Origin of the sequence: Deinococcus sp. QL22, assembly GCF_023370075.1 — a bacterium.
Taxonomy (GTDB): domain Bacteria; phylum Deinococcota; class Deinococci; order Deinococcales; family Deinococcaceae; genus Deinococcus.
This window is the reverse complement of the sequence record NZ_CP097149.1, coordinates 2,251,948-2,477,552: the sequence shown is the minus strand read 5'-3', so window position 1 is coordinate 2,477,552 and position 225,605 is coordinate 2,251,948. Positions and strand designations below refer to the sequence as shown.

The window sequence follows — 225,605 nt, the reverse complement described above, 5'->3', positions numbered from 1 at the left end:
GGTCACGGGTGCGGGGATCGTAGTAGGAAGCGGTCATGTCAGCACCTTTTCGAAGTGGTGGCAGGTGATATTCAGGCCTGCTTTCAGGTAAAGGCGGTGGGCGTCGAAGCGGTGTGACCCCACGCCCGAATCCAGATGAAGTGCTTTGCAGTCCAGCCGCCGCGCCTCGGATTCCAGCCAGCGCAGCAGGGCCAGAGCGTGACCGCGCCCGCGTGCAGCAGGCAACGTAGACAGGTCATCCAGGTACAGCATTCGGCCAAACGCCAGCGTGGTCATGATCCGGTAGCCTGCCACCGCTGCGGCCTCCTCACGCCCGGATTCGAAGGCTCCGGCGAGGCGGTAGTGTTCGGGCGCTGCGGTTCCTAAATGCGCTGCAAAAGTTTCGGCACTGGCCAAAGCAGAGGCGTGGGGCCGCAATTCACGCAGGGCAGGCAGTGCCAACTGCGCCTCAGCCGCCGTCATCGGGCGAATGTCAGGCGTCACCGCGCCACTCTCCCCCACTGTTCCCGGTTTCAGATCGTTCATCACATCACGTCCCATACCGCTACACTACCCCTATGGTGGCCCCCATAACAGTACCGCGATTGGCAAATAAGACCAGTCCACCTCAATCCGCGAATCTGCCGCTGCCCCTCACCCTTGACCGGAACAGCGCGGACGCCCTGCATGTGCAGCTGGCGGCGCAACTGCGGGCCGGGGTCACGTCTGGCACGCTGTCGGCGGGTGTGGTACTGCCCGGATCGCGGGCAATGGCGGGGTCACTGCGGGTCACGCGGGGCGTGGTCACATTGGCACTGGCAGAACTGGCGGCAGAAGGCGTGCTGGACGCAGTGTCTGGGGTAGGAATGCGCGTGGCAGCGGGAGCCGCCCGTCCCGCCACGCCGCCCACCACTGCTGCGCTGCCCGCGTGGTTCGTCCTGCCGCCCCCCGCTCCGGTCGATGCAGGACAGCCGCGAGAAGGCATTTCTTTCAAGCCCGGTGTGGCCGCCTCGCACCTGCTGGACGTGCGGGCGTGGCGGGCAGCGTGGCAGGCAGCAACGCGCACCGCGCCGAGCGGCGACTACGGCCCAGCGGCGGGAAGTTGGCCCCTGCGCGTGGCCCTGGCCGCGTTTCTGACGCGTTCGCGGGGACTGAGCGCAGACCCAGCGTGCCTGATGGTGACTGCGGGTAGCCTGAGTGCGCTGGGCCTGATCGCGGGCCTGTTGCCGCGTGGCAGCCGCGTACTGTTTGAGAATCCTGGCTACCGGGCGGCCAGGCAGGTGCTATTGGATGCGGGCCACACGGTCATTCCAGTGCCCATAGATGAAAACGGCCTGATCACGGACAACTTGCCACCTGCACGGTTGGTGGTGGTCACGCCGTCTCATCAGTATCCGCTGGGGGTCAGAATGGGCGTGCCCCGACGCCTGGCCCTGCTGGAGTGGGCCCGGCAACACGACGCCTTGATCGTAGAGGACGACTATGACGGAGAATTCCGCTATGGTGCACCGCCACTGCCGCCCCTGACTGTGCTGGATGAGGAAGGCGGAGGACGGGTGCTGTATCTGGGCACCCTGAGCAAAGTGCTGACGCCAGCAGTTCGCACCGGATTCGTCGTGGCCCCCACCGCTCTGCTGCCTGCATTGGAGCGGGCACGCGTACTGGCCGACGCCGGGCACAACACGGTGACCCAGGACGCCCTGACCCACTTTATTTTGGGCGGCCACCTAGACCGTCATGTGCGGCGGGCGCGGCGCTGGCATGGGCAGCAGCAAGCGGCGTTGGCGTCGGCCTTAGCGCCTCTGACCGAAGGCAATAGGCCGTTGGCCCAGTTGGGCGGAATCGAAGCTGGCCTGCACGCCTGCCTGCACCTGACCCCGCCCCTGAAGGCTGAAACGGTGGCCGCTGCCCTGGCCCAGCGCGGCGTATTCGTGGGAACCCTATCTACTTTCATGATGCAGCCCGTTCCAGAGGAAACGGCGCAGCAAGCCCTGGTGCTGGGCTACGGCGGCCTGACGGTGGCGCAGATAGAAACTGGGGCGCGGGCAATTGTGGAGGTGGTGCGGGCCGAGTCCGCTAGATTGGCCCCATGATTCAGATTACGGTTGACGGTTACGGAGTGGTTGAAGCCCGCGAAGGCGAGCGCCTGGTGCTGGCTCTGGAGCGCGGTGGCGTGGACATTTTGCACCGCTGCGGTGGCGTGGCCCGCTGCACCACCTGCCGCGTGGAATTCAGCGCGGGCGAGCCAGAAGCCATGACCCAGGCCGAAAAAGACAAGCTGACCGAAAAGGGAATGCAGATCGGCGGCGCGGGCGGCGTGCGCCTGTCTTGCCAGATCGAGTGTCACCACGACATGAGCCTGAAGCCTGTGCAGACCGTACAGAACAGCGGGCTAGAAGCCGGGAAAGCCCCAGCGGAGGCGATGGAACCGGAAGCAGTTTGGGTGTAAGTATGTTGGCTCTGGGCCGTGAGCTATGGGCTATGAACACCCGTCTCTTTCTGCAACGTCCACGAGAGAAGAGGGCAACAGTAGCCACGACACCGCCAACCCACATCATCCCGGCTCGAATGCATGTGAGGCCGTCGTCCGTGTCAGCGGGCGGGCCAATTCCATGCTCAAGACGACTGGCGACTGCGCTTCAAGAGAGGGATTCAGCCGAGCCTGAATGCAGCGAGATCGATCCGGCCGAGCGCAGCGACAAGTTGCCCTGACCCCTGTGGAGGCGGAGGCTGGGGGTGGGGGAATCCAACGTGGGAGAAGGCCAAAAAATACTACTAAATTTGCCTTAAAACCCCAGCGCCTACCGCAGCCACTCCTCCCCAACCTCCTCCACGGGCCGCCCTACCAAGTCATCCACCTCGTCTTTTCGGGTGGCCCACGCTGGAAATGGGTAATTGACCAGCAGCGGCGTCGGCACATCCGGCTGAGAAATCAGCATCGTGCCGGGTTGCAAAATGCCCGCCCGCGCCCGGAAACTTTGGGGCAAAAAGCGGTATTCGGGCCGCTCGGCTTCGGCAAGGTCTAGGCGGCCCACCACACGAATCGCGGCGTTGGAGACGATCCGGCGCTCCACTTCGCTGGCAGTTTGTTGTGCGCCGATCAGGATGATGCCGAGGCTACGGCCACGTTCGGCAATATCCAGCAGAATGTCTTTGATGGGGCCGCCACCTTCGCGGGGGGCGTACTTGTTCAGCTCGTCCAGCACCACAAATACCGTGTCTTGCCGCCCGTTCTTCTCCTTGTGCTCGAACAGGTCGCGCAGCAGCACCCCCACCACGAACATCTGCGCGGGGCCAGACAGGTTGTGAATGTCCACGACGCTCAGTTGATGTGGCCCGCGAATCAGGTTGGGGCGGAATTGTTCGGCCTGCTGGGGCGTCAGGTCGCCGCGCACGAGGGGCGTCAGGGTTTTTTGCACGCCACGCAGGCGGCGCGTGAAGGCCCGCAACGTCCCCTGATTCTGGTTCAGCACCCAGCGTTTGTCGCCCAAACCGTCGTTTTCCTCCAACAACTTGTATTCCAGGTAAGAAATCAGTTGCGAGAACGTCTGAATCTTGGTCTTGCCAAGGTCATCGAAGCTGAGGCCCTCATCAATGATCTGATCGGGCTCGGCCTGCCAGTCCTCCACGTGCAGCGCGGCACTGTTGTCCTTCTGGGCCTGCGCCAGCTTAAAGAGTTTTTCTTCGATGTTGCCGATCACGAAGCCGAGGTTCAGGCTGCCGCCCGCGTCGCTGAAGACGTAGGGCAGCATCCGGCCCAAACAGAATTCGCGCAGGGTAAACACGAACGGCGTCACGCCCTCGGAGCGCTGGTCTACGTGTGGCACGATCACGCCGCCCACCGCGCTCTCACGGGGCGGGGCCAGGAACTGCACGTCGCGGAAGGGGGTCATGGGCAGGCCTAACATGGCGTAGCGGTCTTGGGCGAAACCTTTGCCTAGGCGGGCTTTTTCCTCTCGGTCTACGACTTTGGCATTGGGCTTGTCCAGAAACAGCAAGTCCTCGCCCTTCACGTTAAAAATAATGGCCCGCCCGCCCGCTGTGCCTGCCATCTGGCCGCCACTCTTGGCCGCGACCCTGTCCATCACGCCGCTTCTAAAGATGGAGTGCAGCAAAAACAGGGCGTAACTGGTTTTGGTCGCCACCCCGCTGATGCCGGAAATGTTGATGTGGCCGCCACTTTCGCCGTTGATGAAGCGGAAGTTCAGCGGCAGGGTCTGTCCATCGGCCAACAGGCCCGCCGGGAACGCGGCTTCTTCCATCTTGTCCGCGCTGAGGGCCATCTTCAGCGCCTCGCCGCGTGCGTGGGCCACCAGATCGCCCGGCTGGGGCGGAATAAAATCTTCGGGGCTGACGCGGGTCACCAGCACGCGGGCCGCATACGACACGGCGGCGGGCAGCACTCCGGCCACTACATCGGCCACATCGGATTCGAAGGTGATGCCCTCATGCCGCTTACGCACGCTGTCGACGAGGCCGTAAAAGTTGACCGGCTGGCCGTCGGGTTTGTGCGTTTGCACCACCACCAGATCGTCGAGTTGCACGCTGGAACCGGGCGTGACGGCAAACCAGAAAATAGTGGGCGTGGCGTCCTCGGTGCCCAACACCATGCCGATCGTGCGTGCGGGTTCTACCAGCTTCATGCCAGCACCCTCATGCCAAAACCGTTGGGTCGAAGGTGCGGGCAATGTGCGCCCGAATCCGGCGCGTGACCAGATCGGCGCTGCCCATGCTGCGGGCCATCGCCTGCTCCAGCGCGGCGGTGGGGATCAGGTTCTGCGGGGCGCGGGGGTCTTTGTGGGCGTGGCTGCCCAGTCTCAGCAGCAGGTTGCCGCTCAGGTTCGCCACCTGCTTCACAATGGGCGGCAAAAAGTCGGGTTCGTCGGGGGCGTACATCTCCAGCCTCATCACGCCGCTCATGGGGTGCTGATAAAACGCCGCCTTACACAGCCGCACGTACCAGATAAAGCGCGTGACCGTCTTGTTGTTGTACTGCATGTGCAAAATCGGCGTGCGCTCGCCAGGTTTCAGTTCGGCCAGAAGCGAGGCACGGTCTGCGGGCAGGTACATGGTCTGAATGGTTTTGACGCAGCCCACGACTGCGCCGTACAGGTTCTTGCCGCGCAGAGTTCCATCCTGCACGCTCAGGGTGGTCAGCCATTCACGGTCATCCTGCTCGTCTATCGGCACGGCAGAGGCGTAGCCGTGCGAGAGTTCCTGTTCGGCGGCCAGCATCGCCTGTTGCAAGGTGTGCAGCGCGGCCAGTGGGTCAGACGTGGTGTTCTCCAACGGTGTATAGAGCAGTGTCCCGGTGTGCGGATCGCGGGGCGAGAGGGTGCAGGGATCAAGCCTCAGCCCCGGCGCGTGCGCCAGTACCCGCATGGCCTTCACGTCGGTCAGTTCGGCAGGCCGCGTGCCGTGCGGGCATAGGCTGACCGCGCCCACCACATACGCCCCGAACCCGCCCATGCCCGCCGCGCCGTCATCGTCTTCAATGAACACGCGGGATTCCATGCGCCGCTTGCCGTCTACGACGTATACACGCCCCAACCGTTCAGGAATAGGCCGCGCCGCCACAGCCGCCCAGCGCGGCGTTTCTATGTCAATCAAAGCACCTTCAAAGGGCGTCAGGGCCAGCTGCCCGCCCTCTATATCTACAGGCCAGGGGTCAAGTCGAATCCGCATTGGGCGCATTGTAGAGGTGTTGCCGGAAGTGCGCTGTGGGCCGGAGAGGAAACGGCAGAACCAGCAGGCGTGCCCCCCATAAAAGGGCACGCCTGCTGGTGTTCTTGCTTATTTATGAGGGCCTAGAGCTGTGGTTAGCCGTGATATCCGCTCAACGCCCGCAACTGCCGCTCGTCGGTCAGAGTCAGGCAGCGGTAGGCGGGGGTCAGCAGGCCATCATCGCGCATTTCGCCGATCAGTTTGCTCACGCTTTCGCGGGTGGCTCCGGTGCCTTCGGCAATCAGTTCGTGTGTGGCCCGCACAAAACGCAGGTTGTCGGGGTGCGCTCCGCCCAGGCTGGAATCGGCTAGGTTCAGCAGGTAACGGGCAATCCGCTCACGGAGTTCGCCGTCCTGAATGTGAACGCCGTCGTTCATCACGCGCTGGAGTTGGGTGCTGAGGCTGCGCGTCACTTCCCAGAGTTCTGCACCCGTGAGGTGCTGCAGGTGAATGGGCGTGATGGTGGCGTCGGTGAGGGCCATGACCTGATGGCTGCGGGGCTGGTCGTGCAAGGTTTCTTCGCCGAAAATATCGCCGGGGCGCATATGGCGCACGGTCAGGTTGCGGCCCTGAGGAGTCAGGCGCACGGCCCGCAGAAGGCCCGTTTCGACTCGGTACAGCGTGGGGGCCTGATCGCCCGCGTAGTACAGCGTATCGCCCCGCCGAATCGGGCGGCTGCGGAGGTCGAGGGCGTTAGGCAACATGGTGCCGGTGGTGCTGACTGGGTTGGACGGGTACAGGGCCATGACGCACTCCTTGGGGTGAGGACGGCGGGGCCGCTGGTGCGTCCAGACGGTCAGGCTGCCGTGCCTTTCTACGTAGACTGTACAAGGTTTGTACAACCTTAGATTGTTCAAACCGCACACTGGTGGGGGCAACCGACACCCCTAAAGATTGCTTTAAGATTGAACAGTCTGAACGCCATCTGACGCCCATCCTCACGCCGCTTATGGCCGGGCAAGTAAGGTACAGAGATGCTTACGCCCTCTAAAACACTTGCACTGACGATGCTGGCCCTCGGCTTAGGCACAGTGCAGGCGGTCACGTTCGGCGGCCTGACTGTGACGCCGCGTGGCCCTCAGACACTGAATCTGGAAACAGGCGCAACCGAATTGCCGCAGGGCGGAACTGCCACCGACAGCCGGGGCGGGCTGAAGCTGGTGGCGTCGGCCATGCAACTGACTCCCGGCAGCGCACTGAAGGCCCAAAACGCCACCCTGACCACCCGGCAAGGCGGTACTTTGCGGGCGCAAAACGTCACCTACGACCTGAAGGCCGGAACCCTGACAGCCACAGGCAACGTGACTTACGCCGACGCCAGACTGAAAGGCGTAACCGCCAACAAAGTCACGTTGTACGTAAAAACTGGCTTTGTGACGGCCACAGGCGGCGTGAAGGCCACCACTCCGGCCCTGTCTGGTGCGGTACTGGTTTTCGACAGTCAGACCATGCAAACCCTGCTGAGCGGCCCATTTAGCCTGAAAACCTCGGCTGGAGCCAGAGCAGGCGCGGCGGGAGAACGTCTGCTGCTGGCTTTTGCGGGCAACCGCCTGACCCGGACTTCTGCGCCTGATGCGGGGGCATTGGCGCGGTTTGGGCCGTATTTGAAGTAGGTGGGAGCGGTCTTAGGCGAGGAGTCTAAAGGTTTAGGGTCTAAGAGCGGGCAATCGCTGCGCTCATTCCCCCGCTGCTGCGGAGCTCCGCGAGTCTCTCAAGGGGCGAGGGCCAAGGGCTTTGAGTTGGATTGGAATCTGTTCTTCGACCTTTAGACGCCCTTTCTCTGAACCCGTCGTCTACACCACACCCGCCGCCGCCCGCCCCGCCACCCGGCCACTGAACAGGCAGCCGCCCAAAAACGTGCCTTCCAGCGAGCGGTAGCCGTGCATGCCTCCGCCCCCGAAGCCTGCCACCTCTCCGGCGGCGTACAGGCCGGGAAAGACTGCGCCGCCTGCCCGCAAGACCCGGCCCTGAAGGTCGGTTTCCAGGCCGCCCAGTGTTTTGCGGGTCAGAATATTCATGCGCACCGCAATCAGGGGGCCGTGCGCGGGATCGAGGATCGGCGCGGGCGGAGCCACACGCACCAGGCGTTCTCCGGCGAGGGCACGTGCGCCGCGTACCAGCGCCAGTTGAGGGTCTTTGCCTGCCTTGTTGTGGGTCTGGGCGTCCCGGTCTTCTATTTGGCTTTGCACCGTGGCGAGGCTCAGCAGTTCGTTGCCCGCCAATGCGTTCATTCCCGCCACCAATTCGGGCAGGTTCTGGCGCACCACGAAGTCTTCCCCGTTGTCCATGAAGGCCTGCACCGGAGCCTGCACGCCCGCCACGCGCCGCAGGGTCAGGCCGATGTTTTTGCCCGTCAGATCAGGGTTTTGCTCGCTTCCAGAAAGCGCAAACTCCTTACGAATAATTTGGCGGTTCAGCACGAACCACGTATACGGATACCCGCTGCGGGTGATGTGCGACAGCGTGCCCAACGTATCGAAGCCGGGGTAATGCGGGTGGGGTAGGCGCACACCGTAGGGATCGAGCCACAGGCTGCTGGGGCCGGGCAGCACCCGGATGCCGTGCTGGGGCCACACTGGATTCCAGTTGCGGAGGCCTTCGGTGTAGTGCCACATGCGGTCTGGGTTGATCAGGCTTGCGCCCGCAGCCTGCGCGGTGGCCTGCATCTGACCGTCTACGTGTTGCGGCACGCCCGACACCATAAAGGCTGGAGCTGCGCCCAGACGCTCGGTGGGCCAGTTGCGGCGCACCAACTCCTGATTGCCGCCAATGCCGCCCGACGTGACGATGACCGCGCCCGCGCTGTGGCTGAAATCGCCCACCACCACCCGCGAAGAAGGCTCGCCGCGTGCCACATCCGACACTTCCAGAATGTCGCCGGAAACGCCGACCACCACGCCACCGCTAATATTCAGGGCGCGGACACGGTGGCGAAAATGCAGGGTGATTTTTCCGGCGGCCACATGCGCCCGCACCCGCCGCAAGAAGGGTTCCAGCACGCCCGGCCCGGTGCCCCAGGTAACATGAAAGCGGGGCACGCTGTTGCCGGGGCCCGCCGCACCCTGACCGCCGCGTTCGGCCCAGCCCACTGCCGGAAACCAGCGCATGCCCATGCCGTGCAGCCAGGCCCGCTTTTCTCCGGCGGCGAAATCCAGGTAAGCGTCGGCCCAGCGCCGGGGCCAGTGGTCTTCGGGCCGGTCAAAGGTGGCGGTGTTGTGCCAGTCGCGCCGGGCCAATTCGGGGCTGTCGTGAATTCCCAGCCGCCGCTGTTCGGGCGTATCGATCATGAACAGGCCGCCAAACGACCAGAAGGCCTGACCGCCCAGATTCTGTTCACCTTCCTGATCCAGCAGCAGCACCCGTGCGCCCGCGTCGGCGGCCTCGGCAGCGGCCACCACTCCAGCCAGCCCCGCACCCACCACGATCACGTCTGCCTGTACAGAATCAGCCAGCACCCGATTGGTCGTCATGGGCTACAGGGTAGCGGCTGGGCACCTGCCTGTCAGTTCAGGGCGTATCGCTGCCCACGATCCAGCCGTTCGTCACCACCACCGGGGGATATTGAAGCACACCGACCAGTACCAGAACGTCGTTGAGACAGTTCGTTTTGACCCGGTACCATTGATCAATAATCTGAACATCTAGGCGGTAGGGGTCAGCAGGATTGTGCAGATCCAAGCGGTAATTACTGACTGGATGGGTTCCGTCAGGCGCAGTGGGTAGGGCAAGCATGGTGACTCCTAGGCACATGGCTTTTTAGTCGTAGGGAGGACAGGGCTGCCGGACAAGTGGCCGGGCTGGGTGCTTGCGCCTGAGTTACTGAACAGCTTAGAACTGTCGCGCTTGGGGCGTACCGAGGAAAGTCACATTTGTTACGAAGGCTTACATTCGCCAAGCTGACGCACTCTTAAGGTCTGCTCTCATCAAAGACCTGGGGCCAAAATATTGCGTCTGAGAAGGGTTTTGCGGGCTCAGGGGCGGCGTGTTAACCTCTGGGCCAGACCAGCCAGAACGAGTACCACGACCAGCAGCACCACCCAAAAGGGGGCATCCATGACCGCACACCTGATGGCAGGCTTTCTGCCTTTTGAACATGAGCCGTACCACGACTTTACTCAGCCCGCCGTGGCGCAGGCCCAGCGCGAGGCTTTTACAAAAGTCCGGGAGCAGTACGTGGGCCGCACTTTTCCGCTGTACATCGGCAGCGAGCGGAGAGAAGGCGGCGACGCATACGAGGTTCGCAACCCCGCCGACACCCGCGAAGTGGTCTGGTGCTTCCCCAACGCGAGCGCCCAGCAGCGGGACGCCGCTATTGCCGCCGCGCAAGAGGCCTTCCAAACATGGCGCTTTTCTGACCCCTTCCAGCGGGCCAGTATTTTTAAGCGGGCCGCCGAACTGCTGAGGACGCGGCGCATGGAATTCAACGCCGTGATGACGCTGGAAAACGGCAAAAACTGGGCCGAAGCCGATGGAGAAGTGGCCGAATCGGTGGATCATTTTGAAGTCTTTGCCCGCGAAACTCTGCGCTGGGCCGAGGGAAAACCCGTGTATCCCATGCCCGACGAACACGTGACCACCGTGTACGAACCGCTGGGCGTGGTGGTCTGTATCAGCCCGTGGAATTTTCCGAGTGCCATTCCGCTGGGCATGGCGTTGGGTGCGCTCGCGGCGGGCAATACCGTGATCTGGAAACCTGCCAGTGAAACGCCGCTGTCGAGCCTGCTGATGCTGGAACTGCTGTTCGAGGCGGGCCTGCCCAGAAACACCGTGCAGTTCTTGACCGGAACCGACGATGTGCTGGGCGACCCCCTTGTAGACAGCCCCAGCGTCCGCATGATCGCCTTTACGGGCAGCAAGGAAATCGGTTGCCGGATCGTGGAACGCGCCGCCAAAGTGCAGCCCGGCCAACGCTGGATCAAGCGCGTGATGGCCGAAATGGGCGGCAAAGACCCGACGGTGGTGTGCGCCGACGGAGACATAGAAGCCGCCGCCAAAGGCATCGTGCAAGCCGCATTTGGCTACGCAGGCCAGAAGTGCAGCGCGTGTAGCCGGGTCATTGCCGAAGACAGCGTGTACGACGACCTGCTGAACCGCGTAACCGAACTGGCGCGGGGCCTGAAGGTCGGCCTGCCGGAAGACAACGGAGCAATAGGGCCAGTAATTCATGCTGGAAGTGCCGAGCGCATTGGGCGGGCGATAGAAGCTGGACAGAAGACGGCGCGGCTGGTGCTGGGCGGCGATACTCCTGAGGTGGGGGACAGACAGGGCGGCTACGTCTCCCCCACCATCTTTGCCGATGTCGACCCCCGCGATCCTCTGTTTCAAGACGAAATCTTTGGCCCCGTGCTGGCCTTTTCCCGCGCCCGCGACTGGCAGCACGCCATAGACCTCGCCAACGATTCGGACTACGGGCTGACCGCCGCCTTTTACAGCCGCGATCCCCACAAAATCAGCGAGGCGCGGCGGCGGATGCATGTGGGCAATCTGTACATCAACCGCAAATGCACAGGCGCACTGTCGGGCACACACGCTTTTGGCGGCTACGGCATGAGCGGCACCAATGCCAAAGTGGGCGGCCCGGATTACCTGTTCTGGTTTTTGCAGACGAAGACGATTGCTCAGAAGTACTGAGGAAAAGATTGTCTAAGGGTCAAGGGTCTAAGAACGGCCAGAACCAAAGCTGCACGGCATCAGCAAAGGCCAACTTTCACGAGTCACCCTTAGACCCTTAGACCCTTAGACCCTTAGACCCTTAGACCCTTAGACCCTTAGACCCTTAGACCCTTAGACCCTTAGACCCACCCCACAACCTAAACTATTCCCATGACCGACGCCCCCACCCCAGACCGCAACGAACGCGCCCAGATCGCTTTTGCCCGCCTGCTGCCCAAGCTATTTCGCGGCGGGCAGGCCTTTGTGGGCGTGGAAGCTACCCTGTCGGGCCTGGACGCCGAAACGGCCTGCCAGCGCCCCCAGAACTTGCCGCACAGCGTGGCCGAACTGCTGGCGCACGTGAACTGGTGGAACCGCTGGATGCTGGCGATTATCGAGGAAGGCCGCGCCCAGCCCTACCCCGCCCACGCTGCCGAAACGTGGCCGCTGGTACAAGCATCGGATTGGCGGCGCACCCGCAACGACTTTTACGAGTTGTTGGCCCGCATAGACCCCCACGCCGCACGCCCCGACCTTGCCAGCCCCGTAAATCACGAGGAAACCATCGGTGAACTGCTCGCAGATATGGCCCTGCACACGGCGCACCACTTCGGGCAAATTGTGACCGTGCGCCAAGCACTTGGGGCGTGGCCTCCGGCGGGCGGCGGCGATACATGGTGATCGGGGAGTGGGTTGTGGGCAGTGGGTAGTAGAAAAAGCTGAAAACATCGTTGTCCAAGCCTCTCTCTCTTTCCAAAAAGGCCCCAACCATGACCCAGACCGCCCCAACACCCGCCGATCAACCCATTCAGCCCTCCACATCCAGCGTCTTCTACCGTTCCAGCAAGACCTACCCTCTGGCCGTGCGGGGCGAAGGCGTGTATCTGTACGATTCAGAGGGGAAGCGCTATCTGGACGGCAGTTCCGGGGCATTGGTGGCGAACATTGGGCATGGGCGGGCCGAGGTAGGCGAGGCGATGGCGGCGCAGGCCCGCGCTCTGGCGTTCGTTCACGGCTCGCAGTTCACGTCCCCTGTGCTGGAGGAATACGCCTCCCGGCTGGCCGCCTTTCTGGACTTGCCCGACTTCCGGTTCTGGGCTGTATCGGGCGGTTCGGAGGCCACCGAGAGCGCCATAAAACTGGCGCGGCAGTATCACGCCGAGCGGGGCGACACGGGCAGATATAAGGTAGTGACCCGGATTCCCAGCTATCACGGGGCGTCGTTGGGGGCGCTGGCAGCCAGCGGCATGGGTGCACGCCGCAGCCTGTATCTGCCCCTGATGCGCGAGGAAGCGTGGCCCAAAATGCCCAAGCCTGACCCCACACTGAGCGGGGAAGCCGACGCCGAACGCCTGCGGGCCGTGCTGGAAGCGGCGGGGCCAGAGTCGGTGGCGGCGGTGATGGTGGAACCGGTGGTTGGCGCGTCGGATGCGGCGCTGACGCCGGGGGCGAGCTACCATACGCGCCTGCACGCCATTTGCAGGGAATACGGCGTGCTCCTGATTGCCGATGAGGTCATGAGCGGCATGGGCCGATGCGGGACGCCGCTGGCCGTGCGTCTTGACGACCAGGTGACGCCTGACATCGTGGTGCTGGGCAAAGGGCTGGCGGCAGGCTACGCACCGTTGGCCGGATTGATGGCGAGCGCCGACATTTACAACACCGTGATGGGCGGCAGCGGCGCATTCAAGCACGGCTTTACCTACGCGGGCCACCCGGTCAGCGTGGCAGCGGGCCTGAGCGTGCTGGACATCGTGGAGCGGGAAAACTTGGTGGCGCCGGCACAGGAGCGCGGCGCACAACTGCTGGCCGGACTGCGCGAACTGCGGGCCCGGCACCCACAAGTGCTGGGAGTGCGGGGGCAGGGGCTGTTGCTGGGGATGGTGCTGGGCGATCCGGCCACCGAGGAAGCCTACGCAACTCCCGGTCTGGCCGAACGGGTGGCCGCCGCTGCACGGGCACGCGGCCTGATCACCTACCCCGGCAGCGGCGCAGTCGACGGCGTGCGCGGCGATCACTTGTTGCTGGGGCCACCGCTGAGTATCTCGGCGGCAGAGGTGGGGGAAATGCTGGCGGCGCTGGATGGGGCGTTGGGCGCGGCGGGCTAGAGCAGCACTGGCTGAACCGAATCACCTGCACAAAACTGCCCCAGATTCCTGCTCATCAAGCAAGTCTGGGGCGGTTTCATCTGGAACAAGTTAGCCGTGTCGTAACCTCAAAAAGTCAAAAACATGGCCTATTCCGACGCGATTTCGGTCTTGGCTTCTTCCAGCTTCTGCCCTTCGTCATGCGTCATATCCGCCAGATTCTCGCGCAGTTCAGCCAGCTTTTCCTCACGATCTACGTTCGGGTCAAGGCCATTGGCGTCGGCGCTGCCCGTAGCTCCCTGCATGCCGTCTTCCACAATTTCGTGCTGGTCTTCACGCTGGCTCTGTTCGGGTTGGGTCATACCTGAGCCTGAAGCATGAGCATGAAGACCCGTCGGGGAAAAGGTCAAGGCCATATTTATGGACGGCTGGGAGAGGACAGATCCCAGTGCCCGCAGGCTGACCCCAGAGGCTGCCACCGCTGCTTCCACCAGGCGCAAACGCACCGAATTGGGCGCGTGGGCAAATACACGCAGCATGGTTCGGGCCAGCGTGGGCGTGGGCGTGCGCGGGGCCAGGAATGCGTGCCAGTGCACGGCGGACAACCTGAAGAACGAGTGAAAGAAGGCAGGGAGGCCGTCTGCCGGAAGCCTGAGCAGGGCGTCCAGTCCCATCAGGCCGAGTTCGCGGGCGGCACGGCGTTCGGGAGGCCAGAGGGCGTGCCACGCGGCGCGGGTGGCAGCTTCCGCGTCGGGCAGGGCGTTGGCTATGGCCTGAGCCACCCGCGGAGCATCGGCCAGCGCGCCTGATACCTGAAAGCCGCTGACCGGATGCACCAAGCCGCCCGCCGCGCCAAACGCCAATACGGGGCCGGGTTCGGGGGCCGCCGTATTCATGGGAAAGGCCACCCATTCGGTAAATTCTATGTTGCTCGGCGGCGTGCCAGCTGCGTTGAGGCGGGCGTGCAGGCGGGCTTCCAACTCGGTGCGCGTTAGGCCGGGGCGGGCCACCAGACTGGTTTCTTGCACAAAGTACCGTTGCCCACCGAGGTGCATGGCGTACAGGAAAGTAGGGGCGGCGTCCAGCGATACGGAGGGGGGCTGCCGCCAGTCCATCCAGACCATCGCGCCGGGTGCGCTGGGCGGGTGGGCAAAGGTAGCTGTGATGCCGTAGGCCGTTTGCAGGGCCGCGCCGCCCGGATGTGTGGGCCGCGTGAGGGTGCCGCCGTGCCCGCCCGCATCCACGATTACGCGGGCAGGCCAGCGTTCGCCTGCCGTGCCGTGTGCCAGCAGCAACGCGCCGGGGCTGGGGCGAGAATCGGCACGAATAACCGTGCCCTGCGTCCAGGTCAGCCGTTTTCCGGCGCGAGCCAGCATGGAATTCAGCAGGGCGGCGTTGTCCAGCAGGGCATAAGGGCGCGTGAGGGCAGTGGCTTTTGGCCCGGTATAGGCCCGCACATCGGCCCAGACGTCGGCGGTGCAGGCGCGTGCCCAGGCGGGCAATTCGTCCAGCCACGCGCCGTAAGTGGGCGCAAAACGCTGGGGCGGATGCGGGGCCACGAGGCGCACCTGTAAGCCGCGCACCGCGAGTTCGGTTGCCAGCGCCACACCCGCCGGGCCGCCGCCGATCACCAAGACATCGGTCATGGGACTGTCTTTGGTGGGCGTGGCTTCTGGGGGGCGTGCTGCCGTGTCGTGCTGCATTCATTCCAGCCTAGCGCGGGGTCAGTGGGCAGGAGTGTGGGGATTGATTCGGGGAGGGGTATCTAAGGGTCGAGGGTGCTGGAGCGGGCTCGCCGCTGAACCGCCCTTCCCCTGAAACTGCACGAGCTTGAGTCGGCAGTCCTTCTTGAACCCTTCGATCCTCGACCCTTAGACGCCCTTCGCCCTGACCATCACACCCCAATCCCCACTGCCAGAACATCAGCAAATCCTCAAGGCCCGCGCAGGCTTCACCCAAGGCCGGAGTGTGCCCCAGGTGCCCGCAAATTGCCGCCGCACCCGCTAGCGTGGGGCATGTTCAAGGCCCCCGCCTCACCCTCTCGCCCCACCGCCCGACCCCGCCGCGCCCGCACCGCCGCGCTGATGCTGGGAGCGGTGTCTTTGCCCCTGCTGATCGCTGCCTGCTCGCCGCAAAACGCGCAGGGCACGCTGAACCGCGCCGTCTCTACTCGCGGCCTGACTGTGAAGTACGACCAGCGCTACGGTCCCGACACCCGCAACCTGCTGGACGTGTATTCGCCCGAAAACGCGACCAACGCGCCCGTCGTGCTGTTTATTCACGGCGGTTCATGGGAAGGCGGTGACAAGGAAGGCCACAAGTTTGCAGGCGAATCTCTGGCCCGCGCCGGGTACGTGACAGGCGTGATGAATTACCGACTTGCCCCCACCAACCGCTACCCCAGCTACGTGCAGGACGCTGCCGCCGCCCTGAAATGGATGCGCGACAATGCCAAATCGGTGGGCGGCAATCCCGACAATTTGTTTGTGATGGGCCACTCGGCAGGCGGGTTCAATGCTGTGGAAGCCGTGGTCAACGAACGCTGGCTGCGTGAGGCGGGCGTGCCGATCGCCAGTGTGCGCGGCGTCATCGGCATTGCTGGGCCGTATTCCTACGACTTCCGCGATTTCTCCAGCGCCCGTGCCTTCCCGGTGGGCGGCGACCCTGCCGACATCATGCCCGACCGCCATGTACGCAAAGACGCCCCCCCGCACCTGCTGCTGGTGGCCGAAAACGACAGCGTGGTATATCCGATGAACGCCGTCAACATGGAGGCGGCCCTGAAAGCAGCGGGCATTCCCGTAACGCGTAATGTGATTCCCCGCGTAAACCATGTGACGATCATGGCGGCGGTGGCGCGGCCTCTGACTTTTCTGGGCAATACGCGCCAGCAGGTCATTGACTTTATTGAGAAATACCAGGCGCGGTAAAAGGGGTCTAAGAGTCTAGGTTCTGAAGGTCTAGTCGGTGCTGTTGCCCTTCTTAGACCCTCACGCCTTCTTGCGGCTGCGGCACCAGTTGACGCCAGCTGTGGACGCTGCCCACCTGCACTGTTACGAAGCGTTCCAGTGCCCGCCACAGCGCCGCCCGCTGTTCGGTGGGCACGGGCGCTTCTATGCTGGCGCGGACGCTTCGGCGCACGACATAACGTACGAAATCGAGGGCTTCGGGGGGGTAGGGGGACAGGCTGGCGCAGTTGCCGCACAGCATCTGGCCTGCCAGTGGGTCGGGGTGCGAGGGCTGATCTGCGCCGCAGCGGGCACAGCGGGCCGTTTGCGCCACGAATCCGGCGAGACCCAGCAACTTGAATCCCATGACCAGGGCCACCCATTCCGGGTCAGGCTGATGCGAAATGCCGCGCAGGGCTCCAGCAAATAGTTCAAAGGCCTGCTCGGTAAATTCGCCTTCCTGAAACAGAGCGTCGGCCAGTTCGGCCATCAGGTGGGCAAAGGCGTAGCGCTCCGGCTCGGCCAGCTTGGGTAGCGCACCTTCCAATACGGCTTGCTGCACGCTGGCCAGATCAGATTGCGGCGTCTGGTACACCTGAATGCCCACATGATGAAACAGATTCAGGCGGCTGGCGAGCGGCCCACGCACCCCGCCCCGCGCAATGGCCTTCAGTTTGCCCTGAGGCGTCAGCAGCGTCACGATAATGTCGCCCGCAGGCGTGACCCGGCGGCGAATGACGATGCCGCTGCGGTTGGCGGTTCTAGACCTCACGTGCCTAGTCTAGTGCGGCGGCGGCAAAACAACGGGGCGAGGGGGCACGGTTGGGGCTCAGGCTCTGGTGGCGGCAAGAAAAGACGCGGCAGGGCCGGGCGTGCTCAAGCCCACCTTCCGCCCCCCAAAGCACCGTTTACACTGCGTGGCATGAAGGATCACCGCCCTCAAGACCACAGCATCCGCGACCTGTTGCGCGAACTGTTTCCCGAAACGCACCGGGAACTGTTTGGGCACGAAGCCGACGCCACCCACCCGGCCCCGCCGCCCCTCACGCTGGGCCTCTATCCGGTGGCCGATGGACGATTGGCCCTCGTGCAGGGCGACCAACTGGCCGAATTTACGCCGCTAGACCCTAAAGCCCGAAACGCCCTGCACTGCGACCTGTGCCATTACACCCGCTCACGCACCGAGGCGGCGCTGTACCGCGTGCATGTGGCCGCCCGCCGCACCCGCTACGTCACGCTCTGCACAGGCACGCAGTGTTGCCAGCAACGCGCCGGACGTTCGGGGCTAGAGCGCCTCGCCCACCGAATTTTCCCCATCGAACCCATCACGCCGGACGAACGTTAAGCAGGGCGGCATGACCATCCTCTGACGCCACCTCAAGAAAACGGCAAGCCGTGTCAGATTTGGGTCAACCACCTGCCCCCTAAGCTGACAGGATGGAAGGATTCTGGGCCGAACTCCGGCTGATGCAGGGACTCTTGGCAGCCTTCGTTCTCAGCGGTGCAATCGGCTGGGAGCGCGAAAGCCGCAACCGCAGCGCAGGCCTCCGCACACATATTCTGGTGGGCGTCAGCGCCGCGCTGTTCATGGTGCTGGGCGAATCGTTGGTCAACACCTTTGCCAAAGAAGACAATCAGGTGCGCTTCGATCTGATCGGGATTCTGGGCGCGGTGGTCAGCGGCGTCAGCTTCCTGGGTGCAGGAGCCATCTTTTCGGATCGGCACGGCGAGGGAGCCAAAGGCCTGACCACAGCGGCGGGCCTGCTCGCAACGGCGGGCATCGGGGTGGCGTGCGGCCTACATCTGTATGTGTTGGCAACGGGGGCGACTGCCCTGTTTTTGCTGACGCTGGGCGTGCTGTGGCGCGTGTCGGAATGGGAGAACGGGCGCAACGAAAAGCGGCAGGCCAGCACGTCGGAACAGAGCCGGGAAGGACAGAACGGCTGAGGCGTGGGGCATAGAAAGTGCGTCTGGGGGTCGAGGTTCTGAGGAGTGATGGGCTTGCGCTGAGCGCCGTCGCCCGGCCTCTTTTGCTCACACAGTTGCAGAATCTTCCCCGCCCGACGCCAGAGCACCAGACCTGTACCATCTGCCCCTTGTCAGACTGCCGCAGATTGTATACAGTATCCACAATGAGCTTGCCCGCCCCGAGTTCGTCTGTACTGTCTTTTGCCCGCCCTACGCTGGTGCGCGACGGTGTGTATGACCATTTGCGGCGGGCCGTGCTGGATGGCGAGTTGCTGCCCGGAGAGCGGTTGGGCGAAGTGGAATTGGGCGAGAAACTGGGCGTCAGCCGCACCCCGATTCGGGAAGCCCTGATGCGGCTCGTGCAAGATGGGTTGCTGGTGGCCGAAGCCAACAAAGGCGTGCGCGTGCGAACCATGACGGCGGCTGAGGCCCGTGATGCCTACGTGGTGCGCGAGGAATTGGATGGCCTGGCCGCAGCCCTCGCTGCCGCGCAGCACACCCCCACCGACGCCGACGCTCTGCGCGCCGCACTGGATGAGCTGAACGCCTCTGTAGACGGCGAATACCGTACCCAGACCCGGCTGGATCTGGCCTTCCACCGCGCCATCACGCTGGGCGCACGCAATGGGGCGCTGAGCGACCTTGCCCGCGACCTGGAACAGCGGGTGGCCCTGATCAAGCACCAGACCCGTACATACAACGCCCACCCTGAAACCGCCGCCCAGCACGCCGCCATCCTCAAAACCATTCTGGCGCGTGATGCGGATGGGGCCAGAGCCGCCGCCCGCCTGCACGTCCGAACTTTCGCCGCCCTCGTCATGCAAAACCTTGGAGACCTCCTATGATTGACCAGCTGTACCGCAAAGCCGTCCTGACCGTTTCGGGTCAGAAACAGATCGAATCCCTGGTGCGCTCGCGGGGCTGGAGCGTGGCCCAGCGCTTCGTGGCGGGCGAAAGTGCCCAGACCGCCATTGCCGCCGTGAACGAACTGGCCGCCGACGGCATTCTCAGCAACCTCGATCTGCTGGGCGAGTTCGTGGCCTCGCCCGAAAAGGCCAACGAGTTTGCGGCTCAGGTGCTGCACCTGCTGGACGCTGCCCGCGCCGAGGGCATCAAGCCGTATGTCAGCGTGAAACTCAGTAGCATCGGGCAGGGCCAGACCGTGGACGGACAGGATTTAGGCCTGACCAACGCCCGCCGGATCATCAGCAAGGCCAAGGAATACGGCGGCTTCGTGTGCTTAGACATGGAAGACCACCCCCGCGTAGACCAGACACTCCAGCAATTCCGCGTGCTGGTGGGCGAATTCGGAGCGCAGCAAGTGGGAACGGTGCTGCAAAGCTACCTCTACCGCGCTGAAGCTGACCGCAACAGCCTCGATGATCTGCGCCCCAATCTGCGAATCGTCAAGGGCGCTTACCTCGAACCCGAATCGGTGGCGATGCCCGTGAAGGCCGACGTAGACGCCAATTACCGCAAGTTGGTGTACGCGCACCTGAAGGCGGGCAACTACGTGAATGTCGCCACGCATGACGAAACCATCATTGCCGACGTGCAGCATTTCGTGTTGGCGCACGGTATTTCTAAAGCTGCGTTTGAGTTTCAGATGTTGTACGGCATTCGCCGCGACTTGCAAAAAGAATTGGCCGCGCAGGGCTACCGCGTCCGTGCCTATATCCCGTATGGCCGCGACTGGTACGCGTATTTCAGCCGCCGCATTGCCGAGCGTCCGGCGAACGTGATGTTCGTCTTGCGCGGCATGCTGAAGGGGTGAGTCTATGCAAGCTCCGGATGGTCTCGATATTTATGATTTCGAAGCTAATTTTACAGAAGAACATGACTTGATTATTCAATTGAATGACAACGCCCGCAAACATTTAATTGAAATGCTTGAGTCGTTGGCCTCAAATCCAGAAGTTATTGGCAAGCACTTCCACATTGATGAGGTATCTGGCCTTTGCGGAAATATCAAGTCCATCATCTTTATGAGGCCATAAAGCTCAAAAATTACTATCTCTACACGCGAATACCTCTACATCGCTCAGTCAAGCACCCAACTTAGGAGCCATCATGTTGAAAATCCAAGACTACCGCCCCGAATCGTTCATCGACTTTACGCAGGCCGACAACGTAACGGCTTACCAAGCCGCACTGAAAAAAGTTCGCGCCGAACTGGTGGGCAAGCACTACCCGCTGATTATTGACGGCGTGCGCGTGGACACCGCTGAAAAGCTGGATTCCATCAACCCCTGCGATACGTCTGAAATTGTGGGCAGCACAGCCAAAGCCACCGTAGACGACGCACAGAAGGCGCTGGACGGCGCGTGGAAGGCGTTCGAGTCGTGGAAAAAGTGGACGCCCGACACCCGCGCCCGCATTCTGCTGAAGGCCAGCGCCCTGCTGAAAGCCCGCCGCTTGGAAGCCTGCGCCCTGATGAGCATCGAAGTGGGCAAAAACTACGCCGAGGCCGATGTGGAAGTGGCCGAAGCGATTGATTTCCTTGAATATTACGCCCGCACTGCCATGAAATATTCGGGCTTCGGGGCCGCCGATACCACGTGGTACGAGGGCGAGGAAAACGGGCTGATGTTCATGCCCATCGGCGTGGGCGTCAGCATCAGCCCGTGGAACTTTCCCTGCGCGATCTACCTGGGCATGCTGGCCGCGCCCATCGTGGCGGGCAACTGCGTGATTGCCAAACCCGCCGAAGATTCGGGCCTGATCGCCGGATTCGTGACCGACATCATGCTGGAAGCGGGCCTGCCCGCCGGTGTGCTGCAATTCCTGCCCGGTGTGGGCGAGGAAGTGGGCGAGTACCTGACGACGCACGCTAGGACGCGCTTCATCACCTTCACGGGATCGCGCGGCGTGGGCCTGCACATCAACGAAGTGGCCGCCAAAGTGCAGCCCGGCCAGAAGTGGATCAAGAAAGTCATTCTGGAACTCGGCGGCAAAGACGGCATGATCGTGGACGAAACAGCAGACATTGAAACCGCCGTGACCGCCGCCGTGCAGGGCGCATTCGGCTTCAACGGCCAGAAATGCAGCGCCATGAGTCGCCTGATCGTGGTAGACAGCGTGTATGACGACGTGGTGGGGCAGTTCGTAGAACGCGCCGGGAAGCTGCGGGTGGGCACGGGCGAAGACAACGCCAACGTGACCGCCGTGGTCAACGAAGAATCGTTTGAGAAGATCGGGAAGTACATCGGCATCGGCAAGGGCGAGGCCAAGTTGCTGCTGGGCGGCGAAACCCCCGGCGAACATGGCGGCAAGCAGGGTTACTACGTGCAGCCCACCATCTTTGGTGACGTGCCCGCCGACGCCCGCATCGCACAGGAAGAAATCTTTGGGCCAGTCATTTCAGTGATCCGCGCCCGCGACTGGGATCATGCGCTGGAGATCGCCAATTCCACCGAATACGGTCTGACGGGAGGCGTGTGCAGCCGTGATCGTGCCCGCCTGGAGCAGGCCCGCAACGAGTTCGAAGCCGGAAACCTGTACTTCAACCGCAAAATTACGGGGGCCATCGTGGGCGTGCAGCCCTTCGGCGGCTACAACATGAGCGGTACGGACAGCAAGGCAGGTGGCCCGGATTACCTCGCCAACTTTATGCAACTGAAGACGGTGACAGAACGCTGGTAAATTTGCTGCCGCCTCTGCCAACTCAACTCTAAACCAATCAAGTTCCCCAGCTTGTCCTCATCCAGAGGCGGCCAGGGGAACCCTCCTTTTGGGTAAAAATTGGCAAGCTGCTCTACGAAAATTCTTACATAGAGGGGCTTATCTCACCTTTATTGTACCGAGTGTAATGTTATCTAGACAAATACAGATGAGCTACTGACTTGCGGTATAGCATCCGGCCCAAGTTCCAAATTGATTTCGGTTCCCACTCTCACGCTCGAGCTTGTACCGGGCGTTGACATGGGTCTTTTGTTCATCCCCCCGTATGATCCAAGGAGAAGTCTGATGTCACTGAACCGTGCCCTGCTTGCTGCCACCCTCGCCCTCTCGCTGGCCGCCTGCTCTCAGCAGAATGCCGCCGCGCCCGACGCCAGCACGCCCGACTTATCTTCCAGTGGCAACTATCTGGTGGGCTTCAAGGAAAGTCCTTTGAATGCGCAGGGTTTAGATACACAGGCGTTGGAGGCTCAGGCCGTGTTGCAGGCGCAGGCGGTGACTGCCGCAGGGGGAACTCTGAAGCAGCAGTGGGCCGACATCAGCGCCGCCGCCGTTCAGTTGTCGCCTTCCGCGCTGGCGGCACTCAAGGCCAATCCGAATGTGGAATACGTGGAGTTGGAAGCCGTGCATCACGCACTCGGCGGGCCAAGTGGCAGCCTGACCCGCGAAGGCGGCAGCCCTGCTCTGTCCTCTCAGGCTTTGAAGGCGCAGGCAATCTTTAATCCCAGCGGTGAATACACCTGGGGCGACAACGCACTGGGTGTGCCGCAACTGCTGGCCGAGGGCAAGACCGGGGTAGGCGTCGCGGTCTGCATAGGCGACACGGGCATTGACGCCAACCACCCGGAATTTGCACGCAAGCTGAAAGGCTACAAGAACTTCGTGACCACCGACGTGAACCGCGAAGACCCCTACAAACTAAACGACGTGGATGGGCACGGCACGCATGTGGCCGGAACCGTGTTTGCCCAACTGGGCGGAGGCGCAGCAGCCAAACAACCGGGAATGGATGCGGGCGGCGTGATCGGGGTGGCTACGGGCGTAAACCTGTATATGGCCCGCGTGCTGGGCGACAGTGGCAGCGGCAGCAGCAGCGGCATCATCAACGGCGTGAACTGGTGCGCGGCGCGGCTTACATCTCAGGGGCAGGGCGGGACAGAAAGCAAAGTGGTGATCAGCCTGTCTCTGGGCGGAGGCCGGGCCAGCCAGACTGAACAGCGGGCCTACACCGCCGCCCATAACAAAGGCGTGCTGATCATCGCAGCCACCGGAAATGACGGCGCGGCGGTGTCTTATCCTGCTGCCTATACCAATGTGGTCGGCATTGGTGCAACAGACGCCAACAACGCCAAGGCCAGCTTCAGCAACTTTGGTACCCAAGTTGATCTGGTCGGCCCCGGCGTCAGTGTGCTGAGCAGCGTGCCATTGGGCAAAGGCACGGCAGCCAGCGTGACTGCACTGAGCCGCAACTTCACCGAAGTCACCAGCGCCGACCTGAGTGGCAAGGGAACCGTGACGGGTACGGTAGTCGTTGCAGGCGGCACCAACAACGAATTTTGCGGCACCACCGCCAACAGTGCCGCCATCAACGGCAAAATTGCCCTGATCAAGCGCGGCACCTGCACCTTTGAAGAAAAAACTGCCAACGCAGTTCGCAACGGTGCAATCGGCGTCCTGATCTACAACAACGCAGCGGGCGCACCCGGCATCGGCCTGACCAATGCTTACACCACTCCCGTCGTGGGCATCACTCAGGTTGACGGTGAGGCGCTGCTGGCCGCCATTACTCCCACCACTGCCCCCACCGCCACCCTCAGTGTGACGGGCGCAGACTACGCCTACTTCGACGGCACCAGCATGGCCACGCCGCACGTCAGCGCCGCCGCCGCCGTGGTCTGGGCCGCCAAACCCACCCTCACCAACACCGGATTGCTAAATCTGCTCACCTCTACCGCCACCGACCTGGGTACGGCAGGCAAGGACAACAACTTCGGGCACGGATTGGTGAACCCGCTCAAGGCCATCTCCGTGCAGTAAACCCCGGCTGACATGCCCCGCCTCTCTGCCTGCTACGCTGCGGGCAGGGAGGCGACCTCTATGGGACTGCCGTTTCTGGTGTTGTTTTTGGGAATCATGGCCTACTTTGCCCGCCAGCAAGCCCGCCTGAACAGGGCGATGGACAGCAACGACGATTCGAGGCGCGAAGCTGGCTACGTCGGCCCGAATGTGCATGGCCCCACCTTAATTTAAACTCAAATTCCTACCCTGAACCTGCCCTGCGGCGGGTTTTTTCTTGCCAGACTTATGACTCTGCCAGCAACTCGTCCACGATCAGAGCGCCGCCCAAAATAGCCGGAATACCGCCACCAGGGTGCACGCCCGTCCCCACCTGCCACAGCCGGGGCGAGAGGCGGTACGGCTGAGGATGCAGCGGGCCGCCGCGCCAGACTGGGTTTCCGAGGCCGTAAATTGCGCCACCGGGATGCCCGCCCCCTGCATAGTGGGCGGGGTCAAGCACCCCAATTGCGGAGGCCGAAGCCAGCAGCCCCGGCACCTCCAAGACCTGTTCTACCCGCGCCAGTTGCGCCTGAACCCAAGGATGATCGGGCGTAAGCGGGCGGGCGGTGGCCGGGGCAGTCAGCAACACGGCTAAGCGCGGCCCATCGGCGTGGATGAGGGTCAACGTATCGGGTGGCAATGCCCCGGCACGCATGGCGGCGCGGAAGGTGGCAAAGTCGGTGGGGGGAATGATGCTGGTGGCGGGGAGCGGGACAGCCTGAGCGAATGCGGCGTACACGGCCACGCCGCTGACCGTGCGCCGGGGCAGGGGCGAATGCACGGGCTGGCCCCGCAACGCTGCGAGCCGGGCCGGGTCAATGGCACTGACCAGCATATCGTGTCGGGCCACCTCTTCCCCTTCCAGCGTCAGGCTTCCCGATGCCGCATCCAGCCGCTTTACGCCGCCCCGAAATTCCACGCTCCGCGCCGTGCAGAAGCCGTGCAAGCTGTCCAGCAGCACGCCCATTCCCCCCGCCGGACGGCAGACATGGCCCGCGATCAGGGCCGGAAGCAGGGCATACAAGGCCGGGGCATCGGCGGGCGGCAATCCGGCATTCAGGGCGTGGGTGCGGAGCGCGTGGGCCAACGCCGGATGCACCCGCTGCGCCCGAATCCAGCCCTCGGCAGTGAAGTGCGGCCCGGTGGCGTGTGCCAACGTCGCACTGGCCCGCAGGAAGGCCGGGGAAGTGAAGCGGGGCGGCGTGGTCAGCAGCGTTTCTAGGTACGGCGCAACCGGAGCCGCCGCCGCACAGACCCGCAGCCAGTCGGCGTACAGCGCGTGACCGGGCGGCACAGGCAGGGGCACCGGACCAAACGGCGTGTGATGAAGTCCCAACCCATCCGGCAGCGGGCGCAAATCCAGCGGGTCTGAACCTTCACGCAGACGGGCCAGAACCTTGTGCCACACGCCGGGAAAGGTGAACAGGCTGGGGCCAGTGTCGAAACTCAGGCCACCGACCTCTATGCGCCTAAGCTTTCCGCCCAAGCGATCTGCCTCGTACACGGTAACGGCATGACCGCGCTGGGCCAGCAATGCCGCGAGTGTCAGGCCCGCCAGGCCGCCGCCGATGATGGCGGTATCGGGGCGTGATTGTCGGCCAGAAGGGGGGCCGGGGCGTTGTGTGAGTGGTGAGTGATCAGTGGTGCGTGGCAAAGGCGTGGGGGCCAGATGATTGATGGGCTTCCCCAGTGCAGCATCTTTTACACCACTGTCGGTGTCCGGTTCACCGCTCATAGCCCATAACACACCGTTCACCCCTGCCGCGCCAGCAGATACACCAACTGCACCCCGGCCACCGTGCCCACCACCCAGGGCGACACGATGCTGAGTGGGTACAGGCGGGCGGCCCACTCCGGCGTGGGTGTGCGGGCCAGCGCCAGAGACATCCCGCCGCACACGGCCCACAACGTTAATGCCACCAGACGGCTTTCACTCCACACAAGTGCCCCAGCCAGCGCGAACCACCCCAGCGCATAGAAGGCGGTGCCCGCCGCGCCCAGTGTGGTGGCGACGGTGCGCGTGCCGCCTTCCCGGTCAGCGGGGATGTCCTGCACGGCGTCGAAGGCGTGTTTGCCCACCGAGTAGGCCATCAGCGTCAGCAACGGCAGCAGCGGAACGGGGCCGCCCAGCACCAGCGCGGGCAACACCAGCGGCAGGGCGTAGGCCACGTTGCTCAGGCCGTCCAGCACGGGGCGGCCCTTGAAGCGCAGCGGCGGCACCGAGTAGGCCGCGAACAGGCCAGCCGACAGCGCCAGAACCAGCGACGCAGCGGGCGGCAACAGCCACGCCAGCAGCAGCAAAAACGGCAGATTCACCGCCAGAATCGCCGTGAGCAGCGGCGCACCCTCGCCCGACATCAGGCGTGCGCCCTGCCAGCCGCCTTTGCGCCCACTGCGGGCATCCTCGGCACGGTCAGACAGGTCATTTAACCCGTAAATCAGCAGATTGAAAGGCAGGGTGAAATAGACCAGCAGCACCCAGAATTCTAGCTGGAGGCTGTACAGATGCCCGCTGAGCCACAGCCCCGTGACCAGCGTGCCCACCGTATTGACCCACAGGGCCGGACGCGACACCGCCAGCAGCCGGGAGAGCGGCAGCAGGGTGGGGCGGGCTACACGGACTTGCTCTGATTCCCGAACATCCGCAACGACACCGGATGTTGGTCCATCGCCGCCAGTCCGTACTTGTTGCCACTCGCTCTGCTTCGCAGCTGTTCCAGTCCGCTCGGATGATTCCCGCGAACCATCACAATTTGTTATTACAGAACGCAGGCGGGGCACCATATCGGGCTTATTCTAGCGGCGCGGCGCAGGCCAGCCGTCCCGCAAGGACTGGTCTGTATCGCCTGTTGCACCCTTCACAGGCGCTAAACTAGACCGTGATGCGGCTCGTTTCGTTTGTTCAGGTTCTGCTGCTGCTGGCGCTGGCGGCTTACCTCCTGTTGGTGGCGCTGGAAAACCCGCAGGTGGTAAGGCTACCCCTGCCCTTCGGACGCGGCGAACTGAGCCTGCCAGTGGGCGCAGCGGTGGCACTGTTTCTGATTACAGGGGCGATGTACGCGGCGCTGTTGTTCGTGCCGCCCCTCTGGAATGTGCGGGCCAAACGCAGGCGCGACGTGCGCGAACGCTCGGCGCTGGAAAACCGCCTGGCCGCCACGTTGCAGGCCCGCTTGGGAGCCATGACCCCGACCAACCTGACTCCCGCCCCACCCACCGGATCAGAACAGACCCAACTAGGAAACCAGCCATGAGCCCAGTCAAAGCAACAACTCTGCCCGAACCGCGCTGGCTGCTGGCCCCGCCCGCCAGCCGCGAGGAACTCCTAGACGTGATGCGGGCCTGGCGCGTGTCTCCGCCGCTGGCGCAGGTGCTGCACGGGCGCGGCCTGACCCGTGAACTGCTTGATCCCCCGCTGACGCTGACACCCAATCCGGCCCTGATAGAAGCGGCGCGGCGAATAGTGAAGTCAGTGGCGGCCAACAAGCGCATCCGAATTCACGGCGATTACGACGCCGACGGCGTGACGGCAACGGCGATTCTGGTACTGGGGCTAAGACAAATCGGGGCCGATGTACACGGCTTTATTCCGCACCGCCTGAACGAGGGCTACGGCGTCCATCCTGACCGGGTAGAGGAACACGCCGCCGCCGCCGACTTGCTGGTCACGGTGGACTGCGGCGTCAGCAACGTGGAAGAAGTGCGGGCGCTGCTGGATCAGGGCGTAGACGTGATTGTGACCGACCACCACGCACCCGGCAAGGAGTTTCCCGCAACGTTGGTGGTTCACCCGCAACTGACCAGCGGCTACAATGGGGCGCTGCACAACCTGACCGGAGCGGGCGTGGCCTATCACCTGCTCTGGGCCATTTTTACCGAACTGGGGCTGCCCGAACCCCGTTCCCTCACGGCACTGGCGACGCTGGGTACGGTGGCCGACGTGGCCCCCCTGATCGGAGAAAACCGGGCGCTGGTACGGGCTGGGCTGGCAGAATTGGAACGCACCACGCATCCCGGCCTGCGGGCGCTAATGGACACCAAACAGGTGCGCCGCCCCACCGCCCGAGACGTGGCTTTTATTCTGGCCCCGCGCATCAATGCCGCCGGACGACTGGGCGAGGCCGACATCGCGCTGCAATTGCTGACCACCGACAGCCAGCATGAGGCCGCCACCCTGGCTGCCTACCTGGAAACGCGCAACGCTGACCGCCGTGTACTGCAAGACAAGATGTTCGAGCAAGCCCTCACGATTGCCGACCCTTCGGAGCCCGCGCTGGTGGTCACGCACGCCGACTGGCACGCGGGCGTGATGGGTATCGTGGCAAGCAAATTGGTAGAGACCTACCACAAGCCGGTGTACATCATCGCGCAGGGCAAAGGCTCGGTTCGCAGCACGCCGGGAATCAGCGCGGTGCAGGGCCTCCGCGACAGCGAACACCTGCTGAAACGCTACGGTGGGCATCCCGGCGCGGCGGGTTTCTCTATCGCGCCGGAAAATATCGCGGCCTTTCGTGACCGGATACATGCTTACGCCCGGCAGTTTCCTACGCCTGTGCCGACCTTTTTGTTAGACGCTCCCCTACCCACACTGGGCGCGACGATGGACTTGGTGGCCGAGGCTGCCAGCTTCGAACCCTACGGCGAAGGCCACCGCCCCCCGCTGTGGCACGTGCGCGATACCCTGACTGACACGCGCCTGGTGGGCAAACGCGGCGACAGTCTGCAATTCCGGGTGGGGCCGCTGAAGGGCGTGAAATACGGCGAAACCGACGCCACTCCCGGCAGCCGCGACCTGGCGACCCAGTTGGTTCTGAACGAATTCCGGGGCAAGGTGAATCTGGAACTGCACGGCCAAGCGTTGCGCCTGCCCGCATCGCTGGGGCTGGAGGGCTGTTTAGAAGGGTGGGGAGCGGCGACCCTCTCCCCTACCCCCCGCCTGGATCCCAAACAGGCCATGCAGCACCTGAAATCGGGGGCCAGTGCCTATGCCGAGGGCGCAGTGGCCGAGTATCTGGGCGGCAATGTGCCGGGCCTGACCCTGACCCGTCCGGGCGATCCGCACCCTGGCGGCGAACTGATCCTATACGCCCTGCCCGCAGAATCCGACCTACGGATGTGGGTCACGGCGGGGCGGGTGGCCTTTGCTTTCGGCCCCAAAACGCTGGCCGAATTGGAAGGCGCACTGACGCGGCATCACCTCGCGCCCCCGCCGCCCAACCCATTGCTAGACGCCACGCACGACGACGCGCACCTGGAAAGTGCCGCCGACGCCTACCGCCGCTGGCAATGGGCGCACCATCACCGTACGCTGGACGATCAGGGCTGGACGGCGAGTGTTCACGCGATGCTGGGGCTGGCTGTACCGGAAGTGGACGGACATGAAGCAGCGGAGCATGAATTGGCTGTGGCAGACGACTAGTGGACAGCCACAGGCATGTCTGTAGTTATTCTCACGCTGGGTCGTGCCGTCCGAGCTTCTCCCGCGCAGCTGGTGTTGAGAATTGCCAGTTCACGCGCACCGCCCGCGCATTGCGGTCGGTTTCCCAGGCCTGTATCTCACGCTCGACGGCCTCTTTGCTGGCCAGACGTTGCCCAAGACACTGACGTTGCAGGGCCGACCATTCGAGTTCGGCCATGTTCAGCCAAGACGCATGTTTTGGCGTGTGTACCCACTCAAATCGACGAGTCAATGGCCGGGCTTCCTCTGCCGGAAGAGGTTGATATAACGCCGCTGGGCTGTGTGTCGACAGCTGATCCAGGACGAGTGTGATCTTCTCTGCCTCGGGAGAGCGTCACCCAGGCTCTGGAGTTGCGCTGCGAACTCCGCATTTCCTCGTCGCTCGGTCACCGTGACCGTACGTTGACCCGTCAGGGTTCGAAGGCCACGAAGAAATTCACCGTGCCGCACCGCTTGTCTTCATGATCCACCCGTGCCGGGATTCCCGGCACGGGTGGCCATGGCTCACGGACATGATCAAGCAGCTGGTAGGATGTTTCATCGAAGCAGATGACCGGCCGCGAAGCGTCGTAGGGCTGAGCATACGTGTCCAGCACAGCTTCCATGCGCCAGACGAAGTCCGCGCCTACCTGAGCGACACACCCACTTTGAACTTGCCACGGTCCCTGCGCGTTTTTTTCAGTGTGCGCCGCACCGTCTCGTCACTACTACTGTCCACCACGCCTAAGGTCACCAGACGATCAGCCAAGAGCTGCATCGTCCACTTCTCCCGACCATCAGGTGCCCGACAGACTTCGGCAATCAGGATCGCCGTCTGCTGAGGATCCAGTTTCGGGGGCTGCTGAGGACGCTCTTTTTCGTACAGGGCAGCCTGCAGGCCGCCCTCAGCGTACTTCTTGCGAATGGATGCCACAGTCGCAGCATTGACGCCCTGACGCTGGGCCACCTCCTGATCGAGGAGCCCTTGCTCGCTCAGCAACAGCAGACGTGCGCGGGTCATGACCCGCGCACTGTGCACGCCTTTGCGCGTCATGTCCGTCAGCTGTTGCCGCTCATCGTCACTCAGCTTCACAACCCACTGCTTCTGTCGTCCCATTCCTGAGTCTAACCCATGTCATGCCTGTGGCTGTCCACTAGAACAGGAAACTCCTGTCTACCCTAGATAGATCGGCGCTTGTGGCGTGCAGCACCCGCTCTTTGGGGCGCATCCTGCCTCGGCGGTAGCGACTGGCAAGCCGCACGCCTCGCCCGCTTTGCACTGCACACCCGGCATTTGCAGATGCACGAGTATTCGCCCCGGTTGCACCTCGGCGTGGGTCACGTGGTACTGCAGGGCAGGCGTGTGGCTGTTGCCGTATTCAAACCGCACCTCGGCGGCGCCCCTGATAGACAATTGCTTGGCAGCGCGTTCATAGATCGCCAGGAATTTGCGGTTGGTCATGAATCCGGCCCGCGCTTCTTCGGCGCTCCCGTCCATCACTTGAATCACCGTTTCGCGCCACGTCGCCGCCTTGCCGCCGCAGTCCATCGCCTCGATGGTCACGGCCTTGACCTCGGTGACGTGGTAGCCCGCAGGCACCAAGACCACGCCGTGCAGATGAAATTCGAGCGGCCGCTGATCGGTGCCTCGCAAGTCGGACAGGAAGGCGAAGGTTGAGGTCTGAGTGGCAAGACCGGGAAGCGTTTGAGTGGTCATGGGCTATCTCCTGTGAGGGGTTAGAGGGCGTGTAGGACGGTAATATTTTGCTGGGTACACGGCCAGCGGCGGCAGGAGCTCCGATGCGAAACCAGCGCCATCACCGCCCTTCACCTGTAGGCGCGAATTCCTGCGCCTGATGGGGTGTGGTTTCCACGGGTTCAGCCGGACTGAGAAAATGATTGGCCGCCACTGCGAGGGCCGCACCCAGCAGCGGAGCCGCCCAGTACAGCCAGTGGGCCGTCCAGATGCCGCTGGCGAGCGCCGGGCCAAAGCTGCGGGCCGGATTCATGCTGGCTCCCGTGATCGGGCCGCCCATCACGGCCTCTAAGGCCACCACGCCGCCCACCACCCACGGCAACCCGGAACGCAGGGCCACGAGCAACAAAAAAAAGGTCATGACCGTTTCGAGAACAAACCCCTGTCCCACGCTTCCAGCAGGCACAGTCACGCCCACATTCCCCTTCATGCCGAACAGGGCCAGCAGCGTGAAGGCGGCCAAACTCGCGCCGAGCAGTTGGGCCAGCACATACGGCAGGGCGTGTGAGCGAGGGAATTTGCCTGCCAGCACCAGCGCAAAGGTGGCCGCCGGGTTGATGTGTGCGCCGCTGATGGGGGCCAGAGCCGCAATAACGGTGGCGACGGTGAGACCGAAGACCAATCCCACACCCGCATGTCCGAGCGCCCCGGTTTGCGCCTGCACCACGGCTGCACCGGGGCCGAAAAAAATCAGGGCAAATGTGCCGATGCCCTCGGCAGCCAGCGCCCGTGGGAGCGGGACAGACATTCAGCCCACCGCGACGGCGGGGCTGGCTTCGTAGGTGGCCGGGACAGGCTGACCCTCAGCCAAGGCTCCCACAAACGCATCAAATTGAACCTTGAGTTGATCGCGCACAGCCCGCCACCGATCTAGGCTGCCGCCACTGGGATCGGTGAAGGGGTAATGCAGGCGGTGGGTGTGGCCGGGATACACCGGGCAGGCTTCGGCGGCAGAATCGCAGACCGTGATGACGTACTCGAAGTTTTGGGCGTCTGGCACGTTCCACAGCGTTTTGCTGGTGTGCGCGTCCAGGCTCAGGCCTAGCTCGTTCATCACCGTCCTGGCATCGTCCTTCACGCGGGTGGCCTCGGTGCCTGCCGAATGCACCTCCAAATCAAAGCCCAGCCGCCGCGCCGCGTCACGGGTAAGGGCTTCGGCCATCTGCGAGCGGGCCGAATTGTGGGTGCACAGAATCAGAACACGGGTCATGTTCCGCCTAGCATATCGAATTATTTTGATGCGTCAAGTGGACAGGCTGGGCAAAAATTTCGGTGAGTAGTGAGCCACCCAAAATGAATAACGGCTCTGGGCGAAGCGCGTAGTACATATTCTTGCCCCGCTGTTCGGCCCACACCAGATCGGCGTCGCGCAGGATGCCCAGGTGATAGGAGACTTTAGATTGGGGCAGAGCTTCAAGGTCACAAACGCAGCGTTCGCCCCCCGCCAAGTACCGCACCAGATCAAAGCGAATCTCGTGCGATAGGGCTTTAAGTTGGTCAAGAACAGTGGGGGCAGCAACAGCGGTGGTCATCCATCCATTCTAGTTGATGAATTGGCAGCCGACGCAGCAGCTACAGCCGATTCGTTTATTCGTCGTCCTCATCCACATCTTCGTCAAAGTCTTCCCCGTCGAAGTCCTCGCCGTCGTCCAATTCTGCCGAGTCGGAGTCTTCGTCGCGCCAGTCCTTGATGATCGGCGTGCGGCGTACATCTTCGCGGGGGGCGTTGAGGGTGTCCTCGGCGGCCTCGCCACTCAGGACGGCCTGAGCGCGGCGCAAGATAGCGAGGTCGTTGGGCGACTGTTCATAGCGTTCGGCCAGGTAGGCGGCTACCCAAGCGCCGAAGTACCACAGGCCCAACTGGGCCGCGTACCCGCCCACCTCTTCCTGAAAATACGGCACATGCATCACTTCATCGATGCGCGAATCCAGGATTTCACGGGCCACCATCAGCGCGGGATCGGCGTCGCCCAACAGCAGCGCGATTTTGCCGTCGCCCTTTTCGTGCTGGGCCTCGAACGCGCCTGTGACGAAGGGCAGTGGATCGCCCATGACTGGAATACTCAGCGTTTTGCCGATGCGGGCCAGCAGGCTCTGCCACGCCTGCGGTAAGGCTTCGGCGTCGGGCGCGGCCAACAGCAGCGGCGTGCGGCCCCACAAGCTCCACGCCAAATCGCGGGCGGGGTTGTCCTGCTCCACGCTGGGGGCGCAGCGGTAGGCCAGATCGGTCAGAAGCGCGTCGGCGGCCTGGGCCTGCTCGCCGTGCCCGGTAGCGTGGGCCAGAAACTGGGCAAAATGGTAGGTCGCCAGTGGGCCGCCCGGTACCAGCACATCTATTTCACTGGCGCTGCCGCCGGTGCTGATACGCCTGACCTTGGCTCCCGCGACTTCGGCCAGTTCCGCAAAGGTGCGGGCGGCGTCTCCGGCGTCGGCACTGTCCAGCACAAATTGCGTGCCCGTGCGGGTAAAGTTGACGGCCACGAGGGTTTCGGCCAATTGCACGGCCAGTGTGGCCTCGCCTACCCCGACGATGGCGTGCGGGGCTTCTTCGGCGCGGGTGGGGCCAGCGTAACTGCCGGGCAGGCGGGCCAGCAGCGCAAACAAGTCGCTGGCGGGGGCAGGAGCAGGAGGGATGGTCATACCGTCTAGCGTACATGGCGTAAGCACTCTGGGGGAGGCGCACAAGCAGCCCGGCCAGAGTCTCGACGGCGCAAAGGCAACCAAAAACACCGTTCAGAACAGAGATTCTGCCTTCACGCCCCTTTAACCTTGCGTGCTAGAATCCTGCGCGTGTCCTTTTGTTCTCGTCCCAATTCCAGTAGACACCGCTCGGTTCAAGGCGCTGCTGGAAGCCGCCCAAACAGAAACGCCGCCTTCTGGGGCGACGTGACTGGCTTACTCATGGATGGTGCACTCGACAGGACTCGAACCTGTGGCCTTTGGCTTCGGAGGCCAACGCTCTATCCACCTGAGCTACGAGTGCTTGCACAGATCCCGAACCGGAACCCACAAAGCTCAGGTAAAGTAGCACTTTGCATGAAGGAGATCAAGTGAAGAACAAGAAGTTCGTGAACGTCCTGCTGGGCGTTCTTGCATTGATGTTGGTGGTGGGCATGGCCTACCAGTTCACGCCGAACCTCGGCAGCCTCTTTAATCGCCAGACCGGAACGCCCGCCCTGAAAGTGAACGGCGAAACCGTGACGGTGGAAGAATTAGAAGCCCTGCGGCGCGGCAATCCTGTGCTAAGCACCACCGATACCGGGCTATTGGGCGATGATTTCAAGACCTACGTGGTGGCCCAAAAAGCCCGTCAGGTGCTGTACATTCAGGCCGCCAAAGACATCAACGTAAGCAAGGCCGACGTGAATGCCGAAGTGACCAAAGTGCGCGAGCAAAACAGCCTGACCGACAACAAGGCCTGGACGGACGCCCTGCAAGGTGCTGGCCTGACCGACGCAGCATTCCGCAAGCAGGTACGCGACGGCCTTGCCGTGCAGCGCAAGGTGGATTCCATCAAGGCCACTGCCGCGCCCGCCACCGACGCCGAATCGCAGCTGTACTACACGCTGAACAAAGACAACTTTGTCAGCGACGCCCGGATCGTGGGCCGTCAGATCGTGGTGGCCGATGAAGCCAAGGCCAAGAGCTTGCTGGCACAGGTGAAGGCAGGCGGCGACTTTGCGGCGCTGGCCACGGCCAACAGCACCGAAAACAAAGACCGGGGCGGCGCACTCGGCCCGCTAGAGAACGGCGCTCCCCGCCCGGTGGCTCAGGTTGCCTTGCCCGCAGAAGTCGGCACGGCGGCCTTTGCTCTCACCGAGGGCGGCGTCACCGACGTAATCAAGAGCGGCGGCAAGTTTTACATCGTGAAGGTGGAGAAGTTCCTCGCACCCGCACCCAAGCCGTTTGCCGAAGCCAAAACCGACGTGCTGACCGCCGTAAACGAGCAGAAGAAGAACGCCGCCGTAGAAGTGTGGGGCGACAAGTTGGCCGCCGACATGAAGATCGAATACGTAGACATCAACTGGAAAGCCGAAGACCCCACCGTGGCCAAAGTCGCGGGGCAAAACATTCCCTACTCGGAAGTGATCGGGCAAGTGGTGGGCAACGAGCAATTTACGGGCCTGTTGCAGCAGGTGCCCGCCGATCAGGCCGCGCAACTGGTGAACGGCATCCTGAAGCCACAAGTGGTACAAAGCCTGATTCAGGGCTACGCCGCCCGCAAAGTGGCGCAGGATCAGAAGTTGGCGCTGGCCGGAACGCGCCAGGAGCTAGTCGCAGCGCTGGCTGCCTACGGTGCGCGTGACGTGAAAGTGACCGACACCGAAGTGCAAAAGTACTACCTGGACAACATCAAGCAATTTGAAACGCCTGCCAGCGGCACAGTGAACGAGGCCAGCTTTAAAGAAAAAGCGCAGGCCGTGGCCTTCCGCAATAACTGGAACGGCAGCAACTTTACGCAGGCCGCCACCAAAGCGGGCGGCACTGTAAGCGAGCGCGGAGCCGTTACAGGCGGCGACGGTAAATTGGGCGAAGAACTGAACGCCGCCGTGTTTACTGCCAAGACCCTGAAAACCGCCGGAGAAGGCAGCCTGAGCGATGTGGTGCAAGTCGGCACGCGCTACTCGGTGGCGTATGTGGCCGACCTGAAACGCGCCGCAACCCAGCCCCTGAGTGCTGTTCGTACCCAGATAGAGCAGCAAGTGTTGGGCACCAAAAAGAATGAAGTGGGAACGGCTTTTGTGGCCAAACAGGTCGCGGCGCTTAAGCCCACCGACAACCTGAAAACCATCTTGGCCGCGCAGGAAAAGCGTGTGCCTAAAGCGGTTGCTCCGGCCACCCCGGCAGCGGGAACGCCTGCGACACCGGCCACAGGGACGGATGCGCCGGCCACCGAGACTCCAGCGACGGACGCTCCGGCGACAGAGACTCCGGCTACCGAAACGCCCGAGACTGAAACACCCTAATCCTCAACCCTCACCTGGGCGGCCCGCATGATGGGGCCGCCCAGGTGAGGGTTGAGATGGAGCGGAACCCCCCGTTACTGACACAACGTCTCCCCTGAGAGCGAGGAATCAAGTGCTTGTTGCTCTCCTTGAGAGGGGCTGGCTGCGAAGCAGACTGGGCTGGGCTGCCTCTGCGCCATTCGGCCCACGCCTCAGCTTGCCCCGGCCCGCTAGAATTGCCGACATTATGTCTTCTGTCCTGCCGTCGTCTGTCTTGCCATCTTCTGCGATGCCGCGAGTCTTTTCTGGAATCCAGCCTACGGGTGATCCCCATATCGGGAACTACTTCGGGGCCATGAAAAATTATGTGAAATTGGGCGATCAATTGGGCAAAAACTCTATTTATTGCGTGGTAGACCTACACGCGCCCACCAATCCCAGCGCCTATGATCCCAAATTCCTGGCCCAGCGCACCTTTGATATGGCGGTAGCCAATATGGCGGCGGGCCTAGACCCCGAAAAGGTCATCTTTTTTGTGCAGTCGCATGTGCCCGAACATACCCAACTGGCGTGGCTGTTTACAGTTATCACTCCGGTGGGCGAACTGGAGCGCATGACCCAGTACAAAGATAAGGCCGGAAAGCTGGAAAGTACCCCGGCGGGCCTGCTGATGTACCCGGTGCTTCAGGCCGCCGACATCCTGTTGTACAAGGCCGACACCGTGCCAGTCGGTGAAGATCAGGTACAACACATCGAACTGACCCGCGAGATTGCCCGCAAGTTTAACCATGCCTTTGGCGATACATTCCCGGAACCGAGGGCGGTGCTGGAAAAGGACGCGCTGCGGATTCCCGGACTGGACGGATCGGGCAAGATGAGTAAGAGCAAAGGCGAGGCCACCACCATCGGCATTCTGGAGCCGCTGGATTCGATCTGGCAAAAGCTACGGGTGGCCCCCACCGACCCCGCCCGCGTGCGCCGCACCGACCCCGGCGACCCCGACAAGTGCCTGATTGGGGATTATCACAAGCTGTTCAGCGATCTGCCCACGCTGGAAACTGTGTATAGCGGTTGCCGCACCGCTGGCATTGGCTGCGTGGACTGCAAAAAGCTCCTGCTGGGCAGCATGACCCAGGAACTTGCGCCCATTCAGGAGCGGGCCGCCGCGCTGCGTGCCGACCCCGATTTTGTGCGCGACGCCTTGTTGCAGGGTGCGCGTGATGCCCGCGCCATTGCCCAGCCCGTGTTCGAGGAAGCGCGGGAGAAGGTCGGATTTCTACGGTTTTGAATTCTGAAGTTGTGACTTCTGAGGTTGTGGGTGGATTGCTGAGTCTGGGGGGAAAGGTGTGGGCACGGCTGTAGCTCTGGCCCTCGCCCCCCAGACCAGTTTTGCCGTGCAGTTGCCCTGTTTCTCGGGTACGCTGGCAGAACTGACCTCGGCCCTGCGCTCTGGCCGGGTTCTGCCGCCCGAAGTGCCACTGCTGACCCTAACGCGGGAAGTATTGGCTTGGGCGCAGAGCTTTGGCGAATTGTATGCCGATGCTCAACCCGATCTGCTGCCCACTCTGGCCAGTGTGATCGCCCTGAAAGCCCGCCTGCTGCTGCCCCAGCTTCAGCCCGAGGCCGCCGAGGAAAGTTGGCCTGACGACCTGCTGGAAGAACTGGTAGAAGGCGTGGAAGCCCTGGCAGAACTGGACGCGCTGGTGGGTTTTTTGTCGGCCCGGAGGCGCGAACGGGAAGGACTGATTGCCGCCCGCGCCGTACCCGTGACCTTGCCCCGCCGCGAACGGCCACGCAACCCGCAGAGCAGCCTGAGTAAACTGGTGCGGGCCGCGCAGAACGCCGTGCGTCAGGTAGACGTGCCGTTGCTCTCCCGTGAACGCCTGACTTTGGCCGATGCTCTGGGCGCGCTCCGGGCCTTTGGAACCCGGCTGCGAACCTTCACTTTTGGGGGCATTCCGGCGCAGAACTGGGGCGAGCAGACCACGTATTTTGCTGCCCTGCTGGAAGGGGTCAAAGAGGGCATTTTCAGCGTGCTGCAGGACGACGTGAACGGAGAAATTCAGATCACGTCGCATCTGGAAGAAGGCTGATTCAGGGACCGAAATGCAAGGCCTTCAGTCCTAGGTCTGGTCGTCTACCGTGGCCCCTTCCGCAGCGCGGGTCACGGCTTCCATGCCTGCGCGGGCGGCACTTTCGCTGGAATAGGTCTCGCTGGTGCCGATGACCTGCCCATTGCGGGCCGTCAGGCTAAAGCGTAAGCCGCTGTCGTTCAGCACGAAGCGGGCGCTGTCGGCGGCGTTGGTCTGCACCGATTCCACGCCGTTCATTGCCCCGGCTTTGGCGGTATAGCGCTCGCTGGTCAGCACGATCTGGCTGTTCCCCGCGTGAAAATTGAACATAAATTGATCGCCGCTGCGCTTGACTACAAACTTTCCAGCCATAGTTTAGCCCCTTTTATGATGTGATTTTTATCACTGTACATCTTTTGGGCAGAAATGGGGGAGCAACACACCCGCTGTTGCCCCCATTTCCGTTTAGAGCATTTACCCGAATCATGGCATCAGAAAAAAGACTTCTGCTGCTTCTACTCTCCCAACTACTCGCTAAATTCACTCTCTTCGTTTGGTCAAAACAAACCACTCTTTTGACGAATGCTCCAAGAGCGCCGCTTGAGCTTTACGCCATCATTTCCTCTCGCGTTTTGCTGAGGTACACGGCCACTTCATCGGCGCTGCGAACATCGGTCAGTGGCACGTAATGGTGCTGTCCATCGGGGCTGCCGCTCCTGGTCAGCTTGATCTGATCACCTTCCAGATGATCTACCGTGCCCACATGCTCGCCATTGATGTCTCTGACCTGCAGGTGTTCGGTGATCTGCGCCCGCAGGCTTTCCATCGCCTTGTCGTCGAGGGTTTGCAGGTCGCTGTCGGTCATGGCTTGGTCGTTTCCGGTCATAAGAACCTTCCTTTCGCCCGTGCTGGCGCTGTTCTCATGGGACGCCCTGCATGTGGGACAGGCATGAGCAGGCGGCGAAGGCCCGCTGATGCTTGTCTGACGAAAGGCTGATGCTGGGCCAACTTACGGGCGTGCAAAAGCGGCGGCGGCCTGCACCTGCTCGGCGCTGGGACGCACCCCCGTATACAGCACGAACTGTTCCAGCGCCTGAAGTTCGATGACTTCTGCACCAGTAATCACGGGCTTGCCGTGTGTGCGGGCGGCCCGAATCAGCGGGGTTTCAGCGGGAGAGGCCACCACATCCATTACGGCCTGCGCCTGTGCAATCTGCGCCGGGGCAAAGGCCAATGCCCCCGCTTCCGGGCCGCCCGCCATGCCGATGGGCGTCACGTTGATAAGCAGTTGAGCTTCTTCGGGCTGAGGTTGCCAGTGTTCAGGCTGCCAGACGAATTGGCTGTCCTGTGTCGCTAAATCGTGCGCCAACGCCCGCCCCGCCGCCTCGTTGCGGGCCAAAATCGTACCGGAGGTAAATCCAGCGTCGCGCAGGGCAAAGGCCACTGCCCGCGCCATGCCGCCGCTCCCACGTAACGCAAAACGCAGTGCCGGGTTTACATGATGCTGGGTCAACAACTGCCGCACCGCCAGGTAATCGGTGTTGTAGGCGTGCAGCACGTTGCCCTCATTCACGATGGTATTCACCGATTGCAACACGGCGGCAGAAGCATCCAGCCTATCCAGATACGGAATGCAGGCTTCCTTGAACGGCATGGAAACTGCGCAGCCGCGAATGCCCAGCGCCCGGATTCCGGCTATGGCGGCAGGTAGATCGGTGGTGGTGAAGGCCTTGTAGAGAAAATCGAGGCCCAGCGCGTCATACAGGTGGTTGTGAAAGCGTGTGCCGAAATTGCCGGGGCGGCCCGACAGACTCATGCACAGTTGCGTGTCCTTGTTGATCGGCGGCTTCATCCCGCCCATCACCCTACGCATCCAGCCCAAGCATCAGATTCAGGTTCTGCACGGCGGCTCCGCTGGCCCCCTTGCCCAAGTTGTCGAGGCGGGCGGCCAGCAGCACCCGGCCTCCTGTCTGGCTGGCGTTTCCGCTGGCATAGACGAACAATTCCAGATCATTCGTGCCGTTCAGCGTTTGGGGGTCTAGGATGGCCGGATTTTCGGCAGGCGGCGTAACCCGCACGTACTGTTGCCCGGTGTAGTGGGCGGCCAGCGCGGTATAAATCTGCTCCGCACTGATGCCCAGTTCTTCTAAATGCAGCGGGATGGTGACCGTCATGCCCTGCGCCCACGCGCCCACGTTCGGCACAAATATGGGCGTGCGGGTCAGGCCGCCGTAACGCATCATTTCGGGAATGTGCTTGTGATCCAGGCCTAAGCCGTAGCTCAGGAACTCGCCGCGCATCGGATGGGACTGATCCTGCTCGTGGGCGTCGACGAGGGCGCGGCCCCCACCACTGTAGCCGCTGTAGCCCTGAATCTGCACCGGATGATCGGCAGGGAGCAGGCCCGCCGCCGTGAGGGGAGCCAGCAGCGCAATCGCACCCGTGCTGTAGCAGCCAGGATTGGAGACGAAGCGGGCCGTGCGTATGCGTTCAGCTTGCCCCCCATTCAATTCCGGAAACCCGAACGCCCAGCCCGCGTCTACCCGGTGGGCAGTACTGGCGTCCAGCAGACGGGCGTGCCGGTTGGTCGTCAGGGTCACGGCTTCGCGGGCGGCGTCATCGTGCAGGCACAGAATGCTCAGGTCAGCGGCGTTCAGCAGTTCGGCGCGGGCCTGCGGGTCCTTGCGGCGGGTGGGATCGATGCTCAGCACCTCTAGATCGGTGCGTCCCGCCAGCCGTTGCCGGATTTGCAGGCCCGTGGTTCCGGCCTCGCCATCAATAAAAATCGTGGGTTTGAAAGTTGATGTCATGGATTGTCCTCCTGCGGAGTATGTGCTTGCCACTCGCTGTGCAGCAGGCCATACGTGGCGTCGTCCGTCCATTCTCCCCGGTGCCAGTAGCTCTGGCGGGTGGTGCCCTCATGCCGGAACCCGGCGCGAACGAGCAGGGCAGCGGCGGCCTGATTGCGCGGGTCGATACTGGCGTATACACGGTGCAGCTCGTGCGAGCCAAACAATTGCCCAAGCAACAGCCTCAGCCCCTCAGAAGCGAGGCCGCGCCCCTGTGCACCGGGGGCCAGCGTGACCCCCAGTTCGGCTTGCTGGCCCATGCCCCGCACGGCGAAATCTCCCAGCAATTCACCGGATTCGGCATCGGCAAACGCCACCTGAGTCCATCCCTCTTGCCCCAGCGTGCGGCCCTGCATGGCGGCCACCAGAGCTTCGGCGTCAGCCAATGTATAGGGCAGCACCCAGCCCTGATAGTGGGCCACAGCCGGGTCGTTGCGGTAGGCGCAGAGGGCCGGGGCATCGGCGGGAATCAGGGGGCGCAGCATCAGGGGAGGCATGGCGGCGCGGGGCATGGCGGCAGCGTATCAAGCCAGAGCTTCATTCAGGCGCTTACCAACGCGGCTTGGTCGCGCCCAACAGGTGATACATCAACGCCTTTTGCGCGTGCAGACGGTTTTCGGCCTGATCGAACACGCGGCTTTTGGGGTGTTCGGTGGCTTCCGGCACAGTTTCCTCACCGTAGTGGGCGGGCAGGCAGTGCAGGAAAATACCGTGTGGCGCGAGGGTATCCAGCATTTGCGGCGTCACCTGATAGCCCTGAAAAGCGCGGCGGCGAATATCGGCTTCAGCTTCCTGCCCCATGCTGATCCACACGTCTGTATACAACACGTCTGCGCCCGCGATGGCCCCCAAATCGTTGGTCAGGGTCACGTTCGCGCCGCGCTTCACAGCGTCCATCAGGACTGCGCCGTTGGGTTCGTAGCCCACCGGAGTCACGATGGTGACCTCTGTGCCCGTCAGGATGCCCATGTGAATGTGGCTGTTGGCGAGGTTGTTGCCGTCTCCGATGTACACCACGCGCCTGCCGGTCAGGTCGGTGCCAAATTCCTGCTCGATGGTCTGGTAATCGGCCAGCAGTTGCGCCGGGTGCAGCATGTCCGACAGGCCGTTGATGATGGGAATGGAAGCGTGGTCTGCAAGTTCATGCAAGGTTTGCTGCAAATACACGCGGCCCATCACGCCGTCGACCCAGCGTTCCAGATTGCGGGCCACATCCGACACACGCTCACGGGTACCCAGGCCAATTTCGGCGTTGCTGAGCGTGATCGCGTGCCCGCCCAACTGATACATGCCCACGTCGAAGGTGGTGCGGGTTCGCAAGGACGCCTTCTCGAACACCAGCGCCATGCTGAGGCCCGACAACGGTTTCACACCGCGCCACTCGCCCCGGCGCATAGAGTGGGCCGTATCCATGACCACGCGCAGTTCAGCGGCGCTCATGTCCAGATTGCTCAGGAAGTCGCGTCCTGCCAGCACGGGGGCGGGCAAAGTTTCGGGCGTGTGCAGGAAAGGCGCAGAGGCCTGTGCAACTGCTTGGGCCGCTGCCTTTTTAACTGCTTTGTCCGACTGTTTCGGTGTGTTGGTGGCCTTGCTGTCCTTCGGCATAGGCGGGGAGTATACAGGAGATTTATGCAATTTAATGCATTTAATTGCAGCAGGAGCGAACCACGCGCTGGCCTAAGCCGACTAGCCTATCCCCTTACCCACCAGCCGCTAGGGTAACGCCATGTTGAAGGTTGATGTATTGGGCCGCCCCGCCGAAGACAACGCGCTGTGGGCCACGCTGGACGGTGGGCAGGGCCAGACCCGCCTGCTGCTGGATTGCGGCGCGGGCACGCTGGACGCCGTGCCGTTCAGTCACCTTCAGGCCGTAGACGCGGTGCTGTTTTCGCATCTCCATATGGATCATGTGGGCGGCTTCGATACGCTGTTTCGGGCCATTTTTGATCGGCCATCAGCGGCAACGACTGGAAATCAGGTATGGGGGCCACCGGGAACGGCCCGCATCCTGTCTCACCGATTCCGGGGCTACTGGTGGAACCATGCCCCCGAACTGGACGGCGTGTGGCATGTCCACGACGTACACGAGCAGCACATTCACTCTTACCGCTTTGAGGCACACGAGGCCTTTGAAGTGGCGCACGATGAGGGCCAGCGGGCACATGCCGGCCTGATTCTGAACACACCGCACTTCAGTGTGGAAGCCTTGCCCCTGCACCATCACGGCGTCAGCCTCGGCTACGTGGTGCGCGAGGCGGGCCGGGTCACGGTGAACACGGGCGCACTGGCCGAACTGGGCCTGAAACCGGGCGCGTGGCTGGCGCAGCTTAAGGCGGGGGCAGAGGGAATGCTAAATGTGAACGGCGTGTCACACGATGCCGCCGCCCTCAGAGCGCACCTGCTTCAGCACACGCCGGGGCAAAGCTTCGCCTACCTCACCGATTTTGTGCTGACGCCTGCCGAACAGGAGCGGCTGGCCCCCAAGCTGGCAGGCGTGCAGACGCTGTACCTGGAGGCCCAGTACCTACCCGAAGATGCGGCGCTGGCCGAGCGGCATCAGCACACCACTGTGGAGCAGGGCGCGGCACTGGCAGCCGCAGCAGGCGTGGAGCAATTGGTATTGCTGCACCTCTCCCGCCGCTACCGTGCCGAGCGTTGGCCCGAATTTTTGGCAGCAGCGCGGGCTATCTTTCCCGCGACTGATTTTCCGGCGGGGTGGCTGGGTGAGTCTAGATAATCCACATCTCGCCTAAAGCTCCTTAAGCTTCAGCCCTTCCCCGCCCCACCGAGTACCCTGGTTCCCATGACGCTCGCCCTCTTCGATTCGCATATGCACACGCCGCTGTGTGGGCACGCGGCAGGCACGCCCACCGAATACGCGCAGGCGGCGCTGGACGCGGGCCTCAGCGGGGTCTGCTTTACCGACCACATCCCCATGCCCGCGTGGTACGACGCGCCGTGGCGCATGCGGCTGGATCAGTTGCAGGAGTACCGCGAGAGCGTTCTGGTTGCCCGCGAAGCCTTTGCCGGGCGGCTGGAAGTTCGGCTGGGGCTGGAGGCCGACTACCATCCCGGCACTGAGCGCTTTGTCGAAGGCGTGCTGGAGGCGCATTCCTGGGATTACGTGATCGGCAGCGTGCATTACATCGGCGCGTGGGGCTTTGATAATCCGGAGTTTGTGGCCGAGTACGACGCCCGCGATCTGGGCAGCATCTACCGCCACTATTACGCCCTGTTGGAAGGCGCGGCCCGCACGGGACTCTTTGACGCACTGGGGCACCTGGATTTGCCCAAAAAGTTCGGTCACCGCGACCCCGACGGTTACGCGGCCCTGCACGCGCTAGACGTGGTGGCCGAGCGCGGTATGAGTCTGGACTTCAATACGGCAGGCTGGAGAAAACCCGTGCGCGAGGCCTACCCCGCCCCCGACCTGACCCGCGCCGCCGCTGAACGTGGCATTGGCTTCGTGCTGGGCAGCGACGCGCATCAGCCACAGGAGGTGGGCTATCACTTTACCGAGGCGCTGAAACAGATTCATGATGTGGGAGGCCGCGTGGTGAACTACGCGGGGCGGGTGCGACATGGCTAACGTGCATGAAACCGAACAGGCCGGGGCAGGCGTGAACCGCAAGCAACTGGCGAACGTGCTGAAAACCACCGCCGACCTGCTGGAGTTGCTGGGTCAGGAGGTGTTCCGGGCCAATGCCTACCGGAGCGCGGCCCGCAGTCTGGAGGCGCTGGACACCGACGCCGCCGAGCTGGTGGCCGCTGGCTTTGCGGGCGTGCCGAAAGTGGGCAAAAGCATCGCCGCCGAACTGTTGGCCTACGCCGAGTGCGGCACGTTTGCACCGCTGGAAGACGCCGCCAGTCAGGTTCCGCCGGGCGTGCTGGGCCTGTTCCGGGTACGCGGGCTGGGGCCAAAGAAAATCCGTGCCCTCTGGGACGCCGGAACCGATTCGCTGGAGTCGTTGCGCGAGGCAGCGCACAACGGACAATTGGCCGCCCTGAAAGGCTTCGGGGCCAAAAGTGCAGCCACTATTCTGGCGGCGGTGGATTTTGCCCTGGCCGCACAGGAACGCCAGCATCTCAGCACCGGATTGGATGTGGCCGAGGCATTGGCCGCCCGCCTGCACGGCCTGGACGCCCGCATTTCCGGCGACGTGCGGCGGGGTCTGGATACAGTTCGCAGCGCCCGCGTGACCGTGACCGCCACGCCTGAAGAAGTGATGGCGCGGGTGGGCAATTGGGTGGAAGACCTCTCCCTGGTGGGCAATAAACCACTGCTGGGCGGGCGGGTAGACGGCGTGCCTGTAGAAATCGCCTACAGCACCGCCGACGCACGCGGCGCACTGGACTTGATGATGGGCAGCGGCGCGGCGTACCGGGAAGAACTGCGGGCTGAAGCGGCGGCGAGAGGCTTCGATCTCAGCGGGCGCGGGCTGATGCGTGGTGGTGAAGTGATTGCCACGCCTACAGAGCAAGAAGTGGCCCACCAATTGAGTCTGTCCCTGCGGCCCGCCGAGTACCGCGAACCCGAACATGATGGCCTCTGGCAAACGCTTCCTGATCCCGCCGAACTGGTCACGGTGGCCGATCTGCGCGGCATGATCCACACCCATTCCACCTGGTCAGACGGGGCCAGCTCTGTACGCGACATGGCGGCGGCAGCCGTGAAGCTGGGGCATGAATTTCTGGGTACAGGCGACCACTCACGGGCGGCGCACTACGCGAACGGCATGAGCCTGGAGCGGTTGAGGGCGCACATTCAGGAGGTGCGGGAGTTGCAGGCGGCGGGCGTGCCCGTGATCGCCGGGGCGGAAGTGGACATTCTGGACGACGGCTCGCTGGATTACCCTGACGAGGAACTGGCGGCGCTGGATTACGTGGTGGGCAGCGTCCACAGCCTGTTTACGATGGACGAGGCGCGGCAGACCGAACGGTTGGTGCGGGCGGCCTCTCACCCGCTGATTACGGTGCTGGGCCACCCCACAGGCCGCCTGTTGCTGCGCCGTCCAGGGTACGCGATGGATCTGGAAGCCGTGCTGGGTGCGTGCGAGGCCAACAGCACGGTGGTAGAAATCAATGCCAACGCCTACCGCCTCGATCTGGACTGGCGCGACGTGCTGCGCTGGCGGGATCGCCTGACTTTTGCCATCAACACCGACGCACACGTGCCTGGAGGCCTTGCCGATACCCGCTACGGCGTGGCAGTGGCCCGCAAAGCTGGTCTGACTCCGGCAAAGGTGATCAACACGTTGGGGCAGGCCGACTTTTTGGCGTTCGTGGCACGGCAACGGGCAGCGCGGGCTTCATGAGCCGTCTGAACCTGTGACCGATCTTGCCATTTGGTCTTCTTTTGTGCGTTCTGGCTTGACTTAAACCGAAGATGCACCGATAGTGAACGCATCTTAAAACCAACGTACCTTTAAGGAACTCTTGAGGTGCGTGCGTGTTCAACCTTGCCTGTGCGGAGGGTTGTGCAGGAGGCTCAAACATGAACCGAACCAAGCTCAAGCTTTCTGCCGCTGCTGTCCTGGCCGTCACTGCCAGTCTCGCCTTTGCCCAAAAAGTAGAAAACCCCGTGCCTATCGGCGTGGCCGTGGCCCAAACCAGCAACACGGCGCTGCTGGGGCAAGAACAGGTCATTGGGGCCAGATTCGCCGAGAAGTACCTGAATGCACGCGGGGGCATCAACGGCACGCCCTTCAAACTGGTCTTTCAGGATGCGGCGGGCGATGAAAACAGCGCCATCAACGCCTTCCAGAACCTGATCACCAAGGAAAATGTGGTGGGCATCGTGGGGCCGACGCTGTCTCAGCAGGCCTTTGCCGCCGACCCGATTGCCGACCGCGCCAAAGTGCCTGTGCTGGGGCCAAGCAACACCGCCAAGGGCGTACCACAGATCGGCAACTACATCGCCCGCGTGTCGGCTCCGGTGGCCGTGGTCGCTCCCAACGCCATCCGCACCGCGCTCCGTCTCGATCCCAAAATCAAGAAAGTGGCCGTGCTGTACGCCCAAAATGACGCTTTCTCGGTCAGCGAAACCGGAACCTTCCAGGAAACTGCCAAAGCGCAGGGCCTCACGGTCAGCACTGTGCAAAAATTCCAGACCACCGACACCGACTTCACCACGCAGGTCACGGCCGTCCTGAATGCCGATGTAGACCTCGCCATCGTATCGGGCCTCGCAGCCGACGGCGGCAACCTCGTCAAGCAATTGCGTCAGTTGGGCTACAAGGGCCTGATCATCGGCGGCAACGGCCTGAACACCTCCAACATGTTCCCCGTATGCCAGAAACTCTGCGACGGCGTGATCATCGCGCAGGCCTACAGCCCCTCGCAGCCCAGCGCGGCCAATCAGGTCTTTGTTAAAGAATACCGCGCCCAGTACAAGAAAGATCCCCCGCAGTTTGCCGCGCAGGCTTATGCTGGCGTGCAGGTATTCGTGGAAGCTCTGCGTGCCGTAGACCGCAAAAAGAAGCTGAATACCTGGGATCTGGATGCTTTGCGCGTCGAACTGAACAAGCAAATCTTGCTGGGCAAATACAATACGCCGCTGGGTCTGATTTCCTTTGACAAAGAAGGCGAAGTGGTGCAAAAAGACTTCTACGTGGCCCAGATCAAGATGAAAGACGCCAAAACTGGCTCCTTTGTCTTCCTCAAATAAGGCCAATTCAATTTAGTTTCTCAGCGCCGCCCACATTCAGCCCTGGCTTTGCTGAATGTGGGCGGCGAGATGTTGATTGACCGTGTTGATTGAATGTATTGACTGAATGCGTCGCCTTTAGTACGCCCGCGAGGAGAGCTATGGAACTGAGTTCGTTTGTACAAAACCTGATGAACGGGCTGGCGATTGGCAGTGTGTATGCCATTTTTGCGCTGGGCTATACGCTGGTCTTCTCCATTTTGGGCATTATCAATTTCGCGCACGGGGCGGTCTTTACTCTCGGCGCGTACTTTACCTATACGTTGGTGGTGGGCCAGTTCGAAAACAACGGTCTACTCAAGGGAATCAACCTGTTTCCAGACGGCTCGCCTTTTTCGGGCAGCGCGGTGATGTTCGGTCTGGCTACGATTCTGGGCGCGTGTGCCGCGGGGGCGATTGCCGTGCTGATCGAGCGACTGGCCTTCCGGCCCATGCGCTCACGCGGCGCTGATCCCTTGCTGGCGTTGGTCAGCAGCCTCGGCGTAGCGCTCGTAATCGTGAACCTCATTCAGTTACTCGTAGGCGCTGAAATCTATAACTTCCCCTCCGACGCTTACGGCGAAGTCCGGCCCGCACTGAGTTTCCAGATTGGCGACAAGGTTGTCATTATCCGCACCGTGCAACTGATCATCTTTGCCGTCAGTCTGGTGATGCTGGCCGTGCTGGGCTACGTGATCGGGCGCACCAAAGTCGGCAAGGCGCTGCGGGCGGTGGCCGAAAGCCCCAGCACCGCCAGCCTGCTGGGCATCAGCGTAGACCGCTTTATTCTGATCACCTTCTTCCTGTCGGGCTTTCTGGGTGGGCTGGCCGGAACATTGGTGGGCACGGCGTTTGGTGTGGCCGGGCCGTACTTCGGCGTGGTCTACGGTCTGAAGGGACTGGCCGTGATCGTGCTGGGCGGGCTGGGCAGCATTCCGGGTGCAGTGGCAGGCGGGCTGGTCATCGGGCTGGCTGAAGCCTTTGTACCCGCCGAATACAGCGCCTACAAAGACGCGGTGGCCTTTGCCCTGCTGTTCGTGATTTTGCTGGTGCGCCCGCAGGGACTCCTGGGCCGCAACCTGATTCAGAAGGTGTAGCGAGTTGGCTCTGAAGCTATGGGCTGTGGGCCATGAAGACCAGAGATTTGTACGGAAGATGTATGAGCGATGCAGTTGATTTGTGGTTTTAGCTCCGCTGCAAAGCGGAGGCTGGGACTCGTATGAGCTACGAAGTAGAGGGGGTAAATCGGGCATGGCAGCACTCAAACCAATAACGATTTCAGAACAACGCGCAGGACGACCATGAGCGACTTTCTGCAAAGCTACGGCTTCCTGATCGTCACGCTGATTCAGGCTGGACTGCTCGGCCTCAGCCTGTACTTTCCGCTGATGGCCGGGCAATTGAGCCTCGCCAGCCCCGGCTTTTATGCACTGGGCGGGTATGTGGCCGCCATCATGCTGACCAATCCGGCCTTTGCTGGCCTGCGCGACACGCTGGGCAACGGGATATTTCCGCTGACCTGGCTGGCGGCGGGCCTGCTGTGCGCCCTCGCGGGCGTGATCGTGGGCGTTCCGGCGCTGCGGCTGCGCGGCATTTACCTGGCGCTCGCCACCATCGCCTTCGTCGAAATCCTGCGCGTCGTGTCGCTGAACCTGGCCATTACCGGCGGAGCCATCGGCATCTTCGGCATTCCGCAGGCCTTTGGATTTCAGGATCGCTGGCAATACCTGCTGATTTTTGGGCCACTTCTGGCGCTGGTGCTGGCCTTCACCTATATGCTGCAAAAGTCGCGTGTGGGCCGCGCTTTCCGGGCCATCCGGGAAGATGAACTGGCCGCCGACGCGATGGGGGTGCCGCCGACTCAATACAAGGTGCTGGCCTTCGTGATCGGGGCCGTGATCGCGGGCATCGTGGGGTCTATGAGTGCGCCGTTCCTGAACACCTGGAATGCCAAACAGGGCACTTTCGACGCCTCTATCGCCATCCTCGCCTTCGTGCTGATCGGCGGTTCGCGCAGTATGTGGGGGCCAGTGGTGGGCGGCGCACTCCTGACGGCCGTGCCGGAACTGCTGCGCTTCCTGCAAGATTGGCGCCTCGTCATCAACGGCCTCGTGTTGGTCATTGCCAGCCTGTACCTGCCGCAAGGGATTGTGGGTGCACTGGGCAAATTCCGCAAATCGCCGCCCCCAGCCCGCCCGCCTGTGGCCCCAGCACCGGATGCCAAAGGGGGCACAGTATGACCGCTGCACTGACCAAAACAGCCTCTAGAACCGTGCTGGAAGCCCGCAACATGACCCGCCGCTTTGGCGGCCTGATTGCCGTGAACGACGTGAGTTTCGATGTACGCGAAGGTGAGATTTTTGGGCTGATCGGGCCGAACGGGGCGGGGAAAACCACCCTGTTCAACCTGATGACGGGCCTGACGCCGGCCAGCAGCGGCACTTTGATGTACGAGGGTCGCCCCGTATTGGGCCTCGCACCGCACCGGGTCGCCGCGCTTGGCATGAGCCGCACATTTCAGAATATCCGGCTGTTCAAGGCGTTATCGGCGCTGGAAAACGTGAAAATCGCCCAGCATACCCGCACGCATGCCGGACTGTGGCGCGGCATTTTTGGAGCCAACCGCGCCGAGGAAGCGCAGGTGGAGCGGCGAGCATGGGAACTGCTGGATCTGGTGGGCCTGTCTGACCGGGCCGGGGAGGAGGCTGGAAACTTCAGCTACGGCGACCAGCGCCGCCTGGAAATTGCCCGTGCCCTGGCGACCGAACCCCGCGTACTGCTGCTGGACGAACCCGCCGCAGGCATGAACACCTCGGAAAAGGGCGGCCTGACCGCCTTTATCCGGGAAGTGCGTGACCGATTCGACCTGACCGTGATGGTCATCGAACACCATGTGCCGCTGGTGATGAACCTGTGTGACCGGGTGGCCGTGCTGAACTTTGGGCAACTGATTGCGATGGGCGACCCGGCCAGCGTGCAGCGCGATCCCAAGGTCATCGAAGCGTATCTGGGGGGAGAATGACGACTGCATCAATGACCACAGGAACGCCGCTGCTGAGCATCGAGAATATGAGCGTGAACTACGGCGCGATTCAGGCCGTGCGTGACCTGAACGTGACCGTGAACGAGGGCGAGGTCGTGACCCTGATCGGGGCCAACGGCGCGGGAAAAACGACCACCTTGCGGGCCGTATCGCGCCTGCTGAAGCCGGTGGCGGGCCGTATTCTCTTCATGGGCCGCGATATTACCCGTCTGCCCGCCGATGAAGCCGTGAAACTGGGCATTGCCCAGAGTCCGGAAGGACGGCAGGTGCTGGCCCGCCAGAGTGTGCAGGACAACTTGGAGTTGGGCGGCTACACCCGCAGCAACGCCGAAGTGAAGGCCGATATAGACCGAATGTATGGCCGGTTTCCCCGCCTGGGAGAGCGCCGAAGCCAGATGGCTGGCACCTTGTCGGGCGGCGAACAGCAGATGCTCGCCATTGCCCGCGCCCTGATGAGCCGCCCCAAGTTGCTGCTGCTTGATGAACCCAGCCTCGGCCTCGCGCCCATCATCGTGCGCGAAATCTTTGACATCATTCGGGAACTTAACGCGCAGGGCGTGACGATTTTGCTGGTGGAACAGAATGCGCGGCTGGCGATGCAGAGCAGCCACCGAACCTATGTGCTGGACGCGGGCCAACTGACTTTACAGGGCAACAGCGCCGAACTGGTCAGCGATGAACGGGTCTTGCAGGCGTACTTGGGAGGCTAAAACCACCCGTTTCCAGAGCCAAAAAAGCGGACGCGGCAGCCCCCCTCACAGGACTGCCGCGCCCATTATTTGTCGCAATTTGAATCTGACTTCAACCCAGATTCGGTAGAGCTTTGCTCTGCTTCCGCTTTAGCGGGTGCCGAATTCCTGTGCCCAGTAGGTGCCGTAGGTGCTGCCGGGGCGGTAGGTGTAACCCGCGCCCATTTCCCTGAATTTGGGATCCATCAGGTTCTTGCAGTGGCCGGGGCTGTCGATCCAGCCCTGCACTACGTTCTGCACAGTGTAACCAGCAGCGATATTTTCGCCCAACGACTTCCAGTTCGTGTAGCCAGCGGCCTCGGCCCGCATAGTGATGGAGGTGCCTTCAGGCGACACGTGGGCAAAGTAGTTGCGGGCGGCCATATCTGCTGTGTGGGCGCGGGCTGCCGCCGCCAGAAAGCCGTTCCAGGTAACGGGCGTGGTGGCCGCATACGCCACGTCGCCGCAGGTACGGGCCACGGCGCGGGCCGCGTTCACTTCGCGCAGCACCTGGGCTTCTTCGGCGCTCATGGTCTGGCTTCCAGCGTCCTGCGCTTTGGCGGTAGGCGCAGTGGCCTGCGGCGCAGGCGGCGTGGGGGCCGTGCCGCCACCGCAGGAAGTCAGGGCGGCGGCTCCAATGATAGTCAGGGTCAGGGCGGTCAGGCGAGCAGCTTTGATCTGGAGCATGAGGGTGTTCCTTTTTCGCACTGAGAGAGTGCTGTGCGGTTGAAGTACCCCTACCTTAGAAATCACAGGCTGTCAGACCGCTCACAGGATCAATCATTAACGTCACAACGCCGATAACCCGGCTCTGCATGTACGAAACTCCTCACCCACCGCCCATCTGGGGGACGTTATGTGGCTCCACATCGCCCCGAGCTCTCGTGTTGACCCAGAAACGACCTGCGCCGAGGTCACTTCACACCGGCCCCTATACTTGAGCTTCGCCTGCACATGTTGCCCAGGCTGTCTGACACACGTTCGGAAAACCCTGAATCCGATCTGATGCCTAAATTAAGATTCTGATCCTTCCACAAGGCTGACAAGAGGCCTGCCCCGTCTGGAAACGACAGGGCAGGTTCAGGAATGTGCTGGTCGACTTTGAAGCGACTTCAGCGTGTGAGACTCAGCTTTTGGGGATGTCTATATCGAACAGGGCCCGCACGAATTCCTGACTGTCGAAAGGTTGCAGGTCGCCCGCCTGCTCGCCCACACCGATAAATTTGATGGGCACGCCCAGTTCGCGCACAATCGGAATCAGGATGCCGCCCTTGGAGGTGCCGTCCAGCTTGGTCACGATGACGCCTGTAAGCGGCGTAGATTCGTGGAATTTTTTGGCCTGCTGAAGCCCGTTTTGCCCGGTCACGGCGTCCAGCACCAGCCACACTTCGCCCGGTTCGCCGGGGTCGGCCTTCTCGATCACGCGGCGCACCTTCTTCAATTCTTCCATCAGGTTGTGCTTGTTGTGCAGCCTTCCTGCCGTATCCACAAACAGCAGGTCGGTGCCGCGTGCTGTACGGGCCGCCGCGCCGTCGAAGGCCACCGCTGCCGGGTCGCTGCCGTCTGCGCCCTGAATGACCGGAATGCCGAGGCGCTCGCCCCACACGCCCAACTGCGTGCCCGCCGCCGCCCGGAAGGTGTCCCCGGCGGCAAACATCACGCTCTTGCCCCGCGTCATGTAGTACTGACCCAACTTGGCAATTGTGGTGGTTTTGCCCACTCCGTTCACGCCGATGACCATGATCACGTGCCCTTTGGGGTCGACGCGGCCCCGGCTGGCGTCTGGCGCAAAGCCCAATTTGCGGAACTCGGCCCGGCGGGCATCGGGTTCCAGTTGCAGGGTCAGGGCTTCCATCAGGGCTTCCTGCAAATTGGTTTTCTCGCTGCGCTTGATGTCTTCTAGAATTTCTTCGGTGGCGGCGCGGCCCACGTCTGCGGCAATCAGGGCATATTCAAGGTCTTCGATGGAATCCAGACGGTTGGTAAATACGTCCCGTACATCGTTGCCGAGGAATCCGGCGGTGTCGTTGATCTGCTTGCGCGTTTTGCTGAGGCCGTCGCGCAGACGCTCCAGCCAACTCATAGATTGACCGCGAACAAGTGGTGAGGGGGAACAAGAAAAGACAGCATGACCCTACGATAGCGCGGCCTGCGCCAGCAAACCGGGATGCTGGTCAAGAACTCAGCCTGACTGTTGCTCCCGCGCTTCCCGCACCAGCAGCAGCTTCAGCGTACTCAGGCGGCCTTTGCTGAACACACCCTTGATCAACACACGCTCCCCGGCAGCCAGCACGGGGATGTGGTGCCCATACAGGCGTTCGAGTTCGGCGTCGCCCGTAACGTCCACCTCCGCAAAACGGTAGTCCAGCGCCAGCAAATGCGCGTGCGCCTGCTCGCACAGATGGCAGCCGGAACGACTGTAGAAGGTCAGTTCAGGCAGGAGGAGAGCTGGCGAGACAGATTCGGGCGACAAGGGTTCGGTAGACATGGCTTCGGGGGACAGGGCTCAGCTCTGGACAGGAACGGGCACGGGCCGGGTCAACAACACCATGGACTGCACGGGCGCGTACATGTCGTTGGAGGTAATCAGGTCGCCCACGCTCGAAAAGGTACGCAGGACTTGGCCGCCTTGCCGCACGGCGAAAATCTGGCCGTCGTTGGTAATCTGCAAGAGCCAAGGCGCGTCGGTGGGTTCGCCTACGAGGGTTTCCAGGGTAAAGGTGACGCCGGGCGTGCCATCCACCTCGATTTTGCGGATTTTGCGGGCCACTCCGTCCACGATATAGACCGCGCCGTAGCCGTCTATGCCCAGACCTTCCAACGGGCGCAGGCTCTCGCTGCTCCGATCCAGTCGGAAGGCGTACCGGCTGATGTATTCGCCCTGCGCCGTAAATCTCTGCACTTCGTTGTTGCCGCTGTCGAGGATATAGACGTGGCCGTCAGGGGCGGCCACGATGGTGCGCGGGCGCTCGAAGCGGCCCAGTCCCTGCCCGCGTCCGCCAAAGCTCCGCACAAACCGGCCTTCGGTGGTGTACACATTCACGTGGTGGGCCTCGCCGTCCAGCACATACACATGGCCCTGCGCAACGGCAATTCCTACGGGGTGAAGGAGGTCGCCCTCGCCGAGGCCGTAAGCCCCGAACGCCAGAATCTCGCGGCCATCGGGGGAATGCTTACGAATCAAAGCCCCCGTTTTGGCCTGGCGGTACTCCAGCAGGGTCACATACAGGTTGCCCTCGGCGTCGCCCGCCATCGCGTTGGGCACACTGGGCAAATTCCCCTCGGCATTGCCCTGATCGCGCATACTGACCCGCAATTTGCCCTTCAAATCCAGCAGACGCAGCGTGCCACGTTTTTCCTGCACACTCATCGCCAGTGTCACAGGGTCAGTAAAAATCTCATCGGTCAGTACTCCCGCATCTATTCGGGTCATCACTTCATCCAAGGTGGGCCGCATGGCCGGGTCTTTTTCGATCATGTTCAGGATCAGGTCGTTCAGCTTGCCCGGCACCTCCAGGCGCACCTGCTTGGGCGGCTTGGGCGACTCGAACACCTGCTGATGCACCACTGCCTCGTAGCTGCCCTTGAAGGCGGTTTGCCCCGTGACCATCTCGTAGGACAGCAGACCCAGCGAGTACACGTCGCTCCGGGCGTCGACGCGGTTGCCTTTGGCCTGTTCCGGGGCCATATAAATCGGCGTGCCCACCCGCGCTCCTGTCATGGTCAGGCGGGTCAGTACCTTGCCCACCGCGATGCCGAAATCCATCAGTTTGATGCCGCCTTCACGCAGTTGCCCTTCGACAAAGGCGTTCTTGACGACCATGACGTTGGCAGGTTTGATGTCGCGGTGAACCACGTTCTGCATATGAATGTGGCGCAGGGCGTCGGCCAGGGCGCGAATAACCTGCACGCCTTCCGGAAAGCTCATGGTGCGGTTTTCCAGCACGGCTTCCAGGCTGTCGCCGTCGAGGAACTCCATGGCGATGTAATGCTCCTGCGGCTGCATGCGGTAGTCGTAGACCCGCACCACGTTGGGGTGATTGAAGCGTTTCAGCACCTCGGCCTCGCGGTAGAAGCGCTTTACGAATTTGGCGTCTGCGAGGTATCTTTCCTGCGGTACTTTCAGAGCCACGATGCGGCCATCTTGCCGCCTGCGGGCGCGGTACACGCTGCCCATGCCGCCAATGCCGATGCGGTCTAACACCTCATAGTCCTGAAAACGCAGATCGGTGGCCGTTTGGGTCAGGGTGGCGCGGCGAGACGGCGGGGGTGCGGGCGGCGCTGTACGCTGCACACGCACCGGCTGACTGGGCTTGGGCGTGGGCCGCATAGAAGGCGGAAAGCCGCGCCCACCCAACAGAAATACACCACTGGCGACCAATACGGCCACCACGCTCAGCACTCCCTGAGTCCGGTCGAGCGCCAGTAGCCCGCCCCCGGAACCCACGGCCAAGGCGACCAGTACAGTGGCGATGCCAACGCTGAGGACAGCCACCAACACAGCCAAAACCCGCTCACCAGCCCGCACGGTCAGGAGCAGGCCAGCCACGAACAGCGCGGCCAGAAGCAGCAGGTTCAAAGGCCGCTCCTCACAGAGCAAGCGGCAGGCGGCGGGTGCAAAAAGGGCGTCATGTCCTCCTAGTTATACCGGACAGGTCTTGCGCTGGACTTACGGCGTTCCACAAAAGGGAAAGCAAGAAGCGCTGATGTGAGCGGCGATACCTACCGCAAGGTCGCCAGAGTCGCTGCCGAGGACGGTGCCCAGGGCAATGCTTGGGGAAACAGGCCTCAGGAAAAGTGTAGGGCCGCCGCCCCGTTCTGAAGCCCGCTCTGAAGAAAGGGGAACAGACAGGTTTGCGTGAGGCTGTGTCCCTATACTGAAGGCGTGACTTACTGGGCTGAACTGGTGGAATTGTATGAGTACAAGGTCGCCGACGCACTGGATGGACGCATTCCACGCGGGGGCAAACGCTCCCTGACCGAGTTGCGCGACGAACTGCTGGGCGCGCCGCTTGAGCCGATGTTGCTGCGCCGCATGATGGAGTGTGACCGCCACTACCGCAATATGTTCAAGTCTATTCACGCCTCGCCTGTCTCTTCGCGCCCAGCCGCCAAGGCCGTACCCGAATGGAGTGCGCCCGCCCGCGCTGACAGCCCGGAATCCCAGGCCTGGGAAGAATTGCAGCGTATGGCTTGGCATACCCGCCTCAAGACATCCATTTTAGAGTTGGCTCAGTTGTGGGGCCGCCAACCCGACCGAACCGCCCTGCGGGTGCTGTACACGGTGCAGGAAAATGCCGAACGCGAGGGCCGCAGCATTCGCACGCGTCTGCCCGTTCCAGCGGTAGGCGACCCGCTGGTGTCCCTGCACGACGCAGAAGTAGTCGCGCGGGTGGCGTCCGGGTTTGCCGATCTGCTGCTGACCGAAGAAGGCCGCGTGCGGGTGAAAACAGCTCTCTCGCTGACCCACGAGGAACCGTTTGCCCGCCACCCCGACGAGGACGTGATGGCAGCCCGCTTGGCCGCCGCCGAACGCGAACGGCTGGCCCCTGAAGCCCGCGCCGAGCTGGTCGCCGCACTACGTGCCCAATACCCGCAGGCCCGCGATCCCCGCGAACGCCCCGCCATCCGTGAAGCCGCGCGGCATCTCCAGCGCACCCTGGACGATTTGTTGGTCGGAGCGCCCACCAATACGATGGCAGGCACACCCAGCAATAGCATTCTGTACGCCCAAAAGCCCCAGTCAGGCCTGCCCACTCCAGATGACGGCAAAGACGAACTGGTCATCCATCTGGCAGGCGGGCAGGCAGCGCACTGGCGCGGCATGGACTTGCGCTGGCAACCCATCGGCAAAAACTGGCAACTGCAATTTGGGCCGCATGTGGTATTGCTGCGAACCGACCTCCCGCCTGCCGAACGCAGCGTCATTATCGGGCCAGCACGCGCCCAGATTCGGGCATTTGTCAGTGGCTCATACGTCCTGCTAAGGGTTGATGGCCGTCCCGAAGAAGAGATTGGGCGGCTGGCCTCCAAAGCCAGGGCCATTGCCCTGCTGCTCAATGCTGAAGAACACTACGCCAATCTGCGCCTGGCCCGCGCCGCCGCCCAACTGATCCGGAACGGCACCATAGACGCCGTGGCTCTTGGGCCTGCAAGTGCCGAAAAATACGCCTCTGCCCCGCCAGAGACGCTGATCGCCTTTGCCCGCAAAGGAGTAGACGCCCTGATAGCCCGGCTCCAGCGGTCTACACCCTCTAACGCCGCTACCAGTATTCACGGAGCCGCCGAACGGCTGGGACTCGATTCTGACCGCGCCATCGGGCTACACGAAGTGCTGCATATTGCCACCTTTACCCCCGAACCTCTGCCCCATCCTGTGGCCCATACCTCGGTCAATTTGGCCGATACCGGCGAGTTCAGAAGTATTTTGCTGGGCCAAGACCCGGTAACCCTGAGAACTGGCGAGCGTGCGCTGACGCTGCGGCTGGATTACAAGGGCGAATTGGCGGCAGTGTTGCCCGGACATGCGGCGGCCACACTACACGACCTCTTGGTGGTGCGTGTGCCGGGCCTGAGCCTGATGCTGGTGCGCCAGGGCACGTGGCTGGCCGCCGCCGCCCTCTACGACACGCCGCCGCCCAGCACCCCTGACGAGGACGGTCTGTACGGCACGCAGGAGGGCAAATCATCCGGGCATCAGGTCAGCCACAACATGCACGCGCCCTACGACACCAAAAACTGAGCCTGAAGGCGGTCTAGGGGCTGAGAAGAACAACTGCGCCTAGACAGCAGCGCCTCCTCTCCCACATTCCGTCTACAGCGGGGCTTGCTCTCCGCCGCGTTTTTCTTCGATCACACCCAGACGGCGGGTGCCCGGATCAGTGGCGACGATCAGGGCGGCAATGCCCGTGATGCCGAAGACGGTGGCATGGAGCGGTTGAGTTTCCAGCCCGCTGAAGGCGAGGACAGCGCTGGCAACAGCTCCGACTAGGAGGGTAATCATGCTCCGGTCAAAGGGCGGGTGCGCGGTCAGGCGGGCGGCGTTCCAGCGTTGGGCGGCCAAGGTCATGAACACTGCGGCCAGCGGCCACGCCACAAGTTGCAAGTTGGCCGCGTCCTTTTCTCCGACCTGACTGATGCCGTGACCAAAACCTACGCCCAACATGACCACGCCCAGCGTAAAGGGCAAGTGGCCGTACAACCACACCAGCAGTGCCCCCACTCTGGACTCGTTGTGAGCCGACAGGATCGGCAAGAGGCGGGGCTGATCGAAATACAGCCGCCACAGGGCCACCGTGGTCAGGATGGCAAACAACGCGGGGGCCAGAAAAGTTAGGGTCAGGTCTTGCTGCCGCCCGCCGTCCACGACTTCGGTCACGATGGCCCCCAGCGCGATAATTTGCAGCAGGCCCACCCGCTCCGGCAGGTGCGATTGGTGCGGCAGGGCGTCAAGGATACGCGAGCGAATCAGGATAGGCGTAAGAATATCGACGGCCAACGCCGCCGCCCAGAACCCCAGCAGTACAGCAGGCGTTTGGGCAAACAAGGCGGAAACCAGCCAGAGCAGCGCCGCCACGCCAAAACCGATGGCGGTGGGCCGCACGAAATGGGCTGCTTCGGGTGACTGGCGCAGCACCGCGAGATGCATGACGACCAGCACAGCGCGGTTGAAGGCAAACGCCGCCGCAAACAGCGCTCCGATGTCCAGCACGTCGCCCCGTAAGGACAGCGCGATCATGGCCATAGACACCAGTTGCGCCACGGTGCCCCAGCGGTAGGCGCGGCCATCGTTGCCGTAGCGCCCGGCAAAGGTGGTGTTGCCTGCCCACGCCCACCACACCGCCGTAAACATCAGCAAAAACACCCCGATATTCTCGGCGGTGGGTGTCGTCCCCAGTCGCTTGGCGAGTTGATCGAAGGCCACCACGAAAATCAGGTCGAAAAACAGTTCCAGCCAAGATACCTTCTGTTCGTCAGGCGCGTCTCCATCGGCCTTGCCCGCCGCCGAAGAACTTTCCTCCGAGACATTGAGATTCTCCTCGATGTCTACGCCGTCAGGATGACCCTGTGTCATTTCAGACCCCGCATCATCTCAGTCGGCCCAAGCTTTTGCGGATCAGGGCGTCGGCGGTTTGTTCGGGGTCAGCGCCCAGCAGTTCGGCCACCACGCCGCGCACCTGCTGCTCGCGGAATCCCAGCGCCAGCAGCGCGTCTATGGCATCTCGGCCCGCACTGCTGTGGACAGGCATCACTTTTACGCCGCCCACCACAGGCGCGGCCAGATGCTCCGGCACCTTGTTCTGAAGCTCCAGCACCAGCCGTTCGGCGGTTTTTTTGCCCACACCCGACACGCTGCTCAGGAGTTTCACGTCGCCGCTGAGGAGACCCTGCGCCAGCGCCGACACGGGCATGCCCGACAGCATCGCCAGCCCCAGCTTTGGCCCCACGCCACTGACCCCGATCAGCAGGTCGAACAGGCGCAGACTATCGGCGTCGGAAAATCCGAACAACAGTTGGGCATCCTCGCGCACCACGAAGCGGGTATTGAACTCGGCCACATCGCCCACTTTCAGGCGGCCCAGCGTACTCACCGGGCACTGCACCTCGTAGCCCAGCCCGCCCGCCACCACCACGGCGCTTCCCTCACGAATTTCGCGCACTACGCCACTCAGGTAAGCAATCACACATCAGATTCTAGTGCGGCGGGGGCGTGCAGAAAGGGCCAAAGCCGGGGTTGTGGATTGCGGTAGCGTTGAGGATTGCGGGGTACTTTGGAAGGAATCAGACAAAGCCGGATGAAAAGCCCACTGAGAAGGCATTCCATCCGGCCAGAAGTACGGAAATCAAATCAGGCGACTTTGGGCCTCATCACGCTCAGGGCAAACAACCCCGCCCCAATAGCGGCGATGCCCAGCGATCCCCACACGAATCCCTGTGCTGGGTGGGCGGCGGGCGCGGCCAGCACCAACGGGCTGAGGAATTGGCCCAGAAACACGGCGCTGCTCATCCCGGCGGTGATGCGGCCCCGCCACGCCGGGGGAGTCAGGTCGGCCAGCCACGAATAGAGGTTGGGAAACACCAGGCCGCCGCCCAAGCCGGCCACGATCAGGCCCACCAGCACGGCGGGAATGCTGTGGGCAACAGCCACGAGACCCCAGCCCCCGGCCAGCAACACCATGCCCAGCGCGGCCACCCAGCGTGGGTCGAATCGTCCGGCAAAGCGCGAATACCCCAGCGAAGTCAGCGCGGCGATCAGGGTATAAGGTACCCAGCAGCAGGCCCGTGGCGGCGGGTTTGGCCCCCAACGCCTGAAGCAAAAACGGCCCCTGCGCGGGCATCAGGTAAAAGACCACCATGTACGCCAGTGCCAAAAAGTACACCAAGACCACAGGCCACCAGCGCGGTTTTTCGGCGGCTTCGGCCACAGATACGCCGCCTGGTACGCCCCCCGGCAGCCGCAACACCAGCGGAATAAGCAGCAGAGAAATCAGGTAGATGCCGAACGGGGCACGCCAGCCCACGCCCGCCAGCAGGCCGCCGAGGGGCAGCAGCACCGCGCCGCCAAAGCTGGTAAAGGCCGCCTGCTGACTCAGGAATTTGCCGCGTGCTGGCCCCGAAAACAGGTCGTTGACCAGTGCGCCGCCCGCCGTCATGGTTCCGGCCACCGCGAACCCCAGAATCACGCGGCCCGCCAGAACCTCACCCAACGACTGGACAAACAGCCCACTCGCCCCGCCCACCGCGTACAGCACCAGTGACCACAGCAGCACGGGCCTTCGCCCAAATTTGTCGGCCAGCACGCCGCCAATAGGCGCACTGATGGCAATAACGAGGCCCACGATGGTCAGCGCCAATTTGACCAACAGGTTGGCATTGGGCTGATCGGCAAAATGCGCCTGCATGGCAGGCAAAGCGGGCGCAATGGTGGCCCCTGACATGATGGTCAGTGCGGCCAGCAGCAGCAACGTCAGGCTGGTGAGGCGGTCTGGCAGCGCATTGGGCGGGCCGGATGCCGTGGGTTTCGGTTCTGATGCAGTGGGGGCGGCGTGGGTCATGCTCGACACTCTAACTTGAAAAAGTCAAGCGGTGTGTCGGACAAAGTTGTGTCCGGGAGTGGGGGACGCGGGGGCAGAAGTCAAAGGGTCTAGGGTCTGAGGGTCTAAGAAGGGCTTAAATCTCACGCGACAAGCCTTTGACCTCGCCCCTTGTGGGACTCGCAGGGCTGTGGAGCAGAGGGGCGCTCCGCATATAGCGGGGTGAGGGGGAGTGTCGGACATGCCCCCGCCCCAGCACCTTAGACCCTTAGATCAAGCCCCCGGAAACGTCTCCGTCACTTGACGCATCCCCCCGCTTACGGCTTCCGCTAGACTGAACCCATGAACCCTCTGCCCTCTCCCCTGCTGCCAAGCGGGCGAATGCTGGCGCGAATGCCCCGGCTGGCCTGACACTAGATTTTTACAGAGGGTTGGGCGCAAGCACACGGGCGCGGGCAGAAGCGTCCTTTTTTTGTGGATAGACGTGGATAGACACTGAAATCCAAGCAGGCCGCACGCACTGGCGGCTTAGTTTTGTATCCTAGCCAAGTTGCCCCGGCGTTCCTCTCATCAGGGAAAGGGCCGGGCGGGGAGAAGGCCACCATGACGAATCAACCTGAGAAGGGCGCGTTTTACATCACCACCGCCATCGACTACGCCAACGGTGCGCCGCACATCGGCCACGTCTACGAAAAAATCTTGGCCGACGCCATTGCCCGCTATATGCGTCTGGCAGGGCGGGAAGTGCAGTTTGTGACCGGCACCGACGAACACGGCGAAAAGATTGCCAAAGCCGCCGCCAAAGCAGGGCAGACACCGCAGGCCTTTGTGGACGACCTGAGCCTGCGGGCCTTCAAGGGGCTGTGGGATCGCCTCGAAATCAGCTACGACGACTTTATCCGCACCACCGAGGGCCGCCACAAACGCTATGTGCAGGAAGTGCTGACGCGGGTTCACGACGCCGGGGACATCTATTTCGCCGAATATGAGGGGCTGTATTCGGTGGGTGCCGAGCGGTACGTGACCGACAAGGAACTCCTAGAAGGCCCGGACGGCGTGCGGCGCTACCCCGGCGACAAAGACCCGCCAGAGCTTCGGCGCGAGGCCAATTATTTTTTCAAGATGGAGAAGTATCAGGCGTGGCTGCTGGAACATATCGAGGCCAACCCGGACTTTATTCAGCCCGCCGGATACCGCAACGAAGTGCTGGAAATGCTGCGCGAGCCGATTGGCGACCTGAGCATCAGCCGCCCCAAATCGCGTGTGCCATGGGGCATAGAACTGCCCTGGGACGCCGACCACGTGACCTACGTGTGGTTCGACGCCCTGCTGAACTACGTGTCTGCACCCGTGAGCCGGGGCCAGTCGCCCGACGTGATCGGCACCGCTTGGCACGTGATCGGCAAGGACATTCTGAAGCCGCACGCCGTGTTCTGGCCGACCATGCTGCGGGCGGCAGGCCTGCCGCTGTACCGCAAACTCGTCGTCCACAGCCACATTCTGGCCGAAGACGGACGCAAGATGGGCAAGAGCCTGGGCAACGCGATAGACCCCGAACAACTGGTGCGCGACCACCCAGTCGACGCGATCCGGTACACCTTGCTGCGCGAGGCCACGTTGGGCGCAGACAGCGCGTATGGCGAGGGCATTCTGGTGTCTCGCCTCAGCAGCGACCTTGCCAACGACCTCGGTAATCTGCTGTCCCGCACGGTCAGCATGGTGCAGAAGTACCGGGGCGGCGTGGTTCCGCAGGCACACGTTCCCAGCGAGCGCGAACACGGCATAGAAGCGGCGGCGTTGGCCCTGCCCGCCGAGATTTTGCGGCTGGTGAACGACCTGAAAATCAATATGGCGATAGAAGCGGCCATGAATTTTGTGCGCGATCTGAACCGCTACATCGCCGAAAGTGCGCCGTGGACGCTGGCGAAATCTGAAGACACCCAGCAGCGACTGGACACCGTGCTGTACACCGCCGTCGAGGGTTTGCGCGTGGCGAGCGTGTGCCTGGAAGCCGTGATTCCGGCCAAAGCCAAAGAACTCCGGGCACAGTTGGGACTGGGCGGGCAGACCTACACCCTCACCGGAGCGTGGGGCCTGACGCCCGCCGGAACCCGCGTGCTGGGCGGCGCGATCTTGTTTCCCAAGCCAGAGAGCCTTAAGTCAGATTCAGCCGAAACCTCAGCCCCCATTGCCAAAAAAGAGAAACAGACCATGACCCAGACTCAGGACAAGCAGACTGAAGACAAGCCCGCCGCACCCGCACAGACGGTGCCCACCCACGCCGCCTCCAGCGACACGCCCGCCGCACAGGAAGCCCTGATTTCTATAGACGACTTTGCCCGCATAGACCTGCGCGTGGCCGAGGTTCTGGCCGCCGAAGCCGTTGCCAAAGCCGACAAGTTGCTGAAACTGACCGTCAAAATGGGCGATGAAGTCCGCACGGTGGTCAGCGGCATTCGCAAGTGGTACGCCCCAGAAGACCTGGTAGGGCGCAAGGTGATTCTGGTGGCGAACCTGAAGCCCGCCAAGCTGCGCGGTATCGAGTCTCAGGGCATGATTCTGGCCGCCGAAGACGCCGAAGGCAACCTGGATCTGGTGGGCCTGACGCTGGATTTGCCGAGTGGAACCAAAGTTAGGTAACGAGAGAAAGGAAACTCGATTGCGTTTTGAGCGGCCCCACGTGTTGAGCGTGTGGGCCGTGTTTTCGTGGGCCATGAACGTTGAGATTCTGGGTGGCCCCTGACCCTCTTCCCTGCCCCCAGCAACAAAACCGCACACCTGCCGCGCTCCAATGCAGGTAAACTGACCGCATGCCGTTTGTAGTCGTCTCAGGATTGTCGGGAAGTGGAAAGAGTACCGCGCTCAGAACGCTGGAGGACGCGGGGTTCTTCATCACCGACAACCTGCCCCCAGAGTTGTGGGGAGCCATGCACGACCTCTCGGTGGCGCGGAAGCTGGACAAGGTGGCTGTGAGTACCGACGCCCGCACCCGCGACTTTTTGGGGGCGCTGGAAGACAGCTATGTGCGCCTGTCTCGCCGCCGCGAAGACCTGCATGTGCTGTTTCTGGAGGCCAACGCGGAGGTGCTGCTGAAGCGGTACAACCTGACCCGCCGCGAGCACCCTCTGGGCGAATCGCTGATGGTGGACTTTGCCCGCGAGCGCGATCTGCTGGCCCCGCTGCGGGCTATTGCCGATACAGTCATTGACACGACGCCCCTGAGTGCGGCGCAACTGAGCGAGCGGGTGATGCGGTTGTTCCGGCTGGAGCAGGAATTTGATCTGCGGCTGATGAGCTTCGGCTTCAAGCACGCGCCGCCGCGTGACGCCGATCTGGTGATTGACGTACGGACGCTTCCCAATCCCTATTACGATCCGGAATTGCGCCCCAGAACGGGACTGGAGGCGGATGTGGCGGGATACGTGTTTCAGGATCAGGCCTCGCACGACTTTTACAATGAAGTGCGCGATTTTGTGCGGCTGGCGGCGTCGCGGGCCAAGGCGTCCGGGCGGCGCGGCTACACGGTGGCGGTGGGCTGCACGGGCGGGCAACACCGCAGCGTGGCCGTCACGGCCCGGCTGGCTGCTGATCTGGCCGATCTGGACGCCCACGTGACCGATCACCGCGACATGAAACTGCACGAGGATTTATGACCACCGTGCCGCCCCCGAACAGCACGCCGCTGGAGGCAGGCGCAGACAGCAGCACGGCACACCAGACGCCCGACCCTCAAGGCCGCCGCACTGTGGCACTGCAAAAAGGCCGCCGCGCCCAGCGTCAGGCCCGCATGTGGCTGTCGCCGGGCATGGGCGTCAAGCGCTGGCTGGTGCTGTTTGCCGCCTGCACCTTTGCCGGGGCGCTGGGATTCCTGCACTTTACGTGGACTGGGCCGCTGCATTTTACGGCCACGCGCTGGATTCTGTGGCTGAACAGATTCATGGAGCCGGAAGTGATGCCGCTGTACGTGGTGGGCGTGGGCCTGATGGTGCTGGCCTTGGGCGGCGCGTTCTGGAGTATTGCCATGCTGAACCGCTCTATGCTGCGCGGCACGGGTACGGCTCCCGGCACACCTGTAGTTGACCTGATCTACGAACGCCGTCATCTGGCACGCGGCGCACGGGTGGTCACGGTAGGCGGCGGCACGGGCCTATCTAACCTCCTGATGGGCCTGAAAGTTCACACGGGCAACATTACGGCAGTGGTCACGGTGGCCGACGACGGCGGCTCCAGCGGACGCCTGCGCGAATCGCTGGACATGATCGCGCCCGGCGACCTGAACGATTGTTACGCGGCCCTGAGCGACAGCCCGGTACTGGCCCGCCTGCTGCTGCACCGTTTTGGGCGCGGCGACGGCATTGAAGGCCACACCTTCGGGAACCTGATGCTGGCAACGCTGAGTGAAGAACAGGGGGGGTTGGGCGCGGCCATGCAGGACATTCATGACGTGCTGCGCGTGCGTGGGCAAGTGTTTCCGGCCACCACACAGCCCACCACCCTGGTTGCGGGGCTGGACGATGGGCGTGAGATTCGCGGCGAAAGCCAACTGGCAAGCAGCGTGGGCAAGGCCCGCATCCGCGAAGTGCGCCTTGATCCGCCCGATTTGCCTGCTCTGCCCGCCGTGCTGGACGCCATCAAGGAAGCCGAAATGATCGTGCTGGGGCCGGGCAGCCTGTTTACCAGCATCATTCCGGCCCTGCTGATTCCTGAAATCGCGCAGGCGGTGTGCGACTCTGCCGCGCCGCTGGTGTACGTGGCCAGCCTGATGACCGAACCCGGCGAAACCACGGGCCTGACACTGGAAGACCACGTGACCGCCATCTACGCGCACCTTGGCCGAATGCCCGACTGCGTGCTGATGAACAGCGAGCCTGTGCCCCAGCCCGTGCGCGAGCGCTACGCCGCCGAGGGTGCGTCGGTGCTGGATTTGACGGGAGCCAGCCGCGACCTGCGGGGCCGGGTTCGCAGCGCCCCCCTGTTGCAAGATGGACAGGCCCGCCACGATCCTGCGGCGCTGGCGGCAGCCCTGCTGAATCTGATCGCCCGCGCCCGGAGTGCGGCGTAGGGTCTTCTTCGGCGCTGTACTGAAGCAGCGGCATCAGAAATTTTGAGAGAGATGCGAAAGTGGAACGTAGATCGTGGTGAAAAGCTCTGACCACGTTCTACGTTCCATTCCCTTTATTCCCCTTTAGGCCCGCGTGTTGTAGCGCTCCTGCAACTCGGCCAGCAAGGCATCAAAGCCCACGCCTTTGCGTTCCTTGTGCCCTTCCGGCGTCCGTTCACGCACGCTGACTTCACGGCGTTCCTGCTCCTGATCGCCCACCACCAGCATCACCGGAATCTTGCTCAGCTCAGCGTTGCGAACCTTGGCGTTCATGCGGTTGGTGGAATCGTCCACCTCGGCCCGCAGGCCCACGCGCTTAAATTCGGCGGCGAGACTCTCGGCGTACGCGTTGTGGCGATCCGCAATCGGAATCAGCGCGATCTGGCGCGGGGCCAGCCACAGCGGGAAATCTCCGCCGTAGTGCTCGATCAGAATGCCTACAAAGCGCTCCAGGCTGCCAAACGGCGCACGGTGAATCATGACGGGGCGGTGATCCTGGCCGTCCTCGCCCACATAGGAAATGTCGAAGCGTTCGGGCAGGTTGTAATCCACCTGAATGGTGCCGAGCTGCCACTCGCGCCCGATCACGTCGCGCACCACGAAGTCCAGCTTGGGGCCGTAAAATGCCGCGTCGCCGGGCTCCACCGTGTAGGGCAGGCCCACTTCTTCCACCGCTTCCATAATCCCGCGCTCGGCGGCGGCCCAGTTTTCATCGCTGCCCACGTACTTGCTGCCTTCGGGATCACGGGTGCCCACGCGGAAGCGCACGTCGTTCATGCCGAAGGTCTTCAGCACCAGCACCGTCAAATCCAGCACGTCCAGGAACTCTTTTTTGAGTTGATCGGGGCGGCAAAAAATGTGGGCATCGTCCTGCGTGAAGCCGCGCACCCGCGTCAGGCCGTTCAGTTCCCCGGACTGCTCGTAGCGGTACACCGTGCCGAATTCGGCCAGGCGCACAGGCAGGTCGCGGTAACTGCGCGGCTTGGAGGCATAGATCCGCACATGGTGGGGGCAGTTCATGGGCTTGAGCATGTACTGCTCGTCGTCTACGGTAATTGGGCTGAAGTTGCTGTCGCCGTAGTTCTGATAATGCCCGCTGGTTTTGTACAGTTCCAGATTGCCGATATTGGGGGTAATGACGCCCTGATAATCGCGCTGAAACTGCTGTTCCCGCAGGAACCGCATCAGTTCCTCGCGCAGGATGGTGCCGTTGGGCAACCACAGCGGCAGACCGCGCCCCACCAGCGGGTCAATGGTAAACAGTTCCATCTCGCGGCCCAGTTTGCGGTGATCGCGGCGCTTGGCTTCTTCTAGGCGCGTCAGGTACTCGTCCAGTTCTTTTTGGGACGCAAACGCCACGCCGTACACGCGCTGCAAAATCGGGTTCTTCTCGTTGCCGCGCCAGTACGCACCCGACGTACTCATCAGCTTGAAGGCGGCTGGCAGTTTGCCTGTGCTGGGAAAGTGCGGCCCACGGCACATGTCAGTGTAGTTGCCCTGCGTGTAGAACGTGATCGGCTCGTCTTCCGGCAATGCACCGATCAGTTCAGCCTTGTAGGGATCGTAGGCAAAGCGGGCCAAGGCTTCGGCCTTGCTCACCTCTGCCCGCGAGAAGTCCAGATTGCGGCCCAGAATCTCACGCATGATGGCTTCGATCTGGGGGAGTTCCTCTTCTTTCAGCGGCTCTGGCAGGTCAAAATCCTGATAAAAGCCGTTTTCGATGCTGGGGCCGACACCGCGCTTGACCGCTTCGGGGCCGAAGCCTTTGCGGTCATAAAATTCGCCCACCGCCTGACTCATCACGTGGCCCAGCGAGTGCCGGAACAGGGGCGCGGCCTCGGCAGGATTCTTTTTGGTAATCAGCGTGATGCGTGCGCCCTCGGGCAGCGGCGTCATCAGGTCTACGAGGTCGCCGTTGGCGGTGGCGGCCAGTGCATCCTGCGCGAGGCGGGGGCCGATTGCTTTGGCGGCGTCCAGCGCGGTTGCGCCAGCGTTCAAGTCCAGTTGTTTTCCATCCGGTAAAAATACGTGCATTTAAGCTCCTTTTGTACTGTGCCTGCTTGCCTGTTCCGCGCACTTACTCGCACGGGGCATGAAAAAACCCGGCCCCACCCTTGCCAATACAACGCCTGAGAACCGCGTGGGGTCTCAGGCGCGTAGAGTTCGGGTCGTCAGGCCGGGCTGGAGAGGCATTCGCTGCCGCACCCCGCCGCGCCCCCTCAGACCGGGCCGTCTGGGTCTGCATGGAGCGGCGGCGAAGTTCATAGGGTCAGGATAGCGGGCAAAGGGGCGGGGGGCAAGTTAGCGGGAGCCAGAGACGGGTTAGCCCCAAGCGCCGCCCTGCACTGGCGCGGTTCCCTTCGGATTCGGCCCCCATTTGTTGTTACCAAGCTGGCTATCGGTGACGTTCAAAACAAGGAGCCAGATAGCGCCTGCCAAAGGAATAAAGATGATCAGATACCACCACCCGGAACGGCCAATGTCATGCAGTCGTCGAATGCTCACTGCCAAGCCGGGGACGAACATAATGAGGGTATAGATCGCACCCAGCACACCGAATTGAGCATCATCTCCGCCCAGATTAAGGCCCAATACTCCATCCAAAAAACCCAGTACCAACGCGATGATTGTAGAAATCAACACATACATCCAATATTCGCAACGACGCGAACGGCCAGAAAAATCCCCATACCTTCGGAACACCGTCAGAAATTCATTCATATCCACATCAACATGACATCTATTTTTGTCTTATGTGGGAGAAATGAGGTAGGCGTGGGATTAATTAACGCAATTGACCAAATTGGTCTAGATAAATTAGCAAAAGCGCAGCCGCGAGCAAGAATCTTGTTCTGTAAGTCCTATCTTGACCTCTAAATTTTGCTGTCCGGCTTGGATCATTGCCCGACTAACCCCAAGCGCCGCCCTGCATTGGCGCGGCTTATTTGGGATTCGGCCCGTAGTTATTGAGGCTACGAACCGTGAAAATTACCAAGTATCGCCGCCGCCGGCCGGGGGGAGGCCAAGCGCCTAGCATCTGGCGCAGCAGAATCACTTGGCCCAAATGCACGGCATTGTGATTGGCGTGCAGGCTCAGCTCATAGCCCAAGGTATCGCGGCCACGTACCACACGCGCCAAATCTTCTTCGCGTGCCACACGCTTCAGCTCAGTTAATCCGTCCAGAAAGCTCTGGCGTAAGGCCTCCCAATCCGAGCCGTCCGTCTTGGGCCAGCCACCCTCGGCATGCTCGGGGACGACACTCTGTTCGCCTCGTGCCAACGAAAGCGTGTAGAGCTGCCAGAAGCGCAGATGGGCCACGAGTTCAGCGATGGTATGCGGCACACCTTCCAACTGCCGCCCGGCAACCTCGGCACTGAGGCCGTTTAAAGCGCGACTGGGCGGAACAAACGCGCTGCCCTCGTCCAGCAAGCGCTCAAGGGCTTCTGGTGGGGGGCCGAACAGCAGTGGTGCATTCGTTTCTGTCGTCACGTTCTCAGCGTACTGTGGCTTCAGGCGCTTTCGGTAGCATTTGACTGTCAACTCTCAAGTCAGGCTGCTGACTTTCAAATCGTCTGCGCCAATAAAAAGGCACGGCCCCAAGTAGGAACCGTGCCTTTGCAACTGCTGAACTCTAGATGTTTACAGTCCGGCCTGTGCCAGGAAAGCATCCAGCTTTTGCGGGCGAAATCCGCTGAGGCTGGCAGCCACGTCGCCACTGACCAGCGTGGGCACACTGCGCCTGCCGCCGTTCACGCTCATCACGTATTCAGCCGCGCTGTCGTCCTGCTCGATATTGATTTCTTCGAATTCCAAGCCCTTCTTCTTCAGGGCGGCTTTGGTGGCGTGGCAATCGGGGCACCAAGTCGTCGTATACATTTTGATCATGGGGAAACCTCCTAGGTTGAATGGGGCGGAGTCAGAGGGATTCTGACGCCTGATGGGACTGCCTATACTTTACAAAATAAAGCATCAAAAGTCAAAGTGAGACTGGGGAAAGTTTTAGAGTCGAGGGTATAAAGAAGGGCAAGCCCTTCGCCAGTTCCCTCCGCTGAGCTACCCTAACAGCCAAAAAACGGCCCACCGCGAGGGCAGGCCGTTGGAGTGAAGCTGAGGCTTAGGCTTGAGCCGGGGCTTCGGAGGTTGCCGCAGGAGCCGCCGTTTCGGGCACGGCATCGTCTGACATGTCGGTGGGCAGGCCAGCTTCCAGATCGATATCGGCGGTGCGAGGGTCGACTTTGCGGGGAGCTTTGGGGGTCATGATCATGTTCATGTCCATGCCCATCATGCTCGGCATCCCTTCAGGTGCGCCCACATCGGCCAATGTGTCGGCCACGCGGTGCAAAATGCGCTCGCCTAACTCGGGGTGTGTACGCTCGCGGCCACGGAACATGATGGTCACTTTGACCTTGTGGCCCTCGTTCAGGAAGCGGCGCACATGTCCGGCTTTGGTGTCGAAGTCGTGGTCATCAATCTTCACACGGAATTTGATGGCCTTGACTTCCTGAGACCGCACGCGCTTGCGGTTTTCTTTTTCGTTCTGCTGCTGCTCGTAGCGGAACCGGCCATAGTCGAGCAGGCGGCAGACGGGCGGCACGGCCTGAGGACTCACCATGACGAGATCCAGAGCCTTTTCACGGGCCATGGTCATGGCATCACGCGTGTCGATAATGCCGATCTGCTCGCCGCCGTCACCAATCAACCTGATCTGACGGACGCGGATTTGCTCGTTGACCTTGTGTTCTTTCGCTATGTTCATCACCTCCGCACGCCCGGCGCACGCTGGCGCTCTGGGCGGCTGTGGCCCACCTGTCTTCTCTGATTTCAGCACAGGGCTGGGAGAAACCAGACTTCCGGGTGGGCAGACTCCTGAGTTTACCACGCGCCCTCACGTTTTCTGGCATGGCGTCCACTCATCTGAAATTAAGCACCGCGCCATCTCTGTCCTGCTCTCCCCTCTCTGCGCTCTGCCATGCTGTACCCATGACCGGTTCGCCCGCTGCTGCTGCTTCTCTCCATTCTGCGTCGGCCTACACGTTTGGGCCGCACGCCGCCCGCAATCCTGATCTAGAAGTACTGCTGACCGACGGCCTCGGCGGATTCGCCCTGAGCAGTCTGGCAGGCGTGCCCACCCGCTGCTATTCGGGCCTGGCGGTCAGTCAGCAGCCGCCGGTGCGCCGCTATTCGCATCTGGTGTCGCCGCTGGAGGTACTGCGGGTAGGCCAGGAAGATATCGCGCTGCATGCGCTGGAAATCGCGCCGGGCGTGTTCGAGGGACGCGGGCTGGAAACGCTGACAGGCGCGACCACCTGGGACTTGTTGCCCGAACGCGAGCAGTTGGTGCGCGGTGTGCGGGTGCGCCGCCGGATGTGTGCGCCCCGGCATTCCGGCGCAGTGGTGTATCTGTACGAGGTGCAGAGCCGCGTGCCTGTGACCCTGACCCTGGGCGGGTTTTTTGTAGACCGGGACATGCACCACGTTCACCGCGCCGCACCCAAATTGAGCTTTGCCGTGCAGGCGGGGGGCCGCCAGGTGCGCGTGCAGGGCGAGCGAGAAACGCGGGCCACGCTGTATCTGCCGCAGGGCGGGGGCGTCACCACCGATCCGCTGACCCCGTCCCCGTTTTCGCAACGGGTGTACTACCGCCACGACGCCGCACGCGGGGAACCAGACGTGGATTACGCGCAGGGCGCGGCGCTGTGGCAGGTGCAGTTTCCAGCGGGGGGCGGGCAGGTGGCGCTGGTGGTACAGGGTTTGATGACACAGGGCATGATGGCGGGTGCAGGGCAGAGCACTCTTCCAGACCCCTGGGCCGCCTATGCAGAGGAAGCCATGCGCCGCCGCCAACTGGCCGAGCAGGCGTGGCAAGCGTCCGGCGTGCAGGATGAAGTGGTGGCGACGCTCGCCGTGGCTGCCGACGCCTACCTCGTGCAGCGCCTGAATGTCAGCACCCAGAACCGCAGCCTCAGCGTCATTGCGGGCTATCCGTGGTTTGCCGACTGGGGCCGCGACGCCATGATCGCCCTGTCTGGCCTGACGCTGGTCACGGGCCGCTATGAGGAAGCCCGCGACATCCTGAGCACATTTTTAGGGGCGCTGCGGCGGGGGCTGACGCCCAATAACTTTCATGACGACGGCACGGGCGCTGGGTTTAACACCGTAGACGGGGCGCTCTGGCTGGCGGTGGCCCTGGAAAGATATGCCCGCACCACCGGAGATGGCCCTTTTGTGCGGGCGGCCCTGCCCCAACTGCGCGAACTGTTGCGCTGGCATGTGCAGGGCACCGATCACGGCATTGCCGCCGACCCTGCCGATGGTCTGCTGCGGGCCGGAGAACCGGGCGTACAACTGACGTGGATGGATGTAAAAATCAGGGACTGGGTGGTAACACCCCGCCACGGCAAACCTGTAGAAATTCAGGCGTTGTGGCTGGCCGCGCTGGGGGCCGAAGCCCGCCTGTCGGACGTGCTGGGCGAGCCACCCGTGTACGCCGAACTGCTGAGCCGTGCCCATCAGGGATTTTCGGCGCTGTGGGGGCCAGATCTGGGGGCCGATCTTACGCCTGCCCTTTCTTATACCCATCCATCACTTGGCCCATTGGCACCCGCGCCACTGGGAATGGGCGGCCTCACGGAGATGTTTGGCATGGGCAGCATCGGACTGAGCGACACGGGCAGCCACAATGATGTGTTGTCTGCGCTGACGCTGACGCCGCCCACTCCTCTTCACACTCCAACAGCGCCCCTGCCACCCGCCGCTGCCCTGGCCGACCTCTTGGCCCCGGATGCCAACGGACACTGGCAGCCCGACTGGAGCGTGCGCCCCAACGCCGCCCTTGCGCTGTCTCTGCCCGACACGCCCGCCACCGCGGCCCAGGCCGACGCCGTGATTCGGGACATAGAAGCGCATCTGCTGACGCCTGTGGGCCTGCACACGCTCTCGCCGCTAGACCCGCGCTACCTGGGCAATTACGGCGGGCCGCAACTGGTACGCGACGCGGCCTACCATCAGGGCACGGTGTGGCCCTGGCCGCTGGGCGCGTATGTAGAAGTGCTGCTGTCGCGGGGAGAAGTGCGCCGCGCCCGCGCTGCCCTGGCGGGCCTGACCGGGCACATCTGGGAAGCGGGGCTGGGCCACGTCTCGGAAGTGTTTGCCGGAGACAGCCTGACCCCCGGCGGCTGCCCCTTTCAGGCGTGGAGCGTGGCCGAGGTACTCCGGGCACATGTGCTGGTGGCGCGGGCCGAAGCCGCCGCGTCCCACCAACCCTGATACGGAAACCGGTTCGGTAGCCAGCAAGTACGGCCTTCTATCCGACCTGAACAGCTGCCAAGCCGAGCGGAGTGAGGAAAAGCAGGGACAGAATCCGTGTCACGCCCAAAATGAACGCGAAAACCCGTCTGGTTGCTGCCATGCCCCCACTGCCCTCTACACTTATAGCGGGATTTGCCCTTGACGTACCCCGGACACAAACCCTAGCATCCGGGGATGATACGGACTTGCTCTGACTCCCGACTCCCCGGAACAGTACCGGAGAGTCTGCAAGCGCCGCTAGCCCGTCCTTGGTTCCCCCCACTCCGTCCGGCTGCGTTTCCGACTCACCGCAATTCTGTATGACAGGCACGCTCGAACTTCCTCCGCAGGCCATGCAGGTCGGCCTGGCCGTGGATGTGGCCGCGTTTGCCATGCATGCCGGAGAACTGCGGGTGCTGCTCGTTCAGCGCGGCGCACTGCCACACGCCCGCGACTGGGCCTTGCCGGGCGGTTTTGTTCAGGGCGGCGAAGAACTGCACGAGGCAGCTCTGCGCGAACTGCGTACCGAAACGACGGTGCAACTGGAACCCCGGCACCTGGAACAGTTTTATACCTTTGGCGAGGTCGACCGTGACCCGCGTGGCCGAATAGTCAGCGTGGCGCATTTGGCGGTGTTGCCGCACGGCACAGTGCGCGTGACGGCGGGCGGGCATACGCTGGGCGCGGCGTGGCTCAGTGCCCACCAACCGCCGCCGCTGGCCTTCGATCATCACCTGATTCTGGATAGGGCCATTAAACGGCTGCAACTGCGCCTGGAATACGCCAACCTTGCCCTGGAATTTTTGCCCGATACCTTTACCTTGCCGGAATTGCAGGGCGTGTACGAGGCCATTTTAGACCGCAAGCTGGACAAGCGTAATTTCCGCAAACGCCTGCTGACTCAGGGTATTTTGACCCCCAGCGGGGAGCGGCGCAGCGGAGTAGGACGGCCCGCCCAACTGTACAGACGCGCCAAGAATGCGCGGGTGGCGGCGCTGTAAATCGCGGTAACTCGAAGACGAACCTGACTGGGACAGCTCCGCAGGAGGGCAAAGCGAAGAGCAAAATGACGACCTTGCGGAGAGTTGGGAATCAGAGCGGGGTCGTCGCCCTGGCCCTCCACGGAACCCTCGCCCCACTTTCCGCGTACCCTCACAGCGTATGAGTCTTGCTTTTTTAATCTTCCTTGTCGCGTGGATCATCGGCATGATCGGCACATTTATTCCCGCCGTGCCCGCCACCATCATCATTTTCGCCGGAACGGTGGCTGCCACCCTGCTTGACGGCTTTCAGGTGTGGCCCGATCTTCCCTTCCTCCTGACGTTTGCCGTGATTACCTTCCTGATTTCGATGGTGGACAACGTAGCGAGTGCGTGGGGCGCGAAGAAATACGGCGGCAGTAAACAGGCCGTTTGGGGCGCCCTGATTGGCGGCCTAGTGGGCATCTTTATTCCCTTTGGCCTGATCGTGGGGCCGCTGGCCGGGGCGCTCATCGCCGAATTGTTCGTGGTTCGCAAACCTATACCAGAGGCGGTTCGGGCGGCGTGGGGCACCTTGGTGGGCCTGCTGACCGGCCTGGCGGCCAAGCTGGTGCTGCACCTCCTGATCGGCATCTACGAGCTGTGGCGGTTGTGGGAACCCGCCAAGAGCGTATTTGGATAAGAAGAACGAACAGAAAGAGAGGCTCTGGCACGTTGGCGAGAGCCTTTCTTTCTGAAATTCATACGGATTCCCGCCATTCCGTTCCCTTTTGGGAGGCACCAAAAGCCAACTCCATTCTGGGATCCGTACTTTTCCTACTCTGCGGGGCAGCTCTGCGAGTCGCTTTGCTTGGATTGACAGCCCAACAGTACGGCTTTCAATCGGAATCAAGTTCAGCGGGCCAATATAAGCGGCGCTATGGCAATAAACCCGATGATCAGCGCGGGCAGCAGCGGCAAGAATGCCCCCAGCGCAGCCCGCCCGATGTGGCCCACCGTGACGCGCAGGGCAAAAAACGCCAACACACATTGTGCCGCTGTGCCCAACAACGTCGCAAAAGCCAGTGCCAACGCCCCCGAAGTTTGCGCCGCCGCACCCAACGCCGCCCGCTGTATCTGCTGTGGATTTTGGCCCGCTGCTGCCAACGCTGCCTCAGAGGGGAGCCATGCCGCAGCCGGGGTACTGAGCGCCAACACGATGACCAGCAGATACAGCGGCACCAGCAGGGCAAACGAGGCACTGAAGATTTCTGCGACGCGGCTGCCGCGCAGGCTTTTGCCCCGGCCCGCGCCCAAGCGCCCCAAACCCCACATCACGGCGAAGGTCAGCACGGTCAGAAAGAAGCTGCCGAAAGCGTTGGTCATGTGCGCGATCAGAGGCGGCGCAGCGGTGTTGGTCAGTTCGGCGGCCAACTGCGCGGCGGGGCGCACCAGCAGCGCATACGCCACACCCGACAACGCCGCAGGCACCACCACTGCCGCCCAATACCGCCACGTCAGGGGTTCGGATTCGGCCAACTGTACGCCAAATCCACGCGGCCCACTCAGCAGGTCTATGGGCAGCGGCGCGGAAGCGGTGGCCGGCGGCGGCACGATGGGCGCAGGCTTACGGGAGCGGGAAGAACGAGACATTATGCCCAGTGTAGGGGGCGAGCCCTGCACAACCTATGGGCCATGTTCAGGCCGTTCTCCTTCGGGGCGGGTTTGTTTTAATTTGGGGGAATCCAGAGGAGCGGGCTGCGAAGCAGTTTGGGGATTGCCCGGCAACAAGATCAGCTTTACGGTAATGCCCCTACCACACACTCATCATTTGGGTGACGGCGGGCAGGGTCAGTACGCCTGCTATGACGCCGAACAGCACCACGCCCACGTAAGCAGCGCTGAGCCAGGGCCCCGGCGCACTCCGCACCGCCGGATCGGGCCTGGGCACCAGCCACAAATGCAGCACCAGCAAGACCACACTGCCAAACAGCAGCGCCCCCAGCGCCAGCGGAATGGTCAGCGCAGGGTTACGCAGCAGGTCGGCGGCCTCGGTGGGATCGGGCATATTGCGCCCTGCCAAAAACGCGCCCAACCCCACAGCAATGGAGTTATTGAGGGCGTGAACGATCACGGCGTTCCAGAGGCTACCCGTGTGCTGGGTCAGGCGGGCCATCGCGTAGGCCAGAGGCAAAATGCCCGCGATGCTGGCCGGAACACCGTGCGCCACAGCAAAAGCGAAGCTGGACATCAGGGCCGCCACCGTAAAGCCTGCGGCCCGCTCGTGCCCGCGCATCATCAGGCCCCGAAAGGCCACTTCTTCGGCAAAGGGAATGAGGAGGCCCGCCGCCAACAGCAGCGCCCAAAGGTCGGCCCCCCGGCTGAGGAACTGCGGAATGGCACCCGCGCTCGCCGGAAACAGCACTACGAAAAACAGCGCGAAGGCCCGCGACGCCAAGAACGCCAGCACGAACGCGGCGAGCGCCAGCCCCCATGACGGCGGCGTGCGCCAACGCGAATCGCGCACCAACGCCTGCATCGCGGGTTTAAAAACTGTGATCGCCAGCAACGCATTCACCACGAACGACAGCAAAAGCGCGGTTCCCAGCGGCACACCCTGCGACGTCAACACCCCCGACACCACGTTTTGACTGAGCAACAGCGTCAGCGCGGCCCGGTTGCCGTCTACCGCCCGAATACCGGAATCGGTGGGTGGCTTGACCGGCAGTTCGTCGGCGGGCCAGGTGGGAGCAGATGGCTCAGGCTGTGCTTGGGATGGGGATGAAGGGGCGTCCGGGGCCGTCATGGGGCCAGCCTAGCGCGGCAAACGGGGCGTAGGTTGTGGGCTGTGGGGTGCAGGAAGGGCGGGGATCTCAGTTTTTCCCTTCATCTGTTCCTATGAGCTACTACCCCCGAACCACAGCCCCCGTCAGCACCCCAATCGCCCGTTCCAGCGCCTCATCGCTGACCTGATGATGCAGCACAAAGCGCACCGAATCTGGGCCAAGCGCGTTGGCATGCACCCCGGCTGCGGCCCAGCGTGCGGCGTGGGCAGCGGCGTCGGGCAGGGTGGCGTAGATGATGTTGGTCTGCACGGCAGCCAGATTGACGGCAAATCCGGCGGCCACCAACGCTTCGGCCAACTGGCGGGCGCGGCGGTGATCCTGCTTGAGGAGGGCGGGGCCGTCTTGCAGGGCCACCAACGCGGCGGCGGCCAGCACTCCCGCCTGACGCATCCCGCCGCCCATCATCTTGCGGTAGCGGTGCGCCTGTGCCATCTGCTTGGCACTGCCCACCAGCACGCTGCCCACCGGTGCGCCCAACCCCTTGCTGAGGCACACGCTGACGGTATCGAACTGGCCCGTAATATCGGACAGCGGCACGTCCTGCGCGGCGGCAGCATTGAAGACGCGTGCGCCGTCCAGATGCAGCGGCAGGCCCTCCTGATCGGCCACAGCGCGGATTCCGGCCAGCACCTCCAGTGGAATCACGGTTCCGCCCGCCTTGTTATGGGTATTTTCCAGACTGATCATGCCCGAGGGCGATTGATGAATGCTGCGGCGCACAGCGGCCCGCACGCCTTCGGGATCAGGAATGCCCAGCGGCGCGGGCACGAAACGCGGCACCACGCCACTAAACGCGGCCATCATGCCCAGTTCCCATTCGTAGATGTGGCTGCCTTCCGCGCAGATGACTTCCTCGCCGCGCCGGGTATGGAGGGCAATCGCGACCTGATTGGTCATCGTGCCAGACGGCATAAACAGTCCTGCCTCGTGTCCGGTCAGGCGGGCCACTTCACCCTGCAGGGCGTTCACGGTGGGGTCTTCGCCGTACACGTCGTCGCCCACCGCCGCCGCCGCCATCGCCGCCCGCATGGAGGGCGTAGGCGTGGTCACGGTGTCGGAGCGCAAGTCGGCAATGAGGGGAGGAAGAGTCATAGGGGGAGTCTAGAGATTAGAACCGTCAGTGGTAAGTGGTCAGTAGTCAGTGGAAAAAGATGAAGGGCAAAACCTGAACGCTGGGTCTCTCTACTTTTCCCACTCCCCACTTCCGGCGCGGAGTGTCCCTACTGTAAGGCCATGAGTTGCCCCCCCGCCGCCTAGCCGTCATGATGGCAGGGTATGCGTGACCCCGCGTTGGACGCTGTGATGGAAGCCCTGAAGACTGTAAACGACCCGGAATTGCACCGCGATCTGGTGTCGCTGGGCATGATCGAACGGGCCGAGGTGTCGGGCGGTGTGGCCGCCGTCAAGGTGAACCTGACCACGCCCGCCTGCCCACTGAAAGGCAAAATCGAGGGCGATGTGCAGGAAGCCGTGATGGCCGTGCCCGGAATCAACGATGTCGTCGTGACCTTTGGCGCGATGGTGCGTGCGCCTTCTCAGCCTGCCCTGCCCGGCGTGAAGCACGTGCTGCTGGTCGGCAGCGGCAAAGGCGGCGTGGGCAAAAGCAGCGTGGCCGTGAATATTGCCGCAGCGTTGGCCCGCGACGGAGCCAAAGTCGGCCTGCTGGACGCCGACGTATACGGCCCCTCGGTGGCCCACATGATGGGGCAGGGCGCGGCCAAAGTGACCGCCAACGCCGAGCGCAAGATGCAGCCCATCGAGGCGCATGGCGTCCGGTTTATTTCTATGGCGAACCTGTCTCCGGCGGGGCAGGCGCTTGTGTGGCGCGGGCCGATGCTGCATTCTGCGGTGCAGCAATTCCTGAAAGATGCCGCGTGGGGCGACCTCGATTACCTGATCGTGGACTTACCACCGGGCACGGGCGACGTGCAACTCAGCCTGACGCAGACCGTGCAGGTGACCGGAGCCGTGATCGTCACCACCCCGCAAGACGTGGCCCTGATCGACGCGGCGCGGGCCATCGACATGTTCCGCAAAGCCAGCGTGCCTGTGCTGGGCATCGTGGAAAACATGAGCTATTTCGTGGCCCCTGATACCGGCCTGACCTACGACCTGTTCGGGCGCGGCGGCTCGCGCAAACTGGGGGCCGAACACCTCTTGCTGGGCGAAGTGCCGATTGACATGGAAGTGCGTAAGGATTCCGATGCGGGCGTGCCTGCGGTGTTGGCACACCCCGATTCGGTGGCGTCGGCGGCCCTGACCCAGATTGCCCGCAACCTTGCCGGACAGGTCAGCGTCCGTTCTATGGCGCAGTCGTTGCAACAGGCATTGGCCGACCTGCCCGACCAGCTCACCGTCGTATGACGTTCGCGGCCTCCTACTCTCCGCAGCCCGCCACGCTGCCCGCCCCGGAGCGCACCAAGACGCGCCTGCTGGAACTGATCAAGCGGCATGGCCCCCAAACCGCGCAGGATTTGGCCTACAAGCTGGAAGTCAGCGTGCCCGCCGCCCGCCGCCACCTGTGTGACCTTCAGGAAGGCGGCCTGATCGAGTCGCGCACCGAGCGCCCCGGCGGACGTGGACGGCCCCAGCACGTGTTTGCCCTTACCGATCAGGGCGAGGCGTCGTTTCCCAAAACCTATTCGGGCCTGTGTGTAGATGTGCTGAGGCACGTGCAGCACCTGTTCGGTCAGGGGGCCGTGATGCAGGTCTTCGATGCCCGAAGCGCCGAAATTGCCCACCGTCTTCAGGCCGAACTGCCGCTGTCGTCTCCCCTGCCCGTGCGGGTGCAGGCTTTTGTGCGTGTGCTGTGCGAAATGGGCTTTGACGCTGTGCTGGAGCAAGACGGCGACACGTGGCTGGTCAGCAAACGCAACTGTCCCAACCTGACGGTGGCACGGCAATTTCAGGAGCTCTGCGTCAGCGAACTGAGCCTGTACCAAGAAGTGCTGGGCGTACCCATGACCCGTGAGACGCGGATCGCCTGCGGCCAGAGCACCTGCCTGTACCGGATCGGCCCCTGACCATGCCGCCGTTGCCGCCCACCAGCGTGCCGGGTGTGGCTCACCTTCCGGCCAGCGAAACATCTCCTGGCACGGCGCAGATGTTGCCGCCGCTGCACAGTCTGGTGGCGTGGCCCCCCGCTGAACTGGACGGTTGGCTGCGGCGCACACAGGAACGGCTGAATGTGCGGGCGTTCGGCCTGCCGCACCTGAATTTGCGTGCCCCGTTCCGCACACCACTGGGCAGCCGCGATCTGGTCAGCGCGTTCCGGCACCTGCTGGCCGATACACCGCCCTTTGAGATCAAGATTCTAGGCTGGAAACAGCTTCCCAACGCTCTGATGCTGGAATGTGAGCGTGCGCCCGAACTGCTGGCCCTGCACCGCCGCGCCCTCGGTGCCGTGCCCAGCAGCCAGGCTCCCCACGACGGCGATTCCTATATGCCGCACCTGACGCTGGCGTTGGGCATTTTGCCCTGGGCCGAAGCGCACCTGTGGGAAGAAGTCCGCCGCCTCACGCCGCCCCTGACGCATTTTACGGTCACGGCCCTCAGTCTCACGCGGGAAATGCGGGGCGAGGTGCAGGAATTGCATACCTTTCCGCTGGGAGAGGGTGGAGGATTGTAGAACGTGGGCAGGGTGGGTTTATCTAAGGGTCTATGATCTAAGGAAGGGCAAAAGCGAGGGCTAGGGTCTGTAGGCCAAGGGGCAGGGATACGCCTCCGTCTTTGGGTTGCGTTTGGATCATCAGCTGTGTCAGCTGTCAAACCAGAACACCATTCGCAAATCGTGGGGATCGTCCACGAACGCTTGAAGCTGCGTCAAACCTTCGGTCACAAACCTCGTGTCTGCAACTGCATCACGGTAGGTCACCATCTCCGGCCGAGCCTCTCGTGCGTCTTGATCAGCAATGGGCTCCAAGCGCACGAGAGGCGGATCCCAATCAAACGTCAACAGCTCGTGCAGGGAAAGCCACGATGGACTGTGCACCTCTGGATAGTGCTGTGCTGCCCGCCAAGCATCGCGAACTTCATCACTCACGTCGTCTGGGATCCCACGGCACGGGAGATCGGGCGCACATTCATTCGGTTCCGCACACCACCCAGGATCGCAAAGAGATCGTAATCGCGACCGATAAACAGCGGCAAGCGCCAGTAGGCTTCTTCCTGTTCCGGAGTGGCCGTGTCCCAGTCCAGATCTGGGAGCACCTGAATTCTTTTCCAGCCGTCGTCTTTTCGAACCTCAAAATGCTCGTGTAGATCACAACCCATGGCGTTGACGATGACAGACTTCGGCCGAATTTTTCAGGCTACTGAAGGTGCAGTCAAGCTCTCCACATCTCAGAGCCACAAGAGGATCGCCGCCACTTGGAGCCATGCTTGATAACTCCGGGCCCGTTTGTCATAACGAGTCGCGATCCTGCGAAAGTGTTTGAAGCGGTTGACCAGGCGCTCCACTTTGTTCCGCTCTTTGTAGACAGCAGGATCGAAGCACAGATCAGAACCCTGGTCTTTACGCCTGGGAATCGTGACTCGAATGCCACGGCTGTGCAGATACTTCCGAACAGTGGTGTAGCTGTAGCCTTGATCGCCCACGATGCGATCAGGACGAATCCGCGGGCGGCCCCGTCCGGCGCGTACCACAGCACCTTCTCCAGCAGAGGTTGTAGGTATTTGGATTCATGCCGTTCTCCACCACTCAGGACGAACGCCATGGGCTTTCCGTGCCCTTCTGCACGTAGATGGATCTTGGTGCTGAAGCCACCCCGGGATCTTCCCAGAGCTTCTTCGGCTTGGCCTCCACGTGCGCCTGCAGCACATGGATGTGCTCGAACTACAGTGCCATCGACAAAATGCATTGACCAGTCAAGCTGACCTTTCCGGTCAGCCTGGCGTTGCAATTCGGCCCAGACCTGCTGCCAAAGGCCTTTGGCAGTCCAGCGACGGAACCGACTGGCGATCGTGGTCCATTTGCCGAAGCGCTCTGGGACGTCGCGCCACGGCGCACCTGTTCTGAGGACCCAGAGGATGCCACTGACGATGGGTCGATGCTCTAAATAAGGACGTCCCAGACCGAAGCGGGCTGGGAGGAGGGGTTCCAGACGTTGCCACTGTTCATCCGTGATTTCTTCGCGCCACAGCACGAAAAGATACGCTCATTCCCTCAAATTTCAACCCTTGGCCTACAGACCCTAGAAGCCTCTGTCTTCAGTGCCGACAACAAAGGAAGTGGATCGTAAATCGTGGCAGCCAAACCACAATCTACGATCCACAATTTATTTACTAACGCTACTTCTGTCTGCCCTTACACACTCACGGGCAGCTTCAGCATTCCGGCCAAAGCGTCCATAAAGCCGTCGAATCCGGCGAAATCGAGTTGCTGCTCGTTGTCGCTGAGGGCGGTGGCGGGGCTGGGGTGAACTTCGATGTGGATGCCGTCTGCGCCGACTGCCAGGGCAGCCTTCGCCAACGGAATCAGCAGGTCGCGGCGGCCCGCAGCGTGGGTCACATCTACGATCACGGGCAGGTGAGTTTCTTGCTTGGCGAGGGCTACCGCCGACAGATCGAGGGTGTTGCGCGTCCACTTCTCGAAGGTGCGAATGCCGCGCTCGCACAAGATGACTTCATTGTTGCCTTCCGACAGGATGTACTCGGCGGCGTAGAGCCACTCTTCGATGGTGGCGCTCAGGCCGCGCTTGAGGAGCACGGGGCGGCGAGAACGGCCCACTTCGCGCAGCAGGGCAAAGTTGTGCATGTTGCGTGCGCCGACTTGCAGAATATCGGCGTGTTCGGCCACCACTTCCACGTCGCGGGTGTCCATCACTTCGGTAATGAACAGCATGCCGTTGTCGCGGGCGGCGCGGCCCCCGATGATCAGGCCGTCTACGCCCATGCCCTGAAAGCCGTAGGGGCTGGTGCGGGGCTTGTACGCGCCGCCACGCAGGATTTTCACGCCTTTGCCCGCCAGGAAGGCGGCGGTCTGATCCATCTGCTCTTCGGATTCGATAGAGCAGGGGCCAGCAATGATGGTGGGGGGCGCACTCCCGCCGATCTGCACGCCGTCGATCTCCAGCACGGTGTCGTCACGCTTGACCTTGCGGGACACCAGGAGCTGCTTCTTGTCGTTGCTTTCCTCGAGGTCAAGGCTGGCCTTGAAGACTTCCTTGAAGATGGCTTTGACGGCGGCGCCCGTGAAGGGGCCGGGGTTCAGCGCCTCCATTTCCTTGAGTTGCTTCTCTTCGCGGGCGGGGTCGTAATGATGGGGACGGCCTTCCAGCGTCTTGGCGTGCCCGATCTGTGCCACCACTTCGCCGCGCCTGGACAGCAAAATAAGGAGATCACGGTTAATCTGATCCACCTCGGCGCGAAGGTCTTCAATATTGCGGTGCGGTTGTGTCATTGCGTCAGTGTAGGAAACTCTCGCACCATCAGGCGCGGGCTTTGCTAGTCAATTGAAAAGAGTTGTCCAAAAGACGGGCAAAATAGTGAATTTATTTACAAATGCAGCCCTTTCTGATCTTCTTCTGACGAAAGAGTATTGACCATATGTGCGGCTACCCGCGTCAGGGCGGCGTACATTTCGTGTGCGTCGGCCTCTGCGATGCTGGGGGTGGCCCGAAGCGCCGCATTCATACAGGCCAGCCACGCCCGCCCCCGTTTGGGAGTAATGGCGTGGGGCAAATGCCGCGCCCGCAACCGAGGATGCCCGTAGCGTTCGTGGTAGAGCGGCGGGCCACCCAAAAAGCCAGTCAGGAAGGCCCGTTGTTTCTCGGCGGTTTCGGTCAGATCGGCGGGAAAGATGGGGGCCAGATCGGGGTCTTGTGCTACCAACGCGTAGAACCGCGTGACGAGCTCGGCCAGGGCTTCTGGCCCGATCCGGTCATACAGCGTGCCTCCAGGTGTGAGTTGCAAGGTCGGGGGGATGACGGTCATGGGGGCAGGGTAGCGCGGAGGGAAGTTTCGGGCGATGAGCTTTGAAACGGAAGGAGTCTGGGAATTGGGGCAAGGTCACCGCTGGCTCTCACACTTTCCCACACAAGGCACACACTGGCCCACACAGCAAAAAGGCTCCAGCAGATGCCAGAGCCTTCATGTTAGATGGATTGGGAATCGGAGCCAGAGCCTCAGCTCCAGTTCCACACCGTCGGCTCGTACTCGAAGGCCCCGCCGATCATGCGGCGAATGTGGCCCAGTGCGTGAAACGGAAAGTGGTAGCCCGTGACCCACAGCCCCTCAGTGGTCGCCTGATCGAAGAGGCGTTGACGGGTGCGGGCGGCCAGTGCGCCGTCTGTGTCGAAGCCCACGTAAGCGCCCCGGTGCTTCAAGCTCAGCAGGAAGTGTCCGGCGGCGTCTCCGAAGACCAGCAGACCCGCGTTGCCGCTCTGAGCACGCACGCTGAGGTGGTTGAGCGTGTGGCCAGGGCTGGCAATCGCCGTCAGACCGGGCACGATTTCGGCTCCCGGCTGAATCAGGGTAAAACGGTCACGCAGGCCGATCAGGTTGGCCTGCACTGAGGCATTGGGCGTGGCCTGAGTCGTCCAGAACTGGAATTCTGCCGCGCCCATGACGTGCCGCGCTTGCGGGAAGGTGGGCTGCCCCGCCGTCGTCAGGCCGCCGATATGGTCGCCGTGTCCGTGCGTAATAAACACGGTGTCGATGGTGGCCGGATCGATGCCCGCCCGCCGGATATTCGCCAGAGTCTGGCCAGCGGTGCCGCCGCGCCCGGTATCGATCAGCACACGGTTTTTACCCGTTTCAATGATGGTGGGATTGAAGTGGTTGACCGTGTTGGTGGCGGCCACATGGTACTCGGCAAGCGTGGCGGCAAACTCGGCCTGACGGTCAGGATTCGCGCCCCAGGTGGGCAGCAAGGCGGCCAGCGGAGCCGTACCGTCGCTGAGGACGATAACGGTCATATCCCCAATTTTCTGGCGGTAAAAGCCGTTGCCGTTGAGGGGACCAGTGGGGGCAGCAGGCGCGGCGGGCGTAGCTGGAGCAGCAGGCGTGGTGGTCTGAGCCAGGGCCAGCGGCGAGGCGGCGGCAACGACACCAGTCAGGCCCAGGAGTTGCAGGGCGCGGCGGCGGTCTAAGGCGGCGGGCAAGATGATCTTATCGTCAGACATGGGGAAAACCTCCGGCAAGTGGGCCAAGTGAAGCAGCTGAGTTCGGTCTGGGTCGGATAGACGCAGCAGTTGGCACGCTATCCAGATTGAAATGAACTTACCTTTCAACGTTGAACGATAAATTCAAGACCAAAAGTATTCAGGCATACGCTGAACATTTGGCGGAGATTTAGAAATGGCCGTCCGACTGCATGGTGATAGAACCTTTCGGCCTGGACTGAAGCGCCGTTTGGATGACTACGCTGCTTTTCCCACGTCCTATAACTTACGGCCCACTTCCCGACATCTGCTTTAAGCCCGGCTCTGGCCCTCACCGCGCACCACCCATTTGGTCGTGGTCAGTTCGCGCAAACCCATCGGCCCCCGCGCATGCAGTTTTTGCGTGCTGATCGCCACTTCTGCGCCCAGGCCCAGTTGCCCGCCGTCGTTGAAACGGGGGCTGGCGTTCACCATCACGGCGGCGCTGTCCACGTCCTGCACAAAGCGCTCGGCCTGAGCAGCGTCACGGGTCAGGATCACGTCGGTATGGTTGCCGTGCAGGGCGATAAAATCCAGCGCTTCTTCCATGCCCTCTACGACCCGGATACTGGCGGTCAGTGCCAAAAATTCCGTGCCGTAATCGGCGTCGCTGGCAGGTTGGGCCTGTACGTCAGCGGCTTGAAGAACGGCCCACGCTTCGGCATCGGCCCGCAACTCTACGCCGTGTGCAATGAGGTCTTGGGCGATGGCCGGCAGAGCAGGCAGCGCGGCGCGGGCCACCAGCAGGGTATCGAGCGCGTTGCAGGCACTCGGCTTTTGCACCTTGGCATTCCGCACGATCTGCACGGCATTTTCTATATCTGCCGGAGTCTGGGTAAAGCTGCCGTCCAGATACACATGCACCACGCCGATGCCGCCCACGATGACGGGCACGGTGGCATTTTCGACGCAGTAGCGGTGCAGCCCCGCGCCCCCACGCGGAATAATGGCGTCCACGAGGGTATCGAGCCGCAGCAGTTCACGCATCCGCTCGCGGGCCGGGTCGTGGATGACCTGCACGGCGTTGGCGGGAAGGTGCTGGGCTTGCAGGGCAGCGTGAATGGCAACTTCCAGCGCCGCGTTGCTGAACACGGTTTCCTTGCCGCCGCGCAGGATTACAGCGTTGCCGCTCATCAGGGCCAGGGCCGCCACATCTACAGTCACGTTGGGGCGACTCTCATAAATTACGCCCAATACGCCCAGTGGCACGCGCCGCCGCGACACGCGAATGCCGCTGGGTTGCACTTCCTCGGCAGTGGTTTCGCCCACCGGGTCGGGCAGGGCGGCCACCGCTTCCACATCGGCGGCGATGGCGTCCAGCGACGCAGCAGACAGCCTGAGGCGATCGACCATGTGCGCGGGCAACTCAGCGTCCTGTGCTGCGGCGATGTCCTGCGCGTTGGCGGCCAGAATGCCTGCCTGCCGTGCCCGCAACTCGGCGGCGATGGCGTGCAGCGCGGCCACCTTCTGCGCGGTGGGCAGGGAGCGCAACACCCGCCCAGCGGCCCGCGCCCGCACGCCCATCTCGTGTACCGATGTGTTCGCTGTGTTGCCTGCCGCCTCAACCGCCGTCATGGGGGTAGCGTAACAGGGTGGGGGTGTCTAAGGGTCTAAAGGTCTAGGGCCCAAGGTGCTGGGACGGATGCGTTGGCTGGGTGGCTCCTTCGATCCTCTCCTGGTCAGACCGTGCAGCAGCGGGTTGCCCTTCTTAAAGCCTTAGATGCCTTTCCAATGTCCCGCACCCGCTGTTCACCCCAGCACCCGTACCAACGGTTCCAACTCTTCCAGATGAAAGCGGTGGCCTGTAGCGTGGGCCAGTTGCCGTACTAGACGGCGGGCGGGCAACGACGAAAGGTTCAGGCTATTGGCCCCAGTAGACGTGATCTGGGCGCGGCCCGTGAGGTCAATGACGGTGTGATACGGCTGCACCAGTCCGGCGGGCAGACCGCCACCCGTGAGCACGATCAGGTCGGCGCGTTCGGTCAGGGTACTCAGCGAGGAGTCGCGGCGGCTCATGGCAAAACTGCGGACTCCGGCGGGCAGGTCGCGGGCGGCGCGTTCGGCGTCGGGGGAACTGTCGGCCACCACGCCCACATCGGTAAAGCCGAGGCGCGAGAGGGGCAGGGCGCGGGCCAGATCGTCGGCGGTGTTGCCCAGCAGGACGGCACTTGCGCCGCGTGCCGCGTAGCCGCTGGCTTCCAGCGCGTCCATCAGCGCCCCGGTCAGGGCATACGCGCCGTGGCTGCCGCCCGTGCCGAAGCCGCCCGTAAACGACACGGCGTCCACGCGCCCCACCCGGCGGGCATCGGCGTCGGGGGTCACGGCACTCAACACGGCTTCTTCATGCGAGGGGCCAACCAATGCCCCGCAGAATCGGAGGGTATGGCAGGCGTCCAGCACAGCTTTTAAGTCGGTGTCGGGCACACCCACCGCCACAATTCCCAGTTCACGAAAGGCGCGGGCGGCCCCCGCAGGCACACCGATCAGGGCAAGGGGCGGGGCGTCGGCATGGGCAGGCATCGGGGTCAAGTGTAGCGTGAAGGCTGGCTCAAGATTCAGGCCACTGCCCAGCCAAATGCAGAACGGTACACCGCATAAACCAGGTGGGATTCAAATTCACCACTCTCGGCACACAGAAATACATCCTGCCCTGTCGCTTCAGCTAGAACGCCCAGCAAGTGGGTCAGGCGGGAAAAAGCGGCTTCATCGGGCACGTCCAAGGGGTGCAGGGTGGCTTCCATCGGGTCTAGACCAAAGTTGAGGAAAAACACGACTTGCAGCGCACCTTCGCCGCCCAGACAGGGTGTATCGGCGTGAAACTCGGCCGTATATTCTTTACCCGTTGCCAGAAGTTCTATCTCAGCCAGATCGGGCAGTGGTGCAGGTTCGCCGCCGATCAGGAAAGCGCAGGGGAAGGCCCGGTCTAGCGCGTGTATGGCGCGGAGCCACGCAGCGGCATCGGTGCCAAAACTCCAGAGGTTGAGCAAGGAGCCGTCCCAATCGAAGGCATCGGCCAACTCTGCCCGCTTCATGGCCCTACCCGCGCTGCGCCCGAATATACAGTCAGGCGATCTGCTCGCGCCCAGCCGCACAAAGTGAGGCCGAAGGTAGCAGCGGTTTCGGCGGCAAGGCTGGTGGCCGCACCTACCGTGACCACCACCGCCACGCCGCCCGTCACCGCCTTCTGCACAATCTCGAATCCGGCGCGGCTGCTGACCACCAGAATGCTGTCCGAGAGGGGCAATAACTCGCGTTCCAGCGCCCAGCCCATCACTTTGTCGGTGGCGTTGTGGCGGCCTATATCCTCGTAAGCGCATAGACACACGCCGTCTGGCCCGAACAGGCCCGCCGCGTGTAGCCCGCCCGACGCCGCGAATCCCGGCTGAAGCGCCTGCAGGCGCCCCGGTAATCCGGCCAAAAACGCGGCGCTGATACGGACTTGCTCTGATTCCCGAACATCCGTAACGACACCGGATGTTCGTCCATCGCCGCCAGCCCGTCCTTTTTGCTGCTCGCTTCGCTCGGATGATTCTCGCGAATCATCGCAATTTAGGATGAGGGAACCACCCGTCCAAACTGGCAGGGCCGCCCGCACCGCCAGCCGTTCGATACTGCCTGTGCCACACACGCCGCACGCGCTGGAGGAGACTCCTGGCCGCGCCCACGCCGCCAACCGCTCAAATTCGGGTGTATGCAGGCCCATCACGTTCGGATTCTCCGGGTCAGCCTGCAATTCCAACCCTGTCGGCCACAGCCCTTCCGACAAAAGCCAGCCGCGCACCAGTTCGGCGTCGGCTCCTGGGGTTCTCATCAGCACCCCCAGCGTGACCGGGCCAGACGGCGTGTGCAGGCGCAGTTCCAGCGGTTCCTCTACCGCCAAAGTCTCGGACTTTTCCCCCATCCCGCTGCCGGAATAGACCCTTGCAGGCCACGGCGTCAGCGCAGGATCGGACATCAGGCCTAGTTCTCCCCGGCTTCCCGCAAGGCGCGGCCCGCTCCCTTCAGCACACCGAACACCGCCCCCAGCGCCAGTTGCACATCGGGGTCACGCAGCAGGCCCAGCAATTCGGGCAGGCCGATGCCCCGGTTTCGGGACGAGAATTCAGCCACGTATTTGGCCCCCTCACTTACGCCAGCGCTGACGGCCTGCCCCAGCACGCGTACCTCGTCCGGGTTCAGCGCAGAGGCGGTTTTGCCCAGTTCCACCACGTTTTTAATCAGGGTGGTGCTGCTCTCGCCCGCCAGCAGGTGCAGGGCCGAGGCGCTGAGGCCCTCGCCGCCGCGCACCAGCCGCACCAGCACGTCCAGCACACCATGTTCGTGCAGTTCACGCAGCAGGCGCAGGCTCTCGGCCAGGGCTTCGGCAGAGTCGGTGACTGAAGCGTCAAGTTGTTCTTGGGCGGTGGGGGGCTGAGGGGTGAATTCTAGGGCTTTGGCCATGTGGGGACTCCGGGGTGAATGGGCGGAAAGGTGGAAGGTGAACCCTCCCGTTGCTTTGCAACGCCCCCCCTTAGAGGGGAGGACAAGTGCATTCAGTCATCCCCGCCCAATCGGTCAGACCTAGCATTCAGGCTGTCTCCCAGCATAGGCAACAAGCCACCAGGAAACACATAGTCGGGCCTCGACCACTTGCGCTCCACTTCTACCCCGGTTTGTGGCGTGGGGTTGCCGTAGCGCGAGTTGCCCCTCGGCAGCGGGTTCGGGCTACCCTCCGGCAGCACTTCCATCCGTACCGCCGTGTCCTTGTAGGCGGGCGTATTGGTCACGGTGTCCCTGTTGTTGCCCGTCAGACGGTTCACAGCGTCCTCGGCGTGGCGGGCGTTCATGGGCACATAGACCTCATGGCCGCTGACCCGCCCGGTGATGTGGGCCTGCACTTTCACCGCGCCGTTGGGACTGATCAGGCGCACCCACTGCCCATTTGTGATCTGGCGTTCGGCGGCCAGTTCGGGGCTGATTTCTACAAAGGTATCGGGCACGCTGGCAGCCAGCCCAGCCACCCGGAAGGTCATGTTGCCCTCGTGGAAATGCTCCAGCATGCGCCCGGAGTTCAGGTGCAGGTCAAATTCGGCATCGGGCGTGTGCTGGCGCGGCTGATAGTGCGCGGGATAGAGGCGGGCCTTGCCGTCCGGAAAATTGAAGCGGTCTGCGTAGAGCAGCGGCGTATCGGTGCCGTCCTCGGCCACAGGCCAGCACAGCGAGTCGAAGCCTGCCAGACGTTCGTAGGTCACGCCCGCCATGATGGGCGTCACGCGGGCAATCTCGGCCATGATTTGGGCAGGGTGCGTGTAGCCCCAGCTATAGCCCATACGCCCTGCCACCGCCGTATAAATTTGCCAGTCGGGGCGCGTGCCCTTCAGGGGTGGCATAGCCTCATACAACCGCTGCACCCGGCGTTCGGTGCTGGTAAACGTGCCTTCTTTTTCCAGTGCGGAAGCGGCGGGCAGCACCACATCGGCGTAGCGGGCGGTATTCGTGAAGTAGAGATCCTGCACCACCATGAAGTCCAGCGCCTCATACCCCTTCTCCAGATGGTTGGCGTTGGCGTCGGTGAGGCTCATTTCTTCGCCGGTCAGCCAGAGGGCCTTGAGTTTGCCCGCTATGGCCGCGTCGATCATCTGGGTGTTGTCCAGCCCGCGCTGGGGTCGCAGCCGCACGCCCCATTCGCGCTCGTGCGTCTGCACGGTCATCGGGTCACTCACCTTCTGGTAGCCGCTGACCTGATCGGGCATGGCCCCCATGTCGGACGCGCCCTGCACGTTATTGTGCCCACGCAGCGGATACGCGCCAGTGCCGGTGCGCCCATAATTGCCCGTAATGAGCAGCAGGTTGCTGATGGCCGTACTCGTTTCGCTGCCGCCGCACTGCTGGGTCACGCCCATGGCCCACAGAATGCACACGCCGCCCTTGGTTTTATCCTGCCCCGCCGCCACGATTTGCCGCGCTAGAGCTTCGATATCTGCCGCCGGAAGTCCGGTTTCAGCCTCGGCGTAGGCCAGCGTGAAGGCGTCCACACTGGCGCGGAAGTCTTCCAGGCCGTTCACGCGCTCACGCAAGAAGACGTCGTCGGCCCAGCCGTTTTCCAGAATCAGGCGCGAGAGGGCGCACAGCCAAACGAAATCGGTGCCGGGGCGCGGGCGCAGGAACGTGTCGGCGCGGCGGGCCAGTTCGTGTTCGCGGATGTCCACGACTACGAGTTGCGTGCGCCCCAGCTTGTGCGCCCGCTTCACGCGGGTGGCCAGCACCGGATGACTCTCGGCGGTGTTGCTGCCCACCGTGATGACCAATCGGGCGTTTTCTATGTCGTGAATGGTGCCGCTGTCGCCGCCGTAGCCCACCGTCCGCATCAGCCCCTGCGTGGCGGGCGACTGGCAATAGCGCGAGCAGTTGTCCACGTTGTTGGTACCTATCACCTGCCGTGCAAACTTCTGCACCAGATACGCTTCCTCGTTGGTGGCCTTGCTGGAAGCGATAAACGCCAGAGCATCCGGCCCATGCTGCCCCTTAATTTCGCCCAGACGCCACGCGATCAAGTCGAGGGCTTCGTCCCAACCTGCTTCGCGGAATCGCCCGTTTTCACGAATCAGCGGCGTGGTCAGGCGGTCTTCGCTGTTCACGTAGTCCCAGCCGAATTTGCCCTTTACACACGTCGAAATGCCGTTGGCTGGCCCCGGCCCCGGCTCCACTTTCAGAATGTGGCGGTCTTTCGTCCAGATGTCGAAAGAGCAGCCCACGCCGCAATAGGTACACACGGTTTTGGTCTTCTGAATGGACGCCGAGCGCGTCTGCGCCTCCACATCCGACACGTTCATGATCAGTTGCAGGCCGCTGGAATGCTCCACACCCTTGACCAGATCAATGGCGGCCTCGAACACGGGTTTGGGCAGCGCCGTCAGCAGGCCCGCCTCGCCCAGCATGGACTTTTCCATGAGTGCGTTGCAGGGGCACACGGTAATGCAGTGGCCGCAACTGACACAACTGGAATCGCCAATCGGCTTGCCGCCGTCCCACTGCACGCGGGGTTGCTCGGCTTCCCAGTTGATGCTCAGGGTTTCATTGACCTGCACGTTCTGGCAGGCCTCCACGCAGCGCCCACACAGGATGCACTGATCGGGGTCGTAGCGATAAAAGGCGTTGGAATGATCCTGCGCCAATCCTTTGGGCTGAAAAGGCCGTGTGGGATGGTCTACACCCAGCAGTCCCAGCGTGTTGTGTACCGTGCAATTGCCGTTGCTGTTGTCGCAGACGGTGCAGTACAGGTCATGGTTGGCGATGATCCGGCTGTAGGCGTCGCGCTGGGCAAGGCGGGCGGCCTGCGTCTGGGTGCGAATAGTCAGGCCCGCCGTGATGGGGGTTCCGCAGGCCCGGCCCACCACGCCATTCACTTCCACGGCGCAGGTATCACAGGTCTGGATCGGCCCCAATTGCGGGTGATAGCAAACCTGTGCCAAGTCGATCCGGGCGCGGTTGATCACGTCGATCAGCGGCTCCCCGACTCGGCCCATGAAGGCCACGCCGTCTATTTGCACGGCCACTTCCGGCCCGCCTGCCGCCCGCAGTGGCCCTCGCTGAACCTGCATGCGAGTTGTTCGGTTCTGCTGTTCCGTCACATTGCCTCCGCCCTGCACGAATAAGAACGAGTATAGGCGGGGTCAGTTCAAAATCTAGGCCGTAGAGCTTGCACATTCTGTGGTGCGCCGCAGGCCCGCAATGCATTGATGACCAACTTCTGAACGCTTCCCCACCCTCTCCCGCCTTCCAGCAGGCGTAGGCTGGCCCGCATGACGGTTCCCTCCCCCACTCCGCAGCAGGGCCTAGATGCCCGCCGACTTGCCACCACTGGCCTGGTTCTGGGCGTATTTCTGGCGGCCCTCGAAGCCAGCGTGGTGGCCTCGGCCATGCCCAGCGTCATTGCCGATCTGGGCGGCGAGCGCTGGTACGCCCTGCCCTTTGCCGTGTTTCTGCTGACCAGCACGGTGTCCAGTCCTTTATGGGGCCGCGCCTCGGATGTGCTGGGGCGGCGGCGGCTGTACCTGATCGGGGTGGTCGTGTTCCTGCTGGGCAGCGCCCTGTGCGGCATGGCAAACAGCATGGGCTGGCTGATCGCGGCGCGGGCGTTGCAGGGCCTCGGCGCGGGGGCAGTGTTGCCCCTCACGCTCACGATTATTGGCGAAACCTACGCGCTGGCCGAACGCGGGCGCGTGCAAGCCTTTATCAGCGGCGTATGGGGCGTGTCGGGACTGGCGGGGCCGCTGCTGGGCGGCTGGCTCACCGATAGCCTGTCGTGGCGCTGGACTTTCTTCGTCAGCCTGCCGTTTGGAATGCTGGCGCTGTACATCGCCTGGCGGCACCTGAAGGAAACGGGCACGCCCCGGCCCGCCAAACTAGATTGGCTGGGCGCGGGCCTGTTTACGCTGGGCAGCGGCCTGACGGTGTGGGGACTGGAAAGCCGCCTGTGGCTGATGGTGGGCGCGGGGCTGCTGATTTTGGTGGCGGCCATCCTGCTGGAGCGCCGCCACCCTGCCCCGCTGCTACCGATGCGGGCGCTGCAAGAACGGCTGCCGCGCATCGCTTTTGCAGGCAACTTCTTGGGCGGGGCCGCCTACTTTGGCGTGATCGCCTACCTGCCGCTGTACGCGCAGGGCGTCACGGGGGGCGGGGCCACTGCTGCCGGGGCGATCCTGACGCCGATGCTGGTGGGCTGGACACTGACCGCAATTTTGGCCGCCCGACTGCTGAACCGCATTCCTCTGGCCCGCATGACCCAGACCGGATTTGCCGTGCTGGTGGTCATGTTTGCTGCCCTGATCTTCGCCGTTCACGCGCCGCTGTGGGTCACGTCGGCGCTGGGCTTCGCGGTGGGCATGGGCATGGGCTTTGCCATGCTGAGCCTGCTGCTGGCCGCACAGGAGGGCGCACAGAAGGGAGAACTGGGCGCAGTCACCAGCGGCGTGCTGTTTGCCCGGCAGATGGGCGGGGCGTTGGGCGTGGCGGTCATGGCCCTGCTGATCGGGCCAGCGGCGATTGCGGCGGGCGGCTTCGAGTTGGCCGAAGGGCTGCGCCGCGCCTACGAACTGGCGCTGGGACTGGTGCTGCTGGGCCTAATCCTGAGTCTGATGCTGCGGGTGCGGCTGTCGGGCGGCGGGCAGGGCGTAGGGGCGGCGGGGCAGGAGGGGTAAAGTTCGGCCCTTCTCATCCTCCGTTCTGGTCACTTTGTGCGACTGTAGAGCCGTGCCATTCCTCCGTCCCTTTCTGCTGGCCGCCCTGCTGTTGGGCAGCGCCTCAGCCACCGATCTCCGCATCTACCCCAGCTTTGGTGAGGTGCGCGAACAGGTTAACTTGACCGCTACAGGGGGCAAACCCGCTGCCTAAAAACTGGCTTTTGGCCGCGCCGCATGGAACTTAGTGCAGCCGGGCAGTCTCAGCCTCACGGGGACGCCGCTGCTGCGCCTGCACACCCGGCCCACAGACCTCGACTGGCTGATCACTCAGGAGGGCCAACCTGTGACCGTGCTACGGACAGGTCAAGCGCCACTTTCCGGCACGCTGATTCGGGCTGAAGACCTGCTGGTGCGGCTGGAATCCGGGGCTTACCTGAATGTGCAGGCCAACGAATTGGGCTTTGCAGAGCAACCCCCACGAGGTTGGCTGGGCGGCAGCATCACGGCACGCTTCGAGTCGGCGGCCAGTGCAACCCAGAAAGCTGAGATCAGCTACCGCACCGCTGCTCTGTCTTGGAAGCCACGCTACGAGCTGACAGCCAACGCCGCACAGGCGACTTTGGCAGCGTTGGCTGAACTCCGCAACATAGGTGATCGGCCCTTTACGGGCGAGCGCGTGGACTTGTTTGCAGGAACAGTGCAGACGGTGGTACAGACTGGGCAGGTCACGGCAGCGCAGGCGACTTCGGATAGAGCCTTTCCCTTACCCACCATGCCCGGTTCGGGCAGCGCAGGCACCGCCTCCTCCATTTCCAGTCTCGGTGAATTGCGTGGGCTGCAACGCTACGCACTGGCCGGGGCCGTCACACTGGGGCGCGGCGAAACGTTGACCCTGCCGTTCTTGCAGCCCAAGATCACGGCCTTCACGCGCTACAACAGCATCAGCACCTATTTCAACCCGCAGAACAGTTCGGGTCAGACCAGTCGGCGCTACAAATTTACGCCTAATGGTTCCAGTTTGCCCGCTGGCACGCTCTCGGTGCGCGAGGGTGGGGCGCTGGTAGGCACCGTGCAACTGGCAGCCACACAGGGCGGCAAGCCAGTAGATGTTGACCTCGGTGCTGACCCCGAACTCCGGTTCGCCCGCACGGTCAAGCAATTGGGTCTGGAAAAAGCGCCTGATGGCCGGATTCTGAGCACCACTTCCCAGGTCACCTACACCCTGACCAGCACCAAAACTCTGGCCACGCGGGTGCAACTGCGCGAGTCGCTGTATGGCCGCCTCGTGGTGGTGGATGGACAGGTATTGCCCGCCAACCGCCAGAACAACGTAGAGCGGCGCGTAGATGTGAAGGCAGGCGGAACAGCCACCATCAGCTTTAAGGTGAAGATTGGGAACTGAGCGCGGCGAGGTCAGCAGTAATATTCAGTCCCGCTCGGACAGCCGATGCGCCAACCCATCCTGTTCGTTCAAACTTAGCCCATGAGTCTTTAAATACGGCCTGACTCCGGCCCAGTGCGTGTCCAAGTGTTCTAGGGCCGTCAGAATATCGGCAGGATTAGTACACTCAAACGGAGCGAATCTTGCCCAAGCTTCCGTACTTTTCTGGTTCCGTTGATCCGCATAAAATCCTTCCAGTTCCGGCCCTGTCGCGGCGTAATCGGCAGCGATTTGATCACGCGTCAGCCCCACAAGTTCGGCACACAGCGCCACGATCAGGCCGGTGCGGTCTTTTCCTGCGTGGCAATGAACCACGACCGGGCCGGGCGGCGCATCTAAAATCGCACCCAATACAGCCACCATTTGATTGCCTGCATGGTCAAGATAAAGACGGTAAAAATCAGCGTTGCTGGTGGCTTTTTTGCTCAGTTCGTCCAATTCTTGGTTGCCCAGCGGCACAAGCGGCAAGTTGAGGTACTCTGCCTGTCCCACAAAGGGCGGGGCGTCTATCTGCCGTTCCATTCGGTTCCGCAGGTCAATGATGCGGCTGGGGTGCAGGGTCATGAGATCGGCCCGCCCCTGTGCGCTCAGACGACTCAAATTGCCGCTGCGAATCAGCCCCGGTAAGGAGAGCCGGAAGTTTAAAGCGCCATCTGGAACCGGCCTGGATTCAGCGTGAGTCATCCAAGACAGTCTGAGTAGGTCAGCCTGACCCGGCCACCCCCCAACACCCTGTTTTGCCCGCCCCTGTGCGGTACAATAGGGGCAGTTGAGGGAGCATCTGCCGTTACGCTTACAGCATAATGTGATAGACTCGTTCCATTCCCGGCAGGGTTTGCCGGGCTTCTCATCCCCCCGGTTGGCGGTCTCTTTCTCCGCCAACCCGCCTGACGCCCTGCGGCGCAGATTGGAGTCTCATGACCGGAATTCTTCCCGTTGACATCACCACCGAAGTCAAAACCAATTTCATCAATTACGCCATGAACGTGATCGTAGACCGGGCGCTGCCAGATGTGCGCGACGGCCTGAAGCCTGTGCAGCGGCGAATCATGTACGCCATGCTGCAAGAAGGCCTGATGTCGAACACCAAGCACGCCAAGTCGGCCAGCGTGGTGGGCGAGGTCATGAAGCGGTATCACCCACACGGCGACTCGTCCATTTATGACGCGATGGTACGCCTGGGCCAGTGGTGGAACATGCGCTACCCGATGGTCGATCCTCAGGGCAACTTCGGGTCTATGGACGGCGATATGGCCGCCGCCATGCGCTACACCGAAGCCCGCATGACCAAGGTGGCCGAAGAACTGCTGGCCGACTTGGAAAAAGAGACCGTAGACACCAAGCCCAACTACGACGAAACCACCACCGAACCCACCGTTCTGCCGTCCGCCATTCCCAACCTGCTGGTCAACGGCGCGTCGGGCATTGCCGTGGGCATGGCGACCAACATTCCGCCGCACAACCTGACCGAGATTTGCAACGGCCTGCTGGCGCTGGTGGACAATCCCCAGATCACGCTGGATGAGATGATGGAACACGTCAAGGGGCCAGATTTCCCCACCGGCGGGCGCATCAGCTTGCAGGGCATCCGTGAGGCCTTCGCCACCGGACACTCTGGGCTGAAGGTGCGCGGCAAGGCCCGTATTGACGAGAAGAACGGGCGTTCGCAGATCATCATTTCCGAGATCCCCTACCAGCTGAACAAGACCAACCTGCTGCAGACCATCAGCGCGATGTACAAGGCCGGGAAGATTCCCGACATCAGTGCCCTGCGCGACGAGTCTGACCGTAAGGAACCCGTCCGGATCGTCATCGAACTCAAGCGCGGTGCGATTCCCACGCTGGTGCTGAACCAGCTCTACAAGTACACGCAGCTGCAGAGCACGTTTACGGTCATCAACCTGAGCATCGTAAACGGCGAGCCGCGTGTGCTGCCCCTGATCGACACCATGCGCTACTTCCTCGTTCACCGCCGCGATGTGGTCACGCGCCGCACGGCCTACGAACTGAAGAAGGCCGAGGAACGTGCCCACGTGCTGGAAGGCCTGATCAAGGCGCTCGATCATATCGACGAAGTGATCTCCTTGATCCGCGCCAGCAACACCGGAGCCGAGGCCCGCGACGCGCTGATGGCCCGCTTCGGCCTGACCGAATTGCAGTCTCAGTCCATCCTCGATATGCGCCTGCAACGCCTCGTGGGGCTGGAGCGCGAGAAACTGACCAACGAATTCAACGAGTTGCAAGTCACCATTGCCCGCCTGCGTTCCATCCTGGGCGACGAAAAACTGCTGTGGCGCGAAATCAAGAAGGAACTGCGCGATATCCGTGACCGTTACGGCGACGAGCGGCGCAGCACCATCGTCCTGTTGGAAGAAGACATCAACCGCGAAGACCTGATCGCCGTGGAAGACATGGTGATCACCATGACCCGCGCCGGATACCTGAAGCGCACCAACATGGATGCCTACCGCGCTCAGGCCCGTGGTGGACGCGGTGCCAGTGGCGGCAAACTGCGCGACGAGGACATCAACACCCGCGTGTTCGTGGGCAGCACGCACGATTACCTGCTGTTCTTTACCGATCAGGGCCGCGTGTTCCATGAGAAGATCTACGACCTGCCGGAAGCGGGCCGCGACGCCAAGGGCACGCACATTCGCAACCTGTTGCCGTCCTTGCGCGAAACCGAAAACATCGCCAGCGTGCTGAGCGTGAAGGGCTTCGAGGAAGAGGGCAGCTTCGTGTTCGCCACCCGCAAGGGCATCGTCAAGAAGACCCAGATCACCGATTACGGCAACATCACGTCGGCCGGCCTTATTGCCATCAACCTGCAACCCGGCGACGAACTGATCGGTGTGGGCATCGTGTGCGAGAGTGACCACATCGTGCTGGCAAGCCGTGAAGGACAGGCCATGCGCTTCGACGCTGCCGAAGTCCGCGATACAGGCCGCGCCACGCAGGGCGTGATCGGCATGCGCCTTCGTGACGACGACATCGTGGTCAGCATGGCCCTCGTGCCCGGCGGCGACGAAACCAGCGAGCTCCTCAGCATCAGCGAGTTTGGCCTTGGCAAGCGCACCCCGGCAGGCGACTACCCCAGCAAGGGGCGCGGCGGCCTCGGCGTGATTACCCTGGACGTGACCGAGCGCACCGGCAAACTGGTCACGCTGGCCCGCGTAGCAGGCGACGAAGAACTGATGGTGCTCACACAGAAAGGCACCGTGATTCGGACTCGCGTGGAAGAAGTGCGAACCACAGGCCGCAACGCGCAGGGCGTGAAGGTCATCAACATCGGTGACAAAGACCGCGTGATCAGCGCCTTCCCGGTTCGGAAGGAAGACGAACTCTAAGCTTCCAACCAGACGCCGCGCCCGGCCCCAGTGGTTAGGCGCGGCGTTTTCTGATAGCCCGCTCAAGGCTTGCCCAATCCTGGTGACAATCCGGTCAGTCTTGTTTTGCTTATCTCTTTATAGGAACGCCACAGGGCCACAAGCACACTGAGCGCCCTATGAGTTTCTGCTCTAGACAGAATATGAGTTGCCAAGCGTGCAGTACGCCACTTACATTCGGGCGTAAACTCACCCTACTTCGTAAGCTAAATGCTGATTAAAGAAACAAAAGTGTTTACAAAAATGTGATTCTAGGTTACACTGTGATCAACGTTGGGAAGGGTGTGAGCCCCGCCCCCAGCGTCCTTCCTTCCCCGAATCCACCGCCTGGAGGCGACGCACATGACACAGACCAGCCATAAGACCAATACCAACAACCGCACCTTCGTCGACACCGTGACCTACCGCCCCGGCGCAGTCATCCTGTACCCCGGCAAGAGTGACATGCTGTACCGTGTCGCCAGCGGCCTGATCCGCGTGCATACCATGGACGACGACGGCAACGGCCTGACCCTGCGCTACGTGAAGCCCGGTGAGTATTTTGGCGAGGAAGCCCTTGCAGGTGTGAACCGCGCCTACTTTGCCGAAGCTGTGACCGACAGCAGCGTGGACGTGATCAACCCCGCCCTGATGAGCGCCGAAGACAACCTCGTGGTCACGACCCACCTCGTGCGGACGCTGGAGCGCGCCTACGAAAGCATCTACCGCCTGGTCGGCAAGCGCCTGCGTGCCCGGATTGCCGGAGAACTGCTGGAGCTGAAGGACACCGCCCTCGCCACCCAGCTCGACAGCGGCGAGACCATGATCTATGCCACGCACGACGAACTGGCCGCCGCTGTGGGCAGCGTGCGCGAAACCGTGACCAAAGTGGTGGGCGAACTCAGCCGCGAAGGCGTGATCAGCGCTGGCTACGGCAAGATCACCCTGCGCAACGAGAAGCAACTGCAAGAAATCGCCGCCGCATAAGCCTAAAACCAACGTCTCCTAAACCGCTCTGGCCTTGTGCCGGGGCGGTTTTTTGCGCGTGCCTGCTTACACGGACTCCACTTCATTCCGCTACAACCTTACCGCTTGCGGCTCCATAACGCGTACTCTTTCCTATCTCTATCCGCTCGGATTTCAGGCCCAAACTATGGGGCTCTCAAGGCGGTTTACGTCTTCCATTTCAAGCCTGCCCACTGACTTTACCTTCCCTCAACGCGCTCCAGCCCACACCGCCCCTTATTCTTCTCCTATGCCCGACCACCCCACCGCCCTCACCCCGGCCCACTTGCGGGCATTGGCACTCCGCACGCTCGGCCCGCAGCCCTCCATTCAGGCCGCACTGGACAGCATGAAATTCGTGCAGGCCGATCCGATCCGGGTTCCGGCGCGTGCCCAAGACCTGACGCTGATGGCGCGGGTGGCAGGCTACCGGGCCGGAGATTTGGAGCAACACTACGCCGCGCTGGACGCCGAGGAAGACATGTTGCCCAATTACGGCTTCGTGCCCCGGCAGGTGCAGGCGTGGCTGCATCCGCGTGAGGTGGCCCCCACCCGCATAGAGCGCGAGCATCCGGCGCTGCTGGACGGTGTGCGGGCGCTGCTACAGGAGCGCGGCGAACTGCACCCCAAAGAGGCGACGGCGGCACTGGGCGTGGGCCGGGTACAGAACGCCTGGGGCGGGCAATCCAGTGGCGCCACACGGGCGCTGGACGCTCTGCATTACCGGGGAGAGGCGCGGGTGCTGCGGCGGGTCTCAGGCGTGCGGGTGTACGGCCCCGCCCCGCACCTGGCCGCCCTGCGTGCCGATCCTGTGCCGGATACAGAGCGCGTGCAACACGTCGTTTCTCTGCTGGCCCACCTGTACGGCCCACTGCCCGAAGCCAGTTTGAGCTATCTCGTCGGCCTCAGCGGGTTTGGGCTGCCGCACCTGAAAACCTCTTTGCGGGCGGCCTTCAAACTCGCGGTGAAAGAGACCTTGAGAGGCGCGAAGGTAGACGGCGTGCGCTATGTCTGGCCCGCCGAGTGGGAGCTTGACCACTCCTCTCCCCCGTCCGGCCTGCGGATCGTGGGGCCGTTTGACCCGCTGGTGTGGGATCGCCGGCGCCTCGAGCATTTGCACAGCTGGGCCTACCGCCTGGAGGCCTACACGCCGCCCGCCAAGCGCCAATTCGGATACTACGCGCTGCCGATTTTTTGGGCCGAACGCGCGGTGGGCTGGGCCAATCTGCGGGTAGAGGCGGGCGAGTTGCAGTCCGACGTGACATGGCTGCCAGAGGTGCGGGAAACGGCGGCACTCCGCAAGGGTTTAGCGGGAGAATTAGAGCGCTATAAGGCATTTTTGGGACTGAAGAACAGTTGAACAGTGTAAACTGGCGATCATGACCAACAGTCTTCAATCTCAATCTCGTGGGCAGGCTATGGCCGAACTGCTGGTGCGCGGGAGTCTGTATGGGTTAGGCGCGGCGGCGGTGGGCGCAGGCCTCGGCTCCGCGCTGGGGCTGACCGGGGCGCTGGAGGGCCTCAACTGGGCGGGCATCTTGCTGTGGATTCTGGCTGGGCTGATGGTCAAAGGTTCGTTCGGTACAGCGGCGGCAGAAGCGGCAGGCCGGGGCCGCTTAGGACAGGGCACGAGGCGAGCCGAATTGCCGTTTGCACCTATGCTGCTGGCGTTGGTGGCGGGCGGCGTCTGCTTTGTGATGGCATGGCTGCTCAACAATCTGGCTTAGTCAGACCAGTTTTCCCAAGCCGCCGCCGCCCGCTCCAGCGCCTCGCCTACCCCGCTTTCCCGGTCTGTGGTTCGGGCCGCCTGCCGTGCGGTAGACAGCAGATTCAGGGCCAAGCCCGCCCGTTCCTCGTTGGCGAACTGTTGGGGCGAGAGCGTCAGCCCGTGCCGCGCAAGTTCGGCCAAGTAGGTGGCCCGCAGGCCGGGGCCAAGGCGCAGGCGTTCGGCGGCATTCAGGCGCAGGGCCAGCAGGTGAGCGAAATCCACACCCAGCGGCGCGGCCTGCGTCTGGCCGTAATCGATCAGAATGGGCGGCCCGCCCCCCTCCGGCCACAACACCTGCCCGGAATGTATATCGCCGTGCGCGAGGGTGACGCCGGAGGTAGCGGCCAACAATTCCGGCAACTGGCGGGCAGCGTCCTGTACAGCAACGCCGGAGAACTGGGCAATCTCTCCCGCCTGCCGAATGGCCCGCGCTGGATTCCATGTCCATTCCATTTGGGCTGTAGGCGCACTCAATTCGGGGCGATTCCACCAGAAGGCATGGTGCAGCGCCAGCAAACGCACGATGTCCAGCAGGGCCGCTTCCCGCGCCTCGTCAGTGGCAAAGGCTCCCCAGCCCAGCGTGGAATTGGTCAGGTCAACGGTGATCAGGTGGGCGCGGCGGCCCTCTGGATCAAGGGCAGCGTGCAGCAGCGGCGCGTGTGGCACGGGCGACAGCGGTGCAAGGTCACAAAGGTAGGAAATTTCGCGGGCCAGGCGGTGGTAGGGGCGCGGCTGTTGGGCGGCGGCGGGTAGGTATTTCAGGAACAAAGGCCCGTGTGCCGAGGCGTAACGGGCAAACCCGGCTCCCTCGCCCGTCCACGCCTCCAGGCGGCGCAGCACACCGGGAAAGGCAGCCCGTACACCCGGCGACAGGCGCGGCGAAACGGCGGGAGCCTCTAACCTCTGGGCTTCCCGCGGACGGTTCAGCCAATGCAACAAACCTCGGTGAAGCAAGCCTATGCGATCAGCGAGAACAGGCCCACCACGCCGCCAAGGGCGACCACGCCCGCCAGCACCACGCTGAGGCAGCCGAACATCCCGCGCCGACGCCCCCGGTGCCGGGCATGCCCCCGACGCCCGTAGCCCACGTGGTGGCCGCTGCTGGAATGGCTGTGTCCCCCCAACAAGCCCCCCCGCTTGCCACTGCTGCGACTGAACGAAAACGATCCGGCAGAAAATCCACTCATGCCACGTGTTACGTGAGGGCCACACAAAGGGTTCCCAGTTTGACCGGGTTCAACGTTCCACCGGGCCGCCCGATACACACCGCACTCATGACACTCAGGGGCGTATGATGTCCCGACTATGAGTGACCGCAAGTATTTTGGAACAGATGGCGTGCGTGCTGTAGCGGGCGAATTTCCGTTGACGGCAGCCTGGGTGATGGCGCTGGGAGCCGCCGCCGGAGAGGTGCTGCAACGGGCGTCAGGCGGCAAAGGCAGCGTGGTGATCGGCAAAGACACGCGCCAGAGCGGGGATATGTTGGAAGCCGCACTCGCGGCGGGCCTGACCAGCCGGGGCGTCACGGTGATCCATGTGGGGGTGCTGCCGACACCGGGCGTCAGCTACCTCACGCGCCACCTGAAGGCCGATGCAGGCGTGGTGATCAGCGCCAGCCACAATCCCTACGAAGACAACGGCATCAAGTTTTTCGGGCGCGACGGTCAGAAGCTGAGCGACACCACCGAGCATGAAATCGAAGCCGCGATAGACGAGGTGGCTTCGTTTGCCCCCGTCACGGGCATCGCGCTGGGCAGCGTGACCAACTACACGGAAGCCGAGCGCCTCTACGTGAATTACCTGAAGTCTCACGCGCCCGACCTGACCGGGCTGCGGGTGGCGATGGACTGCGCCAACGGGGCCGCCTTCCGGGTTGGCCCGAAGGTGTTTCAGGCCGCTGGAGCCGACGTGTTCGCCGTGTACACCACGCCCGATGGCCGCAACATCAACCGCGAATGTGGCAGTACGCACATGGCCCACCTTCAACAAATTGTGCGTGAGGGGAAGTACGACCTCGGCGTGGCTTTCGACGGTGACGCCGACCGCGCCCTGATGATCGATTCTCGTGGCAACGTGGTGCACGGCGACCATATGCTGCTGCTGAATGCCCGCGCACGCGGCGACAAGGCTGTGGTGGCCACCATCATGACCAACATGGCGCTGGAAGTGAAACTGGGCGAGGCGGGCATTCCGCTGGAGCGCACCGCCGTTGGCGACCGCTACGTCCACGAGAGACTGCACGGGCAACACCTGACTTTGGGCGGCGAGCAGAGCGGGCATGTGCTGTTTCTGGATGTGTCGCCCACCGGAGACGGCGTGCTGACCGCCCTGCTGACTCTGGCGAGCATGCGCAAGCTGAACACCACACTGGACGCCCTGCACGACGAACTGGTGATGTTCCCTCAGACGCTGGTGAATGTGCGTGTGAAAGACAAGAAGGCACTGGCCGCCGACGCGCACGTGCTGGCCGCCGTTGCCGTAGCAGAAACCCGCCTGAACGGGCGTGGCCGCGTGAATCTGCGCCCCAGCGGAACCGAGAACCTGATCCGCGTGATGGTGGAAGGCCCGGACGAAACCGAGATTCATGAAGTGGCGAAGATTCTGGCCGCAGTGGTGGAAGAGCGGGGCAACGCGGCAGGAGCGTAAAACCGTAAAAACAGGAGAGTGGATCGTGGGGAAAGCCAAACCACGATCCACGTTCTCTGTTTGCCCCGCAACTCCGGCAGCTTCCGCAATCCTTTTTAAGCGGCGCAGCGGCCTTCGTATGAGAGAATGCCCGCATGACGACCCCCACCGACGATGCCCCGAACGGGGGGCAGTCCAAAGCAAATCCGAATACGCTGGTGCTGATAGACGGGCACGCGCTGGCCTTCCGGTCTTATTTCGCGGTGCCGCCGCTGAACAACAGCAAGGGCGAGGCGACCAACGCCATCGTCGGATTCCTGAAAATGACGCTGAGGCTGGCGAGGCAGGCCAACAATCAGGTCATCATCGTGTTCGATCCGCCCGTCAAGACCTTCCGGCACGAGCAGTTTGAGGGGTACAAGTCGGGCCGCGCCGCTACGCCCACCGACCTGCCCGGCCAGATCAACCGGATTCGCGCCATCGTGGACGCCATCGGCTTTCCGAGGCTAGAGGAACCCGGTTACGAGGCCGACGACGTGATCGCCTCAATTACGCGCATGGCCGAGGGCCGGGGCTTTCAGGTGCGGATCGTGACCAGTGACCGCGACGCCTACCAACTGCTCGACGACAGCGTGCGCGTGATCAGCAACGACTTTTCCCTCGTCGGGCCTGCCGAGGTGCTGGAAAAATACGGCGTGACCGTGCGGCAATGGGTGGACTACCGTGCTCTGACCGGAGACGCCAGTGACAATATTCCGGGGGCCAAGGGCATCGGGCCGAAAACGGCTTCCAAACTACTTCAGGAATACGGCACGCTGGACGCGGTGATGGCTGCCGCCAAAGCGGGCACATTGGAACCCAAAGGCACGCGGGAAAAGCTGATCGCCTCTGAAGCAGACGTGGCCTTCAGTCATCAGCTGTCGTGCATGGTCACCGACCTGCCGCTAGACTTGGAATTGGGTGTAGGAAGGCTTCCCGGCGACCCGGTGCAGCTGGAAGTGCTGCTGGATGAATTGGAATTGCACACCCTGAAACGCGATATCGCGGCCATGATCGGCGGCACGGGCGGGCCGGGGGCCGAACCGTTTATGGCCAAAAGTAAAAGTGCGCCCGGCTCCTCTCCACAGGCGCAAACGCCCCGCGAAGACACCGCCAGTTTTGAAGCACCCGCATTGGCTGAGTGGAAAACGCCCGCCCAGAGCGTGACCTGGGGTTACGTGCTGTCACGGGAAGATGACCTGACCGCTGAACTGACGGCGGCGGCGACCTTTGACGGCAAGCTGGCGCGGGTGGCCCCCCTGATCGAGCCGCAGCGGGAGACAGCCAGCACCGCGCCCGCACCCGGCGGCCTGTTCGACGACGTGCCAGACGGTGCCGAAGCTGCTGCACCCCTGACCAAGACGCAGCAGAAGGCCGCCGAAAAAGCCCAACGTGACGCCGACAAGGCCGCGCAGAAGCTGGCGATTCAGTTCCCGGCGACCGTCAGCGAGGCCGAATTCATCGGGCAGCGCACCGTGACGGCCGCCGGAGCCAAGGCACTCGCCGCCCATCTGAACGTGCGCGGACTGAAGGTGGAACCGGGGGCCGACCCGCTGCTGATGGCGTACCTGCTTGACCCCGCCAACACCGCCATGCCCGCCGTGAGCCAGCGTTATCTGGGCACGCTCTGGCCCTCCGAAGCCGCTGGCCGCGCCGCGATTACCCACCGACTGCTGGAAGTATTGCCGCCTATGCTGGATGAACCCCGCCGCAAGCTCTACGACGAAATGGAGGTACCGCTCGCCGCCGTGCTGACCCGCATGGAAGTGCGCGGCGTGCGGCTGGACAGCGCCTATATTCGTGGGCTGGCTGATGCCACGTCTGCCAAAATTGCCCGCCTGGAGGGCGAGATTCACACCCACGCGGGCCGGGTCTTCCCTATTCGCAGCCGCGACCAGCTGGAAGCCGTGCTGTACGACGAACTTGGACTGGCAAGCGGCAAGAAAACCAAACTGACGGGCAAGCGCACCACCGCCATCAGTGCGCTGGAACCGCTGAGAAACGAGCACCCGATTATTCCGGCGCTCTTGGAATACCGCGAGCTGGAAAAACTGCGCGGCACGTATCTGGAACCGCTGCCCAAGCTGGTGAATGCCCGCACGGGCCGCCTGCACACCACGTTTGCCCAGACGGTGGCCGCCACGGGCCGTCTGAGCAGCCTGAATCCGAATCTGCAAAATATCCCCATCCGCTCCGAAACGGGGCGCGAGATTCGCAAAGGTTTTATTGCCGACGAGGGCTTTTGCCTGATCAGCGCGGATTACTCGCAGATTGAGTTGCGCCTGCTGGCCCATATTTCGGGCGATAAGCTGATGCAGCAGGCCTTTCTGGAAGGCGCGGATATTCACCGCCGCACCGCCGCGCAGGTGCTGGGACTGGATGAAACCACCATTACCGCCAACCAGCGCCGCGCTGCCAAAACCGTTAACTTTGGCGTGCTGTACGGCATGAGCGCCCACCGCCTGTCTAACGATCTGGCTATTCCCTACGCCGAGGCCGCCGGGTTCATCGACACCTATTTCAGCACCTATCCGGGCATTCGCCAGTACATCGACACGACGCTGGCAGAGGGCCGCGAGAAAGGCTACGTGGAGACGCTGTATGGCCGCCGCCGCTACGTGCCGGAGCTGAACGCCACCAACCGTACCCTGCGTGAGGCCGGGGAACGGCTGGCCTACAACATGCCGATTCAGGGCACGGCTGCCGACATCATCAAGGTGGCGATGGTGCAACTGGACGCACAGCTGGAGGCGATGGGCGCACGCCTGCTACTGCAAGTTCACGATGAACTGTTGATCGAAGCCCCTGAAGATTGCGCCGACGAAGTGGCCGCCCTGACCCAGCGCGTGATGGAGGGGGCCGCGCACCTGAGCGTGCCGCTGGCCGTAGAAGTGGGCGTGGGGCCGAACTGGTACGACACGAAGTAATGTCCTGGCAGACTAGATAATTCAATTCAAGCCAGATTGACAAGGCCAGTGAGCATAAATTGATGTTTCAACTCGTGCTGAAGAGTCACTCCAGAAGATTGATGTGGAAGAAGATTTGGTTCGTTTTGCAAGTAACGAAATTATCAACTATGTGAACGCGCAACCCGAAAGCGCGGATACTGTGGAGGATATACATCAATGGTGGATACAGTGGCCGGGTACACCTGAACCGGTGGCGATAACTTTGGCGGCACTGGGACAACTAGAAAGGGACGGCTTCATGCAGATGGTTCCGATAGCCAATCGCAACACCTGGCGGAGGCGCAGAGAGGATTCTGAACGTGAAGAGTGACGGTCACTCCTCAGCACGAACAGCAGTCCTCTACTAAGGAGTGACCATTGCAGTTGACGAAACGACTCCTTCTCGTCAAGCTCCACGCCGCGCTGACCCAACCTTTACCCACACTTCAGAAGGGGGGCAGTCCTACCGTGTGTCCCCTGCCGATGCGGTCTTCTGCACCTATGACCGATTCCCTGACTTCGACACTGGCCCTTTTGACGGGCGGCGCAGAGCAAATTGATGTCCAGACCGCCGTGCCGCAACTGTTGGCCGCGCAGTCTACTCTGGCTGCCGAGGAACCCGCCCCCGCCAAAATGCTGGCCGCCCAACTGGGCAAACTGGCCGAACTGCTGCAAGCGGGCATGACCACCGAAGCCAACGCCTCCCTTCCACCTATAGCCGCGCAGGTGGAACAGTACGCCCATACCCTGCCCGAAGCCCAGCGCCCCTCCCTGATGGCAGTGGCCGAGAAGTTGCACCTGGCCGATGGCGGGCTGGACGCCTAAAGCAACCAACTCAAAGCTGATGCAGAAAGCTGGGGCCAACCCCCGGCTTTTTTGTGTGCCCCCAACTCTTCAGAACAGACGCTAGGCTGACGGCCATGACCCTTCCCACTCCCCGCATCACCACCATCTTCTGGGACATCGGCGGCGTGCTGCTGACCAACGGCTGGGACAGAGAGCAACGGGCAGGCGTGGTGGCACGTTACGGTCTGGACGCCACCGATTTTGCCGAGCGGCACAAGCTGGCCGCGCCCGAACTGGAACTGGGACGCATGGATCTGGAGGCGTACCTGGCCCAGACCGTGTTTTGCACGCCCCGCGACTTCTCGCCCGACACCTTCCGTGAGGCGATGCACCAGCAGAGTCAGCCACACCCGGAAACACTGGCTCTGGCCCGCGGTCTGGCAGGCCGTTACCGCCAGTATTCACTGAACAACGAGGGCCGCGACCTCAACGCCTACCGCGTCGCCACGTTCGAGCTGGACGCCTTCCTGTTAGGATTTTTTACCTCCTGCTACCTAGGCATGATGAAACCCAGCCCCACCATTTACCGCACCGCACTGGACTTGGCAGGCGTGCGGCCAGAGCAAGCGGTGATGATCGATGACCGCGCCCAGAATGCCGAGGCAGCACGCGCGGTAGGCATGCACGCCGTGAAATACGAGAGTGCCGAACAGCTGCGGTCAGAATTAGAAGCACTCGGCGTGGTGTAACTCTTCAGCTTTAAACCTTGACGAACTCCTGCACACCCATCACGAACATGACTGCGCCGCCCACAGGTACTTCTACCGGGTCGCTGACCAGGCCCTCGTTCTGCTCGCCCATCGGTACGCCGGGGGTCACGAGACGGGTGCGGGCGCGGCAGGTCTGCTGCACATGCCGTTTTAAATCGGCCAGCCGCTCATCGGTCACGCCGATCATGAGGGTGGTGTTGCCTTCGCGCAGGAATCCGCCGGTGCTGGCGAGTTTCGTCACTTCAAAGGCGTTCTCGGACAGCACCCGAACCAGCGCAGAGGCGTCTGCGTCTTGAATAACAGCCAGCACGAGCTTCATGAGGCGCAGGATACCAGAGGGACGGTGAGGGCGGCGTCAGGGGTGCGGAAAGGGCATCTCAGGGTCGAGCGTCTAAGGAACTAAGGAAAGGATTCCAACGGACTCCCAAGTCCTTGTCTTCGCTCTTTTCAGAACTGAAATGTCACCAGCAAACGCACTCGCCCCAATACCTTAGACCCTCGACCTTTGGTCCCTTAGACGCCCTTCCTGGCCCCTCAAACCCCCGTCGCAACAATGGCCCCCAGCAGCGCAATCGGCGCGGTTTCGGCCCGCAGAATCCGGGGGCCAAGCGTCACCGACACTGCCCCACGCTCCTGCAACTGCGACACTTCGGGGTCAGAAAACCCGCCTTCTGGCCCAGTCAGCACCGTGACGGGCACTTGCCAATCCAGGTGGTCGGCAATTCGGGCACGGCTGCCGGGATGGGCCAGAAAGAGCGTGCCCGACCAGACGAGCTCGGCCAGAGGGACAGGCTCCAGCACTTCGGGCGTCACCGCGCGGCGGGATTGTTTGCTGGCTTCTTCGGCCACCCGGCGCAGGCGCAGCAGCTTTTGCGTGCCGATTTCGCGGGCGTCGGCATGGCGCGTAATCAGCAGTTGAATGCGGGCCACGCCCAGTTCGGTGGCGGCGCGGGTCACGTCGCTGAGCTTGTCGCCCTTGAGGAGCGCAATAGCGAGTGTGACGGGCTGCGGCGTTTCGGCGGTGGCCTGCACGCCCGCGCCCAGGGTCAGCACCGCGCCCAGTTCGGTCAGGTCGGTCAGGGTGGCTTCGGCCTCGTTCCCTTGCCCATCAAACACGCGCAGGCTGTCGCCGGATTGCAGGCGCAAGACCAGCACATGCCGCGCTTCACGCGGGCCAAGCAAGATGGTGGGCGTCAGGGCGTCTACCTTGATTCGCACAGTCGTGATCCGCACAGTCACCTTGCGGCGGGAGCGCGGGCCGTCAGCAGCACCCATTCACCGTCGTCCCGCACCTGCACGGCCTCAAAGCCTTCCCGGTCTAAGGCTTCACGCACCAGCGGCAGCTTATTCGTCAGAATTCCGGTCAGGATCAGTGGCCCACCCCCCCGCAAGTGCGCGGCGTATTCCCCGGCCAACAGGTCGTGCAGTTCGGCATAGAGGTTGGCGACCAGCACATCAAACGGCTCGCCTTGCCAATTGGCATCCTCTCCATCTGGGCTGCCCAACCCCAGCGAGCCTTCCTCGAAGCGGCTGCGTCCGGCGGGCACACTGTTGATCTCGGCGTTTTCGCGGGCAATCGGAATGGTGATGGGGTCGATGTCCACGCCTACCGCGTGGTCTGCACCCAGCAACGCGGCGGCGATCGCCAGCACGCCGCTGCCTGTGCCCACGTCCAGCACCCGCAATCCGTCCAAGTCCAGTTCCGAGAGGGCTTCTACAGCCATGCGCGTGGTCGCGTGGTGGCCTGTGCCAAAGGCCATGCCGGGTTCGATAATCAGCGGCAACTGCCCATCCCCGACTTCGTGCACCAACCACGGGGGCACAATCGTCAGGCGGCCTGCCTTGACCGGACGCAAGGTGCGGCGAAACTCGGCTTGCCAGTCCTGTTCGGCTTCCTCTTGCCACTCGCCGTCCGAAATATCGGGATGCAGTTCGCTCTGGGCGTCAAAATAGGCGCGGATCAGTCCGGCGCGTTCTTCCAGGCCCGTGGCTCCCGCCTCCCACAGCAGATCGAGGTGGGCTTCGCGGGTTTCAAAGGTTCCGGGCAAGTGGTACACCAACATAGGCCAGAGTGTAGCGGCTGACCCGCCTGGTTGGCTGGGACGCTTTACCTCACCCAGGACGAGTACGGTGTAGATTTACTATTCGGTGGGTCAATTAAGGCCCTTCTACGTTAGGTTGCCCTTTCAAGATCAAGACGCTGCTGGGACATCCACACGCCAAGACCCTGACCAGCAAATTTCCAACAGTCTTTTGAAATCCGGAGTTTAGCTTTACACTCAGGAATAGCCTCGCCCTCCCGTGGTTAGAAGAGAGCAAGCAATGATCTGGGGGATGATTTGAACGACAGCTGCACCACATCGCACGCGCCAGCCGGGGCGAATGCTGTTGTGGCAGATTCCGGTGTGGGCCAGCCCACCAGAGGTGAGGTGGCGTGGCAGTTCGCACCCGGCAAGGCGAGGCTGTGCCTTCATCCTGATGGGCAATTGTCGGTCGAGTCGGCGTCCCCAGACAAGTTGCGGGCGGCGCTGGCCTGGCTGCCCTGTATCCGCGAACGACACCTGACGGCGGCCCGACTGACTGGGCATGCCCGGCTGTCTGGTGCGGCCCCGGCGGGTGTGAGGTGGCCGGGTCAGCAGCGCCGCACGGCCACCGCCGATCTGTATTTCAGCGGCCCTATTCAGCAGCGGTTTGGTCAGCAGCCGTCGGGGGAGCAGCCGTCCGGGGAAGCTGGGCTGGGCAGTGCCGAAGCCTCTGTCAACACGGCCTCCATCAACACAGCCGCCCCCAGAGACAAGCGCCACCCCCGCATGCAACCCGTGTATTTGACGCTGCGCTGGCCTTCTGCCCAAGCTGCGATGCCCCCGCCCAAGGCCTTGGCAGCGTCTCCGGTGGCGACTCCTGCCCCCATGCTGGGCTGGCTGGCCCTGCCCTTGCCGGATGCATTGGCGGCAGTGGTGGCCTTCTGGCAGGCGCAGGGTACCGGGGCACAAGTCCATCTCAGCGACGGAGTGATGCTGCACACAGCGCGGAACGCGGCTTACGAGGCCGCATTAGACGGCTCCGAAGCCCACCACTTCTCCGAGCTGATCTACGCCCCAGACGGCACCCCGATAGGTTGTCTCTCGGTGAGGAACCCTCTGGCCGCAGCTGGAACAAAGACCGCTGTTTCGTCGGCAGAGCCGGAACCATGGGCGGCCCTGCCCGTGCTGGCATTGCTGGCCGCCCAGGCCCGCGCCCAGTGCCAAGCCGAGCGACGGGATCGGGCGGCCCACCTCAGCAGCGTGCTGCACCGCGATCTGCTGGCCCTCGCCACCCACGACGCGCCACCCGACGCCCCTCTGCATTCGGCCATGCGGCTGGTAGGGGCCAGAGGCGCGGCGCTGATTACGGTGCAGCGGGCAGAGCCGTCGTCAACGCCCGATTCTCAGCGGCCAGCCCAAGCATTTTGCCCGGTTCAGTTGGGCACCCTCAGTCCGGCCAATCTAGACGGTCTGATCGGGAGTGTCTTGGTGCGGCGGTTGGCAGCGGGACACGATCCCACGCCGTTCGTGCTGGCTTTCGGGCGGTCGGCGGCGCGTCAGGCCACCCTTGTTGTGCCGCTGCGGGCGGCTGGGCCTCTGGCTGGGGCATGGGTCTTCCAGTGTCCGTATTGGCCTTCACACCCTAACCCGGACGCATGGAAGGCGTTATTGGAAGCCGCCCAACATCCCGCGCACCTCCAGAGCTTGCTGGGCGACCTGCCCGGTTCGGGCTCAGATGGACACCTGACTGCGCTGAGTTTGCTGCGGAGTTTAGGGGAAACCGATATTCCGTATACGCTGGCCCAACGCGGACTGACCCATCTGACCAGCCGAACGGGGGCACAGTCGGGCACCTACCTGACGGTGCAGACCACGCGGGGTTCGGAAGGCGGCGCGGCAGACCTGACCTCTATTGTGCAGGTGGGTCAAGAGCAACTGACTGTGCCGCAGGGCATGTTGCAAAGTGTAGCCAGCGGCGGCGAACAACTGCTGCTGAGTGCCCCGCATCCGATGTTGCCGCTTCCGCTGACCAGCGCCCTGCTGACGCCCATTTTTTCGTCGGGGCGCACCACCGGCGTCCTGGCACTGCTCGACACCCGCGAAGGAGCCAGCCCCGCCCCCGAAACACCCGGCCTATTGGCTCTGCTCGCGCAGCGGGTGGGCAGCGCTGCCGAACGCTATGTGGCCCTGCGAACCCTGGCCCATACCCGCGAGCAGGCCTTCCGGGTGCTGGGCACGGTGCTGGAATACCGCAGCTACGAGACCAAGGGACATACTGACCGCGTGACCGAACTGGCCCTGAAACTCGGCCTGTACCTCGACCTCGATTTCAGCCAACTGACACACTTGCGCTGGGGCGCATACCTGCATGACCTCGGCAAAATTGCCATTCCGGACGCGGTGCTGCTGAAAACTGGCCCTCTGACGGTGAGGGAGCGCGAGCTGATGCACCAACACGTCACCATTGGCGAGCAAATGCTGAGAGAACAGGAATTTGTGCCGCCCGAAGTACTGAGCGTGGTGCGCCACCACCACGAACGCTGGGACGGGCACGGCTATCCCGACGGCTTGGCGCAGCACAACATTCCGATGTTGGCGCGGCTGTTTGCGGTCGTAGACGTGTACGACGCGCTGACCAGCGAGCGCCCTTACAAAAAATCGTGGACGCAAAACGACGCCCTGTTCGAGATGCGCCGCATGGCAGGCACGCACCTGGATCCCGACATTCTGGAGCAGTTTGAAGGCGTGCTGCGGAGTCTGGATGACGGCAGCGCCCGTGCGGATTCGGCAGAACTAGACAGTTGAGCAGCGGTTCAAATTGGGTTGGCCGAGGTTGAAGTTCGGTTGAAAAGTTGTGGTTTCGAGGCAGTTGGCTGCGAGGCTCTTGCGCTGCTGAAACAACTGGTTCCTACCAGCGACTTGCCCTAATTCCCAAACGTTGTCATCCGGGGCAAACGACGACCACAGCGTGCCAAGTACGGCTCTGCACCCTTCTAGGCTGCACAGGCCTGCCCCGCCCACGCCGACCCGTCCGTATACTGCGCCCCATGAAGCTTGCCATCGTCGGCGTCGGCAAACTCGGCCTCGCCCTGCTCGAAGGTGTGATCGCCCAGCGCGTCATCGCCCCATCCGATATCGGCCTGCTCGATGTCAATACGGCCCGTGTTCAGGAGATTGCGACCCGCACAGGCGCACGCATGCTCAAGCGGGCAGACTTGGCCCATGCCGGGCGCGTACTGGTCAGCCTGCAACCCCGTGTATTCCCCGAAGTGACCGAATGGCTGGCGCAGGAAAACACCGGCTACATCAGCACGATGGCGGGCGTGAGTACAGCAACGCTGGTGCGGCGACTGGGCACCAAGCGCGTGGTGCGCGTGATGCCCAATCTGGCCGCCACCATTGGCCGCAGCCAGACCGCCATTACCGGGCCGCGCGAAGCCCAGGATGCCGGAGACCTGGCCTTTGCCATGACCCTGTTTGGCGCAGTGGGAGACGTGTACGACCTGCCCGAACACCTGTTCGACGCCTTTACGGGCATGAGTGCCAGCGGCCCTGCCTACGCCGCTGTGGTGGCCGAAGCCCTTGCAGACGGCGGGGTAAGAATGGGGCTGCCCCGTCCACTGGCAAATGAACTGGCCGCCAAGTTGTTGGTTGCCGCCGGAGAACTGCTTCAGCAGCGGGCACATCCCGGCCTGCTCAAAGACGAAGTGGCCAGCCCCGGCGGAACCACCATTGCCGGGCTAGAGGCGCTGGAAGAGGCGGGCGTGCGCGGCGGCCTGATGAAAGCCGTGATCGCCTCCACCCGCCGCAGCATCGAACTGGGCCGCGATCAGGAATAGGGGAACGTGTGGGCTGTGGGAAGGCAGAGAAATCTGGCTCCTACACCTCGCCCACTCCCCACAAGCCATGCCGCAGTCAGACCTGTGTGAGGCGGCGCAGCGTAGCGTGGGCCTGATGCGTGTCGCCGCCTGCCTGAGTTCCATGCTGTTGTTGACCTGTGCCCCCGGTGCGGGCGCGGCCCCACCCAGCGGGTACTATCCCCAAAAAGCGGGCCTGCGCTGGACTTATTCCAGTGGAGAAACCCAGATTGTGGGTGCGCCCGCCGTATTCCGGGGCGTGCGCGTGATTCCTGTGACCCACCAATACGGCAGCACCGTGTACACCCAAGACCTGATGGAATACCGCGCCGACGGCAGCGTATGGCTGCGCGGCGTGAATGCGGGCGGGCGCGTGACCTGGTATACGCCGCCCCTGAACGTGTATCCGCCCGGCCCCCTGACGCCGGGGCACACTTGGAGCAGCAGCAGTGGCAGCCTCAAATCGGTCAGCACGGTGACGGGGGTCGAGGCCTTGCGGGTGGGCACGACGCCCTACAACGCGCTCGTCATTCGTACCGTGCTGACCAGCAGCGGCAAACAAAGCACCCAACTCACTTATTTTGTGCCGAGTGTGGGCGTGGTGCGCTACAAAACCGCCGATGGCAGCAAGATCGATCTGGTAAAGTAAAGAGTTGGGAGGCCAGAGCGACGGCGGAAGTACTGCCGTCTCATTTCTGGAGTGGGGCAGTGAATGGAACGCTCGCCAACCAGTCCTCATGCATCAGCGGATCGCTGGATGCTGTCGGGCTCAACGCTGCCCCGCCATACCATCCAGTAAACATAACTCTACGACTTTCCGGCGCAACCGGAATCAGGGTCAGCATGGGCGAGTTCTCCGCTCATTAAGATACTCCGTCAGATGAGTTTGCGCTGTGATCTGTTCGCCTGACAAGGGGCTGACCCGGCGTATACAGTGAACTCCCGGCAAGACCGTAAAACCTACCGCCCCTGCCGGGACACAGGAGAGTGAAAGCCGTGCACATCTACAAGCTTGCTGGCCGAAACGTTGAAGTCACCGACGCAATGCGCGATTACGTCGAGGACAAACTCACGCGACTTGATCGCTACAGCGACCAGATCACCGATGCACGCGTGACACTGACGGTCAGAGAAGTACGGGATTCAGGACGGCGCAACCGCGTTGAAGTGCAGTTGAACGTGCCACACGGCATCATTCGGGCCGAAGAACACCACGCCGACATGTACGCCGCCATAGACAAGGCCAGCGACGTGCTGGAGCGACAACTCCGCAAATTTAAGACCCGCTTCCTGAAGCACCGCACCGATGCCATTCCTGCCCCCGAACTCGGCCTGGCCGAAGCCGACGTAGCCGCAGGCCTGGACGATGTGAGCGAATTTGTGCCCGAAATCGTACGCCAGAAGAAGTTCGACATGCGCCCCATGAGTGCCGAGGACGCGGTGGCCCAGATGGAAGCCCTCGGACACGATTTCTACGTGTTCAAGAACATGACTTCTAACATCTGCAACGTGGTATACCGCCGCCACGACGGACATTTTGGTCTGATCGAACCCAGCTGACCGCAGTGGGATTGGGGGAGGGGGGCCAGAACTGAGATTGCTCTGGCCCCCCTCCGTATTGGGCTAGTCCAGACGATTAAGCTTTGGATAGCGCGTCTGGCAGCATGAACAGTTAAGAAATGCTTTCCAAAGATGCACTCATCGCTTGAGTTCGACTTCTCTTGTAGAGCTCTGGGAGTTTTGCACCAGCAAAATCAGATTCCAAACCCTCTTTCTCCCTGATACGCAACAAAGGACAGCGCAGATTCGCGGCGGGAATGCTACGCTGTGGCGTTTATGATCGCGCATGTGATCAATCCGGGGTCTAGCAGCGTGAAATTGGCGTGTGCAAGGGTCGAACCTAGCCTGAATTCTGCGTTGCCGGGGCAATTGCGGGTCGAACTGGAGCGGGCCGAACTGCCACTGACTGGCCCGCCCAGCTCCGAACAATTGGCCGACCTGAATGCCCAGATTCGTGCCCTGACTGCAGACTGGCCCGTACCAGACGCGGTGGTGGGGCGCGGCGGCCTGATCGGGCGAGTGCCTGCCGGAACCTACCGCGTGACGCCGGAGTTGGCCGAGTATGCGCTGCAAGGCGAGGGCGCGTCGGAGCCTGCCAATTTCGGTGGCCCCCTGGCGTTGGCGTTGGCCGAAGTCTGGGGCGTTCCAGCGTATATCGTTGACCCGCAAAGTGTGGATGAATTGTTGCCCGAAGCCCGCGCTACTGGGGTGCAGGGCGTTACGCGGGCCACCCGTTTTCATACCCTGAATGCCCGTGTGGTGGCCCGCCGCGCCGCGCATGAGGTGGGCAAACGCCTGGGCGATGCCAGAGTCGTGGTGGCCCATCTGGGCGCAACGACCAGCGTCACGGCCTTTGATGGAGGCCGGGCCATAGACACGACAGGCACTGGCCCCGATGGTGGCCCGATGGGAGCCATGCAGGGCGGCCCACTGCCCACCCGCGCCCTGCTAAAATTGGCCCGAGAACACGGCGAGGCCGCGACCCTGCGCCTGTTGGCTGGAGAAGGGGGATTCCGTGCCCTGACCGGCAGTGCCAACCTGAAGGATTTGGAGGCCCGCGAACTGAGTGACCCAGCCGTGCAGGCCGCCACCGCCGCCTTTGTTCAGCAGGCGTGTAAAGCGATCGGCGAGCAGTGCGCCGCCTTGCCCGGCCGCCCCCACGCTATAGCACTGACTGGCGGCATTGCCCGCTGGGACGCCCTCGTCGACCGGATAGAACGGCGCGTGGCCTGGATCGCCCCCGTAATAGTGGTGCCGGGAGAACTGGAGCTAGAGGCACTCGCAGAGGGTGTTGGCCGCGTGCTGTTGGGGCTGGAGCAGGTGCGCCAGTGGCCTCACGCCTCGCCTACAGTTGGCCCGGCTGTTATTGACCCGACTCTAATTAACGCAGCTCTAATTAATGCAGTGGCGACCCCGGCTGCCGCAAGTTCGGTGACCACCTCTCCCCCGTTGCCCATCCCCAGCAGCGAGAACACCTAGCGTGGCCCGCCGACGACAGGCTGCCCGCGCCGTGCCGGAACCGATTCGGGCCACGAGTATGTGGCGCGTAGATCAGGTGTTTTTGACCCGCAAAGGCCAGCGTGTAGAAGTGATCTGCTCGTTGGTGAATGACCGCAGCGGCCTGCGGAACCTCAGCGTGATCGCGCCCACCGAAGACTCCCGCGAGGCTGTGCGGCACGCGGCACGGTTTATTGCGGGCAAAGGCAACGTAAGTAGCGCCCGGAATGCCCGGGTACGCTGGACGCGGGAACAAAGCACGACGCTGCAAGACGAACTGGTGCGCGACGAACTGCTGGAAGACGACTTTCAGGATGAGTTTGAAGAAATGTTGGCGGCAGTGCGCGACCAGATGCGCTGAAGACGACACACAGCAACGACAGCAGACAGACGTATGGCAACAAAAACCCCCACCGTGCGGCGGGGAATTTTCGTTCTCACTACTTTGGTTGCAGGGACAGGATTTGAACCTGCGACCTCCGGGTTATGAGCCCGACGAGCTACCGGACTGCTCTACCCTGCGTCAACCTTGGTGTTGTTCAACCGGACACGTCAACTGTGCTTTGGTTGCTTTTAACCGTGCCGGACGGTGTTTCTTCCGGCGCTTAGGAATAGTAGCGCGGGTTTTGCGAACTGTCAACACCCCGTGTACACAGGCCACACCTTAAGCCCTGACTTATGGCGGGCAATCCCACCGCCCCACGCAGCTTGGGCGGGTAGGCTACGGCCGTGAAGAGCGGCGTCGGCGGGGGCACAGAACAGGCCAAGAAGGGGCAGGCAGGAACGGCAGGCATTCAGGAGCGCAAGCTGCGGCACATCGAGGCCTGCTTGCGGCCAGACAGCCAGTACGCGGGCGTAACCACCGGGCTGGAGCGGGTGGCGTGGCCCTACCGCGCCCTGCCAGGGCTGAATTTAGATGACGTGCAGTTGCAAACGACGCTGCTGGGCCGCACCCTCTCGGCTCCCGTGCTGATCGGCGCGATGACAGGCGGAGCAGAACGGGCCGCGCAGATCAACCGGAATCTGGCGGTGGCGGCGCAGCGCCTCGGCGTGGGCATGATGCTGGGTTCGCAGCGGGTGATGCTGGAACACCCGGCGGCGGCGGCCAGTTTTGGGGTACGCGGCGTGGCCCCTGACATCCTCCTGATCGGCAATCTGGGAGCCGCCCAGTTTTTGCCCACCCAGACCAGAGGCGCGTATGGCACTGCCGAAGCCGCCCGCGCTGTGCAGGCTGTGGGGGCCGATGCGCTGGCCATCCACGTGAACCCGCTGCAAGAAGCCCTGCAAGCGGGCGGCGACACGGGCTGGGCAGGCATGGCGGCAAGGCTGACTGAACTTGTTCCTGAGTTGGATTTCCCAGTGGTGCTTAAGGAAGTCGGACACGGGCTGGACGCGGCCACGTTGCGGGCCGTAGGGGGCGCAGGATTCGCCGCCTTCGACGTGGCGGGCGCGGGCGGCACGAGTTGGGCGCGGGTAGAACAGCTCGTGCATCATGGCCGGGTCATCACGCCGGATTTGTGCGAATTGGGTACGCCTACCGCGCAGGCCATTCGGGAAGCGAGGCACGCCGCGCCCCACACGCCCCTGATCGCTTCGGGCGGCATTCGCACTGGTCTGGACGCCGCCCGCGCCCTGAGCCTCGGAGCCACCGCCGTAGCCGTCGCCCGACCGCTGCTAGAGCCTGCGCTGGAGAGTGCCGACGCGGTGGAAGCGTGGTTGCGCCAGTTCATTCACGAGCTGCGGGTGGCATTGTTCGTGGCGGGATTTGCGAGTGTGGCGGCGGCGCGGGGGGAATGAGGGGCAGGATAATCGCTTCACTCACTCACCCCTCTACTTCGCACCGGTCAGGCGTCCTCATGGGCGTCCGTTCTGACCAAGAAGCTCTACGAGTCCCCAGCCCTGCCCCTCTCCTGCGGAGCTTTGCAAGCCAAGGGTGAGGGAGCTGAAACCCCAGACACCGCCACCCTAAACTGTTCCCGCCCGAATGCGTGTGAGGCCGTCGTCCAAGCAGTGGGCGGGCCAATTTTATGTTCAAGACGACTGGCAATTCCGCTTCAGGAGAGCGATTTAGCCGGATCTAAACGCGACGAGATGAATCCTCCTCAGCGGAGCGCCAACTCCCCTGACCCCTTTGGGGGCGAGGGCTGGGGGTAGGGAAAAGCGTGGGAGCGAACCAAGAAGCAAAGGGCAAATCCGTTGCGTAGAGCAAAAGACTCCACTACTCCGCCCCCACCCGCTCCACCCGCGCCCCCAGCCCCGTCAGCACCTCATATTCAATCGTGCCGCCCCACTCGGCCACGTCGGTCACGGTCAGGGCGTCCGGCCCCCAAAGCTCTACCCAGTCGCCTACCGCCACCGCCAGTCCGGTCACGTCTACCATCAGTTGATCCATGCAGATACGGCCCAGCGTAGGGCGGCGCACTCCAGCCACCACCACCGATGCCCGCAGCGTGGCGTTGCGCGGGTAGCCGTCGGCGTAGCCAATCCCCACTGTAGCCACCTGCGTTTCTTGCTGGGCATACCACAGCCCGCCGTAGCTGACGCTTTCTCCGGGGTAGGCGGTGTGAATGTGTGTAATGCGGGCGCGGAGGGTCATCACGGGGGTCAGGGGCAACACGGAGTGCAGGTGCGCGGGCGCGAAGCCGTAGCTCGCCAGGCCGGGCCGCGCCAGCCCCATCCCCGGTATCTGGCCCAGGCTCAGGATGCCGCCCCCGTTAGAAGCGTGTGCCAGCAGAGGTCGCAACTGCGCCAACACGCCCCGGAACCGCTCTAGCTGCGTGTGGGCAAAGCTCAAATCCGGCTCATCGGCACTGGCGAAGTGGGTGTACGCGCCTTCCAATAGGCCGCGTTCGGCTAAGCGTTGCCCGATGGCTACCGCCTCGGCGGGCCTTGCACCAAGGCGGTTCATGCCCGTATCGACCTTCAGATGGGCGTGGGCGTGGGCGGGCAGGGCTTCGGCCTCGGCCAAAGACGCGACGGGCAGGCGCACCCCCAGATCGGCCAGTGGCCCCACTTCATCGGGCGTGGGGGGCGTGAGGAGCAAGATGGGTTTCCCGGTGTTCAGGGCAGCTAATTGTGCGGCTTCACGCGGGGTGGCAACAGCCATGCCCCACACAGCGAGGTGCTGGGCGGCCACCCGCGCCACCAACTCCAGCCCGTGTCCGTAGGCATCGGCCTTGACGGGCAGCAACAGGGGCACGCCCGCCCGCGCACTCAGGGCGCTCAGGTTGCCCGATAGGGCAGAGGCGGAAATGTGGGCCACAGCACGCGCAAGCACCCGCCTATGGTAGCGGCTTCGGCAGAGGTTTCGGCAGCCCCACCCGCAGTGGTCAGACTGCCCTGTCCAGTTTGGTTGCTGACCGCTGTATGATTTCTGGCAGTGAATACGTTGCCTTCTCCCTCCCGCCCGCAAAACGTGCGCCGCGCCGCCGTTGCTACCGCTTTCCTCTCGCTCGCTGTGCTGGTCAGTGGCCCCGCGCTGGCCCAAACGGGCGGCATTTTGCCCCTGGTATCGGTGGGCGAAAAGTGGCCGCAGGCGCAGGAAACCTACATCATCCGGGTCTCGGCGCAGGACGCGGGCAAACCACTGGGCCTGGAAGTCTATTCGCCCACCTTCAACTTGGCCGATTACGTGGACGGACGGCGCGGCGTGGGCTATTTTGGCGATGAACTGTACAAGCGCACCGACGTTTTTGAGGGCGTGTTCAGCCTCAGCGGGCCAAACGGACTGGTGGCCGAGCGGCGCTACGGCATGAACCGCGAGCACACGTGGGACAGCCTGTACGCGGGCGGTCTCGCGGCAGGCACCTATACCCTGAAAGTGAGCAGCCGGGGCGACGGCAAAAACTCGTTTGCCCTGCGAACTGCGGCCCCATTTTCCCTTGAAACCAGCGACTTCAGCGTGAACGCCCGCGACACCGAGCAGACGCCGCTGCTGGCCGCCCGCCTCACCGTCACTTCCGACTGGGTGGGCAAAACGGTGGGCATTCTGAACTACGACGTGGACGGAGCGCGGGAAGCTGAAACGTGGGTTATTTTGCCCGGTGGCCGCCGCGTGAACATGACCAGCAGCGAGAACGGCAAAACCGTGACCGAGAAGTTTAATGTGACGGCGGATCAGGTGGGAGAGTGGCAGGTGTTTATCCGGGTGCTGCCCACCACCAAGCAGTATTCCAACGCCATCCGCTATTCCTTCCGCCTGAACGACCAGCCTATCTTCGCGCGTGTAGGCGGATTTACACCCCCGGGAAACATCAAAATCGCCAACCAGCTGCTCGTAGATGTGGTTGACCCGCAGGGCCGCCCCATTCCCGGCGCGAGCTACGTGCAGGTCGGAGACACCACTGTGCGCCCGCAGTTGCCGCCCGGTTACGTGCCGGTCAGCTCTACTATTTTGGAAGGCACAGGCAACGTGGTATCGCCTACCGAAATTCGCTACCAGCCCGGGTACAACAAACTGCGCTTCGTGGCCCGCCCGCCCGAAGGCCAACTGGCCGTTGACGCCGTAGCGATTTACGGCACCCAGCGCATTCCGCTGACCGGGATTCCCTTCGAGGTGGCGGGCCGTACCCTCACCACGCCCAACACTGTGCCGCTGGCTCCCGGCGATTACCCCATCAGGCCCACACCCATTCCGGGCAGCACCTTTACGCCGCCGCTGGCCGGACGCGTCATAGACGGCAGCACGGGCCGCGTCACCATCGAATACAACGTGAAGACCGAAATCACGCTGATTACCGCGCCTGACATTCTGAATGCCTGCGACGTGACCCAACTGACAGCCACCGCCAAAACCGAGTTTCCCTACCGCCTGCCCGCCCGCCTGAAACTGAACCTACCCACAGGCTGGACAAGTGACTACCCGTTGGAACTGCCCGGAGACTTCAGCGCCGGACAACCCCTGCGCCTGAAAGCCCCCGTGCGCGTGTGCCGCAGCGACACCGCCGAAGCGATCCTCGACCCGATTGACCTGAGGACGACTGGGGTAGCCCGCGTCCGCAATCCCGGCGGCGCGAACGTGACCCGCAACGTGCAGGGCGGCGCACGGGCCAGCCTCGCTAAGACGGTAGAAGCCAGCGCCCAGAGTGCGGCTGGGACGACGGGCGGCGCGGCAGGCTACACGGTGACGCTGGTGCTGACCGTAGACAGCACGCTCGAAAATGTCCGAATCGGTGACCCGCTGCCCACCGGAAGCGGCACGCCCGCCGTGCGCGGCCCGATTGCCGTTCAGGGGCCGAGCCTCGCCAACGTGAATCCCCGCGTCGAGGGCGATACGCTGGTGCTGACCCGCGTGATTCCCGGCACCTACACCTTCACCTACACGCTGTTTACCGATCAGCCCGCCGACAGAGTGGTAACGGCCCCCGACATTGGGTGGTGATGCGTTGTGGGAGAGAGCAGGGGCAAACCTCTGAGTTATTGGTGTGCAACTTCGCGGCAATTCCCGGCGTGTTCGGCTAAGCTAGGGGCATGAAGCGGGTGCTGCTGTTGCTGTGCGCCGCCGCTGGGTTGGTGGCCTGCGGCGGCCTCGCCTCGCCGCCAGCTCCCAGCGCCGGAGACCTGTTGAGTGCGCCCACGACGCTGAATTTGGCGGGCCGAACCGTGAAGCTGGACGCCACTCCTCAATTGACCCAGAACACTTTGAACTTGCGAGTCCGGTTGCAGACCACGCAAAAGCAGTTGCCCAAGCTGAAAGTGATGGGCGTGTATATGGTCACAGCGGGCGGAGTCTGGAACGCACTGCCACAGGAGGCCCGAGCCTGTGATGCCCGGAGCCGCTGCACACAGGTGACTGCCAGCGGCCCCGCACAGGGCTTAAAGGCCGCAGCCGGCGTGCAGGTGGTCGTGAACCTGAGCAGCTCCGATGGCCGCACCTACTGGCTCAGGGACGCGGTAAGCAGTATTAGCCAAAGCGGTGTGGGCCGCGATCTTCAGCGCATCCTGACTGTCCAGAGCGCCATCAATTTTTCCGCGCAATAGCTCTCGGCACATCCTCTGGCCGCACGAAATCGGCGCACTAAAAAAGCCGCCCACGTAACGGGGCGGCTCTTTCGTTCTGGTTTCTTACTGGGCGGCGGCGTGGCGGCGGGCGACTTCGTCCCAGTTCACCACGTTCCAGAAGGCCTTGAGGTAATCAGGGCGCTTGTTCTGGTAGTTCAGGTAGTAAGCGTGTTCCCACACATCCACACCCAGAATCGGCGTGCCACTGACGCCAGCCACGGCTTCACCCATCAGGGGGCTGTCCTGGTTGGCGGTAGACACCACGGCCAACTTGCCGCCCTGCACGACCAGCCAGGCCCAACCGCTGCCGAAGCGGGTCTTGGCAGCGTCTTCAAACTTCTCTTTGAAAGCGTCGAAAGAGCCGAAGGCGTCCGTGATCGCCTGCGCGACTTCGGGGGTAGGCTGGCCGCTGCCGTTGCCGCCCAACACCGTCCAGAACAGGCTGTGGTTGGCGTGGCCGCCCGCATTGTTTCGCAGCACGTTCTTCTTGTCGGCGGGCACCTGATCCAGCTTGGTGATCAGTTCTTCTACGGGCAGGTCAGCAAACTCGGTGCCGTCCAGCGCCTTGTTCGCGTTGTCGATGTAGGCCTGATGGTGCTTGCTGTGATGGATTTCCATGGTGCGCCCATCAATGTGGGGTTCGAGTGCGTCGTAAGCGTAAGGCAGAGGGGGGAGTGTGTAGGCCATGTCAACGTGCTCCTTTCGTGGGGCCAGAGGATCACACCGCCCGCACGGTGCGGGGATGGTCCGGCATTGGCTTTCTATCTTACGCGTGCCTGATGTGCGGCGGGCAGGATGCACACTCTAAGGTGTGCTTTAAGAAAGCTCTCACTAAAGGGAAGCGTCCCGTGTTGTCCCACTCTTGCTGATGCTCCTGCTGGCGCGTTGCAGGCGGGCGGCCAGCTCAGGAACGCGGGAATCGGGCAGGCGGCTGGAAGGGGCAGACAGGCTCAGCGCGGCAACCGTCTGCCCACCACTGTCCAACACTGGCACGGCCACGCAGCGCACGCCCAGTTCTCTTTCTTCGTTGTCCAGCGCGTACCCGGCGCGGCGCACGCCTTCCAGTTCGGCAAGGTAGGCGGCAGGCGTGGTCAGGGTGTGCGGTGTAAAGGACTGAAACGACCTCTCCCCTAGGGCGCGGCGCACTTCCTCGGTGGGTTGCCAGGCCAGCAGCGCCTTGCCCGCGCCCGTGCAGTGCAGCGGCACCCGCGCCCCAATCTGGGTAAACATCCGCATCAGCCCGCGCCCCTCTTCCTGATGCACGTATACCACGTCAGGCGCTTGCAGGACAGCCAAATTCACTGTTTCTCCCAGTTCGGCCACGAGGGCTTGCATTTCGGGCCGCGCCGCTGGGATCAGGCCGCCCGCGCCCAGATAAGCTTGCCCGGTGGCAAACGCCTGCACGCCTACCTGCCACAGGCCCGCCGATTCCTGTGCGAATCCCTGCGCCTGAAGGGTGTGCAGCAGACGATACGCGGTGCTGGCATTCAGGCCCGCGTGCCGCGCCGCGTCGCCCAGCGTGAGGGCGCCATGTTGCCCCAGCATTCTCAGCACGGTCAGGCCGCGTTCCAGCGTGCGCACAGGTTCGGTGTCGCCCGTGCGGGTGCGCCCCGGACGGCGAGCGGTGTCGGCGTCCGTCATGGGTCAGGCCAGTTCACGGTAGCCGCTGAGGGTCAGGAAATCCACCAGCGGGCGCACGGTGGCCACTTCATGAAACAGCGCGGCGGCCTGCGCGTGTTCTTCGCGGCCCAGAGCGTCCAATTCCTCGTTCAGCAGGCGCTCCACCAGAGCTTCGGTCACCTGTCCACCACCCGATAGCGTGGCCCCATGCCTCAGCCACTGCCAGATTTGCGCCCGCGAAATTTCGGCGGTGGCGGCGTCTTCCATCAGATTGTGAATCGGTACCGCGCCCGCCCCGCGCAGCCACGCCCGCAGGTATTGCAGCGCCACGTTGATGTTCAGGCGCAGGCCGTCCTCGCTGATGTCGCCTTCCGGCATCCGCAGCAAATCGGCGGCTGTGACCACGAAATCGGCCTGTTTCGCGGAACCGATCTGGTTGGGCATGGGCATCAGTTCGTCAAACACCTCACAGGCAAGCGCCACCATGCCGGGGTGCGCCACCCACGTTCCATCGTGGCCGTCGCCTGCCTCGCGCTGCTTGTCGCGCCGCACCTGATCGAAGGCGCGGGTGTTGGCGGCCTCATCGTTCTTGACCGGAATAAACGCGCTCATACCGCCAATCGCGTGTGCGCCGCGCTTGTGGCAGGTCTGGATGGCGAGGCGGCTATAAGAGCGCATCATGTGGGCTTCCATCGTCACCTGTGCGCGGCCCGGCAGCAGCATCGCCGGGTCTTCACGGAACTTCTTGATAATACTGAAAATGTAGTCCCAGCGCCCACAATTCAGGCCCGCCGAATGCTCGCGCAACTCGTACAAAATCTCGTCCATCTCGAAGGCCGCCAAGATCGTTTCGATCAGGCAAGTGGCCCGGATACTGCTGCGCGGCACGCCCAACGTATCTTCGGCGTGGTTGAACACATCGTTCCAGAGGCGGGCTTCCAGATGCGATTCCATTTTGGGCAGATAGAAATACGGCCCGCTGCCCCGTGAGAGGAGTTCGGCGGCGTTGTGGAGGAAATACAGGCCAAAGTCGAACAGGCTGCCACTGACGATTTCCCCGTCTACCGTCACATGCTTCTCGGGCAGATGCCACCCGCGCGGGCGCACCAGCAAGGTGGCGATCTGGTCATTGAGGCGGTAACTCTTGCCACCCTGCTCCAGCGTAATCGTACGCCGCACCGCGTCGGCCAGATTCTGCTGGCCCGCCACCATGTTGGCCCAACTGGGGCTGGAAGCGTCCTCAAAATCGGCCATAAAGACCTTCGCACCGCTGTTCAGCGCGTTGATGATCATCTTACGGTCGACCGGGCCAGTAATTTCTACCCGGCGGTCATTCAGGTCAGCTTTGGGCGGCACGACCTTCCAATCTCCAGCGCGAACCTGGGCCGTTTCGGGCAGGAAGTCCGGCTTTTCGCCCGCATCCAGCCGCAGTTGCCGCGCTTCACGGGCCGCCAAAAGTTCCAGACGGCGCGGGTTGAATCGGCGGTGCAGATCGGCCACAAAAGCCAGAGCATCCGGCGTCAGCACGCCCGACTGATCAGGGGTAACGGGTGCGGAGAGGGTCAAACCAGCGGGCAGAGTCTCGGTCATGGGGGCAACCTCCGGGGCAGGGGTGAACGATATGAATTTCATCTGATGAAATATGTTTTTCAAAATTAGTCTAGCAAGTGGGCAGCCCTCTCCCTGCGTTGTCGGGCGACACTGAGGAAGGGACAGCAACGGAAAGGCTGAAGCTTGGCGGCTCCAGCCTTCCACACGGTTCTCCTTTCTGTCAGTTCAGACGCCTAAAGGGCGCTCTAACTCCCCCGGTAGGTACTGTAAGACCAGGGCGACACCAGCAGCGGAACGTGGTAATGGGCGGTGGTGTCAGTCACCGTAAAGCGCAGGGTGACCACATCCAGAAACGGCGGGGTGGAGACGCCAGCCAGGCCTTCAAAGTAGGCGGAGACATGAAAAGTCAGTTCATAGCTGCCCTGCGTCAGGCTGCCGCGTTCGATCAGGGGCGTGTCGGTGCGGCCATCGGTGTTGGTCACGGCGGTGTTCAGAAGTCGGCGCTGCCCATCTGCCTCTACCGCGTGCAACTGAATAGCAATGCCCGCCGCCGGACGCCCCCGCGCCGTGTCGAGGACATGGGTACTGAGGCCCGCGCTTCCGCTCATGCCCGTTCCACCCAACCCTCGATTTGGCCGTAGGGTTCGGCATCGGCGTGGAACACGGTGTTGGGGTTCTCGATGCCGTGCCGCTCGGTGTTATAGCGGATGTGGTGGCGGTTGGGAAACGAAAAATGCACCCGGCTGATTTCGGGACAGAGGGTCAAAATGGCCTCGCCCATGCGGTACAGGGTGTTTTGCACACTGGGCGAATAGTGATCGGTGAAGGTGTCCAGAATGGTCTGATACACGCGGTTCCACACGGCGTCGTAATCGCACTGGGGCACGGCATATTCCCACTTGCAGGTCACCACCGTCGCCAGAATCCGGTCATTGGTTTCGGGCAATGTGGTGAACTGCTCCATCAGGTAGCCCTCCCAGCCGCTCTGGGTGGTTTTCAGCACATACAGTTCGTCGATGCCGCTGGTGACCGTAAACGTGTGGCCGTCGCCTTCCACCACTGCCGTGTGCTTGGGCATCTGCCGCACGAAGGAATGGTCATGCTCCTGCCCGTCTACGGTCAATCTTTGCCACTGATGCTCGGTAAAGTAGGCCGTCGCCCGCGCTACTTTCGGCCCCTGAGACACGAAATGGCGAATCAGGGTCTTGCCGTAGTCCTCCACGCTGCCAGTGAATCCGCCTACGGCAAGGCCATAAATGGTGTTGCGAACGGTGTCGGTGGCAAGCAAATCAGTGTTGTCGCCGGAGACGTGTGCGGCGTCGAAATCGCCTTCCATCGCCACGCGCACCCACACGTCCTTGATCTCGTGGCGCGGCGCATCGCGGAAGACCTTGAAGAGCCGCACATCGGCCTTGCCGTAGTTGTTGGCTCCCATCTTGACTTTCACTTTGGCGGGCAATTTGCTTGGCGTCATGCCCTCACTGTGTACCAAATCCAGCACCCGCAGGCGGGCAATCCGGGCGATCTCATGCAGGGCGGCGGCGCGTTCCTGTTCTGGCGTGTTGCTCAGGCGGCGGCGCGCGCCCTCGAAGATGCTGTCTTTGGTGTTTTCGCGCACGCAGACCACATAGGGCAGGCCAAATTGTTCGTGATAGGCAGCATTCAGGCGGTGAAACTCGGCGTATTCGTCGGGTGTCAGGCGGTCTAATCCAGCAGAGGCCTGCTCGTGGGCACTCTCTAAGGTTAATTCCCCGGCCAGCGCCGCCTTGCCTGCCAGATCCGGGTGGGCGCGAATCAGGGCTAGTTGCGCGTCCGGCGAGTCCTGCTGCACAGCGGCGGCAAAGGCGGCAGCAACGGCCTCGGCATCGGCAAACGGGCGCTGCCGTGCGGCAAATCGGGCGTACTGCGGCGAATGTTCCAGCACCCCAGCAAAAGCGTCGGCAAAAGCCTGATCACTGAGGGTGTTGACTTCGGGTAAGGTCAGAGGTTGTACTGGATTCGAGCGAGTCAAAGGAGCCTCCGGGCACAGCTTGGAGAAGAGGGAGCGACAGCCGTTTACTTAGACGCCTAACTATCTGAGTTGACCTTATGGTAAGGATGGCACAGCCGGGCGTCAAGGGAATCCGGCCGGATTGGACGCCTGTCCTCTTCCCTCTCGTCGGCGGCCAAATGGGGCGTGTTAAGCTGACCCTGCGCCTATGACCCCCACCAAGACCCACCAATTGCTCGAACGGATTCGCACCGACTGGCACCGGGAAAAACCGGATATAGACCCCAGCCCGATGCTGATGTTTTTGCTGATGGCCCGCTTGCAAGGTGCGCTGGGACGGCATGTGGAGCAGACCTACACCCCAGTCGACATCAACCCATCCGGCTGGGATCTGCTGCTGACCCTGCGCCGCAGCGCCCCCGACGCGGGCCTCACGCCCACCGAACTCAGCAACCTGAGCGCGATTACCGGGGCCAGCATCACCAACCGGGTGTCGCGCCTGATCGACAAGGGCCTCGTGGAACGCCGGGGCAGCGAAACAGACCGCCGCAGCGCCCGCATTCGCCTGACCAAAGAGGGCCGCGAGTTGGTCGATACGCTGCTCCCGCGCCACGTGAAGCATGAAGCCGCCGTGCTGGAAGCCCTGACGCCGGAGGAAAGGGCAGAATTTGAGAGGCTGGCGCGGAAATTGCTGGCCCATATGGAGAGTGCTGAGGCGGAGTAGCGCTGCCACACGACACGGCCAAAAAGAAGCCCGCCTCCAATATCAGGGGCGGGCTTCTTTGGAGTTCAGGCTTCAGCGCACGCGGGCCAGGGCTTCCTGCGCCAGCTTGTAGCTGGGGCTGAGTTTCAGGGCGCGTTCGTAGTTCTCGCGGGCCTTGATGCGGTCGGGGGCCACGCTGCCTGCCCCTCGCTCGTAGCTGAGGCCGAGGTAGTAGGCATATTCGGGCGTGGTGCTGCCCAGTGCGGCGGCGCGGGTCAGGTTGGCGCGGGCCGAACGCAGATCGGCGGCGTCCAGGTCGAGGCGGCCCAGATAATAGTAGAACTCCGGGTAGCGCAGGGGGTCAAGTTTCACGGCCTGATTCAGTTGCAGGCGAGCGGTGGCGCTGTCTTTGGAAAGGTAGCTGACCACACCGTACTGGCCGACAGCGTAGGCGTTGGTGGGCGACAAGCGGGCAGCCTGCGCGGCTTCCGGTTTGGCGGCAGTGGTGTTGCCGCTCAGCGCCAACAGCTTGGCATAGTAGGCGCGGTTATAAGCGTCGCGTGGGTTGGCGATCACGGCCTGCTGCAAGCTGTCGAGGGCCTGCGTCAGGTTCCCGGTGGCGTAGTACATATCGCCCAGGTTGAACAGGATCACGTCGTTTTCGGGATTCAGGGCGCTGGCCTGCTTGAAGGCGTCGATGGCCTTCCCGCCGTCACCCTGCAATTTAAAGACGTAGCCGCGCTCATTCCAGACCTTGCTGAGGTTCAGGTTTTTGTCGGGGCCTGCCAGGGCGTTGGTCACGGTTTCGGCGTCGGTCAGAACCTTAAGCGCCTCGGCCAGATTGCCCGTAATAGTGGTACGGTCACTGGCTCCGATAAATTGCTGCTGATAGGCCTGAGCCAGGGCAATATAACCGCTGACATTGTTTCTATCGGCAGTAGTGAGACGGCGGAGGGTCGTTAAGGCAGGCGTATACAGCCGTAACTTGACCTGCGAGCGCCCCAGGCCCAGCAGTGCTTCTGGGTTGTTCGGCTCTATTTCACTGGCGGCGCGGAAGGCCACATATGCTTCGTCGAATTTGCCCTGTTGATAATAAAACACACCCAGAGCCACGTAGTTGGCAACAGGTGGGCGAACAGGACGGGCAGGAGTGGCGGGGGCCGGAGCCGGAGCCGTGACCGGGGCCACGGGTTGAGAAGGAACAGGAGCCGTCGGCGGCGTCTGCGCGGCTGCGCCGTTGATGAGGGCCGCCGCGAGGAGCAGGCCGAGGGTACGTCGTTTCACTCAAAAACCTCCGTGATCTGGCTTCTGCCTATGCCGTAAAGCGCGGGGAGAAGTATTGATCTGGGCTGGGATGCTGCGCCATGATACCGCACAAAAGATACCGAATCACGGCAGTAGACCGGGTGAAACACCCGTGAGAGCGCATCTGCACGCCAAAATTCTGAGTCGCCCTCCCCCACCGTTGTGCCCATACCCCAGTCTCTACGCCGTGTGTGACGCGCATCTGACCCTTTGTAGGGCCAAGGCACCGGGCCACATCTGTCTTCGGGAGAGACACCGCCAGGACGCTTACACGCCGGACTTGCGGAGATATTTATCTGTTTCGCGTTTGGCATCTCCCATGTCATCTAATTGGGCCATGTCCACCCCGCCTTCCAGAGACCTGCCGCCCGCTTCGCCCCGCCGTCTGGGACTGACCGGAAGCATCGGTGCGGGCAAAAGCACGGTGGCAGCCTTGTTGCGGGCGCGTGGTTTGACTGTGCTAGACGCCGACGAGCAGGCCCATGTGGTGACAAGGGAGCCGGAAACGCTGGCAAAAATAGAGCAGGCTTTTCCCGGCACAGTCGTGGACGGTGTACTCGACCGGGCCGCGCTGGGGGCCGCCGCGTTTGTCGATCCCGCCCGACTTGCGGTGCTGAACGGGATTGTGCATCCACGGGTACGGGCACGCATGACGGCGCTGGAGCTGGAAGCCACCCTGCGCGGCGAACGTTGGCTGGTGCAGGACGTACCCCTACTGTTTGAGGGCGGCCTGGAAGTGGACATGGCTGCCGTGCTGGTGGTAGACGCGCCGCTGGAACTGCGGATTGCCCGTGTAATGGCCCGCAATCACCTGACCCGCGAGGAGGTGCTGGCCCGCGACGCCCGCCAGACGCCCGCAGAACAAAAACGCCGCAAAGCCAGCTACGTGATCGAAAACGTGGGTGAACTCGCGGAACTGGAGCCTCAAGTGGACGCGGCACTGAGGCAATTGGGAATTCCGGTTCAGCCGCAGCACTCCACACCAAGGCGCACAGAAGAAGGCGGCCTCAGCCGAAGCTAGAAGCCGCCTTCATCAAGCGTTTGCTTTACGCTTCGGCGTTCTCCTGAGCAGCGTCCGTCTGAGCATTCATCGGCTGGGCATTCACAGGCTGGGCCTGTACGGCAGTGGTCGCGGCCTGCCCACCCTCTTTGCCCGCCAACGCTGCGGCCACGAATCCGGCGAACGGCGGGCTGGGACGCATCGGGCGGCTCTTGAATTCTGGGTGGGCTTGCAGGGCCACGAAGAAGGGGTGGCCGGGAATCTCGATGCTCTCCACCAGACCCGCACCGCGCCCCGACACGCCGGGAGTCACGCCGCTGATGTCGAGGCCCGCTGCCTGAAGTTGCGCCGTGTACGCCGGATTGACCTCAAAGCGGTGGCGGTGACGTTCGCGCACCGTGCCGCCCTGTGGAATGCCGTACAACGCGGCAATGGTGGTTCCGGCCTTCAGTTGCATGGGCCAATCTCCGAGGCGCATGGTGCCGCCCATACCGTCCATTTCCAGCTGTTCAGGCATCAGGTCGATGACCTTGTGGGGCGCGTATTCATCAAATTCGCCCGAATTCGCGCCCTCGATTCCGGCCACGTGGCGGGCATACTCGATAACGGCAATCTGCATGCCAAGGCAGATGCCCAGGTAGGGCGTCAGGCGGGTACGGGCATACTCGGCGGCGCGAATCTTGCCCTCGATGCCGCGAATGCCGAAGCCGCCGGGCACCAGAATGCCGTCTGCGTCGCCCAGTTGCTCCTCCAGATCACCCTCGCGCAGTTCCTCGGCATTAATCCACTTGATGTTCACGCGGGCGTCGTTGGCAATTCCGGCGTGGGTCAGCGATTCCAGCATGCTGAGGTAGGCGTCGGGCATGGCGGTGTATTTGCCCGCAATGGCAATCGTGACCTCGCGCTGAGGGTGCTTGATGACGCGCACGGCGTTTTGCCATACGCCCAGATTGGGATGGGTGCGCTCCAGGCCCAGCAGGTCTTCTACCGCTTTGCCCAATCCCTGTTCTTCCAGCGCTAACGGCACTTCGTAGACGTGGCTCACGTCATAACTGGAGAACACCCGGTTCTCGCGCACACTGGTAAACAGGGCGATTTTGCGGGTGATGTCGGAGGGCAGTTTTTCTTTGCTGCGAACCATCACGATGTCGGGGCTGATGCCCACGCTGCGCAGGGTTGCCACGCTGTGCTGGGTCGGCTTGGTCTTGAATTCGTTGGACGTACCGAGGTAGGGCACCAATGTCAGGTGCAGATACAGCACCTTATCGTCACCCTCATCGAAGCGGAACTGACGGATCGCTTCCAGAAACGGCAGACTTTCTATGTCGCCCACGGTGCCGCCCACTTCGATCAGCACGATCTCTGCGCCTGCATTCTCGCCCGCCGCCCGAATCCGGCGCTTGATCTCGTCGGTGACGTGTGGAATGACCTGCACCGTTTGAGACAGGTAATCTCCGGCCCGCTCGCGGCGGATGACTTCTAGGTACACCTGCCCAGTGGTGATGTTGCTGCCCACCGGAATATCGAGGTCGAGAAAGCGCTCGTAGTTGCCGATATCGAGATCGGTTTCTGCGCCGCTGGCGGTGACAAAAACTTCGCCGTGTTCGTAGGGGCGCATGGTGCCCGCGTCGATGTTGATGTAGGGGTCAATTTTGACTGCCGTGACCTTATAGCCGCGTGCCCGCAGGAGTGCCCCAAGCGAGGCGCTAGCCACGCCTTTGCCCAAACTGCTGACCACGCCGCCCGTCACAAATATGTATCGCATGTACTCTCCAAGCGCCGCCCCCACCAACCGGAAATTGGGGGCCAAAGGGAAGGAACCAACAAAAAACCGGGGCGCTTGGCCTCCGGGATTTCAGGTTAGCACGCCCGGCGCGGCGGGGTAAGGCCGCTGACCTCTTACGGGGCCAAGCTGCCTAGGTTGCGTGGGAAGACCGTGACGGCCCGCACCGTATCGGTGACGGGAGTAGAAGCGCCGCGTCCGGGGAGGTGCAGGACACTGCCGCGCAGTTGCCGTGACAGGGCAAAATTCAGGGTCACTGAGACGGCTCCGGCAGTCTGGATGGTGGCTGGGGCCGGGCCATCCTGCTGAACAAACAGCGTGGGCGTGCCTGCCAAAGCCAGAGCGGTAGGCTGAAGATAATCCAGCAGCAAGCGGCCCTGCCCCCCAGCAGGCGGAGTGTATGCGGAACTCAGGGTGGACAGCAGAGGCGGCGTGTCATAGTTGGCGCGGTATTCGGCCAGTACCCAGCGGTTGCCGTTTTGCGGGTCTTGCCCCGGATCGTTGTAGGAAGTTGCGCCGCTGACCCAACCGCTGCGCAGAAGTGGGTAATAGGCATAAAACTTGTAACAACCGTCTTCATTGGAAGGGCAAGAAGCGGTCAAATCCTCAGGCGGCCTGATGAAGGCTAAGACTGGAGTGGCGTTGTCGCCTACCCGCCAAGACCCCGCTACGGGACGTTTGGGGGTATAACCGCTCCCCAAATTCAGGGTTGTGCCTTGGGGAAACACGTAGACCGCTTCGCGCACCTGTGCGGCCAAATAATTCTGTGCAATCTGCAATTCGGCCTGGAGTTCGTTGCGGTTTTGCAGGTCAGAGGCGGTTTTGGTGGACGAAGTGAACAGATTGAATGCGGTGGCCAAGACAAGCACAGCCAAGGCCATCCCGATGAGCAATTCGATCAAGGTGATGCCCTGAAGGTGGCGCTTGTGCACCCGCACAGGGTGACTTACGGGGGCATTCATGGGCGGGCCACATCCACACTCAGGTTGGAAACGGCTTTCCCGACCTTGACGACAACCTGAATCCGGCGCAGCGGGGGATCGTCGGCAGCCGTACCACACGTTGTTTTGAGTGCCGCCGTGGTGGTCACGCTTCCTTCTCGGTCTAGGCTCTGAACATTGACGGCAATGGGCGGCGTCATTTGGGGGATAGGCGCGGACACACAAGCTTGGCGGTAGCGTGCCCCACTGAGCCACTCGCCCCGGATCGTTTCCAGCGTGCGCTGGGCTACCTGGGTGGCGGCAATCTGCTGATCGCTGCGGCGGGTCATATTAAACAAACCGCTGAGCGGAGTTAGGATCACCAGCACGATAATGCTCAGGAGCATAATGCTGACCAACACTTCGATGATGGTGAATCCAGCCTGATGTCCAACCTTACAGGCAGAAAGTGCAGGCCCGCCAGTAAGCTGAGCAACAGGACTGTTTTCCTGTTTAGTCGCGGGAATCACTGAGAATCACCTTGCCCGTAATGCCGACGACCTTGATGTACAGGGGCGGTACCTGAGTTGCGCGGCTCCGCACTTCCCAAACCAAGCCGATGGTATCGACAGTGCCGAAAGGCGCACGGTAGATCACCTTGAGTGCGGTGGCAGACGACACGGCCTGCAACGTGACCCCACTGTCCAGGGTGCGTGTTTGAAGGGCACCGGGCCGAATCTGCGCCGTGTAGCTGCCTGTCCCGTTGATGATGGTGACTGGGCTGGGCAGACCCGTTTTCTGAGCATTGACGCGGGCCAGACGCAGGTCGGCCATCACTTCGGCGGCGGCGTTCCGAACTTCGGTGCGGCGCAACATGCCCATCAGACTGAAGCCCATCACACCGGAAAGAATGCCGATGATGGCGATGACCACCAACAGTTCCAGCAAGGTGAATCCTGACTGGGCGCGGGCTGAGCCGGGATGCATGGAGTGCCGATTCATGGCGCACCAGTACTGACCACATCGCCGCGCAGCCTCAGGCCAGTCAGTTCTTCGCTGACCAACACGCCGTTCACCATTTTTTCGCTTCTGAGGCCCACTGTCCAGCGGCGTTCGGTGGGGAAGGAAGGAGGAGCCATGCCGTCGTTCATGCGGGGGTCGTAGACAAAATTGCGCCCGTAGCCCCGGCCATCAGTGACGCCGAACGCGCCGTAATAGTTTTCGATGACGCCGCCCAACAGTTCGATGTTGCCCAACTCGAAACTGCTCGTTCTCACCGGTTCGTCATGGCCGCGCACCCGTACCGCGCCCTGACTCGCCATCATGACGGCGTGCATCCGGGCGTTGGCAGGCAAAGAGGCGCAGGTGCCAAACCCATTCGGGCATGAGGCTGGGCTGACCAGTTCGATGTCGCCGCCGGAGGAATAGAGGCCCAGCATGTTGCGGGCCGTGAGGTCGCCGCAGGTGGCAGGCGTGACAGTGCCGTTGCTGTTGCGCACATGGCCCCCAGTGCAGGGCGGGCTGGCGTAGGTCAGGCTGCTGGTCACGGCCACATTGCCTGTCGTAGCCAATGTCAGGCCCGCAAAAGCCGCGATACTGGGTTCGGACGGAGTGGCGTCGGCAGCTGGCCCGCCGTTGAGGTTCTGAACGTTGCCACTGACCGTCAGGACGCCGTTGAACACCGCCGCCACGCCGCCGGGGTTGGCCGAGATGACACCAAGAGCGTTGCGCTTGGTGGGCTGCCAAGTGCCGTCTGAAGCCTGAATCAGCAATTTATTGTCGGGGCCGTAAGCCAGGCGGGTCGTCACGCCATTTTGGGTGTAGCTGATGAGTTGCCGAACCTGTCCCAACACTTGACCCTGACGCAGTTGCAACTCGGATACGTCGCCACTGAGGGCCAGCCCGCCCTGAACGGCCACCCCCTCTTGCTCCTGATTGGTGGTGGGCAGCTCCACGTATTCGTGATCCCAAGTCACGCTGCTGCCAAATTGTGGTGCATGGCATTGGGTATCGGCTCCACACACGACAGGCGCATTGATGGGCGCGAATTCAATTTGAGGCGTCAGCAGCGCATTGTCTCCGAAGAAGCCGCCCGGCTGGAGAGACTGGGTACACCCGGCCACATTTGCGACCAGACCAATGCCCAACTGAGGACAGCCCGCAGAACTGACGCTGCCTCCAAACCAGAGCTTTCCCTCAAACAAGAAGTGCTGATTGGTGTGCACTGGCCCACTGAACATGGTGAGGTCTGTAAAAGTGACCCGCTCTCCAATAGCTTCATCGTCAGAATTCGAGAAATGATGGTTGGTAAGCAGGGCGTAACGGGAGAAAGGTTTGCGTGAAATCAGCAAAAAACCTTCCGGCTGCGCGGCGCGGGCCAGAAGGTTCTGACTGGTGGCTCCCACCTGACCCTTGACCCGCAAGTCCGGCACTTTGAAGTAAAAGCGGTAGGTACTCTCTTGAATGCGCTCGACCTTCAGGGGTTGTAAGCCGAACCGGGCGGCGTAGGTAGCGTCCTGACCGCCTGCGTACTGCGTCCCCTGTTGGCCCGAAAACAAATCAGACCAAAACTGAGACCGGACAGAGGAGTTGGCTTCGGCAATCCCTTCGGCCCCAAACGCACCTTCACTCATTGACCGAACCAAAAACTGTGTGCGGGCATTGACGCCGCTGGCCACGCGCCCTAGACCCTGTGAGATAGGGAATGTACAAAGGTTGGCCTTGCCACTGAACAGGGGCAGGCTCGACAGACCGCACAGGGCCGCCATATCGGACTCTACGGAACTGTTGAGCACAGTCGTATCGAGCGCCGAGACTCTGAGGAGTCTGGATATCAGATCCAGTTGAGACTGCACACGGGACACGCCCGATTCGGCGGCGTATCTGGCTTGCAAGATGGTTTGCTGATCCACACTCGATCGGCGGGCCGAGACCGTGACCTGTGCAGTAAGCACCATCGTCATAGCCAAGACCAGCATGACCATTAGGAGCGACACGATCAGCGTCGCACCTTGAGTTCGGGGGAAGTTCTGCATACAAGACCAGTATGAAGAATAAATGTTAAGAATCTTACCCCTTCTTGGGGGAACTTAAGAAATTCTACATTTGAGTGTGGTGAGCTAGGCATGAGCACAGGTTGAGTCATTGGGCTGCCTCAACTTTAGTTTGGTTGCGTATTTATCTGAAAAATCTCACCTGTTGCTGTATCAGACGCATTTCCTCTTGTTTGGCAATGACTCCGAACAAGCCAGAACAGAGACTGACTCAAAATCTAAATTCTCAGGCTCCGGCCACGCCAACTAGACAGGCCACAGGATGCCAGACTTGACCGAGGGACTCATATCAGTGCTCTGAATTCCCGCACACTCGTTCATCTCCTTGTTGCACGTCCAGAACGCGTAGCCCGGAGTTGCTTTTCCTTCCCGCTCCGCTCGAATTGAGGGCCAAAGTGTACAGCTCCAATCGGAATCAGGCCCACTTAACGTGCCTTGACCCGCTCCAGCAGCGCCGTATAGCGTTCTTCACGCTGCCGGGTCGCAGCCTTTTGCCACGCCGACGCGGTGCCCGCTGCGTAAAACCGCTCACGGGCGCGGGTGAGGGCGGTGTAGACCAGATTGCGGCTGAGCATGGGCATATGCGCCTCGTGCAGCACGCCCAGCACGGTATGCCACTCGCTGCCCTGTGCCCGGTGAACCGTGAGGGCGTAGCCCAGTTGCAGGTTGAACAGTTCCGCACCCGCCAGTTCTACGATGTTGCCGTCAAAATCCACCGTCAGGCGGCCCCCTTCAGCTTTCAGGGCCGTCCCCACCGTGCCGTTGAACACTTCGTTGGTGTAGTCGTTTTTGGTCTGCACCACCATGTCGCCGGGCCGCGCTTCGCCTTCGGCAATGCGGATGCCGCCCTCGCCAGGATTGAACAGGCTCTGGAGTTGCTGATTGAGCATATCTACGCCCAGCGGCCCCTTTCTCATGGGGGTCAGCACCTGCACCTGACCGGGGCCGCCCAATTCGCGCACCATCAGGGCCACGCGGCGGGCACCGCCATCGGTGTCGGTGAGGGTGAGGGCCAGCCGGGGGTCGCCCCATTCCGGCGCTTGCCCGTGCAGCAGGCCGTGTGCCGCACGGATAATCGGGTTTTCGGCGGCCTGACGGTACACGGTACTGAGGCGCACGGTGGGAGCCACACTCGCCAGCGTGAGCAGGGGCAACCCCGCGTCTACGGGCGGCAACTGGTCGGTGTCGCCCACCAGCAGCACCCGCGCTCCGGGCGGCACGGCGGCCAGGAGGGACAGCATCAGCGCGTCGCCACACATGCTGACCTCATCCACGATCAGAAGGTCGTAGGGGGCGGGTTCCAGGTGATTGTGCCGGAAGCCCTGCGGCCCGAAGCCCAGCAGGCGGTGAATGGTGCTGGCGCTGCGGCCCGTGACCTCTCCCAGACGCCGGGCAGCCTTACCAGTGGGCGCACAGAGTCCCACTTCCAGTCCCAGTTTCTCGGCCAAATCCGCGACGGCGCGGGTGGTGGTGCTTTTGCCGGTGCCGGGGCCGCCTGTCAGGACAACCAATCGCTGTTCTTCCAGCAGGTGGAGCACGCGGGCTTGTTCCTCGCTGAGGCCCTTATCGGCTCCGGCGGGCACCATCCAGTCGTCGGCGGGCGGCGTGGCGAGCAGCGTGCGAATCAGGCTCGCCAGTTTCTTTTCGGCCCGCAAGACATGGGGCAGATAGATACGGCTCTTGTCTCCTGCGTCGTCTTGGCCCTTGAGCAGCGGCGGCGTGTCGTCGGACAGTCGGCCCAGTTCCACGGCGGTATCTACGGCAATGCTGGCCTGCGCCGCCGACACGCGGGTGTAATGCGCCACACCCCGTTCGGCCCGGATGCGCGGCAGGTAGGAATGCCCGCCCTGCTGCGCGGCCTGCTGGAGGGCGTACACGGCGGCGGCGGTGAGGCGGCGGGCGTCGTCGTGCGGCATGCCGAGTGCCGTCGCCAGCTTGTCGGCGGTCAGAAAGCCGATGCCTTCCACTTCGGTCAGGGCGTACAGGTCGGTGGTCAGGCGCTCCAGGGCCACTTCTCCAAAATGTTTGACGGCCCGCTGCGCCTGCGAAATACTGAGCCCGAGGCCCTGCAACCCCGCCAGCAAGCGCCGCTCCAGCCCTTGCTGAGACCAACTCGACACCATTTTATGCAGCGTGCTCTGGGTCACGCCCGGCACTTGCAACAGCTTTTGCGGGTCGCTTTCCAGAATGTCGAAGGTGGCGGGGCCGAACATCCGGGCAATCCGGGCGGCCAGCACCTTGCCCACGCCGCCCACACGGGCTTCCAGGTAGGCCGCGATGCCCGCTTCGGTCAGGTCGGCGGGCGTGGCTTCCAGAACCATGTTCAGGACGCGGTATTGATAGCCGTACTCGCGGTGTTCCTCCATCACCACTTCGGCGCTGAAGGTATCTCCGGCCTCCAGCGGGGCCATCACGCCGATCACGGTGGCATCGGGGTCTTCGCCATCGGTGTTACGGATGGTGGCGGTCATAACCGTAAAGCCCGTGTCGGAGCGGAAGCGCACCCGGTTGACACTGCCCGTGACGCGCACGGTTTCGAGGGCGTTGGTCATGGCTGGCCCACGCTGAAGTGACTGTGCACACGCCGGACAGCAAGCAAATTGAAGAAGGCGGGCGCATCGACCATAGACCTACAGAATACGCCCCCAGCGGAATGACTGCGGGTCTTGGTGGGGAGTGGTAGGTGGGAAAGCATGGGACAACTCCTGTCGGTAGGGGGACGGAACCGGGCCAAAAGCTCTGGCCTATGGGTCATGAAGACTTGTTCTGATAAAGCTCGTCGCCTTGGGGATACGGAAGGGCAGAAGAAGGCGGCCAGCACGCGCTTGGCTGACCGCTGTTTGAGATGGGGGTGGGGCGGCTTGGTTACTGGGCGACCCCCTCTGCTTCGCAGCTCTGCGAGTCCCACAAGAGGCGAGGGCAAAAGGCAAGTGCAGAGAGGTTGGGTGTTGCTCCCTCTCCCCTGACTGGAGCAGCCCGAAGGAAGGGGGAGTGAGCGCAGAGATTGCCCACCCTCCTTAGACCCTTAGACCTGCCCCAGCAAACTCAGCCTCCTCATACCCTCAGCTCGGCTGCACCAACCGCCGAATCTCCCCCGACGCGATATATGATTTCCCGTCCGGCGCGGTGTTCACTTCATCCACCACGTACAGCAATCCATCTTCCCGAATGCTGCGGGGAAAACGCATGTTCCAGTCGGGCTCAAAGCCGTCCTGCACCACGCGGGCACGCAGCTTGCTGCCTTCTTTCACGCACTGCACCAGAATTCCGCCGCTGGACGTATCGGTGGTTTCCAGATCGGTGGCGGTTTTGGCGGCCTTGGTCACGCCGCTGCTGGCGCTGCTGCGGCGACCTTGCCCGCCTCCGCCGATGCTGAGACCCTGAAGCGGATCGCTCTCGCCGGGGCGCACCACACGCTGAATCTCTCCGGTGACGCGGTAAAAGCTGCCGTCAGCGCTGGTCTCCAGCCCACCCACAACGTACCGCGCTCCATCGGCCCGCAGCGCACGCGGAAACTGCACGTTCATGCCCGAATCAAAACCATCCGACACCGCCTTGACGCGCAATCTTCCGCCGTCACGGACGCACAGCAGTTCTACGCCGCCTGCCGAATCTGCCACCACAGGCAGGGCCAGCACCGCCGTATCCACCGTGACGCCGCGTCCCTGCAAATCGGCGCGGCCCCGGCCCAAGCCCTGAAACGACTGGTCTCGCAATTCCTTGCGGCTGTCGTTGTCGAAACGGCGCGAGGCGATTCGGCCCGCGTAGTGTTCCAGTTGCTCCAGTTCCTCAGCAATCTCGAAGTGTTCTTGCAGCCCAGCGCTATTCAGATCGCGGATCAGGCCGCGCAGCACGGCTTCGGCTTCGGCGGCGTTGCCGTTGTCAGCCAGTTCCACGGCGCGTTCCTTGGCGCGGGCAATTCTCAGGCGGGCCAGATCCAGCGTCACACTGACATCGGTGGTGAAATTGGCCCCCAATGGCGCGGCCAACGCCTGCACCTGCACGGTTCCACTGAGGCTCCCAATGGCCCCGTCGCGCACGGCATCGGCCCGGAAGGTCAGGCTCAGCAAGCTGTGTGTGCCGCCGCCCAGCGCAGGCAGATTCAGCGTGACTCCCAGCAACTTGTCTTCGTCCTCGTACATGTCGCCCAGATCGAAGGTGAGCGGGTCGGAGCCGGGTTTATAGAGGCTCAGCACGTCGGCCACCGTGACGCCCGGCGCAGGCGTCAGCGTGACCGTCAGGTTCTGTGCGGCTACAGCTTTCAGCGTTTGCAGCTCTATGCCGAACACGTCGGCGGCGTCGTCGGCAGACTGGATGAAATAGAAATTCCCGCCAGCAGCGCGGGCCATGCCGATCAGGAGGTCTTCGTTGAAGCCGCTGCCGAAGCCGAGGGTGGTCGTGGTCACGCCCGCTTCGGCTTTTTGCGCCGCCGTTTTGGTCAGGATGCCTGTGTTCTGGACGCCCACGTTGGCCTGGCCGTCGGTCAGCAGCAGTACTCGGCTGACCACCTGCGGCCCCGCCTGCGCCGCCACCAGTTCCACGCCCCGCAACCAACCGCCCGACAGGTTGGTCAGGCCGCCCGCCCGGATGCTGGCAATCTTGGCTTTCAGCGCCGCTTTGTCGGTCACATTGGTGGGCGCGATCAGCGTTTCTACAGCGTCGTCATACGTCACTACGCTCAGGGTGTCGCCTGCGTCCAGTCCGTCAACCACGTTCTGCGCGGCCCGGATGGCGTGCTTGAGCAGGCTGCCGCCCATGCTGCCGCTGCGGTCTATCACCAACGCCAAGTTCAGTGGCCGCCGCGCCGCCTGCGTTTGGGGCAGGCGCAACCGCACGAGCAGGTCAGTGGGCGCGGCGTTGCCCTCTATCAGATGCGATTGGCCAAACGAATAGGAAACCTGCATAGCATCGGTGTTCTGGGTCATGGCTTACCTCTGGGACTGTGTTTTTAAGAATGGGGGCTTTGGGGTTTGAACGGTGCTTTAGGGAACAATTTAGAGCAGCAGTTGAGGCGGCGGGGCAAGAAACTGCCCAGCTCGGCACTGCAAGGGGTTTAGGTTTTGTTGAGGTGGGAGGTTCTGTCGGGGCCGTGTGGGGCGTCTAAGGGTCTAAGCGAGAGCAAGAGCTTCAACCAGAGTTAGAATCCTTTCTTAGACCCTCAGACGCTTTTCCCTTTCTACGTTTCCCGCACAGGCTGATAGTCGTCCGGTTCCAGCCCCGCCGTCCACGCCACCGCCGCCGCGCAGGTGCGGATATGGGGCGGCACACGCAGGGCGTAGCGTCCGCCTGTGCTGGGGCAGCGCACCAACACCGCCACCAACGGCTCATCGTTGTCAAACGGCACATGCACCAACTGGCGTTCGCCGCCCGCATCGCGGTCACGGTGCAGGATCAGACCGCCCACATCTTGCAAAAAGCGATCCAGGCCAATGCGGTCAAGCAGCACGCGGCGGCGTTGGGCGTTGCGGGTATTCAGGACTTCGTGGCCGGTCAGGGTGTCGGGGGCGAAGGCAAAGCGGGCATCCACCGGAACGCCGCTCCAGCGCAGGCCCGCACGGATGCTGGGGGGCAGCGCAGTCAGGCCACTACCCGCCAATTCCAGCGTCTGGGTGATATGGGCATCGGGATGAAGGGCTGCCAGAGCCGCGCACCCACTGACATCCAGATGCGCCACACTGACGCCCCCACCCAATACACGTAAATCCCGGCATCCGGCGAGACTGAGGCGGGTGGCACGCAAGTCAGCACTCAGCACACGCACGCCGCTGCCGTTCAGGTTGATGCTGTCTCGAACGCCCAGGCGGCCATCAATTTCGTGCAGCGCAAGCGTACGGCGAGCACTCAGGCGTTCGGCGTGCAGGTCGGTGGGCAGGGCCGAGAGGTTGGGGCAGTCGTCCACGGTCAGTACCGTGCAGCGCAGCCAGTCGGGCAGGGCACGCAGCCACGCCGCGCCGCTGAGGTTCAGGGGGCCGGAGACGGTCAACGCCGCAGGCACCGGGCCGCGCCGCAGCAATTCGCGGGCCTCGTCGGGGGTGACAGTTCGGGGCGTGGCCGTTTGGGGTGTGGCAGGGGCGATAGGCGGCAGGCTGGGGTAGCGCACCGGAACACGCGGCCCACTCTGGGACGTGTCCAGAGGCACAGGCTGGGGCAAAGCGGCGGAAGCCTTCGCAGGCGCAACAGTCGGAGCTTCCGGCTCCCGCTCCGGCTTCTGGGGTCTGGCGATGACCCGTCCGCCGCTCTGCACCCGGAACATCAGTCCAGCACCGTGCGGACGCTGCCGGGCGTGTATTCGCGCTGCTGCCAGACCCGGTACCAGCCCGTCGGCAGGCGAATCGGGCCGTGTTCCTCATGCGTCAGAGTGGCGTGCGGGGCGGTCACGTGCAGATATTGATCGGCGGCCACGGTGTTACTCGCCACGATGTTACCTGCCACATCGTCGCCTGTGCGCTGCGTTCCGAGTGCGTACAACTGCGCCGCGCCCACTTCCGCGATGCGGTGGCTGTGGCCCGTGACCTCGCCGTAAGCCAGAGTCAGGTGCGGTTGCTGGCGCAGGGGCAGGCTGGGCCGTTGGGCGGCTTGCAGCAATACGTCTCCGTGACGATATAAGGGTGCAGGCATAGGGAAGACCTCCTGGAGTTGACGTGCAGAGCGGCGGAAATCGGAAGCGTGAGCGAGGTTTCTATTACGCTACCAGCATAATCTTTTGGGAAGAGTCTGTCAAATGCAGGGGCGGGTGAAGTGAAGGTGCTGGGCCATAACCACGCTGCTCCTCAATCCCACTAGGGGTAAGAAAACAGACTCTCTCCAGACTGCCACCACACTTCCACTCTGTTCTGGGGCTGCCCCGTGCTATTTTTTCCGCTATGCGCGTACTACACACGGCGGACTTCCACGCGGGACGGAACCTGCGGGGCTTTGACCGCACGCCGGAAATACATGAGGCACTGACCGAAATTGCCGCGCTGGCCCGCACAGAACGCGCCGACGCCGTGCTGGTGGCAGGCGACCTGTTCGATACGGCCAACCCGTCTGCCGATGCCGAGGCCGCCGTCTTCGATTTCTTCTTGCAACTGCGCGACGCGGGCATTCCCGGAATAGTCATCGCGGGCAACCACGACAGCGCGGCGCGGCTGGATTCGGTGGCAGGATTGCTCGGCTGGGTGGGCATTGGGGTGGTGGCGCAACCCACGACCAACCCGGCGAATATGGTACGCACGCTGGAACTGAAGAACGGCGAGAAATTGACGGTGGGCGCTCTCCCCTATCTATCCGAGCGCCGATTGGTGAAGGCCGCTGACCTGATGGGCGGCGACGTGGGCGCGTGGCGGCAAAAATACCGCGAGGGCATGGGCTTTTTTCTGCGGCGCCTGGGCGAGGGCTTTCGCGGAGACAGCGTAAATATGCTGATGGCGCACGCCACGATGGACGGCGCGAAACCCAGCGGCAGCGAGCGCAGCCTGCAATTCGACCTCACCAACAGCTACACCCTGTCGGGCCTGCAACTGCCACCGGGGGCACAGTATGTGGCGCTGGGGCACGTGCACAAGCCGCAGCAGGTGTCCGACGCACCGCTGGCCTGCTATCCGGGCAGCATCATTCAGCTGGATTTTGGTGAGGGTGGCGAGAAAAAACAGGTGAATCTGGTGGAGGTAGAGGCCGGACGCCCCGCCCGCGTACACGCCCTGCCGCTGGCGAGTGGGCGCGAGTTGCGAACCCTGCGCGTGGATGTGGATCAGCTGGAGTCGCGCTTGGAAGCCCTGAAAGGCTTTACGGGGCTGCTGAAAGTGGTGGTGCGTGCCCCTGCCGGAACCACTCTGCCGGGCCTGAAAGACCGCGTGCTGAGGCTGGCTCCCAATGCGCTGGCCGTTGACCTGGACGCCGCGCAGGAGGATCTGGCTCTCCCAGAATTGAAGCGCGAAGGCCTGAGCCTGACCGAGCTGTACGAGCGCTACTGGCGCGAAAAACGCGGCGAGTTGCCCGACGACCTGCGGGCCGCCTTCAAGGACGCCGACGAGCGGGCGCGGATAGAGGTAGAAGCGTGAGGCCGATTCATCTTGAATTACAGGGCTTCACCGCTTTCCGCCAGTTCACCGAACTGAACTTTGACGATCTGGAATTGTTCGCCATCGTGGGATCGACGGGCAGCGGCAAATCCAGCCTGCTGGACGCCATGACCTTTGCCCTTTACGGCTCTACGGAGCGGCTAGGAGCCAGTGGTCTAGATGCCCTGATCACCACTGGAGAGCGCGGCCTGAGCGTCAGCCTGACCTTCGAGGCGGGGGGGCAGGTGTACCGCGCCGCCCGCACCAAGGGCCGCAAGCAGGCCGAAAACGACGTGCGGCTGGAGCGCCAAGACGAGGACGGGCGCTGGACGGGCCTGAACGACGGCGGCAAGCGGGGCATAGACGAACGGATTCGGCAGGCTGTGGGACTGGATGCCAAGACCTTTGCCCGCAGCGTGATGCTGCCACAGGGCGAATTTGCCCGCCTCCTCCACGGCAGCAGCAAAGAACGCCAAAACATGCTGGGCGAACTGACGGGCCTCCATCATGTGCAGGCCATGCAAAAGGTGGCGTCCGATCAGGCCAAGGAACTGAAATACCGCGCCGATAGTGACCAGAAGGTGCTGGCGAACGAATACGAGGGCGTGACGGCTGAGGCTGTGGCCGCCCTGCACGCCGAGCGCGAACGCCTGAGCGCCGAGGCCGAGCGCCTGACCGACACGCTGGAGAACTTGCGGGCCAGACAGACCCGCCTGCGCGACACCGAGCGTGTGTGGCTGGCCCGCGAGGACACCCGCCGCCGCCTGACCACCTTGCAGGCCCGCACTGGCAGCATTCTGGACGGCGCACAACGGGCCGCGCAGGCCCGCCGTGTGGCAGGTGTGGAACCGCTGCTGGATGCCGCGCAACGTGCCCGAATTGCCCACGAAAGGGAAGCGGCTACCCTGGCCCGCGCCGCGACTCAGGCCGAAGTGGTGGCCCGTGCCGTGCAAACCGCACAGACCGCCCTGGACGCCGCACAGAAGGCCGAAAATACGATTCCTGAATTGGAAGCCCGCGCCGAGGCCCTGCGTGAAGCCGAGGCCGACGCCGCCCGCCTGCGCCGCGCTGGGGGCACGGTTCAGACCACGCACCCCGCGCCCCTGCTCTGGGATGAAGACGCCCACCACGCCGCCCGCGAATCGGCACAGAAGTTGGAAAAGCTGAAGGGGGAGCGGGTGCAGATTGAGGCTCAGAAAGCCGCGCTGCACGCAGACCGCGAGCGCCAGAACACCGAAACTGCGCAGCTTAAGAAGCTGACCGATGAACAGGAACGGGTGATGCGGGAAGGGCAGGAAGCCAAAACTGCATCGGAACGCGCCGACGCTGCCCTGAAAACCGCCCAGATCGAGGCCGGGGCCGCTGCCTACCGCACTCATCTGCACGCGGGCGAGCCCTGCCCGCTGTGCCTGCAACAGGTGGAACACGTCCCGCCCGCCTCCAATCTGGATTTGGGCAAGCTGGAGCAGGAAGCGTCGGCCCTGAAAACCAATCTGGAAGGCCGCCGTCTGCGCTACAAGGAAATCGGGCTGGAACTGGCGACGCTGCGGAAATCGGTAGACGCCCGCACCGACGCGCTGAGGGACTGGGAGGCGCAGATCGGGCAGCGCGAACTGGATCTGCGCGAGTTGGAAAGCCATATCACGGGCGACCCACAGACCGAAGCCCTGCGCCTGCTGGCGGGACTGGCGGCGCGGGTGCGGGAGGCGGGGGCAGACCCGGCCAAACTACGCAAGCAGGCGCTGGACGGTGTGGCCGCCATTCGCAAACGGGTGCAGGACGCCGCCGCCGCCTTGGCGCGTGCCCAGAGCGACGATGCCGGAGCGCAGGCCACGCTGCAAAGCGCACAGGCTGCTGCCACCACCCGTGCCCGCGAGCAAAGTGACGCTGGAGCCGCCCTGAATGCCGCCCTGACCGTGCTGGGATTGGACGCCGCTCAGGCCCGTGCCGCCGCCCTGCCCGAAGCCGATATCGCCGCGCTGGAGGAGGCCGCACGCACGCACACGGCGCAGGTGTCTCAGCTAGCCGAGAACCTGAAGGAACTGGAGCGGCAACTGGGCGTGGCCCCCTTCGACCCGGCAGAACTGGGCCAGGTCACCCGCGACCTGACCGCCACCGACGCCGCTCTAACAGCCGCCCGCGAATTGGCCGGGCAACTGCGCGAGCAACAACGCACCGCGCAGGAACGGCTGGAGCGCAAGGCCGAAATAGAACGCCGCGCTGCGCTCTTGGCCGCCCAGCACGACACCTGGAAAATGCTGACCAACAGCCTACGGGCCGATGAATTCCAGCAATTCCTGCTGGCCGAGGTGGAGGCTCAACTGCTGACGCGGGCGGGCATCCTGCTGCATTCCATCAGCGACGGGCGCTACCGCCTCGCGCTGGCCGACGGCGAATACGTGGTGCAAGACCTCTGGAACGCGGGAGAGGCCAGGGGCGTCAAAACCCTGTCAGGCGGCGAAACGTTCCTGGCCAGCCTGAGTCTGGCGATTGCCCTCAGCGACTACCTGGCGGGCAACAAGATTCTGGGCGCGTTGTTCCTCGACGAGGGCTTCGGCACGCTTGACCCGCAAGCCCTGGAGGCTGTGGCAGGCGCACTAGAGAATCTAAGAACGCAGGGCCGCATGGTGGGTGTGGTCACGCACGTGGAAAGCCTGTCGGAGCGCCTGCCGAGCCGTCTGCTAGTGACCAAAAGTGTGGCGGGGAGCAGCGTCCAGAGGTTTTAGAAGCTGTTGGTGGTGGGTGGGAAAACATAAAAGATGGGGCCATGAATTCAACTCAAGGCCCCTGTTCTTTGTTTTCCTCATTTCTGCTTTTGACCTTCCCACTCACTACTGATCACTTACCACTCACAGTTTTAAGCTGCGTCCCCGTTCCCGTCTTTCTCCGCCCGCGCAAAAATCATGCGGCCCACGTTGGTCTGCACATTGTTGATGACCTGCACGCGGGTGGGCTTGCCCCGGTATTTCATGCCGTCTTCCACGACCACCATCGTGCCGTCGTCCATGTAAGCCACGCCTTGGCCCTGCTGCTGGCCGCCCTTGGTGATGGTCACGGTCAGGTGGTCTCCGGTCTGCACCTGGGGCTTGAGGGCCACTGCCGCCTCATGGATACTCAGGACTTCCAGGCCGTGCAGCTTGGCAATTTTGCGGAGGTTGCCATCGTTGGTCAGCAGTTTGCCACCTGTGTCGCGGGCCAGCCGAATCAGCTTGTCGTCCACGGTGGTCAGCGCGGCGTCGTCCCAGTCCTCGACCCGGATCGGCTGAATCTCGCGGAGTTCCTCCAACACGCTCAGGCCGCGTTTGCCCCGCGTGCGCTTTTGGGGGTCGGCGTTGTCGGCCAGCACTTGCAGTTCGCGCAGAATAAAGCTTGGCACCACCAGCTCGCCCTCCAGAAATCCGGCGCGGGCCAGTTCCAAAACGCGCCCGTCGATGATCACGTTGGTATCCAGGATTTTGCTGCCCGGCTTGCGGCGCACCGAGGGGAAGGCAAAGGCTCCGAAGGCTTCGGCGTGCTGGGTGGCAAAAGAAACGAAGAAGGCCGCCAGCACCAGCGTCACGCCCACATTCCAGATCCAACTGTAAAAGGGCAGACCCCGCAGCAAGTTGCCCAACAGCACGCTCAGCAGCAGGGCCACAATCAGGCCGAAAGTGGCAGCGGCCACGGTGCGCGGCGAGAGCTTTTCGTACCAGCGGCCCAGCGCCGAAAGCCAGCGCCCGGCCAGCTTTTCCCCGCGCGGCGCGAGCAAAAAGCCCGTCAGTGCGCCAGCCATCATCAGGCTCAGGGTATTGACCAATGCCAATCCTTCGCCCACGCTGCGGCCAGACAGCACCATTCCTATGACCCACCCCGCCAGCAGGCCCAATCCTATAATCAACAAACGAAACGCCAGCATTATCATCCAGTGTACTCGTTTGCCCTGTCCAGACACCCGCTCTTGCCTCTCAATTCGGGCCATGAGGTGGAAACAGCAGGGGCAGCAGAGTGCTTAGGCAACGGCAAAACCCTTGAAAGTGGCTCTGTCGCGCACTATTGCTGGTGTATTAGCCAACGCTACAGTCAGCAAAGAGGATCAGCAGAACGGGTGGCAAAAAGAGAGGCCGGAGCGTTGGCCCCAGCCTCTCTCCATAAATTCTGGTGTCAGTCTGCCGCGTCGCCCTGCGCGTACTGAAGGCGGTGCAGGCGGGCGTAGTAGCCACCCTTTTGCAACAACTCGCGGTGGCTGCCCTGCTCCACAATGCGGCCCTTTCTCATCACCACGATCCGGTCACAGCCCTCGATGGTGCTGAGGCGGTGGGCAATGATGATAGAGGTTCGGCCCAGCATGACCTTTTGAAGTGCGTGCTGGATGCGGAGTTCGGTTTCGGTATCCACGTTGGCGGTGGCCTCGTCCAGTACCAGCAGGATGTCGGGGTTCTGGATCAGGGCGCGGGCGAAGGCCAGCAGTTGCTTTTGCCCGGTGCTGAGGGTCGCGCCGCGCTCGCGCACTTCGGTCTGGTAGCCTTCCGGCAAACTCAGGATGTAGTCGTGAACGCCCACGTACTGGCAGGCTTCCACCACGCGCTCATGCGAAATATCGGGGCTGTTGAGGGTCAGGTTGCCCTCGATGGTTCCGGCAAACAGGAACACGTCCTGCAATACCACGCCCACATGCCGCCGCAGATCGTACTGGGCCAGGTCGCGCACGTCTTCGCCGTCTACTTTCACTGCGCCGCGCTGCACGTCGTAAAAGCGGCTGACCAGGGCCGTGACACTGGTTTTGCCCGCGCCTGTGGCCCCCACCAGCGCCACGCTTTCGCCGGGCTGAATGTGCAGGTCGATACCGCGCAAGATCCAGCGGTCATCGGTGGCGGGTGTATCGGCGGTCACGGTCTGGTCGTAGGAGAACCACACGCCCTCGAAGGACACGCTGCCCTCGAAGTTGTTCAGGGCTTTGGCGTCCGGCTTGTCGGCCACCTCTTCCTCGGTGTCCAGCACGCCAAAAATGCGTTCGCTGGAGGCCATCGCCGCTTGCAGGTTGTTGAACACATCGGCCAAGTCCTGAATCGGCTGGAACAGTTGCTGCGTCCACTGCACAAAAGCGTAGAGCGTGCCGATGGTGAAGGCTCCGGCGGCCACGCTACCCGCCACGTTGTTGCCCAAAATGTTGCGCGAGGCGAAATACAGCACCAGCGCCACCGCCACCTGCCCCAGCACGGCCACCACAGGCATGAACAGCGAAAACCACTTGACCGAATTCACGTTGGCGGTCAGGAGGGAACGGTTGGACTGGTCGAAATCCAGCGCCGAGCGGTTCTCGCGGCCAAAGAGCTGCACCGTCAGCATCCCAGTGATGTTCTCGTTCAGCTTGGTGTTCACGATGGCCTGCTGGGTGCGGGTCATGCGGAAGGCGTCGCGGAGTCTGGCCCGGAAGAAGTTGGTGGCAAAGTACAGGATGGGCAGCACTGTGAACGAGATCAGGGCCAGTTGCCAGTTCACGCGCAGCATGATAATCACGTAGGCCACGATCAGGAACGTACTCTGGATCAGGCTGACCAACCCGCCCGTAATGAACTGATTGATGGCGTCCACATCGCTGGTGACGCGGGTAATCAGGCGGCCCACCGGGTTCTGGTCGAAGTAGGCCAGATGCAGGCGCTGCAATTTGGTGAACACGTCGCCCCGGATATCGCGCAGCACATTCTGGCCGAGGTAGCCGATAGCGAGCGTAAAGGCGTAGGTGAGGCAGAATTCCACCACTTTCAGGGCCATATAGCCCAGCGCGGCCACCATCAGACCCCGGTAGAGGGTCTCAGTGGTCAGCGTCCGGTCACGCTCGAAGGGCACGAGGTAGGTGTCGATGGCGTGGCGCTGAATCAGGGCGAACATGGGTTGGGCCACCGCGATCAGCAGGGCCAACACCACGCCCGCCACCACCAGCGGCACATACGGCTTCAGATACACGAAGATTCGGCGCGTCAGTTGGGCATCGAAGCCCTTTTGGAAGGCGTCGCCGGATTGGTCGGGGGCGGTCATTTGGTCACCTGCTCTTTGGTTGGTACTGCGGTGGTTTGGGGGACTTCTACTTTAGACAGACTGGAAGCTGACATCTGGCCCGTTTCCAGCAGGTTGGCGGCCTCGTCGGGCGTGGCGATGGCGTCGTCGTCGCTGTCCAGATCGGTGGCGAGGCTTTGCAGGCGTTCCAGTTCGGCGTAGTGGCCGCCCGCTGCCAACAGCCCTTCGTGCGTGCCCTGCTCCACGACGCGGCCCGCTTCCAGCACCACGATCTGGTCAGCGTGGCGCAGAGTGCTGACGCGGTGGGCAATGACAATTACGGTGCGCCCGGCGCTGACTTCACGCAGGCCGTCCAGAATCTTGCGTTCGGTTTCGGTGTCTACGGCACTCAAGGAGTCGTCCAGAATCAGAATGCGCGGCTCGCGCACCAACGCACGGGCAATGGCGGTGCGCTGGCGTTGGCCGCCCGACAGCGTGACGCCGCGTTCACCCAACATAGTGTCGTAGCCCGCCGGAAAGCCCTCTATGTCGCCGTCCAGCCCGGCCAACCGCGCCGCATTCCGCACGCGGGCGGGGTCGGGCATCTGGGGAATATCGGGGGTCGGGGGCGCGCCCACCACGCTGATTCCGGTGGGCACGCGGGGCAGGTCGCGGTTGCCGAGGCCAAAGCCGATGTTGTTGGCAATGGTGTCGCTGAACAGGAAGGGTTCCTGCGGCACGATGCTGATGGCGTCGCGCAGGGTATTCAGGGGAACAATCCGCACGTCTTGGCCGTCCATCCTGACCACACCCGAAGTCGGATCCATTGAGCGGGTGATCAGTTGCGCCAGCAGGGTTTTGCCGCTTCCAGTGGGGCCGGTGATGCCCAGAAAGGTTCCGGCGGGAATGGTCAAATTGATGTTCTCCAGCACGCGGGCGTTGCCGTAGTTCAGGCTTACGTTGTCGAAAGCCACGTCGCCCAACAGGTCGCGGATTCGGGTGTTGGTACGGTTGCGGTCATCGTTTACCAGCGGGCGGGCGTCCAGCATCTCGCGCAGACGCAGCCACGAGGCCAGCCCGCGCTGCGTGACCCCGGTGATCCAGCCCACCATCAGCATGGGCCACGCGAGGCGCTCCAGCGTGCCCACGAACTGCACGAACATGCCCACCGTGAAGGTGCCGTCGTTGGTCGGACTCAGGATCAGGCGGCCCCCCACCAGCAGAATCAATCCGAAGGCCAGCCCGATCAGCAGGCTGGCAAAGGAACGGAGCGGGCCTTCCACCTTGGTCAGGTCGATGTTGCGGCGCAGCAACTCCAGGTTCATGGCCCTGTAGTCGGCGATCTCGCGGTCTTCAATGGCGTACCCCTTGACCACCCGCGCCCCGCTGAAGTTTTCCTGTGCCTTGGCAGCGATCAGACTGTTTTGCTCCTGCGCCAGTCGGTGCCGCTTGCTGATCTGGCGAGCCAGATAAAACAGCACCCCTACGATGATGGGCAACACGGCGATCACGATCAGGGTCAGTTGCCAGCTCAGGCCGAACATCACCGCGAAGGCAGTAATAAAGCCCGACACGATGTTCACGATCTGCCACGCACCGAAGCCCAACATCTCGCGCACGGCGCTCAGGTCGCCGGTCAGGCGGTTCATCAGGTCGCCCGTTTTGGCGCGGTCGTAGTAGTGCTTGTCCAGCGTTTGCAGGTGGGCAAACAGGTCGCGCCGGATCTCGTACTCGGTCTGGCGCGAGGCCACCACGATCATGCGGCGCATCAGCAGCATAAAGCCGCCCGCAGTCAGGGCTGCGAGCACGATGCCCAGTGCGTACAGGCCCGCCGTCGCCAGTGTGATGCCCGCCGTGTCGGGGTTGGTGTCACTTTGCCCGGTCAGACCGTCGATGGTGAGGCGAATAAAGTAGTAGGGCAAGAGATTGACGCTATTGGCAACGATAACGGCCAGCAAGCCGATGACGTACTGCCGCGTATGCATTCTCAGGTACGGCGCCAGGGTTCTTAAACTTTCCAAGGGATACCTCGTGGGGGTCAGGACTGTGCAGCGACATCAGGCAAGACCGAAGCAATGGGCGAGAAACGAAAGAAGGGACACCTCAGGGGTCGGGGCCAGTTGCGGCCCGAACACCTCGCAAGAGCGCCAGCATACGCCTAAGCGCGCAGGGTGAAATGCGCGTTATGGCGCATCCGGATCTGTATGAACTTCTGCTTCAGAACTGCTGAGCGCCCTTCCTCTACATCGCCTGCCCGCCTCCGCCTACGGCATGACCAACCAGCCTGTCACGGCAGGGGCACACACGGACACCCCTGATTGCGGGCAGCAAAGCGCAGCTGACCACGGCCCGACCAGTTCTGGGGCATTCAGTGGGGCCGTGTTGACACCTTTGGGGGGTGGTGCTACCATTCACAACCGGAAGAGAACGCGCAGGCGGGAACCTTCCATGCTCAAGGAAACCGCTTTTTCGGCTTTCCGGCGCAGGCTCAAGGTGCCACTCTAGCTCAATCTGGTAGAGCACCCGACTTGTAATCGGAAGGTTGGGAGTTCGATTCTCCTGGGTGGCTCCAGATTCTACGAAACCACGCGTAGAATAGCAGTAAACGGGCCAAAACTGGGCTGGGTAGGTGGCCGAGTGGTTAAAGGCGACAGACTGTAAATCTGTTCACGTAAGTGTACGGCGGTTCGAATCCGCCCCTGCCCACCACAAGGACGCGGGAATAGCTCAGTTGGTAGAGCGTCAGCTTCCCAAGCTGAATGTCGCGAGTTCAAGTCTCGTTTCCCGCTTACTTTTTCTTTGCTCTTGTAGCTCAGTGGTAGAGCACTCCCTTGGTAAGGGAGAGGTCGTCAGTTCAATCCTGACCAAGAGCTCCAACCTGAAAACGCGGCCTGCGACGAGTGGGCCGCGTTTCCTCTAGTCTCCACTCCAGTTTCACCCACCTATTTCGCCCTCTCTTCAGCACGGCAGGCTTGCTCTACCCCACCGGGGCGTGGGCCTGTAAACTTGGAAGGCTTGCCCGCCGCCCGCAGCGATATACGGGGCCGGGTAACCCACCTAGGAGGATTCATCATGGCAAAGGGAACGTTTGAGCGCACGAAGCCCCACGTGAACGTGGGCACGATTGGACACGTCGACCACGGCAAAACCACGCTGACGGCGGCGATCACCTTCACGGCAGCGTCGGCTGATCCGAGCATCGAGACCCAGCGCTACGACCAGATCGACAAGGCCCCCGAAGAAAAGGCCCGTGGCATCACTATCAACACCGCCCACGTCGAGTACAACACCGCGGCGCGCCACTACAGCCACGTCGACTGCCCCGGGCACGCCGACTACGTCAAAAACATGATCACGGGCGCGGCGCAGATGGACGGCGCGATCCTGGTCGTCAGCTCCGCTGACGGCCCGATGCCCCAGACCCGCGAGCACATCCTGCTGGCCAAGCAAGTCGGTGTGCCCCACATCGTCGTGTTCATGAACAAGGTCGATATGGTCGACGACGAAGAGTTGCTCGAACTCGTGGAAATGGAAGTGCGCGAGCTGCTCTCCAAGTACGAGTTCCCTGGCGACGACCTGCCCGTGATCAAAGGCAGCGCCCTGCAGGCGCTCGACGCCCTGGTCGCCAACCCCAAGATGGAGCGCGGCACCAACAAATGGGTCGACTACATCTGGGAACTCCTGGACGCGGTGGACAGCTACATCCCCACCCCTGAGCGCGACACCGACAAAGCCTTCCTGATGCCCGTCGAAGACGTGTTTACCATCACCGGACGCGGCACTGTCGCCACCGGCCGTGTGGAGCGCGGGATCGTCAAGGTTCAGGACGATGTCGAAATCATCGGCCTGCGCGACACCAAGAAGACCACGGTTACCGGTATCGAAATGCACCGCAAGTTGCTCGACTCCGGCATGGCCGGCGACAACGTCGGCGTGTTGCTGCGTGGTGTGGCCCGGGATGACGTCGAGCGCGGTCAAGTGTTGGCCAAGCCCGGCAGCATCAAGCCCCACACCAAGTTCGAAGCCAGCGTCTACATCCTGTCCAAGGATGAAGGGGGCCGTCACAGCGCGTTCTTCGGTGGCTACCGCCCCCAGTTCTACTTCCGCACCACGGACGTGACCGGTGTGGTGGAACTCGCCGAAGGCGTGGAAATGGTGATGCCCGGCGATAACGTGACCTTCGTGGTCGAACTGATCAAGCCCATCGCCATGGAAGAAGGCCTGCGCTTCGCCATCCGCGAAGGTGGACGTACCGTCGGTGCCGGCGTCGTCGCTAAGGTTCTGGAGTAAGGACCAGCACAAGCTAAGCTCCTGAATTCGGGAGCTTGAAAGGGAGAGAGGGCCGGTGTGCCTTCTCTCCCTTTTTTCCTTGAGGTTGGAAGGTAACCCCCTTGTTGCTGACGCGGGCCAACCTCCTTGAGGGGAGGACAGATCAGATTGCGACTTGCTGCCTAGTACACGTGGAAATCCCGTAGCCCGGTGGCCTCGCTGTATTGGGTCTGGACTTCACGCACTCTGGCATGGGGCGGCCCCCGGTGAAGCCAGTGCAGCAGGCGGTCAAGGTCGGCCTGGTCGCCTTCTGCAATCACTTCTACCTGTCCGTCGGTCAGGTTTTCGGCGTAGCCTTGAAGCTTGAGGTCGCGGGCGTATCGCTGCACAAAACGGCGGTAGCCCACGCCCTGAACGGTTCCGGTGACAAGAGCGGTTAGGCGCATATAGGGCGTATGGTAGCGGGCGCGGGGCAGGGACAAGTGTCTGTCAGGTTCCGCTCGGGACTGAACTTGAGACAAATCGGAGATGACTCTGCTGACGCGGCGAGCATCAGAGCGAACACGCATGGGCCGCATGCCCCCGCCGTGTCTGATGGTCAGGTGAGGAACGCGGGACTGACGTTCATGTGACTGTGGATAGAATACTAGGAATGCCCGTTCCTGCCGTGTTCGCCTCTCCCCCATTTCCCCTTGTCTTCCGCGTGGGTGACGTGTGACAGACGGCCCTGCCCCGCGCCCTGACCCCATAGAGACGCAGCCTACTGAAACGCAGTCCACAGAGACGACGCGGCCCACCGAAGCTCTGCCCGGTGAAGTCAACCCTGCTCCAGTGGCACGGCGGCGCAGGCGTTGGCCCTGGGTCTTGCTGGCCGTCTTCCTCGTGTTGGCGGCTGTCCTGACCCTGACGCCGCGCCTGTTGGGTGGGCTGATCTTGTCGCAGTTGGGAGACGATCTACAGATTACTTCAGAGCGGAATGGCGGGCCGTTGTGGTCGCCCAATTTGTCTGGGGCCACGGTGAAACTGCCGGGGATAGAGGGCAAAGCAGGACGGGTGGGCGTGACCGTGGCAGGGGTGAATCTCGCCTCACGCACCGTGAAGCTGAACGTGGCTGTACGAGACGCCACCGTGAACCTGAAATTACAGGAACTCCTGAAAGGCGGCGCGGCAACGGGAGAAGGCGGCTGGAAAGTCGTGCTGGGCAGCCTGGACGTGCAAAATGCCCGCGTGAATGTGGACGGCAAGGGCGTAAACATTCCCAACGGGAACTTCCGCGTCCAGCAGGGCGAAAACGGCAAACTGGCAGTCAGGGGCCGCACCACCGAAGGCGAATTGAATGCCGACGTGCAGGTTTCTCAGGGCAAGGCGGGCAACATTTTCGGCCTTGATCTGGATGCCGACGCCCGCGTGTTGAACCACTACTGGCCGGGAGTCACGGCGGGCCGCATTGCCGGGCGCTACGTGCTGAACGATGGCCCGATCCGGGGAGATTTGAGGGTGGTAGACGCTGCCCTGCGCGTACCGGGGGCCAAATTTGTGACTGTGACAGGCATTGACGGCACGGCCACGCACCGGGGCGACAAGATCGATTTGAAGTTGGCTGGGCGCGGCTGGAACGGCCCCGTAAACGCAGTGGGCGCAATAGATTTGAAAGCCCAGAACTGGAGCGTGACCGCCGACGCCGACCCCACCGTCGCGGGCCTGGCCGAGGCTCTGGGCACGACTGGCACGGGCAATCTGAACCTGCGGGTCACGGCGGGCGGCTGGAGCACGGTGCGCGTGAAAGCCTATGCCAAGGGCGCGGGCCAGGTGGCGGGCGTGCCGTTCCGCGATGCCAACGTGGAATACACCCTACTGACCAAAGATGGCAACCGCGCCGGGCAGACCAACGACTTGGCCTTCAGCGTAAAAACCGCTCTGGCAGGCAATCAGGCCATCACTGGGCGCTGGGCACTGGGACGGGCCGGAACCGCACAGGCGCTGGGCACACTGGCGGGGCAACCCCTCACACTGGCCGCCAAGATTGATGACAAGAATCTCTTGACGCTGGGTGGCACGGCATTGGGCGGCCCAGCCCGCGGCAGCTTCGACCTGAAAACGCAGGCCATTGACGCCGTGCTGAATCCCAACGTGAGCGGCGTGGGTGCACGTGTAGCGCTGACTGGCAAGCCCTCAGATGTGCGGGCGGCCATCAGCGGCGGCACGGTGGGGCCATTCGAGCTGGCAGGCACGGCGCGGCTGAATGCACAGGGATTGACGGCTGATTTGCAAAGCGGTGAGGGCACGGCGGCTGGAACGTTGGCCCTCAAGCTTGACCGCGAATTTAAAGGCACTTGGAGCGCCCAAAACCTCAGCGGCGCGGGCGTGACTCTGGGCGGCAACGGGCAACTGGACGCGACGGGCGGCGACCTGACGGGCACGATCACGGCAAGGCTGCCCGGATTGACCGCGCCGCTGAGCGGCCCCTTGAATCTGAACTACGTGCGCCAGCGCGGTACCTTTGCACCCGCCGATCAACGCCTGACGTGGAACGGCGACACTTTTGGCCTGACCGCCCGCAATTTGGCGGTGGCTGGCGGCGTGACCGTGAACGGCAACCTGAACGTGACCACCGCCCTGAAAGCCACCGGCAACCTGAGCGCACGCGGCAACGGCTTCGACGTGACCGCGACTGCACGCGGCGACACGGCCAGCCTACGCGGGGTGCTGGGCGCGGCAGGCAACCGCGTGACCGTGCTGGCCGACACGCAACTCTCGGCAGGATTCCTCACCAGCGCCCGGATCGAGGGAGCCGACATCGAGGGGACGGTGAGCGTGCAAGACGGCCTGCGCTTTTCTCTGACCACCGCCGACGCTTCCGGCAGGCGCGACACGGCACGCGGCGTGATCGACGGCTCCAACTGGGACGCCACAGGCCGGGTGAATCTGGCGGCCCTGCGCCCGCTCCTGCCTGCGCTGGCCGAGCAAAAGCTGGATGGCACACTCGATCTGGCATTGGCCGGACTGGGCGGCACTGCCCGCCTCAACACTTCAGCAGCGGGTGCAGGCGTATCAGGAATTCTCCAGCGGAGCGGGCAGGCCATCACCGCCGATCTGAACGTGACCTATCCGAGTGTGACCGCAAAACTGGCGGGCCGGGTCTTCCCCAATGTGCAGGTCAGCGGCAGCGGCACCTACAGCAATGGAACAGACGCCCCCCAAACGTTGAACGCCGTTCTGGCGGGCGAGTACGGCAACCTGAACGCCCGCCTGACCGGGCGCACCGGGCCGCTCTCGTTTAGCGGCGTGACCATTCCCGCGCAGGCCGTGAACCTGACCGGAACCGTGACACCCAACATGACGGCGGCAGGCACGTGGGGCGATCTGAACGTGACCTACGACGCCCGCACCGGACTGGCCCGCGTGACTGGGCGACAAACCCTAACCGCCTTCGGACAGACCGGAACCGTGCAGGGCCGCGCCACCTGGGGGCCGGGACGCAGCACCGATTCTGGGGGGGGCAACTCCTTCCGGGGAGCCGCGGAAGCCAGCGGCGTGCTGGATCAATACACGGTGGCGCTCAGCGGCCCCTGGGACAGCCTGAACGTGCGCCTCAGCGACGGCGAGGGCCTGCGGGCCACTGGCAAAGCCTCCTTGCCTTCGGGCCGATACGATGTCGATTTGCGCGGCCCGATTGCGGGTGGTACGGCGGCGGGCGGCCTCTTTATAGACGGCAACGTGACCGGCACCGGCACCGAGCCACGCGGCACCGTGAACGTGTTTGACGGAGCGGGCGGCAGTGCCCGCGTGAGCCTGCGCGGGTTTTCTGATCTGGACTTGCGGGCACGCGGCCTGACGTTGGGTGGACAGAAACTGTACGGCGACCTGAGCGCCCGGAACAACGTACTGAGCGGCGTCATCGACGCTGGCCCCTTCCGCCTGACCGCTGCCGGTGGCCGGGTGCGGGCGGTGGGCGAATTTGTGGGTCAGAGCGTGATCGCCAGCGGCAAACTGACCCTACCTGCCACCGTCTCTGATCTGAATGTGCGCGTGGACGGCCCTTACCTGAGTGCCAGCGCCACCGGCAGCGTGTCTGATCTGCGCGGCACCGTGCGCCTGAATGCCCAGACGTTTGGCCCGGCACAGGCACGGGTCAGCATTCCGGCGCAGGTGTTGCCTCTCACGGCTTCGCTGACCGGAGCGCGGGCCAATATCGGCGGCCTGACCTTCCTGGGCGGCAACTGGAGCGGGGCGGCGAACCTGCGCTACCTGCTGGCAACTGGGGCGGCAACGACCCCCGGACAACTCCGCCTGGAAGGCAACGGCCCGCAACTGCTGGCGGTTCCGTCCGGCCCCGTCGCAGGCCGCGTGACTGTACTGCCCACCATCGGCGGCACCCTCAGCGCCAGCCTCTCCCCTGCCCTGCCCTTCTTGCCGCAAGCCGTTCGCAAGGAGATCGTGCCCGGTAGACTCGTCGCGCGGATTTCGGCATCAGGCGCAACTCTGACCACCACTGGCACGCGCTATCTGAACGACCCACTGAACCTCTCGGCGCGGGTAGGCTGGCAGAACGGCGTCACGGCTTCGGGCACGCTGAGCCACCCCGGTTCGCGGATTCCGGTTCGGTACGACGGACGTGACCTGACGCTGGACGCCCTGGTGCTGAATGCCCGCGCCCTGCGGCCCCTCTTGCCCGGACTCACCGGAACCCTGACCGCCAGCCTGACGGTGCCCAAGCTGGACTTTGCACAGGCCGATGGGCGGGCACGGGTGAATCTGGCGCTGCAAGGTCAGCGGGCAGACGGGCTGGTGTCGCTGCGACGTGGGCAACTGGGCGCAGACCTGACCAGCACCCTGGCAGGCCTGAATCTGCGGGTGCGCGGGCCGCTGTATCCGCAGGCTGACGCCGTGCTGAACATAGACGGCGTGCGCGGCACCCTGACTGGGAACGCTGACCGCACTCTCAATCTGAAAGCTGTGGGGGAATTTCAGGGCCAAGCCATTGACCTGACGGCCAGCGCGACCAACCTTACCCGTGCAGGCCAGATCAAATTGGCGGGCAACGTGGCAGGCCAGAGCATCAGCGCCAGCGGCAACCTCGTTTCCGGCGTGCTGTCGGGCCTGAATCTGCGGGTCAGTGGGCCATATCTGAGTGCCAATGCCAGCGGCAACTTAGCTGATCTGCGCGGCTTGGTGCGCCTGAATGCCCAAGCCTTCGGGCCAGCAGAAGCCCGCGTCAGCCTTCCGGCTCAGGTCTTGCCACTCACGGCCTCGGTGAACACGGGGCGCGTGAATGTGGGCGGCCTCGGCTATGCGGGTGGCCAGTGGAGCGGCGCGGCGAACCTGCGTTACGGCTTTGGCAACACGCCCGGACAACTGCGCTTGGAAGGCAATGGGGCGCAATTGCTGGCGGTTCCGTCCGGCCCCGTCGCGGGGCGCGTAACTGTGCTGCCCACCATCGGCGGTACGCTCAGCGCCAGCCTCTCTCCCGCCGTGCCGTTCTTGCCGCAAGCCGTGCGGAAGGAATTCGTGGCGGGAAGGTTGATCGCCCAAATCTCAGCTACGGATGCGACCCTGACCAACAACGGCACGCGCTACGTGGGGCAACCGCTGGGCCTTGCCGCACGGGTGAACTGGAAGAACGGCCTCACCGCTTCCGGCACCGTGACCCATCCTGGTTCGCGGATTCCGGTTCGCTACGATGGGCGTGATCTGAATATTGACGGAGCTGTGCTGGACGCCCGCGTCCTGCAACCGCTCCTCAACGGCGTGACTGGAACCCTCAGCGCCAGCCTCAGCGTGCCCAAGCTGGATTTCGGGCAGGCCAGCGGGCGGGCGCAGGTGAATTTGGCGTTGCAAGGTCAGCGGGCGGTAGGAGCCGTGACCGTGCAGCGCGGGCAAGTGGGCGCAGACCTGACCAGTACGCTGGCAGGCCTAGATGTGCGGGTACGCGGCCCTCTCTATCCGCAGGCCAATGCTGTGCTGAACGTAGACGGTGTGGCGGGAACCCTGACCGGAAGCGCCGCAGAAACGCTGAAATTGCAGGCGGCGGGCGTGTATGAAGGCCGGAATCTGAACCTGAATGCCAGCGCAACGGGCCTGACCACCAAAGCAGCTTTGGCACAGGTGGCCGGAACGGTAGCGGGCGTGGCAGTCAATGTAAGCCTCAAACAAACTGCAGGGAAATGGAACACGGCGGGCAGCCTAGACGTGCCTGATCTGCGCACCCTGACTGCCACCAACGGTTCGGGCGGCACGGCGGGCAACCTGAGCGCCACCATCGGCGGCACGCTGGACAACCTGACCCTGAACGCGGTGGGTGAGGCGGCGGGCGTGCGCTTTTCGGCTCCGGCCACTTACCGGGGCGGCGTATTGCGGTTGGCGGGCGCGTCGGCCACGCTGCCTGACCTCGTGAGCGTGCGGGCCAGCGGGCCAGTGTTTCCCACGCTGGGGCTGAGTGCCAAAGCCACCCTGACGGACTACCTGCCGGGAACGTACACGGTGCAGGCCAGCGGCAGCCTCTCCAAACCTGACGTGAACGCGCAGGGCACCCTTCAAAGTGCGCCTACCGGACTGCAAGCCGGGGGCAGCCGCGTCACCGCCCGCCTGCTGGGGCAGGATTACCGCCTGACCTTCGTGGGCGAACCTCTGGCTGGATTCGTGCGCGGGCAACTGGGGGTCAAGGTACAAGGCCAAGCTGTACCGGGCGGCCTGCTGGATTCCCGCCTGACGCTGAACACCAGCTACATCGGCGCAGATGGCCTGCGCGTGACCCTGAACGGCGCAACCGGCTGGAATGCCCGCCGGGGCTGGCTGGGCACCTTGCAGGCTCGCGGCACACTGGGCGAAAACAACGCCCTGAACGCCACTCTGAACGGCTCTGGCCCGCTGAATCTGGCCGCCACGCTGAGAACGCCGTTTAATGGGCAGCCCCGGACTGCCAGCGTCACTGGAAGCTTGCCCGCCGACCTGCCCTTCCGGCCCGGCGGCACGCTGAATCTGGCTGCGCTGGACGTGGGCACACTGTGGGGCCGCGCCGGACAACTGGCCCTGACCGGACAGGCCACGCTGGGCGGCGGCACCTGGAGCAAGTTGGCTGCGCAGTTTGCAGGCCGCATAGAAGACAGCGCGGGCGAACTCACGGGTGATCTGGGAGCCACCTACCGCGCTGGAGACGTATCCGTGCGGCTGGCAGGACAGCGCATATCGGGCGGCGCGGTGTTGGCAGGCGGCAAGTACGACCTGACCTTGCGGGCTGAACCGTTGCGACTGGCCCGCCTCTTGCCCGTGAATCTGGATATGGACGCCCTTACCTTCGGCGGCACGATCACGGCGGCAGGAACGTTGGAGGGTGGGCCATCCAAGGTCACCCTGCGGAATCTGGCGCTGAAGGGCGAACAGGGCAGTATTCGGGACAGCGGCATCGGGCCATTCAGCCTGTACGGCAGCGCCTCCTATGTGTGGCAGCCCGGCGGCCAGAATGTGCTGGAAGCAGCGCTGGACGGCAGTTTGCGCGGCGGAGTGTTGCAGGCGCGGGGCCAGTTGCCTGCGGGCGTGCGCGTGACGGCACGGGACATAGACGCCCGCACACTCGGCGCAGGCGTGCTGGGCGCGGCCCTAAACCTGACGGGCGACCTGACCAACCCAGCGGTGTCGGGGCAAGTGAATACCGTGGCCGACGCCTTCAGCGCCCGCGTGATCCTGTCGGGGCGGGCCTTGAGCCTGAACGCCAATGCACGGGCCAATCTAAAAGGCAGCGCACAAGGTACGCTGTACGCCGAAGCCAAAGAGCTGAATCTGACGGCGGGCGCGGCGGCGCTGGAACGGGTACGGGCGCGGGTGTACGGCACAGTTGCCAGCGGCGCGAACTCGGCCAAGTTGGACTTGAACGGCGTGTGGCCCGCGCTGACCGGAACGGCAACTGCGACCCTCAGCGGAGTGGCTCAGCCCATCAGCCTGACCGGAGATGGACGCGGCGGGTACGCCCTCAGCGGCGGCGAACTGGGGGCCGGAACTGTAACGCTGACGCTCACGCAGGGCTTTATTCCGGCACTGGCAGGAACCTTGCGCCTGACGCCGTTGCCCTTGGTGGGCGGCACGGGCGCGGCCACCGCTGAGGTCACGCTGGGCGGCACGCTGACCGCACCCACGCTGGCGGCAACCGTGACCACCCGCAACGCAGCCCTGAGCGGCGTCACGCTGGCCGATACCACCGGAAGCATCACGGGCACGCTGTCTGATCTGAGGGGCACATTGGCGCAGGCCGGGGCCACTGTCGCCACACTGAGCGGCCAAACTGTAAATCTGACCGGCCTCACCGCCTGGGTTGCTGGAGCCACCGTGAAAGCCACCGGTACGGCAGGACTGAACGGAACTGCCGACGTGAATCTGGTCAGCAGCGGCGCACTGGACGGCAATCTGCGGGCCACCTACCGCGCCCGCGCCCTCTCGCTGGATGGCAACCTGAGTACGCAGGGCGTGACGGCAGCGCTGAATCTGGACGCCGACCCCTTCACCGGCTGGCACGGCACCGCCCGCCTGACGGGTGGCCCCACCGGAGTGCTGACTCAGCCCGCCACCCTGACCCTGAGTGGCCCGTTGGCCCATCCGCTCGCCACCGGAGACGCCGGAATATTGGGCGCAGGGGCGAAGATTGTCGCCAGCAGCACGGGCGTACAGGTGCGCCTAGTAGACGGCCCCGGAGCCACCGCCAGCGGCGCAGTAGAACTGCGGCCCAACAGTGCAGGCCAGTGGCAATGGCTGGGAGCCACCAGCCTGACCCGCCCCGAACTCAGCCTGAGCGTAACCCCTTCTGGCCCCCTCGCCGACCCCAACCTGGTGCTGAGCCTGCGCCGGGGCGAGTGGAGGGCCAGCGGCACAGCCAGCCTTCGGGCCGCCGACCTGAACATCAGCGACGGCCTGAAAGCAGGCCGGATCACCTGGACAGACCAGACGGTGCGGGCCGACCTGCCGGGCCTTGATCTCTCGCGCTTGGGAGTAAGTTTGGGCGGCACGGCACTGACAGGCCGCGTGACCGCGCAGGGGGCTCTCAGCACGGCTACCCGCGACGGCCAACTGACGCTGAATATTCAGGACGTGACCACCGATTACGAGGTGCCGTATCTGGGCCTGAAGGTGAACGGAGACCTACAGGCCACCGTGAATCTGATCGCTGGAAAACCCACTGTGCAGGCCAGCGCCACCCTGCCCGCCGGAATACTGACCCTGAATGCCCAACAAACTGGCACGGGGCAGACAGCCAACAACTGGACAGGTCGCCTGACCGGATCGCTGGCGCAGGACGGCGGCACCCTGGCCCTGAACGTGGGCGCAGATGCGGCGGGCCTGACCGGAAACGTGACGGTGACGCGCTACCCGGTGTCGGGTGCGGGCCAGAGTGTGCGGGTAGACGGTACGGTGGCGCTGGGCGGCCAGACCTTTAGCGCCAACCTGACCGCCGCCAACGACATGGGCGAGGCCCGCGTGATCGGTTCGGGCGGGCTGGCCGATGTGGTGCCTGCCCTGAGCAGCGTGCTGGCCGTGCGCCCTACCGAACAGGGCTATAACCTGCGGGCCACGCTGGACGCCGTAGAACTGGGCAAACTGGGTATCGCTCCCGCCCTGTCGGGCCGGGTCAGCGGCGAGGCCAATATCAACGACGGCGGCGGCACGTTCGTGGTTCGCAGCGCAGGCCTGACGCTGGGGCCAAAAACCCTGCCCGCCCGAATAGAAGGCACGCAGATTGGCGGAGACTGGCGAATTCGCGGCTTTTTGGGCGAATCTGACCTGTTCGGTGGCCTCAGCGGGGGCGAACTGTTCGGAAACGTGACGCTGAAATCCTTCCCCGTAGGCGCAATCGTGGGCGCACTGGTGGGCAACAGCCCCGGCGAGGGCATCGTGACTGGCGTGGCCCGGTTCCGGGTTCCGGTGGCTGACCCGTTGGCAGGCACAGCCACGGTGGTGGCCGAACGAATCCGGGTGAGCGCCAGCAGCGGCACAGGCGCAACTCGCATCACCGAAACGCTGCTGGGTTCCGGCACGCTGGACTACGCGGCGCGGGAACTGCGGAACGTGAATATCCAGCTGGCCGGAGCCGGAACGTGGGATGTGCGCGGGGCCTTCAGCCGCTCGAACGTGGGCCTGACCGCGCAATTTACCAACACGACCTTTACCCCGGTGCTGGTGCTGGTGCCCGCCATCGCCGACCTTGACCCCAGCCTGAAGGGAACCCTGACCCTGGAGGTGGCCGGAACCTATGACCGCCCACGTGGACAGGTGCGGGCCAGCAACCTCAGCGGCACGTTGGCAGGCCTGAGTCTGCAAGTGCCGACCTTCTCGGGCGACCTGCCGGATTCGGGCGCATTCTCGGCCACCGGGCGCGTGCTGACAGGCGGCGTGGTGGGCAGCGACGGCACCCTGAACGCCAGCGGCCAACTGACTCTGGGCGACCTGAGCCAGACCCGCGTGCGCTTTGAAGGGCTGCTGGCCCCGCAAGCCCTGGGGGCCCTCCCCAATACCACCGTGACCCTGGCGCAGTCCGCCACCACCGGCTGGACGCTGGAGGCCCAGAGCCGCAGCACCAACCCCGTGACCGGAACCGGAACCCTGAGCCTCACCGGACAGATCGCCCCGCGCTGGGACTTGGCCCTGACCGCCCGCAACTACAACTTGCCGCTGGCTGTCATTTATGCCCGCGAGAGTGCCCTGAACGCCGATTTGCGGGCGGTAGACGACGGCTCGCTGATCCGCGTGAGTGGGGCCGCCGACTTCCTGCGGCTGACGCTGGGGCGCGTGGGGGCCACCGCCACCATTCCCGCACCGGGCCAGACCACCACCGAGGGCGGCAGCGGCGCGAACGGGCGCACCACCGACAGTTACGCCACGCCGCTGCCCGATATTTATTCCACCTTCCCCGAACCGGGCCGCGACCCCAACGCGCCTGCCCCCGCCCGCCCCTTCTTGCAACGCCTGGTCTTGGAAGACATTCCGGTACGCGCCCCCAACGGCATCCGGGTAGATGAAGCTCTGGCCCGCGCCGAATTTGGCGGCTCCCTGGTGGTGTCGGGTACGGGCGCACAGCCGCGCATCACGGGCGACATCACTTCTCAGCGCGGCAGTATTTTCCTGCGCGAAAACGAATTTGCCATCCAGAGCGGCCTGGTCAGCTTTACCGGCCAGAGCCTGTACCCGACCTTTGCGATTGTGGCGAGCGGCAACGTGCAGGCCAGCACCACCGGGCAGCGCGTCCCCGTAACGCTGGACGTGAAGGGCGAATTCCGCACCCTCGCCAGCGGAGCCAGCACGCTTGACCTGACGACGGCGCTGCGCTGCACACCCACCGCCGGGGCTGCGGGCGGCACGGGCAGCAGCGAATGCACCGACCCCGCCACCACGCAGGCCTACAGCGAGGCGCAACTGTACGCGCTCGTTGCTACAGGCGTGCCCAACCTGGAAACGCTGCCCGGCAACCTGACCGCACTGGGGGCCAGCGCCCTGCAAACCGCGCTGAACATCTTCGTGCTGGGAGAAATAGAGCGCAACGTGGCCCGCGCACTGGGCCTCGACGTGTTCCGCCTGACACCCAACCTGTCCACAGCAGACGGCAGCCTCGGCGCGACCATCACACTCGGATCGTACCTGACGCGCAACCTGTACCTGCAATACCAGATCGACCTGACGGGCGCGGGCCTGGTCGACGCCACCTATTCCACGCCTGACAAGCAATTTACCTTCAAGGTCAGTACGCCCCTGAACGGGCTGGACTTGCAGAGCGTGCGCCCCAGCTTCAGCGCCGCCTACAACGTGAATGACCGCGCCAGCGTGAGTGTGGGCGTGCAGAACAACCCCGAAAGTACGAGGCTCAGGTTTGGGGTGACGTATAGGATTCGGTGAGGATAGAACTAGACCCCCTCTAATCTTCTGACCCAGGAGAGCCGCCTGAACTGAATTGTTTCGGCGGCTCTGTGCCTGAGTTGGGATTCGGCCCACGCCCTCAACATTCCTTGACTTTGCCCAACCATCACACGACTCCGTTCAGATCATTGCCGCTACACTTCCCCCTATGGCTGTTTCTGTCGCAGGTTCTCAGGTCACTTTTTCGGCTCCGGCGGGGGCGACGGCGTTGGTGGGCGACTTTACCGATTGGCGCAAACGCCCCGCGCTGCCTGTGGTGGCGGGCGGGGCCATTACCCTGAGCCTGCCACGTGGCGCGTGGGTGGAATATGCGTGGCTGGACGAGGCAGGCACGCCCTTTGCTGACCCCGACAACGCCCAAAAATCTCTGAATCCCTGGTGGCCCTACCCACGTGCGGTGGTGGTGGGCCAGTACGCGCAGCACCCGCTGTGGGCCGCCGCCGAGGCCACCCAGAGGGGCACGGCACACCGCCTGACCTGGGAAGGCACGGTGTTTCCTGGCACGCGCCGCGCCATCGTGTACACGCCGCACGGCTACCAATCGTCTCAGGCCGTGCCGATTTATTACGTCCAAGACGGCGTGGCCTTTTACCGCACAGGCAAACTGGGTGAGGTAATGGACAGAGCGGTGGAAGGGGGTTTGGCGTCGGGCGCGGTATTGGTCTTCGTGGAGCCGGGAGACCGCAGCGCCGAGTATTACCTGAATGACCGCTATCTGGACTTCCTGCAAACTGAAGTGTTTCCGCGTGTGGAGGGCGAATTGGCGACCCCCTCAGAGCGAGGATTGTGGGGCGCGAGCCTCGGCGGACTGATCAGCCTACATCTGGGCGCGGCCCACCCCGACTTGTTTTCCCGCGTGGTCAGCCACAGCGGGGCATTTATTGCGCGGCCCGGTGCAGAAAAAGACGGCATCATCGATACCACCAGCGCCGGGGAATGGCTGCGCGAACGCCTGAGCGTTTCTCCGCCCACACACCTGAAAACCAGTCTGGATACAGGCATCTTGGAATGGCTGGCTGCACCGAACCGCCGCATGGCCGCCCTGTTTGCCGACGCCGAATTGCCCCATCAGTACCGCGAATATGCCAGCGGGCACAACTGGGTCACGTGGCGGGCCGCGTTGCCGGAAGCGTTTTTGTACATGCAGGGTGGATAGAACGTCAGAGTCTTTCCGCACTGCTCCGGCCCGCACGGCCCCCCAAACTCACCCGCCGCCCCCCTCCCACACGGCATAGTCAGGGGCAATGCGGATTCCTATTCTCCTTTCACTGATGCTGCTGGGCAGCGCGGGGGCTTCCACCATGACTTATCCGGCGTCTACCACCACCCTTCACGAGCGGACGCAGGACTGGGCCGGCGCGGAACTGCGCGGAGTAGACGTGCGCGGGCAAATGCTGATGCTGGCCGCAGGCGTAACGAGCGGCACCCTGACCGGGCAGCCGATCAAGGTCGCGGCCTTTGACGAACTGGTGCCCTCCTGGAACAGCACGACCCCCGGCGCGGGCAGCGTAACGCTGGAAGTGCGGGCGCAAACGGGCACGGTCTGGACGCGCTGGTTTTCCTTTGGCACATGGAGCAGTGCCGATGGGCGAGCCAGCCTGAACGGGCAAAAGGACGCGGCGGGCCAGATCATGACCGATACCCTGCGCCTGACCGCTAAAGCCAGTGCCTACCAGTACCGCGTGACGTTGCGTGGCGCGGGAACCAGCGTGCGACTGTTAGCCTTCAACACCTCTGACCGGGCGAGGCGGGCCGCCGGATTGGGACAGGCCAGCAACCGGGCGGCGTGGGGCAAAGTCACCGACGTGCCGCAGCGTTCGCAGATGGTGTTCGCCGAGGGCGAAGGCTGGTGCAGCCCGACCAGTACGTCTATGATTCTGGCCCTCTACGGCGTGAATGTATCTGTGCCTACCGCCGCCAAAGGCATGTTTGACCGCGTATACGAGGGCACGGGCAACTGGCCCTTTAACACCGCTTACGCCGGAGAAAAGGGCATGCGGGCCTTCATCACGCGCCTGCCGAGCCTCGCTGCCGCCGAAAAATACACGGGTGCAGGCCTGCCACTGGCGGTGAGTCTGGGCTGGAAGGCAGGCGAATTGCCCGGTGCGCCAATTCCCAGCAGCGACGGCCATCTGATGGTGCTGCTGGGCTTCGACGCCAAAGGAAACCCTGTGATGAACGACCCCGCTGCCCCCACCGACGCGGGCGTGCGCCGCACCTATCCCCGCGCCGCCTTTGAAAAGCTGTGGCTGACGCATTCGGGCGGCCTGAGCTACGTGATCGCGCCGCAGGGAGCCGCGTTGCCCTGAGGAACAGGATGGTGGATCGTGGGAAAGGCGGAAGGCCAGTCAGAGTAAATTGACTGGCCTTCCGTTTAGGGTTGTTGTGGAGGAGTGAGGATTCTAGCTTTGGCGGCCAAAACCCGCACAGCTTTTAACCACAATCCACGTTCCAGCCCTGATCTATCGGCTGATGCTGGCGCGGGGTTCCAGTGCGTAGAACGACACCAGAGCGACCAACGTGCCGACCCAACCGGGAGCGCTGCCCAAGGACAGTTCAAAGTTGCGCCCCAGTACCGTGCTGCCCAGCTGACCGACGAGTTGATCGCCGTTTTGCTGCGCCACCACGTTCCAGCCCACGATGGGTTCGCCCATGTAGCCAGTCACGCGGTCTACGCCACGCAGCGTCAGCTTTTGCGAGCCGACGTTGCCTTTCAGTTCGCCATCTTGCAGCTCGATCTTGAAGGGGTCAGCGCCGACAGTGCCCTGTACGCCGCGTTCCGTGATTTCGAGGTCAATGTCTTTGCCGTGGAGCTTGCCACCTGCGCGGCCTGTGATGCGGTCACCGTCGATGACACAGCGGATGTCGTATCCGTCTGCGCCGCCCAGACGACCCTTGATGAGATCTTCCATGCGGCGAAGTATAGCGGGGCCGGACGTGTGGGGAGTGCGGGTCAACCTACTCGCATCCACATTTTGGAGGTGCCCACAGACCTCAACACCGTCCTAGACACAAAAAGGACATCTTCGACCTTGCCACCAAGGTGTGTTAACCGTCTGGCGGAATCAGGCGGGCCAGGCCTCTGACACAGCTTCTGGCTTAGCCTTTTTGCTGCCGCTGCCCAAGCCCACCCGCTCAAAATAGACGCGGCGGGTGAGCAGCGAGCCGCCCTCGCCCAGCCGCACCCGGCCCACATTCCAGCGCTCGAACAGGATGCGGAGTGCCCCGCCCAACAGCGCTGCGCCGTACCACGCGGGCAAGTCGGCGGAGGAAACCACGCTCCAGCGCAGGCATTCCCCATCCCAGGCCAAATGCGGGCAACCGGGATCCTGCGCCGCCCAAAACATCCCACCCCGCCCTATGTGTTCTGTCCTTAGACCCTTAGGCCCCGTAATCTCCGCCCCCCATTCCCCCAACTGCTGCCCCCGAACCGTCAGCGGCGGCTCGCGCACCTGAGCGTCGTAATTCGGCGCGGCAAACGCTTCGGCGTACAGGTCATACAGATGCTGCTGCAAGGTATGCGTTTGCGCCCGCAACCGCGCTTCTTCCCGCCCCGTGAGTGCGCCTGTGGCATTCAGGCTGGCGCGGGCCTCCAGCAACTGGTTTTCTACGGCCACCAACCGCTGCCGGGGCGTGGGCAGGGGCGGCAGCGGCGGCGGATCGCCCGTAAGCGAGCGGGCCGGGTCAAGGTACTCACTACTTTTCCAGCCCGAAGACGCCCAACCTGTGACTTCACGCAGGGCCGCGTCCTCGATGACCCACAGCCGATTGGCAACCTCGCAGGCAAAGCGGCGGTCATGGGTGACGATGACCACTGCGCCGCCATAGGCATGCACGGCTTCCTCCAGCGCTTGCAGGGCGTCCACGTCCAGATGGTTGGTGGGTTCGTCCAGCAGCAGCAGATCGGCCCGCAGCGCACTGACCAGCGCCAGACCCGCCCGCGCCCGCTCGCCGCCCGACAGGACTTCGGGGAGCTTGGGCCAGTCGGCAGCCACGAAACCCGCACCGCCCAGCAGGGCTTTGGCCCGCCCGCCAAAGCGCCGCTCGAACTGAGGCCGCAGCGCCTCGCCGGGGTTCAGGCCGTGCCAGAGCTGATCCAGATACGCCACCGTGACGCCGCCCGCCACGCGCAGCACGGGTTCCGGCTGGCCCAACGGGGGCGCGTCGGCGTGCAGGATTCCGGCCAGCAGTCCCAGCAGGGTGCTTTTGCCCGTGCCGTTGGCCCCCATCAGCGCCACACGGTCGCCCTGCCGCAGCTTGAAGGCCACTTCTCGCAAAATAGGATGGTCGGTGTACGTTTTACTCAGATGCTCGCCCCAGGCCACCAGCGGGGCACGGGCGCTTCCGGCCAGCAGGCGCATTCGGAGTTGGCGTTCGGGCAAGGGCGCTTCGGCCAGGGGCAGGCGCTGGGCGCGGTTTTTGAGGGGGCGGGAGCGGCGGCCCCACACGTCCAGCCGCTCGGCACTGCCTTCCAAACGGGCGGCTTCCTGTTGACCCAGGCGGGCAGCGCGGGTCTGGGTGCGGCGTTCCAGTTCGCGCTGGGCACGGGCGCGGGAATAGCCGCCCGCGTATTCGGTGGCCTCGCCGCCCTCCAGCCACAGGCTGCGGCCCGCCACCGCATCCAAAAAGTCTCGGTCATGGCTGGTGAGGATCACGCCGCCCGAAAAGTCGCGCAGCCAGCCTTCCAGCCATTCACGCATGCGGATATCGAGGTGGTTGGTGGGTTCGTCCAGCAGCAGCAGATCGGGTTCGCGGGCCAGTGCGAGGGCCAAGGCCAGCCGAGTCCGCTCGCCGCCCGACAGCGACGCCGCATCACGCCCTAAAAAACGCGTCAGGTCGAGGACACCCAGAATGCGGGCCATGCGCGAGGGCCACGCGTAGGCCTGAAGATCGTCCAGGCGGGCGTGCAGTGCCGTCCACGCGTTCAGGGCGTCGGGATTGCCCAACTCGGCTTCCAGCGTCAGCAACTCGGTTTCCAGTTCGCGGTAAGGGTGCGCGGCGGCCACCAAGTCGCGCACACGCATGCCCTCTGCATGGGCATGGTGCTGGGCCAATACCGCCACGCGCAGTCCGTCTGCCCGCCACAGCTCGCCCTCATCGGGGATCAGTTCTCCAGTCAGCACCCGCAGCAGCGACGTTTTGCCCACGCCGTTGCGGCCCAACAGGGCCACCCGCTCGCCTTCCTGCACATTCAGACTCACGCCCGACAGCACCGCCCGCTCGCCAAACGCGAGAGAGATGGATTCGGCGGTGAGGAGCGTGGACATGCAGGACAGAGGCTAGCAGAGAGGCGGCGGGGGTGAATGCGCCACAAGGCTCAGAAAGCATTTGGAAAGTGGGTTGTAGGCGGTGGGAAAGACGCGAGCGCAAGTGAGGCAAGTTGGCCTCCACAAAATGCCTATGCTCTGGGCATGGCCGGAAAACAGATGGCTTTCTTGCTGCTGCTCACCTTGCTTGCTTTGGTGCTTGTTGACCCACTGTCGCCCTTGTTGCGCGGCGAACCGTTCAAGACCGTCTACCTGACCATTCCATTTTTCATGGTCTGGCTGGCCCGAACCGCCTTCAAAGGACAATTATGGGCGCGGGTCGTCTTTGTGGGGCTGTCGCTGCCTTACGCCATCGTTCATGTCATGCAGTTCCAAAGTAGTACCGAAACAGTCGGGGGCAATGGCGTTTCCTTAGCGGTAGCTCTGCTCTATGTGGCCTGTTCGGCGGCCCTATTCCTGATTCCGCAAGTCAAGGTCTATTTTGCCTTTGCCAAAGCGCAGCAACCGTAAAGCGCCCGCCTTTGCCCCGGCCCCCACCGCTTATACTGCCGCCCGTAATGGCCGCGATTGCCCCTGTAATAAACCCATCTGAACTCCAGCCCGCTTGGATCGTGGCCGCCCTCTACCAGTTCCGCGCTGTGCCGGACGCTGCCGCCCTGCGTGAGCATCTGCTGGAAATCGCCAGTCGCCTGAGCTTATGCGGCACGCTGATCGTTGCGCCCGAAGGCATCAACGGCACGCTGGCCGGATCGCGGGAAGCGGTGAGCGAGTGGCACACGGCCCTGATCGCCGCCGGGTTTACAGGGATGGAATATAAGGAATCAGCCAGCGCCGAGCAGCCCTTCAAACGCCTGAAAGTGCGGCTGAAACGCGAAATCGTGACGATGGGTGTACCCGTGACGCCGCCCGAAGAAGCGGGGCGATACGTGACGCCCACCGAGTGGAACGCTCTGCTGCAAGACCCGGATGTGCTGGTAATCGACACGCGCAACCGCTACGAGGTCAAGGCAGGCACCTTTCAGGGCGCAGTGAACCCCGAAATAGACAGCTTCCGCGAGTTTCCGGCGTGGGCCGACGAGCAGTTGCGGGGGCAGGAAGGCAAACGGATCGCCATGTTCTGCACGGGCGGGATTCGCTGCGAAAAAAGCACCAGTCTGCTGCGTCAGCGCGGCTTTACCGACGTGCTGCACTTGCAGGGCGGCATTCTTGGGTATCTGGAACACGTGCAGAGTGACCAGAGCCTCTGGAACGGCGAATGCTTTGTCTTTGATGGCCGCGTGACGGTGAGGCACGGCCTGGAGGTCGGCGGGGGCGAAATGTGCCACAGCTGCGGCTGGCCTCTGACGGCAGAAGAAACGCAGCACGCCCACTTTGAACGCGGCGTGAGCTGCGAGCATTGCCACGCCCAGACCACGGACAAGCAAAAGCAGCAGTTTCGGGATCGGCAGCGGCAGATGGACGAGCGAGTGTAGGGAATGAGGATCGGAGTTGAGCTGCTTCTACGGTTCACACTCCCCGATCCAATAAAAAAAGCCTGCCCACACCGTTATAGATGTGGGCAGGCTCTTGAACTGAGCTTACGCGCTAGGGGCGTCTACCGTCTTGGGCGCGGCTTCCAACTGCCCACCTGTGCGAACCGTCACCGTGCGCTTCTGGGCGGCCTCGCTGCGGGGCACACGCAGGGTCAGCGTACCGTTCTGGTAGTCGGCTTCCACCTTGGTCAGGTCGTATTTGGCGGGCACGCTGAAGGTGCGGGCCAATACGCCGTGTGCGCGTTCTACACGGTGTGCAGTGCGGCCTTCGCGGCGGCTGTAGCTGCGCTCGGCCTGCACGGTCAGGGTCTGGTTCTCGGCCTCAATCTGAATGGCGTCGGCCTGCACACCGGGCAAATCGAGGGTCAGTTCCAGTCCGGTTTCGTCCTCATGCACGTCGACCGGGGGGGCGAGGCGGGCGGGGGCGGTGCTGGCCGCGCCAAAGGCACGATCCATACGCTGGGTCAATTCTTCGATGTCACGGAAGGGATCAAATCGCATCACTCTTGTACCTCCTGAAATTGGTCGCGCTGGCCACCGCTTTCATGGCTCTGCGCTGATGTACGTATAGTATTCCTTGAGTGCTATCATGTCAAGTTTAGTGCAGCTTTAGCGGAAGGTAATTTTTCCGGAAGGCGGCGCGGCAGTCAGATCTCGCCGAGCTGCTAAACTCTCCTGCGGAAGAGGGGTCAACCCTGACCTGATCCACCCAGAATCACAGTCACCTTTCTCTGCGATCCCGTGAGGTCGCGCCCGCCCTGTGAGGCAGGAGAGGAGTTCATATGAATGCACGCCTTACATCTGTACCCCAAACACGCCGACAGCCCGCGCTGGACGGTCTTTTTTTTGTCTCGTTGACCCAGATCAGGCGGAGTAACCGATGATGCCCAAAGCCACCATCCTGACTGCCGACGAGGTGCGCCGCGCCATGACGCGCATTGCCCATGAGATCGTGGAGCGCAACAAGGGCGCGGAGAATCTGGCCCTGATCGGCGTACATACGCGGGGAATTCCGCTGGCTGCACGGCTGGCCGCCAAGCTGGAAGAACTGGAAGGCGTCGCCATTCCCACTGGAATGCTGGACATCACCCTGTACCGCGATGACCTCTCCGAGATTTCGCACCAACCTGTGATTAGGGAGACGCATGTGCCGTTTGATCTGGCCCGCCGCCGCGTGATTCTGGTAGACGACGTGCTGTACACGGGCCGTACCGTTCGCGCCGCGCTGGACGCCCTGATAGACCTGGGCCGCCCGGAAGGAATTCAGTTGGCTGTTCTGGTAGACCGGGGCCACCGCGAATTGCCGATTCGGGCCGATTACGTGGGCAAAAACCTTCCTACCGCCAAGTCGGAACTGGTGAAGGTGAAGTTGCTGGAGACGGATGGCCTAGACCTTGTGGAGTTGTGGGACCTAAACGGGACGGCAGAACAGTGACCGCCCGCCCCCGCCACCTGCTGGACTTTGAAGGCTGGACGCCCGAACGCCTGAGCGCCCTGCTGGACAACGCCGACACCATGAATCAGGTGCTGGAAAGGCCCGTCAAGAAGGTTCCGGCGCTGCAAGGCCTGACCGTCTGCACGGCGTTTTTTGAAAATTCCACCCGCACCCGCATCAGCTTCGAGCTGGCCGCCCGCCGCATGAGTGCCGATGTGGTCAGCTTTGCCGCCGGAAACAGCAGCGTCAGCAAGGGCGAAAGCCTGCGCGACACCATCGAGGTGCTGACGGCCTACAAGGTGGACGCCTACATCGTGCGCCACGCCGCTGCCGGGGCCGCGCATCTGGTGGCCCGCTACAGCGGCAAACCCGTGATCAACGCGGGGGATGGCCGCCGTGCCCACCCCACGCAAGCTCTGCTGGACGCCTACACCGTGCGGCAGGAATACGGCTCGTTGGAAGGCAAAACAGTGGCCATTATCGGGGATATTCGCCATTCGCGGGTGGCCCGCTCCAACGCTGAATTGTTGCCCAAGCTGGGCGCAAAAGTCGTTCTGTGCGGCCCCGCAACGCTGCTTCCGGCTGATCTGGCCGCCCTGCCCGGAGTCACACTGACCACCAACCCGCGTGAGGCAGTGCGCGGCGCACACGCGGTCATGGCCCTGCGCCTGCAAAGCGAGCGCATGAGCGGCGGCTACCTTGGCAGTTTGCAGGAATACGCCGACGTATATCAGGTGAACGAGCGCCTGCTGGCAGAGGCCGAAGCGGGCGCCATCGTGCTGCATCCGGGGCCGATGAACCGTGACCTGGAAATCAGCGCCGACACCGCCGACAGCGCCAGAAGCCGCGTGCTGAAGCAGGTTGAGAACGGGCAGGCAGTACGGATGAGTGTGCTGTATCACCTGCTGGTTGGGCGCGAGTAATTTGATAGATCAAGAAGTTCAGAAATTATCTGATCTGATCATTGAAGTTTACAAAGAGGCAGAGCAGTTTTCCTTGATGCACGCAGCTTCTTTACATGGCCTGCCCAATCAAGAAATCAGAGAAAGAAGAATAGATGCAAGCCACCAGCCGATGATTTCCAGAGCACAAACAGTTCATTTTCCTATCTTCTCAATTCCCATTCCAGAACTATTCACCAGTGACGATGCGGCAGCCATTCATGCTCAACATCGCCCAATGTTTTCCGAATATCTGTCCATTTTTCAGAACCAACTAGGAACGCCTAACACACTGACTTTGAATGAGCAACTATGGGAAGACATAGAACCTCAACTCAAAGAATCTGCTGAGTGGCGCGACGGAAATAACTCAATGAGTTTAACGATCTCGGTTGACAGACTAGAACAAGTGTGCAGCATTTCAGCTTTGATCCAATCCTCGTAGAACCAATGGGAGTCCCAATGACCCTAACAATCATCAATATCCGCCGTCCAAATTCCAATACGTTGGAATCCATCACCCTAGAAAACGGCCTGATTAAAGGCTGGAACTTGCCCGCTGAGGGCGAACTCATAGACGGCAAGGGCGGGACGCTTGCGCCTGCGCTGATCGAATTGCACGCGCATCTGCGGGAGCCGGGGCAAACGGAAAAAGAAGACCTCGCGTCGGGCCTCGCGGCGGCTGCGGCGGGCGGCTACGGCACGGTGGTGTCTATGCCCAACACGTCGCCTGTGGTGGATGACCCCGCCATCGTGCGCTCACTGATCGAGAAGGCCAACCGCCTCGGCTTTGCGCGGCTGCGGCCTGCGGCGGCCCTGACGAGGGGGCAAGCGGGCGAAACGCTGGCCGAACTGACCTTTTTGCAGGAAGCGGGCGCGGCCATGTTTACCGACGATGGCCGCACCAACGAGGACGCACGGGTGCTGCGGCTGGGGCTGGAATATGCAGGCAGCCTCGGCATGGTGGTCAGCGTACACGCCGAAGACGCCAGCCTGCGGGCCGACGGCGTGATGAACGAGGGCGCAGTCAGCGAGGCGTTGGGTCTGCCCGGCAACCCGGCAGCGGCAGAAGCGGCGCGGGTGGCGCGGGACATAGAAATCGTGGCAGGCTTGCAGGCACAGGACCGCCCCGTGCGCCTGCACGTTCAACACCTCTCCACGGCGCGGGCGCTGGACTTGGTGCGGGAAGCCAAACGGCGCGGCCTGCCCGTGACCTGCGAGGTTTGCCCCCACCACCTGACCCTCACCGACGAGGCGCTGCGTTCCTTCGATTCCATCTACAAAGTGGCCCCTCCCCTGCGAACTCAGGCCGATGCCGAACACCTGCTGAGGGGTCTGCTGGACGGCAGCGTGGACTGCATCGCCACCGACCATGCGCCCCATACCCGCGCCGAAAAGGAACGCGATCTGCTGACCGCGCCGTCTGGAATTGCCTACATAGAACTGGCCTTTCCACTGATGTGGACGCGGTTTGGAGAGGTGCTGGGGCTGGAGCGCCTGCTTGACCTGATGACGCAGGCCCCCGCCCGCGTCATGGGCTGGCCCGAACCCTCGCTGGAAGCAGGCGCCCCCGCCGACCTGACCGTGTTCGACTTGGAAACCGAGCGCACCGTGAACCCGGCTGAGTTCAAGAGCAAAGCCAAATTCACGCCGTGGGCAGGCGAAAGCCTTCGCGGGTGGCCGACGCTGACGGTGGTGGGCGGGGCGGTGGCGTACAGGCGGGAGTGAGTTCGAGGCGGCAGGACGTCTAAGGGTCGAGGGTCTGAGGAAGACTGAAAGAGCAATCGCTTCGCTCACTCACCCCATCTGCTCCGCAGCTCTGCGGGCCCCAGCCTCCCCCCCTCTCCTACGGAGCTTTGCAAGCCAAGGGTGAGGAGCTTAAACTCAGTTCTTTGCATCTGCTGTTCGCTCTCGCCCCTTGTGGAGAGGGGCGCTGAGCATCAGCGGGGCGAGGGGACAGTTCAGCGGCGAACCCGCCCCACCCCCTTAGACCCGCCCCCCGCCCGCTATCATGCCCCGGTGAGTTCTCCCGTCCGTTCGCCTGCCCCGCCCCGCGCCGCTGCCATTCCCGAAGGCACGCGGGATGTGTTGCCGCCCGAATGGGCACAGCGCGAGCATTTGCGGGCGCGACTCGTCGAGGTCTTCGGCGCTTGGGGGTACCGGGGCGTCGAGCTTCCGGCCCTCGAATACGCCAGCGCAGACCACCCGCAAGATGCGCGGGCCTTCAAGCTGATCGATTCGGGCGGGCAAGTCTTGGCCCTCCGCAGCGAATTCACCACCGCGATGGGGCGGCTGGTGCGTTCCCGTTTTCCAGCGGGGCCATTCCCATTGCGCCTGCACTACGGCGGGCGGCTGTGGCTGCGGGCACTGACCAGCGAACTGGGGCGGCTGCGCGAGTTCTATCAGGTGGGCGTGGAACTGATCGGCGTGGCGACTCCGCAGGCCGACGCCGAACTGCTGCACTTGGCGGCGGCGGCGCTGGGGGCGGTGGGCGTTTCGGCTCAGCTAGAGGTGGGTTATCCGGGCTTCGTGGACGCCGTGCTGGAAGACGCGGGCCTGCACGGAGAGGCGCGGGACGCCCTGCACGACGCCATTGACCGCAAAAGTGGCGCAGATGTAGACCTGCTGGCGCGGCGAGACGGCCTCAGCGCGGAGGTGACGCGCACGCTGCACGCCCTGACTGATCTGTACGGCGGCGCGGAAGTGCTGGACACCGCTGGGGGCTTGGCTCAGGGCGAGCGGGCAAGGGACGCGGTGGCGCACCTTCGCACGGTAGCGGCCCTCTACAGCGGCCCCCTGCTGTTCGATCTGGGCGTCAGTCGGCGTTACGGCTACTACACGGGCATCACCTTTCGGGCCTACGCCGACGGCCTGAATCAGCCCGTGTTGGGCGGTGGACGGTACGCGCTGGAAGGCGGGCTGCCCGGTGCAGGCTTCGCGGTGGGGCTGGAACGCCTGACCGGGGTGCTGGCCCCCACGCTGCCGCCCGAACCCGAAGTGGTGCTGGCACTGGATTTGGCGGGCGCAACGTTGGCCCGCGCCGCTGGCCTCACGGCAGAGCTGGCGTGGACGGACGACAGGGCGGAACTACAGGCCTTCTGTGTGGCACGGGGGATTAAACGCATGGTGCAGGGCAACACTTTTTCTGATGTAGACAGTTCCGGTAGCAATGGGGGAGGCGCATGACCCCCGCCCCCACGCGCACGCCCGATCACCTCACGCTGGCGCTCCCCAAAGGCCGCATTCTGGAAGAAGCCCTCGTGCTGCTGGCCCGCGCTGGCCTGCCCCTGACCATGCCCGAAAAATCGCGTGCTCTGCGCCACGAATTTCCCGGCGTGACCCTGCTGGAACTGCGGAATCAGGATGTGCCCGTGTATGTAGATTTGGGCGTGGCCGACGTAGGCATCGTGGGCAAAGACGTGCTGATCGAGTCAGGCCGCGCCGTCTATGAACCTGTAGATCTCCGTTTCGCTGCCTGCCGTCTCTCGCTGATCCGCGAAATCGGGGCCAGCGGAACCATCGGGCGGGTGGGCACCAAGTACCCGCGTGCCGCCCGCGCCTACCTGAACGCGCAGGGCATTCCCGCCGAAATTGTGAAACTGAGCGGCAACATAGAACTGGCTGCCCTGACCGGATTGGCCGACGCCGTGATCGATTTGGTGCAGACGGGCGGCACCCTACGGGCCAACAACCTGGAAGAAGTGGACGTGCTGTTCGAATCGAGCGCAAGGTTGGTGGTGAACCGCGCAGCCCTGAAACTGCGGCGAGAGCGGCTGCGCCCGCTGATAGAACGGCTGCGCGCACTGGTAGCTGCCGACACGGTGGGGTAAAGCCTATGAACTGGCAAGCCGCCCTGAGCTGCCTCACGCCCGATCTGGTGGCCGCCGGAGCCGAACGCTGGGGCGCGGGCAACGTGCGCCCGGTGAATCTGGGGTTCAATCACGTGTACCGGGGCACCACCGCCGCCGGAGACATCGCCCTACGCTTCACCCATTCCAGCCTGCGTAACCCCGACGCCCTGCGCCCGCCGCTGGACTTCCTGCGCCATGCGTACACGGCAGGAGCGGGTGTTTGCCCACCACTTCCCAGCCTTGTCGGAAACTGGGTAGAGGCTTTGCCAGACGGCTTTCTGGTCACGGCCATCGGCTGGATAGACGGCCCCCGCGTGTCGGACTTGCCGCCGACGCCCGCGCTGTACCGGGCATTCGGGCAGGCCATTGGAGAACTGCACGTGGCTGGGCGCAACTTTCAGCCCACCCCCTGCACACCGAACATGCTTGACCCATCCCTCGCTGGGGTATTCCCGTCATGGCGCTTTTTCTGGCACCGTGCCGCGCCACACGCTGCCAAGCACCCTGATCTGGCTCGCCATTTTGCCCGCCTGACCCCCTTGGTGGATGAATGGGGCGGCCCGGCTGGATGCTGGCCTGACCCAGCCGATCCTGAACAAAGCTGGAGTGAGGGCTACGGCCTCACGCACGGCGATCTGCGGCCCGGGAATGCCATCTGGGACGGCAGGCGCGTGGTCATCATCGATTTTGACGAACCTGTGTTCGGCCCGCTGGCAACCGATCTGGCCCGCGCTCAGCTGGAATTGCCCACTGACCTGTTGACCACGCTGGGGCCGCATCTGCTGGACGGATACCGCCGAGTCTGCTCGATTAACACTGACTGGGAAGGCCGATTGCCGATACTCACACAATGCCGAGCCGCCTTGATGGCCGCGTGGACGATAAGCGACACAGACAGTGCGGCAGAAATAGAAGCGTTGGTAACAGCGCCAAAAGACAGTGACGACTCTGGTGCGTTAGTGAGTTTTGGGGCGTTGGTGGGGCTGTTGAATGAGCAAGAGGAGAGTGAGGGCAATTCACCCCCTCCCAGCCTCCCCCCTCAAGGGTGAGGAGCCAACACCACACCGCCACCTCAACACGGCCCCGCCCAAATCCCTATGAGGCGCCAAGGTGCGTGCAACGCGCGGGCTAATCCCAGTTCAAAGACAACTGGCAATTCCGCTTTAGATGAACAAACAAGCCGAGCCTGAATGCGACAAGATCAATCCTGCCGAGCGCTGCGGATAACTCCCCTGACCCCTTGGGTGCGGGAGTTGGGGAAAGGCCTGGGGGCAGACCAAAACCCATACTTTTATTCCACCGCCCCGCCTAACACCCCCGCCATCCGCTCCAATGCCTCGGCTAACAGCGCACGGCTGGTGGCAAAGTTGACCCGAATAAACCCCTGATATTCGGCCTTTTGCGGATCGGGCGCGAACACGGGGCCGTTGTGAATGGCAACACGCGCCTCTTCCAGCAAAAGCTGCTGAATGTTGCCCGCCTGCGGATGAGAGCGCACATCCAGCCACGCGAGGTAGGTGCTCTCGACTGTATAGGACTTGATATACGGCAAGTGCTCGGCCAAAAACGCCTGCAAAAAGTCGCGGTTGCCCCGCAGATAGGCCACCGTTTCGGCCAGCCAGGGGCCGCCTTCTTGCAAGGCTGCCTGCCACATGGTGATGCTCAGGGCGCTGGGATGTCCCATCAGGCCGCCCACCGCTGTTTTCAGGCGCTTGATCAGGGCCGGGTCGTGGCTGAGCATGGCCCCGATGCCCAGTCCCGCCGTGTTAAACGCCTTGCACGGCCCCGTCAGAGTGACCGTGCGGCCCCGCACACGCGGATCGGCAGCAAACGATTCAAATGGAGCCTTGGCAAAACGGAGATCGGCGTGCAGTTCATCCGAACACACATAGAGGTTGTGGCGCAGAGCAAAGTCGCGCAGTTTGCCCAGTTCTTCGGCGTCCCACACACGCCCGGTGGGGTTGTGGGGGTGGCACAGCAGCATCAGGCGCGTGGACGGCGTGACCGCCCCCTCCAACGCTTCCCAATCGATTTCCCAGCGGATGCCCGAGTCGGTGAGGGCGGCGGCCTGCACCACGCGGCGCTGATCATTGATGCTCATGTGAAAGGGGTGATACACGGGCAGCATGGTCAGCACGCCGTCGCCGGGAGTGGTGAGCGCGTGTACGGCAGCAAAAATTCCCGGTACGACTCCCGGCAGCAGCGCCACTCCTTCGGTGGGCAGGTCGGTCAGCCCTTGTGTGGCGGCCTTTTCCTGAATCAGACGGGTCAGGAGTGGATCGCCCATCAGTTGCGGATAACCCAGACCGCGTGTCAGACGGTCTTGCAGGGCAGACAGGATGGCGGAGGCCACCGGGTAGTCCATGTCGGCAATCCACATCGGAATGACGTCCTCGTCGTACAACATCCATTTCAGAGAATCGGGGTGGCGCAGCGCGGCAGGATCGAGTTGGCTGTGGGCGTCGGCAGCTTCTGGTGCGGACACTTCAGGCGAATGCAGGCCAGTCATAGGGCGAGCATACGCCGCCGCACCGCTGGGGCATAGGGTCGGCGGCGCGGCTCCTGTAGACTGCCCGCTATGTTGGCGATCATGGGCGCGATGGACGAAGAAATCGAGTTGTTGCTGGCCGACTTGCAGGCCCACGAAACGCTGACCTTCTCAGGGTTGACACTGGCGGGTGTGACCCTGCACCGGGGCACTCTGGACGGCGTACCTGTGCTGCTCACTCGCGGCGGCATCGGTAAGGTCAATGCGGCCCTGACCACGGCTTATCTGCTGATGCAGGGCGCCACAAAAGTTATTTTTACGGGCGTGGCGGGCGGCGTACACCCCGAACTGCGGGTCGGAGACATCGTGGTCAGCACCGATTGCGTACAGCACGATGTAGATGTGGCTGCCCTGGGCTACGAACTGGGCACAGTACCGGGCGAGTTGCCCGCCTGGCCCGCCGACGAGCAGTTGCGAACCATTGCCCTAGAGGCGGCACGCGATGTGGACGGCGTGCGCGTGCTGGACGGAAGAATTGCCAGTGGCGACCAGTTTATCGCCTCGCGGGAAGGCGTGCAGCGACTCTGGACGCTGTTCGGGGCCGCCTGCGCCGAGATGGAAGGCGCGGCAGTGGCGCAGGTGTGCAGCAAGGCGGGCGTGCCGTTCGTGATTATTCGTAGTGTCAGCGACACCGCCGACCACGATGCCAACGTGGATTACCGCACCTTTATGCCGCTGGTGGCCCGCCACGCCAAACAGGTCGTGCGCGGAATGCTGGCCCGCCTGACGCTGCAAGCCTGAGCCGGATGCCTTCCCAGACCGCTGCCCTGACGCCGCCGCTGCGCGTGGTGTTGGGGCTGGGCATTCTGGTCGGTTTTGCGGCACTCGGAGAAGGACTGATCAGGCTGCTGCATCTGCCCCTGCCGGGATCGGTGGTGGGCATGGTGATGTTATGGGCCGCGCTGAGCCTGCGTCTGGTACGCCTCTACTGGATAGAACCTGCCGCCAATGGGCTATTGGGCATCCTGGGGCTGCTGTTCGTCCCGGCCACCGTGGGAGCCATTCAATTTCTGGGAGCAGGGGCCGCGTGGGGGCTGTGGCTGCTGGTCATGCTGGCGGGACTGCTGCTGGGGGCAGGCGTAGCCGGACTGCTGGCAGCGAGGCTGGTGCGGGCAGATGGTGATGGCCCAAGATGATCTGGCTGGCCCTGACCCTGCTGGCCTTTGCACTGGGCACCGTGCTGCAGGTGCGCCTGAGGTCGCCGCTGCTGAATCCGACGCTGCTGGCAACCGTGCTGCTGGGCGGCCTACTGCTGCTCACGCGCACACCCTACGAAACGTACACGCGGGCCACAGAACCCATCTCTGCATTCCTGGCCCCGGCGGTGGTGGCGTTGGCTGTGCCGCTGTACCGCTTGCGTGGGCTGCTGGCGCGGCAATGGCAGGCGCTGTTGCTGGGTGGAACGGCGGGCACACTGGTAGGCGTGGCCGTAGATACCCTGCTACCGCGTGTGCTGGGCTTAGGTCTGGATGCACAGCGGGCACTGGCAACGGCTCCGGCCACCAGCCCGGTTGCGCTGCAATTGGCACAGATCACGGGGGCGACTCCGGCACTGGCGGCAACCTTGGCGGTGTTGTCGGGCCTGCTGGGAGCGCTGGTCTTGCCCGCCTTCCTGACCCTGTTGGGCGTGCGGCATCCACTGGCACGCGGCATTGCGCTGGGAGCCGTAGCCCACGGCATCGGCACCGCTCGCGCCCGCGAGGAAAGCGAGTTGACTGGGGCCGCGAGCAGTATCGGCATGGGCCTCGCCGCCCTGGTGGTGACGCTGGTGGTGGCGGCGCGAGGATGACGCGCCGCAAGATCAGCCGAGTTGTTCTCCAGTCTCCACCGTTCCCGTATCCAGCAGCAGTTTGGGCCGAAACTTAAGCCCATCGGCGGCCACCAAATAGGCTGGAATGCCGTCTACCTGATGAATGGCCCGCTCCAGTGGAACGCCGTGCAGGTGGCCGTACACGATCAGATCGGGCCGCGCCGCCGCGATCACGTCGGTCAGGGGATTGGGTGGGTAGGGCGGTGAGGCGGGCGGGTAGTGCAGCATCATCAGGAAGTGATCGCCGGGTTGCCGTAGGGCCTGGGCAGCCTTCACGCTCAGGCTCAGGCGCTCGGCTTCACGGGTCAGCAGACGCTCGTCCTCGACATTCAGCGCCTCGTGTCCGGGCGTCGTCCAACCGCGTGAACCGCAGACCACCACGTTACCCACGCGGACGGCGTCGTTGACCACCGCCAGCATTCGGGGCGGCAACGCGGCACGCAGGCGGCTGGCTGTGGGCCACCAATAGTCGTGGTTGCCTCGCAGCAGCACCTTGGTTCCCGGCAGGCCCGCCACCACAGTCAGGTCGGTCATGGCGTCAGGCAGGCGCATGGCCCAAGACAGGTCGCCGGGCAGCAGCACCACGTCTTCCTCGCACACAAGTTCGCGCCAGTATGCCCAAATTGCGTCCGGGTGGCCCGCCCACTGCGGCCCAAACACCGTCATGGGTTTGGGAATCACGGTGGCAAGGTGCAGATCGGCAATGGCAAACACGCGCATAGGGGCACTCCGGCGGAAAGGGAAAGGCAGACTGAACACGGCAGCGGGCTACAGCATAACCGAAGGCGGAGGCAGGGCCGCACAAAAAAAACCTCCCAAAAGCAGGGAGGCTTCCGGCGTGGTCAGGGCGAGAGGATTCGAACCTCCGACCCCGTCGTCCCGAACGACGTGCGCTACCAGGCTGCGCTACGCCCCGATTCCACGGCCCGCCGCGCCAGTTGGGGCCGCTTTGGTGCAATCGGCAGTTTACGCGGGGCCGATTGGGGGTGTCAAGCACGCTGGCAACTTAGAAGAAACAGGCCAATTGGCTGACGGGGTGGGCGTTCACGCGCCGGAATGTCGAGGGGTCGGGCAGGGCGGTCTAAGGGTCTAAGGTTTCTACCGTTCTTAGACGCTTCGACCTTAGACCCTTAGACCGCTTCAATCGCAGCCGCCCTTATTCGTCATCGTCTATAAACTCCGGCTCCACTGCATCTTCATCGTCAATGTGCTCGGCGCTGACCTCGCGGATAGCGTTCCAGATAACAGAGCCGGGAAAGCCGCGCCGCGCCAAGAATCCGTAGGCGCTGGAACGCGGATCGCGCTTGCGGCTGAGGCTGGGCCAGCGGCGGCTGAGCAATTCGGTGGCCGACGTCTGCTCATCGTCGGGGTCGCGGGCCTGCATGGTTTCGTCTATCAGTGGGGCCGTCACGCCCCGGCGCTTGAGGGTCTGACGCACCCGGAAACCGCCGATGCCGCGCCGCGCTCCCTCGGCCTGCGCCACCTGTGCGTCGTCCTGATACCCCAGCTCCTGCACGCGCTCCAGCACCTGCTCGATTAGTGCTTCATCATCGCTGCGGCGTTGCAATTTGGCCCGCAATTCGGCGGCGGTCAGTGCCCTTGCCCCCAGCGCACGGAAGGCGTAGGCCAGCAGGTTATCGCGGGCTTCTTCGGGGGTGGGGACGCGGGCGGGTTTGGCAGGCCGTTCGCCCTCGAGATCAGGGCTGGGGCGTGGTTTTTTGGGCCGGAAGCTCACGCCGTGCAGTCTACCGCTTGACCCAATCCGCCATACCGGATACAGTAGCGAAGCTGCCCATTTTGCCTCTGATTCATTTCTAGGCAGTCTGGATAACCCCGGATCAGGCTCAACGCGGCCTGAGCGGGTGCGCCGAAGGCAACCGAAATTGCCCGGTGCGTCGAGTTCCCCAGCGTGGGAACCGCCCCGAATGCATCTAAGATGAATTTGGGAGAATAAGGAGAACGAACATGGCCCTACGTCATAAATCTGCCCAGAAACGCCACCGCCAGAGCCTGAAGCGCCGCATGCTGAACCGCAGCCGCAAGAGCACCATCAAAACCTTCGTGAAGAAGGCCGTGGAAGCCGCCCAGCAGAACGTGGCCGACGCCGCCGCCGTGCAGAGCAAGGCCGAGAGCCTGATCGACAAGGCCGCCAAGGGCAGCACCCTGCACAAGAACACCGCCGCCCGCAAGAAGAGCCGCCTCGCCAAAGCCATCAACAAGCTGAAGGCCGCAGCCGAGCAAGCCTAAGTAGCAAAATTTAAGCAGGGCCGACGCTTCAACGTGCGTCGGCCCTGCTTTTTGGTGTGACCTGTGCTTTGCTTTCCGGGCCTGAGCGTTCTGGCTCAGTCGGCCAGATACCGCAAAAACTCGCGCATGGCGTTGACACATGGGCTGCCCTCGAACTCGGCGCTGCTGCCCGTCACGGTACGGAGGATGCCGCTGTCGCTGAGGTACAGCTGGCTGATGCGGTAAGTGACGCCGCCCTGCTCGTAAGAGTACGACGCCAGAATGCTCCAGGCCCCGGCTCGGTCTACCGGTTGCGTGACCACCTCACGGACTTTGCGGGCGCTGAGTTTGGATTGCAGCTTGAACGCAAAAGCGCGGGCCTGATCCTGCGTCTTGAAGGTGGGGAAAGCCTGACCGTGTTTTTCCTCGCGCAGAAGGCACGCGCCCGCGCCGTCTACCCACTCGTTGGCGTTGCCCGCTACAGGTGTCCAGCCGGTCATGGGCACGATTAAGGCCTGCGCTGGGGCAAAACCAAACACAGCGGCGGTCAACAGGGCAGTAACAGGGGTGCGGGCAAGCATGGCCCTTTCAGGCTAACAGGTCGGTTATGACAAGCTTGGGATAGTTCTCATCAAATCTGAGGGTGAACTTAAGAGGCCGCCGCTGTCAGTCGCGCTTGCAGCCCTGCCTTCACGGTTTGCCATTCATCCTGCAAGATGCTGAATATCACGCTGTCACGGGCAAACCCGTCAGGGCGCACCTGATATTGGCGCAGCGTGCCTTCTTCCACCGCTCCCATCTTCCGCATTGCGGCGAGACTGCGGGCGTTGCGGGCATCGACCTTGAAATGCACCCGGTTGGCTCCCAACACCTCGAAGGCACGGGTCAGCAGCAACAGTTTGGATTCGGGATTGACCACGCCGCCGCGTGCGCCCGGCAGCAACATCGTGCCAATTTCCATCCAGCGGTCAGAGGTCTTGACCTCGCTGTAGCTGATGCGCCCCACCGCTTGCCCGCCCAGCAACACCGCCCAGTTGATGCGGTTGGGGAGGGCATTCAGCCGCGTAATATAGCTGGCCCACGCTTCGGCGGTGGCTTCTTCCGGGCCGCCCCGCGCCAACATCGCCACCGTATCGGCGTCGGCCCCCGAGTTCAGTGCTTCGGCGTGGGCTTCTGTCAGGGCTTCCAGGGTAATAAACCGGCCCGGCAGGGTAGGCACAAGCATCCAATCGGCGGGGGGAGCTGGGGCTGTAGGCAAAGAAACGGGCGTATCGCTCATGGGAAGAACGATACGCCGAGGTTGGGTGGAGATGGTCTAAGGGTCAAGGGCCGAAGGGTCTAAGCAGGGAAGAAACGTTGATTTTTGAGCGTTCTGGAGAGTTTTAGGCACTAAGCACCAGCAAACGAACCCACCCCAGCACCTTAGACCCTAGACCTTTAGACCCTTTGACCACGCCCCCTGAGACGCTACTTACTGACCCGCTGCCGCCCCGTCATGGCCCGGCCCAGCGTCACTTCGTCGGCATATTCCAGTGCGCCGCCCACCGGCAACCCGTAGGCGATCCGGCTCACCAGTGCGCCCAGAGGCTCCAGCAACCGCTGCAAATACAGCGCGGTGGCGTCGCCCTCCACGGTGGTTCCGGTGGCCAGAATCACTTCCATGCCTTCCGTCACACGCGGCAGCAGGGGCCGGATGTGCAGCTTATCGGGGCCGACGCCGTTCATAGGACTCAGAACGCCGTGCAGCACGTGATACAGCCCCCGGTATTCGCCGCTGCGCTCGATGGCGATCACGTCGCCGGGTTCCTCCACGACCGCAATCAGGTTCTGATCTCGGTTGGGGTCGCTGCACACGTCACAGCGGTCTGCGTCGGTGATATTGAAGCAGATCGGGCACACATGCAGGTCACGCTTGGCCGCCAACAACGACCCGGCCAGCCGCTCTATGTCTTCGCGGGGCTGCTCGAACAGGTGGAAGGCCAGCCGCTGGGCGCTCTTGGGGCCGATGCCCGGCAAGCGCGACAGCTCGCGAATCAGGGCCACGAGGGAAGGCGGGTATTTCATGCCTCTCCCCCACTAGCCGCCGGACGCCCGCTCAAAATCCGGGCAGGCCCAGCCCGCGTGTGGCGTCTTGCTGGAGGGCGTCGGCTTTGGCGGTGGCGTCCTGCATGGCCACCAGAATCAGGTCTTCGAGGGCTTCCACGTCGTCAGGGTCTACGGCTTCAGGCTTGATTTTCAGAGCCGTGATTTTGCCGTGGCCGCTCATGGTCACCGTGACCAGCCCGCTGGCCGTGCCCTCCACCGACTGCGCGGCGAGGTTGTCCTGAATCTTGGCGGCGGCGGCCTGCGCCTGCTGCATCTGCTTCATCAATTTCTTCATGTCCATAATCGTGTATCTCCTGTTAAGCGCGTGGGAGGTCTAACGCGGTCACTGAAACCGCCCCACCCGGTTCAACCGACAGTCTAACCCGGAGCGCCGTCAGCAACTCCCGCCGCCCTTCCGGTTCCAAGTGTGGCAGGCCTGCACTCAACCCCGCTGCAATGTCCCGCACTTCCGGCGTCAGAGCATCTTCAGGCACAGGCAAGGGCGCATCCTCCCGCGTCAGCCGCTCTTGTTCCAGTTGCAGCGGTTTCAAGGCCGCTTCCACCACATCATCCGGCAGACCGTAGCGCACGGCCCGCGAGAGGGTATCCGCCATCTCCTGAGCAATCTCGGCCAGGCGGCGCGAATGGTTGGACGGCGCGGGGGGCGCGTCAGTGAGCAGCGGGCGCAGCAGGTCAGGATCAGCCAGGGTTTGCGTAAAGGCCTCCCAACTTGCGGCCTCAATTTCACCGACTCGGTAGTTCTTCATATGGCTGCACTGAGGCACATGGGAGCACCGCAGGTACCGGTAGTAGCCGCCGTCTCTGGCCTGCCCCCGGCCACTGCCCTTGCTGAGGATGTAACTCATGGCCCCGCCACACGAGCCGCAGCGGGCCACTCCCGTCAACAGGTGGGGGCCAGTGGTCAGCCGCTCCCCTCGGCGGCGGTGTCTAATGGCGCCCTGCACCTGGTTCCACAACTCTGGTTCAACGATGGCCGGATAGGTGACGAGGTGGCCGTAGAACTGCGCCCGCCCGGTGTACCGCTCATTGCGGATCATGGCTGCCACCCCGCTGATCGTCCAGTCTTTCCCCTCAGCCGTCTTGAGGCCTTCGGCGTTCAGTTGGCGCATCGTCAGCGTGTTGCCGCCGTGCGTGGCGTACAACTCGAATACCCGCCTCACGACCCGTGCCGCCGCCTCGTCAATGACAGGGAGGGTGGAGATCCCCCGTTCGTCCCGAGCGAGCTTGTAGCCCCATGGGACGCGCCCCTGTGCCCAGTGGCCGAGTTGTGCCTTATCTCGTTTCCCGTCAGTGAGCTGCTTAACGATGTTGGTGTAATCGGATTCGGCATCCACCGCGTCTCTGAGGAATTCCTTCCAGTTGCGCGGCTGGCTGAGATTCCCGATGCCCGACACCCAGACCACGGCTCCTAACTTCTGCAGCTCGCGGGCAATGCCCACGATGATTTCCACATGCCGCGCCACCCGGTTCGAGGCAGAGAAAATGAAGTTCATGCCAGGATTCGCCCGCGCCAGGTCGTAGTAACTGTTGGAGTGTTGCCGTGCCCCCTTTGCGCCGCTGACCGACTCTTCTAGCCAGTGCGTGAGTGTCAGGCCTGCGTAGGCTGCCTCGCGCTCAATGTCCCGCCGTTGCCGCTCGGGGCCATGACGGTCTTCTTGCTGGTCAGTGGACACTCTTATGCAACTGACGGCCTGCTTGTCAACCATGGGTTGTCCTTCACTCGTCATCTTCGTCTTCTTCCTCATAGGACGCTTCCACCTGTGCGTAGATCTCCGGCGGCATCCCTTCGACCCAGTCTTCCGGCATATCCAAGACGCCCAGGTTGCTGCCAGGAATGGCCTGCTTCATGGCTTCTGGCACGTGGACGCCGCCCTCGTACTGGGTTGTCCAGTCGAGGCCGGGCTTGGTCAGACTTCCGATCGGGGTCGGGTCATTGCGCGGATTAAAACCGACTTCGGTGGTCTTATAAAACCCAGAGAGCAGGCGGTCTTGAATCGTGTGGAGAAAATCGTAGGTGTCTTTCCCGTGAGAGGGCACGTCGTCTCGGCTTTGGAATTGACCGGAGTAGCCTGCACCGGAGTACCAGAAGATGGCGAGCGCTGCGGCCTGTGGACATGCAGGCTGCTCGATCATCCAGTGGATCAGTTGCCCGTTGCCGTCGTAATTGGAGTCACAGGCGGCATACAGCCACGCCTGATCAGGAGCCGTCTTCAGGTACTCGGACATCAGTTCGGCGTACAGTTCCATGACCTCTACGGTACCGGGTGAGAGGCAGGGTGTTGCCTCAAGCGTGGATGCTGATGGGAGGGGCTGCGCCGACCTGGCTTTGCCGCGAGAGGAGAGCAGTTTCTGTGGTTGAACCATGCTGGATAGACTGACGATATGCCCCTTCACTATGTTTCCGGAGACGCCGTTCATCCAGTGGGAGCTGGGCAAAAACTTTTGGTGCATGTCTGTAATGACATCGGGGCGTGGGGTCGAGGCTTCGTTCTCCCCTTGGCTCAACGCTTTCCAGAGACCGCACGCCGATACAAGGCTTGGGCTTCTGGAGAGGAAGCCACGCCGTTTGCTCTCGGGCAGGTGCAATTTGTCGAGGTGCTGCCTGACTTGACCGTTGCAAATCTGATCGGGCAGCATGACATTGCTCGAAAGGGACAGCACCTGGCACAGCCACCAGTTCGGTATGAGGCGATCCGTGAAGGTCTCACCCGCGTGCGGAAAGAGGCTGAGCGGGTAGGTGCGTCGGTTCACATGCCCCGGATCGGGGCGGGCTTAGCTGGGGGAGACTGGGCCGTGATCGAGGCGATGATCAATGAAGAGCTTGTGGATCAAGGGTTGGACGTTACCGTCTATGATCTTGCCTGATCCTCTTGCAATAGCATGCCCTAGCGCACGCAACTTTGACCACCCCTACAGGCCCATCAGTTCACTCGGTACTCCGGATTGGCTTGCTTGGCAGGCCGCTGTCTCACCCACATCAGCGCGGCGAAACCCACTGCCAGGAGCAGCATGGCCAGCACCCCCCAGGGCCGGTAGATGTGGTTCTCGGTAAACAGCCACGCCCCCAACAACAGGCACCCTGCCCCAGGCAACAGCGCTCGACCCCTTAGTGGCCACAGCGCGGCTATGGTCAGCACGCAGGACAGCAGGAGGCCCATGTTTCCGATATCCCCCAGGGCATTGCCCTGCTGAAACAGCGTGGAAATGGCTGGAGCATCCCGGTCAACGCCTGAGCTCAGGAGTCGCCCGGTCGCGACGCCCGCCAGAAGATCGACCGCTGGGTAATACACGCCGTAGACGAAGGCGCCCAGTCGTGCGGCCCAGGGGAGCCAACCGCGAAGGTCAGACAGCAGCCACCACAGGTTCACGCCGATCAAGGGAAAGAGGGGAATCAGCCAGAGATGCAGCCTCGTCCAGTGGTGGACGGTACTGGTGGTCAAGTCGGTAGGATGGGTGAGGCCCAGCAGGGCCATCAGCAACGGGGCGAGCGCAATGCCCAGGACAGGCCAGTAGAGCAGGGAGCGGGGCGGTCTCATGCGTGTCCTCCAGATGAGGGGGAGAGCAGCGATTGGTGGCGGTGTGTGGGTGCATCGTCGTCTGTTGAGCACAGTCCGGGTTGGTGTTGCTCGCGTCCACACTTTCAGTGCGAGGTTATGCCGTTGTCAGCGCACGCAACTTTGACCACCTCAGCCCCACCACACGCCCCAGACGCATCATTGCTCAGACTGGAACAAGACAGCCTGCTCCGGCTCAAACAAATAAACCGACATCAGACCATCATCCTCAATGTCAAAAATGCTTGACGTGAACACCCTATTGGACTCCCAAGGTACGGCCATGCTCTTCCCATGCGCAGTGGCCATCCGTCGCCGTGCCCCCTCCAGCCCGTCGGAGAGCTGACCACACGTGACCCGTTCTCCATTCTCGGTGTAGACGGCCAACCGGTCTGCAGGAAACAGGGCGCTGCATTCGGTTTTTACTGCGTTGGTGTCAATCAAATACTGATCCGATGCTCTCTCGAAAGCGTCTTGAGTGGACGTGGCAGCAGCGGACACGGCTGGCAAGGTGGGCTGTACGGCAGCAGTCGGTTTGTCTTTGCAGCCGCTCAGCGACAGGGCAAGAGCAAATAGGACAACGGTAGTTTTCATTGCGAGTCTCCCTCAGTCATCCTGTTCCCCTCAGCCCCAGCCCACGCCCTTCAGTCATCGGCCACCACCAAGCCGATGTGCATCAATGGGAAAGTCCGGCACCTAAAGCACCCCTCCACATTTGCAGGGGTCTTGATCATTTGGGCAGGTTGATAGCCCCGAAGAAAGCGGCGTGGGATGCTCGCGCAAACTCTTCACGCTGCCCGGTACTACTCACGCTCAAAGTGGCTAAGCCAGGTACTTCAGTACAAGTCCAAAGACTGCTGGTGCTATTCACAACCGGCGTGAGACCCCCGAACACCCCTGAGTAAGCGGTGGTGGTGCTGGTCACGGTCAAGTTTGTGGCCGTGCGATTGGCAACCATGTAGGGAGGCCAGATCGTTGCCCCGCCTAATGAGGCAGGTCGCAATGTGGGAGCGATCCGCGCCACTTCATCCAAAGCGGCGGCACAAGTCGCCAGGTAGCCCTGCAGATCGACATACGTAGGCGTGCCCGTCACAGTGGGAGCGCAGCTGGCAAGGGCTAGCAAAGGCAAAATCAGTAGCTTTTTCATAGTTCTCCTTATCCCACCCACTGAACGTTGTACAGACCTCACCTTCAGCCCCAACACACGCCCAACACCGCTCTACTCAATTTCCACAACCCACCACTGGGAATAGGGCCACGAGCGGCCTCGGCAACAGGGGCGAGCAGTAGGACGGCCATAAGGGTCAGTAGCATTCTCATGGTGTGCAGTAACTCTTCCAGGGCAACACGCCGGGTGTGCCCGTGCGGTTGAGATACACCGAAGTGTAGAAGTTGCCGTCCTCATTGATGTCACGCAGGAATCGCAGTCTCATCGGGCCGAAGTCTGTGGCGACATCTCTGATGGCGGAAGAGTTCTGACGATCCAGCCAGACTGAAATGGCTGTCAAGCGTTCAGGGCGAAGGTTGAAACAGCGTGTTGCTACCTGTCCCACGGCCCGGTTGAACAACGCGCGCTCGCTGGGTTTCAGGTATTCCTTAACAGCGATAACGGCTACCCCATTCAATCTGCCTGCGTTGGTGAGGTCGAAAGCACCCACCCCAAGGGTCAAATACGTCAAATCACTGGTTCGTTTGCTTACTAGAAAAAAGCCTTGGCTAATCGTCATTTGGCCGCCGCTGCCTGTGATGAGGCTGCGGATTGAGATGGGAGCGGCCTCTGCGCCTGCGAAGGTGGTCAGTAGCATCAGAGTAGACAGCTTCTTCATGACATCTCCTTGGGGTGATCCTCTTGGCCTATCACGTCTGATGCTTATGCATACGCAACTTTGACTACCTCTACCCCCAGCACATGCCCAGTGTTGCGTTGGAATTGATCCGCGCAAAAGACACCTTGGCCTCGTCCGGAAACCAAAGGGCAGGCTCTGGCACCCGATCCAGCCACCCAAACGGCAGACTCCAATTGCACTGTGCAACCTCCTGGATGTACTTGCCACTGGTCATGAACCCCGCACACAGGCCATTGGGATCGTCATACACCGTTCTCAACAGTGCCTGCTGTGGCGTCGCACGGGCGATCTTCTGCAAGTGGCGCACTACCTTGGCGTCCTGCCCATACCGCAGCACAGCAGAGTCCAGCATGGGTTGCGTGATTTTCAAAAAAGAGATGGTGAAGTTGCAGAGGTTCTCGACAACTTTCCATCCCAATTCTTCGCCGTACTCTTCAATAATCTCCGCTTCTAGCCCACTCCACCACAGCAGGACGTGTGCAGTCTCGTGCCGCACAATGTCGCTGTTGCCCCAGTGCCACGGCTGAACTGTCATGACCGGCCCATCCGGATGCTCGGTGTGACAGCGGTTGCTCAGCCCAATCTTGACCCGAATTTCTAATGCTTGCGCAAACCGTAATGCGTGGGCCTCATATCGCAAGTGACGCTGCACGGCCTTGACGTAACGGATGTAATCGCTGACCAGATGGGTGTTGTCATACGTCACGTCAGGAACCGCTTGTTAGCGATCCAGTATTCAAACCAGTCGTCTGCTGTTTGTGGGCCCACTTCCAGGCCGCCGTGTGCGCGGGGGGCCGCCAGCATGCGCTGCATGCGCTCAGTCTTGAGAATGGGGTAGGTATCCCCATACTTTTCCACCATTTCCAATAACTCATTGGGAATGCTGATCGGCGTTTCCCGAAAGGACACGACAGGCGGGATGGGTGGGCCCCCGCGCCGGGGAGTGTATGTCTCTAAGGTGGATTCTGTAGGGACCGAACCCAAATACGAGACTGCTGGAATACTGATACCGACCGCTGCCTCAAATTCCTCAGCGCTCCAACCCAACAGATAGCTAAGCATTCGTTGAATACGTGGGCGGGCGTTGGCAATGTATTCGCCGGTTTTATCGCTTTCCAGTCTGCTTAGAGTCTGCTGGCTAAAGGCTGAAAGTTGGGGATCGTTAAGTTGCTCAGCGACCTCTTTCGATTTTTTGGCCAGATCACTAGCACTATCGAAGCCGCGCAACTCACGGCGCTCGATTAAAGCATCACCGTATCTGGACACAATTACCCTCCAGTGCGGTTCGACGCGGACAAGAACAGAGGCAGTCATTCTGAGACACTAATACGATGGTACTAATAGATTGGTTGCGGGCTCAAAAATACCAATCTATTAGTATTGACGTTTGGCTTCAGACGTACTAATATGTTGGTATGACTTCAGAAGAGCTATCTGTGCTGCTCCAGTCGGAACTAAAAAGCCGCAACTGGTCAGTAGATGACCTTGCCGAGCGGGCAGGCGTTGCCTACGAAACTGCACGGCGCGCTACCCAATCTATCGGTTCTATTTCGCTGGCCTCTACCAACAAATTGTTAGTGGCTGTGGGTAAGCGAATGACGATCATTGAATTTGCTTTTGAGGCCAGCGCATGACCCCCCCTCCCGTCCGCACCATCACCATCACGCACGATCCCGTCCGCAATGCCCTGGTGCGCCGCTTGCTCGCTGGTGCTCTCCCCTACCCCCTGTCCGCTAGCCCCACTCCCACCGTGCCCACCGAGGCACGTCACGAGCAGTCCGTTCAGAAGAAGGGCTGAAACAAAAGCATGGCCGCGTCTGATTCACGCGGCCACCTTGAACATCCTTTGAGGTCTCTATGAGTGTACACCCCACTTCCATCCCAGACCAGAGCCGCCAGCGCGAACTGTTCAACGTGCGGCTGGCCCAGGCGCACACCTACGCCCGCGATCACAGCGTGCCCTTCAACCCCATCAAGCCCAACGCGCTGGTGGAACTGCAGGGCAACACCTATAGCGTGGAGTGGAAGCTGGTGCGCTTTGACCTGATGAGCCCCACGCAGGTCTGGGCCGTGACGATCCGCCCCCGCAGCACGGGTGTGGCTTACGGCTACGGCCAGGTCATTCGCAAGCAACGCCGGAGCAAGAAGACGGGCCTCGCCACCGTGCGGTACAACTCGCCCGCTGGCAACTACAGCACTGAGGATGAGGTGCAGGCCGCACTGGTGGCACTGACGGCTCAGCGGACGCAAGGACAAGAGGTAGCAGCGTGAACCGCCACGTCTTCCAGATGGCCTACACCGTGGCCCTGACTCAGCCCGTGGTGGGCTGGGTGCTGGTCCTCGTGACTGTGGTCAGCTCAGCTCTGGCGGTGTTCGGATGATGGCCCTGCGTGACCTGCGCCTGCCTGTGCTGCGCCGCCAGACCGCGCCCGTGAGTGCATGCCGCGCCTGCAAATTGCCGATCAGCCCAGACCACCTGTACTGCGATGAGTGCATGGAGCGCCCCGTTCAACCGGGTTACGGCCCCGTGTGCATCGACTGCGGAAATTTTGTGGCGTGCGCGTGCAAGAAGGCCCACCGATGAACTACCTCTTGATCTACGTTGTGATCGCTGCCCCCGTGTTCACCGTGTTCTGGGCCTGCTGTGCCCTGTCCAGCCGGATCAGCCGGCAAGAAGAGGCCCGCGCATGACGCTGGATGCCCGCGTGGTGCTGATGTTGTCCACGTTCAAAAGCCTGCGAACTCGTCATGTCGCCGTTGCACTCGACATCAAACCGACAACTGCCCTGAGCATTCTCGCGGCGTTGGATGACGTGGGACGCGTCACTGTGCGCGCTGGACGATGGGCCTTGAAGGGTGAGGCATGAACCGCGTCCGCAACGGCACGGCCCTGATTTTGGCCTCAGTGCTGGTACTGCTGATGACGGCGGGCTGGATGGATCGGACGCCCCTCACGACGGCGCAATTCGGGCTGGTGCTGGTGCTGCTGATCGTGATGCGGCACGGCGTCCGGTTGATTGAAAAAGGGGAACGCCAATGACAGCATCACAGATTCAACCCACCCAACATCTGCCCCTCGCCACCGTCGACTTTGACCGGGATCAGTTGGACTTGATCAAAACGCAAATTGCGCCCGGTGCCAGTGATGGTGAGCTGGCCCTGTTCGTCGAGCAATGCAAGCGCACCGGCCTCGATCCCTTCAGCCGTCAGATCTACGCCGTCATGCGGGAATCGAACGTGAAGACCGGCAATCAGTGGTCGAAGGTCACGAAAATGACCATCCAAGTCGCGATTGACGGCTTCCGGGTCATCGCTGAGCGGCACGGGCAGTACGCGGGCCGGGTGGGGCCGTTCTGGTGTGGCCCGGACGGGAAGTGGGTGGATGTGTGGCTGGACAAAGAGCCGCCCGCTGCAGCCAAGGTGGGCGTGTTGCGCCGGGGCTTTGCGGAGCCGCTGTGGGCGGTGGCGCGGTTTGAAGCGTATGCCAGCCGCAACCGGGAAGGGGTGCTGATGGGACTGTGGCTGAAGATGCCGGACGTGATGATCGCCAAGTGCGCTGAAGCACAGGCCCTCCGGAGCGCGTTCCCCAATGACCTCTCAGGGCTGTACACGAGCGATGAGATGGCGCAGGCCGACAACGCTGTGCCAGCTCCCGCCCCTCAGCCCACCCGCACCGCCGACATGACCCGCGAAGTGGCCCAGAGCGCAGGCGTTGAACCCAAGACACCCGTCCAGGAAGCCCATTCCGCGCCGGATCCAGTCGCCGCCGAGTGGGAAAGGAAGCGCAGCCAGATTCGCCAGATGTGGAAAGAGTGCAAGACCAAGGGTCTGGAAGATTCCCTTGCCCCCTTGGGTCTGCGCTATCCGAACTGGCGCACCGATGACGACCAGGCCGACAGCCTGCGCTTCGACCTGATTCATCTGAGTGAAGGCGGCGAATTGGATGCCGTCTGGTACGGCGATGCAGCTGCCCCCATGCCCGCTGAGACGATGCTGACCGCAGAGCAGCGGGGCCAGCTGCAAGCTGTTGCTAAGGCCACTGGAGCCCTCAGCAGTCAAGACCGGTACGCGCTGTGGGCTTACATGGTCAACAGCCCTACGCCGGTTGCCACCAACAATCTGACGGCTGAGCAAGCCGCCTACCTGTTGGACACCTTCAGCGCCATGAATCCGGATGAGCGTGCCCAGTGCCTCACCGAAGCCCGCGCCAAATTCAAGGTGGCCGTGTCGTGAGCCCTCTCCCGCTTTGGTCAGGGGTACGGGGTCTAGCGGTACAGACCCACGACCGCCTGCTGCCCAGCCTGGGGCGTGAAGTGCAGATCAATCGGCTGGACGAAATACCAAGCGTCCCTCAAAACGGTGCCGAACTGTCGAACCCTTCCCTCGGCGAGCGCTTGATCCAACGCCGTTGCCAGCGGCTCAGCGTCCAGCGCGATCAACCCATGAATCTCCCAACCTTCGGGCTGCACCGCCGTGGCATGAGCAATGGAGCGCGCATCGAACCTGCTGAAATCGACCTCAACCCGGTGGGGAGTCTGAAGCAAGGTGAGCCGTTTGCCATCGAAGCCGTCGATGCGGTAGTGGGGCACCGGGATGGTCTGCCCTTTGGGAAACATCTTGCGGTGGGTGGAGAGCATATGAGCCACGCTAGCGCGTTCGCCCTTGATCGAAATGAACGCTTCTCCGTTCTGTTCGCGGGGATGGCATGACCACTCAGATCTGCGGCAACTGCCGTCACGGCACGCCCATCGAGCACGGCATGATTCAGTGCCAACTCGGTTGGGAAGCCCATGACGGCCTTTTGCCTAATGTTCGCGGCAAGGGTAAGAGTCGCGTTGTTATCCCCGTCCACATGGCGCACGGCGAACTGGAGAAGCCGGAAGCTACCCCCACTTGCCGCTGTGGCTGCTCGCCAGACAAATGGTTGCCGGTGAAAGCATGACTGCCGAACTGCCCCGCCTCAACTCAGTCGAGTACAGCTACCTTGGAGACGTAACGGCGCAGTTGTATCCCGCTGACTCGACCGAGTTCCGCGCCGAGTTTCAGTGGGACAACCCCCGCGCTCCTGAATTCCGCTTCGAGGGCTTGAAGGCCATGACCGATGAAGAGATCGGCAAATTTTCCTACGCCCTGAGAACCGCTGTGATTGAAGACCCTGAACAGATCGGCAAGATCTGGCAGATCGTGTGTAACCTCGGCTTCATGGTCAGCCTCGGCGGTGACTTCCTGTGAGCGCCGCTGTGATCAAGTTCCCCGCACTCGAGAGACCGCCCACGAAACGCCGGGAAGCAGGCACCTTCACCATGACCGACAGCGCCGTGGTGACCTACCAGAAGCGCCACGGCTCCGCTCCCTCCCGCACCCTGACCGCCTTGGCGGAACGCGCCAACTTCACCCAGAAGCCGCCGATGAGCATCGCGGAACTGATGGTCGAGACCGAACTGGGTCAGCGGGCCATCGAAAAAGCCCTGGTCACCTTGTCCGCTCAGGGCTTCTGTGCGTCGGTGGGCAAGCTCTGGAAATACACCAATCCGAACCAAGATGCGAACGGAAATGCGAACGGAAATGCGAACAGCCGTTCGCACGAGCGTTCGCACGGACGTTCGGAAAAACAGGGCAAAAACATTGTCCTAGACGGCGAAAAAAGACGCCTGAAGGAAGTAGAAGGAAGTAGAAGGAAAGGTTCTGTAGTTCCTACACCTAAGAAGGGCGCTGAGGTTGACGGCACAGCACAGAACACGGCTGAGCTTGAAGCAACCCCAGAGGTGCCTGACGGCACGGCCTCTGGCGAGGCCCATAACGACCTTCACTCACTCACAGATGAAAAAACCGAGCAACTGCCCACAGGAGACGAAGACGTGACTGGGAATGAACAGGTTCCGCCCGCCGCCGCGCCGATCCGGGCCGCGCAGGATGTGGTGACCGGCGCAGGCCTGTTGCCCGTCTGGAGAAACTGGGTGCGCCTGTGCCGCCTGCCCCGGGTCACGCAAGAAATCCAGATTCTGTTGTGGGCCGAGTGGATCACTGCAGGCCAGCGTGATGCCCTCTCCGAACACGCTCAAGCCATCATTGAGGCCGGAACCTACGACCTGCCGTACCCCGCCCTGAAATCCCGCATGACGCGGCCCAGTGGCCCTGCACCCCTCGAACCGCTGCCGGTGGCCCGCCTCTCGTTTGCGGCTGGTCAACGCGTGCGCTACCCGGACGGTACCGAAGCCATCGTGCTGGCTGTGCTGAGCCGGGGTATCGCCACCGATCACCCGTTCATGCCCGACGTGCCGCTGGGCATGCTCAAGTCGCTGGAAGTGCTGGCATGACCCGGCCTGCTCCCCAGAATCACGAGTTGGAACAAAAAGCCCTGTCCGCCCTGCTGGTCGATCCTTCCGCCTGGGAACACTTGGGCGACTTGCCCGCCGAGGCCTGGCACAATCCCGCTGCTCGGGAGCTGTTCGGCCTGATGGGTGAGCTGTACGCGCAGGGCTTGCCCATCGACGATCACGCGCTGATCCTGCAACGGGCCGAAGCCAAGCGCAGCACGTTCGTGACGATGAATTACCTCGTGGGCGTCATGACGCTGGATCCCAGCGCCTACTACGCGCCGCACTATGCCCGCGAACTCCGCGCCCTGCATGGCCGCCGGGAAGCAATTCGCATGGCGCACCAGGTCGTGCATCACGCCACCGAAGGTGACCTCACTCCAGAAGAACTCTCTGCCCTCGCTTCACAGGTGGCTGGCCCACTGGAGAACCGTTCCCGGCACGGCTTCACCTCGCACGCTCAGGCAATTGACGCCGCGCTCTTGGACGTGGAGAGCCTCACGCCGAATGCCATCAGCACGGGATTTGTGGATCTGGACGAACAGATTCTGGGTTTCGAACCCGGCGCGATGTACGTGCTGGCTGCTCGCCCTGCGATGGGGAAAACCGCGATGGGCTACAGCTTCGTGCTGAACACCGCTCAGAAGGGCTATCACGCCGCTGTCGCCAGCCTGGAGATGCCCGCTAAGCAGCTGGCACTGCGGGCGATGGCGAGCGCCGCCAGCGTGGATCTGAACAAGATTCGCCAGCGCACCACCAGCGGCCCCGAGCGTGAACGGCTGCGCGTGCATGGATCCCGCCTGCGCAGCCTTCCGATTGAGTTCATGGAAGCCAGCGATCAGACCGGCGCCAGCATCGCCCGGGACGCCCGCAAGCTGCACGCCGCCGGGAAGCTGGATCTGCTGCTGGTGGACTACCTGCAACTGATCGAGACCGGGCGTTCCGGGGATGCCGGGAACCGCGTGCAGGAAGTGAGCGCCATCAGCCGAATGCTCAAGAAGTTGGCGATGGAGTTGTCGATTCCCGTGGTGGTGCTCAGCCAGTTGAGCCGCGCGGTGGAGTTGCGCCCGAACCACCGGCCCGTGCTGTCCGATTTGCGCGAATCCGGAGCTGTGGAACAGGACGCCGACACCGTGATGTTCATCTACCGCGACGAGTACTACAACCCGAACACCGATCAGCAGGGAGTGGCCGAAATCATCGTGGGCAAGCAACGCAATGGCCCGGTGGGCACGTGCCGTCTGGCCTACAACTCCGAGTTCGTGCGCTTTGCCAACCTTTCCCGCTTCGCTGAACCCGCCCTGCTCTGACCCTTCCAGGAGGAACCATCATGCAAACCTACGGAATTTTCGGCCTGACCTTCAAGACCGCCACCATCAAAACCGATAACGACGCGGGGCGCGTGCTGGACGCCAAATATAAGTTCTCCTCTGGAGTAAAGGCTGAGCGCCGGTTCATGTTGGAGCACGTGCCTGTCCTCAAAGGCGCGGCGCAGGAAGGCGGCAAGCTGCGCCTGGAAGTTACGCCCATGATGGACGGCCAGGCCTTTCCCGCCGTCGATGTGCCGGTGATTCTGCGCGGGAACATCACGATTGATGAGGCGGGAGACGTGCTGGTCAACTTGCGGGTGCAGTTCTCTGAATTGGACAACGCAGGCTTGGGGGTGGATGCCCTGCTCATGGCCAGCTGCTGCTTGGAATGCACGGTGTCCGATCAGCCCACGCTGGAAGAGAGCATTCAGAGCGAGCTGAAGGCAGAAGAACAGGTCAAAGAGGATGTTGACGACTTGCTGAAAGACACCAAGGCGCTGTTCGAGACGCCTGAGACACCCGCCCTTAACATTCCGCTTGGCCCGGATCTGGATGTAGAAGAAGACATGCCCTTCCCGACTGGTGGCGGCGACGGCTTCGGCACACAACCCAGCGCCTAAAGACAAGGGGGCGGGTGTCAAAGCCCGCCCACACGGTGAATCCTGATGAAAACACTTCAAGAACTTGCAACCGAAACCCGTCGCGTGAATGGCGCCAATGGCTGGGGTCTGACTTGGAAAATAGATGATCTGCCTAGGAATGTCGCGCTCATTCACAGCGAAATCACGGAAGCGTGGCAAGAGCGAGTGCCCCACAAGATCGCTCGTGAGTTGGGAGACGTGGTGATTCGGGCGCTTGATCTGGGCGAGCTGATCCGGGCTGGTTCCTTTGTCGATCTTGAGCCAGAGCGGTTGCGTTTTGCGCTGGTAAGCCCGCCCAGTGCTCACCGGAATATTTCGCTGATGGAACTGCACACCTTGACCTCTCAGGTGTTGGAGTCTTTTCGCAAGGTCAAAGAGCCGGAGGCCATGGAAGCGGCGGTCTTGAGCGGCTTGATGGCGGTGGTGTCCTACGCGTGGCAATTGATGGTGTTGGAATCCCAAGAAGATCCTGCTGACACCATTGACAGCATCTTGTTTGTGAACAGCCGGCGGGCCTACCGGCACGGCGGGCGGCGCACATGACGGCCACCCTCGAACAACCCGTTGCCGTCTTGGCTCCGGAAGAACGTGCCGACCTTGCCCAGCTGGAAACCGTGGTTCGTCAGGGCTGGCAAGGCTTCGTGACTGTTGGCCAAGCCTTACTGAGCATTCGTGACCGCCGCCTGTACCGCGAAGCCCACAAGACTTTCGGTGACTACTGTGAACAGGTCTGGGGCTGGTCTCGCCAGCGGGCGCAGCAACTGATGGACGCGGCAGAAACCAGCCAGACGTTGACAACCATTGGTTTACATCCCGAGAACGAACGGCAAGCCCGCGAGTACAAAGAGGCCGCGAAAGTGGTGGCAACACTTGAGCCAGAGATGCAGGTCGCGGTCGCCACGTACCTGAAGACGGCCACCGGCAGTGAGCGGCCCAGTACGAGTCAAGTGAAAGCAGCGGCAGAGGTGGCAGCGGCCATCGATGCACATGGGACGGTGGCGCATCCGGATACCGGCACAGAGGTGCCGTTTCATGCCTTGACCGGGGAACAGCGGGCGATTGCCCTCGCAGAGAATGTCACCACTGGAACGTATGAACGGCTGAAGCGGCAAGAGAACCACATCCAGACCAGCATTCAGCAGACCAACAGCACCGGCAAAGGTGGCTGGGCGGACTGGTGCCTGAACTATGCCCAGCAGCAACTGACGGACACCCAAGAGCTTCGGATTGTGGTCAAAAAGGACACCAGCGGGAATGCTCAGGTGCAGGCGTTAATCGTCGACTCGGAGTCGCACGCGACGGTGGCCTACGGGGACACGGCCCCCTACCTGAAGAAAGCCGTGATGAACCTGGTCGAAGAGGTCAAGGGGTGAGGCTAGAGCAGGCGGTAACGGCCCCGCGCCACCCGTTCAAAGTCTGGATATTTGCCCGCACCCTGACCCACCGCGTTCTGACACATCTCGCTGGCGACATGACGCCGAATGGTGGTGTCGAGGTGTTGGGTGCCCTTGGCGCGCATGGCGGCCACCACGTCTTGAGCGGAAAACGTTCCATCTGCTTGTTGTTTGCTCAACTTGCGAGCCACGGCAAGAATTTCGTCACGGCACGTCACGTCTGCATTTTGCCTCAAATGACCGTGCCTGGTCTCGCCCTTGTCTCATTTCCCCTGAGAGCCGAGCCGGGGCCTGTGGGTTCGCTTGAACAGGGAGGAGGGATGAAGCTACAGCAGGCGGTACACGCCAACGCCCACCCGTTCAAAATCGTCGTAGGTAGTCTGGTGATTTTTGGGAGTGTTCTGACACATCCGCGAAGTCACATGTGTCCGAATAGTCGAATCCAGATACCTCGTGTTCTTGGCGCGCATCGCATCCATCAATTCACTGAGATGAAACGTTTTGGGCGTCCGGTCTTTTACCAATTCGTTGACGGTCACCAGGATTTCATCGCGGCAGGTCATGCACGTATCTTGACGCAGTTGGGCCAGTGACTTCCCCTGCATCCTCTCATGCCTGGCAGGCACGCTTTCCGAGCCTCGCGCATGTCGAGCGGTACCTGAGCACCATTGCTGATCCGGATGTGCGGGCCAATATCCGGCTGAAGTTGGGCCTGGTGGAAGTGCCACAGCCAGCGCCCGAAACGAGTCCACTTGTGCAGCCGCGCCCAGCGCAGGAAAAACAACCCGAGTGGACGACTGAACCGCTGGAAGCCAAAACGAGTCCACCCGGAACCCTGACCTTTACCCTGCCTTACCCGCCCTCTCTGAACAGCATCTGGCGCTCAATCCTCGTGCGCTTCACGCCGAAGAACTCGAAGGCCATCCCGTACCGGGTCAAAGTCCTGTTGAGCGAAGAGGGACGCACCTACCGCAGGGCCGTCATCTCGTGCGTGCAGAACTATGGGCAGCCCAAAACCTCGCCTGGTGCACGCCTTGAACTCCTGCTGATCGTCTCGCCGCCGGATCTGCGAAAACGCGACCTCAGCAACATCCCTAAGGCCCTGGAAGATGCCCTGACTCATGCGGGCGTCTGGGCGGATGACTCGCTGATCGATGTGCTGACTGTGCGGCGTGCTCCGGTGCATCCAGGCGGGCGGGTCGTCGTGCAGATCACGCCGTTAACTGAGACGCTGTTTACGAGTGCGTTATGAATCCCCTCTTCCTAGGCGTTCGCCTTTCTCGGCTGTTGGACGTGCATTCCACGTGCCTTGTCCCTGTACATCCCTTGATCTGCGCGGTTCATGGCCTTCGTCAAGTCTTCTCTCGCCGTCACTTGGGTGCTGCCGAGACTCACTGTGAAGCCCAACACACCTTGCTTGTCTTTCGCCAAGTGCACTTCCAGCGCTGTGAGTTGCTCCAGGACTTGCTCTTGCTGCCCGGTGAGCAGCAGCACAAATTCATCCCCACCCACCCGGCTGATCAGATCCCTAGGAGTTGCGATCGTCCGCAGAGTGTCCGCCAACTGCATCAAACAGCGGTCTCCTTCGGCGTGTCCATACCGGTCATTGATGCCCTTGAACTCATTGATGTCCAGCAGCAACAAGACCGCTTCGGCGGGCTTGGCCCGGTTCCCCCACAGGTCATACGCTTGTGTCAGTCCCCGCCGGTTAAGCAGGATCGTCAAAGGATCCAACGTAGCTTGGACGAGCAGCTCGTGATGCAGACGCTGCATCTCCTGGCGGCGCCGGTCATCATGCAGCAACCAGAACGCAAAACTGCCGCCTACCGACAACAACAATGCTCCGGCGTGCAGCAAGAGATTCGGGTTATTCAGGAGATAGCCCAAGTGTCCATTGGCGCTGATCATCATCTGCGAGCGAGGCAGGCTCAACAGGGTGCCGCCCAGCAACACGCCCAAGTTCAGGCCATATGCGGTGCGCAGCGCTGGGTGCCGCTGCATTTGCTTCACGATCAGGGTGACCAACATCAGCAACAGGATGGAGCTGTAACCCGCGACCAGGACAAACCGCAGCGCAATGTTGTCCCAGACCGTGGTCAGCAAGACCAGCGCCATCACGATGGCGGCGCACCCTCCCCAAGCCAATCGGCTCATCCAGGGGCTGACGAACTGCCCGCTGAAGCGCTGAAAGGCTCCCAAGCACAAGGTCGATCCGGCCATGACCAAGGTGTTGCCGATCACCACCGAGGCCAGCAGGGTCTCTGGAGTTCGCAGGCTGCCGATCAGCAGGCCCAAGACCAGGGCGGTCTGTCCCAGCGCCCAACCGCGCCAACCGGGATACGAGGGCCGCAGCCACGAGACCGTGATGATGAAGACCGATATCAAGGCGGTGACGCCCCAAGTGAGGGCCGACAAAGCCGCCATTGTGGTCCATTCACTTGGGGTACTGATCATGTCCAGCCTCCAACACTTAAGGTCATCTTCACTTTGGGCTTAGTTAAGCGGACAAGATGTTGCAGAATTCTTATTTCTGCTGTTCATAAGCCTTTAGACGACTCAAAGTGGATGACGCTCAGTGTTGAGATGTTCCACCTCATTTCAGGCCCCCAGGGCACCGAGACTCGCCGAGTGAGGCCTAGCTCTAAGGGATCAGGTGCGGTGAGCGGGCGTCAAGCGGTACACATTCTGATCCAGTCGTTCCAGCATGTGTTGATCAACCAGTCGTTTCAAATGAAGTTGTACCGTGGCCCGCTGAAAATTTCTGCCGTGCTGACGCATAACGTCTTCAATGTCACCGACCAGTACCGAGGCGTCAGGACGCCGCGCCTGCAGCGTTCGAATAGCGTACAAGATCAGCCGTTGAGTGTGCATTACTCCACTTTGATACGGTCGTGCTTACACGGCGCTGACTGGCTCCAACACGACTATTCATGAAGCCTAGAGAGCGCAGGCGGTTTGCCAAAGCCCCCCCGAGGCTTCAGGCGGCAGAGCGGTCTGACCCGGTGGAGCCAGCGCGGTTCATGCCGGCCCATCAGCGCAGGCAGCTGGACTGGCTGCCGATCACAGACGGCGAGGCTCACTATCTGCAGCAATTGGGGCTGAAAGACGTGCTGCATGGGGGAACTGAGATGACTGATCAGGCTTTAGGGACGCGACAAGATCTTCAACAGTGTCCAACCCAGGAACAGCACACTGAACGCGAAAACACTCCAAATGCCGGCTCTTCGACGCTCGGACATCGGCATTCGGTTGGCCTCCAAGATCATGTTGAGCGAGTTGCAGATCAGATACAGGGGCAGGAGGAGTTCCCCCCAATCCAGGCCTGGGGATCCCCCAGACCAGAACACACGCACCCCGAACAGCACCACCAAGATGAACCCAAGCAGCGTGAGGAACTGATTGACCACAGGTGTGGCCCACCAATCTCTCGCCTGAGTTTGAAAGTGTTGTCGAAGAGGTTGCATCAGCGTCAGCGTAGAGGAGTCAGCGGGAGGAAGAAGCTGCAAATCTGCTGCTGGACAGTTGCGTGTGGTGCTGAGCCTCAGTCAGGGGCAGCCGTGAGGCCCACCTCTAGAGGGTCAGGCGCTGTCCGTAGGCCTCAGGCGGTACACATTCCGATCCAGTCGTTCCAAGACGTGTTGATCGGCCAGTCGCTTCAAATAGGTTTGTACCGTGCCCCGACGCCATGTGACACCCCGTTGACAAAGGACTTCTTGGAGATCGCCCACCAGCACCGAGGCGTCGGGACGTCGCGTTTGGAGTTTTCGGATGGCATCCAAGATCAACAATTGACTGTACATCCATCTATTGTGGAGAGTCTGCCCTCACACCTCTCTGACAGCGTTAAACGGGACGATTCATGAAACCCAGAGACCGCAAGCGGCTTGCCAAAGCGTTGCTGAGGGTGCAGGCGGCAGCAGCGGAGCAAGAAGACCCGGTGGAGTTGGCACGGTTCATGGCGGCCCACAAGCGCAGGCGGCTGGGCTGGCTGCCGACCAAGGACGGTGAGGCCCACTATCTGCGGCAATTGGGGCTGGAAGACGTGCTGTATGAGAGGAGCTGAGATGAAGAATCAGGCTTTAAGGACGCGACAGGATCATCAACAGCGTCCAGCCCACGAACAGCAAGGAGAACACGAAAGTACTCCAAGTGAAGAACCGCCGACGCTCGGAGGTTGGCGTTTGGGCGGTCTCCAAAGCTGTGCTGAGTGTGAGGCAGCTCAGATACAAGGGCATGAGGAGGCTCCCCCAATTCAGGCCTGGGGGAGCTCCAGGCATCAACACATGCACCAAACTCAGCAACGCCAAGATGTAGCCGAGCAGGATCAAGAACTGATTGATCACAGGTGTGGCCCACCACTGTCTGACCTGAGTTTGAAAGTGCTGTCGAAGGGATTGCATCAGCTTCAGCGTAGAGGAGCGGGCGGGAGGAAAAGGCTGCAAATCTGCTGCTGGACAGTTGCGTGTGGTGCTGAGCCTCAGTCAGGGGCTGCTGTGAAGTCAATCCATGAGCGTGACACGTGTACAGCGTTCCCCGTCCTCATCCAGGAACGTTTTGCCGGTCTGGTACTTCCCCTCGTACCCGTGAATTTGGACGATGCTGCCTTCCACAGGCTCAGCCATCCCTTCGGGCAGGTAAATCACCGTGGGGATGTGTTGGACGGTAGAACTCCCAGTCTTTTGACGCTCGGACATTCTTTCTTATACGCCCTCATATCGGACATCCTCTTGTGGGTTTTTTTATGACCCTCACCCTTTCCCGCCCACAGGAGGCGCACTTGACGAACAGAACCAAAAGAAGCCACGCCGTCTGGGTAGATGACCCGAGCCCTGCCTTACCAGATTGCCTGTCCATCTGTACCCTCTTTAGGAGGCCTTATTCGTCTGAGTTTAGAAATCGCAGCATGACATTTTCAACATTCGGCATAGCTTGAATCAAGCTGCCCTCCAGTTTCTGAGTTTCCCGTTGCATCACATGGCCGGAGTAGTAGATGTTCCGGAATGTTACTGCGAGTCGAATCATGTCCATCTCGCGGTAATAGCCGTGCATCTCCCAAAGATGTTCGTCCATCCCCTGAGCGCCTTGATTCACGAGGAGATGGAAGGTGGGCTTTGGCTCCTTGAGTTCTAGTGCGATGCGGAAGGGGGCCAGCAAGCTCTGCGAGAAAAACAGGAGGAGGTCTTGCATGCGCCCTTGCCGCTCCTTAGTGCTGTTGCCCGCGCCCATCTGTTCGCGAAGTTGGTGGTACTGCTGTAGAGCAGCCTCTGAACTCAGGATCATGCTCCACCATACCGGGCTTGCAGCGGCGCTTCACCTCAAAAATCCATCCCAAGGATTCACGCCCTCACCCAACGGAGGCTCACTTGACCAACGGAACCAAGAGAAGTCGCGTTATCCGGGTGGCTGGCCCTGGCCCCGCCCTAAAAGACTTCCTCCACCAGCGCACCGCCCGCGCCTATGCCGAGTGTTGGTATCAGGCCCTGAGGCGCTGGGAGGTGCGCGTGCCCGTCATCCTGCGGCCCAGCCTGCCCTACAGTTCCGGGGGTCTGGACGCCGTGACCACGCTGGGCGAGTACGAGCCCGACCTGCCCACAGCGTTGGCCACCCCGATGGGGGAATGCCGGGAGGTAGAAGTGGGCCGGATCATCACCCAGATCGCGGCCAGCGGCACAGCAGATGGCCAGTTGCTCGGCAAGAGACTGGAAGCCCTGCGCTGTGGGATGGGCCTGAATAGTCTGATTCACGCCAATGGGCGCGGCTGGAACGGAGAGACGGCCCCCGAGTACGCCCGCGCCGTGCTGACGGTGGCCGTGCGCTTGGGCGATCCGTGGGGGGAGTACCACCTGAGCCACTTGTCATCTGTTCGGGGTTGCTCTACTGTATCTGTAGATTCAGAGCAGTCTAATTGAGTTCCCCGCCGCCCTTACCGGGCGGTTTTTTGTTGCCGCCTCATTCCAAGGAGCATTGCACATGCCTGAGCCCAAGCATCCTTTCGAGTACCAGCGCCCTACGCCTGAGCATGTCGAGCAGATTGAAACCGTGCGAGCGGCGCTGAAGCAGGCACATGACACGATTCTGGAGACTATTCCGCACAGCCGTGAACGCTCCTTGGCTATCACGCAACTGGAAGAAGCCAGCATGTGGGCGAACAAAGGGATTGTCTTCAACTAATCCGAGCGGATGAGTCGAAACTTGGCCCCATTCCCGATGGACATCACAGCCACCTTGCCTTGAACGCTAAAGTTCGGCCCAGTCACGAGAACCAACTGAGCCTGTTGGCTCGCTCTAATCAAGGCCTGAGCATCGTCGGGAAGAAGCCCCTTGGGGTATTCCACCCAAGTGAAGTGGGAGCCGTACCCGTACATCTTGCCGTTCTCGATGCGGATGATTGGAACAGGCATGTCGTATTTGAGCATGCCGCGCCTGCACTAAGCCTTTCGGGTGATGGTTCTGTAACAGTGTAGCTGCTACACTAATTGCATCCCACAACTTAAGCCGTCCGGGTGAAGACGGCGGGCAGCCTCGCAGCCGCGGGGCTTTTTTATAGGCGCATAAGTCCACGTGGAGTTGCAGCAGCCGCGAAAATTCCCGTCACCACCGCCAGAGCAGCAAGCTCCGAGAGGAGTACCGGGAAGTCGATCACGGTGCTCTCCCAGCAGGCATTGCCAACTTTTGGGCGGCCGCCTTGTAAACAGACGGATGCAGGAAGTTTAACGCCGTCTTCTCTGATGAAGATTCTTGGCGGTGCGAAGAATACGAGTGCTAGGGCTGCAAGCAGGCCAGCGAACACAATGGCTCTCCCCAGTTTCATTCCCCATTTTACCAAGGAGGTGATCTATGGCATCCCCCAAACGAGACAACGCTAAAGTTGCTTCTCTGTGAGGATTACTTCTGATGCGCCTCCCTCGAACACACGATGCAGAACTTGGCCCCATGGCCGATAGAGATCACCGCCACCTTGCCCTCAATGCTGAAGTCCGGCCCGATCACCAGCACTAGCCTATTTGCGGTGCTGGCCATGATCAGAGCTTTGGCATCGTCGGGGAGAGGTTCGTTGGAATACTCCACCCAGGCGAAGCTGGCACGGCTCTGGGACATCCGGCCATGGGTAATCGTGATGGTCGTGTCCGGCATGAATGCAGTTGAGCACGCGGTCTATGTCTCTTTTCGGACAAGCACGCCAAGTTTGAGCGGTTCAGCGCTGCTCGACTTAAGAGCGCGTCCCCCCGTTTCTTCGAGGAGCATTCCGCGTGCCCAGCCCGTGCAGACCTGAATCGTTGTGTTCCGTACCGCTCCTGTCATTGCGGGCGGCCCTGATCGCGGCGTTCGTGCATGAGGGCCTGCATGAGGTGCCACAGCTCATCCACGCTGTGCGCGGTCAGCAAAGGCGCAGGCTCAGTGCGGCGTATGTCCCCTTCAAGCTGGCCCTGGAGGGCCCACTGTCCATCCTTGATCCAGCAGGTGACCTCGACGCCCTGGTACTGCAGGGCAGTGATCGTTGGCCACACCCAACTCGGGAGTGAGGCAAGTGCTTCCGTGAGAGGAATTGGGACAGAGGTCACCTCTATAGCCTGCCAGCTCTACAGCTTCAAAACTACGCCCCCCCTTCTGTTGAGGAGCGTTCGTCGTGCCCGGCCCTGCCCCCACGTCTGAGCATTCCGCGTCCCTGCCCTTTTCCCCCACTCCACACCCGAGGAGGTGCGTACCCATGCCCAGTGCCAAGCGCCCCACCAAAACACCCGCTGAGCCCCGCTCCAGCACCGGGGGACGTCCTGCTGCCTACGACTGGTCGGCCATCCGCCGCGAATACATCCGGGGTGACGACACCGTCACATTGGCCAGCCTTGCCGCCAAAGCCGGAGCCCCCAGTGCGAGACAGCTTGAACACCGCAGTGCCGTGGACGTTTTCTCACCCCTCCTGTCTTTTCGTCACATCGGCGCCGGACACGGAGAGCAGGGGTGTCGCTGACGGAGAGCGCTTCTGGACTCTGACCTTGCAGGGCTGAGCGTCCTTCCTCTGTCCAGCACGTGACTTTAACCCCCTTGCTCCTGAGGGGCCGTCGCGGGAGGCCAAGCCCCAGCCGGAATGGAGGCCAACGCTTTCTTGAGCGGAATTTGGGCACTGTTCACCGACCCAGCCTGCTGCAGCGCCGCACCGCGAACAGCACATTCAAACTGTTTCTGCCCTGAGCACACCTCAGCATCGGGCTTGAGGCGGCCGCTGAGTGTTGCCTGTGCCCGACCCACTCTAGGAGGTGATGCCCTGTGACCGAGAAGAAGAAAGCAGGTGCCAGCAAGTCGGCACGGGAAGTGTCTCCGAAGTCGGCAGGTAAAGGCCGCGCCAGCACTCAGGAGGGGGCACGTTCGCCTGCGCCTGCAAGTGGCTCGGCGGGAAACCCCAAGCCGACCTCTAAATCGCGGGAAACCCCCCACAACAAGGGCACAGGCAAGAGCGTCCGCTTGGGCGAAGGGAAAACCCAAGTCAAGCCTACCGCTGCCGGTGATCCCACCGAAGGCGGCCACTACTGCGGGGCCAAGCTCCAAAAGACCGGCAAGCCCTGCCATCAGAAGGCCGGTGCACGTACAGACCATCCCGGCGAAGGCCGCTGCTGGTTGCACGGCGGACTGACGCCAATCCGCAGCGGGCGTTATTCAGGCATCACCACCCGGCCCCGCCTGCAAGAACTGATCGCTCGGTTTGAGGCCGACCCCGACCCCCTGAATTTGCTGCCGGAAGTGGCGCTGGTGCGGGCGGTGGCGCTGGATTTTGTCGAACGCTACGACGAGATGCACGAAGGCCTGATGCGCTGGAACATGAGCTTCGACAAGGCCTTCCGCTCAGACTGGGGCAAATGGGTGCGCGAGATGCGGACGCATGTGCAGGATGGCGGCGATCCAGATGATGAGGCCGCGCCCCGGATGCCTGATCCCCTCAGTTATGCCCCGACCCGACCTGTCCAGATCATCGAGATCAGCTTGGCGGCGGGGATCGCCTCACAGGTGGGCGCCCTGGTCGACCGCATCAACAAGATGCGTGAGGACAAGACCTTCAGCCTGAGCACTATCCGGCGCCTGCAAACGGCAATGGGCGAAGACCTAGAAGCTGCAACAAGGAGGTGGATGCCAGATGACGACCAGAGAGATCGGTTCCTCGACGAGGTGGAAAAGCTTTGGAACGGCATCCGCCTCGCCGGACTCACCGGGCCACGCGCTCGCGGAAGTGAGGAAGAAACGCAGTAAACAGGATTTCACCCGCTATCAGCGCCAGATGCTGAGGTTCTTCCGGGAGATTCTGGGCATCGAGCCTTGGTCCGGGGAGAACGGCACAAAAGGACAACTCGAGATCCTGCTCGACATGCAGAATTCCATCCGGCGGCAGCTGGACGGTGAAGACAACGTGCCGTTCATCTTCCTGGGCGAAGCTGCGCACGGCCTGGGCAAAACCTTTGTGCTCGAAGCGGGCGTGCTGCTCTACTTCCACGAATGCTTTCCGCCAGCTGCCGGTGAGGCCAGCATGGTACTCAGCACCGCGCCGACCAGCGTGCAGGTCAACGACCTCCTCTGGAAGGATGTTCGCAAGCTGATTGAGATGGCCCGTGAGAAAGGCCACCAGGTGGGCAAAGGGATTCTCCCCAGTGAAGCCCGCATCAATAAGACGGGCACCCATTTCGCTGTGGGCCGCACCACCTCGGACAGCGGCGGCAAAGGCGCTGAGCGCTCGCAGGGCCAGCACAACACCTATCAGGCGGTGCTGTTCGACGAGGCTGAAGGTATCCCCGATTTCTTCTACAACGGTGTCAAGCGCCAGTTCACTGGCAACCGGGTCAAGCTCTGGGTACTCATGGCCAACCCCAAGACCCGCACCAGCCGCTTCCAGCGTATGAAGGGCCAGGCGGGCGTGCTGAGTTACAGGCTGAGTCTCCTGAACTTTCCGAACGTCGTGCATGGCCGCGAGATCGTACCCGGTGGCACCAGCCGGGAAGTCTTCAACGGCTGGTTGTTCGACTTTGAAGACTTCGGGGCGCATCCCATTGACGCGGATGACCCCGCCCGCTACACCTTCCAGACGGCCTGGGAGGTCACGGCCCCCGATGGTCGCGTCTTCCCCCCAGGCCAGTGGTGGCTGCCCCAGCGCGGCTTCCTGTACGGCGCACTGGGCATTCCCCCAGAAGGGGGCGACGGAGACACCTTCGTCACCAGTGCCCAGTTCGAACAGGCCGTCAGCCGTCCGCCCCGACCCAAGACGACCGATCTCGCCAAGATCGGGGTGGATGGTGCCCGTTTCGGCAAAGACGCGGGCAAGGTCTACCTCGATCTGGACGGCAACGTGCAGCTGGTCGTGACCATTCAGGCCGGAGACACCCAGGCCTATCTGCGCGGAATCCGCAAAGCCGCAGACCTTGCGGCGGCAGCGGGCTACACCCAGCTCAGCGTGCGGGTGGACGCTGGCTACGGCGGCGGCATCGTGGACGGCGTAAAAGACGCCGCCGACTTGAAGGGCCTGTTCGCACGGGTCACGGTGCACGAGATTCACTTTGGCGGCGTGGCGCACGATCCGCTGAAATACGCCGACCGCATCACCGAGCTGTACGCGCTGGCCGGGGACAGGGTGGACACCCTCTCCATTCGCCACACCGGGCCGAGGCTGGAAGAAGACCTGTCGGACTCCAAGTTCCGCTACGTCACCAAGAACGTGGAAGACGTCCGGCGCGAGGTCAAGCAGCTCGAATCCAAAGACCTCTTCAAGAAGCGCCATGAGGGCCGCAGCCGCGATGACGGCGACGGCTTCGTGCTCAGTACGGCTCCAGAATTCATCTTCATCAGGCTCACGACCGCTGGCCCTGATCCCGCCGCCGTTCTCGCCGCATTTCGCGCCGCCGCCCAAAGGAGGTGATGCCGATCAGTCTGCTGGACACCCTCTGGCCGTGGCGCCACACCCCCGCCATTTCCACCCCGCCCGCTGCACCGCTGCACAACATGGCCGCCGCCGCCGCGTCCCAGGTGCGGGCCACCCTTGCCCGCCTGCCCAACACGCGGGAAAGCACCGACCCGATGGATCTGCCGGGCATTCTCGGCTGGTACTCCGACCAACTCAGCGGCTACCCCGGCGACACCCGGCCCCGCATCATCCGGGTGCTGCGCGGGCTGGCCGAGCGCGACGACGATGTGGCAGGCACCCTGCGCGACCATCTCTCGCTCGTCAACGGCGGCTTCGCCTGGGACTTCGTGGGTGGGGCGCGGGCCATTCAGGCGGCGGAAGCCGAGCTGACCGAGTTCTCCAGTCTGATCTTTCCGGAAGGGGGCGGCCTGCAGGGCCTCGCCAACAATCAAACGCGGGAATTGGCTCTGGCTGGAGCGAGTAGCCTTGAATGGATTCCGGGACGCAGCCGCCGGGGCATCGAGCGCGTGGCCGTGGTACCCGCTGAAGAAATCCGTATTCGACGCGATCAGACTTCTGGAAGCCTGATCCACCAACAGGTCGGCCTGGGCGAAGCCATCACGTTGAACCCCCTCACCTACCGGTATGCGGCTGCCATGACCAGCGACCGTAATCCGCACGGCCTGCCGCTGTTCGTCAGTGCGCTGTTCCCGCTGGATCGCAAGCGCCAGCTCGGTGATGCCGAGCAGCGCGTCATCAACCTGATGGCCCGCAGCGCCCTGATCACCGCCAGTATCCCCACGCCCACGCCCGCGCAGTTAGGGTGCATGGACGATCAAGACCCTCACTATCCGGCAGCGCAGGCGGCCTATTTCAACACCATCGCCGACCTGATCATGGCCAGCGCGGACGGGGGTCTGTACCTCGCCCCGATGTTGGGGGATAAGGAGGTCAAGATCACCACGGTGCCGGTCACCCAGTCGGCAGCAGGCGCCGCTGAGGTGATGAAGGGCAACGAACACCGCGTGTGGAACGCACTGGGCACCTTGCCCTTCATGCGCGGGGAGATGGATTCCACCACGCAGGCCCTCGCGCAGGTGACCCTTCCAATCCTGCATGCGCAGGCCATTCACGGTCAGATCACGCTGGCCGGTGCGCTGGAGTACGGCGCGAACCTGCACCTGCGGCTGCGCGGTATTCCGGTACGGGCGCAGATGAACTTTGTTGTGCCGCGCTCGCCCTTCCTGCTTGACGAAGCGACGGCGCTGCTGCGTAAGGCAGAGGCCCACACCAAGCTGGCGGCGCTGTTTGGCCCCGCGTGGGCACAGGCGGCTATGCGTGAGTTCGACATCGTGAACGGCGACGCCGCCCGCGCGCCTGAGTGGTGGAGCCCCACAAGCGGCACGCCCGCCCCGCCGCCGGAGCCGTCATGACCCCGCCCTCTCCCCTTGGAGGTTCTCCCCCATGACCAGCCCTACTCCCGATGCCCGTCACCGGGCCACCTTCAGTCTGGTGGCTCCCGCCAATCCCCCGCCCGGCAGTCTGCCCGAAGGCCACCTGGAGCGCATCAACGTGTTGCAGCGCGCCAAAGGCAAGAACGACCTGCGCGAAACCGACCTGATCGCCCGACCCATTAGGCTGTTTGGCAATCAGCTCACCTCGTACTACACCCGCGTGCCCGACGCTGACCTGCAAACGCTCGCCGAGCAGATCAACACGCGGGGCGGCGCGCTGCTCAGTGCCCACGTCACCGATGCCACGCCCATCGGCACCTACTACTTCGCGGAAGTGGTGCAGGGCGAGGCCACAAACAGCCCCGCGCCCGGCGAACCGATGCAGCCGCTTTTCTTGGACACCTGGGCCTACTGGTTGAACGACGAGAACGGTCAGCAGCTCTCGCGCCAGATTGACGGCGGCATCATCAACGAGGCCAGCATCGGTTACTGGTACGACCAAGTGCTGTGCTCGATCACCGGCGCGAGTTATGACAACAGCCCGTACTGGGCCGGACGCGCCTACGAGATCGTCGATCCCGAAACCGGGGAGACCACGACCCGGCTGTGCTTCCTCTGGACAACCGGGAACATTGACTTCGCGGAAGGCAGCTTGGTCTACCGGGGCGCCTATCCGGGCACCCGCGTGGGTGGCTCAGCCCCCAGCGGTACGGCCAACCTGAGCCTGAACGCCTCGGCCCCTGCCGGCCCTACCCCACACACCCGCTTCCAGCTCGCGGCCAGTCAGGACATGACGGCGGCGTTTCAGAAGGCCGTCGTCCAGCCGGACGCGGGCACCCCCGCAGCCTCTCCCCCCGCCCCGGCGGACTTCACTCCACAGGAGGACACGATGGCCCGACTCACCCTCAAGCTGCTCGACGGCTCCGCCCGCGAGGTCGAACCCGCAGAGGTTCAGGCCCTGCTCACTGCCCAAATCCAGAGTGCCGAAGAGCGCGGCGCCCAGGCCGAGCGCGAACGCCTCGCCGCCGCTCTGGGCTTAGAGCCCAAAGACGCCGAAGGCACGGCTGCGCCCCTGGCCACCCTAGCCGCCGAAGCCGCCGATGGACGCACTTACCGCACTGACCTGCTCGAAGAATTGCAGGGCCTGCACGTCACCCTGAGCGGCGGCGGCGACAAGGCCAGCCCCGCTGCCGAGCGTGCCCGCCGCGCCTACAGCGCCCTGACCCTGACCGACATCCGCGAGGAAGTCGAACGCCTGCGCCTGCAGCGGGATGCCGCCGTGCCCAACACCCAGCTCAGCGACTCAGCCCCTGAAACCGAAACTAACCGTCAGAAGCCTCGCGACTTCGACGCGGTTTAAGCACTCAATCCATCCTGCCACCCTCTCAATCCGAAATAAGGAGTCGCCGTGAAATTCAACAATATCGAGTATGCCGGGCAACACAACACCGGACTGACCTTCGCCCTCGACGCCAATGTGGTGATCGGTGACGCTGTCACCATGACCGCTGCAGGCACCGCCGCCCGTGGCGCCGCCGACGCCCCTCTCCTGGGCCGCACCGAAACCAAAGAAGTCGACCTCGCGGGCACCGTGTTCACGCGCGGCGTCATTGTCGTGCGCTGGACGGGGGCCGCCGTCTTCGGCCTGCAAAAAGTCAGCGTGGACGGCGCGGGTGCGGCCAAGGTCAGCGCCACCGGCAAAGAAGTGCTCGTGATCGGGGTTGCTGCGGGCCTCGCCGCCATTGACCTGGGCTAACGCGCCCGCCCCCGCCTTCCCTCTACACCCAAACCGCCCCTCACCGGGCGGTTTTTTGTGCCCACAGGAGCTGCACATGACGAAAATCACCAAGCTGACCCAACTCGAAGTCGGGTTGTACCAGGACGCCAAGAGCAACAACATGACCTTCTCTCAGTTGATGAACGACCTGCTACGCAAAGGCGACATCGACGAGTCGCTGGCCCGCCCCGGCGTCACCAATTCCCATGGCCAGAGCGTGGACGCCTACCAGCAGCTCCTGGCCGCCGCGAACATTCGCACCAAGGGCGACTTCGCCAACACCGGCGGCGCGTTCCTGGATGACCCCAACAACCGCGTGCTCTTCCCCGAGTATGTCGCGCGCACCTACCGTGACGCCGAGCGCGACGCCGTGAATGTGCTGCAGATTGGCGACCTGGTGAGCACCCGCGTCGGCATCGACGGCACCGCCTACCGCACCGGCATCATCAACAGCGGTCAGGAAAAAGACTTGGAATTCGGGCGCGTGGCCCAGCTTGGCGAGATGGCCGTGTACAGCATCGTGCTGGCCGACAAAGCCGTGAACGCCCTGAAGTACGGCGGCGTGCTCCGCATGAGCTACGAGGCGGTGCGCCGCGCCAAGCTGCCCATCCTGAACCGCTACCTGGCCAAGATCGCCCGTGCCCAGGGCCGCCGCAAGGTCAAACAGGGCTTGAACGTCGCGCTGAACGGCGACGGCAACGCCAACCCCGCCCCGGCCAGCACGGCGGTCGCAGGTGCAGTGTTCACCTTCGCTGACATCATCGCCCTGCAGATGGACGGCCTGAAGAACGGCGTGCAGTTCACCGGCATCACGGGTGACTCCACCACACTGGCTGAACTGCTCGCACTGGACGTGTTCACGGCGCCGGGCGCGACCGCACGTGGGGCTGACTTCCGCGATAACGGCAACTGGCCCTCGATCCTGGGCATGACGCCCAAGATGGCCGTCTCCGATTCGGCCCTGGAAGGCAGCAAGAAGCTGATGGCCTTCGACACGGCCAACGGCTTGGAGGAGTTCTACGAGAACGGCTCCGAGATCGTGGAAAGCGAGCGCCTGATCACCAGCCAGTTTGAGAACGTGGCGATCAGCGAGGTCGTGGGTTGGGCCAAGCCCGACGTACAGGCCTTCCGCACCAAGCAGCACGCATAAGCCAGCGGGCATTCCCCTTCATTGACAGTCAGGCCACCTGCCGGATGCAGGTGGCTGGAGGTTCCCTGTGGCAAAACCAGATCAAATCGCGGCCATCCGAGCCGCCAATGGGGTCGAACTCGACCCCGACGCCTACACCGCCAAGCAACTTGAAGCCTTGGAGGGCCTAGCCGAGAAGGATAAAACCGACCTCACCGCGTTCAATGCCAAGCGTCAAGAATTTGATGATGCGAAGGCAGCCGCAACTCCGGCTCCGGCAGCAGCCACCCCTCCGGCACAGGACGACCCTCAGGTGAAGAAGGTCTCCGTGCGGGTCAGTGACGCGATTGCCGGGTACGGTGGCGAGTTCACCGATCCAGACACGGGGGCCACCATCGGCGCAGAACCGTCTTCGGTACCGCTGACCGCCTTCGTGCGTGCCCACCTGCGCAGCGAAGAGCTCGTTGAGGCGGAGTAAGCGGTGACGCTCGCCCCCGTGTCGGCGGGCGGTGTGGCCTCCCTGCTGCCGGGGGCCACTGCGCCGTCACAGGCCCACGTCAATTTGGCCGGGGTCTGGCTGCGCGGGGAACTGGCCCGCCGCCAGATTGATCCAGACACCCTGACCGGTGACCGGGCTTTGGCCGCCCGTACCGCTTGGGCGGCCAAAGCCCTGGCCTACCGCGCTGCGCTGGACAGCACTTCGGGCAGCCAGCAGGCCGGGAGCGAGGCGGCGGCGCTGGAGCTGGCGAGCCTGAAGGTGCCCGGCGAAATCGAACTCACCTACCGGGCGGGGATGAGCTCCTCTGACCTGCTGCGGGCGGCAGCGGCAGACTGGGCCGTACTGGCGGCTGAGTTTCTGGCACTGGTGACGGCAGGCCACGTCACGGTGCGGCGTTTCCCTGGAGCGTCCCGGTGACCCGCCTGCCCGATTTGAAAGCGTTGGCGCGGGGAGCGCTGGTCGCCAACGCTGACCTGTTGTACCGGCATACGGGCACGTTCACGCTCGACGGCTCCATCTGGGCGAACACGCGCTTTAGCGTGAAGGATCCGGACAACTTGGGCCGGAATGCGCTGGATGCTGCGACCGCCGCCGCACAGCGCTTCAATGTGGCGTACCGCGACATCCGGCTGCTGAAGGTTCACCCCGAAGACACCCTGCCCGCCGTGGGGGCCATCCTTCCATGGGACGGCGGCACACTGGTCGTCCGTGAATGGAGTCAGGCCAGCGATTTTACGGGAACCAGCCTCGGTACCTGTGTGCTGGAGCGGTGATGACCAGCCAAGACCCCTTGGTGTTGGTCGTGAGCCGCCTGCAGGGATTGGCCCTGACCGTCCCCCTCCTCCGGCCACATGACGCTCTGCTGCCTGTCGAGTGGGCTGAGCTGGATGACCAAGGGCGTCCCAAGGCCAAGGGCGAGCGCGGCCTGCATCTCTATCTGGCGCAGCAAGCCCCCAACGGATACGTGCAGGTCTACGAACCCATGGCTGCCTTGACCGACCGGGGTGTGCGCGATCAGCACTGGGTCACTGTGGACGCGATCGCCGCTGACCGAACCGTTGCACGGGCACTCGCCCAACTCGTGCGCCGCATCAGTGGGACGCCCCGCACTGGGGGCCGCGTCAAACTCTTCACGCCCGCTCAAGTGACCAGTGACCGTGTCAGCACCCGCGTCACTCAGCAATTTCAGGTGCACACCACCCACGCGAGGTAAGACCCATGCTGAAGAAAAACCCCGATGTCCTGAACGCCGATAAGTTCGTCACTGCTGGGCGCGAATTCCACGGCCTCCGCAAGGGAGACGGCGGAAAATGGACAGACTTCGGCCTGATCGAGAGCATCGACATTGCCCGCGAAGACACCAAGCGCACGTTGATGGGCAACCGCCGGGGCCTGACCAAGCTGTACAAAGAGATCATCGACCAGAGCACCCTCACCGCCACCTTCCAGACCACCTCCACGGGTGACGTGGATGTGCGTGAATGGTTCCAGGGCACCATCGCCATTGTCACGGGCACGGCAGGCGATGAGATCTACGCCTACGAGAGCGCGTCCAAACTGGCCACAGGGGCGTTTATCATCGTCCAGAGTACCAAGGACAGCGAAGGCGCGGCTGGGCGCAGCCTGATCCGGATCTTCCCGGACGGCAGCCTGCAGGGCACCGGCAACCCCGACATTCAGGAGTTCGACGGGTACGAGTTCACCATGACCGCGACCGTGAACAAGGGCTTTAAGCCGCCTGTCACGCTGGGCGATTTCGGTACCGCGAAACCAGACGGCTTTGTCTACGACGTGCCCAACAGCCTGCTTGAGTCCACGCTGGACACCTTGTCTGCTGCCCTGGCGACCTACGTCGAAGCGGAACCAGCAGCGGCTTAACCACTTTTAATTTCTCCCGGCCCGTGCCGCTTGGCACGGGTTGTCCCCCTAACACGAGATGACCATGACGTATTTGCAGCCAGTGACTTTGGCCGCGGGCATGACTGTGACGGTCGCCGCTTGGCGTCTGGCAGACATGGCCGGACACGCAGCGGATCTTCAATCGGTGGTTCATGCCTTGAGTGCCTCTTTGCGTGGCGAGGTTCCTCCCTTGGCGCGTTCCTCCACTTTTCCCGTACTGGCCCGCCTGGTTCGGCTGAGCCTGACCCGGCCTGAAGACGCTGCTTTGGTGCAGGCCTGCGATGTACCCTCACTGCTCCTGGCCATGTGGGAGCTCAACGGCCTGCGGGATCTGGCTCAGCAGATGGCTGCCGCTGCATCTCCGGCGAAGGGTGAGTCAGAGGGACGCCCACCCACCCTGACCCTGACGCAACAGGCGCTGGAGTACCTGACCTGGGAAGAAGTGCAGGCCACCCCGCCGCGCGTGCTGGCCGAACGGCTAGATGCCCTGTCGCGCCGCCGCAAACGCGACCGGGCTGACAACCTGATGGATATTGCCATGAGCAACGAAATCAATTACGGGCAGGAATTGAAAGGCCGAATTCCCACCAGCACGCTGCCCTACAAAGTCCTGAACACGCCCTTCCAGCGCTGGCACCGGGCACTGGAGCGTGCCGGACTGGGCCTCCCGTACGAGGAGTTGCCCGAAGAACGGTTGGTTCGATTGGCTGCCGAGAACAAGAGGCTGCACAGAGCGCTGCTCGCCTAAGCATTGCAAGGAGGAACCCGATGAAGTCACTCAGTCTTGCTAACGGCACCAGCGTCACGATCCAGCCCTGGACGCTCGACATGATGAGCAGCCATCCCACCGACTGCCTGAATATGCTGGAAGCCTTTACCGCACGCATCCAGGGACGACCCCAGCTGCTGCCGGATCTGGACACCATGCAGATGATGGGGCGTGTGATTCGCTTCAGCCTGGCCCGGCCTGAAGACGCCGGGCAGATCCAGGCCACCGACCTACCTGGCCTGATTGATGCTATCTGGGAGGTCAACCGGTTCGCTGAACTGGTGGGTGTGTTTATGAAGTTGAGATTGGAAGCCTGATGGCCTGACACAATTTATGAGAAAGCGTCCCCGGTAGGGGACACTTTCTGTTTGTGAAGACCGAAAATGCCACCGGGGACGCCCCCCGACTGTACCAAGCGATCCTGCCCCACCTCCACCCCGCCCTGTGGAACGACGTCCGCAACGCCCGTACGCTGGCCTGGATGGTCAGCGGCTTGGTGCTGTCCCAGAGCGTTTCCATTCCCTCCTGGCTGCCGCACATCCACTCCCAGGCCACGGTCGCCCAGAGCACCGAACGTCGCTGCCGACGGTGGCTGGAGAATCCAGCCATCGCCCCTGGCAGTGTGTATGGCCCCCTGATTACCCGAGCCTTGCGGGATTGGGGCCCGCATTCCTGACGCTGGCGCTGGACACCAGCATCCTGTTCGGACGCTTCTGTCTGATCCGGGTGGCCGTCCTCTACCGGGGACGCGCGGTACCGCTCGTCTCCCGCGTCCTAGAGCATGCCAGTGCTCAGGTCGGCACCGAACAACTCCTGCCTGTCCTCGCCGAGGTCAAAGGCCTGCTGGATTTTCTTGGGCTGCACGATGTTCGACTCCTGGCGGATCGGGGTTTTTGCGACACGGCCTTGATGGGCTGGCTCCGCGTCTGCGGATGGCACTTCCGCATCCGCATCAAATCGAGCCTGATTCTGGCCGCTCCAGACGGGCAACGGGTCTGCACCATCGGGGAAATCAAACTCGCAGCGCGCGAAACGCGCTGCTTCCACAACGTCACGATCACCGGACACCGATTTGGGCCGGTGCATGTGGCTCTGGGCCGTCCACGGACGGCCCAGAGCAGTGGCAGGTGGTGAGCGATGAACCCACCAGTCGTGCAACGTTTGCTGAGTACGGCGAGCGCTTCCAAATAGAGGAAGGATTCTTGGATGATAAGAGTGGCCTCTTCGGTCTGGAGGACTCCAAACTGCGTGATGCCGCCAGCCTCGAACGCCTGATCCTGGTGATCTCTGTGGCCACGCTCCTGCTCGTCTCCGAAGGACTCCAGCTCGTGCAGCAGGGTGTGCGCAGAACCATTGATCCCCATTGGAACCGCGCCCTGAGCTATTTGAAACTTGGTTTACGCGGCGTCCACTTCGCGCTGAGCCGGGGGCAGGCAGTACTCAACCGCCTGACGCTCCAAGGAGGCGCCGATCCGGCGCCTCCCGGACGTCGCAAGA

The 225,605-nt window shown here is 62.9% G+C and carries 224 protein-coding genes, 7 tRNA genes and 1 pseudogene (2 of these 232 only partly in view); 120 read left to right on the top strand and 112 right to left on the bottom strand.

Translation table 11 applies throughout. The annotated features are described in order from the left end of the window. Positions 1-37, bottom strand: partial view of a pyridoxamine 5'-phosphate oxidase family protein gene (locus M1R55_RS12455; RefSeq protein ID WP_249392072.1) — the 5' portion only. 587 nt of this gene lie to the left of the window's left edge; the window shows 37 of its 624 coding nt (coding positions 1-37); it begins with the start codon at positions 35-37; its stop codon lies beyond the left edge, outside the window. Then, positions 34-540, bottom strand: a complete 507-nt coding sequence (locus M1R55_RS12450) for a GNAT family N-acetyltransferase (RefSeq protein WP_249392071.1) — start codon at positions 538-540, stop codon at positions 34-36. Before M1R55_RS12450 ends, M1R55_RS12455 begins: the two co-directional genes overlap by 4 nt. A 17-nt stretch (positions 541-557) precedes the next feature. Here M1R55_RS12450 and M1R55_RS12445 point away from each other — a divergent pair, with 17 nt between their 5' ends. Together M1R55_RS12445 and M1R55_RS12440 are read left to right on the top strand one after the other, a co-directional pair. Next, complete coding sequence (locus M1R55_RS12445) at positions 558-2,072, top strand: PLP-dependent aminotransferase family protein (RefSeq protein WP_249392070.1); 1,515 nt, start codon at positions 558-560, stop codon at positions 2,070-2,072. Further along, positions 2,069-2,428 (top strand): 2Fe-2S iron-sulfur cluster-binding protein, encoded by a 360-nt coding sequence (locus tag M1R55_RS12440; protein ID WP_249392069.1) that lies wholly within the window; start codon positions 2,069-2,071, stop codon positions 2,426-2,428. The genes M1R55_RS12445 and M1R55_RS12440 overlap by 4 nt, the downstream gene beginning before the upstream one ends. Before the next feature lie 352 nt (positions 2,429-2,780). Here the strand turns inward: M1R55_RS12440 and M1R55_RS12435 are convergent, their stop codons facing one another. The 3 genes from M1R55_RS12435 to M1R55_RS12425 form a co-directional block, all read right to left on the bottom strand. After that, a complete protein-coding gene (locus M1R55_RS12435) occupies positions 2,781-4,622 on the bottom strand; it encodes an ATP-binding protein (protein WP_249392068.1) in 1,842 nt (613 codons plus the stop codon). Between the two features lie 10 nt (positions 4,623-4,632). After that, positions 4,633-5,673: a DNA double-strand break repair nuclease NurA gene (locus tag M1R55_RS12430; RefSeq protein ID WP_249392067.1), complete on the bottom strand. Its 1,041-nt coding sequence runs from the start codon at positions 5,671-5,673 to the stop codon at positions 4,633-4,635. 125 nt (positions 5,674-5,798) lie between these two features. Next, positions 5,799-6,449 carry a Crp/Fnr family transcriptional regulator gene (locus M1R55_RS12425; protein WP_371827106.1) on the bottom strand — a complete coding sequence of 217 codons (651 nt, stop codon included), beginning with the start codon at positions 6,447-6,449 and terminating at the stop codon, positions 5,799-5,801. Between the two features lie 228 nt (positions 6,450-6,677). Between M1R55_RS12425 and M1R55_RS12420 the strand changes: the two genes are divergently transcribed. Continuing rightward, positions 6,678-7,316: a hypothetical protein gene (locus tag M1R55_RS12420; RefSeq protein WP_249392066.1), complete on the top strand. Its 639-nt coding sequence runs from the start codon at positions 6,678-6,680 to the stop codon at positions 7,314-7,316. A 180-nt stretch (positions 7,317-7,496) separates the two neighbouring features. Here M1R55_RS12420 and M1R55_RS12415 read toward each other — a convergent pair whose 3' ends face one another. Continuing rightward, positions 7,497-9,173 (bottom strand): FAD-binding dehydrogenase, encoded by a 1,677-nt coding sequence (locus M1R55_RS12415; protein WP_249392065.1) that lies wholly within the window; start codon positions 9,171-9,173, stop codon positions 7,497-7,499. A 37-nt stretch (positions 9,174-9,210) separates the two neighbouring features. Further along, a complete protein-coding gene (locus M1R55_RS12410; protein WP_249392064.1) occupies positions 9,211-9,435 on the bottom strand; it encodes a hypothetical protein in 225 nt (74 codons plus the stop codon). 321 nt (positions 9,436-9,756) lie between these two features. On the opposite strand from M1R55_RS12410, the gene M1R55_RS12405 reads away from it, so the two are divergent. The 3 genes from M1R55_RS12405 to M1R55_RS12395 all read left to right on the top strand — a co-directional run bounded on the left by M1R55_RS12405 (position 9,757) and on the right by M1R55_RS12395 (position 13,463). Beyond that, on the top strand, positions 9,757-11,334 hold the full coding sequence (locus tag M1R55_RS12405) for an L-glutamate gamma-semialdehyde dehydrogenase (RefSeq protein ID WP_249392063.1): 1,578 nt from the start codon (positions 9,757-9,759) through the stop codon (positions 11,332-11,334). A gap of 192 nt (positions 11,335-11,526) precedes the next feature. Continuing rightward, positions 11,527-12,036: a DinB family protein gene (locus M1R55_RS12400; protein ID WP_249392062.1), complete on the top strand. Its 510-nt coding sequence runs from the start codon at positions 11,527-11,529 to the stop codon at positions 12,034-12,036. 89 nt (positions 12,037-12,125) lie between these two features. Continuing rightward, complete coding sequence (locus M1R55_RS12395; RefSeq protein ID WP_249392061.1) at positions 12,126-13,463, top strand: aspartate aminotransferase family protein; 1,338 nt, start codon at positions 12,126-12,128, stop codon at positions 13,461-13,463. A 128-nt stretch (positions 13,464-13,591) separates the two neighbouring features. Here M1R55_RS12395 and M1R55_RS12390 read toward each other — a convergent pair whose 3' ends face one another. Then, a complete protein-coding gene (locus M1R55_RS12390; protein WP_249392060.1) occupies positions 13,592-15,145 on the bottom strand; it encodes a lycopene cyclase family protein in 1,554 nt (517 codons plus the stop codon). 312 nt (positions 15,146-15,457) lie between these two features. On the opposite strand from M1R55_RS12390, the gene M1R55_RS12385 reads away from it, so the two are divergent. After that, positions 15,458-16,372 (top strand): alpha/beta hydrolase, encoded by a 915-nt coding sequence (locus M1R55_RS12385; protein ID WP_249392059.1) that lies wholly within the window; start codon positions 15,458-15,460, stop codon positions 16,370-16,372. A gap of 52 nt (positions 16,373-16,424) precedes the next feature. Here the strand turns inward: M1R55_RS12385 and recO are convergent, their stop codons facing one another. Next, positions 16,425-17,162: a DNA repair protein RecO gene (gene recO, locus M1R55_RS12380; RefSeq protein WP_249392058.1), complete on the bottom strand. Its 738-nt coding sequence runs from the start codon at positions 17,160-17,162 to the stop codon at positions 16,425-16,427. A 150-nt stretch (positions 17,163-17,312) separates the two neighbouring features. On the opposite strand from recO, the gene M1R55_RS12375 reads away from it, so the two are divergent. From M1R55_RS12375 to M1R55_RS12340, 8 genes are all read left to right on the top strand, one after another. Further along, entirely contained in the window at positions 17,313-17,735 is a 423-nt protein-coding gene (locus M1R55_RS12375) for a hypothetical protein (protein WP_249392057.1), read from the top strand. Between the two features lie 92 nt (positions 17,736-17,827). Next, a complete protein-coding gene (locus tag M1R55_RS12370) occupies positions 17,828-18,337 on the top strand; it encodes an MgtC/SapB family protein (protein WP_249392056.1) in 510 nt (169 codons plus the stop codon). A 185-nt stretch (positions 18,338-18,522) separates the two neighbouring features. Next, positions 18,523-19,203, top strand: coding sequence for a GntR family transcriptional regulator (locus M1R55_RS12365; protein ID WP_249392055.1), 681 nt, complete (start codon positions 18,523-18,525; stop codon positions 19,201-19,203). Further along, a complete protein-coding gene (locus M1R55_RS12360; protein WP_249392054.1) occupies positions 19,200-20,132 on the top strand; it encodes a proline dehydrogenase family protein in 933 nt (310 codons plus the stop codon). The genes M1R55_RS12365 and M1R55_RS12360 overlap by 4 nt, the downstream gene beginning before the upstream one ends. Positions 20,133-20,136: 4 nt before the next feature. Beyond that, positions 20,137-20,355 carry a hypothetical protein gene (locus M1R55_RS12355; RefSeq protein WP_249392053.1) on the top strand — a complete coding sequence of 73 codons (219 nt, stop codon included), beginning with the start codon at positions 20,137-20,139 and terminating at the stop codon, positions 20,353-20,355. A 73-nt stretch (positions 20,356-20,428) separates the two neighbouring features. Next, complete coding sequence (pruA, locus tag M1R55_RS12350; protein WP_249392052.1) at positions 20,429-22,000, top strand: L-glutamate gamma-semialdehyde dehydrogenase; 1,572 nt, start codon at positions 20,429-20,431, stop codon at positions 21,998-22,000. A gap of 324 nt (positions 22,001-22,324) precedes the next feature. Continuing rightward, on the top strand, positions 22,325-24,073 hold the full coding sequence (locus M1R55_RS12345; RefSeq protein ID WP_249392051.1) for a S8 family serine peptidase: 1,749 nt from the start codon (positions 22,325-22,327) through the stop codon (positions 24,071-24,073). 12 nt (positions 24,074-24,085) lie between these two features. Then, entirely contained in the window at positions 24,086-24,286 is a 201-nt protein-coding gene (locus tag M1R55_RS12340) for a hypothetical protein (protein ID WP_249392050.1), read from the top strand. A 52-nt stretch (positions 24,287-24,338) separates the two neighbouring features. Here the strand turns inward: M1R55_RS12340 and M1R55_RS12335 are convergent, their stop codons facing one another. Together M1R55_RS12335 and M1R55_RS12330 are read right to left on the bottom strand one after the other, a co-directional pair. Beyond that, a complete protein-coding gene (locus M1R55_RS12335) occupies positions 24,339-25,652 on the bottom strand; it encodes a phytoene desaturase family protein (RefSeq protein ID WP_371827191.1) in 1,314 nt (437 codons plus the stop codon). Positions 25,653-25,846: 194 nt separating this feature from the next. Further along, the gene (locus tag M1R55_RS12330) at positions 25,847-26,878 is read right to left on the bottom strand and encodes a UbiA family prenyltransferase (RefSeq protein WP_249392048.1); all 1,032 of its coding nucleotides are present in this window, start codon (positions 26,876-26,878) and stop codon (positions 25,847-25,849) included. Between the two features lie 98 nt (positions 26,879-26,976). Here M1R55_RS12330 and M1R55_RS12325 point away from each other — a divergent pair, with 98 nt between their 5' ends. Beyond that, a complete protein-coding gene (locus tag M1R55_RS12325; RefSeq protein ID WP_249394204.1) occupies positions 26,977-27,345 on the top strand; it encodes a LapA family protein in 369 nt (122 codons plus the stop codon). Continuing rightward, positions 27,342-29,510 (top strand): single-stranded-DNA-specific exonuclease RecJ, encoded by a 2,169-nt coding sequence (gene recJ, locus M1R55_RS12320; RefSeq protein ID WP_249392047.1) that lies wholly within the window; start codon positions 27,342-27,344, stop codon positions 29,508-29,510. Before M1R55_RS12325 ends, recJ begins: the two co-directional genes overlap by 4 nt. A gap of 31 nt (positions 29,511-29,541) precedes the next feature. On the opposite strand, the gene M1R55_RS12315 is transcribed toward recJ, so the two are convergent. The 9 genes from M1R55_RS12315 to M1R55_RS12275 form a co-directional block, all read right to left on the bottom strand. Continuing rightward, entirely contained in the window at positions 29,542-29,841 is a 300-nt protein-coding gene (locus M1R55_RS12315; protein ID WP_249394130.1) for a transposase, read from the bottom strand. Positions 29,842-29,959: 118 nt separating this feature from the next. Then, entirely contained in the window at positions 29,960-30,154 is a 195-nt protein-coding gene (locus M1R55_RS12310) for a hypothetical protein (protein ID WP_249392046.1), read from the bottom strand. Between the two features lie 20 nt (positions 30,155-30,174). Next, positions 30,175-30,645 carry a helix-turn-helix domain-containing protein gene (locus M1R55_RS12305; RefSeq protein WP_249392045.1) on the bottom strand — a complete coding sequence of 157 codons (471 nt, stop codon included), beginning with the start codon at positions 30,643-30,645 and terminating at the stop codon, positions 30,175-30,177. 57 nt (positions 30,646-30,702) lie between these two features. Then, positions 30,703-31,245: a DUF6428 family protein gene (locus M1R55_RS12300; RefSeq protein WP_249392044.1), complete on the bottom strand. Its 543-nt coding sequence runs from the start codon at positions 31,243-31,245 to the stop codon at positions 30,703-30,705. A gap of 100 nt (positions 31,246-31,345) precedes the next feature. Further along, positions 31,346-32,032, bottom strand: a complete 687-nt coding sequence (locus tag M1R55_RS12295; protein WP_249392043.1) for an MIP/aquaporin family protein — start codon at positions 32,030-32,032, stop codon at positions 31,346-31,348. After that, a complete protein-coding gene (locus M1R55_RS12290) occupies positions 32,033-32,494 on the bottom strand; it encodes an arsenate reductase ArsC (protein ID WP_249392042.1) in 462 nt (153 codons plus the stop codon). Between the two features lie 7 nt (positions 32,495-32,501). Beyond that, a complete protein-coding gene (locus M1R55_RS12285; protein WP_249392041.1) occupies positions 32,502-32,816 on the bottom strand; it encodes a helix-turn-helix transcriptional regulator in 315 nt (104 codons plus the stop codon). Between the two features lie 55 nt (positions 32,817-32,871). Continuing rightward, entirely contained in the window at positions 32,872-33,924 is a 1,053-nt protein-coding gene (locus tag M1R55_RS12280; RefSeq protein ID WP_249392040.1) for an SIS domain-containing protein, read from the bottom strand. A 266-nt stretch (positions 33,925-34,190) separates the two neighbouring features. Next, a tRNA-Arg gene (locus tag M1R55_RS12275) sits at positions 34,191-34,267 on the bottom strand. Positions 34,268-34,334: 67 nt separating this feature from the next. On the opposite strand from M1R55_RS12275, the gene M1R55_RS12270 reads away from it, so the two are divergent. The 3 genes from M1R55_RS12270 to M1R55_RS12260 all read left to right on the top strand — a co-directional run bounded on the left by M1R55_RS12270 (position 34,335) and on the right by M1R55_RS12260 (position 38,323). After that, positions 34,335-36,251 carry a peptidylprolyl isomerase gene (locus M1R55_RS12270; RefSeq protein WP_249392039.1) on the top strand — a complete coding sequence of 639 codons (1,917 nt, stop codon included), beginning with the start codon at positions 34,335-34,337 and terminating at the stop codon, positions 36,249-36,251. 268 nt (positions 36,252-36,519) lie between these two features. Beyond that, the gene (gene trpS, locus M1R55_RS12265) at positions 36,520-37,518 is read left to right on the top strand and encodes a tryptophan--tRNA ligase (protein WP_249392038.1); all 999 of its coding nucleotides are present in this window, start codon (positions 36,520-36,522) and stop codon (positions 37,516-37,518) included. A 58-nt stretch (positions 37,519-37,576) separates the two neighbouring features. Next, a complete protein-coding gene (locus M1R55_RS12260; RefSeq protein ID WP_249392037.1) occupies positions 37,577-38,323 on the top strand; it encodes a ScpA family protein in 747 nt (248 codons plus the stop codon). 30 nt (positions 38,324-38,353) lie between these two features. Here M1R55_RS12260 and M1R55_RS12255 read toward each other — a convergent pair whose 3' ends face one another. The 6 genes from M1R55_RS12255 to argF form a co-directional block, all read right to left on the bottom strand. Beyond that, positions 38,354-38,674, bottom strand: a complete 321-nt coding sequence (locus tag M1R55_RS12255) for a YegP family protein (protein ID WP_249392036.1) — start codon at positions 38,672-38,674, stop codon at positions 38,354-38,356. A gap of 235 nt (positions 38,675-38,909) precedes the next feature. Further along, a complete protein-coding gene (locus tag M1R55_RS12250) occupies positions 38,910-39,188 on the bottom strand; it encodes a DUF2171 domain-containing protein (RefSeq protein WP_249392035.1) in 279 nt (92 codons plus the stop codon). A 123-nt stretch (positions 39,189-39,311) separates the two neighbouring features. Beyond that, a complete protein-coding gene (locus tag M1R55_RS12245) occupies positions 39,312-40,154 on the bottom strand; it encodes a shikimate 5-dehydrogenase (protein WP_249392034.1) in 843 nt (280 codons plus the stop codon). Positions 40,155-40,167: 13 nt separating this feature from the next. Further along, positions 40,168-41,112, bottom strand: a complete 945-nt coding sequence (argC, locus tag M1R55_RS12240) for an N-acetyl-gamma-glutamyl-phosphate reductase (protein ID WP_249392033.1) — start codon at positions 41,110-41,112, stop codon at positions 40,168-40,170. Next, positions 41,109-41,663: a GNAT family N-acetyltransferase gene (locus M1R55_RS12235; RefSeq protein WP_249392032.1), complete on the bottom strand. Its 555-nt coding sequence runs from the start codon at positions 41,661-41,663 to the stop codon at positions 41,109-41,111. Before M1R55_RS12235 ends, argC begins: the two co-directional genes overlap by 4 nt. Positions 41,664-41,700: 37 nt before the next feature. Continuing rightward, positions 41,701-42,591, bottom strand: a complete 891-nt coding sequence (gene argF / locus M1R55_RS12230; protein WP_371827190.1) for an ornithine carbamoyltransferase — start codon at positions 42,589-42,591, stop codon at positions 41,701-41,703. 286 nt (positions 42,592-42,877) lie between these two features. On the opposite strand from argF, the gene M1R55_RS12225 reads away from it, so the two are divergent. The 8 genes from M1R55_RS12225 to M1R55_RS12190 all read left to right on the top strand — a co-directional run bounded on the left by M1R55_RS12225 (position 42,878) and on the right by M1R55_RS12190 (position 51,589). Continuing rightward, positions 42,878-43,888: an MBL fold metallo-hydrolase gene (locus M1R55_RS12225; protein ID WP_249392030.1), complete on the top strand. Its 1,011-nt coding sequence runs from the start codon at positions 42,878-42,880 to the stop codon at positions 43,886-43,888. A 66-nt stretch (positions 43,889-43,954) separates the two neighbouring features. Next, the gene (locus M1R55_RS12220; RefSeq protein WP_249392029.1) at positions 43,955-44,740 is read left to right on the top strand and encodes a histidinol-phosphatase HisJ family protein; all 786 of its coding nucleotides are present in this window, start codon (positions 43,955-43,957) and stop codon (positions 44,738-44,740) included. Further along, the gene (locus M1R55_RS12215) at positions 44,733-46,466 is read left to right on the top strand and encodes a DNA polymerase/3'-5' exonuclease PolX (protein WP_249392028.1); all 1,734 of its coding nucleotides are present in this window, start codon (positions 44,733-44,735) and stop codon (positions 46,464-46,466) included. Before M1R55_RS12220 ends, M1R55_RS12215 begins: the two co-directional genes overlap by 8 nt. A 179-nt stretch (positions 46,467-46,645) precedes the next feature. Then, entirely contained in the window at positions 46,646-47,818 is a 1,173-nt protein-coding gene (locus M1R55_RS12210) for an ABC transporter substrate-binding protein (protein ID WP_249392027.1), read from the top strand. A 140-nt stretch (positions 47,819-47,958) separates the two neighbouring features. Further along, entirely contained in the window at positions 47,959-48,933 is a 975-nt protein-coding gene (locus tag M1R55_RS12205) for a branched-chain amino acid ABC transporter permease (RefSeq protein ID WP_249392026.1), read from the top strand. 204 nt (positions 48,934-49,137) lie between these two features. Continuing rightward, entirely contained in the window at positions 49,138-50,076 is a 939-nt protein-coding gene (locus M1R55_RS12200) for a branched-chain amino acid ABC transporter permease (protein WP_249392025.1), read from the top strand. Continuing rightward, positions 50,073-50,858 (top strand): ABC transporter ATP-binding protein, encoded by a 786-nt coding sequence (locus M1R55_RS12195; RefSeq protein ID WP_249392024.1) that lies wholly within the window; start codon positions 50,073-50,075, stop codon positions 50,856-50,858. The genes M1R55_RS12200 and M1R55_RS12195 overlap by 4 nt, the downstream gene beginning before the upstream one ends. Before the next feature lie 29 nt (positions 50,859-50,887). Further along, positions 50,888-51,589 carry an ABC transporter ATP-binding protein gene (locus M1R55_RS12190; RefSeq protein ID WP_371827189.1) on the top strand — a complete coding sequence of 234 codons (702 nt, stop codon included), beginning with the start codon at positions 50,888-50,890 and terminating at the stop codon, positions 51,587-51,589. A gap of 129 nt (positions 51,590-51,718) precedes the next feature. Here the strand turns inward: M1R55_RS12190 and M1R55_RS12185 are convergent, their stop codons facing one another. The 4 genes from M1R55_RS12185 to M1R55_RS12170 form a co-directional block, all read right to left on the bottom strand. Then, positions 51,719-52,294, bottom strand: a complete 576-nt coding sequence (locus M1R55_RS12185; RefSeq protein ID WP_249392022.1) for a CAP domain-containing protein — start codon at positions 52,292-52,294, stop codon at positions 51,719-51,721. Between the two features lie 439 nt (positions 52,295-52,733). Then, positions 52,734-53,690: a signal recognition particle-docking protein FtsY gene (gene ftsY / locus M1R55_RS12180; RefSeq protein ID WP_249392021.1), complete on the bottom strand. Its 957-nt coding sequence runs from the start codon at positions 53,688-53,690 to the stop codon at positions 52,734-52,736. Between the two features lie 99 nt (positions 53,691-53,789). Beyond that, positions 53,790-54,095: a glutaredoxin family protein gene (locus M1R55_RS12175; RefSeq protein WP_249392020.1), complete on the bottom strand. Its 306-nt coding sequence runs from the start codon at positions 54,093-54,095 to the stop codon at positions 53,790-53,792. 18 nt (positions 54,096-54,113) lie between these two features. Continuing rightward, positions 54,114-56,186: a protein kinase gene (locus M1R55_RS12170; RefSeq protein ID WP_249392019.1), complete on the bottom strand. Its 2,073-nt coding sequence runs from the start codon at positions 56,184-56,186 to the stop codon at positions 54,114-54,116. Positions 56,187-56,492: 306 nt separating this feature from the next. Between M1R55_RS12170 and M1R55_RS12165 the strand changes: the two genes are divergently transcribed. Then, entirely contained in the window at positions 56,493-58,349 is a 1,857-nt protein-coding gene (locus M1R55_RS12165) for a hypothetical protein (RefSeq protein WP_249392018.1), read from the top strand. Between the two features lie 72 nt (positions 58,350-58,421). On the opposite strand, the gene M1R55_RS12160 is transcribed toward M1R55_RS12165, so the two are convergent. From M1R55_RS12160 to M1R55_RS12145, 4 genes and pseudogenes are all read right to left on the bottom strand, one after another. Continuing rightward, positions 58,422-59,681, bottom strand: coding sequence for a low temperature requirement protein A (locus tag M1R55_RS12160; RefSeq protein WP_249392017.1), 1,260 nt, complete (start codon positions 59,679-59,681; stop codon positions 58,422-58,424). Positions 59,682-59,694: 13 nt separating this feature from the next. Beyond that, entirely contained in the window at positions 59,695-60,291 is a 597-nt protein-coding gene (gene ruvA / locus M1R55_RS12155; RefSeq protein WP_249392016.1) for a Holliday junction branch migration protein RuvA, read from the bottom strand. A gap of 164 nt (positions 60,292-60,455) precedes the next feature. Then, complete coding sequence (locus tag M1R55_RS12150; RefSeq protein ID WP_249394203.1) at positions 60,456-60,842, bottom strand: MFS transporter; 387 nt, start codon at positions 60,840-60,842, stop codon at positions 60,456-60,458. Between the two features lie 94 nt (positions 60,843-60,936). Beyond that, positions 60,937-61,545: pseudogene (locus M1R55_RS12145) on the bottom strand (MFS transporter); the annotation flags it as partial. Positions 61,546-62,244: 699 nt separating this feature from the next. On the opposite strand from M1R55_RS12145, the gene metG reads away from it, so the two are divergent. The 3 genes from metG (at position 62,245) to yvcK (ending at position 66,703) form a co-directional block, all read left to right on the top strand. Beyond that, entirely contained in the window at positions 62,245-64,281 is a 2,037-nt protein-coding gene (gene metG, locus M1R55_RS12140) for a methionine--tRNA ligase (RefSeq protein ID WP_249392015.1), read from the top strand. Positions 64,282-64,451: 170 nt separating this feature from the next. Next, complete coding sequence (gene rapZ, locus M1R55_RS12135) at positions 64,452-65,294, top strand: RNase adapter RapZ (protein WP_249392014.1); 843 nt, start codon at positions 64,452-64,454, stop codon at positions 65,292-65,294. A 152-nt stretch (positions 65,295-65,446) separates the two neighbouring features. Continuing rightward, positions 65,447-66,703 (top strand): uridine diphosphate-N-acetylglucosamine-binding protein YvcK, encoded by a 1,257-nt coding sequence (gene yvcK / locus M1R55_RS12130; RefSeq protein WP_371827188.1) that lies wholly within the window; start codon positions 65,447-65,449, stop codon positions 66,701-66,703. A gap of 123 nt (positions 66,704-66,826) precedes the next feature. Here the strand turns inward: yvcK and thrS are convergent, their stop codons facing one another. The 5 genes from thrS to infC all read right to left on the bottom strand — a co-directional run bounded on the left by thrS (position 66,827) and on the right by infC (position 71,502). Next, a complete protein-coding gene (thrS, locus tag M1R55_RS12125) occupies positions 66,827-68,776 on the bottom strand; it encodes a threonine--tRNA ligase (protein WP_249392013.1) in 1,950 nt (649 codons plus the stop codon). Positions 68,777-69,064: 288 nt separating this feature from the next. After that, on the bottom strand, positions 69,065-69,463 hold the full coding sequence (locus M1R55_RS12120) for a DUF805 domain-containing protein (RefSeq protein WP_249392012.1): 399 nt from the start codon (positions 69,461-69,463) through the stop codon (positions 69,065-69,067). A 220-nt stretch (positions 69,464-69,683) separates the two neighbouring features. Further along, positions 69,684-70,232 (bottom strand): DinB family protein, encoded by a 549-nt coding sequence (locus tag M1R55_RS12115; RefSeq protein ID WP_249392011.1) that lies wholly within the window; start codon positions 70,230-70,232, stop codon positions 69,684-69,686. Positions 70,233-70,382: 150 nt separating this feature from the next. Further along, complete coding sequence (locus M1R55_RS12110) at positions 70,383-70,628, bottom strand: glutaredoxin domain-containing protein (RefSeq protein WP_249392010.1); 246 nt, start codon at positions 70,626-70,628, stop codon at positions 70,383-70,385. A gap of 229 nt (positions 70,629-70,857) precedes the next feature. After that, on the bottom strand, positions 70,858-71,502 hold the full coding sequence (gene infC / locus M1R55_RS12105; RefSeq protein ID WP_249392009.1) for a translation initiation factor IF-3: 645 nt from the start codon (positions 71,500-71,502) through the stop codon (positions 70,858-70,860). 221 nt (positions 71,503-71,723) lie between these two features. Here infC and M1R55_RS12100 point away from each other — a divergent pair, with 221 nt between their 5' ends. The 3 genes from M1R55_RS12100 (at position 71,724) to M1R55_RS12090 (ending at position 75,692) form a co-directional block, all read left to right on the top strand. Continuing rightward, the gene (locus M1R55_RS12100; RefSeq protein ID WP_249392008.1) at positions 71,724-74,009 is read left to right on the top strand and encodes an amylo-alpha-1,6-glucosidase; all 2,286 of its coding nucleotides are present in this window, start codon (positions 71,724-71,726) and stop codon (positions 74,007-74,009) included. A 341-nt stretch (positions 74,010-74,350) separates the two neighbouring features. After that, the gene (locus M1R55_RS12095) at positions 74,351-75,031 is read left to right on the top strand and encodes an NUDIX domain-containing protein (RefSeq protein WP_249392007.1); all 681 of its coding nucleotides are present in this window, start codon (positions 74,351-74,353) and stop codon (positions 75,029-75,031) included. 160 nt (positions 75,032-75,191) lie between these two features. Then, entirely contained in the window at positions 75,192-75,692 is a 501-nt protein-coding gene (locus M1R55_RS12090) for a DUF456 domain-containing protein (RefSeq protein ID WP_249392006.1), read from the top strand. A 212-nt stretch (positions 75,693-75,904) separates the two neighbouring features. Here the strand turns inward: M1R55_RS12090 and M1R55_RS12085 are convergent, their stop codons facing one another. From M1R55_RS12085 to M1R55_RS12075, 3 genes are all read right to left on the bottom strand, one after another. Then, positions 75,905-76,642 (bottom strand): hypothetical protein, encoded by a 738-nt coding sequence (locus M1R55_RS12085; RefSeq protein ID WP_249392005.1) that lies wholly within the window; start codon positions 76,640-76,642, stop codon positions 75,905-75,907. A 160-nt stretch (positions 76,643-76,802) separates the two neighbouring features. Next, complete coding sequence (locus tag M1R55_RS12080; protein ID WP_249392004.1) at positions 76,803-77,795, bottom strand: CPBP family intramembrane glutamic endopeptidase; 993 nt, start codon at positions 77,793-77,795, stop codon at positions 76,803-76,805. A 100-nt stretch (positions 77,796-77,895) separates the two neighbouring features. Then, the gene (locus M1R55_RS12075) at positions 77,896-78,927 is read right to left on the bottom strand and encodes a low specificity L-threonine aldolase (protein WP_249392003.1); all 1,032 of its coding nucleotides are present in this window, start codon (positions 78,925-78,927) and stop codon (positions 77,896-77,898) included. A gap of 183 nt (positions 78,928-79,110) precedes the next feature. On the opposite strand from M1R55_RS12075, the gene M1R55_RS12070 reads away from it, so the two are divergent. Genes M1R55_RS12070 through M1R55_RS12060 form a run of 3 tightly spaced genes read left to right on the top strand, consistent with a single transcriptional unit; the run spans position 79,111 to position 81,463 of the window. Then, the gene (locus M1R55_RS12070) at positions 79,111-80,199 is read left to right on the top strand and encodes an Mrp/NBP35 family ATP-binding protein (RefSeq protein WP_249392002.1); all 1,089 of its coding nucleotides are present in this window, start codon (positions 79,111-79,113) and stop codon (positions 80,197-80,199) included. Next, entirely contained in the window at positions 80,196-80,858 is a 663-nt protein-coding gene (locus M1R55_RS12065; protein ID WP_249392001.1) for a metalloregulator ArsR/SmtB family transcription factor, read from the top strand. The genes M1R55_RS12070 and M1R55_RS12065 overlap by 4 nt, the downstream gene beginning before the upstream one ends. 2 nt (positions 80,859-80,860) lie before the next feature. Continuing rightward, on the top strand, positions 80,861-81,463 hold the full coding sequence (locus tag M1R55_RS12060) for a 2'-5' RNA ligase family protein (RefSeq protein ID WP_249392000.1): 603 nt from the start codon (positions 80,861-80,863) through the stop codon (positions 81,461-81,463). A gap of 410 nt (positions 81,464-81,873) precedes the next feature. Here the strand turns inward: M1R55_RS12060 and M1R55_RS12055 are convergent, their stop codons facing one another. The 11 genes from M1R55_RS12055 to fdhF all read right to left on the bottom strand — a co-directional run bounded on the left by M1R55_RS12055 (position 81,874) and on the right by fdhF (position 93,556). Further along, positions 81,874-82,107, bottom strand: coding sequence for a hypothetical protein (locus tag M1R55_RS12055; protein WP_249391999.1), 234 nt, complete (start codon positions 82,105-82,107; stop codon positions 81,874-81,876). A 69-nt stretch (positions 82,108-82,176) separates the two neighbouring features. After that, positions 82,177-82,976 (bottom strand): IS5 family transposase gene (locus M1R55_RS12050; protein WP_371827187.1). Its coding sequence is split into 2 segments (ribosomal slippage): positions 82,177-82,481 and positions 82,481-82,976, totalling 801 coding nucleotides; the frame shifts between segments, so codons are not numbered across the junction. Between the two features lie 164 nt (positions 82,977-83,140). Beyond that, a complete protein-coding gene (locus M1R55_RS12045) occupies positions 83,141-84,235 on the bottom strand; it encodes a bifunctional 3-deoxy-7-phosphoheptulonate synthase/chorismate mutase (protein WP_249391998.1) in 1,095 nt (364 codons plus the stop codon). 95 nt (positions 84,236-84,330) lie between these two features. After that, positions 84,331-84,768 carry a globin gene (locus M1R55_RS12040; RefSeq protein ID WP_249391997.1) on the bottom strand — a complete coding sequence of 146 codons (438 nt, stop codon included), beginning with the start codon at positions 84,766-84,768 and terminating at the stop codon, positions 84,331-84,333. A gap of 191 nt (positions 84,769-84,959) precedes the next feature. Next, the gene (locus M1R55_RS12035) at positions 84,960-85,958 is read right to left on the bottom strand and encodes an MBL fold metallo-hydrolase (RefSeq protein WP_249391996.1); all 999 of its coding nucleotides are present in this window, start codon (positions 85,956-85,958) and stop codon (positions 84,960-84,962) included. 291 nt (positions 85,959-86,249) lie between these two features. Beyond that, a complete protein-coding gene (locus M1R55_RS12030) occupies positions 86,250-87,551 on the bottom strand; it encodes a glutamate-5-semialdehyde dehydrogenase (protein WP_249391995.1) in 1,302 nt (433 codons plus the stop codon). 174 nt (positions 87,552-87,725) lie between these two features. Beyond that, positions 87,726-88,496 carry a shikimate dehydrogenase gene (locus tag M1R55_RS12025; RefSeq protein WP_249391994.1) on the bottom strand — a complete coding sequence of 257 codons (771 nt, stop codon included), beginning with the start codon at positions 88,494-88,496 and terminating at the stop codon, positions 87,726-87,728. Between the two features lie 35 nt (positions 88,497-88,531). Continuing rightward, the gene (locus M1R55_RS12020) at positions 88,532-89,008 is read right to left on the bottom strand and encodes a hypothetical protein (protein ID WP_249391993.1); all 477 of its coding nucleotides are present in this window, start codon (positions 89,006-89,008) and stop codon (positions 88,532-88,534) included. Next, positions 89,005-89,931: a formate dehydrogenase accessory sulfurtransferase FdhD gene (locus M1R55_RS12015; RefSeq protein WP_249391992.1), complete on the bottom strand. Its 927-nt coding sequence runs from the start codon at positions 89,929-89,931 to the stop codon at positions 89,005-89,007. The genes M1R55_RS12020 and M1R55_RS12015 overlap by 4 nt, the downstream gene beginning before the upstream one ends. 5 nt (positions 89,932-89,936) lie before the next feature. Beyond that, the gene (locus M1R55_RS12010) at positions 89,937-90,416 is read right to left on the bottom strand and encodes a DUF1641 domain-containing protein (RefSeq protein WP_249391991.1); all 480 of its coding nucleotides are present in this window, start codon (positions 90,414-90,416) and stop codon (positions 89,937-89,939) included. A gap of 92 nt (positions 90,417-90,508) precedes the next feature. Then, positions 90,509-93,556, bottom strand: a complete 3,048-nt coding sequence (gene fdhF, locus M1R55_RS12005; protein WP_249391990.1) for a formate dehydrogenase subunit alpha — start codon at positions 93,554-93,556, stop codon at positions 90,509-90,511. Positions 93,557-93,757: 201 nt separating this feature from the next. On the opposite strand from fdhF, the gene M1R55_RS12000 reads away from it, so the two are divergent. Genes M1R55_RS12000 through M1R55_RS11990 form a run of 3 tightly spaced genes read left to right on the top strand, consistent with a single transcriptional unit; the run spans position 93,758 to position 96,539 of the window. Then, on the top strand, positions 93,758-95,155 hold the full coding sequence (locus M1R55_RS12000; protein ID WP_249391989.1) for an MDR family MFS transporter: 1,398 nt from the start codon (positions 93,758-93,760) through the stop codon (positions 95,153-95,155). Between the two features lie 52 nt (positions 95,156-95,207). Further along, on the top strand, positions 95,208-95,348 hold the full coding sequence (locus M1R55_RS11995) for a hypothetical protein (protein WP_249391988.1): 141 nt from the start codon (positions 95,208-95,210) through the stop codon (positions 95,346-95,348). 33 nt (positions 95,349-95,381) lie between these two features. Further along, positions 95,382-96,539 carry a hypothetical protein gene (locus tag M1R55_RS11990; protein ID WP_249391987.1) on the top strand — a complete coding sequence of 386 codons (1,158 nt, stop codon included), beginning with the start codon at positions 95,382-95,384 and terminating at the stop codon, positions 96,537-96,539. Positions 96,540-96,563: 24 nt separating this feature from the next. On the opposite strand, the gene M1R55_RS11985 is transcribed toward M1R55_RS11990, so the two are convergent. Then, positions 96,564-97,262, bottom strand: coding sequence for a tyrosine-protein phosphatase (locus M1R55_RS11985; RefSeq protein WP_249391986.1), 699 nt, complete (start codon positions 97,260-97,262; stop codon positions 96,564-96,566). A 233-nt stretch (positions 97,263-97,495) separates the two neighbouring features. On the opposite strand from M1R55_RS11985, the gene gyrA reads away from it, so the two are divergent. The 4 genes from gyrA (at position 97,496) to M1R55_RS11965 (ending at position 102,675) form a co-directional block, all read left to right on the top strand. Continuing rightward, complete coding sequence (gene gyrA / locus M1R55_RS11980; protein WP_249391985.1) at positions 97,496-99,925, top strand: DNA gyrase subunit A; 2,430 nt, start codon at positions 97,496-97,498, stop codon at positions 99,923-99,925. Between the two features lie 381 nt (positions 99,926-100,306). Continuing rightward, entirely contained in the window at positions 100,307-100,930 is a 624-nt protein-coding gene (locus M1R55_RS11975) for a helix-turn-helix domain-containing protein (protein ID WP_249391984.1), read from the top strand. Positions 100,931-101,198: 268 nt separating this feature from the next. Beyond that, positions 101,199-102,308, top strand: a complete 1,110-nt coding sequence (locus M1R55_RS11970) for a DNA glycosylase AlkZ-like family protein (RefSeq protein WP_249391983.1) — start codon at positions 101,199-101,201, stop codon at positions 102,306-102,308. Positions 102,309-102,327: 19 nt separating this feature from the next. Beyond that, positions 102,328-102,675, top strand: a complete 348-nt coding sequence (locus M1R55_RS11965; protein WP_249391982.1) for a hypothetical protein — start codon at positions 102,328-102,330, stop codon at positions 102,673-102,675. On the opposite strand, the gene M1R55_RS11960 is transcribed toward M1R55_RS11965, so the two are convergent. After that, positions 102,672-103,655 carry a phosphotransferase gene (locus tag M1R55_RS11960; RefSeq protein WP_249391981.1) on the bottom strand — a complete coding sequence of 328 codons (984 nt, stop codon included), beginning with the start codon at positions 103,653-103,655 and terminating at the stop codon, positions 102,672-102,674. The two genes, M1R55_RS11965 and M1R55_RS11960, sit on opposite strands and share 4 nt — an antisense overlap. Positions 103,656-103,672: 17 nt before the next feature. Then, positions 103,673-103,903, bottom strand: a complete 231-nt coding sequence (locus tag M1R55_RS11955) for a hypothetical protein (protein WP_249391980.1) — start codon at positions 103,901-103,903, stop codon at positions 103,673-103,675. Between the two features lie 118 nt (positions 103,904-104,021). On the opposite strand from M1R55_RS11955, the gene glmM reads away from it, so the two are divergent. From glmM to M1R55_RS11930, 5 genes are all read left to right on the top strand, one after another. After that, positions 104,022-105,362 (top strand): phosphoglucosamine mutase, encoded by a 1,341-nt coding sequence (gene glmM, locus M1R55_RS11950; protein WP_249391979.1) that lies wholly within the window; start codon positions 104,022-104,024, stop codon positions 105,360-105,362. A 134-nt stretch (positions 105,363-105,496) separates the two neighbouring features. Then, entirely contained in the window at positions 105,497-108,307 is a 2,811-nt protein-coding gene (gene polA, locus M1R55_RS11945) for a DNA polymerase I (protein WP_249391978.1), read from the top strand. A 103-nt stretch (positions 108,308-108,410) separates the two neighbouring features. Continuing rightward, positions 108,411-108,659 (top strand): hypothetical protein, encoded by a 249-nt coding sequence (locus tag M1R55_RS11940; RefSeq protein WP_249391977.1) that lies wholly within the window; start codon positions 108,411-108,413, stop codon positions 108,657-108,659. Positions 108,660-108,829: 170 nt separating this feature from the next. After that, on the top strand, positions 108,830-109,153 hold the full coding sequence (locus M1R55_RS11935) for a hypothetical protein (protein ID WP_249391976.1): 324 nt from the start codon (positions 108,830-108,832) through the stop codon (positions 109,151-109,153). A 95-nt stretch (positions 109,154-109,248) separates the two neighbouring features. Next, complete coding sequence (locus M1R55_RS11930) at positions 109,249-109,863, top strand: HAD family phosphatase (RefSeq protein WP_249391975.1); 615 nt, start codon at positions 109,249-109,251, stop codon at positions 109,861-109,863. A 10-nt stretch (positions 109,864-109,873) separates the two neighbouring features. On the opposite strand, the gene M1R55_RS11925 is transcribed toward M1R55_RS11930, so the two are convergent. From M1R55_RS11925 to M1R55_RS11915, 3 genes are all read right to left on the bottom strand, one after another. Then, positions 109,874-110,203, bottom strand: a complete 330-nt coding sequence (locus M1R55_RS11925; RefSeq protein WP_019010649.1) for a cyclic-di-AMP receptor — start codon at positions 110,201-110,203, stop codon at positions 109,874-109,876. A gap of 215 nt (positions 110,204-110,418) precedes the next feature. Continuing rightward, complete coding sequence (locus M1R55_RS11920; protein ID WP_249391974.1) at positions 110,419-111,159, bottom strand: 16S rRNA (uracil(1498)-N(3))-methyltransferase; 741 nt, start codon at positions 111,157-111,159, stop codon at positions 110,419-110,421. Then, a complete protein-coding gene (locus M1R55_RS11915; RefSeq protein WP_249391973.1) occupies positions 111,120-111,947 on the bottom strand; it encodes a 50S ribosomal protein L11 methyltransferase in 828 nt (275 codons plus the stop codon). Before M1R55_RS11915 ends, M1R55_RS11920 begins: the two co-directional genes overlap by 40 nt. 327 nt (positions 111,948-112,274) lie before the next feature. Here M1R55_RS11915 and M1R55_RS11910 point away from each other — a divergent pair, with 327 nt between their 5' ends. The 6 genes from M1R55_RS11910 (at position 112,275) to M1R55_RS11885 (ending at position 119,183) form a co-directional block, all read left to right on the top strand. Beyond that, positions 112,275-114,713 carry an HD-GYP domain-containing protein gene (locus M1R55_RS11910; RefSeq protein WP_249391972.1) on the top strand — a complete coding sequence of 813 codons (2,439 nt, stop codon included), beginning with the start codon at positions 112,275-112,277 and terminating at the stop codon, positions 114,711-114,713. Between the two features lie 242 nt (positions 114,714-114,955). Beyond that, positions 114,956-115,747, top strand: coding sequence for a pyrroline-5-carboxylate reductase (gene proC / locus M1R55_RS11905; RefSeq protein WP_249391971.1), 792 nt, complete (start codon positions 114,956-114,958; stop codon positions 115,745-115,747). A gap of 67 nt (positions 115,748-115,814) precedes the next feature. Continuing rightward, positions 115,815-116,414: a hypothetical protein gene (locus M1R55_RS11900; protein WP_249391970.1), complete on the top strand. Its 600-nt coding sequence runs from the start codon at positions 115,815-115,817 to the stop codon at positions 116,412-116,414. A 347-nt stretch (positions 116,415-116,761) separates the two neighbouring features. Beyond that, positions 116,762-117,325 carry a ribosome hibernation-promoting factor, HPF/YfiA family gene (gene hpf, locus M1R55_RS11895; protein WP_249394200.1) on the top strand — a complete coding sequence of 188 codons (564 nt, stop codon included), beginning with the start codon at positions 116,762-116,764 and terminating at the stop codon, positions 117,323-117,325. 276 nt (positions 117,326-117,601) lie between these two features. Beyond that, positions 117,602-118,804: a butyrate kinase gene (locus M1R55_RS11890; protein ID WP_249391969.1), complete on the top strand. Its 1,203-nt coding sequence runs from the start codon at positions 117,602-117,604 to the stop codon at positions 118,802-118,804. A gap of 58 nt (positions 118,805-118,862) precedes the next feature. Continuing rightward, positions 118,863-119,183: a hypothetical protein gene (locus M1R55_RS11885; RefSeq protein ID WP_249394199.1), complete on the top strand. Its 321-nt coding sequence runs from the start codon at positions 118,863-118,865 to the stop codon at positions 119,181-119,183. Between the two features lie 85 nt (positions 119,184-119,268). Here the strand turns inward: M1R55_RS11885 and M1R55_RS11880 are convergent. Beyond that, a tRNA-Met gene (locus tag M1R55_RS11880) sits at positions 119,269-119,345 on the bottom strand. Between the two features lie 206 nt (positions 119,346-119,551). On the opposite strand from M1R55_RS11880, the gene fni reads away from it, so the two are divergent. Next, positions 119,552-120,619, top strand: a complete 1,068-nt coding sequence (fni, locus tag M1R55_RS11875; RefSeq protein ID WP_249391968.1) for a type 2 isopentenyl-diphosphate Delta-isomerase — start codon at positions 119,552-119,554, stop codon at positions 120,617-120,619. Positions 120,620-121,040: 421 nt separating this feature from the next. Here the strand turns inward: fni and alr are convergent, their stop codons facing one another. Further along, positions 121,041-122,099, bottom strand: coding sequence for an alanine racemase (gene alr, locus M1R55_RS11870; protein ID WP_249391967.1), 1,059 nt, complete (start codon positions 122,097-122,099; stop codon positions 121,041-121,043). 102 nt (positions 122,100-122,201) lie between these two features. On the opposite strand from alr, the gene M1R55_RS11865 reads away from it, so the two are divergent. Both M1R55_RS11865 and M1R55_RS11860 read left to right on the top strand, forming a co-directional pair. Further along, the gene (locus tag M1R55_RS11865; protein ID WP_249391966.1) at positions 122,202-124,202 is read left to right on the top strand and encodes a hypothetical protein; all 2,001 of its coding nucleotides are present in this window, start codon (positions 122,202-122,204) and stop codon (positions 124,200-124,202) included. Between the two features lie 89 nt (positions 124,203-124,291). Beyond that, entirely contained in the window at positions 124,292-124,801 is a 510-nt protein-coding gene (locus M1R55_RS11860; RefSeq protein WP_249391965.1) for a hypothetical protein, read from the top strand. An 84-nt stretch (positions 124,802-124,885) separates the two neighbouring features. On the opposite strand, the gene sodA is transcribed toward M1R55_RS11860, so the two are convergent. From sodA to pucL, 5 genes are all read right to left on the bottom strand, one after another. Then, on the bottom strand, positions 124,886-125,509 hold the full coding sequence (gene sodA / locus M1R55_RS11855) for a superoxide dismutase [Mn] (RefSeq protein WP_249391964.1): 624 nt from the start codon (positions 125,507-125,509) through the stop codon (positions 124,886-124,888). A 144-nt stretch (positions 125,510-125,653) separates the two neighbouring features. Then, positions 125,654-126,463, bottom strand: a complete 810-nt coding sequence (locus M1R55_RS11850) for an IclR family transcriptional regulator (RefSeq protein ID WP_249391963.1) — start codon at positions 126,461-126,463, stop codon at positions 125,654-125,656. A gap of 3 nt (positions 126,464-126,466) precedes the next feature. Next, on the bottom strand, positions 126,467-128,032 hold the full coding sequence (aceB, locus tag M1R55_RS11845; RefSeq protein WP_249391962.1) for a malate synthase A: 1,566 nt from the start codon (positions 128,030-128,032) through the stop codon (positions 126,467-126,469). A gap of 206 nt (positions 128,033-128,238) precedes the next feature. Beyond that, positions 128,239-128,601, bottom strand: a complete 363-nt coding sequence (gene uraH, locus M1R55_RS11840; protein WP_249391961.1) for a hydroxyisourate hydrolase — start codon at positions 128,599-128,601, stop codon at positions 128,239-128,241. Beyond that, complete coding sequence (gene pucL, locus M1R55_RS11835; protein ID WP_249391960.1) at positions 128,598-130,004, bottom strand: factor-independent urate hydroxylase; 1,407 nt, start codon at positions 130,002-130,004, stop codon at positions 128,598-128,600. The genes uraH and pucL overlap by 4 nt, the downstream gene beginning before the upstream one ends. 187 nt (positions 130,005-130,191) lie before the next feature. Between pucL and M1R55_RS11830 the strand changes: the two genes are divergently transcribed. Next, positions 130,192-130,707 (top strand): MarR family winged helix-turn-helix transcriptional regulator, encoded by a 516-nt coding sequence (locus M1R55_RS11830; RefSeq protein WP_249391959.1) that lies wholly within the window; start codon positions 130,192-130,194, stop codon positions 130,705-130,707. Positions 130,708-130,779: 72 nt separating this feature from the next. Here M1R55_RS11830 and M1R55_RS11825 read toward each other — a convergent pair whose 3' ends face one another. Then, complete coding sequence (locus M1R55_RS11825; protein ID WP_249391958.1) at positions 130,780-131,970, bottom strand: tetratricopeptide repeat protein; 1,191 nt, start codon at positions 131,968-131,970, stop codon at positions 130,780-130,782. A gap of 358 nt (positions 131,971-132,328) precedes the next feature. Here M1R55_RS11825 and coaE point away from each other — a divergent pair, with 358 nt between their 5' ends. Further along, positions 132,329-133,012 carry a dephospho-CoA kinase gene (gene coaE, locus M1R55_RS11820; RefSeq protein ID WP_249391957.1) on the top strand — a complete coding sequence of 228 codons (684 nt, stop codon included), beginning with the start codon at positions 132,329-132,331 and terminating at the stop codon, positions 133,010-133,012. 25 nt (positions 133,013-133,037) lie between these two features. Here the strand turns inward: coaE and M1R55_RS11815 are convergent, their stop codons facing one another. From M1R55_RS11815 to M1R55_RS11775, 9 genes are all read right to left on the bottom strand, one after another. Continuing rightward, positions 133,038-134,756 carry a CTP synthase gene (locus M1R55_RS11815; protein ID WP_249391956.1) on the bottom strand — a complete coding sequence of 573 codons (1,719 nt, stop codon included), beginning with the start codon at positions 134,754-134,756 and terminating at the stop codon, positions 133,038-133,040. A 134-nt stretch (positions 134,757-134,890) separates the two neighbouring features. Continuing rightward, entirely contained in the window at positions 134,891-135,736 is an 846-nt protein-coding gene (locus M1R55_RS11810) for a PilW family protein (RefSeq protein ID WP_249391955.1), read from the bottom strand. Continuing rightward, on the bottom strand, positions 135,733-136,224 hold the full coding sequence (locus tag M1R55_RS11805; RefSeq protein WP_249391954.1) for a type II secretion system protein J: 492 nt from the start codon (positions 136,222-136,224) through the stop codon (positions 135,733-135,735). Before M1R55_RS11805 ends, M1R55_RS11810 begins: the two co-directional genes overlap by 4 nt. Beyond that, positions 136,208-136,696, bottom strand: a complete 489-nt coding sequence (locus M1R55_RS11800) for a Tfp pilus assembly protein FimT/FimU (RefSeq protein WP_249391953.1) — start codon at positions 136,694-136,696, stop codon at positions 136,208-136,210. Before M1R55_RS11800 ends, M1R55_RS11805 begins: the two co-directional genes overlap by 17 nt. Then, positions 136,693-138,729, bottom strand: a complete 2,037-nt coding sequence (locus M1R55_RS11795; RefSeq protein WP_249391952.1) for a DUF4900 domain-containing protein — start codon at positions 138,727-138,729, stop codon at positions 136,693-136,695. The genes M1R55_RS11800 and M1R55_RS11795 overlap by 4 nt, the downstream gene beginning before the upstream one ends. A 443-nt stretch (positions 138,730-139,172) precedes the next feature. Then, positions 139,173-141,299 (bottom strand): ATP-dependent RecD-like DNA helicase, encoded by a 2,127-nt coding sequence (locus tag M1R55_RS11790; RefSeq protein WP_249391951.1) that lies wholly within the window; start codon positions 141,297-141,299, stop codon positions 139,173-139,175. 510 nt (positions 141,300-141,809) lie between these two features. Further along, entirely contained in the window at positions 141,810-143,672 is a 1,863-nt protein-coding gene (locus M1R55_RS11785) for a VWA domain-containing protein (protein WP_249391950.1), read from the bottom strand. A gap of 251 nt (positions 143,673-143,923) precedes the next feature. Continuing rightward, positions 143,924-145,000 (bottom strand): DUF6745 domain-containing protein, encoded by a 1,077-nt coding sequence (locus M1R55_RS11780; RefSeq protein ID WP_249391949.1) that lies wholly within the window; start codon positions 144,998-145,000, stop codon positions 143,924-143,926. Continuing rightward, positions 145,000-145,365 (bottom strand): hypothetical protein, encoded by a 366-nt coding sequence (locus M1R55_RS11775; protein WP_249391948.1) that lies wholly within the window; start codon positions 145,363-145,365, stop codon positions 145,000-145,002. The genes M1R55_RS11780 and M1R55_RS11775 overlap by 1 nt, the downstream gene beginning before the upstream one ends. 245 nt (positions 145,366-145,610) lie before the next feature. On the opposite strand from M1R55_RS11775, the gene M1R55_RS11770 reads away from it, so the two are divergent. Next, positions 145,611-146,789, top strand: a complete 1,179-nt coding sequence (locus M1R55_RS11770; RefSeq protein WP_249391947.1) for an exonuclease SbcCD subunit D — start codon at positions 145,611-145,613, stop codon at positions 146,787-146,789. Continuing rightward, positions 146,786-149,515: an AAA family ATPase gene (locus M1R55_RS11765; protein WP_249391946.1), complete on the top strand. Its 2,730-nt coding sequence runs from the start codon at positions 146,786-146,788 to the stop codon at positions 149,513-149,515. The genes M1R55_RS11770 and M1R55_RS11765 overlap by 4 nt, the downstream gene beginning before the upstream one ends. A gap of 131 nt (positions 149,516-149,646) precedes the next feature. On the opposite strand, the gene M1R55_RS11760 is transcribed toward M1R55_RS11765, so the two are convergent. The 3 genes from M1R55_RS11760 to M1R55_RS11750 all read right to left on the bottom strand — a co-directional run bounded on the left by M1R55_RS11760 (position 149,647) and on the right by M1R55_RS11750 (position 154,747). Further along, the gene (locus M1R55_RS11760; RefSeq protein ID WP_249391945.1) at positions 149,647-150,684 is read right to left on the bottom strand and encodes a PIN/TRAM domain-containing protein; all 1,038 of its coding nucleotides are present in this window, start codon (positions 150,682-150,684) and stop codon (positions 149,647-149,649) included. Positions 150,685-150,929: 245 nt separating this feature from the next. Next, complete coding sequence (locus tag M1R55_RS11755; protein WP_249391944.1) at positions 150,930-152,804, bottom strand: ABC transporter ATP-binding protein; 1,875 nt, start codon at positions 152,802-152,804, stop codon at positions 150,930-150,932. Beyond that, positions 152,801-154,747, bottom strand: a complete 1,947-nt coding sequence (locus M1R55_RS11750) for an ABC transporter ATP-binding protein (protein ID WP_249391943.1) — start codon at positions 154,745-154,747, stop codon at positions 152,801-152,803. The genes M1R55_RS11755 and M1R55_RS11750 overlap by 4 nt, the downstream gene beginning before the upstream one ends. 510 nt (positions 154,748-155,257) lie before the next feature. Here M1R55_RS11750 and M1R55_RS11745 point away from each other — a divergent pair. The 5 genes from M1R55_RS11745 (at position 155,258) to tuf (ending at position 157,052) form a co-directional block, all read left to right on the top strand. Next, positions 155,258-155,334: transfer RNA gene (locus M1R55_RS11745), tRNA-Thr, on the top strand. Between the two features lie 51 nt (positions 155,335-155,385). Continuing rightward, positions 155,386-155,471: transfer RNA gene (locus M1R55_RS11740), tRNA-Tyr, on the top strand. A gap of 7 nt (positions 155,472-155,478) precedes the next feature. Next, a tRNA-Gly gene (locus M1R55_RS11735) sits at positions 155,479-155,551 on the top strand. 12 nt (positions 155,552-155,563) lie between these two features. After that, positions 155,564-155,638 (top strand) — tRNA-Thr (locus tag M1R55_RS11730). 196 nt (positions 155,639-155,834) lie between these two features. Next, positions 155,835-157,052 carry an elongation factor Tu gene (gene tuf / locus M1R55_RS11725; protein WP_249391942.1) on the top strand — a complete coding sequence of 406 codons (1,218 nt, stop codon included), beginning with the start codon at positions 155,835-155,837 and terminating at the stop codon, positions 157,050-157,052. A gap of 161 nt (positions 157,053-157,213) precedes the next feature. Here the strand turns inward: tuf and M1R55_RS11720 are convergent, their stop codons facing one another. Then, positions 157,214-157,477 (bottom strand): acylphosphatase, encoded by a 264-nt coding sequence (locus tag M1R55_RS11720; RefSeq protein ID WP_249394198.1) that lies wholly within the window; start codon positions 157,475-157,477, stop codon positions 157,214-157,216. A 268-nt stretch (positions 157,478-157,745) separates the two neighbouring features. On the opposite strand from M1R55_RS11720, the gene M1R55_RS11715 reads away from it, so the two are divergent. The 3 genes from M1R55_RS11715 (at position 157,746) to M1R55_RS11705 (ending at position 171,232) form a co-directional block, all read left to right on the top strand. Continuing rightward, positions 157,746-168,902, top strand: coding sequence for a translocation/assembly module TamB domain-containing protein (locus tag M1R55_RS11715; protein WP_249391941.1), 11,157 nt, complete (start codon positions 157,746-157,748; stop codon positions 168,900-168,902). Positions 168,903-169,071: 169 nt separating this feature from the next. Beyond that, the gene (locus tag M1R55_RS11710; RefSeq protein ID WP_249391940.1) at positions 169,072-170,079 is read left to right on the top strand and encodes an esterase family protein; all 1,008 of its coding nucleotides are present in this window, start codon (positions 169,072-169,074) and stop codon (positions 170,077-170,079) included. A gap of 88 nt (positions 170,080-170,167) precedes the next feature. Further along, entirely contained in the window at positions 170,168-171,232 is a 1,065-nt protein-coding gene (locus M1R55_RS11705) for a peptidase C39 family protein (RefSeq protein ID WP_249391939.1), read from the top strand. A gap of 153 nt (positions 171,233-171,385) precedes the next feature. Here M1R55_RS11705 and M1R55_RS11700 read toward each other — a convergent pair whose 3' ends face one another. Together M1R55_RS11700 and M1R55_RS11695 are read right to left on the bottom strand one after the other, a co-directional pair. Then, the gene (locus M1R55_RS11700; protein WP_019010096.1) at positions 171,386-171,835 is read right to left on the bottom strand and encodes a hypothetical protein; all 450 of its coding nucleotides are present in this window, start codon (positions 171,833-171,835) and stop codon (positions 171,386-171,388) included. Between the two features lie 153 nt (positions 171,836-171,988). Then, on the bottom strand, positions 171,989-174,190 hold the full coding sequence (locus M1R55_RS11695) for an ABC-F family ATP-binding cassette domain-containing protein (protein ID WP_249391938.1): 2,202 nt from the start codon (positions 174,188-174,190) through the stop codon (positions 171,989-171,991). A 144-nt stretch (positions 174,191-174,334) separates the two neighbouring features. Here M1R55_RS11695 and M1R55_RS11690 point away from each other — a divergent pair, with 144 nt between their 5' ends. Together M1R55_RS11690 and M1R55_RS11685 are read left to right on the top strand one after the other, a co-directional pair. Beyond that, positions 174,335-174,700: a hypothetical protein gene (locus M1R55_RS11690; protein ID WP_249391937.1), complete on the top strand. Its 366-nt coding sequence runs from the start codon at positions 174,335-174,337 to the stop codon at positions 174,698-174,700. 47 nt (positions 174,701-174,747) lie between these two features. Next, complete coding sequence (locus M1R55_RS11685) at positions 174,748-175,662, top strand: rhodanese-related sulfurtransferase (RefSeq protein ID WP_249391936.1); 915 nt, start codon at positions 174,748-174,750, stop codon at positions 175,660-175,662. A 105-nt stretch (positions 175,663-175,767) separates the two neighbouring features. Here M1R55_RS11685 and M1R55_RS11680 read toward each other — a convergent pair whose 3' ends face one another. Then, on the bottom strand, positions 175,768-176,226 hold the full coding sequence (locus M1R55_RS11680) for an Hsp20/alpha crystallin family protein (RefSeq protein WP_249391935.1): 459 nt from the start codon (positions 176,224-176,226) through the stop codon (positions 175,768-175,770). Positions 176,227-176,602: 376 nt separating this feature from the next. Between M1R55_RS11680 and pyrR the strand changes: the two genes are divergently transcribed. The 7 genes from pyrR (at position 176,603) to M1R55_RS11645 (ending at position 182,998) form a co-directional block, all read left to right on the top strand. Further along, positions 176,603-177,157 carry a bifunctional pyr operon transcriptional regulator/uracil phosphoribosyltransferase PyrR gene (gene pyrR / locus M1R55_RS11675; RefSeq protein ID WP_249391934.1) on the top strand — a complete coding sequence of 185 codons (555 nt, stop codon included), beginning with the start codon at positions 176,603-176,605 and terminating at the stop codon, positions 177,155-177,157. Then, positions 177,154-178,080 carry an aspartate carbamoyltransferase catalytic subunit gene (locus tag M1R55_RS11670; protein WP_249394197.1) on the top strand — a complete coding sequence of 309 codons (927 nt, stop codon included), beginning with the start codon at positions 177,154-177,156 and terminating at the stop codon, positions 178,078-178,080. Before pyrR ends, M1R55_RS11670 begins: the two co-directional genes overlap by 4 nt. Continuing rightward, entirely contained in the window at positions 178,067-178,543 is a 477-nt protein-coding gene (locus M1R55_RS11665) for a hypothetical protein (RefSeq protein ID WP_249391933.1), read from the top strand. Before M1R55_RS11670 ends, M1R55_RS11665 begins: the two co-directional genes overlap by 14 nt. Positions 178,544-178,560: 17 nt before the next feature. Further along, positions 178,561-179,826 carry a dihydroorotase gene (locus M1R55_RS11660; RefSeq protein WP_249391932.1) on the top strand — a complete coding sequence of 422 codons (1,266 nt, stop codon included), beginning with the start codon at positions 178,561-178,563 and terminating at the stop codon, positions 179,824-179,826. Between the two features lie 291 nt (positions 179,827-180,117). Beyond that, positions 180,118-181,284 carry an ATP phosphoribosyltransferase regulatory subunit gene (locus M1R55_RS11655; RefSeq protein ID WP_249391931.1) on the top strand — a complete coding sequence of 389 codons (1,167 nt, stop codon included), beginning with the start codon at positions 180,118-180,120 and terminating at the stop codon, positions 181,282-181,284. After that, positions 181,281-181,928 (top strand): ATP phosphoribosyltransferase, encoded by a 648-nt coding sequence (hisG, locus tag M1R55_RS11650; RefSeq protein WP_249391930.1) that lies wholly within the window; start codon positions 181,281-181,283, stop codon positions 181,926-181,928. The genes M1R55_RS11655 and hisG overlap by 4 nt, the downstream gene beginning before the upstream one ends. A gap of 5 nt (positions 181,929-181,933) precedes the next feature. Then, entirely contained in the window at positions 181,934-182,998 is a 1,065-nt protein-coding gene (locus tag M1R55_RS11645) for a phosphotransferase enzyme family protein (RefSeq protein ID WP_249391929.1), read from the top strand. Between the two features lie 242 nt (positions 182,999-183,240). On the opposite strand, the gene M1R55_RS11640 is transcribed toward M1R55_RS11645, so the two are convergent. After that, positions 183,241-184,458 (bottom strand): MalY/PatB family protein, encoded by a 1,218-nt coding sequence (locus M1R55_RS11640; protein WP_249391928.1) that lies wholly within the window; start codon positions 184,456-184,458, stop codon positions 183,241-183,243. A gap of 69 nt (positions 184,459-184,527) precedes the next feature. On the opposite strand from M1R55_RS11640, the gene M1R55_RS11635 reads away from it, so the two are divergent. Genes M1R55_RS11635 through M1R55_RS11625 form a run of 3 tightly spaced genes read left to right on the top strand, consistent with a single transcriptional unit; the run spans position 184,528 to position 186,286 of the window. Then, positions 184,528-185,238 (top strand): 5'-methylthioadenosine/adenosylhomocysteine nucleosidase, encoded by a 711-nt coding sequence (locus M1R55_RS11635; protein WP_249391927.1) that lies wholly within the window; start codon positions 184,528-184,530, stop codon positions 185,236-185,238. A 5-nt stretch (positions 185,239-185,243) separates the two neighbouring features. Further along, positions 185,244-185,633 (top strand): CidA/LrgA family protein, encoded by a 390-nt coding sequence (locus tag M1R55_RS11630; RefSeq protein ID WP_249391926.1) that lies wholly within the window; start codon positions 185,244-185,246, stop codon positions 185,631-185,633. After that, positions 185,630-186,286, top strand: coding sequence for an LrgB family protein (locus M1R55_RS11625; RefSeq protein ID WP_249391925.1), 657 nt, complete (start codon positions 185,630-185,632; stop codon positions 186,284-186,286). The genes M1R55_RS11630 and M1R55_RS11625 overlap by 4 nt, the downstream gene beginning before the upstream one ends. 12 nt (positions 186,287-186,298) lie before the next feature. Here M1R55_RS11625 and M1R55_RS11620 read toward each other — a convergent pair whose 3' ends face one another. The 3 genes from M1R55_RS11620 to recX form a co-directional block, all read right to left on the bottom strand. Next, positions 186,299-187,027, bottom strand: coding sequence for a metallophosphoesterase (locus tag M1R55_RS11620; protein ID WP_249391924.1), 729 nt, complete (start codon positions 187,025-187,027; stop codon positions 186,299-186,301). A 119-nt stretch (positions 187,028-187,146) separates the two neighbouring features. Further along, positions 187,147-187,223 (bottom strand) — tRNA-Pro (locus M1R55_RS11615). A gap of 240 nt (positions 187,224-187,463) precedes the next feature. Further along, positions 187,464-188,042, bottom strand: coding sequence for a RecX family transcriptional regulator (gene recX, locus M1R55_RS11610; protein WP_249391923.1), 579 nt, complete (start codon positions 188,040-188,042; stop codon positions 187,464-187,466). Positions 188,043-188,272: 230 nt separating this feature from the next. Between recX and rpsT the strand changes: the two genes are divergently transcribed. Then, positions 188,273-188,554 carry a 30S ribosomal protein S20 gene (gene rpsT / locus M1R55_RS11605; protein WP_136365122.1) on the top strand — a complete coding sequence of 94 codons (282 nt, stop codon included), beginning with the start codon at positions 188,273-188,275 and terminating at the stop codon, positions 188,552-188,554. Positions 188,555-188,649: 95 nt separating this feature from the next. On the opposite strand, the gene M1R55_RS11600 is transcribed toward rpsT, so the two are convergent. The 6 genes from M1R55_RS11600 to M1R55_RS11575 all read right to left on the bottom strand — a co-directional run bounded on the left by M1R55_RS11600 (position 188,650) and on the right by M1R55_RS11575 (position 192,886). Then, positions 188,650-189,114 (bottom strand): hypothetical protein, encoded by a 465-nt coding sequence (locus M1R55_RS11600; RefSeq protein ID WP_249391922.1) that lies wholly within the window; start codon positions 189,112-189,114, stop codon positions 188,650-188,652. A gap of 68 nt (positions 189,115-189,182) precedes the next feature. After that, positions 189,183-189,812, bottom strand: coding sequence for a GNAT family N-acetyltransferase (locus M1R55_RS11595; RefSeq protein WP_249391921.1), 630 nt, complete (start codon positions 189,810-189,812; stop codon positions 189,183-189,185). 188 nt (positions 189,813-190,000) lie between these two features. Further along, positions 190,001-190,597: a recombination mediator RecR gene (gene recR, locus M1R55_RS11590; RefSeq protein WP_064015164.1), complete on the bottom strand. Its 597-nt coding sequence runs from the start codon at positions 190,595-190,597 to the stop codon at positions 190,001-190,003. Positions 190,598-190,628: 31 nt separating this feature from the next. Then, complete coding sequence (locus tag M1R55_RS11585; RefSeq protein WP_064015165.1) at positions 190,629-190,919, bottom strand: YbaB/EbfC family nucleoid-associated protein; 291 nt, start codon at positions 190,917-190,919, stop codon at positions 190,629-190,631. Between the two features lie 16 nt (positions 190,920-190,935). Beyond that, positions 190,936-192,345 carry a recombinase family protein gene (locus M1R55_RS11580; protein WP_249391920.1) on the bottom strand — a complete coding sequence of 470 codons (1,410 nt, stop codon included), beginning with the start codon at positions 192,343-192,345 and terminating at the stop codon, positions 190,936-190,938. A gap of 10 nt (positions 192,346-192,355) precedes the next feature. After that, positions 192,356-192,886 carry a DUF4274 domain-containing protein gene (locus tag M1R55_RS11575; protein ID WP_249391919.1) on the bottom strand — a complete coding sequence of 177 codons (531 nt, stop codon included), beginning with the start codon at positions 192,884-192,886 and terminating at the stop codon, positions 192,356-192,358. 135 nt (positions 192,887-193,021) lie between these two features. Between M1R55_RS11575 and M1R55_RS11570 the strand changes: the two genes are divergently transcribed. Continuing rightward, the gene (locus tag M1R55_RS11570; RefSeq protein WP_249391918.1) at positions 193,022-193,504 is read left to right on the top strand and encodes an Appr-1-p processing protein; all 483 of its coding nucleotides are present in this window, start codon (positions 193,022-193,024) and stop codon (positions 193,502-193,504) included. A 56-nt stretch (positions 193,505-193,560) separates the two neighbouring features. Here M1R55_RS11570 and M1R55_RS11565 read toward each other — a convergent pair whose 3' ends face one another. The 6 genes from M1R55_RS11565 to M1R55_RS11540 all read right to left on the bottom strand — a co-directional run bounded on the left by M1R55_RS11565 (position 193,561) and on the right by M1R55_RS11540 (position 197,354). Next, positions 193,561-194,175 carry a hypothetical protein gene (locus M1R55_RS11565; RefSeq protein ID WP_249391917.1) on the bottom strand — a complete coding sequence of 205 codons (615 nt, stop codon included), beginning with the start codon at positions 194,173-194,175 and terminating at the stop codon, positions 193,561-193,563. 177 nt (positions 194,176-194,352) lie between these two features. Continuing rightward, the gene (locus M1R55_RS11560) at positions 194,353-194,787 is read right to left on the bottom strand and encodes a hypothetical protein (protein WP_249391916.1); all 435 of its coding nucleotides are present in this window, start codon (positions 194,785-194,787) and stop codon (positions 194,353-194,355) included. Positions 194,788-194,923: 136 nt separating this feature from the next. After that, positions 194,924-195,340 carry a hypothetical protein gene (locus M1R55_RS11555; RefSeq protein ID WP_249391915.1) on the bottom strand — a complete coding sequence of 139 codons (417 nt, stop codon included), beginning with the start codon at positions 195,338-195,340 and terminating at the stop codon, positions 194,924-194,926. A gap of 169 nt (positions 195,341-195,509) precedes the next feature. Beyond that, on the bottom strand, positions 195,510-196,019 hold the full coding sequence (locus M1R55_RS11550; RefSeq protein ID WP_249391914.1) for a hypothetical protein: 510 nt from the start codon (positions 196,017-196,019) through the stop codon (positions 195,510-195,512). Positions 196,020-196,089: 70 nt separating this feature from the next. Continuing rightward, positions 196,090-196,746: a hypothetical protein gene (locus M1R55_RS11545; RefSeq protein WP_249391913.1), complete on the bottom strand. Its 657-nt coding sequence runs from the start codon at positions 196,744-196,746 to the stop codon at positions 196,090-196,092. Continuing rightward, positions 196,743-197,354 (bottom strand): hypothetical protein, encoded by a 612-nt coding sequence (locus tag M1R55_RS11540; RefSeq protein ID WP_249391912.1) that lies wholly within the window; start codon positions 197,352-197,354, stop codon positions 196,743-196,745. The genes M1R55_RS11545 and M1R55_RS11540 overlap by 4 nt, the downstream gene beginning before the upstream one ends. 101 nt (positions 197,355-197,455) lie before the next feature. On the opposite strand from M1R55_RS11540, the gene M1R55_RS11535 reads away from it, so the two are divergent. The 7 genes from M1R55_RS11535 (at position 197,456) to bet (ending at position 200,273) form a co-directional block, all read left to right on the top strand. After that, positions 197,456-197,674, top strand: coding sequence for a hypothetical protein (locus tag M1R55_RS11535; RefSeq protein ID WP_249391911.1), 219 nt, complete (start codon positions 197,456-197,458; stop codon positions 197,672-197,674). Next, complete coding sequence (locus tag M1R55_RS11530; protein ID WP_249391910.1) at positions 197,671-197,838, top strand: hypothetical protein; 168 nt, start codon at positions 197,671-197,673, stop codon at positions 197,836-197,838. Before M1R55_RS11535 ends, M1R55_RS11530 begins: the two co-directional genes overlap by 4 nt. A 59-nt stretch (positions 197,839-197,897) precedes the next feature. Beyond that, positions 197,898-198,311 (top strand): hypothetical protein, encoded by a 414-nt coding sequence (locus M1R55_RS11525; protein WP_249391909.1) that lies wholly within the window; start codon positions 197,898-197,900, stop codon positions 198,309-198,311. 106 nt (positions 198,312-198,417) lie between these two features. Then, the gene (locus tag M1R55_RS11520) at positions 198,418-198,624 is read left to right on the top strand and encodes a hypothetical protein (protein WP_249391908.1); all 207 of its coding nucleotides are present in this window, start codon (positions 198,418-198,420) and stop codon (positions 198,622-198,624) included. Positions 198,625-198,727: 103 nt separating this feature from the next. Further along, positions 198,728-198,907, top strand: coding sequence for a hypothetical protein (locus tag M1R55_RS11515; protein WP_249391907.1), 180 nt, complete (start codon positions 198,728-198,730; stop codon positions 198,905-198,907). Further along, positions 198,904-199,080, top strand: coding sequence for a hypothetical protein (locus tag M1R55_RS11510; RefSeq protein WP_249391906.1), 177 nt, complete (start codon positions 198,904-198,906; stop codon positions 199,078-199,080). Before M1R55_RS11515 ends, M1R55_RS11510 begins: the two co-directional genes overlap by 4 nt. Beyond that, on the top strand, positions 199,077-200,273 hold the full coding sequence (gene bet / locus M1R55_RS11505) for a phage recombination protein Bet (protein ID WP_249391905.1): 1,197 nt from the start codon (positions 199,077-199,079) through the stop codon (positions 200,271-200,273). The genes M1R55_RS11510 and bet overlap by 4 nt, the downstream gene beginning before the upstream one ends. Positions 200,274-200,305: 32 nt before the next feature. Here the strand turns inward: bet and M1R55_RS11500 are convergent, their stop codons facing one another. Beyond that, the gene (locus M1R55_RS11500; protein ID WP_249391904.1) at positions 200,306-200,677 is read right to left on the bottom strand and encodes a hypothetical protein; all 372 of its coding nucleotides are present in this window, start codon (positions 200,675-200,677) and stop codon (positions 200,306-200,308) included. A gap of 68 nt (positions 200,678-200,745) precedes the next feature. On the opposite strand from M1R55_RS11500, the gene M1R55_RS11495 reads away from it, so the two are divergent. Genes M1R55_RS11495 through M1R55_RS11465 form a run of 7 tightly spaced genes read left to right on the top strand, consistent with a single transcriptional unit; the run spans position 200,746 to position 205,681 of the window. Next, complete coding sequence (locus M1R55_RS11495; RefSeq protein WP_249391903.1) at positions 200,746-200,982, top strand: hypothetical protein; 237 nt, start codon at positions 200,746-200,748, stop codon at positions 200,980-200,982. Beyond that, complete coding sequence (locus tag M1R55_RS11490; protein WP_249391902.1) at positions 200,979-201,272, top strand: hypothetical protein; 294 nt, start codon at positions 200,979-200,981, stop codon at positions 201,270-201,272. The genes M1R55_RS11495 and M1R55_RS11490 overlap by 4 nt, the downstream gene beginning before the upstream one ends. Then, complete coding sequence (locus M1R55_RS11485; RefSeq protein WP_249391901.1) at positions 201,269-202,357, top strand: hypothetical protein; 1,089 nt, start codon at positions 201,269-201,271, stop codon at positions 202,355-202,357. Before M1R55_RS11490 ends, M1R55_RS11485 begins: the two co-directional genes overlap by 4 nt. Beyond that, a complete protein-coding gene (locus M1R55_RS11480) occupies positions 202,354-203,667 on the top strand; it encodes a replicative DNA helicase (RefSeq protein ID WP_249391900.1) in 1,314 nt (437 codons plus the stop codon). Before M1R55_RS11485 ends, M1R55_RS11480 begins: the two co-directional genes overlap by 4 nt. A 20-nt stretch (positions 203,668-203,687) precedes the next feature. Beyond that, positions 203,688-204,287 carry a hypothetical protein gene (locus M1R55_RS11475; RefSeq protein WP_249391899.1) on the top strand — a complete coding sequence of 200 codons (600 nt, stop codon included), beginning with the start codon at positions 203,688-203,690 and terminating at the stop codon, positions 204,285-204,287. Positions 204,288-204,332: 45 nt separating this feature from the next. Then, positions 204,333-204,851, top strand: a complete 519-nt coding sequence (locus M1R55_RS11470; RefSeq protein ID WP_249391898.1) for a hypothetical protein — start codon at positions 204,333-204,335, stop codon at positions 204,849-204,851. Beyond that, positions 204,848-205,681, top strand: coding sequence for a hypothetical protein (locus M1R55_RS11465; RefSeq protein WP_249391897.1), 834 nt, complete (start codon positions 204,848-204,850; stop codon positions 205,679-205,681). Before M1R55_RS11470 ends, M1R55_RS11465 begins: the two co-directional genes overlap by 4 nt. Positions 205,682-205,683: 2 nt before the next feature. On the opposite strand, the gene M1R55_RS11460 is transcribed toward M1R55_RS11465, so the two are convergent. Both M1R55_RS11460 and M1R55_RS11455 read right to left on the bottom strand, forming a co-directional pair. Continuing rightward, a complete protein-coding gene (locus tag M1R55_RS11460; RefSeq protein ID WP_249391896.1) occupies positions 205,684-205,920 on the bottom strand; it encodes a hypothetical protein in 237 nt (78 codons plus the stop codon). Positions 205,921-206,028: 108 nt separating this feature from the next. Continuing rightward, positions 206,029-206,265, bottom strand: a complete 237-nt coding sequence (locus M1R55_RS11455) for a hypothetical protein (protein WP_249391895.1) — start codon at positions 206,263-206,265, stop codon at positions 206,029-206,031. A 26-nt stretch (positions 206,266-206,291) separates the two neighbouring features. Here M1R55_RS11455 and M1R55_RS11450 point away from each other — a divergent pair, with 26 nt between their 5' ends. Beyond that, positions 206,292-206,954, top strand: a complete 663-nt coding sequence (locus tag M1R55_RS11450) for a RusA family crossover junction endodeoxyribonuclease (protein WP_249391894.1) — start codon at positions 206,292-206,294, stop codon at positions 206,952-206,954. 11 nt (positions 206,955-206,965) lie between these two features. Here the strand turns inward: M1R55_RS11450 and M1R55_RS11445 are convergent, their stop codons facing one another. The 4 genes from M1R55_RS11445 to M1R55_RS11430 all read right to left on the bottom strand — a co-directional run bounded on the left by M1R55_RS11445 (position 206,966) and on the right by M1R55_RS11430 (position 209,502). Next, positions 206,966-208,156 (bottom strand): GGDEF domain-containing protein, encoded by a 1,191-nt coding sequence (locus M1R55_RS11445; RefSeq protein ID WP_249391893.1) that lies wholly within the window; start codon positions 208,154-208,156, stop codon positions 206,966-206,968. 195 nt (positions 208,157-208,351) lie between these two features. Beyond that, positions 208,352-208,573, bottom strand: coding sequence for a hypothetical protein (locus M1R55_RS11440; protein ID WP_249391892.1), 222 nt, complete (start codon positions 208,571-208,573; stop codon positions 208,352-208,354). A 272-nt stretch (positions 208,574-208,845) separates the two neighbouring features. Then, complete coding sequence (locus tag M1R55_RS11435) at positions 208,846-209,166, bottom strand: hypothetical protein (protein WP_249391891.1); 321 nt, start codon at positions 209,164-209,166, stop codon at positions 208,846-208,848. A gap of 114 nt (positions 209,167-209,280) precedes the next feature. Further along, positions 209,281-209,502, bottom strand: a complete 222-nt coding sequence (locus M1R55_RS11430) for a hypothetical protein (RefSeq protein ID WP_249391890.1) — start codon at positions 209,500-209,502, stop codon at positions 209,281-209,283. A gap of 59 nt (positions 209,503-209,561) precedes the next feature. Here M1R55_RS11430 and M1R55_RS11425 point away from each other — a divergent pair, with 59 nt between their 5' ends. Next, entirely contained in the window at positions 209,562-209,765 is a 204-nt protein-coding gene (locus tag M1R55_RS11425) for a hypothetical protein (RefSeq protein ID WP_249391889.1), read from the top strand. Positions 209,766-209,781: 16 nt separating this feature from the next. Here M1R55_RS11425 and M1R55_RS11420 read toward each other — a convergent pair whose 3' ends face one another. From M1R55_RS11420 to M1R55_RS11410, 3 genes are all read right to left on the bottom strand, one after another. Further along, entirely contained in the window at positions 209,782-210,102 is a 321-nt protein-coding gene (locus M1R55_RS11420) for a hypothetical protein (RefSeq protein ID WP_249391888.1), read from the bottom strand. Between the two features lie 99 nt (positions 210,103-210,201). Beyond that, on the bottom strand, positions 210,202-210,396 hold the full coding sequence (locus M1R55_RS11415; RefSeq protein WP_249391887.1) for a hypothetical protein: 195 nt from the start codon (positions 210,394-210,396) through the stop codon (positions 210,202-210,204). 181 nt (positions 210,397-210,577) lie between these two features. Next, complete coding sequence (locus M1R55_RS11410) at positions 210,578-210,982, bottom strand: hypothetical protein (RefSeq protein WP_249391886.1); 405 nt, start codon at positions 210,980-210,982, stop codon at positions 210,578-210,580. 83 nt (positions 210,983-211,065) lie between these two features. On the opposite strand from M1R55_RS11410, the gene M1R55_RS11405 reads away from it, so the two are divergent. Together M1R55_RS11405 and M1R55_RS11400 are read left to right on the top strand one after the other, a co-directional pair. Continuing rightward, positions 211,066-211,611, top strand: a complete 546-nt coding sequence (locus M1R55_RS11405) for a hypothetical protein (RefSeq protein ID WP_249391885.1) — start codon at positions 211,066-211,068, stop codon at positions 211,609-211,611. Positions 211,612-211,672: 61 nt separating this feature from the next. Then, on the top strand, positions 211,673-211,873 hold the full coding sequence (locus M1R55_RS11400; protein WP_249391884.1) for a hypothetical protein: 201 nt from the start codon (positions 211,673-211,675) through the stop codon (positions 211,871-211,873). On the opposite strand, the gene M1R55_RS11395 is transcribed toward M1R55_RS11400, so the two are convergent. The 3 genes from M1R55_RS11395 to M1R55_RS11385 form a co-directional block, all read right to left on the bottom strand. Beyond that, complete coding sequence (locus M1R55_RS11395; protein ID WP_249391883.1) at positions 211,870-212,118, bottom strand: hypothetical protein; 249 nt, start codon at positions 212,116-212,118, stop codon at positions 211,870-211,872. The genes M1R55_RS11400 and M1R55_RS11395 overlap by 4 nt on opposite strands. A 469-nt stretch (positions 212,119-212,587) precedes the next feature. Further along, positions 212,588-212,836, bottom strand: coding sequence for a hypothetical protein (locus M1R55_RS11390; RefSeq protein ID WP_249391882.1), 249 nt, complete (start codon positions 212,834-212,836; stop codon positions 212,588-212,590). A gap of 164 nt (positions 212,837-213,000) precedes the next feature. Then, positions 213,001-213,210: a hypothetical protein gene (locus tag M1R55_RS11385; protein WP_249391881.1), complete on the bottom strand. Its 210-nt coding sequence runs from the start codon at positions 213,208-213,210 to the stop codon at positions 213,001-213,003. Positions 213,211-213,410: 200 nt separating this feature from the next. Between M1R55_RS11385 and M1R55_RS11380 the strand changes: the two genes are divergently transcribed. The 17 genes from M1R55_RS11380 to M1R55_RS11300 form a co-directional block, all read left to right on the top strand. Then, positions 213,411-213,671: a hypothetical protein gene (locus M1R55_RS11380; protein WP_249391880.1), complete on the top strand. Its 261-nt coding sequence runs from the start codon at positions 213,411-213,413 to the stop codon at positions 213,669-213,671. A gap of 296 nt (positions 213,672-213,967) precedes the next feature. Then, positions 213,968-214,942, top strand: a complete 975-nt coding sequence (locus tag M1R55_RS11375) for a hypothetical protein (RefSeq protein WP_249391879.1) — start codon at positions 213,968-213,970, stop codon at positions 214,940-214,942. 115 nt (positions 214,943-215,057) lie between these two features. Beyond that, entirely contained in the window at positions 215,058-216,596 is a 1,539-nt protein-coding gene (locus M1R55_RS11370; RefSeq protein ID WP_249391878.1) for a hypothetical protein, read from the top strand. Continuing rightward, a complete protein-coding gene (locus M1R55_RS11365) occupies positions 216,596-218,014 on the top strand; it encodes a hypothetical protein (RefSeq protein ID WP_249391877.1) in 1,419 nt (472 codons plus the stop codon). Before M1R55_RS11370 ends, M1R55_RS11365 begins: the two co-directional genes overlap by 1 nt. Before the next feature lie 31 nt (positions 218,015-218,045). Further along, positions 218,046-219,395, top strand: a complete 1,350-nt coding sequence (locus M1R55_RS11360) for a hypothetical protein (protein ID WP_249391876.1) — start codon at positions 218,046-218,048, stop codon at positions 219,393-219,395. Between the two features lie 48 nt (positions 219,396-219,443). Next, on the top strand, positions 219,444-219,791 hold the full coding sequence (locus tag M1R55_RS11355) for a hypothetical protein (protein WP_249391875.1): 348 nt from the start codon (positions 219,444-219,446) through the stop codon (positions 219,789-219,791). A gap of 76 nt (positions 219,792-219,867) precedes the next feature. After that, positions 219,868-220,962, top strand: coding sequence for a hypothetical protein (locus M1R55_RS11350; protein ID WP_249391874.1), 1,095 nt, complete (start codon positions 219,868-219,870; stop codon positions 220,960-220,962). Positions 220,963-221,029: 67 nt separating this feature from the next. After that, complete coding sequence (locus M1R55_RS11345; RefSeq protein WP_249391873.1) at positions 221,030-221,419, top strand: hypothetical protein; 390 nt, start codon at positions 221,030-221,032, stop codon at positions 221,417-221,419. 3 nt (positions 221,420-221,422) lie between these two features. After that, complete coding sequence (locus M1R55_RS11340; protein WP_249391872.1) at positions 221,423-221,857, top strand: hypothetical protein; 435 nt, start codon at positions 221,423-221,425, stop codon at positions 221,855-221,857. Then, positions 221,854-222,213 (top strand): hypothetical protein, encoded by a 360-nt coding sequence (locus M1R55_RS11335; protein WP_249391871.1) that lies wholly within the window; start codon positions 221,854-221,856, stop codon positions 222,211-222,213. Before M1R55_RS11340 ends, M1R55_RS11335 begins: the two co-directional genes overlap by 4 nt. Continuing rightward, positions 222,213-222,653 (top strand): hypothetical protein, encoded by a 441-nt coding sequence (locus tag M1R55_RS11330; RefSeq protein WP_249391870.1) that lies wholly within the window; start codon positions 222,213-222,215, stop codon positions 222,651-222,653. Before M1R55_RS11335 ends, M1R55_RS11330 begins: the two co-directional genes overlap by 1 nt. A 5-nt stretch (positions 222,654-222,658) precedes the next feature. Further along, on the top strand, positions 222,659-223,318 hold the full coding sequence (locus M1R55_RS11325) for a hypothetical protein (protein WP_249391869.1): 660 nt from the start codon (positions 222,659-222,661) through the stop codon (positions 223,316-223,318). 64 nt (positions 223,319-223,382) lie between these two features. Next, entirely contained in the window at positions 223,383-224,087 is a 705-nt protein-coding gene (locus M1R55_RS11320; protein ID WP_249391868.1) for a hypothetical protein, read from the top strand. Positions 224,088-224,107: 20 nt separating this feature from the next. Continuing rightward, positions 224,108-224,425 (top strand): hypothetical protein, encoded by a 318-nt coding sequence (locus M1R55_RS11315; RefSeq protein WP_249391867.1) that lies wholly within the window; start codon positions 224,108-224,110, stop codon positions 224,423-224,425. 53 nt (positions 224,426-224,478) lie between these two features. After that, entirely contained in the window at positions 224,479-224,784 is a 306-nt protein-coding gene (locus M1R55_RS11310) for a hypothetical protein (protein ID WP_249391321.1), read from the top strand. Further along, positions 224,766-225,242, top strand: coding sequence for a hypothetical protein (locus tag M1R55_RS11305; protein ID WP_249391866.1), 477 nt, complete (start codon positions 224,766-224,768; stop codon positions 225,240-225,242). The genes M1R55_RS11310 and M1R55_RS11305 overlap by 19 nt, the downstream gene beginning before the upstream one ends. Then, positions 225,239-225,605: the 5' portion of a hypothetical protein gene (locus M1R55_RS11300; RefSeq protein WP_249391324.1), read on the top strand. It continues 68 nt past the right edge of the window; 367 of the gene's 435 nt are visible here — the first part of the coding sequence; it begins with the start codon at positions 225,239-225,241; its stop codon lies beyond the right edge, outside the window. The genes M1R55_RS11305 and M1R55_RS11300 overlap by 4 nt, the downstream gene beginning before the upstream one ends.

Excerpts from the sequence above, each read along its gene's own strand:
- M1R55_RS12045 (WP_249391998.1), bottom strand. The coding sequence starts at position 84,235 with ATGACACAACCGCACCGCAATATTGAAGACCTTCGCGCCGAGGTGGAT.
- M1R55_RS12430 (WP_249392067.1), bottom strand. The coding sequence starts at position 5,673 with ATGCGCCCAATGCGGATTCGACTTGACCCCTGGCCTGTAGATATAGAG.
- M1R55_RS11325 (WP_249391869.1), top strand. The coding sequence starts at position 222,659 with ATGCTGAAGAAAAACCCCGATGTCCTGAACGCCGATAAGTTCGTCACT.
- M1R55_RS11435 (WP_249391891.1), bottom strand. The coding sequence starts at position 209,166 with ATGCAACCTCTTCGACAACACTTTCAAACTCAGGCGAGAGATTGGTGG.
- M1R55_RS11705 (WP_249391939.1), top strand. The coding sequence starts at position 170,168 with ATGCGGATTCCTATTCTCCTTTCACTGATGCTGCTGGGCAGCGCGGGG.
- M1R55_RS12070 (WP_249392002.1), top strand. The coding sequence starts at position 79,111 with ATGCGTGACCCCGCGTTGGACGCTGTGATGGAAGCCCTGAAGACTGTA.
- M1R55_RS11955 (WP_249391980.1), bottom strand. The coding sequence starts at position 103,903 with ATGAGTGGATTTTCTGCCGGATCGTTTTCGTTCAGTCGCAGCAGTGGC.
- M1R55_RS12215 (WP_249392028.1), top strand. The coding sequence starts at position 44,733 with ATGGCTAACGTGCATGAAACCGAACAGGCCGGGGCAGGCGTGAACCGC.
- M1R55_RS12100 (WP_249392008.1), top strand. The coding sequence starts at position 71,724 with ATGACCGGTTCGCCCGCTGCTGCTGCTTCTCTCCATTCTGCGTCGGCC.
- M1R55_RS11920 (WP_249391974.1), bottom strand. The coding sequence starts at position 111,159 with ATGGGTGCTGCTGACGGCCCGCGCTCCCGCCGCAAGGTGACTGTGCGG.
- M1R55_RS11350 (WP_249391874.1), top strand. The coding sequence starts at position 219,868 with ATGACGAAAATCACCAAGCTGACCCAACTCGAAGTCGGGTTGTACCAG.
- M1R55_RS11380 (WP_249391880.1), top strand. The coding sequence starts at position 213,411 with ATGCCCAGTGCCAAGCGCCCCACCAAAACACCCGCTGAGCCCCGCTCC.
- uraH (WP_249391961.1), bottom strand. The coding sequence starts at position 128,601 with ATGAGCGGAAGCGCGGGCCTCAGTACCCATGTCCTCGACACGGCGCGG.
- M1R55_RS12210 (WP_249392027.1), top strand. The coding sequence starts at position 46,646 with ATGAACCGAACCAAGCTCAAGCTTTCTGCCGCTGCTGTCCTGGCCGTC.
- M1R55_RS11580 (WP_249391920.1), bottom strand. The coding sequence starts at position 192,345 with ATGGTTGACAAGCAGGCCGTCAGTTGCATAAGAGTGTCCACTGACCAG.
- M1R55_RS12415 (WP_249392065.1), bottom strand. The coding sequence starts at position 9,173 with ATGACGACCAATCGGGTGCTGGCTGATTCTGTACAGGCAGACGTGATC.
- M1R55_RS11760 (WP_249391945.1), bottom strand. The coding sequence starts at position 150,684 with ATGCTGGCGTTTCGTTTGTTGATTATAGGATTGGGCCTGCTGGCGGGG.
- M1R55_RS12160 (WP_249392017.1), bottom strand. The coding sequence starts at position 59,681 with ATGACACAGGGTCATCCTGACGGCGTAGACATCGAGGAGAATCTCAAT.
- M1R55_RS12075 (WP_249392003.1), bottom strand. The coding sequence starts at position 78,927 with ATGACTCTTCCTCCCCTCATTGCCGACTTGCGCTCCGACACCGTGACC.
- M1R55_RS11975 (WP_249391984.1), top strand. The coding sequence starts at position 100,307 with ATGACACAGACCAGCCATAAGACCAATACCAACAACCGCACCTTCGTC.
- M1R55_RS11620 (WP_249391924.1), bottom strand. The coding sequence starts at position 187,027 with ATGCGCGTGTTTGCCATTGCCGATCTGCACCTTGCCACCGTGATTCCC.
- aceB (WP_249391962.1), bottom strand. The coding sequence starts at position 128,032 with ATGACCGAGACTCTGCCCGCTGGTTTGACCCTCTCCGCACCCGTTACC.
- M1R55_RS11790 (WP_249391951.1), bottom strand. The coding sequence starts at position 141,299 with ATGACCAACGCCCTCGAAACCGTGCGCGTCACGGGCAGTGTCAACCGG.
- M1R55_RS11935 (WP_249391976.1), top strand. The coding sequence starts at position 108,830 with ATGACCGATTCCCTGACTTCGACACTGGCCCTTTTGACGGGCGGCGCA.
- M1R55_RS12410 (WP_249392064.1), bottom strand. The coding sequence starts at position 9,435 with ATGCTTGCCCTACCCACTGCGCCTGACGGAACCCATCCAGTCAGTAAT.
- M1R55_RS12245 (WP_249392034.1), bottom strand. The coding sequence starts at position 40,154 with ATGAAGCCGCCGATCAACAAGGACACGCAACTGTGCATGAGTCTGTCG.
- M1R55_RS12175 (WP_249392020.1), bottom strand. The coding sequence starts at position 54,095 with ATGTCTACCGAACCCTTGTCGCCCGAATCTGTCTCGCCAGCTCTCCTC.
- M1R55_RS12355 (WP_249392053.1), top strand. The coding sequence starts at position 20,137 with ATGCAAGCTCCGGATGGTCTCGATATTTATGATTTCGAAGCTAATTTT.
- glmM (WP_249391979.1), top strand. The coding sequence starts at position 104,022 with ATGAGTGACCGCAAGTATTTTGGAACAGATGGCGTGCGTGCTGTAGCG.
- M1R55_RS11635 (WP_249391927.1), top strand. The coding sequence starts at position 184,528 with ATGTTGGCGATCATGGGCGCGATGGACGAAGAAATCGAGTTGTTGCTG.
- M1R55_RS11440 (WP_249391892.1), bottom strand. The coding sequence starts at position 208,573 with ATGCACACTCAACGGCTGATCTTGTACGCTATTCGAACGCTGCAGGCG.
- M1R55_RS11395 (WP_249391883.1), bottom strand. The coding sequence starts at position 212,118 with ATGCTCAAATACGACATGCCTGTTCCAATCATCCGCATCGAGAACGGC.
- M1R55_RS12025 (WP_249391994.1), bottom strand. The coding sequence starts at position 88,496 with ATGCCTGCCCATGCCGACGCCCCGCCCCTTGCCCTGATCGGTGTGCCT.
- argF (WP_371827190.1), bottom strand. The coding sequence starts at position 42,591 with ATGAGCGCCGCTGAACTGCGCGTGGTCATGGATACGGCCCACTCTATG.
- M1R55_RS12405 (WP_249392063.1), top strand. The coding sequence starts at position 9,757 with ATGACCGCACACCTGATGGCAGGCTTTCTGCCTTTTGAACATGAGCCG.
- M1R55_RS11830 (WP_249391959.1), top strand. The coding sequence starts at position 130,192 with ATGACCCCCACCAAGACCCACCAATTGCTCGAACGGATTCGCACCGAC.
- M1R55_RS12450 (WP_249392071.1), bottom strand. The coding sequence starts at position 540 with ATGGGACGTGATGTGATGAACGATCTGAAACCGGGAACAGTGGGGGAG.
- M1R55_RS11430 (WP_249391890.1), bottom strand. The coding sequence starts at position 209,502 with ATGTACAGTCAATTGTTGATCTTGGATGCCATCCGAAAACTCCAAACG.
- M1R55_RS11370 (WP_249391878.1), top strand. The coding sequence starts at position 215,058 with ATGCAGAATTCCATCCGGCGGCAGCTGGACGGTGAAGACAACGTGCCG.
- M1R55_RS11550 (WP_249391914.1), bottom strand. The coding sequence starts at position 196,019 with ATGAAGAAGCTGTCTACTCTGATGCTACTGACCACCTTCGCAGGCGCA.
- M1R55_RS12285 (WP_249392041.1), bottom strand. The coding sequence starts at position 32,816 with ATGACCACCGCTGTTGCTGCCCCCACTGTTCTTGACCAACTTAAAGCC.
- M1R55_RS12345 (WP_249392051.1), top strand. The coding sequence starts at position 22,325 with ATGTCACTGAACCGTGCCCTGCTTGCTGCCACCCTCGCCCTCTCGCTG.
- M1R55_RS12435 (WP_249392068.1), bottom strand. The coding sequence starts at position 4,622 with ATGAAGCTGGTAGAACCCGCACGCACGATCGGCATGGTGTTGGGCACC.
- polA (WP_249391978.1), top strand. The coding sequence starts at position 105,497 with ATGACGACCCCCACCGACGATGCCCCGAACGGGGGGCAGTCCAAAGCA.
- M1R55_RS11985 (WP_249391986.1), bottom strand. The coding sequence starts at position 97,262 with ATGACTCACGCTGAATCCAGGCCGGTTCCAGATGGCGCTTTAAACTTC.
- M1R55_RS11785 (WP_249391950.1), bottom strand. The coding sequence starts at position 143,672 with ATGACCCAGAACACCGATGCTATGCAGGTTTCCTATTCGTTTGGCCAA.
- M1R55_RS11885 (WP_249394199.1), top strand. The coding sequence starts at position 118,863 with ATGTGGCGCGTAGATCAGGTGTTTTTGACCCGCAAAGGCCAGCGTGTA.
- M1R55_RS12340 (WP_249392050.1), top strand. The coding sequence starts at position 24,086 with ATGCCCCGCCTCTCTGCCTGCTACGCTGCGGGCAGGGAGGCGACCTCT.
- M1R55_RS12235 (WP_249392032.1), bottom strand. The coding sequence starts at position 41,663 with ATGCCCCGCGCCGCCATGCCTCCCCTGATGCTGCGCCCCCTGATTCCC.
- M1R55_RS12200 (WP_249392025.1), top strand. The coding sequence starts at position 49,138 with ATGAGCGACTTTCTGCAAAGCTACGGCTTCCTGATCGTCACGCTGATT.
- M1R55_RS11535 (WP_249391911.1), top strand. The coding sequence starts at position 197,456 with ATGACTTCAGAAGAGCTATCTGTGCTGCTCCAGTCGGAACTAAAAAGC.
- M1R55_RS12110 (WP_249392010.1), bottom strand. The coding sequence starts at position 70,628 with ATGATCAAAATGTATACGACGACTTGGTGCCCCGATTGCCACGCCACC.
- M1R55_RS11965 (WP_249391982.1), top strand. The coding sequence starts at position 102,328 with ATGACCAACAGTCTTCAATCTCAATCTCGTGGGCAGGCTATGGCCGAA.
- M1R55_RS11455 (WP_249391895.1), bottom strand. The coding sequence starts at position 206,265 with ATGACCTGCCGCGATGAAATCCTGGTGACCGTCAACGAATTGGTAAAA.
- M1R55_RS11365 (WP_249391877.1), top strand. The coding sequence starts at position 216,596 with ATGCCGATCAGTCTGCTGGACACCCTCTGGCCGTGGCGCCACACCCCC.
- M1R55_RS12325 (WP_249394204.1), top strand. The coding sequence starts at position 26,977 with ATGCGGCTCGTTTCGTTTGTTCAGGTTCTGCTGCTGCTGGCGCTGGCG.
- M1R55_RS12250 (WP_249392035.1), bottom strand. The coding sequence starts at position 39,188 with ATGACCGGAAACGACCAAGCCATGACCGACAGCGACCTGCAAACCCTC.
- M1R55_RS12295 (WP_249392043.1), bottom strand. The coding sequence starts at position 32,032 with ATGTCTGTCCCGCTCCCACGGGCGCTGGCTGCCGAGGGCATCGGCACA.
- M1R55_RS11445 (WP_249391893.1), bottom strand. The coding sequence starts at position 208,156 with ATGATCAGTACCCCAAGTGAATGGACCACAATGGCGGCTTTGTCGGCC.
- pruA (WP_249392052.1), top strand. The coding sequence starts at position 20,429 with ATGTTGAAAATCCAAGACTACCGCCCCGAATCGTTCATCGACTTTACG.
- M1R55_RS11470 (WP_249391898.1), top strand. The coding sequence starts at position 204,333 with ATGAAAACACTTCAAGAACTTGCAACCGAAACCCGTCGCGTGAATGGC.
- M1R55_RS12185 (WP_249392022.1), bottom strand. The coding sequence starts at position 52,294 with ATGCTCCAGATCAAAGCTGCTCGCCTGACCGCCCTGACCCTGACTATC.
- M1R55_RS11780 (WP_249391949.1), bottom strand. The coding sequence starts at position 145,000 with ATGTTCCGGGTGCAGAGCGGCGGACGGGTCATCGCCAGACCCCAGAAG.
- M1R55_RS12090 (WP_249392006.1), top strand. The coding sequence starts at position 75,192 with ATGAGTCTTGCTTTTTTAATCTTCCTTGTCGCGTGGATCATCGGCATG.
- M1R55_RS12220 (WP_249392029.1), top strand. The coding sequence starts at position 43,955 with ATGACGCTCGCCCTCTTCGATTCGCATATGCACACGCCGCTGTGTGGG.
- M1R55_RS12205 (WP_249392026.1), top strand. The coding sequence starts at position 47,959 with ATGGAACTGAGTTCGTTTGTACAAAACCTGATGAACGGGCTGGCGATT.
- M1R55_RS11400 (WP_249391884.1), top strand. The coding sequence starts at position 211,673 with ATGCCTGAGCCCAAGCATCCTTTCGAGTACCAGCGCCCTACGCCTGAG.
- M1R55_RS12060 (WP_249392000.1), top strand. The coding sequence starts at position 80,861 with ATGCCGCCGTTGCCGCCCACCAGCGTGCCGGGTGTGGCTCACCTTCCG.
- M1R55_RS12365 (WP_249392055.1), top strand. The coding sequence starts at position 18,523 with ATGAGCTTGCCCGCCCCGAGTTCGTCTGTACTGTCTTTTGCCCGCCCT.
- M1R55_RS12395 (WP_249392061.1), top strand. The coding sequence starts at position 12,126 with ATGACCCAGACCGCCCCAACACCCGCCGATCAACCCATTCAGCCCTCC.
- ftsY (WP_249392021.1), bottom strand. The coding sequence starts at position 53,690 with ATGAGTTGGCTGGAGCGTCTGCGCGACGGCCTCAGCAAAACGCGCAAG.
- M1R55_RS11700 (WP_019010096.1), bottom strand. The coding sequence starts at position 171,835 with ATGGAAGATCTCATCAAGGGTCGTCTGGGCGGCGCAGACGGATACGAC.
- M1R55_RS11420 (WP_249391888.1), bottom strand. The coding sequence starts at position 210,102 with ATGCAATCCCTTCGACAGCACTTTCAAACTCAGGTCAGACAGTGGTGG.
- M1R55_RS11770 (WP_249391947.1), top strand. The coding sequence starts at position 145,611 with ATGCGCGTACTACACACGGCGGACTTCCACGCGGGACGGAACCTGCGG.
- M1R55_RS11490 (WP_249391902.1), top strand. The coding sequence starts at position 200,979 with ATGACTGCCGAACTGCCCCGCCTCAACTCAGTCGAGTACAGCTACCTT.
- M1R55_RS12225 (WP_249392030.1), top strand. The coding sequence starts at position 42,878 with ATGTTGAAGGTTGATGTATTGGGCCGCCCCGCCGAAGACAACGCGCTG.
- M1R55_RS12015 (WP_249391992.1), bottom strand. The coding sequence starts at position 89,931 with ATGTCCGATCCTGCGCTGACGCCGTGGCCTGCAAGGGTCTATTCCGGC.
- rapZ (WP_249392014.1), top strand. The coding sequence starts at position 64,452 with ATGCCGTTTGTAGTCGTCTCAGGATTGTCGGGAAGTGGAAAGAGTACC.
- M1R55_RS12390 (WP_249392060.1), bottom strand. The coding sequence starts at position 15,145 with ATGCAGCACGACACGGCAGCACGCCCCCCAGAAGCCACGCCCACCAAA.
- M1R55_RS12420 (WP_249392066.1), top strand. The coding sequence starts at position 6,678 with ATGCTTACGCCCTCTAAAACACTTGCACTGACGATGCTGGCCCTCGGC.
- sodA (WP_249391964.1), bottom strand. The coding sequence starts at position 125,509 with ATGGCCTACACACTCCCCCCTCTGCCTTACGCTTACGACGCACTCGAA.
- M1R55_RS11970 (WP_249391983.1), top strand. The coding sequence starts at position 101,199 with ATGCCCGACCACCCCACCGCCCTCACCCCGGCCCACTTGCGGGCATTG.
- M1R55_RS11360 (WP_249391876.1), top strand. The coding sequence starts at position 218,046 with ATGACCAGCCCTACTCCCGATGCCCGTCACCGGGCCACCTTCAGTCTG.
- M1R55_RS12400 (WP_249392062.1), top strand. The coding sequence starts at position 11,527 with ATGACCGACGCCCCCACCCCAGACCGCAACGAACGCGCCCAGATCGCT.
- M1R55_RS11510 (WP_249391906.1), top strand. The coding sequence starts at position 198,904 with ATGAACCGCGTCCGCAACGGCACGGCCCTGATTTTGGCCTCAGTGCTG.
- M1R55_RS11795 (WP_249391952.1), bottom strand. The coding sequence starts at position 138,729 with ATGCAGAACTTCCCCCGAACTCAAGGTGCGACGCTGATCGTGTCGCTC.
- M1R55_RS11585 (WP_064015165.1), bottom strand. The coding sequence starts at position 190,919 with ATGGACATGAAGAAATTGATGAAGCAGATGCAGCAGGCGCAGGCCGCC.
- M1R55_RS11890 (WP_249391969.1), top strand. The coding sequence starts at position 117,602 with ATGATCGCGCATGTGATCAATCCGGGGTCTAGCAGCGTGAAATTGGCG.
- M1R55_RS11800 (WP_249391953.1), bottom strand. The coding sequence starts at position 136,696 with ATGAATCGGCACTCCATGCATCCCGGCTCAGCCCGCGCCCAGTCAGGA.
- M1R55_RS12360 (WP_249392054.1), top strand. The coding sequence starts at position 19,200 with ATGATTGACCAGCTGTACCGCAAAGCCGTCCTGACCGTTTCGGGTCAG.
- M1R55_RS11600 (WP_249391922.1), bottom strand. The coding sequence starts at position 189,114 with ATGCTTGCCCGCACCCCTGTTACTGCCCTGTTGACCGCCGCTGTGTTT.
- M1R55_RS11755 (WP_249391944.1), bottom strand. The coding sequence starts at position 152,804 with ATGACCGCCCCCGACCAATCCGGCGACGCCTTCCAAAAGGGCTTCGAT.
- M1R55_RS11480 (WP_249391900.1), top strand. The coding sequence starts at position 202,354 with ATGACCCGGCCTGCTCCCCAGAATCACGAGTTGGAACAAAAAGCCCTG.
- M1R55_RS12385 (WP_249392059.1), top strand. The coding sequence starts at position 15,458 with ATGTTCAAGGCCCCCGCCTCACCCTCTCGCCCCACCGCCCGACCCCGC.
- M1R55_RS11810 (WP_249391955.1), bottom strand. The coding sequence starts at position 135,736 with ATGAATGCCCCCGTAAGTCACCCTGTGCGGGTGCACAAGCGCCACCTT.
- rpsT (WP_136365122.1), top strand. The coding sequence starts at position 188,273 with ATGGCCCTACGTCATAAATCTGCCCAGAAACGCCACCGCCAGAGCCTG.
- M1R55_RS11690 (WP_249391937.1), top strand. The coding sequence starts at position 174,335 with ATGGCCGGAAAACAGATGGCTTTCTTGCTGCTGCTCACCTTGCTTGCT.
- M1R55_RS12085 (WP_249392005.1), bottom strand. The coding sequence starts at position 76,642 with ATGTCTCGTTCTTCCCGCTCCCGTAAGCCTGCGCCCATCGTGCCGCCG.
- M1R55_RS12305 (WP_249392045.1), bottom strand. The coding sequence starts at position 30,645 with ATGGGACGACAGAAGCAGTGGGTTGTGAAGCTGAGTGACGATGAGCGG.
- M1R55_RS11720 (WP_249394198.1), bottom strand. The coding sequence starts at position 157,477 with ATGCGCCTAACCGCTCTTGTCACCGGAACCGTTCAGGGCGTGGGCTAC.
- M1R55_RS11900 (WP_249391970.1), top strand. The coding sequence starts at position 115,815 with ATGCCGCAGTCAGACCTGTGTGAGGCGGCGCAGCGTAGCGTGGGCCTG.
- metG (WP_249392015.1), top strand. The coding sequence starts at position 62,245 with ATGACGAATCAACCTGAGAAGGGCGCGTTTTACATCACCACCGCCATC.
- M1R55_RS12000 (WP_249391989.1), top strand. The coding sequence starts at position 93,758 with ATGACGGTTCCCTCCCCCACTCCGCAGCAGGGCCTAGATGCCCGCCGA.
- M1R55_RS11415 (WP_249391887.1), bottom strand. The coding sequence starts at position 210,396 with ATGTCCGAGCGTCAAAAGACTGGGAGTTCTACCGTCCAACACATCCCC.
- M1R55_RS11660 (WP_249391932.1), top strand. The coding sequence starts at position 178,561 with ATGACCCTAACAATCATCAATATCCGCCGTCCAAATTCCAATACGTTG.
- gyrA (WP_249391985.1), top strand. The coding sequence starts at position 97,496 with ATGACCGGAATTCTTCCCGTTGACATCACCACCGAAGTCAAAACCAAT.
- M1R55_RS12040 (WP_249391997.1), bottom strand. The coding sequence starts at position 84,768 with ATGACCGTCATCCCCCCGACCTTGCAACTCACACCTGGAGGCACGCTG.
- M1R55_RS12310 (WP_249392046.1), bottom strand. The coding sequence starts at position 30,154 with ATGGAAGCTGTGCTGGACACGTATGCTCAGCCCTACGACGCTTCGCGG.
- M1R55_RS11515 (WP_249391907.1), top strand. The coding sequence starts at position 198,728 with ATGACGCTGGATGCCCGCGTGGTGCTGATGTTGTCCACGTTCAAAAGC.
- thrS (WP_249392013.1), bottom strand. The coding sequence starts at position 68,776 with ATGCACGTATTTTTACCGGATGGAAAACAACTGGACTTGAACGCTGGC.
- M1R55_RS11560 (WP_249391916.1), bottom strand. The coding sequence starts at position 194,787 with ATGAAAACTACCGTTGTCCTATTTGCTCTTGCCCTGTCGCTGAGCGGC.
- M1R55_RS12095 (WP_249392007.1), top strand. The coding sequence starts at position 74,351 with ATGACAGGCACGCTCGAACTTCCTCCGCAGGCCATGCAGGTCGGCCTG.
- M1R55_RS11850 (WP_249391963.1), bottom strand. The coding sequence starts at position 126,463 with ATGACGGACGCCGACACCGCTCGCCGTCCGGGGCGCACCCGCACGGGC.
- M1R55_RS11565 (WP_249391917.1), bottom strand. The coding sequence starts at position 194,175 with ATGAGACCGCCCCGCTCCCTGCTCTACTGGCCTGTCCTGGGCATTGCG.
- M1R55_RS11775 (WP_249391948.1), bottom strand. The coding sequence starts at position 145,365 with ATGCCTGCACCCTTATATCGTCACGGAGACGTATTGCTGCAAGCCGCC.
- M1R55_RS11695 (WP_249391938.1), bottom strand. The coding sequence starts at position 174,190 with ATGTCCACGCTCCTCACCGCCGAATCCATCTCTCTCGCGTTTGGCGAG.
- M1R55_RS11860 (WP_249391965.1), top strand. The coding sequence starts at position 124,292 with ATGAAGCGGGTGCTGCTGTTGCTGTGCGCCGCCGCTGGGTTGGTGGCC.
- bet (WP_249391905.1), top strand. The coding sequence starts at position 199,077 with ATGACAGCATCACAGATTCAACCCACCCAACATCTGCCCCTCGCCACC.
- M1R55_RS11330 (WP_249391870.1), top strand. The coding sequence starts at position 222,213 with ATGACCAGCCAAGACCCCTTGGTGTTGGTCGTGAGCCGCCTGCAGGGA.
- M1R55_RS12020 (WP_249391993.1), bottom strand. The coding sequence starts at position 89,008 with ATGAAGCGGGCAGAGTTGGCCGATGCCTTCGATTGGGACGGCTCCTTG.
- M1R55_RS12280 (WP_249392040.1), bottom strand. The coding sequence starts at position 33,924 with ATGACCATCCCTCCTGCTCCTGCCCCCGCCAGCGACTTGTTTGCGCTG.
- M1R55_RS12055 (WP_249391999.1), bottom strand. The coding sequence starts at position 82,107 with ATGGGTTGTGATCTACACGAGCATTTTGAGGTTCGAAAAGACGACGGC.
- M1R55_RS11320 (WP_249391868.1), top strand. The coding sequence starts at position 223,383 with ATGACGTATTTGCAGCCAGTGACTTTGGCCGCGGGCATGACTGTGACG.
- proC (WP_249391971.1), top strand. The coding sequence starts at position 114,956 with ATGAAGCTTGCCATCGTCGGCGTCGGCAAACTCGGCCTCGCCCTGCTC.
- M1R55_RS11625 (WP_249391925.1), top strand. The coding sequence starts at position 185,630 with ATGATCTGGCTGGCCCTGACCCTGCTGGCCTTTGCACTGGGCACCGTG.
- M1R55_RS12195 (WP_249392024.1), top strand. The coding sequence starts at position 50,073 with ATGACCGCTGCACTGACCAAAACAGCCTCTAGAACCGTGCTGGAAGCC.
- M1R55_RS11685 (WP_249391936.1), top strand. The coding sequence starts at position 174,748 with ATGGCCGCGATTGCCCCTGTAATAAACCCATCTGAACTCCAGCCCGCT.
- M1R55_RS11815 (WP_249391956.1), bottom strand. The coding sequence starts at position 134,756 with ATGCGATACATATTTGTGACGGGCGGCGTGGTCAGCAGTTTGGGCAAA.
- M1R55_RS11645 (WP_249391929.1), top strand. The coding sequence starts at position 181,934 with ATGAACTGGCAAGCCGCCCTGAGCTGCCTCACGCCCGATCTGGTGGCC.
- hisG (WP_249391930.1), top strand. The coding sequence starts at position 181,281 with ATGACCCCCGCCCCCACGCGCACGCCCGATCACCTCACGCTGGCGCTC.
- M1R55_RS12065 (WP_249392001.1), top strand. The coding sequence starts at position 80,196 with ATGACGTTCGCGGCCTCCTACTCTCCGCAGCCCGCCACGCTGCCCGCC.
- M1R55_RS11495 (WP_249391903.1), top strand. The coding sequence starts at position 200,746 with ATGACCACTCAGATCTGCGGCAACTGCCGTCACGGCACGCCCATCGAG.
- M1R55_RS12080 (WP_249392004.1), bottom strand. The coding sequence starts at position 77,795 with ATGACGGCCCCGGACGCCCCTTCATCCCCATCCCAAGCACAGCCTGAG.
- M1R55_RS11595 (WP_249391921.1), bottom strand. The coding sequence starts at position 189,812 with ATGAGCGATACGCCCGTTTCTTTGCCTACAGCCCCAGCTCCCCCCGCC.
- trpS (WP_249392038.1), top strand. The coding sequence starts at position 36,520 with ATGCCGCGAGTCTTTTCTGGAATCCAGCCTACGGGTGATCCCCATATC.
- M1R55_RS12255 (WP_249392036.1), bottom strand. The coding sequence starts at position 38,674 with ATGGCTGGAAAGTTTGTAGTCAAGCGCAGCGGCGATCAATTTATGTTC.
- M1R55_RS12030 (WP_249391995.1), bottom strand. The coding sequence starts at position 87,551 with ATGACGGCGGTTGAGGCGGCAGGCAACACAGCGAACACATCGGTACAC.
- M1R55_RS11930 (WP_249391975.1), top strand. The coding sequence starts at position 109,249 with ATGACCCTTCCCACTCCCCGCATCACCACCATCTTCTGGGACATCGGC.
- M1R55_RS12010 (WP_249391991.1), bottom strand. The coding sequence starts at position 90,416 with ATGGCCAAAGCCCTAGAATTCACCCCTCAGCCCCCCACCGCCCAAGAA.
- M1R55_RS11710 (WP_249391940.1), top strand. The coding sequence starts at position 169,072 with ATGGCTGTTTCTGTCGCAGGTTCTCAGGTCACTTTTTCGGCTCCGGCG.
- M1R55_RS11640 (WP_249391928.1), bottom strand. The coding sequence starts at position 184,458 with ATGACTGGCCTGCATTCGCCTGAAGTGTCCGCACCAGAAGCTGCCGAC.
- M1R55_RS12375 (WP_249392057.1), top strand. The coding sequence starts at position 17,313 with ATGAAGGATCACCGCCCTCAAGACCACAGCATCCGCGACCTGTTGCGC.
- M1R55_RS12370 (WP_249392056.1), top strand. The coding sequence starts at position 17,828 with ATGGAAGGATTCTGGGCCGAACTCCGGCTGATGCAGGGACTCTTGGCA.
- M1R55_RS11425 (WP_249391889.1), top strand. The coding sequence starts at position 209,562 with ATGAAACCCAGAGACCGCAAGCGGCTTGCCAAAGCGTTGCTGAGGGTG.
- M1R55_RS11315 (WP_249391867.1), top strand. The coding sequence starts at position 224,108 with ATGAAGTCACTCAGTCTTGCTAACGGCACCAGCGTCACGATCCAGCCC.
- tuf (WP_249391942.1), top strand. The coding sequence starts at position 155,835 with ATGGCAAAGGGAACGTTTGAGCGCACGAAGCCCCACGTGAACGTGGGC.
- M1R55_RS11525 (WP_249391909.1), top strand. The coding sequence starts at position 197,898 with ATGAGTGTACACCCCACTTCCATCCCAGACCAGAGCCGCCAGCGCGAA.
- M1R55_RS11500 (WP_249391904.1), bottom strand. The coding sequence starts at position 200,677 with ATGCTCTCCACCCACCGCAAGATGTTTCCCAAAGGGCAGACCATCCCG.
- yvcK (WP_371827188.1), top strand. The coding sequence starts at position 65,447 with ATGGGCGTCAAGCGCTGGCTGGTGCTGTTTGCCGCCTGCACCTTTGCC.
- M1R55_RS11390 (WP_249391882.1), bottom strand. The coding sequence starts at position 212,836 with ATGCCGGACACGACCATCACGATTACCCATGGCCGGATGTCCCAGAGC.
- M1R55_RS12035 (WP_249391996.1), bottom strand. The coding sequence starts at position 85,958 with ATGTCTGACGATAAGATCATCTTGCCCGCCGCCTTAGACCGCCGCCGC.
- M1R55_RS11570 (WP_249391918.1), top strand. The coding sequence starts at position 193,022 with ATGCCCCTTCACTATGTTTCCGGAGACGCCGTTCATCCAGTGGGAGCT.
- M1R55_RS11915 (WP_249391973.1), bottom strand. The coding sequence starts at position 111,947 with ATGTTGGTGTACCACTTGCCCGGAACCTTTGAAACCCGCGAAGCCCAC.
- M1R55_RS11410 (WP_249391886.1), bottom strand. The coding sequence starts at position 210,982 with ATGATCCTGAGTTCAGAGGCTGCTCTACAGCAGTACCACCAACTTCGC.
- recR (WP_064015164.1), bottom strand. The coding sequence starts at position 190,597 with ATGAAATACCCGCCTTCCCTCGTGGCCCTGATTCGCGAGCTGTCGCGC.
- M1R55_RS12445 (WP_249392070.1), top strand. The coding sequence starts at position 558 with ATGGTGGCCCCCATAACAGTACCGCGATTGGCAAATAAGACCAGTCCA.
- M1R55_RS11520 (WP_249391908.1), top strand. The coding sequence starts at position 198,418 with ATGATGGCCCTGCGTGACCTGCGCCTGCCTGTGCTGCGCCGCCAGACC.
- pyrR (WP_249391934.1), top strand. The coding sequence starts at position 176,603 with ATGATGCCCAAAGCCACCATCCTGACTGCCGACGAGGTGCGCCGCGCC.
- M1R55_RS11925 (WP_019010649.1), bottom strand. The coding sequence starts at position 110,203 with ATGAAGCTCGTGCTGGCTGTTATTCAAGACGCAGACGCCTCTGCGCTG.
- fdhF (WP_249391990.1), bottom strand. The coding sequence starts at position 93,556 with ATGCAGGTTCAGCGAGGGCCACTGCGGGCGGCAGGCGGGCCGGAAGTG.
- M1R55_RS11750 (WP_249391943.1), bottom strand. The coding sequence starts at position 154,747 with ATGCATACGCGGCAGTACGTCATCGGCTTGCTGGCCGTTATCGTTGCC.
- M1R55_RS12300 (WP_249392044.1), bottom strand. The coding sequence starts at position 31,245 with ATGACCACTCAAACGCTTCCCGGTCTTGCCACTCAGACCTCAACCTTC.
- M1R55_RS11530 (WP_249391910.1), top strand. The coding sequence starts at position 197,671 with ATGACCCCCCCTCCCGTCCGCACCATCACCATCACGCACGATCCCGTC.
- M1R55_RS11540 (WP_249391912.1), bottom strand. The coding sequence starts at position 197,354 with ATGACTGCCTCTGTTCTTGTCCGCGTCGAACCGCACTGGAGGGTAATT.
- M1R55_RS12120 (WP_249392012.1), bottom strand. The coding sequence starts at position 69,463 with ATGAATGAATTTCTGACGGTGTTCCGAAGGTATGGGGATTTTTCTGGC.
- recJ (WP_249392047.1), top strand. The coding sequence starts at position 27,342 with ATGAGCCCAGTCAAAGCAACAACTCTGCCCGAACCGCGCTGGCTGCTG.
- M1R55_RS12330 (WP_249392048.1), bottom strand. The coding sequence starts at position 26,878 with ATGGTGCCCCGCCTGCGTTCTGTAATAACAAATTGTGATGGTTCGCGG.
- M1R55_RS12440 (WP_249392069.1), top strand. The coding sequence starts at position 2,069 with ATGATTCAGATTACGGTTGACGGTTACGGAGTGGTTGAAGCCCGCGAA.
- M1R55_RS11555 (WP_249391915.1), bottom strand. The coding sequence starts at position 195,340 with ATGAAAAAGCTACTGATTTTGCCTTTGCTAGCCCTTGCCAGCTGCGCT.
- M1R55_RS11475 (WP_249391899.1), top strand. The coding sequence starts at position 203,688 with ATGCAAACCTACGGAATTTTCGGCCTGACCTTCAAGACCGCCACCATC.
- M1R55_RS11575 (WP_249391919.1), bottom strand. The coding sequence starts at position 192,886 with ATGGAACTGTACGCCGAACTGATGTCCGAGTACCTGAAGACGGCTCCT.
- M1R55_RS12425 (WP_371827106.1), bottom strand. The coding sequence starts at position 6,449 with ATGGCCCTGTACCCGTCCAACCCAGTCAGCACCACCGGCACCATGTTG.
- M1R55_RS12290 (WP_249392042.1), bottom strand. The coding sequence starts at position 32,494 with ATGACCCGTGTTCTGATTCTGTGCACCCACAATTCGGCCCGCTCGCAG.
- coaE (WP_249391957.1), top strand. The coding sequence starts at position 132,329 with ATGTCCACCCCGCCTTCCAGAGACCTGCCGCCCGCTTCGCCCCGCCGT.
- M1R55_RS11465 (WP_249391897.1), top strand. The coding sequence starts at position 204,848 with ATGACGGCCACCCTCGAACAACCCGTTGCCGTCTTGGCTCCGGAAGAA.
- argC (WP_249392033.1), bottom strand. The coding sequence starts at position 41,112 with ATGACATCAACTTTCAAACCCACGATTTTTATTGATGGCGAGGCCGGA.
- M1R55_RS11630 (WP_249391926.1), top strand. The coding sequence starts at position 185,244 with ATGCCTTCCCAGACCGCTGCCCTGACGCCGCCGCTGCGCGTGGTGTTG.